General features: G+C 72.1%; 199 protein-coding genes, 1 tRNA gene and 2 pseudogenes (2 of these 202 only partly in view). 110 read left to right on the top strand and 92 right to left on the bottom strand.

Annotation, left to right across the window (positions count from 1 at the left end; all coding sequences use genetic code 11):
• The 3 genes in view from OIE69_RS15320 to OIE69_RS15310 are tightly spaced (at most 46 nt apart) and all read right to left on the bottom strand, a layout consistent with a single transcriptional unit that may run on beyond the window.
• Positions 1-406 carry the 5' portion of an acetyl-CoA C-acetyltransferase gene (locus tag OIE69_RS15320; RefSeq protein ID WP_326572502.1) on the bottom strand. Its footprint begins 752 nt before the window's first position, so the window shows 406 of its 1,158 coding nt (coding positions 1-406); the start codon lies at positions 404-406; its stop codon lies beyond the left edge, outside the window.
• Positions 407-452: 46 nt separating this feature from the next.
• A complete protein-coding gene (locus tag OIE69_RS15315) occupies positions 453-1,136 on the bottom strand; it encodes a TetR/AcrR family transcriptional regulator (RefSeq protein WP_326572501.1) in 684 nt (227 codons plus the stop codon).
• Positions 1,137-1,152: 16 nt separating this feature from the next.
• Positions 1,153-1,938, bottom strand: coding sequence for an SDR family oxidoreductase (locus tag OIE69_RS15310; protein ID WP_326572500.1), 786 nt, complete (start codon positions 1,936-1,938; stop codon positions 1,153-1,155).
• Positions 1,939-1,985: 47 nt separating this feature from the next.
• On the opposite strand from OIE69_RS15310, the gene OIE69_RS15305 reads away from it, so the two are divergent.
• Positions 1,986-3,137, top strand: coding sequence for an acyl-CoA dehydrogenase family protein (locus OIE69_RS15305; RefSeq protein WP_326572499.1), 1,152 nt, complete (start codon positions 1,986-1,988; stop codon positions 3,135-3,137).
• A complete protein-coding gene (locus OIE69_RS15300) occupies positions 3,134-4,114 on the top strand; it encodes an acyl-CoA dehydrogenase family protein (protein WP_326572498.1) in 981 nt (326 codons plus the stop codon). The genes OIE69_RS15305 and OIE69_RS15300 overlap by 4 nt, the downstream gene beginning before the upstream one ends.
• A gap of 19 nt (positions 4,115-4,133) precedes the next feature.
• On the opposite strand, the gene OIE69_RS15295 is transcribed toward OIE69_RS15300, so the two are convergent.
• Positions 4,134-6,851, bottom strand: a complete 2,718-nt coding sequence (locus OIE69_RS15295) for a SpoIIE family protein phosphatase (protein ID WP_326572497.1) — start codon at positions 6,849-6,851, stop codon at positions 4,134-4,136.
• 167 nt (positions 6,852-7,018) lie between these two features.
• Positions 7,019-7,645 carry a histidine phosphatase family protein gene (locus OIE69_RS15290; RefSeq protein ID WP_326572496.1) on the bottom strand — a complete coding sequence of 209 codons (627 nt, stop codon included), beginning with the start codon at positions 7,643-7,645 and terminating at the stop codon, positions 7,019-7,021.
• Between the two features lie 381 nt (positions 7,646-8,026).
• Here OIE69_RS15290 and OIE69_RS15285 point away from each other — a divergent pair, with 381 nt between their 5' ends.
• Complete coding sequence (locus OIE69_RS15285) at positions 8,027-8,305, top strand: hypothetical protein (protein ID WP_326572495.1); 279 nt, start codon at positions 8,027-8,029, stop codon at positions 8,303-8,305.
• On the opposite strand, the gene OIE69_RS15280 is transcribed toward OIE69_RS15285, so the two are convergent.
• The 3 genes from OIE69_RS15280 to OIE69_RS15270 form a co-directional block, all read right to left on the bottom strand.
• Positions 8,302-9,606: an RNA polymerase sigma factor gene (locus OIE69_RS15280; protein WP_392567511.1), complete on the bottom strand. Its 1,305-nt coding sequence runs from the start codon at positions 9,604-9,606 to the stop codon at positions 8,302-8,304. The genes OIE69_RS15285 and OIE69_RS15280 overlap by 4 nt on opposite strands.
• Before the next feature lie 57 nt (positions 9,607-9,663).
• On the bottom strand, positions 9,664-10,029 hold the full coding sequence (locus tag OIE69_RS15275) for a YciI family protein (protein ID WP_326572493.1): 366 nt from the start codon (positions 10,027-10,029) through the stop codon (positions 9,664-9,666).
• 298 nt (positions 10,030-10,327) lie between these two features.
• Entirely contained in the window at positions 10,328-10,804 is a 477-nt protein-coding gene (locus tag OIE69_RS15270) for a hypothetical protein (protein WP_326572492.1), read from the bottom strand.
• Between the two features lie 619 nt (positions 10,805-11,423).
• Here OIE69_RS15270 and OIE69_RS15265 point away from each other — a divergent pair.
• Positions 11,424-11,825, top strand: a complete 402-nt coding sequence (locus OIE69_RS15265) for a helix-turn-helix domain-containing protein (RefSeq protein ID WP_326572491.1) — start codon at positions 11,424-11,426, stop codon at positions 11,823-11,825.
• 284 nt (positions 11,826-12,109) lie between these two features.
• The gene (locus OIE69_RS15260) at positions 12,110-12,370 is read left to right on the top strand and encodes a hypothetical protein (protein WP_089229501.1); all 261 of its coding nucleotides are present in this window, start codon (positions 12,110-12,112) and stop codon (positions 12,368-12,370) included.
• A gap of 87 nt (positions 12,371-12,457) precedes the next feature.
• On the opposite strand, the gene OIE69_RS15255 is transcribed toward OIE69_RS15260, so the two are convergent.
• Positions 12,458-12,793 (bottom strand): hypothetical protein, encoded by a 336-nt coding sequence (locus OIE69_RS15255; protein ID WP_326572490.1) that lies wholly within the window; start codon positions 12,791-12,793, stop codon positions 12,458-12,460.
• 296 nt (positions 12,794-13,089) lie between these two features.
• A complete protein-coding gene (locus OIE69_RS15250) occupies positions 13,090-13,350 on the bottom strand; it encodes a hypothetical protein (RefSeq protein ID WP_089229501.1) in 261 nt (86 codons plus the stop codon).
• A gap of 361 nt (positions 13,351-13,711) precedes the next feature.
• Here OIE69_RS15250 and OIE69_RS15245 point away from each other — a divergent pair, with 361 nt between their 5' ends.
• The 7 genes from OIE69_RS15245 (at position 13,712) to OIE69_RS15215 (ending at position 18,158) form a co-directional block, all read left to right on the top strand.
• On the top strand, positions 13,712-13,927 hold the full coding sequence (locus tag OIE69_RS15245; protein WP_326572489.1) for a hypothetical protein: 216 nt from the start codon (positions 13,712-13,714) through the stop codon (positions 13,925-13,927).
• Between the two features lie 45 nt (positions 13,928-13,972).
• Entirely contained in the window at positions 13,973-14,185 is a 213-nt protein-coding gene (locus OIE69_RS15240) for a hypothetical protein (RefSeq protein WP_018563646.1), read from the top strand.
• Between the two features lie 130 nt (positions 14,186-14,315).
• Complete coding sequence (locus tag OIE69_RS15235; RefSeq protein ID WP_326572488.1) at positions 14,316-16,091, top strand: hypothetical protein; 1,776 nt, start codon at positions 14,316-14,318, stop codon at positions 16,089-16,091.
• Between the two features lie 57 nt (positions 16,092-16,148).
• On the top strand, positions 16,149-16,835 hold the full coding sequence (locus tag OIE69_RS15230; protein WP_326572487.1) for a hypothetical protein: 687 nt from the start codon (positions 16,149-16,151) through the stop codon (positions 16,833-16,835).
• 98 nt (positions 16,836-16,933) lie between these two features.
• A complete protein-coding gene (locus tag OIE69_RS15225) occupies positions 16,934-17,233 on the top strand; it encodes a transposase (protein ID WP_326572486.1) in 300 nt (99 codons plus the stop codon).
• Positions 17,233-17,916: an IS3 family transposase gene (locus tag OIE69_RS15220; RefSeq protein ID WP_326572485.1), complete on the top strand. Its 684-nt coding sequence runs from the start codon at positions 17,233-17,235 to the stop codon at positions 17,914-17,916. Before OIE69_RS15225 ends, OIE69_RS15220 begins: the two co-directional genes overlap by 1 nt.
• Positions 17,913-18,158 (top strand): hypothetical protein, encoded by a 246-nt coding sequence (locus OIE69_RS15215; protein ID WP_326572484.1) that lies wholly within the window; start codon positions 17,913-17,915, stop codon positions 18,156-18,158. Before OIE69_RS15220 ends, OIE69_RS15215 begins: the two co-directional genes overlap by 4 nt.
• Before the next feature lie 346 nt (positions 18,159-18,504).
• Here the strand turns inward: OIE69_RS15215 and OIE69_RS15210 are convergent, their stop codons facing one another.
• Both OIE69_RS15210 and sodN read right to left on the bottom strand, forming a co-directional pair.
• Complete coding sequence (locus OIE69_RS15210) at positions 18,505-18,879, bottom strand: helix-turn-helix domain-containing protein (RefSeq protein ID WP_326572483.1); 375 nt, start codon at positions 18,877-18,879, stop codon at positions 18,505-18,507.
• A 566-nt stretch (positions 18,880-19,445) separates the two neighbouring features.
• Positions 19,446-19,841: a superoxide dismutase, Ni gene (sodN, locus tag OIE69_RS15205; RefSeq protein WP_018563636.1), complete on the bottom strand. Its 396-nt coding sequence runs from the start codon at positions 19,839-19,841 to the stop codon at positions 19,446-19,448.
• 139 nt (positions 19,842-19,980) lie between these two features.
• On the opposite strand from sodN, the gene sodX reads away from it, so the two are divergent.
• Positions 19,981-20,415: a nickel-type superoxide dismutase maturation protease gene (gene sodX, locus OIE69_RS15200; protein WP_326572482.1), complete on the top strand. Its 435-nt coding sequence runs from the start codon at positions 19,981-19,983 to the stop codon at positions 20,413-20,415.
• On the opposite strand, the gene OIE69_RS15195 is transcribed toward sodX, so the two are convergent.
• The gene (locus tag OIE69_RS15195) at positions 20,319-20,948 is read right to left on the bottom strand and encodes a CGNR zinc finger domain-containing protein (RefSeq protein ID WP_319137567.1); all 630 of its coding nucleotides are present in this window, start codon (positions 20,946-20,948) and stop codon (positions 20,319-20,321) included. The genes sodX and OIE69_RS15195 overlap by 97 nt on opposite strands.
• Positions 20,949-21,027: 79 nt before the next feature.
• Here OIE69_RS15195 and OIE69_RS15190 point away from each other — a divergent pair, with 79 nt between their 5' ends.
• A complete protein-coding gene (locus OIE69_RS15190; protein WP_326572481.1) occupies positions 21,028-21,792 on the top strand; it encodes a class I SAM-dependent methyltransferase in 765 nt (254 codons plus the stop codon).
• 69 nt (positions 21,793-21,861) lie between these two features.
• Here the strand turns inward: OIE69_RS15190 and OIE69_RS15185 are convergent, their stop codons facing one another.
• From OIE69_RS15185 to OIE69_RS15175, 3 genes are read right to left on the bottom strand one after another with little or no spacing between them, the layout of a single operon-like run.
• A complete protein-coding gene (locus tag OIE69_RS15185; protein WP_089225212.1) occupies positions 21,862-22,650 on the bottom strand; it encodes an amino acid ABC transporter ATP-binding protein in 789 nt (262 codons plus the stop codon).
• A complete protein-coding gene (locus OIE69_RS15180; protein ID WP_326572480.1) occupies positions 22,647-23,597 on the bottom strand; it encodes an amino acid ABC transporter permease in 951 nt (316 codons plus the stop codon). The genes OIE69_RS15185 and OIE69_RS15180 overlap by 4 nt, the downstream gene beginning before the upstream one ends.
• A gap of 26 nt (positions 23,598-23,623) precedes the next feature.
• Positions 23,624-24,565 carry an ABC transporter substrate-binding protein gene (locus OIE69_RS15175; RefSeq protein ID WP_326572479.1) on the bottom strand — a complete coding sequence of 314 codons (942 nt, stop codon included), beginning with the start codon at positions 24,563-24,565 and terminating at the stop codon, positions 23,624-23,626.
• 496 nt (positions 24,566-25,061) lie between these two features.
• On the opposite strand from OIE69_RS15175, the gene OIE69_RS15170 reads away from it, so the two are divergent.
• Positions 25,062-26,300 carry an NAD(P)-dependent malic enzyme gene (locus OIE69_RS15170; protein ID WP_326572478.1) on the top strand — a complete coding sequence of 413 codons (1,239 nt, stop codon included), beginning with the start codon at positions 25,062-25,064 and terminating at the stop codon, positions 26,298-26,300.
• A 133-nt stretch (positions 26,301-26,433) separates the two neighbouring features.
• On the top strand, positions 26,434-27,396 hold the full coding sequence (locus tag OIE69_RS15165) for a zinc-binding dehydrogenase (RefSeq protein WP_326572477.1): 963 nt from the start codon (positions 26,434-26,436) through the stop codon (positions 27,394-27,396).
• A 106-nt stretch (positions 27,397-27,502) separates the two neighbouring features.
• On the opposite strand, the gene OIE69_RS15160 is transcribed toward OIE69_RS15165, so the two are convergent.
• Positions 27,503-28,405 (bottom strand): PadR family transcriptional regulator, encoded by a 903-nt coding sequence (locus OIE69_RS15160; RefSeq protein ID WP_326572476.1) that lies wholly within the window; start codon positions 28,403-28,405, stop codon positions 27,503-27,505.
• Between the two features lies 1 nt (position 28,406).
• Positions 28,407-29,276 (bottom strand): DUF4097 family beta strand repeat-containing protein, encoded by an 870-nt coding sequence (locus OIE69_RS15155; protein ID WP_326572475.1) that lies wholly within the window; start codon positions 29,274-29,276, stop codon positions 28,407-28,409.
• A gap of 259 nt (positions 29,277-29,535) precedes the next feature.
• On the opposite strand from OIE69_RS15155, the gene OIE69_RS15150 reads away from it, so the two are divergent.
• Positions 29,536-30,108, top strand: coding sequence for a DUF4232 domain-containing protein (locus tag OIE69_RS15150; protein ID WP_326572474.1), 573 nt, complete (start codon positions 29,536-29,538; stop codon positions 30,106-30,108).
• A gap of 39 nt (positions 30,109-30,147) precedes the next feature.
• On the opposite strand, the gene OIE69_RS15145 is transcribed toward OIE69_RS15150, so the two are convergent.
• A complete protein-coding gene (locus tag OIE69_RS15145) occupies positions 30,148-30,333 on the bottom strand; it encodes a DUF6104 family protein (protein WP_326572473.1) in 186 nt (61 codons plus the stop codon).
• A gap of 126 nt (positions 30,334-30,459) precedes the next feature.
• Between OIE69_RS15145 and OIE69_RS15140 the strand changes: the two genes are divergently transcribed.
• The 9 genes from OIE69_RS15140 (at position 30,460) to OIE69_RS15100 (ending at position 43,484) form a co-directional block, all read left to right on the top strand.
• Positions 30,460-30,801, top strand: a complete 342-nt coding sequence (locus tag OIE69_RS15140) for a CU044_2847 family protein (RefSeq protein WP_326572472.1) — start codon at positions 30,460-30,462, stop codon at positions 30,799-30,801.
• A complete protein-coding gene (locus OIE69_RS15135) occupies positions 30,798-32,876 on the top strand; it encodes a VMAP-C domain-containing protein (RefSeq protein WP_326572471.1) in 2,079 nt (692 codons plus the stop codon). The genes OIE69_RS15140 and OIE69_RS15135 overlap by 4 nt, the downstream gene beginning before the upstream one ends.
• Positions 32,877-33,019: 143 nt before the next feature.
• Positions 33,020-34,057 (top strand): AAA family ATPase, encoded by a 1,038-nt coding sequence (locus OIE69_RS15130; RefSeq protein ID WP_326572470.1) that lies wholly within the window; start codon positions 33,020-33,022, stop codon positions 34,055-34,057.
• Between the two features lie 6 nt (positions 34,058-34,063).
• A complete protein-coding gene (locus OIE69_RS15125) occupies positions 34,064-37,303 on the top strand; it encodes an SAV_2336 N-terminal domain-related protein (RefSeq protein WP_326572469.1) in 3,240 nt (1,079 codons plus the stop codon).
• A 71-nt stretch (positions 37,304-37,374) separates the two neighbouring features.
• A complete protein-coding gene (locus OIE69_RS15120; RefSeq protein ID WP_326572468.1) occupies positions 37,375-37,575 on the top strand; it encodes a YxD-tail cyclophane-containing RiPP peptide in 201 nt (66 codons plus the stop codon).
• Positions 37,576-37,823: 248 nt separating this feature from the next.
• Positions 37,824-38,981, top strand: coding sequence for an FxsB family cyclophane-forming radical SAM/SPASM peptide maturase (locus OIE69_RS15115; RefSeq protein ID WP_326572467.1), 1,158 nt, complete (start codon positions 37,824-37,826; stop codon positions 38,979-38,981).
• A gap of 83 nt (positions 38,982-39,064) precedes the next feature.
• A complete protein-coding gene (gene fxsT / locus OIE69_RS15110; RefSeq protein WP_326572466.1) occupies positions 39,065-42,049 on the top strand; it encodes an FxSxx-COOH system tetratricopeptide repeat protein in 2,985 nt (994 codons plus the stop codon).
• 14 nt (positions 42,050-42,063) lie between these two features.
• Entirely contained in the window at positions 42,064-42,252 is a 189-nt protein-coding gene (locus OIE69_RS15105; protein WP_326572465.1) for a hypothetical protein, read from the top strand.
• Positions 42,253-42,278: 26 nt separating this feature from the next.
• A complete protein-coding gene (locus OIE69_RS15100; protein WP_326572464.1) occupies positions 42,279-43,484 on the top strand; it encodes an FxsB family cyclophane-forming radical SAM/SPASM peptide maturase in 1,206 nt (401 codons plus the stop codon).
• 96 nt (positions 43,485-43,580) lie between these two features.
• Here the strand turns inward: OIE69_RS15100 and OIE69_RS15095 are convergent, their stop codons facing one another.
• From OIE69_RS15095 to OIE69_RS15055, 9 genes are all read right to left on the bottom strand, one after another.
• Entirely contained in the window at positions 43,581-47,423 is a 3,843-nt protein-coding gene (locus tag OIE69_RS15095) for a multifunctional oxoglutarate decarboxylase/oxoglutarate dehydrogenase thiamine pyrophosphate-binding subunit/dihydrolipoyllysine-residue succinyltransferase subunit (protein WP_326572463.1), read from the bottom strand.
• A gap of 204 nt (positions 47,424-47,627) precedes the next feature.
• Complete coding sequence (locus OIE69_RS15090; protein ID WP_326572462.1) at positions 47,628-48,725, bottom strand: HAMP domain-containing sensor histidine kinase; 1,098 nt, start codon at positions 48,723-48,725, stop codon at positions 47,628-47,630.
• Positions 48,722-49,468, bottom strand: a complete 747-nt coding sequence (locus OIE69_RS15085) for a response regulator transcription factor (RefSeq protein ID WP_089225195.1) — start codon at positions 49,466-49,468, stop codon at positions 48,722-48,724. Before OIE69_RS15085 ends, OIE69_RS15090 begins: the two co-directional genes overlap by 4 nt.
• 61 nt (positions 49,469-49,529) lie before the next feature.
• Positions 49,530-50,213 (bottom strand): spermidine synthase family protein, encoded by a 684-nt coding sequence (locus tag OIE69_RS15080; protein ID WP_326572461.1) that lies wholly within the window; start codon positions 50,211-50,213, stop codon positions 49,530-49,532.
• 46 nt (positions 50,214-50,259) lie between these two features.
• Positions 50,260-50,877: a hypothetical protein gene (locus tag OIE69_RS15075; RefSeq protein WP_326572460.1), complete on the bottom strand. Its 618-nt coding sequence runs from the start codon at positions 50,875-50,877 to the stop codon at positions 50,260-50,262.
• 52 nt (positions 50,878-50,929) lie between these two features.
• Positions 50,930-52,192, bottom strand: coding sequence for a hypothetical protein (locus tag OIE69_RS15070; protein ID WP_326572459.1), 1,263 nt, complete (start codon positions 52,190-52,192; stop codon positions 50,930-50,932).
• Entirely contained in the window at positions 52,189-52,968 is a 780-nt protein-coding gene (locus OIE69_RS15065; protein WP_392567510.1) for an ABC transporter ATP-binding protein, read from the bottom strand. The genes OIE69_RS15070 and OIE69_RS15065 overlap by 4 nt, the downstream gene beginning before the upstream one ends.
• A complete protein-coding gene (locus tag OIE69_RS15060; protein ID WP_326572458.1) occupies positions 52,965-53,849 on the bottom strand; it encodes a zf-HC2 domain-containing protein in 885 nt (294 codons plus the stop codon). Before OIE69_RS15060 ends, OIE69_RS15065 begins: the two co-directional genes overlap by 4 nt.
• The gene (locus OIE69_RS15055) at positions 53,846-54,409 is read right to left on the bottom strand and encodes an RNA polymerase sigma factor (protein WP_326572457.1); all 564 of its coding nucleotides are present in this window, start codon (positions 54,407-54,409) and stop codon (positions 53,846-53,848) included. The genes OIE69_RS15060 and OIE69_RS15055 overlap by 4 nt, the downstream gene beginning before the upstream one ends.
• Positions 54,410-54,637: 228 nt before the next feature.
• Here OIE69_RS15055 and lon point away from each other — a divergent pair, with 228 nt between their 5' ends.
• The gene (lon, locus tag OIE69_RS15050) at positions 54,638-57,106 is read left to right on the top strand and encodes an endopeptidase La (RefSeq protein ID WP_326572456.1); all 2,469 of its coding nucleotides are present in this window, start codon (positions 54,638-54,640) and stop codon (positions 57,104-57,106) included.
• 247 nt (positions 57,107-57,353) lie between these two features.
• Positions 57,354-57,782, top strand: a complete 429-nt coding sequence (locus OIE69_RS15045) for a MarR family winged helix-turn-helix transcriptional regulator (RefSeq protein WP_326581163.1) — start codon at positions 57,354-57,356, stop codon at positions 57,780-57,782.
• A 39-nt stretch (positions 57,783-57,821) separates the two neighbouring features.
• Here OIE69_RS15045 and OIE69_RS15040 read toward each other — a convergent pair whose 3' ends face one another.
• Positions 57,822-58,667, bottom strand: a complete 846-nt coding sequence (locus OIE69_RS15040) for a hypothetical protein (protein WP_326572455.1) — start codon at positions 58,665-58,667, stop codon at positions 57,822-57,824.
• Between the two features lie 357 nt (positions 58,668-59,024).
• Between OIE69_RS15040 and OIE69_RS15035 the strand changes: the two genes are divergently transcribed.
• The 7 genes and pseudogenes from OIE69_RS15035 (at position 59,025) to OIE69_RS15005 (ending at position 66,316) form a co-directional block, all read left to right on the top strand.
• Positions 59,025-61,637, top strand: coding sequence for a sensor histidine kinase (locus tag OIE69_RS15035; RefSeq protein ID WP_326572454.1), 2,613 nt, complete (start codon positions 59,025-59,027; stop codon positions 61,635-61,637).
• Positions 61,637-62,155 carry a roadblock/LC7 domain-containing protein gene (locus tag OIE69_RS15030; RefSeq protein WP_326572453.1) on the top strand — a complete coding sequence of 173 codons (519 nt, stop codon included), beginning with the start codon at positions 61,637-61,639 and terminating at the stop codon, positions 62,153-62,155. Before OIE69_RS15035 ends, OIE69_RS15030 begins: the two co-directional genes overlap by 1 nt.
• The gene (locus OIE69_RS15025) at positions 62,155-62,580 is read left to right on the top strand and encodes a DUF742 domain-containing protein (RefSeq protein ID WP_326572452.1); all 426 of its coding nucleotides are present in this window, start codon (positions 62,155-62,157) and stop codon (positions 62,578-62,580) included. Before OIE69_RS15030 ends, OIE69_RS15025 begins: the two co-directional genes overlap by 1 nt.
• A gap of 1 nt (position 62,581) precedes the next feature.
• A complete protein-coding gene (locus OIE69_RS15020; protein ID WP_326572451.1) occupies positions 62,582-63,184 on the top strand; it encodes a GTP-binding protein in 603 nt (200 codons plus the stop codon).
• 72 nt (positions 63,185-63,256) lie between these two features.
• Complete coding sequence (locus OIE69_RS15015) at positions 63,257-64,492, top strand: styrene monooxygenase/indole monooxygenase family protein (protein WP_326572450.1); 1,236 nt, start codon at positions 63,257-63,259, stop codon at positions 64,490-64,492.
• 389 nt (positions 64,493-64,881) lie between these two features.
• Positions 64,882-65,136, top strand: a pseudogene (locus OIE69_RS15010) (selenium-binding protein SBP56-related protein); the annotation flags it as partial.
• A gap of 58 nt (positions 65,137-65,194) precedes the next feature.
• Entirely contained in the window at positions 65,195-66,316 is a 1,122-nt protein-coding gene (locus OIE69_RS15005) for a selenium-binding protein SBP56-related protein (protein ID WP_326581162.1), read from the top strand.
• Positions 66,317-66,439: 123 nt separating this feature from the next.
• Here OIE69_RS15005 and OIE69_RS15000 read toward each other — a convergent pair whose 3' ends face one another.
• The 7 genes from OIE69_RS15000 to OIE69_RS14970 all read right to left on the bottom strand — a co-directional run bounded on the left by OIE69_RS15000 (position 66,440) and on the right by OIE69_RS14970 (position 73,263).
• On the bottom strand, positions 66,440-67,459 hold the full coding sequence (locus OIE69_RS15000; protein ID WP_326572449.1) for a zinc-dependent alcohol dehydrogenase family protein: 1,020 nt from the start codon (positions 67,457-67,459) through the stop codon (positions 66,440-66,442).
• Between the two features lie 88 nt (positions 67,460-67,547).
• Positions 67,548-68,132: a TetR/AcrR family transcriptional regulator gene (locus OIE69_RS14995; RefSeq protein ID WP_326572448.1), complete on the bottom strand. Its 585-nt coding sequence runs from the start codon at positions 68,130-68,132 to the stop codon at positions 67,548-67,550.
• A 130-nt stretch (positions 68,133-68,262) separates the two neighbouring features.
• Positions 68,263-69,411: a C40 family peptidase gene (locus tag OIE69_RS14990; protein ID WP_326572447.1), complete on the bottom strand. Its 1,149-nt coding sequence runs from the start codon at positions 69,409-69,411 to the stop codon at positions 68,263-68,265.
• Positions 69,412-69,537: 126 nt separating this feature from the next.
• Positions 69,538-71,124, bottom strand: a complete 1,587-nt coding sequence (locus OIE69_RS14985) for a chitinase (RefSeq protein WP_326572446.1) — start codon at positions 71,122-71,124, stop codon at positions 69,538-69,540.
• Positions 71,125-71,276: 152 nt separating this feature from the next.
• Positions 71,277-71,543 (bottom strand): class III extradiol ring-cleavage dioxygenase family protein, encoded by a 267-nt coding sequence (locus OIE69_RS14980; RefSeq protein WP_018563602.1) that lies wholly within the window; start codon positions 71,541-71,543, stop codon positions 71,277-71,279.
• A gap of 34 nt (positions 71,544-71,577) precedes the next feature.
• Complete coding sequence (locus OIE69_RS14975; protein WP_326572445.1) at positions 71,578-72,330, bottom strand: TetR/AcrR family transcriptional regulator; 753 nt, start codon at positions 72,328-72,330, stop codon at positions 71,578-71,580.
• 30 nt (positions 72,331-72,360) lie between these two features.
• A complete protein-coding gene (locus tag OIE69_RS14970; protein ID WP_326572444.1) occupies positions 72,361-73,263 on the bottom strand; it encodes an AurF N-oxygenase family protein in 903 nt (300 codons plus the stop codon).
• Between the two features lie 52 nt (positions 73,264-73,315).
• Between OIE69_RS14970 and OIE69_RS14965 the strand changes: the two genes are divergently transcribed.
• The gene (locus tag OIE69_RS14965) at positions 73,316-74,398 is read left to right on the top strand and encodes a ferritin-like domain-containing protein (protein ID WP_326572443.1); all 1,083 of its coding nucleotides are present in this window, start codon (positions 73,316-73,318) and stop codon (positions 74,396-74,398) included.
• Positions 74,399-74,416: 18 nt separating this feature from the next.
• Here the strand turns inward: OIE69_RS14965 and OIE69_RS14960 are convergent, their stop codons facing one another.
• Complete coding sequence (locus tag OIE69_RS14960) at positions 74,417-75,880, bottom strand: penicillin-binding transpeptidase domain-containing protein (protein ID WP_326572442.1); 1,464 nt, start codon at positions 75,878-75,880, stop codon at positions 74,417-74,419.
• Complete coding sequence (locus OIE69_RS14955) at positions 75,877-77,274, bottom strand: FtsW/RodA/SpoVE family cell cycle protein (protein ID WP_326572441.1); 1,398 nt, start codon at positions 77,272-77,274, stop codon at positions 75,877-75,879. The genes OIE69_RS14960 and OIE69_RS14955 overlap by 4 nt, the downstream gene beginning before the upstream one ends.
• Before the next feature lie 87 nt (positions 77,275-77,361).
• On the opposite strand from OIE69_RS14955, the gene OIE69_RS14950 reads away from it, so the two are divergent.
• The 3 genes from OIE69_RS14950 to OIE69_RS14940 all read left to right on the top strand — a co-directional run bounded on the left by OIE69_RS14950 (position 77,362) and on the right by OIE69_RS14940 (position 80,072).
• Entirely contained in the window at positions 77,362-78,057 is a 696-nt protein-coding gene (locus OIE69_RS14950; protein ID WP_326572440.1) for a pentapeptide repeat-containing protein, read from the top strand.
• 74 nt (positions 78,058-78,131) lie between these two features.
• Positions 78,132-78,719 carry a pyridoxamine 5'-phosphate oxidase family protein gene (locus OIE69_RS14945; protein ID WP_326572439.1) on the top strand — a complete coding sequence of 196 codons (588 nt, stop codon included), beginning with the start codon at positions 78,132-78,134 and terminating at the stop codon, positions 78,717-78,719.
• Between the two features lie 135 nt (positions 78,720-78,854).
• Complete coding sequence (locus OIE69_RS14940; protein ID WP_326572438.1) at positions 78,855-80,072, top strand: transglycosylase family protein; 1,218 nt, start codon at positions 78,855-78,857, stop codon at positions 80,070-80,072.
• A gap of 72 nt (positions 80,073-80,144) precedes the next feature.
• Here the strand turns inward: OIE69_RS14940 and OIE69_RS14935 are convergent, their stop codons facing one another.
• Together OIE69_RS14935 and OIE69_RS14930 are read right to left on the bottom strand one after the other, a co-directional pair.
• Positions 80,145-80,585, bottom strand: a complete 441-nt coding sequence (locus OIE69_RS14935; RefSeq protein ID WP_326572437.1) for an SRPBCC family protein — start codon at positions 80,583-80,585, stop codon at positions 80,145-80,147.
• A 47-nt stretch (positions 80,586-80,632) separates the two neighbouring features.
• Positions 80,633-81,691, bottom strand: coding sequence for an ATP-grasp domain-containing protein (locus OIE69_RS14930; protein ID WP_326572436.1), 1,059 nt, complete (start codon positions 81,689-81,691; stop codon positions 80,633-80,635).
• 250 nt (positions 81,692-81,941) lie between these two features.
• Between OIE69_RS14930 and OIE69_RS14925 the strand changes: the two genes are divergently transcribed.
• Positions 81,942-82,925 (top strand): alpha/beta fold hydrolase, encoded by a 984-nt coding sequence (locus OIE69_RS14925; RefSeq protein WP_326572435.1) that lies wholly within the window; start codon positions 81,942-81,944, stop codon positions 82,923-82,925.
• Between the two features lie 313 nt (positions 82,926-83,238).
• On the opposite strand, the gene OIE69_RS14920 is transcribed toward OIE69_RS14925, so the two are convergent.
• Entirely contained in the window at positions 83,239-83,943 is a 705-nt protein-coding gene (locus OIE69_RS14920; protein ID WP_326572434.1) for a 4'-phosphopantetheinyl transferase family protein, read from the bottom strand.
• The gene (locus tag OIE69_RS14915; RefSeq protein ID WP_037733209.1) at positions 83,940-84,365 is read right to left on the bottom strand and encodes a RidA family protein; all 426 of its coding nucleotides are present in this window, start codon (positions 84,363-84,365) and stop codon (positions 83,940-83,942) included. Before OIE69_RS14915 ends, OIE69_RS14920 begins: the two co-directional genes overlap by 4 nt.
• A gap of 143 nt (positions 84,366-84,508) precedes the next feature.
• On the opposite strand from OIE69_RS14915, the gene OIE69_RS14910 reads away from it, so the two are divergent.
• Positions 84,509-84,724 (top strand): DUF6296 family protein, encoded by a 216-nt coding sequence (locus tag OIE69_RS14910; RefSeq protein ID WP_018563588.1) that lies wholly within the window; start codon positions 84,509-84,511, stop codon positions 84,722-84,724.
• Positions 84,725-84,944: 220 nt separating this feature from the next.
• A complete protein-coding gene (locus tag OIE69_RS14905) occupies positions 84,945-85,781 on the top strand; it encodes an acyl-CoA thioesterase (protein ID WP_326572433.1) in 837 nt (278 codons plus the stop codon).
• Between the two features lie 108 nt (positions 85,782-85,889).
• Here the strand turns inward: OIE69_RS14905 and OIE69_RS14900 are convergent, their stop codons facing one another.
• The 5 genes from OIE69_RS14900 to OIE69_RS14880 form a co-directional block, all read right to left on the bottom strand.
• A complete protein-coding gene (locus OIE69_RS14900; protein ID WP_326572432.1) occupies positions 85,890-86,978 on the bottom strand; it encodes a S1 family peptidase in 1,089 nt (362 codons plus the stop codon).
• 355 nt (positions 86,979-87,333) lie between these two features.
• Positions 87,334-88,272, bottom strand: a complete 939-nt coding sequence (locus OIE69_RS14895; RefSeq protein ID WP_326572431.1) for a serine hydrolase — start codon at positions 88,270-88,272, stop codon at positions 87,334-87,336.
• A gap of 129 nt (positions 88,273-88,401) precedes the next feature.
• Positions 88,402-89,031, bottom strand: a complete 630-nt coding sequence (locus OIE69_RS14890; protein ID WP_326572430.1) for an alpha-ketoglutarate-dependent dioxygenase AlkB — start codon at positions 89,029-89,031, stop codon at positions 88,402-88,404.
• Between the two features lie 34 nt (positions 89,032-89,065).
• A complete protein-coding gene (locus OIE69_RS14885) occupies positions 89,066-89,956 on the bottom strand; it encodes a sigma-70 family RNA polymerase sigma factor (protein WP_326572429.1) in 891 nt (296 codons plus the stop codon).
• A gap of 122 nt (positions 89,957-90,078) precedes the next feature.
• A complete protein-coding gene (locus OIE69_RS14880; protein ID WP_326572428.1) occupies positions 90,079-90,789 on the bottom strand; it encodes a DUF2470 domain-containing protein in 711 nt (236 codons plus the stop codon).
• A 170-nt stretch (positions 90,790-90,959) separates the two neighbouring features.
• Here OIE69_RS14880 and OIE69_RS14875 point away from each other — a divergent pair, with 170 nt between their 5' ends.
• Positions 90,960-92,900 (top strand): S9 family peptidase, encoded by a 1,941-nt coding sequence (locus OIE69_RS14875; protein WP_326572427.1) that lies wholly within the window; start codon positions 90,960-90,962, stop codon positions 92,898-92,900.
• A gap of 12 nt (positions 92,901-92,912) precedes the next feature.
• Here OIE69_RS14875 and OIE69_RS14870 read toward each other — a convergent pair whose 3' ends face one another.
• Complete coding sequence (locus OIE69_RS14870) at positions 92,913-93,563, bottom strand: isochorismatase family cysteine hydrolase (RefSeq protein WP_326572426.1); 651 nt, start codon at positions 93,561-93,563, stop codon at positions 92,913-92,915.
• Between the two features lie 570 nt (positions 93,564-94,133).
• Between OIE69_RS14870 and OIE69_RS14865 the strand changes: the two genes are divergently transcribed.
• The 5 genes from OIE69_RS14865 (at position 94,134) to OIE69_RS14845 (ending at position 101,281) form a co-directional block, all read left to right on the top strand.
• Complete coding sequence (locus OIE69_RS14865; RefSeq protein WP_326572425.1) at positions 94,134-95,390, top strand: DUF6777 domain-containing protein; 1,257 nt, start codon at positions 94,134-94,136, stop codon at positions 95,388-95,390.
• A 74-nt stretch (positions 95,391-95,464) separates the two neighbouring features.
• Entirely contained in the window at positions 95,465-97,969 is a 2,505-nt protein-coding gene (locus OIE69_RS14860; RefSeq protein WP_326572424.1) for a DUF4132 domain-containing protein, read from the top strand.
• Positions 97,966-98,289, top strand: a complete 324-nt coding sequence (locus OIE69_RS14855) for a hypothetical protein (RefSeq protein ID WP_326572423.1) — start codon at positions 97,966-97,968, stop codon at positions 98,287-98,289. Before OIE69_RS14860 ends, OIE69_RS14855 begins: the two co-directional genes overlap by 4 nt.
• A gap of 131 nt (positions 98,290-98,420) precedes the next feature.
• Complete coding sequence (locus OIE69_RS14850; RefSeq protein ID WP_326572422.1) at positions 98,421-100,529, top strand: TPM domain-containing protein; 2,109 nt, start codon at positions 98,421-98,423, stop codon at positions 100,527-100,529.
• Positions 100,530-100,567: 38 nt separating this feature from the next.
• Positions 100,568-101,281: a PspA/IM30 family protein gene (locus OIE69_RS14845; RefSeq protein ID WP_326572421.1), complete on the top strand. Its 714-nt coding sequence runs from the start codon at positions 100,568-100,570 to the stop codon at positions 101,279-101,281.
• A gap of 394 nt (positions 101,282-101,675) precedes the next feature.
• Here the strand turns inward: OIE69_RS14845 and OIE69_RS14840 are convergent, their stop codons facing one another.
• On the bottom strand, positions 101,676-102,914 hold the full coding sequence (locus tag OIE69_RS14840) for a restriction endonuclease (RefSeq protein ID WP_326572420.1): 1,239 nt from the start codon (positions 102,912-102,914) through the stop codon (positions 101,676-101,678).
• Between the two features lie 218 nt (positions 102,915-103,132).
• Positions 103,133-104,434: a restriction endonuclease gene (locus tag OIE69_RS14835; RefSeq protein WP_326572419.1), complete on the bottom strand. Its 1,302-nt coding sequence runs from the start codon at positions 104,432-104,434 to the stop codon at positions 103,133-103,135.
• A gap of 392 nt (positions 104,435-104,826) precedes the next feature.
• On the opposite strand from OIE69_RS14835, the gene OIE69_RS14830 reads away from it, so the two are divergent.
• A complete protein-coding gene (locus OIE69_RS14830) occupies positions 104,827-105,909 on the top strand; it encodes a DUF262 domain-containing protein (RefSeq protein ID WP_326572418.1) in 1,083 nt (360 codons plus the stop codon).
• A 119-nt stretch (positions 105,910-106,028) separates the two neighbouring features.
• Positions 106,029-106,838: a hypothetical protein gene (locus OIE69_RS14825; RefSeq protein ID WP_392567509.1), complete on the top strand. Its 810-nt coding sequence runs from the start codon at positions 106,029-106,031 to the stop codon at positions 106,836-106,838.
• Between the two features lie 93 nt (positions 106,839-106,931).
• On the opposite strand, the gene OIE69_RS14820 is transcribed toward OIE69_RS14825, so the two are convergent.
• Together OIE69_RS14820 and OIE69_RS14815 are read right to left on the bottom strand one after the other, a co-directional pair.
• The gene (locus tag OIE69_RS14820) at positions 106,932-107,735 is read right to left on the bottom strand and encodes a DUF4231 domain-containing protein (RefSeq protein ID WP_326572416.1); all 804 of its coding nucleotides are present in this window, start codon (positions 107,733-107,735) and stop codon (positions 106,932-106,934) included.
• Positions 107,736-108,314: 579 nt separating this feature from the next.
• Positions 108,315-109,070, bottom strand: a complete 756-nt coding sequence (locus tag OIE69_RS14815; RefSeq protein ID WP_326572415.1) for a hypothetical protein — start codon at positions 109,068-109,070, stop codon at positions 108,315-108,317.
• Positions 109,071-109,304: 234 nt separating this feature from the next.
• Between OIE69_RS14815 and OIE69_RS14810 the strand changes: the two genes are divergently transcribed.
• A complete protein-coding gene (locus OIE69_RS14810) occupies positions 109,305-110,039 on the top strand; it encodes an LPXTG cell wall anchor domain-containing protein (RefSeq protein ID WP_326572414.1) in 735 nt (244 codons plus the stop codon).
• A 370-nt stretch (positions 110,040-110,409) separates the two neighbouring features.
• Here OIE69_RS14810 and OIE69_RS14805 read toward each other — a convergent pair.
• Positions 110,410-110,481, bottom strand: a tRNA-Arg gene (locus OIE69_RS14805).
• 243 nt (positions 110,482-110,724) lie between these two features.
• On the opposite strand from OIE69_RS14805, the gene OIE69_RS14800 reads away from it, so the two are divergent.
• From OIE69_RS14800 to OIE69_RS14680, 25 genes are all read left to right on the top strand, one after another.
• Complete coding sequence (locus OIE69_RS14800) at positions 110,725-111,150, top strand: response regulator (RefSeq protein WP_326572413.1); 426 nt, start codon at positions 110,725-110,727, stop codon at positions 111,148-111,150.
• An 86-nt stretch (positions 111,151-111,236) separates the two neighbouring features.
• Positions 111,237-112,214, top strand: a complete 978-nt coding sequence (nrtL, locus tag OIE69_RS14795; protein WP_326572412.1) for an ArgS-related anticodon-binding protein NrtL — start codon at positions 111,237-111,239, stop codon at positions 112,212-112,214.
• 19 nt (positions 112,215-112,233) lie between these two features.
• Positions 112,234-113,625 (top strand): diaminopimelate decarboxylase, encoded by a 1,392-nt coding sequence (gene lysA / locus OIE69_RS14790; protein WP_326572411.1) that lies wholly within the window; start codon positions 112,234-112,236, stop codon positions 113,623-113,625.
• Between the two features lie 126 nt (positions 113,626-113,751).
• Positions 113,752-115,098, top strand: a complete 1,347-nt coding sequence (locus tag OIE69_RS14785) for a homoserine dehydrogenase (RefSeq protein WP_326572410.1) — start codon at positions 113,752-113,754, stop codon at positions 115,096-115,098.
• Between the two features lie 7 nt (positions 115,099-115,105).
• Positions 115,106-116,194: a threonine synthase gene (gene thrC / locus OIE69_RS14780; protein ID WP_326572409.1), complete on the top strand. Its 1,089-nt coding sequence runs from the start codon at positions 115,106-115,108 to the stop codon at positions 116,192-116,194.
• A gap of 261 nt (positions 116,195-116,455) precedes the next feature.
• Positions 116,456-117,379 carry a homoserine kinase gene (gene thrB / locus OIE69_RS14775; RefSeq protein WP_089225128.1) on the top strand — a complete coding sequence of 308 codons (924 nt, stop codon included), beginning with the start codon at positions 116,456-116,458 and terminating at the stop codon, positions 117,377-117,379.
• 398 nt (positions 117,380-117,777) lie between these two features.
• Positions 117,778-119,724, top strand: a complete 1,947-nt coding sequence (gene rho / locus OIE69_RS14770) for a transcription termination factor Rho (RefSeq protein ID WP_326572408.1) — start codon at positions 117,778-117,780, stop codon at positions 119,722-119,724.
• Between the two features lie 265 nt (positions 119,725-119,989).
• Positions 119,990-121,114 carry an LCP family protein gene (locus OIE69_RS14765; RefSeq protein WP_326572407.1) on the top strand — a complete coding sequence of 375 codons (1,125 nt, stop codon included), beginning with the start codon at positions 119,990-119,992 and terminating at the stop codon, positions 121,112-121,114.
• A gap of 123 nt (positions 121,115-121,237) precedes the next feature.
• The gene (rpmE, locus tag OIE69_RS14760) at positions 121,238-121,462 is read left to right on the top strand and encodes a 50S ribosomal protein L31 (protein WP_018563536.1); all 225 of its coding nucleotides are present in this window, start codon (positions 121,238-121,240) and stop codon (positions 121,460-121,462) included.
• 114 nt (positions 121,463-121,576) lie between these two features.
• Positions 121,577-122,665, top strand: a complete 1,089-nt coding sequence (prfA, locus tag OIE69_RS14755) for a peptide chain release factor 1 (protein WP_326572406.1) — start codon at positions 121,577-121,579, stop codon at positions 122,663-122,665.
• Positions 122,666-122,681: 16 nt separating this feature from the next.
• Positions 122,682-123,527 (top strand): peptide chain release factor N(5)-glutamine methyltransferase, encoded by an 846-nt coding sequence (gene prmC, locus OIE69_RS14750; protein WP_089225124.1) that lies wholly within the window; start codon positions 122,682-122,684, stop codon positions 123,525-123,527.
• Positions 123,528-123,558: 31 nt separating this feature from the next.
• Positions 123,559-124,206, top strand: a complete 648-nt coding sequence (locus OIE69_RS14745; protein WP_089225123.1) for an L-threonylcarbamoyladenylate synthase — start codon at positions 123,559-123,561, stop codon at positions 124,204-124,206.
• Positions 124,203-124,835, top strand: a complete 633-nt coding sequence (locus OIE69_RS14740; protein ID WP_326572405.1) for an arsenate reductase/protein-tyrosine-phosphatase family protein — start codon at positions 124,203-124,205, stop codon at positions 124,833-124,835. Before OIE69_RS14745 ends, OIE69_RS14740 begins: the two co-directional genes overlap by 4 nt.
• 180 nt (positions 124,836-125,015) lie before the next feature.
• Positions 125,016-126,317 carry a serine hydroxymethyltransferase gene (locus tag OIE69_RS14735; RefSeq protein ID WP_326572404.1) on the top strand — a complete coding sequence of 434 codons (1,302 nt, stop codon included), beginning with the start codon at positions 125,016-125,018 and terminating at the stop codon, positions 126,315-126,317.
• Between the two features lie 118 nt (positions 126,318-126,435).
• Positions 126,436-127,743, top strand: coding sequence for an MraY family glycosyltransferase (locus tag OIE69_RS14730; RefSeq protein WP_326572403.1), 1,308 nt, complete (start codon positions 126,436-126,438; stop codon positions 127,741-127,743).
• A gap of 255 nt (positions 127,744-127,998) precedes the next feature.
• Complete coding sequence (locus tag OIE69_RS14725; RefSeq protein WP_326572402.1) at positions 127,999-128,412, top strand: hypothetical protein; 414 nt, start codon at positions 127,999-128,001, stop codon at positions 128,410-128,412.
• Positions 128,413-128,622: 210 nt separating this feature from the next.
• Entirely contained in the window at positions 128,623-129,453 is an 831-nt protein-coding gene (atpB, locus tag OIE69_RS14720) for a F0F1 ATP synthase subunit A (RefSeq protein WP_026251816.1), read from the top strand.
• Positions 129,454-129,531: 78 nt separating this feature from the next.
• Positions 129,532-129,774 carry an ATP synthase F0 subunit C gene (gene atpE, locus OIE69_RS14715; protein WP_018563527.1) on the top strand — a complete coding sequence of 81 codons (243 nt, stop codon included), beginning with the start codon at positions 129,532-129,534 and terminating at the stop codon, positions 129,772-129,774.
• Between the two features lie 44 nt (positions 129,775-129,818).
• Positions 129,819-130,364 carry a F0F1 ATP synthase subunit B gene (locus OIE69_RS14710; RefSeq protein ID WP_326572401.1) on the top strand — a complete coding sequence of 182 codons (546 nt, stop codon included), beginning with the start codon at positions 129,819-129,821 and terminating at the stop codon, positions 130,362-130,364.
• Positions 130,361-131,176, top strand: a complete 816-nt coding sequence (locus OIE69_RS14705) for a F0F1 ATP synthase subunit delta (RefSeq protein WP_326572400.1) — start codon at positions 130,361-130,363, stop codon at positions 131,174-131,176. Before OIE69_RS14710 ends, OIE69_RS14705 begins: the two co-directional genes overlap by 4 nt.
• Before the next feature lie 89 nt (positions 131,177-131,265).
• Complete coding sequence (atpA, locus tag OIE69_RS14700) at positions 131,266-132,837, top strand: F0F1 ATP synthase subunit alpha (RefSeq protein ID WP_326572399.1); 1,572 nt, start codon at positions 131,266-131,268, stop codon at positions 132,835-132,837.
• 2 nt (positions 132,838-132,839) lie between these two features.
• A complete protein-coding gene (locus tag OIE69_RS14695; protein WP_326572398.1) occupies positions 132,840-133,757 on the top strand; it encodes a F0F1 ATP synthase subunit gamma in 918 nt (305 codons plus the stop codon).
• Between the two features lie 2 nt (positions 133,758-133,759).
• Positions 133,760-135,202: a F0F1 ATP synthase subunit beta gene (atpD, locus tag OIE69_RS14690; RefSeq protein WP_326572397.1), complete on the top strand. Its 1,443-nt coding sequence runs from the start codon at positions 133,760-133,762 to the stop codon at positions 135,200-135,202.
• Positions 135,203-135,325: 123 nt separating this feature from the next.
• A complete protein-coding gene (locus OIE69_RS14685) occupies positions 135,326-135,706 on the top strand; it encodes a F0F1 ATP synthase subunit epsilon (protein WP_326581160.1) in 381 nt (126 codons plus the stop codon).
• A 99-nt stretch (positions 135,707-135,805) separates the two neighbouring features.
• Positions 135,806-136,252 (top strand): DUF2550 domain-containing protein, encoded by a 447-nt coding sequence (locus OIE69_RS14680; RefSeq protein WP_326572396.1) that lies wholly within the window; start codon positions 135,806-135,808, stop codon positions 136,250-136,252.
• A gap of 86 nt (positions 136,253-136,338) precedes the next feature.
• On the opposite strand, the gene OIE69_RS14675 is transcribed toward OIE69_RS14680, so the two are convergent.
• On the bottom strand, positions 136,339-136,989 hold the full coding sequence (locus OIE69_RS14675) for a response regulator transcription factor (protein ID WP_326572395.1): 651 nt from the start codon (positions 136,987-136,989) through the stop codon (positions 136,339-136,341).
• Complete coding sequence (locus tag OIE69_RS14670; RefSeq protein ID WP_326572394.1) at positions 136,986-138,188, bottom strand: sensor histidine kinase; 1,203 nt, start codon at positions 138,186-138,188, stop codon at positions 136,986-136,988. The genes OIE69_RS14675 and OIE69_RS14670 overlap by 4 nt, the downstream gene beginning before the upstream one ends.
• Positions 138,189-138,323: 135 nt before the next feature.
• On the opposite strand from OIE69_RS14670, the gene OIE69_RS14665 reads away from it, so the two are divergent.
• Positions 138,324-138,875, top strand: coding sequence for a hypothetical protein (locus tag OIE69_RS14665; RefSeq protein ID WP_326572392.1), 552 nt, complete (start codon positions 138,324-138,326; stop codon positions 138,873-138,875).
• A gap of 10 nt (positions 138,876-138,885) precedes the next feature.
• Here OIE69_RS14665 and OIE69_RS14660 read toward each other — a convergent pair whose 3' ends face one another.
• Positions 138,886-139,458, bottom strand: a complete 573-nt coding sequence (locus OIE69_RS14660) for a cob(I)yrinic acid a,c-diamide adenosyltransferase (RefSeq protein WP_326572391.1) — start codon at positions 139,456-139,458, stop codon at positions 138,886-138,888.
• Between the two features lie 241 nt (positions 139,459-139,699).
• On the opposite strand from OIE69_RS14660, the gene OIE69_RS14655 reads away from it, so the two are divergent.
• The 3 genes from OIE69_RS14655 (at position 139,700) to OIE69_RS14645 (ending at position 143,888) form a co-directional block, all read left to right on the top strand.
• Entirely contained in the window at positions 139,700-140,548 is an 849-nt protein-coding gene (locus OIE69_RS14655) for a 3-hydroxyacyl-CoA dehydrogenase family protein (protein WP_326572390.1), read from the top strand.
• Positions 140,549-140,738: 190 nt separating this feature from the next.
• Positions 140,739-141,062 carry an STAS domain-containing protein gene (locus OIE69_RS14650; RefSeq protein WP_018563514.1) on the top strand — a complete coding sequence of 108 codons (324 nt, stop codon included), beginning with the start codon at positions 140,739-140,741 and terminating at the stop codon, positions 141,060-141,062.
• Between the two features lie 243 nt (positions 141,063-141,305).
• Positions 141,306-143,888 (top strand): ATP-binding protein, encoded by a 2,583-nt coding sequence (locus OIE69_RS14645; protein WP_326572389.1) that lies wholly within the window; start codon positions 141,306-141,308, stop codon positions 143,886-143,888.
• A 94-nt stretch (positions 143,889-143,982) separates the two neighbouring features.
• On the opposite strand, the gene nucS is transcribed toward OIE69_RS14645, so the two are convergent.
• Positions 143,983-144,645, bottom strand: a complete 663-nt coding sequence (gene nucS, locus OIE69_RS14640) for an endonuclease NucS (RefSeq protein ID WP_326572388.1) — start codon at positions 144,643-144,645, stop codon at positions 143,983-143,985.
• A 186-nt stretch (positions 144,646-144,831) separates the two neighbouring features.
• Between nucS and OIE69_RS14635 the strand changes: the two genes are divergently transcribed.
• Positions 144,832-145,224 (top strand): SCO5389 family protein, encoded by a 393-nt coding sequence (locus OIE69_RS14635; RefSeq protein ID WP_326572387.1) that lies wholly within the window; start codon positions 144,832-144,834, stop codon positions 145,222-145,224.
• A 53-nt stretch (positions 145,225-145,277) separates the two neighbouring features.
• Here OIE69_RS14635 and OIE69_RS14630 read toward each other — a convergent pair whose 3' ends face one another.
• The gene (locus OIE69_RS14630) at positions 145,278-146,303 is read right to left on the bottom strand and encodes an LLM class flavin-dependent oxidoreductase (RefSeq protein WP_326572386.1); all 1,026 of its coding nucleotides are present in this window, start codon (positions 146,301-146,303) and stop codon (positions 145,278-145,280) included.
• Positions 146,304-146,516: 213 nt separating this feature from the next.
• Here OIE69_RS14630 and OIE69_RS14625 point away from each other — a divergent pair, with 213 nt between their 5' ends.
• On the top strand, positions 146,517-146,840 hold the full coding sequence (locus OIE69_RS14625; RefSeq protein WP_026251812.1) for a hypothetical protein: 324 nt from the start codon (positions 146,517-146,519) through the stop codon (positions 146,838-146,840).
• Between the two features lie 27 nt (positions 146,841-146,867).
• Here the strand turns inward: OIE69_RS14625 and OIE69_RS14620 are convergent, their stop codons facing one another.
• From OIE69_RS14620 to mce, 7 genes are all read right to left on the bottom strand, one after another.
• On the bottom strand, positions 146,868-147,737 hold the full coding sequence (locus OIE69_RS14620) for an ABC transporter permease subunit (RefSeq protein WP_326572385.1): 870 nt from the start codon (positions 147,735-147,737) through the stop codon (positions 146,868-146,870).
• Positions 147,734-148,939 carry an ABC transporter ATP-binding protein gene (locus OIE69_RS14615; RefSeq protein ID WP_326572384.1) on the bottom strand — a complete coding sequence of 402 codons (1,206 nt, stop codon included), beginning with the start codon at positions 148,937-148,939 and terminating at the stop codon, positions 147,734-147,736. The genes OIE69_RS14620 and OIE69_RS14615 overlap by 4 nt, the downstream gene beginning before the upstream one ends.
• A 113-nt stretch (positions 148,940-149,052) precedes the next feature.
• A complete protein-coding gene (locus OIE69_RS14610) occupies positions 149,053-149,829 on the bottom strand; it encodes an ABC transporter permease subunit (RefSeq protein ID WP_326572383.1) in 777 nt (258 codons plus the stop codon).
• Position 149,830: 1 nt separating this feature from the next.
• Positions 149,831-150,817, bottom strand: coding sequence for an ABC transporter ATP-binding protein (locus OIE69_RS14605; RefSeq protein WP_326572382.1), 987 nt, complete (start codon positions 150,815-150,817; stop codon positions 149,831-149,833).
• A gap of 132 nt (positions 150,818-150,949) precedes the next feature.
• Positions 150,950-151,882: a coiled-coil domain-containing protein gene (locus OIE69_RS14600; RefSeq protein WP_089225107.1), complete on the bottom strand. Its 933-nt coding sequence runs from the start codon at positions 151,880-151,882 to the stop codon at positions 150,950-150,952.
• 103 nt (positions 151,883-151,985) lie between these two features.
• A complete protein-coding gene (gene scy / locus OIE69_RS14595) occupies positions 151,986-155,882 on the bottom strand; it encodes a polarized growth protein Scy (protein WP_326581158.1) in 3,897 nt (1,298 codons plus the stop codon).
• A gap of 178 nt (positions 155,883-156,060) precedes the next feature.
• The gene (mce, locus tag OIE69_RS14590) at positions 156,061-156,489 is read right to left on the bottom strand and encodes a methylmalonyl-CoA epimerase (protein ID WP_326572381.1); all 429 of its coding nucleotides are present in this window, start codon (positions 156,487-156,489) and stop codon (positions 156,061-156,063) included.
• Between the two features lie 172 nt (positions 156,490-156,661).
• Here mce and OIE69_RS14585 point away from each other — a divergent pair, with 172 nt between their 5' ends.
• Positions 156,662-157,837, top strand: coding sequence for an acetyl-CoA C-acetyltransferase (locus OIE69_RS14585; RefSeq protein WP_326581156.1), 1,176 nt, complete (start codon positions 156,662-156,664; stop codon positions 157,835-157,837).
• Positions 157,838-158,040: 203 nt separating this feature from the next.
• Positions 158,041-158,997: a methylmalonyl Co-A mutase-associated GTPase MeaB gene (gene meaB / locus OIE69_RS14580; protein WP_326572380.1), complete on the top strand. Its 957-nt coding sequence runs from the start codon at positions 158,041-158,043 to the stop codon at positions 158,995-158,997.
• Positions 158,998-159,036: 39 nt separating this feature from the next.
• Here meaB and OIE69_RS14575 read toward each other — a convergent pair whose 3' ends face one another.
• The 4 genes from OIE69_RS14575 to OIE69_RS14560 all read right to left on the bottom strand — a co-directional run bounded on the left by OIE69_RS14575 (position 159,037) and on the right by OIE69_RS14560 (position 161,639).
• Positions 159,037-159,513, bottom strand: coding sequence for a MarR family winged helix-turn-helix transcriptional regulator (locus tag OIE69_RS14575; protein WP_018563499.1), 477 nt, complete (start codon positions 159,511-159,513; stop codon positions 159,037-159,039).
• Between the two features lie 64 nt (positions 159,514-159,577).
• The gene (locus tag OIE69_RS14570) at positions 159,578-160,354 is read right to left on the bottom strand and encodes an AIM24 family protein (protein ID WP_326572379.1); all 777 of its coding nucleotides are present in this window, start codon (positions 160,352-160,354) and stop codon (positions 159,578-159,580) included.
• On the bottom strand, positions 160,351-161,001 hold the full coding sequence (locus OIE69_RS14565) for an AIM24 family protein (protein ID WP_089225102.1): 651 nt from the start codon (positions 160,999-161,001) through the stop codon (positions 160,351-160,353). Before OIE69_RS14565 ends, OIE69_RS14570 begins: the two co-directional genes overlap by 4 nt.
• On the bottom strand, positions 161,001-161,639 hold the full coding sequence (locus OIE69_RS14560; protein WP_326572378.1) for an AIM24 family protein: 639 nt from the start codon (positions 161,637-161,639) through the stop codon (positions 161,001-161,003). Before OIE69_RS14560 ends, OIE69_RS14565 begins: the two co-directional genes overlap by 1 nt.
• 318 nt (positions 161,640-161,957) lie before the next feature.
• On the opposite strand from OIE69_RS14560, the gene OIE69_RS14555 reads away from it, so the two are divergent.
• Complete coding sequence (locus tag OIE69_RS14555; RefSeq protein WP_326572377.1) at positions 161,958-162,311, top strand: DUF3817 domain-containing protein; 354 nt, start codon at positions 161,958-161,960, stop codon at positions 162,309-162,311.
• A complete protein-coding gene (locus OIE69_RS14550) occupies positions 162,308-162,601 on the top strand; it encodes an MTH1187 family thiamine-binding protein (protein WP_326572376.1) in 294 nt (97 codons plus the stop codon). The genes OIE69_RS14555 and OIE69_RS14550 overlap by 4 nt, the downstream gene beginning before the upstream one ends.
• A gap of 36 nt (positions 162,602-162,637) precedes the next feature.
• On the opposite strand, the gene OIE69_RS14545 is transcribed toward OIE69_RS14550, so the two are convergent.
• Positions 162,638-163,612 (bottom strand): ArsR/SmtB family transcription factor, encoded by a 975-nt coding sequence (locus OIE69_RS14545; protein ID WP_326572375.1) that lies wholly within the window; start codon positions 163,610-163,612, stop codon positions 162,638-162,640.
• A gap of 91 nt (positions 163,613-163,703) precedes the next feature.
• Between OIE69_RS14545 and OIE69_RS14540 the strand changes: the two genes are divergently transcribed.
• The gene (locus tag OIE69_RS14540) at positions 163,704-164,930 is read left to right on the top strand and encodes an MFS transporter (RefSeq protein ID WP_326572374.1); all 1,227 of its coding nucleotides are present in this window, start codon (positions 163,704-163,706) and stop codon (positions 164,928-164,930) included.
• A 71-nt stretch (positions 164,931-165,001) separates the two neighbouring features.
• Positions 165,002-165,241, top strand: a pseudogene (locus OIE69_RS14535) (MFS transporter); the annotation flags it as partial.
• A 103-nt stretch (positions 165,242-165,344) separates the two neighbouring features.
• On the opposite strand, the gene OIE69_RS14530 reads toward OIE69_RS14535, so the two are convergent.
• Positions 165,345-166,970, bottom strand: coding sequence for a M4 family metallopeptidase (locus tag OIE69_RS14530; RefSeq protein WP_326572372.1), 1,626 nt, complete (start codon positions 166,968-166,970; stop codon positions 165,345-165,347).
• A 417-nt stretch (positions 166,971-167,387) separates the two neighbouring features.
• On the opposite strand from OIE69_RS14530, the gene OIE69_RS14525 reads away from it, so the two are divergent.
• From OIE69_RS14525 to OIE69_RS14515, 3 genes are all read left to right on the top strand, one after another.
• Entirely contained in the window at positions 167,388-167,894 is a 507-nt protein-coding gene (locus OIE69_RS14525) for a MarR family winged helix-turn-helix transcriptional regulator (protein WP_326572371.1), read from the top strand.
• A gap of 59 nt (positions 167,895-167,953) precedes the next feature.
• Entirely contained in the window at positions 167,954-168,289 is a 336-nt protein-coding gene (locus tag OIE69_RS14520; RefSeq protein WP_326572370.1) for a DUF3817 domain-containing protein, read from the top strand.
• A 152-nt stretch (positions 168,290-168,441) separates the two neighbouring features.
• Positions 168,442-170,142, top strand: a complete 1,701-nt coding sequence (locus OIE69_RS14515; RefSeq protein ID WP_326572369.1) for an acyl-CoA mutase large subunit family protein — start codon at positions 168,442-168,444, stop codon at positions 170,140-170,142.
• A 100-nt stretch (positions 170,143-170,242) separates the two neighbouring features.
• Here OIE69_RS14515 and OIE69_RS14510 read toward each other — a convergent pair whose 3' ends face one another.
• Both OIE69_RS14510 and OIE69_RS14505 read right to left on the bottom strand, forming a co-directional pair.
• Positions 170,243-171,388: a DUF3103 family protein gene (locus tag OIE69_RS14510; RefSeq protein ID WP_326572368.1), complete on the bottom strand. Its 1,146-nt coding sequence runs from the start codon at positions 171,386-171,388 to the stop codon at positions 170,243-170,245.
• A gap of 202 nt (positions 171,389-171,590) precedes the next feature.
• A complete protein-coding gene (locus OIE69_RS14505; RefSeq protein WP_326572367.1) occupies positions 171,591-172,208 on the bottom strand; it encodes a TetR/AcrR family transcriptional regulator in 618 nt (205 codons plus the stop codon).
• A gap of 192 nt (positions 172,209-172,400) precedes the next feature.
• Between OIE69_RS14505 and OIE69_RS14500 the strand changes: the two genes are divergently transcribed.
• From OIE69_RS14500 to OIE69_RS14485, 4 genes are all read left to right on the top strand, one after another.
• Positions 172,401-173,360, top strand: a complete 960-nt coding sequence (locus tag OIE69_RS14500; protein ID WP_326572366.1) for a tetratricopeptide repeat protein — start codon at positions 172,401-172,403, stop codon at positions 173,358-173,360.
• A gap of 619 nt (positions 173,361-173,979) precedes the next feature.
• Positions 173,980-174,603 (top strand): DUF6230 family protein, encoded by a 624-nt coding sequence (locus OIE69_RS14495; protein ID WP_326572365.1) that lies wholly within the window; start codon positions 173,980-173,982, stop codon positions 174,601-174,603.
• 91 nt (positions 174,604-174,694) lie between these two features.
• Positions 174,695-175,306 carry a DUF6114 domain-containing protein gene (locus OIE69_RS14490; protein ID WP_326572364.1) on the top strand — a complete coding sequence of 204 codons (612 nt, stop codon included), beginning with the start codon at positions 174,695-174,697 and terminating at the stop codon, positions 175,304-175,306.
• On the top strand, positions 175,296-176,576 hold the full coding sequence (locus OIE69_RS14485) for a hydrogenase expression protein HypF (RefSeq protein WP_326572363.1): 1,281 nt from the start codon (positions 175,296-175,298) through the stop codon (positions 176,574-176,576). The genes OIE69_RS14490 and OIE69_RS14485 overlap by 11 nt, the downstream gene beginning before the upstream one ends.
• Positions 176,577-176,701: 125 nt before the next feature.
• On the opposite strand, the gene pyk is transcribed toward OIE69_RS14485, so the two are convergent.
• The 3 genes from pyk to pta all read right to left on the bottom strand — a co-directional run bounded on the left by pyk (position 176,702) and on the right by pta (position 181,488).
• Positions 176,702-178,126, bottom strand: a complete 1,425-nt coding sequence (pyk, locus tag OIE69_RS14480) for a pyruvate kinase (protein WP_089225087.1) — start codon at positions 178,124-178,126, stop codon at positions 176,702-176,704.
• A gap of 108 nt (positions 178,127-178,234) precedes the next feature.
• Entirely contained in the window at positions 178,235-179,386 is a 1,152-nt protein-coding gene (locus OIE69_RS14475) for an acetate kinase (protein WP_326572362.1), read from the bottom strand.
• A gap of 23 nt (positions 179,387-179,409) precedes the next feature.
• A complete protein-coding gene (gene pta / locus OIE69_RS14470) occupies positions 179,410-181,488 on the bottom strand; it encodes a phosphate acetyltransferase (protein WP_326572361.1) in 2,079 nt (692 codons plus the stop codon).
• A 159-nt stretch (positions 181,489-181,647) separates the two neighbouring features.
• Between pta and OIE69_RS14465 the strand changes: the two genes are divergently transcribed.
• Positions 181,648-182,673 carry an ATP-dependent 6-phosphofructokinase gene (locus OIE69_RS14465; protein ID WP_089225084.1) on the top strand — a complete coding sequence of 342 codons (1,026 nt, stop codon included), beginning with the start codon at positions 181,648-181,650 and terminating at the stop codon, positions 182,671-182,673.
• A 30-nt stretch (positions 182,674-182,703) separates the two neighbouring features.
• Here the strand turns inward: OIE69_RS14465 and OIE69_RS14460 are convergent, their stop codons facing one another.
• Together OIE69_RS14460 and OIE69_RS14455 are read right to left on the bottom strand one after the other, a co-directional pair.
• Complete coding sequence (locus OIE69_RS14460) at positions 182,704-183,387, bottom strand: response regulator (protein ID WP_326572360.1); 684 nt, start codon at positions 183,385-183,387, stop codon at positions 182,704-182,706.
• A complete protein-coding gene (locus tag OIE69_RS14455) occupies positions 183,384-185,018 on the bottom strand; it encodes a sensor histidine kinase (protein WP_326572359.1) in 1,635 nt (544 codons plus the stop codon). Before OIE69_RS14455 ends, OIE69_RS14460 begins: the two co-directional genes overlap by 4 nt.
• Positions 185,019-185,161: 143 nt before the next feature.
• Between OIE69_RS14455 and OIE69_RS14450 the strand changes: the two genes are divergently transcribed.
• The 6 genes from OIE69_RS14450 (at position 185,162) to fxsT (OIE69_RS14425) (ending at position 195,768) form a co-directional block, all read left to right on the top strand.
• Positions 185,162-186,535 (top strand): cation:dicarboxylate symporter family transporter, encoded by a 1,374-nt coding sequence (locus tag OIE69_RS14450; protein ID WP_326581155.1) that lies wholly within the window; start codon positions 185,162-185,164, stop codon positions 186,533-186,535.
• Positions 186,536-187,027: 492 nt separating this feature from the next.
• On the top strand, positions 187,028-187,225 hold the full coding sequence (locus OIE69_RS14445; RefSeq protein ID WP_089225081.1) for a hypothetical protein: 198 nt from the start codon (positions 187,028-187,030) through the stop codon (positions 187,223-187,225).
• Positions 187,226-187,257: 32 nt separating this feature from the next.
• Complete coding sequence (locus OIE69_RS14440; RefSeq protein WP_326572358.1) at positions 187,258-189,615, top strand: FxsB family cyclophane-forming radical SAM/SPASM peptide maturase; 2,358 nt, start codon at positions 187,258-187,260, stop codon at positions 189,613-189,615.
• Between the two features lies 1 nt (position 189,616).
• Positions 189,617-190,402 (top strand): aminoglycoside N(3)-acetyltransferase, encoded by a 786-nt coding sequence (locus OIE69_RS14435; protein WP_326572357.1) that lies wholly within the window; start codon positions 189,617-189,619, stop codon positions 190,400-190,402.
• Between the two features lie 121 nt (positions 190,403-190,523).
• On the top strand, positions 190,524-191,867 hold the full coding sequence (locus OIE69_RS14430) for a TIR-like protein FxsC (protein ID WP_326572356.1): 1,344 nt from the start codon (positions 190,524-190,526) through the stop codon (positions 191,865-191,867).
• A complete protein-coding gene (gene fxsT / locus OIE69_RS14425; protein ID WP_326572355.1) occupies positions 191,851-195,768 on the top strand; it encodes an FxSxx-COOH system tetratricopeptide repeat protein in 3,918 nt (1,305 codons plus the stop codon). Before OIE69_RS14430 ends, fxsT (OIE69_RS14425) begins: the two co-directional genes overlap by 17 nt.
• A gap of 7 nt (positions 195,769-195,775) precedes the next feature.
• Here the strand turns inward: fxsT (OIE69_RS14425) and OIE69_RS14420 are convergent, their stop codons facing one another.
• Positions 195,776-196,657, bottom strand: coding sequence for an alpha/beta fold hydrolase (locus tag OIE69_RS14420; RefSeq protein ID WP_326581153.1), 882 nt, complete (start codon positions 196,655-196,657; stop codon positions 195,776-195,778).
• Positions 196,658-196,705: 48 nt separating this feature from the next.
• Positions 196,706-197,602: a DUF4231 domain-containing protein gene (locus tag OIE69_RS14415; protein WP_326572354.1), complete on the bottom strand. Its 897-nt coding sequence runs from the start codon at positions 197,600-197,602 to the stop codon at positions 196,706-196,708.
• A gap of 201 nt (positions 197,603-197,803) precedes the next feature.
• On the opposite strand from OIE69_RS14415, the gene OIE69_RS14410 reads away from it, so the two are divergent.
• Positions 197,804-198,583: a metallophosphoesterase family protein gene (locus tag OIE69_RS14410; protein ID WP_326572353.1), complete on the top strand. Its 780-nt coding sequence runs from the start codon at positions 197,804-197,806 to the stop codon at positions 198,581-198,583.
• A gap of 34 nt (positions 198,584-198,617) precedes the next feature.
• Here the strand turns inward: OIE69_RS14410 and OIE69_RS14405 are convergent, their stop codons facing one another.
• Both OIE69_RS14405 and OIE69_RS14400 read right to left on the bottom strand, forming a co-directional pair.
• Positions 198,618-198,953: a hypothetical protein gene (locus OIE69_RS14405; protein WP_326572352.1), complete on the bottom strand. Its 336-nt coding sequence runs from the start codon at positions 198,951-198,953 to the stop codon at positions 198,618-198,620.
• A gap of 3 nt (positions 198,954-198,956) precedes the next feature.
• Positions 198,957-199,106 carry a hypothetical protein gene (locus tag OIE69_RS14400; RefSeq protein ID WP_326572351.1) on the bottom strand — a complete coding sequence of 50 codons (150 nt, stop codon included), beginning with the start codon at positions 199,104-199,106 and terminating at the stop codon, positions 198,957-198,959.
• 45 nt (positions 199,107-199,151) lie between these two features.
• Between OIE69_RS14400 and OIE69_RS14395 the strand changes: the two genes are divergently transcribed.
• Complete coding sequence (locus OIE69_RS14395) at positions 199,152-200,348, top strand: hypothetical protein (RefSeq protein ID WP_326572350.1); 1,197 nt, start codon at positions 199,152-199,154, stop codon at positions 200,346-200,348.
• Between the two features lie 9 nt (positions 200,349-200,357).
• Here OIE69_RS14395 and glgB read toward each other — a convergent pair whose 3' ends face one another.
• From glgB to OIE69_RS14375, 4 genes are all read right to left on the bottom strand, one after another.
• Entirely contained in the window at positions 200,358-202,988 is a 2,631-nt protein-coding gene (gene glgB, locus OIE69_RS14390) for a 1,4-alpha-glucan branching enzyme (protein WP_326572349.1), read from the bottom strand.
• Positions 202,989-203,025: 37 nt separating this feature from the next.
• A complete protein-coding gene (locus tag OIE69_RS14385; RefSeq protein ID WP_326572348.1) occupies positions 203,026-204,483 on the bottom strand; it encodes a maltokinase N-terminal cap-like domain-containing protein in 1,458 nt (485 codons plus the stop codon).
• A gap of 262 nt (positions 204,484-204,745) precedes the next feature.
• Entirely contained in the window at positions 204,746-206,446 is a 1,701-nt protein-coding gene (treS, locus tag OIE69_RS14380) for a maltose alpha-D-glucosyltransferase (RefSeq protein WP_326572347.1), read from the bottom strand.
• Positions 206,443-208,440, bottom strand: coding sequence for an alpha-1,4-glucan--maltose-1-phosphate maltosyltransferase (locus OIE69_RS14375; protein ID WP_326572346.1), 1,998 nt, complete (start codon positions 208,438-208,440; stop codon positions 206,443-206,445). Before OIE69_RS14375 ends, treS begins: the two co-directional genes overlap by 4 nt.
• Positions 208,441-209,008: 568 nt before the next feature.
• Here OIE69_RS14375 and glgP point away from each other — a divergent pair.
• Positions 209,009-211,645, top strand: coding sequence for an alpha-glucan family phosphorylase (glgP, locus tag OIE69_RS14370; protein ID WP_326572345.1), 2,637 nt, complete (start codon positions 209,009-209,011; stop codon positions 211,643-211,645).
• An 85-nt stretch (positions 211,646-211,730) separates the two neighbouring features.
• On the opposite strand, the gene OIE69_RS14365 is transcribed toward glgP, so the two are convergent.
• From OIE69_RS14365 to glgX, 5 genes are all read right to left on the bottom strand, one after another.
• A complete protein-coding gene (locus OIE69_RS14365; RefSeq protein ID WP_326572344.1) occupies positions 211,731-214,106 on the bottom strand; it encodes a M4 family metallopeptidase in 2,376 nt (791 codons plus the stop codon).
• 574 nt (positions 214,107-214,680) lie between these two features.
• The gene (locus OIE69_RS14360; protein ID WP_326572343.1) at positions 214,681-216,567 is read right to left on the bottom strand and encodes an ABC transporter ATP-binding protein; all 1,887 of its coding nucleotides are present in this window, start codon (positions 216,565-216,567) and stop codon (positions 214,681-214,683) included.
• Positions 216,564-218,408, bottom strand: coding sequence for an ABC transporter ATP-binding protein (locus tag OIE69_RS14355; protein ID WP_326572342.1), 1,845 nt, complete (start codon positions 218,406-218,408; stop codon positions 216,564-216,566). The genes OIE69_RS14360 and OIE69_RS14355 overlap by 4 nt, the downstream gene beginning before the upstream one ends.
• Positions 218,409-218,442: 34 nt before the next feature.
• Positions 218,443-219,714: an MFS transporter gene (locus tag OIE69_RS14350; RefSeq protein WP_392567508.1), complete on the bottom strand. Its 1,272-nt coding sequence runs from the start codon at positions 219,712-219,714 to the stop codon at positions 218,443-218,445.
• A 63-nt stretch (positions 219,715-219,777) separates the two neighbouring features.
• Positions 219,778-222,060, bottom strand: a complete 2,283-nt coding sequence (gene glgX, locus OIE69_RS14345) for a glycogen debranching protein GlgX (protein ID WP_392567507.1) — start codon at positions 222,058-222,060, stop codon at positions 219,778-219,780.
• A 262-nt stretch (positions 222,061-222,322) separates the two neighbouring features.
• On the opposite strand from glgX, the gene OIE69_RS14340 reads away from it, so the two are divergent.
• From OIE69_RS14340 to OIE69_RS14320, 5 genes are all read left to right on the top strand, one after another.
• The gene (locus OIE69_RS14340) at positions 222,323-223,459 is read left to right on the top strand and encodes a L,D-transpeptidase (protein WP_326581147.1); all 1,137 of its coding nucleotides are present in this window, start codon (positions 222,323-222,325) and stop codon (positions 223,457-223,459) included.
• A 202-nt stretch (positions 223,460-223,661) separates the two neighbouring features.
• Positions 223,662-224,840 (top strand): L,D-transpeptidase, encoded by a 1,179-nt coding sequence (locus OIE69_RS14335; protein WP_326581145.1) that lies wholly within the window; start codon positions 223,662-223,664, stop codon positions 224,838-224,840.
• 58 nt (positions 224,841-224,898) lie between these two features.
• Positions 224,899-225,666, top strand: coding sequence for an enoyl-CoA hydratase/isomerase family protein (locus OIE69_RS14330; RefSeq protein ID WP_326572341.1), 768 nt, complete (start codon positions 224,899-224,901; stop codon positions 225,664-225,666).
• A 149-nt stretch (positions 225,667-225,815) separates the two neighbouring features.
• Positions 225,816-226,418, top strand: coding sequence for an ATP-binding protein (locus OIE69_RS14325; protein WP_392567506.1), 603 nt, complete (start codon positions 225,816-225,818; stop codon positions 226,416-226,418).
• A gap of 289 nt (positions 226,419-226,707) precedes the next feature.
• Complete coding sequence (locus tag OIE69_RS14320) at positions 226,708-227,571, top strand: scabin-related ADP-ribosyltransferase (protein ID WP_326572339.1); 864 nt, start codon at positions 226,708-226,710, stop codon at positions 227,569-227,571.
• A gap of 180 nt (positions 227,572-227,751) precedes the next feature.
• On the opposite strand, the gene OIE69_RS14315 is transcribed toward OIE69_RS14320, so the two are convergent.
• Positions 227,752-228,189, bottom strand: partial view of an FAD-dependent oxidoreductase gene (locus OIE69_RS14315; RefSeq protein WP_326572338.1) — the 3' portion only. Its footprint extends 1,200 nt past the window's final position; 438 of the gene's 1,638 nt are visible here — the last part of the coding sequence; the start codon falls outside the window, past its right edge — the gene reads right to left on this strand; its stop codon occupies positions 227,752-227,754.

The following is a 228,189-nucleotide window of genomic DNA, read 5'->3' as shown; positions in this document are numbered from 1 at the left end:
CGAGCGGTTCGACGGCACGGTGGTTGGCGTAGCCGATGGGGATGGCCGACATGTTCTGCACGCCGCCCGCCACGACGAGGTCCTGGGTGCCGGACAGCACGCCCTGGGCGGCGAAGTGGACGGCCTGCTGGGAGGAGCCGCACTGGCGGTCGACGGTGACCCCGGGGACCTCCTCGGGCAGCCCGGCCGCCAGCCAGCTGGTGCGGGCGATGTCGCCCGCCTGCGGGCCGACCTGGTCGAGGCAGCCGAAGACGACGTCCTCGACCGCGGCCGGGTCGACCCCGCAGCGTTCCACCAGCGCCCTCAGCACATGGGCGCCGAGGTCGGCGGGGTGGACCGCGGACAGCCCGCCGCCGCGCCGGCCGACCGGGGTGCGGACCGCTTCGACGATGTAGGCCTCGGCCATGACTGCTCCTCTGTGGGGACCGGGTGGTGGACCGGGGGCGGCTCCGTCACTCCCGTACGGTGACGCCGTCCAGCACCATGGACAGGTACTGCCGGGCGATCTCCTCGGGGCTGTGCTGCCCGCCCGGCCGGTACCAGGACGCCGCGACCCAGACGGTGTCGCGGATGAAGCGGTACGCGAGCCTCAGGTCGAGGTCGGTGCGGAACACCCCGGCGGCGGCGCCGCGTTCCAGTGTCCCGAGCCAGAGCCGCTCGAACCTGCGCTGCGAGTCGGCGAGATAGCCGAAGCGCGGCTGCGAGGACGCCAGCTGCCGGGCCTCCCGCTGGTAGATGGCGACGGCGTCCAGGTGCCGGTCGATCTCCCGGAAGGACGCGGTGACCAGGGCCTCGACGGTCTCCCGCGGGCCGAGGCCGGCCGTCAGGACGCCCTCGTACCCGGCCCACAGCTCGTCCAGGAAGGCCGAGAGGATCTCGTCCAGCATCGACTCCTTGGAGTCGAAGTGGTAGTAGAGGCTGCCCGCGAGCATCCCCGCCTCGTCCGCGATCCGCCGCACAGTGGTGGCGTCGTAGCCCTGCGCGGCGAACACCCCGGCGGCGATGGCGAGGAGTTCCGCCCGGCGCCCGTCGGAGGCGGCTCCGCCGCCCGCGGGGCTCCTGGCGGTCCTCGGCGTGTTCTTCGGCGCGTTCTTGGGCGCTTTCCCGGGCGTGGTCTTCGGCGTGGTCTTCGGCACGGGGATCATTCTCGCTTCATGCGTGCTGGCTGCTCACCGGGACGACCTCCCCGGTCATGTACGAGGAGTAGCCGGAGGCGAGGAAGACGATCACATTGGCGACCTCCCAGGGTTCCGCGGGGCGGCCGAAGGCCTCGCGCGCGGTCAGTTCCCGCAGCACGCCGGGCGTGGTCACCTTCACCAGGTGCGGGTGCATCGCGAGGCTGGGGGAGACGGCGTTGACCCGCACTCCGTACGCCGCGGCCTCCACCGCCGCGCAGCGGGTGAGCGCCATGACGCCGGCCTTGGCCGCGGCGTAGTGCGCCTGCCCGGCCTGGGCGCGCCAGCCGACGACGGATGCGTTGTTGACGATGACGCCGCCGGTGCCGGAGGCCTTCATCCGGCGCAGCGCGGCGCGGGTGCAGCGGAAGGTGCCGTTCAAGGTGACGTCCAGGACCTTCCCCCACTGGGCGTCGGTCATCTCGGTCAGTTCGGCGGTGCCGCCGAGGCCGGCGTTGTTGACCACGACGTCCAGCCGTCCGTGCCGTCGTTCCGCGAGGTCGAGCAGCTCCGCGACCTGGGCCTCGTCCGTGACGTCGCAGGGGAGTCCGGCGACCCGGTCCGGCCCGAACTCGTCCGCCAGGGCCGCCGTGCACTCCTCCAGCCGCCGCGCGTGGGCGTCGCCGACCACCACCCGGGCGCCCTCCTCCAGGAGGCGCCGGGCCGTCGCGCCGCCGATGCCGGCGCCCGCCGCGGCGGTGACGACCGCGGTGCGGTCCGCCAGCAGTGCGTGGCCCGGCTGGTACGGGGGTGGTGGAGTCACGCCACCGACGTTAATCTACCAAACACTTGTTAGGGAAGGGGGAGCGGGTGGATCTCGACTTCACCCCGGAGGAACGGTCCTTCCGGCGCCAGGCCCGGGAGTGGCTCGCCGCGCACGTACCCGCCGTCCCGCTGCCCTCGCTGGAGACGGCCGAGGGCTTCGCCGCCCACCGCGCCTGGGAGCGCCGGCTGGCCGCGGACCGCTGGTCGGTCGTCTCCTGGCCCGCCGCCTACGGGGGACGCGACGCGACGCTGGTGCAGTGGCTGGTTTTCGAGGAGGAGTACCACGCCGCCGGGGCGCCGGGCCGGGCCGGCCAGAACGGCGTCAGCCTGCTCGGCCCCACCCTCCTGGAACACGGCACCAAGGAGCAGCGCGACCGCGTCCTGCCGCCCATGGCGAGCGGCGAGGTGATCTGGGCGCAGGCCTGGTCCGAGCCGGAGGCGGGCTCCGACCTGGCGTCGCTGCGCTCGACCGCCACCCGCACCGACGGCGGCTGGCTGCTGTGCGGCCAGAAGACCTGGTCCTCCCGCGCCGCCTTCGCCGACCGCGCGTTCGGGCTGTTCCGCAGCCATCCCGACGCGCCGCGGCCGCACCAGGGACTGACCTACCTGATGTTCGGGCTCGACGCCCCCGGTGTGACCGTGCGGCCGATCGCCCGCCTCGACGGGAAGCCTGCCTTCGCCGAACTCTTCCTGGACGACGTCTTCGTGCCCGACGCCGATGTCATCGGCGCCCCCGGCGACGGCTGGCGGGTCGCCATGAGCACGGCGGCCGACGAACGCGGCCTCACCCTGCGCAGCCCCGGCCGCTTCACGGCGTCCGCACGCCGCCTGGCGGCCCTGTGGCACGCCCGCGGCGAGGACGCGGACCCGGCCGCCGCCGACCGCGTCGCGAACGCGCTGATCGGCGCCCGCGCGTACCAGTTGGCCGCCTACGCGGGGGCCGCCCGGGCCGCCGAGGGCGGTGCACCGGAGGCCGGGGCGTCCAGCCTCACCAAGGTGTTCTGGTCCGAGCTGGACATCGCCCTCCACGAGACCGCACTGGACCTGCTCGGTCCTGCCGGGGAGGCCGCCGGCGGCCCCTGGGCGGAGGGCTGGGTGTTCGCCCTCGCCGGGCCGGTGTACGCGGGTACGAACGAGATCCAGCGCGACATCGTCGCCGAGCGCCTGCTCGGGCTGCCGAAGGGACGCCGCCGATGAGGTTCCTGCCGACCGCCGAGCAGGCGGACTTCGTCCGCACACTGGACCGCATGCTCGCGGCCTCCGGGACGCCGGAGACGGCCCGCGCCTGGGCGGCGGGGGAGCACGGCCGGGGGCGTCGGCTGTGGACGCGGCTGGCCGGTGCCGGGCTGTTCGCGCTGGCCGTGCCGGAGGCGTACGACGGCTACGGCCCGCGTCCCGTCGAGCTCGCCCTCGCCTTCGTCGAGCTGGGGCGGCACGCCGTGCCCGGGCCGGTCGCGGAGACGGTGGCCGCCGCCGCGCTCCTGGACGCGCTGCCCGATCCGGGGCCGGCCAAGGAATGGCTGCCCCGCGTCGCCGCGGGGCGGGCCCTGCTCGGTCTGGCCGCTCCGGAGGGCGGCCGGGCCCTCGACGCCGACGCCGCCGACGGCGTCCTGCTCGTGAGCGGCGACCGGCTGCTGCTGGCCCGCGAACACGGTCCGGTCCTGGCCTCCCTCGACCCGGTACGGCGCCTGGCCCTGCCGCGGGAGGACACCGCCGCGGTGCTCGCCACCGGGCCCGCCGTCGCGGCCGCCGCCGCCCGCGCCGCCGACCGGGCCACCCTCGTCACGGCGGCACAGGCGCTCGGCGTCGGGCTCGCGCTGCTGGCCCGTACGGTCGAGCACGTGCGGCGGCGCCACCAGTTCGGCGTCCCGGTCGGCTCCTTCCAGGCCGTCAAGCACCGGCTGGCCGACACCCTGATCGCCCTGGAGTTCGCCCGGCCCCTGCTGCACGGCGCCGCCGTGACCGGCACCGGCGCCGACATCTCCGCCGCGAAGGCGGCGTGCGGCGAGGCGGCGTACCGGGCCGCGCGCACCGCGCTGCAACTGCACGGCGCCCTCGGCTACACCGCCGAGTACGACCTGTCCCTGTGGCTGACCAAGGCCCGGGCGCTGCGCTCCGCCTGGGGCACGCCGGCCCGGTGCCGGGCCCGTGTGCTGGCGGAGACGCCCGTCTGAGCCCCCGGGCCGGGAGGTCTCACCGCGCCGAGGCGTCGACCGCGCCCGTCAGACGCGCGCCCGCGGCCGGGGCGCGGTCCGCCCAGGCGGGCAGCGGCTGCTCCGCCCAGATCACCTTGCCCTCGGGGGTGTAACGGGTGCCCCAGCGCTCGGCGACCTGCGCGACGAGGAACAGCCCGCGGCCGCCCTCGTCGGTGGTGGCGGCGTGGCGCAGGTGCGGCGAGGTGCTGCTGCCGTCGGACACCTCGCAGGTCAGGGTGCGGTCCAGCAGCAGCCGCACCCCGATGGGCGCGGAGCCGTAGCGGATCGCGTTGGTGATCAGTTCGCTGAGCACCAGCTCCATGCCGAACGCCAGCTCGGACAGGCCCCACTCGTCCAGCTTCGCCGCGACGGCCGCCCGCATCCCCGACACCGCCGCGGGATCCACGGGTACGTCCCATTCGGCGACGTGGTCGGCGGGGGTGGCGCGGGTCCGGGCGATGAGCAGCGCCACGTCGTCCTTGGGGCGGCCCGGCAGCAGCGCCTCCAGCACGGCCTGGCAGCTCTCCTCGGGCGGCCGGTCCGGGTGGGCGGCCAGGGCCTGCTTCAGCATCTCCATGCCGACGTCGAGGTCCCGCGTGCGGTCCTCGATCAGGCCGTCGGTGTACAGGACGAGATGGGTGCCCTCCGCCAGCTCCAGTTCCGCCGTCTGGAACGGCATGCCGCCGAGGCCCAGCGGCGGTCCTGCGGGCAGGTCGGGGAACTCCACGCCGCCGTCGGGGCGGACCAGGGCGGGCGGATGGTGCCCGGCCCGCGCCATCGCGCAGCGCCGCGAGACGGGGTCGTAGATCGCGTACAGGCAGGTGGCGCCCATGACGCCGGCCCCGACGCCGGTGCCGGACTCGTCCTGGTCGATGCGGCCGACCAGGTCGTCGAGGTGGCCGAGGAGTTCGTCGGGCGGCAGGTCGAGGGTGGAGAAGTTGTGCACCGCGGTACGCAGCCGCCCCATCGTGGCGGCGGCGTGCAGCCCGTGGCCCACGACGTCGCCGACCACCAGAGCCACCCGGTTGCCGGGGAGCGGGATCACGTCGAACCAGTCGCCGCTGACGCCGGACTGCGCGGGCAGGTAGCGGTGGGCCACGTCCAGGGCGCTCTGCTCGGGCAGCGCCCGGGGCAGCAGGCTGCGCTGCAGGGTGACGGCGAGGGCGTGCTCGCGGGTGTAGCGGCGCGCGTTGTCGATGTTGACCGCGGCCCGGGCCACCAGCTCCTCGGCGAGCGAGAGGTCGTCCTCGTCGAACGGCTCCGGCTTCTCCGAGCGCCAGAAGTTGGCGATGCCCAGCACCACCCCGCGGGCCTTGAGCGGGGCCGCGATCAGGGAGTGGATGCCGTACCCGACGACCCGGTCGGTGCGCTCGGGGTCCTGGGCGAGCCAGCCGGGGTCGGCGGAGAGGTCGGCGACGATCTCCGAACGGCCGCTGCCGAAGCCCCGTGCCTGCGGGGTGGAGGGCAGGAAGTCGATCAGCTTGCCGAGCGGGTAGAGCGGGGCGTCGGAGCGGATGCCGTTGACGGCAGTACGGCGCATGTCGGAGCCGGCGATCCCGCTCGGCTCCTCCCCGCGCAGCACCGGGTCGGCCAGGTCGACGGTGACGAAGTCGGCGAAGCGCGGCACGGTGACCTGCGCCAGTTCCTCGGCGGTGCGCACCACGTCGAGGGTCGTGCCGACGCCCAGGCCGGCGTCGTAGAGCAGCTTGAGGCGTTCCCTGGCGTCCTCTGCGCGGCCGGACAGAGCCCGCAGCTCGGTGGAGTCGCGCAGGGTCGCGATCGAGCCCTTGGGGCCGCCGCGGCCGTCGGTGGGGCGCTGGTTCACCGCCAGCAGGCGGTCGCCGGCCGGAAGCACCTCGTCGGTGGCCACCCGCCGGGAGGTCAGCAGCTCCACGGTGCCGGGGTCGAGCCCCGGCAGGTCGGTGATCCGCCGGCCCTCGGCGTCGGGGGCGAGGTCGAGCAGACGTTTGGCCTCGTCGTTGGCGAGCAGCAGCCGCCCGTCGTCGTCGACGATGAGCACGCCCTCCCGCACGGCGTGCAGCACCGTGTCGTGGTGCTCGTACATGCGGGCCATCTCGGCCGGGTCCAGGCGGTGGGTCTGCCGGCGCAGCCGCCTGGCGATCAGGGCCGTCCCGCCCATGGCCAGGGCGAGCGCCGCCGCGCCGGCGCCGAGGATGATCGGCAGCTGCCTGGCGACCACACCGGTCACGTTCTCGACCTTCATGCCGGCCGACACCAGCGCCACGACCCGCCCGTCCGGGTCGTCGACGGGGTCGAAGACGGGCACCACCGCCTGGACCTCGTGGCCGAGGGGGCCGTGCACGCTCTCCGTGTACACCTTGCCCTGAAGCGACGGCTCGATGGTGCCGACGAACCGTTCGCCGATCCGGCCGGGGATCGGGTGCGTGTAGCGGATCCCGTCGGTGTCCATCACCACGATGAAGTCGACCCCGGCCTCCTTGCGGGCCAGTTCGGTGATCGGCTGGAGGGTCTTGGAGGGGTCCGGTTCCTTCAGCACGTCGACCAGGCCGGGGGAGCGCGCGAAGGTGCTCGCCGCCGCTGTGGAACGGGTGACGGCCTCGCGCTCGCTGTCGTGCCGGGACTGCAGGACGAGCGCGAACACGCCGCAGGCGACGAGCAGCACGACAACCGCCACCTGCAGGATGAAAACCTGTCCGGCGACGCTCCGCGGGCCCTTCTCGGTCAGTGACCGCATTGACACGCCCCGAATCGGTCGAAAACGTCGACCATGTCGACATTTCTAACACTGCCCGGGTTGCCGCTGCCATAGGCCACAAGGTCCCCGAACGGATGCCGGGCCCGTGCGCCGGCGTTCGCCGCGGGGCCGGGCCCGTTGACCTGCAGGGGATCGGGGCGAGCCCCTCAGAAGTGCAGCTCGGCCGGGAAACCGGTCCAGCGCAGCTCCTCCGGAAGGTGCCGCATGTCGTTGAGGAGCAGCACCGAGTTCGGGCGCCCGGGCGTGTAGCGGATCACCGTGAGGGCGGCGTGGGCGTGGTTGAGGCTGAGCCAGCGCCAGCGGGGTGCGTCCAGGGCCGCCGACACCAGCCAGCCGATCAGGAAGTTGTGCGTCACGAGCAGCTCGTGTGCCGCCTTGCCCGCAGCCATCGGCCCGGCGAACCGGGTCAGCGCCTCGGCGGCCAGCTGCGGCCCCCAGGCGCGCTCCTCGGGGGAGAAGTGGTCGAGGAAGCGGGAGAGGAAGTACGCGCTGTCCGGCGGCAGCTCGGACTCCGCGGGGAAGTGCGGCGGGTAGTCCCCCGCGAGGTCGTCGGCCGTCACGGGCACCCCGCTTCCCAGCCGCTCGCCGATCAGCGCCGCGGACCGGGCGGCCCCGGGCAGCGGACCGTGGTGGACGGAGGAGATCGGGGAGCCGCGCAGCCGCTCGCCGAGGAGTCGGGCCTGCCGGAAGCCGTTCTCCGTGAGGCCGCTCTCGTCCGGCAGCGCCTCGGCGTGCCGGGTGAGGTAGAGGTAGCGGCTCGCCGTTCCGGTCATGCCCTGCCCCTCTCGGGTGTCGACGACGGTGGGTGTCCTGCGCGCGGTCGTACGCGTGGGGCGGGGACCGTGCAGAGGGACGCTCCGGACTCCGGTGACGCGGCGGCCGCATGTGGCGACGCCCCGCGGCGCGGCGGTCCCCGCCGCGCCGCGGGCGGCACACCGCAGGATGATCCCATGAGCGGGATGTATGTCCACCCGCCCGACGGCCCTCGGTGAGGGCGCGCGGTGGTCCGCGCGTGACTTCGGGGGGCGCGCGCCGTCCCTCCGGGCCCGTCCGTCACCCGGGCCGCGGGCAGGGGCCGTTGGTGTGCGGATGCGGCGTGCGCCTGCCGCCGTACGATGAGAAGCGGGCCGTCGGCGAGACCGCGGGAGGCCGCGATGGACAGGATGAAGGCGACCGGCCGTCACTACGGGCTCATCGGGCTCGTCGCGGCGGCGGCGGTGGTGGTCGCGGTGGGGCTGGGCGTGCCGATGGGCGCGATCTTCATCCTCGCCGTGGCCCTGATCTGCCCGCTGATGATGTTGGTCATGCTGCACGCCCTGCGTGGGCCCGAGGCCCACCGCCACCCCGTTGTCCACCCCGTCGTCGAGGCCATCGACAGTACCGGGGGCCGTGGCCGCCGCCCCTCGTCCGGAGCCCGGCCGCCCACCCCCTAGCGGCCTCCGGCCGCCAGGCTCGCCCGGGCGGCGCGCTCGACCAGCAGGGCCCGCTCGCGCTCGTTGCGGGTCAGGGAGGCGGCGCGCAGGAACTCCTCGCGGGCCTCGGCGTGCCGGCCGAGCCGCTCCAGCAGATCACCGCGGACGCTCGGCAGCAGGTGGTAGCCGCGCAGCGCCGGCTCGTCGGTGAGCCGGTCCACGAGCGCGAGCCCTTCCCGCGGCCCGTACGCCATGGTGACCGCGACCGCCCGGTTGAGTTCCACCACCGGGGTCGGCGTGCGCCGCGCCAGGGCCGCGTACAGCTCCGCGATCCGCCGCCAGTCCGTGTCCCGCGGGTGCAGGGCGTGGGCGTGGCAGGCGGCGATGGCGGCCTGCAGCGTGTACGGGCCCGGCGGACCACCCGCCGCCTCGGCGCGGGCGAGAGCGGCGAAACCGCGCCGGATCAGCAGCTGGTCCCAGCGCCGCCGGTCCTGGTCGGCCAGCAGGACGGGCTGCCCGTCCGGGCCGGTACGGGCCGCGGAACGCGAGGCCTGGATCTCCAGCAGCGCGGCCAGGCCGTGCACCTCGGGCTCCTTGGGCATCAGCCCCGCCAGCACCCTGGCCAGGCGCAGCGCGTCCTCGCACAGTGCCGGGCGCATCCAGTCGTCGCCCGCGGTCGCCGAGTAGCCCTCGTTGAAGACCAGGTAGATGACCTCCAGGACGGAGGACAGCCGCTCGACCCGCTCGGGCCCGTGCGGCTGCTCGAAGGGCACGTCCGCCTTCGCCAGCGTCCGCTTCGCCCGCACGATGCGCTGGGCGACGGTCGCCTCCGGGACCAGGAAGGCGCGCGCGATCTCGGCGGTCGTCAGACCGCCCAGCAGCCGCAGCGTGAGCGCCACACGGGCCTCGGTGGACAGCACCGGGTGGCAGGCGGTGAAGACCAGCCGCAGCAGGTCGTCCTCGATGTCGCCGTCGGCGGCGGCCTCCGCCGCCGCGAAGTCCGGCTCGTACGCCCCGCCGTCCTCCAGGGTGTGGCCCAGTTCCCGGAGCTTGCGCGCGAAGACCTCCCTGCGGCGGACGAGGTCGATCGCGCGGTGCTTCGCCGTGGCCGTCAGCCAGGCGCCGGGGTTGTCCGGGACGCCGGCCCCCGGCCACTGCTCCAGCGCGGCGACCAGGGCGTCCTGGGCGAGTTCCTCGGCGACGCCGATGTCGCGCACGATCCGCGCGACACCGGCGATCACCCGGGCCGACTCGATCCGCCACACCGCTTCGATCGCGCGGCGGGCGTCATCGGTGTCTGAAGCGGGAGCCGAAGCCGTCACAGCCACCCATCAGAGCAGCCGCTCCCGGCGAGGGCAACCGGCGGCCGGCCGCGGCGCTCAGGAGAGCTCCGGGGCCTCCTCGACCTGCCGCAGCTCGCAGGTGATCTCCCAGGCGTCGCCGTGGATCTGCAGGAAGCGCTTGGTCCACTCCACGGCCTCCTCCTTCGACTTCGCCTGGACGATCGCGTAGCCGCCGATGAACTCCTTGGACTCGGTGAAGGGCCCGTCGACGACGGAGAGCTTCCCGTGGTCCCAGTGCAGCCGCGTCCCCTCGGATGTGGGCCGCAGACCGGCCGTGTCCAGCAGCACCCCGGCCTTGGACATCTCCTCGATGAGCCTGCCCATCTCCTCCATCAGCCGTTCGTCCGGACCGCCCTCGGGAACGTTGTCCTCGTTGATCCGGATCAGGGACATGAAACGCATCGCGTTCTCCTTCTTCGTGTACCGGCGGGGATCCTCCCCGCTCCTGCCTACGCGTCGAACGGGCGGCGCGCGGATCGACACGTCGGCGGAAGTTTTTCCGACGCGCGCTTCCGGGTCGTTCCGGGCCCCGCTCACTACTCGGACCGGTGACATCCCGCGCCGTGGCTTGGACCGGCGGGAACCGGTCCGTGATGCCGATGCCCGAGCGGCAGCGCCGCGCCCCTCGGACCGGGCGCCGCGCGAGGAGGACCTCACGTCGTGGGAGTGGGCGCTGCGGGCGCGAACGGCGGCGGCCGGGTCACAGGGGCGCGGACACCCGCGGCAGGGGGCGGGCGCCGGCGGTCAGCACCTCCAGGCAGGCGAGGTAGAGATATGCCGGGCCGGTGAGTTCGGCGTCGCCCCCGGAGCAGAGCCACAGGGCAGGGTGCCGGGCGGGCTGCCGCGGGTCGGCGGCGGCGAGCCATCCGCCCCGGGTCAGGAAGCGCAGCCCGAGCGGGGACCAGACGTCCCCGGCACGGGGCGGCACCAGGAAGTACAGGAAGCCGCAGCGCCGGTCCCACATGGCGGGCCCGACGGGCGCGGCGCTGTCCCGCAGCCGTGCGAGGACCTGATGGCCGGCCCGTTCGGGGATCCTGACGGCGTCCCACCGGTGGCCGGCCGGCAGCAGCGCCACCCCGTTCCTGGCGCGCGCCCACTCGTCGAGGCGGCGCCGTGTCCCGTCGGCTCCTCGGGCGAGCCACGCCGCGAGGGCCGGCCCGCAGAATTCGTCGCACATACCACTCCCGGGTTCTGCTGCAAGTGATCAGCGTGCGGACGGCGGTCCGGCCGGGGGAGCCGACGCAGCATGCATATATCTGCTGTCGGCATGTGCTGAGAGCAATGCCCATGACGTTGAATCACTTGATCGGATGGGGCAAAAGCGGCCAGTTTTGGGCAACCGGGTTTCGGGGGCGTTGATCACCTCTAGATTCCGTCCGACGTGACCGGCGCCGGGCGTGACGCGCCGCGTCCCGGAGCGTTGAAGATACGGGTTTCGGAGAAGGGAGGGCAGTTTTGGCGACGCCGGGTAAAACCGCCCGGGGGAGCGCGGAAGCGCTGTCGGGATTCCGGGATGCGGACCGCCTTCGCGGGGGAGCCCGGTGGGGCGGGTGGGCGGAAGCCGGTCCGCGCCGCGTCGTCCATGGCCATCGGACGAGTTGTCTGATGACATTGGACGCTAGCTCCTGGCCCGCCCCTCGGCAAGCATTTCGCGGCAGTTCGCTCCGTACGGCATGGCACACCGGGGTGAAGGTGCAGGTGAGGGGGTGTGGGTCCGGGGCGGGCGGGTGGGCCCGCTGTAGACTCGATCTCACTCGGACGGGTCAACCGACGTGCTAGCAGGAAGAATCCATCCCGTGGTGAACGCACTGCAGGAACTGATCAAGCGCCGGCTGGAGCAGCGGGGCTGGTCGTACGGTGAGGTGGCGCGGCGCGGTGGTGTCCCGCGGTCGACGGTGCATCACCTGGCGACGACCGCGCGGGTGGCCCGGATGCCGCAGCAGTCCACACTGGAGGGCCTGTCACGGGGCCTGGAACTGCCGTTGGAGACCGTACGCCGGGCCGCGGCCGAGGCCTGCGGGATCCACCTGTACGTCGAGGACGGCACCGGCACCACCCCCGACCCCGAGGTCGCCACCCTCATCGCCAGCGTCCAGCAGCTCTCCGAAGCCGACCGACGACACGTCACCGCCCTCGTCGAATCCCTCCTCCGCAGCTCCACGGAGCCCCGGTCGCAGGCCGGTCCGGAGTCCGGCTGACCCTCCGGGGCGCACGCGGGCGCAGGGAACATCGCAACGCCAATCGCCGCCCGGCGTCTACTGCGGCTGGCCCGGTCCGTCTGGTGCAGCAGTGTGCTGATTTGGCCGTTGCCGCTGTCCGCTGACCGGTACCGCACGTTCGATTGACCATGCCCATGCCGTACCTGACGGGGCGTGTGGTGGTGAAGTAACCCAGAACGGACAAAGAGCGGGGAGCGCGGGGATACTCTCTCCAGTCTCGGGACGAGTTCGCGGACCCGAGGCCTCCGGTGAGAGGGGTGCACGTGCTTGTCGTTCAAGGGGCGACCGCCACCGCCGTCGTCCGCCACCGGACCGGAGAGCCGGTGGTCCTGCTTTCCGGCGAACTCCCCGCGGTCCTCACGACGGCCGCCCTGAACGAACTGCTGAATCTGGCGGCGGCCGTCCTCACGGCCGAGGAGATGGCCCTCTTCCGCAGTTGCCTGACCGCACTGCGTTGCGGGGAGAAACTCCAGGAACGCCGTATCGAGGTCAGCGGCGCCGTACTCACCGTCTACAGCAGTTGAGCGGCGGGGCGGGCGGAACGGAATGCGCGCAGGGGTGGGCCCCCGGGAAAGTCCCCTTCCCGGGGGCCCACGTCACGGGTGGCCGGTTCAGTAGCGGTAGCGGCAGTCGCAGTCGCGGTCCAGCCAGGAGCGGCCGAACCCGAAGCGGTCGTACCGCTGGTGGGTGAAGCCGTAGCCGCGGCCGTGGCCCCGGCCGCGGTCCCGGCGATCGTCCCACCTGCCGTACCCCCACAGGCGTGGCCCGCAGCGACCGCGGTCGCCGCCCCAGCGGCCGTGGTCCCCGCCCCATTGGCCGTGGCCGGCGCTCCGGTAGTTGCCGGACGCGGAGTGGGACGGGGCGGCCGATGCCGTCGCCGTCATGGGGACCGCCATGGCGACCGTGGCCAGTGCTGCCGTTGCGGCAGCGCGAACGAATTTTCTCACCGCATTTCTCCTCAAACTCGGTGAATTGCCGGATGGCCCGCCAGACGTTACTCGGGACTTGTGTCGCATTCAGCCCGCAGATCGGGGGCGAGCGGCCGAACGGGCGACGGTCCGTCATGTTCCCGATGTACCGGGAAAACCGCCTCTGAGCTTTGGCGGCGGATATTCGATGAGCCCTCCGGACAGGCCGCGGAAACACTCTCCAGGGTGATCCGCATTCGGCATGTCGCCCGCGTCCGGGCATTTTTTTAAATGCCCCGGGAAATGCAATCCAAAAAATCGGAATGCGGGTCGGATCAACTGCTGTAGACGGTGAGTACGGCGCCGCTGACCTCGATACGGCGTTCCTGGAGTTTCTCCCCGCAACGCAGTGCGGTCAGGCAACTGCGGAAGAGGGCCATCTCCTCGGCCGTGAGGACGGCCGCCGCCAGATTCAGCAGTTCGTTCAGGGCGGCCGTCGTGAGGACCGCGGGGAGTTCGCCGGAAAGCAGGACCACCGGCTCTCCGGTCCGGTGGCGGACGACGGCGGTGGCGGTCGCCCCTTGAACGACAAGCACGTGCACCCCTCTCACCGGAGGCCTGGTGGGCCCAAGCGCCTCGGGGGTCGAGAGGATAGCCACCGGTTCGTCGTGCTTCGCCCCGTCTGCCGGGACTTCCCCACATCGGGCAGGGGGCGGATTGACCCGTTCGAGTGATATCCGGAGAGCGGGGCCGACCGCCCGGGATGCGTCCGCCGGCGCCCCGACCTGTCGTTTCCCTTGCACCGCCGTCCTGTTGACGGACAGTCATGAGCCCGAGTCGCTTGCCGGGGCCGGGGTGCCCGGCTACTGTCCAACGCCGTCAGACAGATCGTCCGGTGTGGATGGACGGGTTCTGGGACCCGGTCCCTGTCCGCACCCTCGTCCGAAGGATCCCCGAATGCTCGACATGCGTGAGCTGGACACCGAGTCCGCGGAGCTGCTGCCCGGCCGTGAGGCCCTGGGCAAGCTCAAGTTCAGCTTCGTCAAGACCACGCACGTGACCAAGCACGTGGCCCACGTCGACGCCCACAACGAGTCGCTCGCGGCCAACGAGTGGTCGCCGTACGCGGTCGCCCAGTCGCAGGCCACCCAGGTCATCAACATCCGCCAGTAGTCCGCGACCCACCTCCTTCCGCATACCGAGAAAGGTATCCCTTCCATGAACATGGACCAGCTCGACGCCGAGTCCGCGGAGCTGCTGCCCGGCCGTGAGGCCCTGGGCAAGCTCAAGTTCAGCTTCGTCAAGACCACGCACGTGACCAAGAACATCGCGCACGTCGACGCCCACAACGAGTCGCTCGCGGCGAACCAGTTCTCCCCGTTCGCGGTCGCCCAGTCCGAGGCCACCCAGGCCATCAACATCCGCCAGTAACAACACCCGTACGTGTGCGGACCGCGCCCGTCGTGGCGCGGTCCGTCTCGGGAGGAAGAGCAGGACGGTGACGGAAAGTCACATTGCTCAGGGCCCCGGTCCCACGGGGACGGCGGTGTACGGCGCGGACGTGATCGAACCCGCCCCCTTCGACACGGGCTTCCCCGTCCCGCGGCTGGGCGCGGGCCTGCAACTCCTCGGCGAGTACAAGGGATCGGGGACCACGGAACCCCGGTACATCGTCCGCCGGGGGGACGGGCAGGTCGTTCAGCTGAGCCGGCTGCTGTACCTGGTCGCCCGCGCCATCGACGGGCGGCGCGACACGGAGGCCATCTCCCACCGGGTGAGCGGGCGCTTCGGCCGTGAGGTCAGCGCCGAGAACGTGCACTATTTGATCGAGAACAAGCTCCAGCCGCTGGGTGTCACCGTCCCCTTCGGGCAGGAGGACGACGAGGTCACCGGGCCCACCGCGGACCTCCTGCTCGTCCTGAAGGGCCACCGCGTCATCTTCCGCGAGCGGCAGGTCGCCCGGATCGCCCGCTCCCTGGCCTGGCTGCACCGTCCCCTGGTGGTGGCCCTGGTGCTCGCGACGGCGGTCGCCATGGAGATCTGGCTGTTCGCCCTGCACGGGGCGATGACCCCGGTGCTCCAGGTGCTGGAGCAGCCGGTGCTCATGCTGGTGGTGTTCGCGCTGACCGTGGCCTCGCTCGTCTTCCACGAGTTCGGGCACGCCTCCGCCTGCCGCTACGGCGGGGCCCGCCCCGGGGCCATCGGCTGCGGCATCTTCCTGATCTGGCCGTCGATGTACACCGACGTCACCGACGTCTACCGGATCGGCCGGGGCGGGCGCATGCGCACCGACCTGGGCGGCGTCTACTTCAACGTCGTCTTCATACTGGCCCTGGCCGGCGGCTACTTCGTCACCGGACAGTCCTTTTTTCTCGCCGCCATCTACCTGGCCCACTTCGAGATCATCGAGCAGCTGATGCCGGCCGTCCGCCTTGACGGCTACTACATCCTCGGTGACCTCGCCGGCGTCCCGGACCTCTTCGGCAAGATCAAGCCGATCCTGCGCAGCATGCTGCCGGGCCGTCCGGTGCCGCCCGAGGTCTCCGACCTCAAGCGCTCCGCCCGGATCATCGTCACCGTCTGGGTGCTGACGATGGTGCCCCTGCTTCTGGCCGAGCTCGGCTACGTGCTGTGGAACCTGCCGCGCCTGCTCGAGACGAGCCTGCGGTCCCTGGTGGAGCAGCTGACCGGGACCGGCTCCGCCTTCGCCGACGGCCAGTTCGCCGCCGGGACGGTCGGGGTCATCGGCAGCCTCATGCTGGTCTTCCCGCTGGCCGGCGCGGCGTACCTGTCGGTGCGCCTCGGGGGCCGGCTCGTCCGTCACGTCGTCCGCGCCACGGAGGGGAATCTCCGGCTGAGGCTCCTCATCGGCGGAGCCACACTGGCCGGAGCTGCGGCGCTGTGCGCCGCGTGGGTGGGCGGGGTGACCCCCAAGCCGCTGCCGCCGCAGCCGCCGATCGCCCCCATCCTGCAGCCTGGGGTGCCCGAGATCCGGCCCCTGCGCCCCGTCGCCCCCGCACCGCTGCCGAGCGTCACCACACCCCCGGTGACCGTGGCCGTGGGCGAGCCGTCGGCGACCGGGCTCTCGGCCTCACCCTCGGAGTCCGGCTCGGCCGGCGCCTCCGCGTCGGCGAGCGGCAGCCCCTCCCCGGCCAGGTCGCCGAGCCCTCGGCCCTCGCGCAGCGAACCGGAGCCGAGCAGCACCCGAACCACGGCCACGGCGGGGCCGAGCCCGTCCGCGAGCTCTCCGACCGCCTCGCCGTCGGACTCCGCGACGCCCTCGGAGCCCCCCATCCCGAGCTTCACCGTGTCCTTCCCCGCGCCGCTGCCGACCTGACGCGGGCCCGCGCACTCCCTCCCACCGATATTCCTTCCATCCGTACAGGAGAAGTCCGTGACGCACCGAAAGCCCCGCACCAGCACGGTGGGCCGCCAGGCCGTCCGGCTGGGCATGCTGACCACCGCCGGCCTCGTCGCCCTCGCCACCGCGGCCCCGGCCGGCGCGGCACCGGGGTCGCGCATCCCCCGCAGCGTGGGCGCCGTCGTCGACGAGGCGCACACCCTCGCCAACCGGGCGCACCCGGTCCAGTACGACGAGGAGTTCTCGATCCACCAGTTCGGGCCGCTCGTCGTCGCCGCCGCGCACAACCGGGCGGTCGCCGCCTCCGTCGGCTGCTCGCTCTCCCGGCCGTGCCGTTCGATCGCCCTCTCCTTCCAGATCGTCACCACCTCCGGTGTCGACCTCCGGCGGATCAACGCCACGAACATCAGCCGGGCCGTCAACCAGCACTGCACCGGATGCCAGACCTTCGCGGGCGCCTACCAGTTCATCGTGGCGACCCCGCGGCCGCTCACCCTGAGCGCCCGCGACCGGAACCGGCTCGCCGACATCCGGCGCAGGGTGGCCGAGCTGAGGCGGTGCGGCGACCCGGTCCCGGAGATCGAGCGGCGTGCGGACGCGCTCGCCGCCGAGGTCAGGGCCGTCCTCGACCGGGCCGCGGCGGCGGTGCCGGCCGGAGCCGGCGCCAGCCCGCTGCGGGAGTTCCGGCCCACCGTGACCATGCACCGCCACGTCAGCTGACACCCCCAGGCTTCCGGGCCGGGGGCGCGTCCCTCACCTCCCCAAACCCCCAGACGGGTCCCCGGCCCGGGACCACGACCGGCCTTCGGAGGCATGAAGTGCCCAGACGATATCCGCCCGAGCTGCGCCGCCAGGCCCTCGACCTGCTGGTCTCCGGCGAGCCCGTGAAGAAGGTCGCCCTGGACCTCGGCCTCGGGGACCAGACGATCTACCAGTGGCGGCGCACGCACCTGCCGCACCTGGGCAGGCCGCGGCGCTCACCGGTGGGCGCCGCCGAGCTGAACGCGGCGCGCAGGCGCATCACCGAACTGGAGACCGAACTCGCCGTGCACCGACGGGTGACCGAACTGCTGCGCGATGTGGTGTCCCCAAAAGGCGATTCGAGGCCGTCCAGGTGATGGCCGGTGAGGGTCTCCCGATCCGGACCGCGACGCGCGTCCTCGGCATCTCCGAATCGGGGTACTTCACCTGGCGCGGCCGGCCCCCCTCGGCCCGCTCCGCCCGGCACCTGTGGCTGACGGACCTCATCGCCTCCATCCACTCCGCCTCGCGCGGCACCTTCGGGTACCGGCGCATCCACGAGGAGCTCACCCTCCGGCACGGCATCACCATCAGCCACGGCACCGTGGAGCTGCTCATGCGGCGCGCCGGGCTGCAGGGCCGCCCCGGCGTGCCCGACCGGCTCTGGGTGACCGACGCCGTCGAACTCGTCACCGGCCAGGGCCAACTGCTCTGCGTGATCGTGCTCGACGCCCACGCCCGCCGGCTGATGGGCTGGAGCACCGGCTCCGCACCGGCCGCCGCCGTGGCGGCGGACGCGCTGAGCAGGGCGGTGCTGCGGCACTCCGTCCACCCCGGGCCCCGGCCCGAGGGGCGCTTCACCACGCTCGTCTTCACCGAACGCGCCCACACCCGGGGGCTGGCACCCCCCACCGGTCTGGTCGCCGACCGGAACGACCACGCCGTGATCGGAGCCTTCTGGGCCCGGGCACGGACCGAACTCCTGGACCACCGCGAATGGCACAGCCGGCTCGACCTCACCACAGCCCTGTCCGACTACTTCGAGGGAATCCGAGCATGACCGTGGACCGACCGACGCCCCCGCTGCCGATCTCCTACCTGCTGCGCTCCCAGATCCGTTCGGGCCAGACCCTGCCGCCCACCCAGGCGCACCAGGTGATGCTGCACTGCGCCCTCGACGCCGCCGGCGTCCCGGTCCGCCGCGACGACGCGGACGCCGTCGCCAGGATCGCCGAACTCGACTACGCCACCGTCAACGCGGTCATCGCGTGGTTGCGCGTGGTCAGACCGGCGGCGTGCTGAATGTCCGGGACCACCCCTGCGGGGCGCCTGCTGCCGCGCCTTGCGTACGGTCGCGCACTGCTCGGAGCGCTGACGGCGCACCGCCTCGACCGGCCGCCGGCCGAGCCGATGACGTCGCTGTGCGGCCTCGACCGGAGCGGCTTCCTGCACCTCTGCCGCTCCGCGGGCGGGCTAGGCCGTGTCGTCAAATGCCCGCCTGCCCAGCGGCGCCTGGCACGGCACCTCGCTGCGTTGTCGAATCGTCCGAGTAGCCCACTACGAGGACGACTCTCCGCCTTGCGATGCACCGCACCAGACGCCGCTGGGCCCGCCCTCCGGGCGGCCGACGTTCATTTGACGACACGACCTAGGACGGGGTGGAGCTGCGGAGGAGGGATTCGACGAGGGCGGTGACGTGTCGTCGGTCGGCTTCGGAGAGCTGCTGGACGCTGGCGATGAGGGTGGCGACCTCGGGGTCGGGGGTGGTGCCGGTGCCGTCCTCGACGTACAGGTGGATCCCGCAGGCCTCGGCCGCGGCCCGGCGTACGGTCTCCAACGGCAGTTCCAGGCCCCGTGACAGGCCCTCCAGTGTGGACTGCTGCGGCATCCGGGCCACCCGCGCGGTCGTCGCCAGGTGATGCACCGTCGACCGCGGGACACCACCGCGCCGCGCCACCTCACCGTACGACCAGCCCCGCTGCTCCAGCCGGCGCTTGATCAGTTCCTGCAGTGCGTTCACCACGGGATGGATTCTTCCTGCTAGCACGTCGGTTGACCCGTCCGAGTGAGATCGAGTCTACAGCGGGCCCACCCACCCGCCCCGGACCCACACCCCCTCACCTGCACCTTCACCCCCGGTCCCGGGAGCGGTTCCGCCACGGGGGCGAGTCCATCAAAAGCGGGTCGCCCCGCACACGGACTTCCGCGGTTTTGCCCCCGCCCTTCCGGAGCGCGTGCATCCGCGCGCGCGGGAGCGCGGGTGACGGCTCTGGACGGCGCGCCGGTGCCCCGCGGAAGCGCCCCCCGGGCCGTCACTTGCCTCCGGCCCGGGGGGTCCGCCCGAGCCGCAATCCGGGGTCGTGCTCCCGCACCCGGTCGTCCCGGCCGACGGTGCCGTCGCCGACCGCGCCGGGGAGCGCACCCGCGCCACCCGAGGGGGAGGGGGCCGGCCCGTCGCGGAGGGCGTCGGGGCGACGGCGCCCACGAGCCCGCCCGCGGGCGGGCCGATCGGGGGGCCCAACGACCGCGCCCGGTCCGGGAGGGCCCTCGTGGGGCCGCCCGGACCGGGCGCGGATCGCCGACGGCAGGTCAGGCCTTCTTCGTCTCCTGGAAGATGGCGTCGATCTGGTCGATCAGGTCGAGCAGCTTCTGACCGGTCGCCGGGTCGGTCGAGGCCTTGGCGGCGCTGCCCGCCTTCAGCGCGTCGTTGAAGAGCTGGTGCAGCTGCGGGTACTTCTCGAAGTGCGGGGCCTTGAAGTAGTCGCTCCACAGCACCGACAGGTGGTGCTTGACGAGCTCCGCGCGCTGCTCCTTGATGACGATGGCGCGGGCCCGGAAGTGCGGGTCCTCGTTGGCCTGGTACTTCTCCTGGACCGCCTTGACGGACTGCGCCTCGATGCGGGCCTGGGCCGGGTCGTAGACACCGCAGGGCAGGTCGCAGTGAGCGCTGACCTTGACCTTGGGCGCGAACAGGCGAGCGAGCATGACTGTCCTTCCTCGTGATCGTCTTTCCACCAGGGAGATTACTCCCCTGTCGAGTGGTTTTCTCGGGCGCCCCTTGGTGCTTAGGACAAAAGTCTGGTGTCACCCTGGGGCTGATGGAGGATGGAGAAGGAGGCCGAGCATGCGCGAGGCTTGGGCCGGGCAGAGGAGGAGCGTGCCGTACCAGCTGGTCGAGGTGACAGGGCCGTCGATGGTGCCGACGCTGCAGAACGGCGACTGGCTGCTGGTGCAGCACGTCAGGAGCGCCGCGGACGTCCGCGAGGGTGACGTGGTGGTGCTGCGCCATCCGCTCCAGCAGGACCTGCTGATCGTCAAACGCGCCGTGGAGCGGCGCGAGGGCGGCTGGTGGGTGCTGGGCGACAACACCTTCGTGGAGAACGACAGCAGAGAGTTCGGCACCGTCCCGGACGAGCTGGTGCTCGCCCGGGGGCGGGGGCGCTTCCGGCCGCCGCGCGAGGTTCAGCGCTCGGTGGCGGGTGTGGCGGGCTGGCTGGCGTCCTGCGTCAGGCCGCTCAGGGCCGACCGCTCGTTCTCCAGGCGCTTGCGGGCGCGGTAGGCCGCGACGTTGGCGCGGGTCGCGCAGCGGTCCGAGCAGTAACGGCGGGACCGGTTGGTCGAGGTGTCGATGTAGGCGTTGCGGCACGTGGCGGCCTGGCAGATGCCGAGCCGGTCCACGCCGAGGTCGGTGAGCTGGAAAGCCAGGCCCATGCAGGCGGTCGCGGCGTACGAGGCGGTCGCCGTGGCCGCGTGCTCCGCGAGGTGCATGTGCCAGTCGGGCCGGCCGCTCTCGTCGAGGTACTCGTGGCCGGAGACCTGGGGGCTGACCGGGAACTCCAGCAGCAGCGCGTTCAGCAGGTCGACGGCACGCACCTCGTCGCCTTCGGAGGCGGCCTCGAAGACGCCGCGCAGCCGGGTGCGGACGGTGCGCAGCCGCTGTACGTCGGCGTCGCCCGCGCGGCCCGCGGCCAGGCTGGACGGACCGAACAGCTCGCGCACGGCGTCGACCGAGGTCAGATTGTCGATGCCGCGTTCGGGCTCCTCGCTGTTCACCAGGCGCACGGCGTAGTCGGAGTAATAGGCGAGTTCCACTTGTAGTCCTTACGCGTGCGCTCTAAGGTCGGTAATGACTGCTCTTGCTCTAAGGGTATTACGACTGGAGGGGAACCGTATGTCCGACACCACCGCGGCGGCGACCGACTGGCAGGCCTGGCAGGACAGCTGGGACCGGCAGCAGGAGTGGTACCTGCCGGACCGCGAGGAACGGTTCCGGGTCATGCTCGACATGGTGGAGGCGCTGGCCGGCCCCGAGCCCCGCGTGCTGGACCTGGCCTGCGGCACCGGCAGCATCTCCGACCGGCTGCTGCGGCGCTTCCCGGGCGCCCGCTCGACCGGTGTCGACCTCGACCCGGCACTGCTGACGATCGCCCGCGGCCACTTCGCCGGCGAGCGCAGGATCGAGTTCGTCACCGCCGACCTGCGCGACCCGCACTGGTCGCGCGCCCTGCCGCACGACTCGTACGACGCCGTGCTCACCGCGACCGCCCTGCACTGGCTGAAGCCCGGGCCGCTGAAGGCCCTGTACGGGACGCTGGCCGGCCTCCTGCGCGACGGCGGGGTCTTCCTCAACGCCGACCACATGCCCGACGCCTCGACGCCCCGGCTCAACGCGGCCGTGCGCGAGCTGGACCGGGCCCGCCGCGAGCGGCAGCGGGCGGCGGGCGTGCCGGACTGGGAGCAGTGGTGGGCCACCGCCAAGGCCGACCCGGTGCTGGCCGGTCCCACCGAGGAACGGTTCGTGATCTACGGCTCCCACGCCGACGGCGACGAGCTGCCCCCCGCCTGGCACGCCGCGGCCCTGCGGGAGGCAGGCTTCGGGGAGGCGCGGGAGGTCTGGCGTTCGGTGTCGGATGCGATCGTCCTCGGGCTGAAGTGATCCGTACCCCGCTGCGGGGGAACGCGTGAGGGGCGGCGCCGTCCGGCGCCGCCCCTCACGCACGCGCGTTCAGAGGACCTTGGAGAGGAAGGCCTTGGTGCGGTCGTGCTGCGGGTCGGTGAGCACGTCGCGCGGGTGGCCGGTCTCGACGACGACGCCGTCGTCCATGAAGACCAGGGCGTCGCCGACCTCGCGGGCGAAGCCCATCTCGTGGGTGACCACGATCATCGTCATGCCGTCCTCGGCGAGGCCCCGCATGACGTCCAGGACGTCGCCCACCAGCTCGGGGTCGAGCGCGGAGGTGGGCTCGTCGAAGAGCATCAGCTTGGGCTCCATCGCCAGCGCGCGGGCGATGGCCACCCGCTGCTGCTGGCCGCCGGAGAGCTGGGCGGGGTAGTGCCCGGCCTTGTCGCGCAGGCCGACCCGGTCCAGCAGGGCCAGCGCCCGCTCGCGGGCCACGGCCTTGGCCTCCTTCTTCACCCGCACCGGGGCCTCGATCACGTTCTCGATCGCGGTCATGTGCGGGAAGAGGTTGAAGCGCTGGAAGACCATGCCGATGTCGCGGCGCTTGGCGGCGACCTCGCGGTCCTTGAGCTCGTAGAGCTTGTCGCCCTTCTGCCGGTAGCCGACCAGCTCGCCGTCGACCGAGAGCCGGCCGCCGCTGATCTTCTCCAGGTGGTTGATGCACCGCAGGAAGGTGGACTTGCCCGAGCCCGAGGGGCCGATCAGGCAGAACACCTCACGCGGGGCGACCTCCAGGTCGATGCCCTTGAGGATGTGGGCCAGCCCGAAGTGCTTGTGCACCGCCTCGGCCTTGACCATCGGGTGGGCGCCGGTGCCCTTGCTGAAGTCGGTCATCGTGCCACCTCCGGGCGGCGGAAGGTGCCCAGGTTCTGCTTGATCCGCTGCCACGGGGTGGGCGGCAGGTTGCGGGTCGTCCCACGGGCGTAGCGGCGCTCCAGGTAGTACTGGCCGACCGAGAACACCGAGGTCAGGACCAGGTACCAGACCGCGGCGAGGAAGAGCATCTCCACGGTGGCACCTGTGGTGTTGCCGATGTCCGTGGTGGAGCGCAGCAGTTCGGCGTACTGGGCGGCCTGCGCGGCCAGCGACGAGGTCTTCAGCATGTTGATGAACTCGTTGCCGGTCGGCGGGACGATCACCCGCATCGCCTGCGGCAGCACCACCCGGCGCAGGTTCTGGCCCTGGGTCATGCCCAGCGCGTGCGACGCCTCGGTCTGGCCCTCGTCGACGGACTGGATGCCCGCGCGCACGATCTCGGACATGTAGGCGGCCTCGTTCAGACCCAGGCCGAGCAGCGCGGCCATGAAGGGGGTCATGAACTGGTTCATCTCGTCCTTGTAGAAGCCGAGATTGATGACCGGGAAGATCAGCGCCAGGTTGAACCAGATCAGCAGCTGGACGTAGACCGGGGTGCCGCGGAAGAACCAGATGTAGCCCCAGGCCACCGAGGAGGTCACGGGGTTCTTGGACAGCCGCATCACGGCGAGGACGATGCCCAGGCCCAGGCCCAGCGCCATCGACACCACGGTGATGATGATCGTGTTCCGCAGGCCCTTGAGGACCGCGGAGTCGAACAGGAAGTCCGGGATCGCCCCGTAGTTCACGTTCGCGTTGGCGAACGCGTTGACCAGCAGGCCGAGCACGGCGAGCACCAGGATCGCCGAGATCCAGCGACCGTAGTGCCGGACGGGGATCGCCTTGATGGCCTCCGGACGGGAGGCGGCGGCGGGCGGGGTCCCGGCCGGGGTGCCGGCCGGGACCTTGTCATTCGCTTCGGACATGGAGGGAAGCCTCTTGCTGTCGTGACTCAGGAGCCGCCGTTGATCTTGGCCTCGGTGACGGCGCCGTCGGTGACGCCCCACTTCTCCAGGACCTTGGTGTAGGAGCCGTCCTTGATGACGGCGGTCAGCGCGGCCTGCAGCGCGTCGCGCAGCTCGGTGTTGTCCTTGGCGACCGCGATGCCGTACGGGCCGGCCTCGACCTGCTCGCCGGTGAGCTCGAAGTCGTTGCCGCCGCCGGAGGTCTTCACCGCGTACGCGGCGACCGGGAAGTCGGAGACGTCGGCGACGACGCCGCCGGCCTTCAGGCGGGTCTGAGCCTCGGTGTCGGTGTCGAAGGCCTGGATCGACATCGGCTTGTCGCACTTCTGGGCCTTGAGCAGGTCCTGCGAGGTGGTGCCGCGCTGCACGGCGACCTTCTTGCCGCACAGGTCCGCGAGGGACTTGACGCCCTCCGGGTTGCCCTTCTTCACGATGATCGAGGAGCCCGCGGTGAAGTAGTCCACGAAGTCGACGCCCTCGCCGACCTTCTTGCCGGTGGAGGAGTCGACGCCCTCCTGGCGGTCCTTGGTGTCGCTCATCGCGGACATCACCATGTCGTAGCGCTTGGCGCGCAGACCGGTCAGCAGGGTGTCGAAGGTGCCGTTGTTGAACTCGACCTTCACACCGAGCTGCTTGGCCATGGCGTCGGCCAGGTCGGGGTCGATGCCGACGTTCTTGCCGTCCTTGACGAACTCCACCGGCGGGTACGCGATGTCCGAGCCGACCTTGAGCACGCCCGCCGACTGCACCGACTTCGGAAGCTTGGCGAAGAGGGGCGCCTTGGACGCGTCGCTCGAAGCGGACGGGGAGCCGCCCTTCTCCGTCTGGTCGCCGCAGCCGGTGAGGGCGAGGGCACCGGCGACCGCGATCGCTGCGACCGCGGCGAAGCGGCTCGTCACGGTCGAGCGACGGGTGGTACGTGCGGTCATGCTGGTTCCTCCTGCGGGAGTCCTGGGAGCAGGCGATTTTCCGGGCACACGCGTTCGGGTGTCGCGTACGCGTGTGATCTCCGCATCTTGCCATCCGGACACGTCCTCATGGGGGTCCGGATGTGTCAAAATCGCATAACGGGCGATCCCCTGGCTCCCACCAGGCCGGTACACCAAGGCCGGATCGTGGTGGGGCCGTGCTGCGAAGTTGCGTGCATCACTTTCCTTGTCCCGCTATTCGGACGACTTGTTGCGTTGTGCGCAGAAGGTCCCGATGTGCGAAGCCATGGTGCGGCGAACAGACTCGTCAGCGGAAACCGTCTTCCGGTACAACGGATCCTCACCCCTCACCGGGGGCCCCTCGGCGTGCGTGCGGCGCGCCTGGCCTCCGTTGCGCCCGGGACCACTCGAGTCCGGGTGTGCGGAAGCCGAGCCCACCTACCCCCTGTTGTAGGGGGTAGTACCCTCATAGACAATTCGGACAAAGGGGTCAACAGTGGCAGCGGAGATTGTCAATCCTCGCACCGACAGCACGGAACGCACCGAACGCGCGGAGAGCACCGACGGCGACGGCCCGGATAGCCCCGTGGACCCGGTGTTCGCCCTCCACCGCGACGGCAAGATGGAGGTGACCGCCACCGTCCCGGTCCGGAACGCCGACGATCTGTCGCTCGCCTACACGCCGGGTGTCGCTCGGGTGTGCACCGCCATCGCCGAGCAGCCCGAGCTGGTCCACGACTACACGTGGAAGTCCCAGGTCGTGGCGGTGGTCACGGACGGCACGGCGGTGCTGGGCCTCGGTGACATCGGCCCGGAGGCGTCGCTGCCGGTGATGGAGGGCAAGGCGATCCTCTTCAAGCAGTTCGGCGGTGTGGACGCGGTCCCGATCGCGCTCGCCACCACCGACGTGGACGAGATCGTCGACACGGTCGTGCGCCTCGCCCCGTCCTTCGGCGGGGTGAACCTCGAGGACATCTCCGCCCCCCGCTGCTTCGAGATCGAGCGCAAGCTGCAGGAGCGCCTGGACATCCCGGTCTTCCACGACGACCAGCACGGCACGGCCGTCGTCACGCTCGCCGCGCTGCGCAACGCCACCCGGCTGACCGGCCGCGCGCTGGGCGAGCTGCGCGCGGTGATCTCCGGGGCCGGCGCCGCCGGCGTCGCCATCGCCAAGATCCTCGTCGAGGCCGGCATCGGGGACGTCGCCGTCACCGACCGCAAGGGCGTGGTGCACGCGGGCCGCGAGGACCTGAACGCCGCCAAGCGCGAGCTCGCCACGTACACCAACCGGGCCGGGCTCACCGGCACCCTGGAGGAGGCGCTCGCGGGCGCGGACGTCTTCATCGGGGTCTCCGGCGGCACGGTGCCGGAGGAGGCCGTCGCCACCATGGCCAAGGGCTGCTTCATCTTCGCGATGGCCAACCCCACCCCGGAGATCCACCCCGAGGTGGCGCACCGGTACGCGGCCGTCGTCGCCACCGGGCGCAGCGACTTCCCGAACCAGATCAACAACGTGCTCGCCTTCCCCGGGATCTTCTCGGGGGCGCTGCAGGTGCGGGCCTCCCGCATCACCGAGGGCATGAAGATCGCCGCCGCCGAGGCGCTGGCCGCGGTCGTGGACGGCGAGCTGTCCGCCGACTGCGTGATCCCCTCGCCGTTCGACGAGCGCGTGGCCCCCGCCGTCTCCGCCGCCGTGGCCGCGGCCGCCCGCGCCGAGGGCGTCGCGCGCCGCTGAGCGCCGCCGTACGCCCGCAGACCACGCCGTCGCGCGGCGCGGTGCCCGCCGGTCGGGGGCACCGCGCCGCGCGGCGCGTGTCACATCCCCGCGCGGTTACGCCGGGGCGCCGTGCGGCGCTAGCGTCAAGGTCATGTTCGCTGCCTACGCCGCCCGAATCGACCGCGACCAGCCGCTGAACGGCCTCGAACTCGGGGAGCGCCCCGAGCCGGAGGCACGGCCCGGCTGGAGCACCGTCACCGTCAAGGCCGCCTCCCTGAACCACCACGACCTGTGGTCGCTGCGGGGGGTGGGGCTCGGCGAGGAGAGCCTGCCGATGATCCTCGGCTGCGACGCCGCCGGGATCGACGAGCACGGCAACGAGGTCGTCGTCTTTCCCGTCGTCGGCCTGAGCGGGCACGGGGTCGGGCCCGACGAGCCGCGCAGCATCCTCACCGAGAAGTACCAGGGCACCTTCGCCGAGAAGGTCTCCGTGCCCACCTGGAACCTGCTGCCGAAGCCGAAGGAGCTGTCCTTCGAGGAGGCCGCCTGCCTGCCCACCGCCTGGCTGACCGCCTACCGGATGCTCTTCACCAACGCGGGTGTGCGCCCCGGCGACTCCGTTCTCGTCCAGGGCGCGGGCGGCGGCGTCGCCACCGCCGCCATCGTGCTGGCCAAGGCCGCGGGCCTGCGGGTCTTCGCCACCAGCCGCGACGCGGCCAAGCGCAAGCGCGCCGAGGACCTCGGCGCCGACGCCGCCTTCGAGCCGGGCGCCCGGCTGCCGCAGCGCGTGGACGCGGTCATCGAGACCGTCGGCGCCGCGACGTGGTCCCACTCGGTCAAGTCGCTGCGCCCCGGCGGCACGCTGGTGATCTCCGGCGCCACCTCCGGGCCCAACCCGAAGGCCGCCGAGCTGAACCGGATCTTCTTCCTGGAGCTCAAGGTCGTCGGTTCGACCATGGGTACCAAGGACGAGCTGGCCGACCTGCTGAGCTTCTGCGCGCTCACCGGGGTGCGGCCCGTCGTCGACACCGTGCTGCCGCTGGACCGCGCCCGCGAGGGCTTCGCCAAGATGGCGGACGGCGACCTGTTCGGGAAGGTCGTCCTGACCGTCTGAGGCCCGCACCACGGTCGTTCTGCGGCGGCAGGGACCGCCGCCGGTACGAGCCCACCCGCCCGCGCCCGGCGCGGGCGGGACGGGGCCCTTGCGTCCGGGGCGGGGCCTAGTTCCGGTCCTTGCGCCCGCCGCGCAGCACGACGCCGATGTGGGCCGCCGCCGTGGACAGATGGCGGCGCACCTCGCGCAGCTGCTCGGCGTCCACGCCGTTGTCGCGGGCGGCGTCGCGCACGTCGTCGCGGAAGCGGTCCAGCAGGCGCTCCAGGTCGCGGGCCGGGTCCTCGGTCACGGCGGCGTCCTCCGCGCCCCACTCGGGCGTCTCTGCGGGTTCCGGCTTCACATACGGCGGCCAGGTGGACGTACGGCCGAACTGGCCCAGCTCCCGGGTGAGTTCCGCCAGCCCCTCGCGGACGCCGGTCTGCCAGTCGCCGCGCCGGACGTGGTCCTGGACCTCCTCGTGGACACGGCGCGCGATGCGCTGCACCTCGTCCCGGGCGGCGTCCTGGGCCTCCCGCGCGGCACGCTTGGCGGTGCGGGCCTCCTCGCGGGCCTGCCGGATCTCCTCCTTCGAGCGGCGCATCTGCTCCTTCCAGTCCGCCGGGGAGGACTTGGGCTGGGTGCGCGAGGCCTGCTGCGCGGCCGCCCGGATCTCGCGCCGCAGGTCGCCCGCGGCGCCGCGCACGTCCTCGCGGATCTCGGCGGCGAGCGTGGAGACGGAGTCGCGGATCTCGTTCTCCAGGTCGACGATCTCGTCGCTGCGGGAGGCGAGTTCGGCGCGGCCCGCGTCGGTGATCGAGTACACCTTGCGGCCGCCCTCGGTGGAGTGGGTGACCAGGCCCTCCTTCTCCAGCTTGGCCAGCCGCGGGTAGACGGTGCCGGCGGAGGGGGCGTAGAGGCCGTGGAAGCGCTCCTCCAGCAGCCGGATCACCTCGTAGCCGTGGCGGGGGGCCTCGTCCAGCAGCTTGAGCAGGTAGAGGCGGAGCCGGCCGTGGGCGAAGACGGGGGCCATCTCAGACGTCCTTCCGGAACGGGTCCGTGTCCGCGGGTCCGTGGTCCTGCCGCGGCGGGCGGCGCAGCAGCGCGATCGCGCCCGACACCGTGGTGGCCTTCAGCCGGGAGCCGCCGGACCCCATCCGGCCGGAGATCCGCTTGGCCCCCCACTGCCCGCTGACCCGCAGCTCGTCGAAGGCGCAGGAGACGTCACCGCTGGTGGTGTTGGCGTCCACCTCGGCGTCCCCGGGGTCGGGGATGCGGATCGCGATCTCCCCGGAGACGGAGGTCAGCCGGACGTCGGCCCCGCTGCGCGGGTCCAGGTCGAGCACCATGTTGCCGCTGACGGAGTCGGCCTTGACGGTGGCGCCGCTGCCCTCGACCACGGTCAGGTCGCCGGAGACGGTGTTGACCCGAAGATCGCCGGAGACCGCCTGGGCCTCCACGTTCCCCGCCACCGTCTCGGCGGTCACCGGGCCGGCCTGGCCGACCAGCGTGATGTCGCCGTTGACGCCCCGCACGGCGGTGCGGTCGGAGATCCCGGAGACCACGGCACTGGCCCCGACCACGCCGACCGACACGTTGGTGCGCTGCGGGACCGCGAGCGAGACGACGGCGTGCCGCCGCCAGCCCTTGCGGTCGAGCCACTTGAGCAGGCCCTTCCACGGCAGGTCCTCGTAGGTGACGGTGAGCGTGCCGCCCTCGTGCGACACGATCAGCGGCGGGCCGTCGAGCTCGCTCACCTCCAGCCGGGCCGGGCCCTCGTCGACCCCGACCACGTTGACGGCGCCGTTGACGACGCGGACGTGCAGCGTGTCGACGCTCCCGTCGAAGACCATCTTGTGCGGCTCGGTGACCGTCCACTCCCGTGAGCCGGGTGTTCCGCTCATTTCGCCCCTCCTTGGGGTCACCCGGGCGCACCGGGACAACGACGGCAACGCAACATATCGCGTCTCTCCGAGAGACACGATATATCGCGTGGATCGGAAGTCAAGGGAGCGCCGTGCGCGCCGCGGTGGCGGTTCGCGGCGGAACGCGGACTCGGTACGGACGGTTGTGCGGCGTACGGGTGAGGTCCTTCACGCGGGACGTGACGTCGTGCGCGCCGTGACCGGCCGTACGGGGCGCCGGATGATGTGCTCGACCCCCATGCGCCCCCGCACCGCTCCGATCGCCACCGTCCTGCTCCTCTCGGGCCTCGTCCTCGCCGCCTGCGGCACCCGTGCCGAGACCGGTGCGCCCGCCGCCGAGGTGAGCCCCGCGCCCGCCCGGGTGAGTGCCTGCACGGCCGGCACGACCGCCGTGCGCTTCCTGGCCGCCGCCGTCCACGCGACCGCGCGGCGGCCCGCGGTCGCGAAGGTGGAGGTCACCAACACCTCGGGCGCCCCCTGCGCACTGGCCGGCGCCACGCGCCTCACCGCGAGGGACGACCAGGGCAAGGCCGCCCCCGTCGAGACCGACAACTCCGCCGCCGACACCCGGGCCGTCGACCTCCGCCCCCGCGCCACGGCCGTCGCCGACGTCGGGTACACCGACCTCAACTTCGAGGGCACCGCCTCGGCGCGCGAGGTCTGCCCCGTCCAGGCCTCGCGGGTGGAGATCGCGCTCCCCGGCGACGTGGCCCGGACCGTCGAGGTCACCGGGGCCGACGGCGCCCCGGCCGTCTTCAGCGTCTGCGGGGGGCGGGTGAGCTTCGGCGCCTTCGGCGCATCCCGCGCCTGAGGCGGGCGGCCCGGTGGCGGAGGGCGCCGGGGAGTGCGGTCACTCGTCCTCGTCCTCGTCGTCGTCCAGCCGGGCCAGCCAGGTCGCCAGCCGCTCCACGGGGATCTCGAACTCCGGGTTGAGGTCGACGAACTCCCGCAGCCGCTCGGCGAGCCACTCGAAGGTGACCTCCTCCTCGCCGCGCCGGTTCGCCAGTTCCTCGATGCCGCGGTCGGTGAAGTACAAGGGGTGCTCCGGAACACTCGGTCGGACGTTTCGCCCGGTCAGGATAGGCGGAATCGGGATTCTCCCGTGCAATGGCCCGTGCGGCGATAGCCTGATCATTCGACATCTCTTGGGGCGGAGGGTTCGATGGGGGAGCGAGCACGGCCGATCCGGCTGCCGGACGGCACGGAGATATGGGCCCGGGTGTCGAGACTGGACGACGAGGGCGACGGCGCGTACGAGGACGAGTGGGAGGACGTCGGCCTCTGGGACGCCGTGACCACCCGGGTCGAGGGGCTGCGGGAAATGGTCGGCGGGGTCGCGGCCTCCGTGCGGGAGGCGGCCGCCGCGGCGAAGCCGCAGGAGTGGAGCGTCACCTTCGGGGTGGAGGTGGCCGCCAAGCCGGGCAAGGCCGTCGCGCTCCTCGCCGACGGTGAGGCCAAGGCGAATCTGTCGATCACGCTCACCTGGCGGGACGCGGGGCAGTGACGCGGCTGCGGGACTCCCGTGAGCGTTCCGACCAGGACCGCCTCGACGAACTGCGACGCCTGGTCGAGGACGCCACCGTCGGCATCCGCGCCCTGCCGGGCCCGAACGGCGCCGGGCGCGCCAAAGGCTGGGGGAGCGGCTTCCTGGTCGCCCCCGGCTGGGTGCTCACCTGCGCACACGTCCTGGCGCACTCCGACGGCCGGCGCCGCGGGACGGGCCGGGACGAGGAGATCGGCGTCGTGGTCGACGGCGGCAGGGTCGTCCGCGGCCGGCTCGCCTACCACCTGGCCGGGGAGTCCGCGGCCGTGCCGGCCCGCTGGGACGGCGGCACGGACACCGAGCCCTACGCGCCCTCGGCGATGAACATCCATCCCGACCTCGCGCTGATCCGCCTGCTGGAGGAGGTGCCGGACCACTCGTGCGTCTGGCTCACCGACCGGACCGGGGTGCCGATCGGCGAGGCGCACATCTTCGGGCGCCAGGACGACGACGACCCCGCGGCCGGACCCTGGGAGGTCAGCTGCCGCCTCGTCGGGCAGGAACGCGGGCAGTTGCTGCTCGACGCCCGGGCCCGGCCGCGCCCGGGCGTCTCCGGCGGCCCGCTGGTCGACATGGAGCGCGGCGAGGTGGCCGGGGTGGTCAAGGCCCGCAGCCGCGAGGGCTCGTCCACGGTGCTCGCCGTCCCGCTCTCCGCGCTGCGGGCGCTCACCGCGGACCACCACGTGCCGGGCGCACCGGACCTCGGCCCGGAGCCGTACGACGCGCTGATGCGGCTGCACGACCGGTGGCACGCCGCCCGGCAGAAGCCCGGCGGCGGAGCGGTCCGCACCTGGGCGGACGTCCAGCGGCACCTGCCGGCCGCCGCCCGGGGCCGGCGCGTACTGGACCGGGTGCGCGTGCTCGACCTGCTGGCGGACCTCCCCGCCCCGCGTCACCCGGCCCTGGTGGAACGGATCGCCGCCAAGGCGCAGCGGTCGCCCGGCAAGGCCTGGACCCCGCGGCTGTCGACCTGGCGCGACGGTCAGGGCGTCCTCTACGACCTCGACCCCGCGCGTGAACTGCGGATGTTCCTGCGCTACCTCCTGCTGGCCGCCGCGGAGTCCGAGCGCGCCGCCCGCGACAACGGCGACGCGGCGGCACTGCGCCAGGCCGAGCGGCTGCGGGAATGGGCGGAGGGGCGCGCCGGGGACATGGACGTCGAGGAACGCGAGGACCTGGGGAAGGCCTGGCAGCGCCTGCCGTCCTCGGTACTCGTCGAGTTCGAGCCCCGGCCGTACGACGACGGGTCCCCGGTGTTCGACTGGACGATCCGCCTGGGCTACGGCGGGGGCGTCTGGGCGTCCGAGGTCGTCGGCGAGGATCCCCGGGGGTTCCCCTTCGACCACGCCGTCTGGCACGTGGAACGCCGGCTGCACGAGGTGCTGGACGGCGCCGACGGTCCCGGCGGCACCCCGGCGAGGCTGGAGGTCGCCCTGCCCGAGGAGCACTTCGGCACCGCGGCCCACCACTGGCTCGCCGCCCAGAGCCGCGCGGTCGGCCTCGGCCGGGCCGTGGTCGTCCGCGACGTGGGGCGCCGCGGCGCCCCCGACCCCCGCTGGGAGGCGCGCTGGCAGCGGCTCACCGGCGCGGACCGGCTGCAGCCGCTGCGCATGGCGCACGCGGGGAGCGTGCTCGCCCGGCGCGAGATCGACGCGGGGGACGACGGGGCGGTGCCGGTGCTCTGTTTCTCCGTCGGCGACGGCCTCGGCTGCGTCGCCGCCGGGGTCGCCCTGGACAGCGGCTACGCGGTGGCGGTGTGGCGCTCCGACGGCCATCCGCCGGAGCGGTGCGCCGAGGACTGCGACGTCTTCCACGCCCGCATCACCGCACTCCTCGCCCCGTCCGAGACCGCGGCCGGCGGTGTTTCGGTACGTGAACTCCCGGAAAAGCTCCGTGAGTTGAGGAACGCCGCAGTGGAGAAGGAAGCCGGTTCCGAATGGGTCGCGGGCGTGGTCCTGCTGTACGACGATCCGGGCGATCCGCTGCCCCAACTCTCCGCCCCGCTCGTACACTTCCCCTCTTCGCGAGGCCGGTGACCCGACCGGAATCCGTCGTGACCTTCCGTATGCGTGGGTAGTGTCATAGCGTCCCTGTCGAGAGCGTGGACGCCGTCCGACCGACCCCACCGCCCGACCCTCTGACGTCTACCGGCTGGATCGCCAGCGATGAGGAGTACGACGTGAGCGAGTGGCTGATCTATCGTGGCGCGGGCGCTCCGCACGACGGGATCACCGAGCTGCCGCCGCCCCCGCCCTGGCGGGATTTCGACGGCGCGCCCCTCGTGCCGGACCCCGCCCCGCTGGACCCCGCCTCCGAGCGCAGGCTCGGCGTGCAGCGCCGCCAGGCCGCCTTCCACCGGCCCGGCAGCCAGGAGCGCGAGCTGGTGAACGCCGCGCTCTACCTGCGCCGCCCGCTGCTGGTGACCGGCGAGCCGGGCAGCGGCAAGAGCACGCTCGCGCACTCCGTGGCCTACGAACTGGGCCTCGGCCGGGTGCTCAACTGGCCCATCGTCAGCCGCAGCACCCTGCGCGACGGCCTCTACCAGTACGACGCGATCGGGCGCCTGCAGGACCTTCAGATCGAACGCGGCTCCGGCGGCTCGGCCTTCGCGGAGGGCGGCCGCGGTGACGAACCGGGCGGCGGCATCGGCCGCTACATCCGGCTCGGCCCCCTCGGCACCGCCCTGCTGCCCTCGAAGCGGCCCCGGGTGCTGCTCATCGACGAGCTCGACAAGAGCGACATCGACCTGCCCAACGACCTCCTCAACGTGCTGGAGGAAGGCGAGTACACCATCCCCGAGCTGGAGCGCATCACCGACCGCGCGCGCGAGGTGCCGGTGCGCTGCGACGACGGCACGGTGGTGACGGTCCGCGACGGCAAGGTGCGCTGCAACGCGTTCCCCTTCATCGTCCTGACCAGCAACGGCGAACGGGACTTCCCCGCCCCGCTGCTGCGCCGCTGCATCCACCTCCAACTCGCCACCCCCGACAAGGACCGTCTGGCGGGCATGGTGCGCGCGCACTTCGGTGAGGCCGCGGCCGAACGCTACGACTCGGTCATCGAGAGCTTCCTCGCCCGCTCCCCGGGCGACGTGCGCGCCGTCGACCAGTTGCTCAACGCCATCCATCTCATCCAGCAGGCCGGCTGGACCGACGAGGAGGAGACCCGGCAGCGGCTCACCGCGGAGCTCCTGCGCCCGCTCGACCGGACGAGGTGACCGGCTGTGCCCACCGGCACCGGCGAGGCCGGCCGCCGGCCCCTCACGGACCTCGTCGGGCGGTTACGGGCGTCGGGGGTCGACCTCGACGCCGAGGGGATCGCCGACGCCCTGTGGCTCGCGCAGTGGGTCGACCCGGGCGACGGCGCCACCGGCGCGGGGGTCACGGCGACCGCCGGAGGGCTTCCCGAGGCGTCAGATCAAGCCAATCTGCGGCCGCCGCGCTCCGGCACCACCGCGACGGTGCCGGAAGCCGGCACGGGCCGCACCCCGCCCGTGGACCGGAAGGGGGCGCAGCCGCCCCGCCGCACCGTCGATCTGCTGCCGGTGCGTACCGGCAGCCCCGCGGACGGTCGCGGCCCGCTCAGCGAGATCGCCGTGCCCACCGCGTCCGCCTTCCCCGCGCTGCTGCCGCTCCAGCGGGCGCTGCGCCCCATGCAGCAGTACCGGCCGCCGGTCGCGCCCGCGCGCAGCGAACTCGACGAGGACGCCACCGCGGAACGGACCGCCGGCTCCGGCCTGGTCTGGCCCGTCCTGCGGGGCGTCCGGCGCCACGAGGCGGACCTCCAGCTGCTCATGGACGGCTCGGCCTCGATGGCCGTGTGGGAGCAGATGCTGCAGGAACTGCGCGAGGTGGGTGAACGCGTCGGCGCCTTCCGCACGGTGACGGTGCGCTACCTGCGCCCGCACGGCGGCGGCGTCGGCGCGGCCGCCGGGCCCGGCCCCGACGAACCCCTCAGTCCCGCCGAGCAGCTGTACGACCCCACGGGCCGCCGGCTGAGCCTGGTCGTGAGCGACTGCGCGGGCCCGCTGTGGCAGGACGGCCACATGCACCGGCTGCTGTGGCGCTGGGCGGAGCACGTGCCCGTCGCCGTGCTGCAGCCGCTGCCGCAGCGCTTGTGGTCCCGCACGTTCCTGCCCGCCGCGACGGGCGTCCTCCGGCGCAGGCCGGGTACCTATCGCGCGCTGGAGTTCCATCCGCAGCGCCGCGGGCGGGCCACGCCCGCGCTGCCCGGCGCGCTGCCCGTACCGGTGCTGTCGGCGGTCCCGGCCGCGCTGGGCGCATGGGCCCGGCTGGTGTCGGGCGCCGCCGGGGTCTCGCTGCGCGGCGCCGCCGCATGGGTGGCCGCCGACACCGGGCCGGAGCTGCCCGTCGTGCCCGACGTGCGCGACCGGGACCCCGGGGAACTGCTGCACGCCTTCGACACCTCCGCCTCGCCGCTGGCCCGTCAGCTGGCCGTGCACCTGTCGGCGGCGCCGCTGGCACTGCCCGTCATGCAGCTCGTGCAGCGCGCCATGCTCCCCCAGACCGGCCCCACCGAGCTCGCCGAGGTGCTGCTCAGCGGCCTGGTCGTGTCGGCCGGTCCGACGGCGGGGACGGGCGTGGGCGGGGGCGAGGCGGCGGACAGCCCGTGGTACGACTTCGTCCCCGGCGTGCGCGACCTGTTGCTGCGACGGCTGAGCGCGGGCGAGGCGGCACTCGTCCTCAAGCACTGCTCCCTGTACATCGAGAAGGCCTTCGGCCGCAGCGCCCGCAACTTCCCCGCGGTGGCCGTGGCCTACCTCTCCGGGGCGGGCCGCGAACCCGAGACCGGGCCCGACGCCGTGCCGGAGCCCTTCGCGCGGGTCTCCGAGCGGGTCCTGCGCCGCTTCGAGCCCTCCCTCGACCTCGCCGGCGCGGCCTCCTGGCCGGACCCGGCACCCATCGGCTCCGCCGGTCCGGCAGCCCTCGGGATCGACCGGCTCGAACGGTACGAACGGGCGGGCTCCGTCCGCGACCTGCTGGAGGCGGTACGCCTGCTGCGTGCCGCGGCCGGCCCGCCGGCGACCGATCCCCCCGTCCCCGGCACCGTCGGCAGCAGGTTCGCCGACGCGCTCCGCCATGCCTGGCGGGAGTGGGGCGACTCCGGGGTCCTCGACGAGGCCGAGCGGGCCGCCAGGGCCGGGCTCGCGGCCGACGCCGGACCGTACGCCCGCCTCGCCCTGGCCCGCGTGCTCGCCGAACGCGCCGACGCGGGCATCGCCGCCGGACGCCCCGACACGGCCCTGCCCGGCCTGCGCGAGGCCGCCGACCACTGCCGGGCCGCCCTGGACCGCGAGGCCGACGCCGGTCCCCCGCTGCTGCTGTCCTGCGCCCTGCAACTCGCGGAGCTCCTGCGCACGTGGCAGGCCCTCGAGCCGTCCGGCCCGGCCCGCCACGCACTGCTCCAGGAGGCCGAGGAGGCCTGCAACGCCCAGCTGAGCCGCTGGCGCCCCGCGGAGCTCCCCAGTGCGCTGCTGCTCGGCCGCGGACGGGTGCTGCTCGACCGCGCCCGCGGCACCGGTGAGGCGTCGTTCGCGGTGCGGGCCGTGTCCGACCTGCGCGCGGCCGTCGGCCTGATGCGCGCCGACCAGGTGCCGGCGGGGGAGCTGCGCCGCCCGCTGCTCGACCTCGCCGAGGCGCTGACCCTCGAGCCGGGCCATCGAGGCGTCGACGAGGCGTACGACCTGCTCACCGAAGCCGCCGCCATCGCCCGCGAACTCGGCGACGGCCCCGCCGAGGCGGAGTGCCTGCGCCGCGTCGCCGAGACCGGCCGGGCCCGCTGGGAGCACACCGGTGACACCGCTCACCTGGTGGCCGCGGACACCACCCTGACCAGGGCCCAGCGCCTCGTCCCGCACGACGCGCCGGTCCACGTCGAACTGCTCGTGACCCGCGGCGAAGTCGCCCTGCAACGGGCCGAACTGGACCCGCAGGACATCCGCGTGGTGACCGAGGCCGTCCACGTCCTGCGCGAGGCCGTCGCCGAGACCGCGCCCCACGCCCCGCGCGCCGCCGCGCGCCGACTGCTCTTCGGGCACGCCCTGCGGCTGCGGCACGAACGCCAGGGCGGTCTCGCCGACCTCCACGAGGCCGCCTGGATACTCGAACTCGCCACCCGCGCGGCGGACGACGAGACCGCGGCCCGCGCCTGGCTCGAACTCGGCGACGTCCAGGTCCTGCTGGCGGGCCGCACCGGCGCCGTCGCCTCCCTCACGCGTGCCGCCGAGGCGTACGCGGGGGCCGTCCGGCGCACGCCCGGTCCGCTCCTCGAGGCCCGCGCACACCACCGCCGCGCAACGGTCCTGGAACGCACAGCGGGCGCTGCCGTGGCCATCCCGATCTACCTCAGGTCCGCTGATGCGTGGAGAGCCGCAGGTGCCGCCGACAGCGACGAGGCCCAACTGACCGACGACCGGATCAGGTCCCTGCGCCCACGGCATTGATGCCACATGCGTTTCCCGGAACCTCAGTTCGGGCATCCCCGTCCAGCAGGCCACCCCCAGAGGAGAACAGAGTGCACAGTCCTCCGACGAGCGGACCGCCGGAGGAGCGGCAGGAGTGCACGGAGCCGCTCCCGGACTTCTCCGGAGTCGATGTCCCGTCGCTGCGGGATACCCCCGGGCATCCGGTGCTTTCCGTGATCGTGGCCGATCTGCTGGGCCACTGGCCGGCGGAGGGGGAGGCGGTGGCGTACTACGACGACAGTCCGCCGTAGACGGGCGGTGGCGTGCGGCATCGTTTTCGAGACCGATTCGGTGGCGGCGGCGTGCCGCGCGCCGACCGGTCGTCCGAGCCGTTGGCCCATGCATGGAATGCAGCCCGGCCGGGTATGGTCCGGCCACCCGGAGACCGTCAGGGGGCGTCGTGGTCGGTGGGGCCGGTTCCTCTGCCGCAGGCGACGGTGCCGAACTGGCACCGTGGCCACTGCAGTTGCTGGATGTTCCCGGGTTACGGCAGGCCGGCGTGGCCCGCGTCCCGTTCCGGCAGTTCGTTCTCAAGATCCACAGCCGCTGCAACCTGGCCTGCGAATACTGCTACATATACGAGGGCGCGGATACGAGCTGGCGCCGGCGACCCGTCCGGATGGCGCCCGACATCCTGCGCCGGACTGTGCGGCGGATCTCCGAACACGCGGCGACGCACGGGCTTGCCGGAATCCGAGTCGACCTGCACGGCGGTGAACCGCTCCTGGCCGGTCCCGGGCCGCTGGTGAGTGCCGCGGCGCAATTGCGTGCCGCGCTGCCCCCGTCGTGCGTCCTGGACATCACCGTTCAGACGAACGGGACGCTCCTCACCGAAGCCGTGCTGGACCGGCTCTCCGCTGCCGGCATCCGGGTGGGGATCAGTCTGGACGGTGGCACCGCGGTACTGAACGCGCGCCGTGTCGACCACGGCGGGCGGCCGTCCTGGCCGGCTGTCTCCCGGGCGGCGCGACTGCTGAGCACACGCCCGGGTACGTACTCGGGCGTTCTTGCCACGATCGACGTCGACGCGGACCCCGCCGAGGTCTACTCGTCCTTGGTGTCGCTGCGGCCGCCCTCGATGGACCTGCTGCTGCCGCACGCCAACTGGACGACCCGCCCGGCGGTGGGCGACGGCGAACCCGCCCCACACGGGCGGTGGCTGCGTACCGCCTTCGACCTGTGGTGGGACGCCGTTCCGGCGGCTCCCCCGGTCCGGCTCTTCCGCGAGATCATCGGACTGCTCCTGGGCCGGCCCGGCACCAGCGAAGCTGTGGGGCTGTCACCGATGGCGGCGCTCGTGGTGGACACCGATGGGTCGATCGAACAGGTGGACTCCCTGAAATCGGCATATGAGGGCGCCACCGTCACGGGATTCCATGTGGCGACCGAGGCCTTGGACGACGTCCTCGACCACCCGGGAGTCGTCGCCCGTCAGCTGGGGTCGGCCGGCCTCGCCCCCCAATGCGGGCGCTGTTCGCTGGCCGGGGTGTGTGGCGGTGGAAACTACGCGCATAGATACCGGGAGGGTTCCGGCTACCTTCACCCGTCTGTGTACTGCGCGGACCTCGAAACGCTCATCAGGCATGTCGCTCTCCGCCTCCAAGCGGCGCTGCCCTATACCCCCGACCGCGTGGCCGATCTCCCCACCACGCCCTAGGCTGGTTATTTCTGATGGTGCGCCATGTTCTAATGGGCGCCTTGTCACCCGCCCCGCTGTGCCCTCACTAGGGAGACGTTCGCATGGCAGAGCAAGCCCGGACCGTAATCCCTGGCGAGCACTTCACCATCAGTTACGCGGGCTTCAACCGTCCATGGGCCGCCTGGATCTCGCATCAGCTGGAGCAGTTGGGGCACGGCACCACGCTACTGCGCTGGGACCCCGGTGCCGAGGGGAGCCTGATCGACGCCCTCTCGGACTTATTGCAGGCCCCCGGGCGGATCCTGCTTCTTCTCGACAACTGGTACTTCCGGCTGGGCCCGCGCACGCGTGACGAGTGGGTGACGGCACTGCGCGAGGTCGTCCCGCCGAACGCGGAGCGGTTCGCCGCGGTGAGCGTCGCGACCGAATCGCTGCCGTCCACCGTTGCCGCCTTGCGGCCGGTCGATCTGCGCGAGTTGGCGGCGGCCGAGGCCCGTCGCCGCATTCTTCGCCGGCTTGACATCGACCCGGCGGCGACGATCCCGGTCAACGGCACGGAGAAGGCGCCGCGCTTTCCCCTCGACCCACCCGAGATCCGCAAGACCCCCCGCCGCAACGACCGCTTCACCGGGCGGGATCCCGTGCTGGAGAAACTCCACGACCTGCTGACGGCCGGCGGGGACGAGGGCGCCCGGTGTTCTCTCTACGGCATCTCGGGCGTGGGCAAGAGCCAGATCGCGCAGGAGTACGCCCACCGCTTCGGCAACGCCTACGACGTCGTCTACTGGGTCAGTGCCAGCTACCGGGGTACCGCGCGTGAGCAGCTCGCGCAGCTGGCCGATCGCCTGGGCCTCCCCGTCGGGCAGGAGATCGGCGACCGAATCCGTGCCGTCCACGAGGCTCTGCGCATCGGCCGGCCCTACGGCCGCTGGCTGCTGGTCTTCGACGGCGCCGACTACATGGACCAGGTCGAGGACCTGATCCCCGAGGGCCGCGGCCACGTGCTGCTGACCACCCTCACCCGCGACTGGTCCGCCACCGGGCGCACCCAGGAGATCGAGGTACTGCCCTTCCTGCGCGAGGAGAGCGTCGCCTACGCCCTGCGCAGGGCGCCGCGCCTGACGTCGGGCGAAGCCAACGACCTCGCCGACGCCGTCGAGGACCTGCCTCTGCTGCTGGCCCAGACCGCCGCCTGGCTGGACACCAACCCGATGCCCGCCCGGGAGTACGTGGCCCTCATCCGGCGGGGCGAACCGAGCCAGGTGGGGATCGGCATCGGCGAGAACTACCCGATGAGCTTCCAGACCAGTTGGTCGATAACGCTGAACACCCTCCGCGACCGCACGCCGGAGGCCGCCGAGCTGCTCAAGGTACTGGCCTTCTTCTCCCCGGACGCCATTCCCGTCCGGCTGATCCAGTCCGCCCGCGCTCGCGACCTGCCCGAGCACCTTGCGACCCTTGCCGCGGACCCGATCGGCTGGCACACCGCGTTGCGCCGCCTGTCGGAGGCCACCGCGGTCCGGCTGGACTACGAGACGACCTCCGGCCAGGAGACCGTGGTGGACACGGTGCAGATGCACAAGCTCTACCACGGCTTTCTTCGCAACGACCTGAGCGAGGACGAGCGCGACAAGCTGTCCGTGACCACGTGCCGCATCCTGGTCCGCGCGGACCCCCGTCGGCCTACGGAGCCGGGTGAGTGGCACCGCTACGCGGAGCTCTTCCCGCACCTCAAGCACTCGGGTGCGCTGGAGAGCACGGACGAGGATGTGCAGGACCTCGTTCTCAACTGCATCAACTACCTGCGCACGCGGGGCGAGTACCGCACCGGCCTCGCCCTGTGCGAGCAGGCCCTGGCGCGGTGGCGCGGCCGCATCCCGCCGACTCGCCGGATCATGCTGATCGCGACACTCCAGCACACCAACCTCCTGCGCAGGTCGGGTCGTTACCGTGAGGCCGAGGCCGTGGGCCGGTCGGTCGTCCACGCCTTCTCGGACCGGGCGCCCGACGATCCGGACCTGCTCACCGCCCGCAACGCCCTCGGCGGCGCCCTCCTGGCGCTCGCCCGTTTCCGCGAGGCCCGCGAGCTCTACGACGACATGCACCGGCAGTACCAGCGGACCGTCGGCGCCGAGAGCCCGCGCACCCTCCAGGCGCGGGAGAACCTGGGCCTCGCGCTCGGCCTGCTCGGGCGGTACGAGGACGCGTTGGAGGCGCATGACGAGAACGTGGTCGTGCGCACCCGGCTGTACCGGGCCGACAACCCCGACACGCTGCGTTCCGGACTGTCGTCCGCGTGGATGCTTCGCCTCCTGGGCCGATATGCGGAGGCCATGTCAAAGCAGGAGCTCAACCTGCGCCTGCATCGCCAGCGTCTCGGGGCGAACAACCCCGAGACGTTGCGGGCCGAGCACAACCTCGCCCTGTGCATGCGCCGTCAGGGAGAACTGTCCGGAGCCGAGCAGTTGATGAGCAGCGTCGTGGCACGCTGCGCGCAGGTGCAGGGTCCGCGCCACCCGGAGACGCTGATGATGCAGGCGGACTTCGCCACGTTCACCCGGGAGCACGGCAACCTCGACCAGAGCCGCGAGCTGTCCGGGACGGTCGCCGAGCGCTACCGCGACCTGGTGGGCGAGGACCATCCGTACGCCATCGGCACCCGCGGCAACACGGGTCTGGTGCTGTGGGAGTACGGAGAGCGGGAGGCCGCGCTGGACATCGCCGAACGCGCGCTCGTCGGCATGCGCAGGGCCGTCGGCGAGGACCACCCCTGGGCCCTCGGCTGCGCCCTCAACGCCTCCGGCGCGCGGCATCTGGCGGGCAACGAGGAGGACGCCCTGGAGCTGAGCCGCCACAATCTCCGGCAGGCCGTGCGCATCATGGGCGACACCCACCCCCTGACCCTGTCCAGCAAGGCGGCGCTCGCCGACGACCTGCGGTCGCTGAGGCGCGCCGAGGAGGCCGGCAAGCTGGAGCGCGAGGCGCTGCAGCAGCTGACGGACACCCTGGGTGCCCAGCACCCGCACACGATGTCGGTGCGCCGCCGTGAGCGGCCGTACTGGGACTTCGAACCCCAACCCATCTGAAAGGCGCGAAGACGATGCACGACACCCATGAGCCGGCCCCCTCGGGCGAAGCGCTGCCGGACCTGTCGGGTCTGGACGTGAGTTCGCTGGCCGGCCATGCAGGGCGCCCGGCGCTCACCTCGCTGGCGCCGGTGCTGCAGGCCAGGAACGAGGCGGGCGGCACCATGGTGGCCTTCTACGAGGACGGCATCTTCATCGCCTGATCCGGCCGTTCACACGCACATTCCTCATGTGGCCCTTGCAGAGCCTCGATGTCGCCGGGGTGCGCCGTGCGGGAATCGCTCCCGTGCCGTTCCGGCAGTTCGTGCTGAAGGTGCACAGCCGGTGCAATCTGGCGTGCACGTATTGCTATGTCTACCGGGGGGCGGACGAGAGCTGGCGGGACCGTCCGGCCCGGGTGCCGGAGGCGGTGGTGGCCCGGGCGGCGGAGCGGATCGCGGAGCACGTGGAGGTGCACGCGCTGTCGGCGGTGCACGTCAACCTGCACGGCGGTGAGCCGCTGCTCGCGGGGCCCGCCCCGCTGGTGGGGTACGTCGGGACGGTGCGGCGGGCGGTGGCGGAGCGGGTGCCGGGGTGCGCGGTCCACGCCTCGGTGCAGACGAACGGCACGCTGCTCACGGAGGCCGGGGTCGCGGCGCTGGCGGATGCCGGCATCCGGATCGGGGTGAGCCTGGACGGGGGTACGGCGGCGCTGAACCACCGCCGTGTGGGCCACAACGGGCGCCCGTCCTGGCCCGCGGCGACGCGCGGACTGCGGCACCTGGCCCGCCGCCCGGAGGCCTATGCGGGGGTGCTGTGCACCATCGACCTGGCATCCGACCCCGTCGAGGTGTACGAGTCGCTGGCGGCCCTGGAGCCGCCCTCGATGGACCTGCTCCTGCCCCACGCCAACTGGTCCTCGCCGCCCCCCGGCAAGCCCGCGGGCCGCGAGCCCGGCCGCGGCGGTCCGGCCCCCTACGCCGACTGGTTGATCCGGGCCTTCGACCGCTGGTTCGAGGCGACGGCCGGCGCTCCGCCCGTACGGCTCTTCGCCGAGATCATCGGCCTGCTGCTGGGGCTGCCGAGCGGCGCGGAGGCCGTCGGCACCTCACCCGTCGCGGCGGTCGTCATCGAGACCGACGGTGCGATCGAGCAGGTCGACTCGCTCAAGACCGCCTACGAGGGCGCACCCGCCACCGGTTTCGACGTCTTCCGCAACTCCTTCGACGAGGCCCTCGACCACCCCGGGGTGGTCGCCCGCCAGCTCGGCACGGACGCCCTGTCCGCCACCTGCCGCAGCTGTCCCGTCGTCGCCGTGTGCGGGGGCGGCAACTACGCCCACCGCTACCTGGCCGGGAAGGGCTTCCGCAACCCCTCCGTCCACTGCCCCGACCTGGAGAAGCTCATCCGGCACGTCGCGTCCCGGTTGCGGGCCGTCGCGGACACGCGTTCCTGATCCCCGCCACCCGGCACCCGGTCGCCCCGCGCACGCGGAGGGGCCCCGCACTCGGTGAGTGCGGGGCCCCTCCGCGCGCTGTCGCTCAGCGGTGCCTCAGAGGTCGAAGACCTCGTGCACCAGCTGCTCCTGCTCCTGCTGGTGCCGCTTGGCGGAACCGACCGCCGGCGACGAGGAGGACGGACGCGAGACACGACGCAGCCGGTCGGCGTTGTCGGGCGCGGCGCCGAGCACCAGGTCGAGGTGGTCGATCAGGTTGAGGGCGATGAACGGCCAGGCACCCTGGTTGGCCGGCTCGTCCTGGGCCCAGACGTACTTCTGGGCCTTGGTGAACGGGGCCAGGGCGGCCTGGATCTCCAGACCCGGCAGCGGGTAGAGACGCTCGATGCGGATGATGGCGGTGTCGAAGGCACCGCGCTTCTCGCGCTCGGCGACGAGGTCGTAGTAGACCTTGCCGGAGCAGAAGACGACCTTGCGGACGTCCTCGGGCCTGCCCGCCCCGGAGGCGAAGTGCGGGTCGTCGATGACCGGCTGGAACTGGCCGGAGGTGAACTCCTCCGTCCGCGAGGTCGCCGCCTTCAGGCGCAGCATCGACTTCGGGGTGAAGACGATGAGCGGCTTGTGGTGCGGGTTGTGGACCTGCCACCGCAGGAGGTGGAAGTAGTTCGCCGGGGTGGTCGGGACCGCGACCGTCATGTTGTTCTGCGCGCACAGCTGCAGGAAGCGCTCGATGCGGGCGGAGGAGTGGTCCGGGCCCTGGCCCTCGTAGCCGTGCGGCAGCAGCAGGGTGACGCCGGAGGTCTGGCCCCACTTCTGCTCGGCCGAGCTGATGAACTCGTCGACGACGGTCTGGGCGCCGTTGACGAAGTCGCCGAACTGGGCCTCCCAGGCCACCAGCGCGTCCGGGCGGGCCAGCGAGTAGCCGTACTCGAAGCCCATCGCCGCGTACTCGCTGAGCAGCGAGTCGTAGATGTTGTAGCGCGCCTGGTCCTCGGACAGGTACAGCAGCGGGGTGTAGTCCTCGCCGGTCTCCCGGTCGACCAGGACGGCGTGCCGCTGGCCGAAGGTGCCGCGGCGGGAGTCCTGGCCGGCGAGGCGGACCGGGGTGCCCTCCATCAGCAGGGAGCCGATGGCGAGGGTCTCGCCCATGGCCCAGTCGATGGTGTCGTCCTCGACCATGGCCGCGCGGCGCTGCAGCTGCGGCATCAGACGCGGGTGGACGGTGATCCGCTCCGGGATGTTGACCTGCGAGGCGGCGATCCGCTTCACGGTCTCCTGGCTGATCGCGGTGCCCACCGGGACGGGGAACTCGGGACCCGCGGCCTGGGTCTCCTCCTGCTGCGCGGTGGCCGGCGCGGTCGCCTCGCGGACCTCGGTGAAGACCTTCTCCAGCTGGCCCTGGTAGTCCTGCAGGACCTGCTCGGCCTCTTCCAGGGTGATGTCGCCGCGACCGATGAGGGACTCGGTGTAGAGCTTGCGCACCGAGCGCTTCTTGTCGATCAGGTCGTACATCAGCGGCTGGGTGAAGGACGGGTTGTCGGCCTCGTTGTGACCGCGGCGGCGGTAGCAGATGAGGTCGATGACGACGTCCTTGTTGAACGCCTGGCGGAACTCGAAGGCGAGCCGCGCGACGCGGACCACGGCCTCCGGGTCGTCGCCGTTCACGTGGAAGATCGGCGCCTCGATCATGCGCGCGACGTCGGTGCTGTACATCGACGAGCGCGAGGACTCCGGGGCGGCGGTGAAGCCGACCTGGTTGTTGATCACCACGTGCACGGTGCCGCCGGTGCGGTAGCCGCGCAGCTGCGACATGTTCAGGGTCTCCGCCACGACGCCCTGGCCGGCGAAGGCCGCGTCGCCGTGGAGCACGACCGGCATGACGGTGAAGTCCGTGCCGCCCTTGCCGATGACGTCCTGCTTGGCGCGGGCGATGCCCTCGACGATCGGGTCGACCGCCTCCAGGTGCGAGGGGTTGGCGGCCAGTGAGACGGTGATCTGCTCGCCGTCCAGACCGGTGAAGGTGCCCTGGGCGCCCAGGTGGTACTTCACGTCGCCGGAGCCGTGCATCGACTTCGGGTCGAGGTTGCCCTCGAACTCGCGGAAGATCTGCGCGTACGACTTGCCGACGATGTTGGCGAGCACGTTGAGGCGGCCGCGGTGGGCCATGCCGATGACGACCTCGTCCAGACGCGACTCGGCGGCGGCGTCGATGACGGCGTCGAGCAGCGGGATGACGGACTCGCCGCCCTCCAGCGAGAAGCGCTTCTGACCGACGTACTTGGTCTGCAGGAAGGTCTCGAAGGCCTCGGCGGCGTTCAGCCGGCGCAGGATGCGCAGCTGCTCGTCGCGCTCGGGCTTGGTGTGCGAGCGCTCGACGCGGTCCTGGATCCACTTGCGCTGCAGCGGGTCCTGGATGTGCATGAACTCGATGCCGACGGTGCGGCAGTAGGAGTCGCGCAGCACGCCGAGGATGTCGCGCAGCTTCATCATCGACTTGGCGGCGAAGCCGCCGACGGCGAACTCGCGCTCCAGGTCCCACAGGGTGAGCCCGTGCTCGGTGATGTCCAGGTCGGGGTGCTTGCGCTGCTTGTACTCCAGCGGGTCGGTGTCGGCCATGACGTGGCCGCGGACCCGGTAGGAGTGGATCAGCTCGAAGACGCGGGCGGCCTTGGTGACGTCGTCGTCGTGGCTGGCGTCGATGTCCTTGAGCCAGCGGACCGGCTCGTAGGGGATGCGCAGCGCCTTGAAGATGTCGTCGAAGAAGTTGTTCTCGCCCAGCAGGAGCTGGTTCATGATGCGCAGGAACTCGCCGGACGCGGCACCCTGGATGACCCGGTGGTCGTAGGTGCTGGTCAGCGTCATGACCTTGGAGATGCCCAGCTTGTTCAGGGTGTCCTGGGAGGTGCCCTGGAACTCGGCGGGGTAGTCCATGGAGCCGACGCCGAGGATCACCGACTGGCCGGGCATCAGGCGCGGCACCGAGTGGACGGTGCCGATGCCGCCGGGGTTGGTCAGCGAGACGGTCACACCGGAGAAGTCGTCCATCGTCAGCTTGCCGACGCGGGCGCGGCGGACGATGTCCTCGTAGGCCTGCCAGAACTCGAAGAAGTTGAGGGTCTCGGCCTTCTTGATGGCCGCGACGACCAGCTGGCGGTCGCCGTTGGGCTTGACCAGGTCGATGGCGAGGCCGAGGTTGACGTGGTCGGGCTTGACCAGCGTCGGCTTGCCGTCCTTCTCCGCGAACGACCAGTTCATCGCCGGCATGATCTTCAGCGCCTGCACCATGGCGTAGCCGATGATGTGGGTGAAGGAGACCTTGCCGCCGCGGGCGCGCTTGAGGTGGTTGTTGATGACGATGCGGTTGTCGAACAGCAGCTTCACCGGGATGGCGCGCACGGACGTGGCCGTGGGCAGCTCCAGCGAGGCGTTCATGTTCTTCGCCACGGCCGCGGACGGGCCGCGCAGCGTCACGTACTCCGGGCCCTTGGGCGCCTCGGTCGCCGGGGCGGCCTTCGCGGTCGGCTGCGGCTGCGCCGGAGTGGGCTTCTCGGCGACGGGCTTCGCCGGAGCCGGAGCCGGAGCCGGCGCGGCGGGCGCGACCGGCGCGGGGGCCGGGGCCTGGGCGGCCGGGGCCGGCGCGGCGGCGGGCGTCACGGGCGGTGCGACCGGTGCTGCGGCAGCGGGTGCGGCCGGAGCGGCCGGCGGCGCTGCGGGGGCCGGCTGAGGCTGGCCCGAGGCGACTGCGGAACCCGTATCCGCCCCCGGCTTGTAATCGGCGAAGAAGTCCCACCAGGCTCGGTCGACCGAGTTCGGGTCCTGGAGGTACTGCTGGTAGATCTCATCGACAAGCCACTCGTTAGGCCCGAATCCCGCGGCAGGGCCCTGGCCCTGCCCATCGGTTTCGGTCGGGACGCTCGAGCTACTGGGGTGTGGCGACACGGCGGCAACCGCCCTCTTCCGCTTCACAAGGTGATGGACAGCGGAAATAAAGGCTACGCCTACCTGAGCGTTTCCTGCAGGCGGGGAGCCCAGTCGTCGCCTAAGTCACATCGGAAAGGCGGTTTCGGGGCGGAGTTTGGCGGGAATGGGGTGCTGAATCGACTGGTCCGGTTGCCTCCGGCAACGTCTGCCCAGGCCGGAGCGTCAAGCCGGCGCCGCGGTGGACCCCGGGAGGGTGACGCGGATCCGGCAGCCGCGGGGGGACTCGGCCACCGCGATGCGTCCGCCGTGGAGGTCCACCGCCCAGCGCGCGATCGCCAGTCCCAGCCCCGTCCCGCCGTCGCCCGGTCCCGCGGTGCCACGGTTGAACCGCTCGAAGACGCGGGTGCGCTCGGACTCCGGTATGCCCGGGCCCTCGTCGAGCACCTCCAGGTCGAGACTGCCGGGGCCGGTGCCGCGGCGCGCGCGGACGGTGACCCGGCCGCTGGGCGGGCTGTGCTTGACGGCGTTGTCGATCAGGTTGGCGACCACCTGGTGCAGCCGCTCGGCGTCCGCGTACGCGGTCAGCTCCGGCGGTGAGACGTCCAGGTGGAGGTGGACGTCCTTGCGCGCCCGCCGGCCCGGGGCCTGGCCGTCCTGCAGTCCGAGGCCGGCCGTCTTGATCACGGCCGAGAGATAGGGCCAGACCTCGAAGCGCTTGGCGTCCAGCGGCACGATGCCGTTGTCCAGGCGGGAGAGGTCCAGCAGGTGGGCGACGAGCAGGCTCAGCCGCTCCGCCTGCTGCAGCGCGGTGCGCATGGTCTCCGTGTCGGCCTCGGAGACCCCGTCGACCACGTTCTCCAGGACCGCGCGCAGTGCCGCGATCGGGGTGCGCAGCTCGTGTGAGACGTTCGCCACCAGCTCCTTGCGGTGCCGGTCGACGGCCTCCAGGTCGGCGGCCATCCGGTTGAAGGTCTCGGCCAGTTCGCCGACCTCGTCGCGGCGCACCGCGGTGACCCGCCGGCTGTAGTCGCCGCGCACCATGGCGCCGGCGGCCGAGGTCATCTCGCGCAGGGGCGCGGTCAGTCCATGCGCCACCAGTTGCGAGATCAGCAGCGAGGCGATGATCGAGAAGATGGTGATGATCCGGATCTCGGTCGCGGAGTGCATCGCCACGAAGACCAGGCCGGTGGTGATCAGCACCGAGGCGAGCACCAGGTACTGCAGTGCCGCCTTGATCGACCGGAAGGGGTCGTACGGCCTCAGCGCGGCCCACACGCGTTCCCGCAGCTTCGGCGGGCGCGGCGCGCTGTAGGGGCTCACGGCGTGGGCGTCTCGAGCGCGTAGCCGACGCCGTGCACGGTACGGATGCGCTCCGCGCCGATCTTCCGCCGCAACGCCTTGACGTGGCTGTCGACGGTGCGGGTGCCGGAGGCGTCCGCCCAGTCCCACACCTCGGCGAGCAGCTGCTCCCGGGAGAGCACCGCGCGCGGCTGCTGGGCCAGGCAGACCAGCAGGTCGAACTCGGTCGGGGTGAGGTGCACGTCGGCGCCCCGGACCCGGACCCGGCGCTGGGCGTTGTCGATCTCCAGGTCGCCGAGCTGCATGTTGGCGCCGCGCGGGTCGCGGGCGGCGATCGTGGCGCGCTCCACGCGACGCAGCAGCACGTGCACCCGGGCGACCAGCTCGCGCAGCGAGAAGGGCTTGGTCATGTAGTCGTCGGCGCCCACGCCGAGCCCGACGAGCATGTCGGTCTCGTCGTCGCGGGCGGTCAGCATCAGCACCGGGACGGGGCGCGAGGCCTGCACACGACGGCAGACCTCCAGGCCGTCGTACCCGGGGAGCATGACGTCGAGGACGAGGAGGTCGGGCTGCCAGGAGGCGGCGGTCTCCACGGCGGCGGGGCCGTCGCCCGCGGTGCGGACCTGGAAGCCCTCGGCCCGCAGGCGTACCGCGATGGCGTCGGCGATCGTCGCGTCGTCCTCCACCACGAGCACGCGGCGCTGCGCACCGGGGGTGGCCGCCACCGCTGCGGCGTCGAGCGTCGTCGGCTGTGTGCTGTCCATGTGGGGTCCCCCATGGTCGTTTGCGTTGCGCTGCAGCGTACGGGGCGGGACGACGCCGCGGCTATGCGGGTTTGGTTGCCAGGTGCACGACATCCGGAACGCCCCGATTCACCGGGATCTCGATGGTCCGGACCTGCGTGAACCGCGCCGACCTCAGTGCGTCGTCGAACGCGGCGGACGGCTGCGCCGACCATACCGCCAGTACGCCACCGGGTTCGAGCCGCTCCCCGCAGGCCGCGAGGCCCGCCGGACCGTACAGACACCCGTTGCCCTCGGTGACCGTCCAGTCCGGGCCGTTGTCGATGTCCAGGCAAAGTGCGTCGTACGTCACGTCCGCGTTCCGGACGTAGGCCACCAGATCACCCTCGACCACGCTGACCCGCGGATCCTCCAGCGCCCCTTCGGAGAAGGCCCCCAGCGGGCCCGCGCGGTGCCAGTCGACCACCGCCCGCTCCCGCTCGGCCACCGCGATCCGCGCCCAGCGCGGCTCGCCCGCCGCCCGCGCCAGGGAGAAGCCCACCCCGAGCCCGCCGATCAGCACCGACAGGCCGGTCCGGTCCGCCGGAAGCGCGGCCAGGGCCGCGTCGACCAGCAGGCGCTCGGAGCGGCCGTCGGAGGTGTCCATCAGGAAGGTGCCGTTGGCGATGATCTCGTAGCGTCCGCCGGTGCGCCGCAGAACCACCTCGCCGAACGGCCCGTCACGCCGGTCGAGCGTGACGGGCCGTTCCTCGTCGTTCGTGTACATGGACCCAGCGTAGTGAGGTGGTTGTGCGGGAAGGCCGGGCCGGGTGTCAGCGGCCGCGGGTGCGCGCCGGGCCCCGGACCGTCACCAGGACGACCCCGCCCGCGAAGAGGACGGCGGCGGTCGCCCAGGCCGCGGGCTGCGCGCCGGGCTGCATCGACCACGCCCACACCGCGGCCGCCCCGCCCGGCGTGCGGGGGGCGGCGAGAAGGACACCCAATCCGTAGACCATCGGGGGCGCCCAGCTCAGGCGGGCACCGAGCAGGACGGCTCCGGCGCAGGCCAGGCCGGTGAAGCCCAGGACTCCCCGGATCGCCGTCTGCGCGCCGAATCCGTGTGCCGCGTTCGGCGCCGCCAGGCCGAGAGAGCAGGCCGACACGATGGTGGCGGTCAGGATGTGTGTCGCGCGCCAGCGCCACCAGGGCAGCGGCGCGCAGTGGTCCAGCTCGGCGGAGGGGCTGTGCAGGCTGCTCACGGTGATCGCCGCGGTCAGGATCGGTAGCAGTACGAACAAGGGGACGCCGCTGGTGCGCTCGAACAGCGGGCGGTGGATCACCCAGCCCGCGATCCAGGTGTTCGCGGTGAGCAGCACGGCCAGGGCGGTCGCGGCTCCCGGCAGACCGCGTGAGCGGGCATAGAGGTAGAAAAGGGACGGCCTGGGGTTCACGGTTCCTCGATCGGTACGGGCGAGTGGGGCGAGGCTGCGGTCGGGTCCGCGCTCAGGGCGCCTTGACCGTGCCGGTGTCGCAGGAGAGGACGGCGCGCAGATAGCGTCCGAGCCAGGCCCGGCGCTGTTCGGCGGGCAGGGCGCGCAGGCGTTCGGCCGCCTGAGTCTCCGCCTCTGCGGCTATGGGGCGCTCCACACCCAGCCAGCTCAGTGCCGCATTTTCGGCTGCGGGGTTGCCCGGGCGGTCGGTGTACCGGTACGGGCAGCCCCGGGAGGCCACGAAGTACGCGAGGTCGCGGTGGAGCATCTCGCCGTCGCCGAGGCGGCTCCGGAAGAGCCCTCCGTAGAGCTCGAACCTGACTTCCCGCGGCGGTGCGGTCTCCGGGGAACCGCCTTCGCGGTAGCGGACGGGCGCGCCGGGCACGCCGTCGAGCCTGGCGTCGATCCGGGCCACCACGGCCTGTACGGCGGGCAGGGCCGAGGCGTGTTCGGCCCGGACGCACACCACCGGTGTGCCCGAGCCGCAGACCTGGGCGGAGGCGGCCGGCACGTGCCGCCACAGGTCGTCACCGCCCCGGCACAGGAGCGACGCGGCAACGACGGCCGCCAGCAGGGGCACGAGGGCGACCGCCCGCCGCCGTGCGTGACCGGCCAGCATCGCGCAGACGGCGAGACCGGCCATCCACACCGCGCAGAGCAGCCCGAACGCCCACACGGGGCGCTCTTCGAAGCCGTAGGCCGCCGGAGTGAGCCATTTGACCGATCCATCGGCGGTCCGGGTGAAGCCCAGCGCCACAAAGCCGACCAGGCCCAGTAGCGGCGCGGCCATCCGCCACCGCAGCGCCCCGCCGACCGCGAAGCCCAGCGCCCCCAGGGCGCCGAACGTCACGACGTCCTGGAACACCATGCTCCAGGAGGGCTGCCCGAAACCGGCGTACGGCCAGATCGCCCCCAGGGTCACCACCGCCGGCAGCAGGTAACCGCAGACCGGCCACAGCACGGCGGGCAGGCACGCCGCCAGGGCCCGCGCGAGCGGCGTCCGGGCCGCCGACGCGAAAAGCTCGCCCGCCCCGCAGCGGTGCTCACGCCCGCCCTGCCAGCACCCCGAAGCCAGCGCCATCGGACCGCCGATCAGCACACCGAAGTGCCGGAGCATCTGCTGTGCGTCGGTCCAGTTGTCCCCCAGCCGGTACCGCTGGACGAACAGGTTGGACGCCACCACGGCCGCGATGACGGCGGCCGCCCACGGTCCCGTACCGTGCCGCAGTTCGGTTCGGGCAAGGGATACCGGCGGGCGCAGAGCGAGGACGGTCATGCCGTGACCCCCCGGTCCGTCCGGAGGCGGTGCCCTCTCAGCACCGCGCTGTAGCCGCGCTCGATCGGGCTGTCCCCGGCAGCGTCACCGTCCCACGCCGCCGCCAGTTCCTGCGGCGTGCCGCGGAAGACTCCCCGTCCGCCGAACAGCAGCGTCACCTCCGTGCAAGCGGCGGCCACGTCCTCCACGAGGTGGGTCGAGACCAGCACGGTCGCGTGCGCGCCCAGCTCCCGCAGCAGGGCGCGGAAGTCGACCCTCTGCTCGGGGTCGAGACCGGCCGTGGGCTCGTCGAGCAGCAGCACGTCCGGGTCGTTGACGATGGCCTGGGCGATGCCCACTCGGCGCACCATGCCGCCGGACAGGGTCTTGATCCGCCGGTCGATCCGGTCCTCGAGACCGACCCGTGCCACCGCCCGCTCGACGGCGTCGGGCACCTCGGCGGCCGGCATCTCCTTCAGCCAGGCCACATAGGCGACGAACTCGCGCACGGTGAACCCCGGGTAGTGGCCGAACTCCTGCGGCAGGTAGCCCAGCCGCCGCCGGATGGCCGTCCGCCCCTGATGCGTCGTCGGGTCGTGGCCGAGCAGCTCTAGCCGCCCGCCCTGGTACGGCGCCACGGTGGCCAGCACGCGTATGAGGGAGGTCTTCCCGGCCCCGTTGGGGCCGAGCAGGCCGTGGACGCCGCGGCCGAGTCGCAGGTCCAATGTGTTCAGAGCGGCGGTGCGGCGGTGCTTGACCGTCAGCTCGCTGACGCTGACGGGATACGCGATGGTCACAGGCGCTCCATGTGGTCGAAGGCGGTACGGCGCAGGGCGAGCAGGAGGACGCAGGAGGCGCCCGCCGCCGCCCACGCCTGCTGTGCGGCACCGGAGAGCAGCAGGTCCCTGGCGGTGGCCGGCGGCCCGCACAGGACCACCGCCGTCACCCACCCGGTCGCCACGATCGCGGCGGCCCGGTGACAGCCGGTCCAACTGCCGAGGACGAGGGTGGCCGCGGTGAGTGTCAGCCCCGGCAGCAGCCAGGCGACGGCGGCGCCCGCCCCCGCCAGCAGCCCTCCGGCGGCTGTGAGCAGCGGCACGCAGGCGGCCAGCACGACACCGGTGCGCACCAGCAGCAGACGCAGCCCCCCGGATGGTGTCGAGGCGGCCAGCTCGTACACCGGGTCGGCGTGCCTTCCGTACGCGAACGCCACCCCGGTCGGCGGCACCAGCGGTGCGAGTAGCAGCAGCCACGGACTGGCGCCCGGGACGGCGACGAAACGCGTCAGCGCCACGGCCGCCGCCACCGCCAGCAGCACCGACGCCAGCCAGGGCGCGCGCGGCGCGTACGCGGACCGCAGGGCGGTCAGCCAAGGGCGCGACCGTACGACGGGCGGGGTCGCGGCGCCCCGGACAGGGGTGCGCGCCACCTGGGCCAGCACCTCCTGCCGCACCTTCGCCAGCGTCGCTGCGCGGGTGCCCGCACGGGCCCACGCGGACACGCGGGCGGCGCAGGCCGCGCACTGCTCCAGATGCTTGTCCACGGACCAGGCGGTGGTCTCCCGCACCGTGCCGTCCGCGTAGGCGGCGGCCACCGCGTCCGGCACGTGCCAGGCGGCCGGGTCGGGGCGACGGATCAGCGGGAGGCGCCGGAGGCGTCCCCGCGCGGAACTGGTCATGCGGTGCCTCCCGCGGGATCAAGGGCGGCCAGCATCGAACGCAGCTCGCGCCGCGCCCGCTGGGCCCGGGTCTTGACGGTGCCCTCGGGGATGCCGAGCAGGCGCGCGGTCTCACGGGTGGTGAGGCCGTCGATCACGGTGGCCCGCAGCACGGCCCGCAGCTCCGGGGAGATCTGGTCGAGCGCGGCGCCCACGTCGCCGTACTCCAGCCCGGCCAGGACGTGCTCCTCGGCGGAGGGGGCGGTGCCGGGTTCCTCGGCGGCCAGCAGGTCGCGGGTGCCGGCCCGCGCCGCGGCGCGGCGGGCGTCCGCCAATCGCCGGGCGGCGATCACCCACAACCAGCCGCCCACGGCTCCGCCGCGGTGGCCCCGCGCCGAGCGCCAGGCCGTGACGAAGGTGTCCTGCAGCACCTCACGGACGGTCTCGGGGTCGGAGCAGCGCCGCGTGAGCCGGGCGTGCAGCCATCCGGAATGGCGGTCGTACAGATCCGCGAGGGCCTGGGCGTCGCCCCGGGCGATCGCGCGCAGGAGCGCGTCGTCCCCGGGGGGCTCGTGGCTCATGGGCCGGAAGAGTCTCACACCCCTCTATCGCCGCCGCTGCCGCCGGCGGTTCTCGCAGGAGCGAGACAGGGGCGCTTGCCGAGCCCCTGCCGGGGTTCGGGGCCGGCCCCGGGCCCCGGACACGGTGCGCCGCGGCCGATCGCTCAGAGCGAACACGGCCTGGGGAACACCAGGGGCATCAGATGCATTGAGTCTGCATAGCTCAACTTGATTGCTTAGGGAGAGATAATGGCTCAGTCGTCTTCGTCGGCGTTCGCGCCGCTCACCCTGCCCGTGCTGCCCCTCGACGACGAGGTGGTCCTGCCCGGCATGGTCGTGCCGGTGGACCTGACCGACGCCGAGGCGCGCGCCGCGGTCGAGGCGGCGCAGGCCGCCCAGCGGTCCGGACAGCCCGGACTCGGCAACAAGCCGCGGGTGCTGCTCGTTCCCCGGGTGGACGGGGACTACGCGGGCGTGGGCACGCTGGGCACCGTCGAGCAGGTGGGACGTCTGTCGGACGGCGATCCCGGTGCCGTCATCCGCGGTGTGAGCCGCGTGCGCATCGGCGCCGGCACGACCGGTCCCGGCCGTGCCCTGTGGGTGGAGGGCACCGAGCTCTCCGAGCCCGCGCCCGCGGAGGCTCCCGGCACCGTCGCGGAGCTCATGAAGGAGTACAAGGCCCTGGCCACCAGCTGGCTGCGCAAGCGCGGCGCCTGGCAGGTCGTGGACCGCGTCCAGCAGATCGAGGAGGTCTCGCAGCTGGCGGACAACGCGGGCTACTCCGGCTTCCTCAGCACCAGCCAGCGCATCGAGCTGCTGGAGACCGTCGACCCGGTCGCACGGCTGCGGCTGGCCACGCAGTGGCTGCGTGACCACCTGGCCGAGCAGGACGTCGCGGAGACCATCCGCAAGGACGTCCAGGAGGGCATGGAGAAGCAGCAGCGCGAGTTCCTGCTCCGGCAGCAGCTGCAGGCCGTCCGCAAGGAGCTGGCCGAGCTGAACGGCGACCCGGAGGACGAGGCGGACGACTACCGTTCCCGCGTCGAGGCCGCCGACCTCCCTTCGAGCGTGCGTGAGGCCGCCCTGAAGGAGGTCGAGAAGCTGGAGCGGTCCAGCGACGCGTCCCCCGAGGGCAGCTGGATCCGTACCTGGCTGGACACCGTCCTGGAGCTGCCGTGGAACACCACGACCCAGGACGCCTACGACATCCCCGGCGCGCGGGCGGTGCTGGACGCCGACCACGCGGGCCTGGAGGACGTGAAGGAACGCATCACCGAGTACCTGGCCGTGCGCAAGCGCCGCACCGACCGCGGTCTGGGCGTCGTCGGCGGTCGCCGCGGCGGTGCGGTGCTGGCCCTGGTCGGCCCGCCCGGCGTGGGCAAGACCTCGCTCGGGGAGTCCGTGGCCCGCGCGATGGGGCGGAAGTTCGTGCGCGTCGCGCTCGGCGGCGTCCGCGACGAGGCGGAGATCCGCGGCCACCGGCGCACCTACGTCGGCGCGCTGCCCGGCCGGCTGGTGCGCGCCATCAAGGAGGCCGGGTCCATGAACCCGGTGGTCCTGCTGGACGAGATCGACAAGGTGGGCTCCGACTACCGCGGCGACCCGGCCGCGGCCCTGCTGGAGGTCCTGGACCCGGCCCAGAACCACACCTTCCGGGACCACTACCTGGAGGTCGAACTGGACCTGAGCGACGTGGTGTTCCTCGCCACCGCCAACGTCCTGGAGGCCATCCCCGAGCCGCTGCTGGACCGTATGGAGCTGGTGCGGCTGGACGGCTACACCGAGGACGAGAAGGTCGTCATCGCCCGCGACCACCTGCTGCCGCGCCAGCGCGAGCTGGCCGGGCTCGGCGAGGACGAGGTCACCGTCGACGACGCGGCCCTGCGCAAGCTGGCCGGGGAGTACACCCGCGAGGCGGGCGTGCGCACCCTGGAGCGGTCGATCGCCCGCATCCTGCGGAAGGTCGCGGCCAGGCACGAGCTCGGCGAGCGCGAGCTGCCGTTCACGGTGACCCCGGAGGACCTGCGGGAGCTCATCGGGCGGCCGCACCACGTGCCGGAGTCGGCGCAGGACCCGCAGGAGCGGCGCACGGCGGTGCCGGGCGTGTCCACGGGCCTGGCGGTGACCGGCGCGGGCGGCGACGTCCTCTACATCGAGGCGTCGCTGGCCGACCCGGAGACCGGCGGCAGCGGGCTGCAGCTCACCGGGCAGCTGGGCGACGTGATGAAGGAGTCCGCGCAGATCGCGCTCTCCTTCCTGCGCTCGCACGGCGCCGAACTGGAGCTGCCGGTCGGCGATCTGAAGGAGCGCGGCGTCCACATCCACGTCCCCGCGGGCGCGGTCCCCAAGGACGGCCCGAGCGCGGGCGTCACCATGACCACCGCGCTGGCCTCGCTCCTGTCGGGGCGCCGGGTCCGCACCGACGTGGCGATGACCGGGGAGGTGTCGCTGACCGGGCGGGTGCTGCCGATCGGCGGCGTCAAGCAGAAGCTGCTGGCGGCACACCGCGCCGGGATCACCACCGTGGTGATCCCCAAGCGGAACGAGGCGGACCTGGACGACGTCCCCGCCGAGGTCCTGGAGAAGCTGGAGGTCCACGCGGTCTCGGACGTCCGGCACGTGCTGAAGCTCGCCCTGGAGCCCGCCGTCACCGGCGCGGACTCCGGCCTGGAGGACGGCCCCGCGCCGTCGGCGGCGGAGCCCTCGGTCGCGGCCTGAGCAAGGCCCTGACCGGGTGAACGGAGAGCGGCCCCTCCCACGGCCTGAGGAGGGGCCGCTCTCCGTGCGTGCGGCCGGCGGCGGGACACCAGGTGTGGGAAGTGCCCCTGGTCACGCCGTTGGTCCGCGCCTGCGAAATACTGGGGGCGCTGCGCACACGGCGGCCGGAGACGAGACGTTTTCACGACGGAAGGCGGGTGACCAGGTGGCCGGAACCGCCGGCTCCCCCAGGGAGGCGGATCCCGTGATGGAGGCGCTCGAACGCGAGCTCACCGTCCTGTTGCGGCGTGCCCGCGCCTCCTCCGGAGAGATGGCCCGCGAGGTCCATCCCGACCTGGAACCCGCCGCGTACGGGATCCTCGCCCGGCTCGCCGAGACCGGTCCCGAGCGGGCCACCGTGCTCGCCGGCTACTTCGGCGTCGGCAAGGCCACGATGAGCCGTCAACTGCGCGCCCTGGAGGACCTCGGGCTCCTCCGGCGCGAACCGGACCCCGCCGACGGACGGGCCTTCCTGGTGCAGCTGACCACGGAGGGCGCCGAGCGCTTCTCGCGCGTCCGGCAGGCGCGCCGGGCCCGCTACGTCAACCGGCTCAGCGGCTGGGACCGCGACGAACTGCGCGAACTGGCCCGGCTGCTGGGCCAGTTGAACTCCTCGCAGGAGCAGGAGGGCGCGTAACCCGCGCGGCCCTCCGCCCGGCGTGCGGCCCCACCGCCGTCACCACTGCGCCAGCACCGCGGTCGCGTCGTCGCGCACCTTGCCGCGCGGGAAGCGGGCGCCGTCCGGGTCCGTGGCCTCCGCCGCGCGCACGCGCCGCAGGAGTTCCTCGGGGCCGGCCTTGCGCAGCAGGGCGAACGCGCCCTGCCAGTCCTGCTCGTGGAAGACCTCGACCAGACGGGCGGCGCCGTCCGTCAGGGCCGCGACCGCGCGGACCCGCGAGCGCGGGCGGGTACCCGTGACGGCGCGGTCCGCGACCGCGGGGTCGGCCGCCGCGGTGAAGAAGCCGCCCTCGGCGTTGCGCAGGGCCTCCACCGCCCGTCCGTACTCCGCGGCGGCCTCGGCGCGGGCGGCGGTGCCGCGCGGCAGGGCCCGTACGGCGGCGCGCATCGCGGTCACCGGACCGGGCAGCCGGTCCAGCCGGTCGTCGCGCACGGCACCGACCTGACCTGCGGTGTCCTCGATGAGCAACACCGAGTCGGATAGCACCAGATGCTCCACGGTGTCCGCATTCCACCGGACCGCCACCACGGTCGCCTGCGGGGTGCGGCGGTGATAAAGGTCACAGGTGTCGCGGTGCGCGTCGGCGGTGCGCAGGACGGCTTCCGCGAGACACTGCGCCAGGCTCGGAGCCGCGGGCGAAACGGACAGTTCGATCATGGATCCGCCCAGGTGGGCGACGTACCAGGGGACGTCGTGACGGCAGCCCGTGGGGCCGTCGGGAGGGGTCACGCCGTCCAGCAGGACCAGTGAACCGCCGCCGCCTGACGCGGGCATGGCCACCGCCACGAAGTCCTCGTTGGGGCGTCCGGGGTTGCCGGGCTCGGTCGCCGTCTCGATGCGCATGCGGCCAGTCTGCAGCAGCCGCCCGGGGGAGCTGTTCGAACCCCGGGGGCGCCCGCCGGGGGTTACCGGTGAGTGAAGGTGCGCATCCTGCCAGGGCGGCGGCCGCGATGCCAGTTCCCGGGCCGGTCGGCCGGAACGCGCGCGCGTAACGATCCCGCCGGGGAGTTGAACGTCAACTTGTCGGTGCGATTCACTCGTTCGGGTGTCGAGGCGGGGGACGCACATCTGCATTCCGGGTCGGCCTGAGAAGGTCGGCACGATGCCGGGATGAGGCCAGACGTTGCCGTGCTCGGTGCCCGGCCGATGTGTCGTCATCTCGGGACCAGTGGATCAGGCGAGACGGGATAGCGAGCACCGGTGCGAACACGACGTAACCCGCGGACCAAGCGCGTACGGCAGAGACTGCTGGGCGCCCTGCTGATCTGCGCCGTCACGGTCCTGGCCGCCTCCGCTCCTGGCGTTGCCACGGGCGTGCGCGATCTGGCCGAGGCGCAACGACTGGTCGGCATGGCGCGACTCGGGGCCCAGGCGGTCTCGCTGTCCCACGCCCTGGCCGACGAACGCGACGGCATGGCCGTCTTCGTGGCCGGTGGCCGCTCCACCGAGGGCGGCAACGGCGTCTCCGAGACCCAGCGGGTGCGGGTCGACCGCCAGGCCGAGGAGGTGCTGGCGGCGGCGGCCGACGCCGACACCGACGACGCCCCCGCCTTCGCCGACGCGACCGCCGAAGTCGTCCGGCAGCTCGGGGAACTCGCCGCCGCCCGGCAGAAGGTGCTCTCCGGCCCCGGCTCCGCCGAGGCCGCCGTGGCGGCCTACGACCCGGCGATCCGGGCGCTGCGCGGGATCGGCTCCGCCGTCGCCCGCTCGCTGCCCGCCCGCGGCGCCTCCGCCGACACCACCGCGCTGCCCGAACTCGCCCGCGCCGTCGACCAGGCCTCCGTCCAGCGCGGCCTGCTGGTGGGCGCGCTCACCGCGGGCGGCGGGCAGTCCGGCCTGGTCGGCGCCGCGCAGACCGCCGCGGTCAGCGAGCGGTCCGCACTCGCCGACTTCCGCGGCGGGGCCTCGCAGGCCGCGGTCGAGCAGTACGACCAGACGGTCACCGGCTCCGACGTCAACAAGGCCGACAAGCGGCTCGAGCAGTTGCTGAACGGCTCCTCGCTGTCCGCCGCCGACCGCGCGCTCAAGCCGGGAGCGGTCCAGGCGGCGCTCTCCGCCCGGGTCGACATGATGCGCGGTGTCGAGTCCTCGCTCGCGGCAGCCGCCGCCGACCGGCTCGCCGCGTTGCGCGACGACGACGTGACGGCCCTCGAACTCCAGGTCGCCCTCGCCTCGGTGTGCTTCCTGCTCGTCCTCGGCGTCGGCGTCTCCACGGCCCGTTCCATCACCCGGCCGGCCGCCGCCCTGAACCGCTTCGCCCGCGGGGACGTCCCCACCGACGAGCAGGTCAGGATCGTCGGCTCCGACGAGTTCGCGGCGACCGCCCGGGCGGTCAACGCGCTCCGCGCCGAGGTGAACGGGCTGCGCGGGCGCGTCGCCGCGCAGGACGCCGAGCACACCAAGCTCCAGGGCGTACGGGACGCCCTCGCCGCGGAACGCGATCTGCTGCACGGCCGGCAGGACGCGCTCACCACGCGTCTGGGCTCCCTGCAGGACAACGTCCACGGCACCTACGTCAACCTCACGCTGCGCACCCTCGGTCTGGTCGAGCGCCAGCTCACGCTGATCGAGCGGCTGGAGGAACTGGTCCACGACCCGGACGAGCTCTCCCAGCTGTTCAAGCTGGACCACCTGGCCACCCGCATGCGCCGCAACAGCGAGAACCTGCTGCTGCTCGCCGGCACCGAGCACGGCCACGCGCACCCCAAGCCCGTCCCGCTGGTCGACGTGGCGCGCGCCGCGGTCTCCGAGATCGACAAGTACGAGCGGGTCCGCATCCACCAACTGCCCGCGGGACGCATCGCCGGGTTCGCCACCGACGACCTCAGCCACCTGATCGCCGAGCTCCTGGAGAACGCGGCCGCCTTCTCCCCGCCGGAGACCGAGGTGCAGCTCTCCGGCTGGATGCTGGAGAGCGGCGAGCTGATGCTGTCCGTCGAGGACCAGGGCATCGGCATCCCCACGGCCCGGCTGGACGAGCTCAACGCGCTGCTGGCGCAGGCCGATCCCGCGGAGCACCCCTCCGTCGCCGAGGCCACCGGCATCGGCGTGTACGTCGTCGCCCGGCTCGCCGCCCGGCACGGCATCCGCGTGCAGCTCCGCGACGCCAAGGGCGGCGGCACCACCGCCGTGGTGGTCGTCCCCACGGCGCTCACCGCGCCCGCGGAGGACCCGGACGGCCCGCAGACCCCCGTGGAGGCGGCCGTCGCGGGAGAGCCGTGGCAGCCGCGCAAGGCGCTGCGGCGGGCCCGCGAGGAGCGGGCCGGGGAGCCGGAGCGCACGGCACCGGCGGCCGTGGAGCCGGTGACGGAACCGGCCGGCACCGCGCCCGGTGAGGCGCCAGGCGAGGCGTCCGAGCCCGGGGGCGACGCCATCGAGCACGCCCGCGCCGACCAGCCCGCTTCTGCCGTGACCCCGGCTCCCGAGCCCGCGCCCGCACCGGTCGCTGCGCCCGAGGCACCGGCTGGGGCCCAGGTGCCGGCTCCGGCCGCCGAGGAGATGCCGGACGGCGCGGGACTCACCGCCAAGGGGCTTCCGCAGCGGGTGCCGCGGTCCACGGGGCTGTCGGGCGAACCGCAGGTCCGGGGGAGGGCCCGCCAGGGGGGCGGGGTGGACCCGGAGGAGCTGCGGCGCAAGCTCGGCGGCTTCGCCCAGGGCCTGCGCGAGGGCCGGGCGGAGGCCCAGGCCGAGACGCAGGAGATCCGGCGCGGCCTGCCCGCGCCGAGGAAGGCCGCGGACGCGGCCGCAGCAGAAGGCAGTTCGGGGGGACACCAACAAGTCGAAGCCGAAGGCGTCGAGGAGGCACGCGGTTGATGTCGGCCGGTACGGACACCCAGAGTGAACGGGGCCTGAGCCACGAGGCACGTAACCTCCAGTGGCTGCTGAGCAATTTCGTGGAGGACGTGCCCGGGGTCCGCTCCGTGGCCGTCGTGTCCTCGGACGGACTGCTGCTGCTGACCTCGGAGCCCGAGGACGAGGCCGAAACGGCGGACGAGGGCGCGGCGGGCGGTGCGGCCGGACGGCCGCCCCGGGGCCCGGCGGGCACCTCCGCCGACCTCGCCACGGTGGTCTCCGGCATCGCCTCGCTGACCGAAGGCGCCGCGCGCCTGATGGACGGCGGCGGCGTGCGCCAGACGGGCGTGTCGATGGAGAACGGCAGCGTGTTCGTCATGACGGTCGGGGACGGTTCGCTGCTCGGTGTCCACGCGGACGCCGAGTGCGACATGAGCGTGGTGGCCTATCACATGGCCCTGTTCGTGGGCCGGGCCGGCCATGTGCTCACCCCCGCGCTCCGCACGGAGCTGCGCCAGGCGATCGAGGAGGGCCGCTGATGCGCCGTCCGGTGATCCCCGCGGCCCAGGCGGCGGCCGCCCTCCCGGTACGGGGTGCCGGGCGCAGGGCCGCCCGCGTGCGGCCGTACGCGCTGACCGGCGGCCGTACGTCCTTCGGCCACGTGCTGCTGGTGGAGACCTTCGTCGCGACGATCGACGGCTCCGCCCAGCGCCGTGAGCTGACCTCGGGCGGCTGGGCCGAGCGCGTCATGCCGGAGATGCGGGCCATCGTGGAACTGTGCCGCCGGATGCGCTCGGTGGCGGAGATCTCCGCGCTGCTGCGCATGCCGCTCGGCGTGGTCCGGGTGCTGCTCAGCGACCTGGCCGATCAGGGAAGGATCCGCGTGTACGGGACCGGGCACGGGCCCGGCGCCCCGGATCGCGCGCTGCTGGAGAGGGTGCTCGGTGGACTTCGCAGGCTCTGACATGTCGTCCCTCGCGGAAGAGGACGGCCTGCAGGAGTGGCAACTGGACGTGAGCCACGCCCCCACCTCGACCAAGATCGTGGTCGCGGGCGGATTCGGCGTGGGCAAGACCACTTTCGTCGGCGCGGTCTCGGAGATCACACCGCTCACCACCGAGGCGGTGATGACCCGGGCCAGCGAGGACATCGACGATCTCGGTTCCACCCCGGACAAGACCACCACCACGGTGGCGATGGACTTCGGCCGCATCACGCTCGACCGGGAACTGGTGCTCTACCTGTTCGGCACCCCCGGCCAGCAGCGCTTCTGGTTCATGTGGGACGACCTGGTGCGCGGCGCGATCGGCGCGGTCGTCCTCGCCGACACCCGCCGGCTGGCCGACGCCTTCCCGGCGCTGGACTACTTCGAGAGCAGCGGCCTGCCCTACGCCGTGGCGGTCAACCACTTCGAGGGCACCACCGCCTACGAGGAGATCGACGTCCGCGAGGCGCTCGCCGTGCCGGACGAGGTACCGGTGGCGATATGCGACGCCCGTGACCGCCAGTCGGTGATCCAGGTGCTGCTGGCGCTGGTCAAGCAGGCACTCGTCGCCCAGCCGGAGTAGCAGTCTCCCGGCGGAGTCGTGGGGACGCCCGCCGGACGCACCCAAGCCGACCGCACGAGAGAGCATGCCGCCTTGCGCAAGATACTGATCGTGGGAGCCGGCCAGTCCGGTCTCCAACTGGCCCTGGGCCTGCAGTCCCGGGGATACGAGGTCACCGTCATGTCCAACCGCACGGCGGACGAGATACGCCAGGGGCGTGTCATGTCCACCCAGTGCATGTTCGGCACGGCGCTGGCGCACGAGCGCGACCTCGGCGTCAACTTCTGGGAGGACCAGAGCCCCCGGATCGAGGGTCTGGGCGTCTCCGTCGCCGCCCCCGACGGATCGAGGCCCATCGACTGGGTGGGACGGCTCGACGCGTACGCGCAGTCCGTCGACCAGCGGGTGAAGATGGCCGGCTGGCTGGAGACCTTCGTCGAGCGCGGCGGCAAGCTGGTCGTCCACGGCGTGACCGTCGGGGACCTGGACTACTTCGCCCGCGCCTACGACCTGGTGATGGTCGCGGCGGGCAAGGGCGAACTGGTCTCCCTGTTCGGCCGGAGCGCCGAGCGTTCCCCGTACGGCAGCCCGCAGCGTTCGCTGGCCGTCGCCTATGTGCACGGCCTCGCCCCGCGTCCGGAGCACCCCGACTTCCACGCGGTGCGGCTCAACATGGTTCCCGGCGCCGGCGAGCTGATCGTGATTCCGGCGTACACCACCTCGGGCCCCTGCGACATCCTCTTCTGGGAGGGGCTGCCGGGCGGTCCGCTCGACGTCTTCAACGGCGTGAAGGACCCGCAGGAACACCTGCGCATCACCCTGGAGCTGATGGAACGCCATCTTCCCTGGGAGTACGACCGCGCCCGCGGGGTCGAGCTGACGGACGCCGGCGGCACCCTGTCCGGGCGGTTCGCCCCGGTCGTCCGGCACCCCGTCGCGGAACTGCCGTCCGGCGGGCTGGTGCTGGGCGTCGCCGACGTCGTCGTGGCCAACGACCCGATCACCGGTCAGGGCTCCAACAGCGCCTCCAAGTGCGCGGCCGCCTATCTCGACGCCATCGTCGAGCAGGGCGACAAGCCCTTCGACCGGGACTGGATGGAGTCCGCCTTCGCCCGCTTCTGGGCCACCGCCGAGCCGGTGACCAAGTGGACCAACGCCCTGCTCGGCCCGCCGCCGGAGCACGTCCTGGGCCTGATCGGCGCCGCCGGGCAGCTGCCGGCCGTGGCGAACCGCTTCGCCAACGGCTTCGACGACCCGTCGGACTACGAGTCGTACTTCTACGACCCGGAGGCGGCGGGCGCCTACCTGGCCTCGGTTGCCGGGGCCTGAAGCCTCCGCGGCGCCGGCGGTGCACACCGCCGGCGCCGCAACGCCGGACGGCCCGCCGGTCTCAGCCCCGCAGGCGCGTCCGCAGCACCACGGCGATGCACAGCGCCCCTGCCGGAACGTAGAGCGCGGCGCCCGCCGTCTCCCTCGGCGCCGGGTCCGCGGTGGCGCTCTCCGGTCCACCGTCGCCCGCGTGCCGCCGCCGCGTCCCGCCGCCGGGGCGCGCGCCCCCGGTGTTCGCGGTTCCGCCCTGGCAGGGTCCGCGGGGCTGTGAAACGCTCGTCGTACGGGACATCTGTCCGGCTTCCGCACATGGATCCCGTACGGGTGGGTCCGGCCGTTCGCCGCACAAGGCCCCTGGCCCGGGCTCCCGTACGGGAGAGGGAACGGCCATGACGACGACGGAGCACGACCGCGACGGCCACCTGGACCCCACCCTGTACCGCACCCCGGCGGACGCGGTCGCCGCGCCACCGGAGCGGCTCGCCTACGTCGCCGGGTTCGACCCGGCGGGCGAGCGCCCGGACGCGCTGTTCACCGTCGTCACCGACCCGGGGTCCCCGGCCTACGGCCAGGTGGCCGCCCAGGTCGAGCTGCCCGACCGGGGCAACGAACTGCACCACTTCGGCTGGAACGCCTGCTCGAGCGCGCTGGCCCACCCCGGCCACCACCACGCCGCGCGGCGCTACCTCATCGTCCCCGGGACTGCGTTCCTCCCGGCTGCACGTCCTCGACACCGGTCCCGATCCGGCCCGCCCGCGCCTGGTCAAGGTGGTCGAGGCCGGGGAACTGGCCGCCAGGGCCGGGTACTCGCGGCCGCACACCCTCCACTGCGGCCCCGACGGGGTCTTCCTGTCCTGCCTGGGCGGCGCCGACGGGGCGGACGGCGAGGACGGGCCCGGCGGTGTCGCGCTGCTGGACCACGAGACCTTCGACGTGCTGCGCGCCTGGGAGACCGAGCGCGGACCGCAGCGGCTCGCCTACGACGTCTGGTGGCACCTGCGGCAGAACATCGCCGTGACCAGCGAGTGGGGCAGCCCCTCGATGATCGAGGACGGACTCGTCCCCGAACTGCTGCTGGACCGCCGCTACGGGCACGCGGTGCACTTCTGGGATCTTGAGACCGGCCGGCACCTGCAGCGCGTCGACCTGGGGGACGAGAACCAGATGGTGCTTGAGCTGCGTCCCTCCCACGACCCCGAGGCGACCTGGGGGTTCGTGAACACCGTCGTCGACGTCGAGGACCTGTCGGCCTCGGTGTGGCTGTGGACCCGGGAGGGCGCGGAGTTCACGGTCCGCAAGGTGATCACCCTGCCCGCCGAGCCCGCCCGGGCGGAGGACCTGCCCCCGGCGCTGCGGCCGTTCGGCGCCGTACCCCCGCTGATCACCGACATCGACCTGTCGGTGGACGACCGGTGGCTGTACGTGTCCGCGTGGGGGACGGGCGACCTCCTCCAGTACGACGTGCGCGACCCCCTCCGGCCGAGCCTCACCGCGTCCGTGCGGCTGGGCGGCATCGCCGGCCGGGGGACCCATCCCGCGGAGCCGGACGTCCCGCTGAGCGGCGGATCGCAGATGGTCGAGCTCAGCCGCGACGGACGGCGCGTGTACGTGACGAACTCCCTGTACGCAGCCTGGGACGAGCAGTTCTACCCGGAGGGCATCGACCCGTGGATGGTGAAGCTCGACGCCGACACCTCGGGCGGCGGGCTCGGCGTCGACGGCGGCTTCTTCCCGCACGGCGCCGACTTCGGGGGACTGCGGGTGCACCAGACCCGCCTGGAGGGCGGCGACGCCTCCTCGGACTCGTACTGCTACCGCCGCTGACGGGGCGGCCGGCTGGGCGGTGCCGCCGGTGGGTTCGTGCGGGTCAGTCTCGCGCCCTCCGCAGCCCGCAGCTTTGCACCCCAAGGGCGCGAGACGGCCGAACCACCCACCCGCCGGGCGCCCTCACCCGGCGACGTCGACGACGACCTTGCCCCGGCCCTCGCCGCGCTCGACCACGCCGTGCGCCTCGGCGGCCGTGGCCAGGGTGAAGCGGCGCGGGTCGACCAGCGGCCGCAGGGCCCCCGCCTCCGCGAGGGCGGCCGCCTCGCGCAGGATCTCGCCGTGGTGCTCGCGCCCGCGGCCGGTGAGCATCGGCAGCAGCGTGAAGACCCCGGAGTAGCCGGCCCCGCGGAAGGACAGCGGTGCGAGGCTGTGGGTGCCCCAGCCGAGGGCGCTCACCACGTGCCCGGTGTAGGTGCGCACCGCGGTGAAGGAGGCGTCGAGCGTCTCCCCGCCGACGGTGTCGAAGACGACGTCGAAGCCCTCGCCGCCGGTGTGCTCGGCGACGTAGGCGTCGACCGGGGTGGTGGTGCGGTCGATGGGGGTCGCCCCGAGACCGGCGATGGTCTCCAGGCTCCGCGGCGAGCCGGTGGCGAAGACCTCCGCGCCCCGGGCCCGGGCAAGCTGGACGGCCACGTGCCCGATGCCGCCTGCGCCGCCGTGGACGAGCACCTTCTGCCCCTCGTGCACGCCCGCCCGGTCCACCAGGCCCTCCCAGGCGGTGATGAAGACCAGCGGGAGCGCGGCTGCCTGACGCATCGTCAGCGCGCCGGGTTTGCGGGCCAGCAGCCGGGCGTCCACGGCCGCGTACTCGGCCAGCGACCCCTGCAGGTCGCCGACCCCGCCGGTCAGGCCGAAGACCTCGTCCCCGGGCGCGAAGCCCGTGACGTCCGCCCCGGTCTCCTCGACCACCCCGGCCAGGTCCAGGCCGAGCACGGCGGGCGGCCGGGTCCGGGCATGGGCCGCCTTCCCCGCGCTGATCTTGGTGTCCAGGGGGTTCACCCCGGAGGCCGCGATCCGGACCAGCACCTGGCCGGGGCCGGGCACTGGGGTGCGGATCGCGCCGAGGACGAGGGGGCTGCCGAACTCTTCCAGCAGGACCGCGCGCATCGTGGGGTCCACCGGGGGGCGGGAGGAGGTCATGGGATGTCCTCTCGAACAGACAGGTCTGTTTGATTCGGGTCGAAGGAACGCCCTCGTCGCCGTGGTGCGGACAAGGGCGGGGCCGGGATCAGGCGGTGGGCGGGCAGGCCCGCTCGACCACGGCGCGTGCCGCGGCCCTGGCGGCGGCCGGCATCGCCGGATCCTGTTCGAGCTTGCCCGCGGCCAGCGTGCCGTCCACGAGCAGGGTCAGTTGCAGCGCGAGCCCGTCGGGGTCCGCGGCGCCGGCCGCCTCGGCCAGTCCGCGCACCCACGCCCGTACGGTCCGCTTGTGCGCCACGGTCACCTCGTGCGGCAGGCTGCCCGGCTCGCTCTCCGCGGCGGCGTTGATGAAGGGGCAGCCGTGGAAGCCGTGGCGCTCGTACGAGGCCGAGACCGCGTCGAACAGGCCGACCAGCTGCTCGCGGGGATCGTCCCCCGCCGCCAGCGCGGCGGCCCGCAGCCTGCCCCGCCAGGAGTCGTCGACCCTGCGCAGGTACGCGGCGGCCAGCTCGTCCTTGGAGGGGAAGTGCACGTACAGGGTGGACTTGGCCACGCCCGACTCGGCGATGATCCGGTCGACGCCCACACCGCGCAGGCCGTGGGCGGCGAACAGCGCCTCGGCCGTGGTCAGTATGCGCTCGCGCGCCGGGGGACGCTTCGCCGTCGTGGGCATGGTGCTCACCGTGATCCTCGCCGGGGCCCGGCGGGCCCCTCGCCGCAAAACTAACAGACAGGTCTGTCCGATGGGGGCGAGACCCCGGTCACACCGGGGCGGGCGCCGGCCCGTGCGGGGCGCCGCGGCTTCAGGAGCGCGAGGCGGTGCCGAGCGGGGTCGGGTCGTGGGCCGACTTGGGGGCGACCGGGGAGACGTAGTGCTTCATCGACGGGTCGTCGGAGTCCGGCCGGACGGCTCCCAGGACCGGGTTGGCCGCGATCGGGGAGATCTTGACGACGCCGCCCGGGCGCGGGGCCTGGATGACCATGCCGTTGCCGATGTACATCGCCACGTGGGTCGCGCCGGGGAAGTAGACCACAAGGTCACCGGGGCGCAGCAGGTTCAGCGGGACGTGCGGCAGCTGCTTCCACTGCTCCTGGCTGGTACGCGGGATGGTGGTGCCCGCGTGCTCCCAGGCCCGCGAGGTCAGGCCCGAGCAGTCGTACGCCTTCGGGCCCTCGGCGCCCCACACGTAGGGCTTGCCGAGCTGGGCGTAGGCGAAGCTCAGTGCCCTGTTGCCGGCCTTCGACGGCGTGAGCGCCACGCTGCCGAGCCTGCCCGAGCGCAGGAAGGCCGCCTGCGCCTGGTCGATGCCCTGCTGTTCCAGCTTCTGGAGGTCCTCGATCTGGGTGCCGGTCAGGCCGGCGAGGATCCGCTCGACGTCGGCGAGCTGCCGCTCGACCTCCTCCTTGGCCTTGTGCTGCTGCTCCTCCAGCTGCTCCGAGCCGTCCAGCGCGTGCTGCTGGGCCCGGTTGAGCGCGGCGATCCGCTTCTCGCCGTTCTCCAGCTGGGCGACGAGCTCGGCCTGGCTGCCCGCGGCGCGGTCGAGCATGTGCCCCTGGGTGAAGGCGTCCTGCGGGTTGTTGCTGAGCAGCAGGTTGAGGTACGGGGAGACGCCGCCGGACTTGTACTGCTCCCGGGCCAGCTGCCCGGCCAGGGCGCGGGCGTCGCTGAGCGCGGTGCGCTCCTCGGCGAGCTGGTGGTCGAGGCGGTCGGCCTTGCTCTGGTTCTCCTCGAGTTCGGCCTTGGCCTGGTCGTAGGTCTCGGTGGCCTGTTCGGCCTTGAGGTAGAGGTCCTGCAGCTGCTCCAGCAGCACGACGAGCGTCCGGTTGTCCGGCACCGGGTCGTCGGGGGCGGCATGGGCCTGGGCGGGAATCCCCAGGGCCGCGGCGGCCAGCAGCGCCCCGCAGACGAGTGCCCTGCGCACCCACTCCTTGGGTCGGTATGCTGCTGACATCCCGTCACCTCCGCCTGTCCGGCCTATACCTGCGGGTAGATCCTTACATGATCGGGTCGGCTGCGACAGAGGGACGGGCCGGAACAAGGGGCTCCACCGGACGTGGAGCCACCCGTTCGTCCGGCGTCAGCCGAAATAGCCGTCGAAGTTCCGCTGGAATTCCCAGTTGCCGAACTTGTCCCAGTTCACCGACCAGGCCATCAGGCCGCGCAGCGCGGGCCAGGTGCCGTGGGTGGCGTAGCCGCCGCAGTTGACCTTCCTGGTGAGGCAGTCCAGCGCCTTGTTCACCTCGGCCGGGGTGGTCCAGCCGTTGCCGGCGTTGCTGCCGGCGGGCAGGCCGATGGCGACCTGCGAGGGGGAGAGCGGCGGGAACACCCGGGAGGTGTTGCCCGCGACCGGGAAGCCGGTCAGCAGCATGTCGGTCATGGCGACGTGGAAGTCGGCGCCGCCCATCTGGTGGTACTGGTTGTCCAGTCCCATGATCGGCCCGGAGTTGTAGTCCTGGACGTGGAGGAGCGTCAGGTCCGCGCGCAGGGCGTGGATCACCGGGAGGTACGCGCCGGCCCGCGGGTCCTGGGCGCCGTTCGGGCCCGGGCCGTAGAACTGGTACCCGAGCTGGACGAAGAAGGTCTCGGGGGCCATGGTCAGCACGAAGCCGCCGCCGTACTTGGCCTTGAGGGTCCTCAGCGCGGAGATCAGGTTGACCACGACCGGGGTGGTCGGGTTCCGGAAGTCGGTGTCACCGGCGTTGAGTGAGAGCGAGTGGCCCTCGAAGTCGATGTCCAGGCCGTCCAGTCCCCAGGTGTCGATGATCCTGCTGACGGAACCGACGAAGGCGTCACGGGCGGCGGCGGTGGTCAGCTGGACCTGGCCGTTCTGGCCGCCGATGGAGATCAGTACCTTCTTGCCCTGCGCCTGCTTGGCCCTGATCGCGGCCCTGAAGTCCGCGTCGGACTCGACGTCGGGGCACTCGGCGACCGGGCAGCGGTCGAAGCGGATGTCACCGGAGGTGGTGGAGGTCGGTTCGCCGAAGGCGAGGTCGATGTAGTCCCAGCTCGCCGGGACGTCGGCCATGCGGACGTAGCCGGAGCCGTTGGCGAAGCTGGAGTGCAGGTAGCCGACCAGGGCGTGGGAGGACGGCGCCGGATCGGTCGGGGTGGGGGTCGGCGTCGGGTCGGTCGGCGTCGGCGTCGGTGTCGGATCGGTTGGGGTCGGGCTGGGCATGGGGCCGCCGGGGCCGGTCAGCGACAGGTCGTCGGCGTAGTACGTGGGCTGCGCGTACCAGCCGTGGACGTAGACCGTCGCGCTGGTCTGGTTCGGGCCGGTCGTGAAGCTCACGTTGAGCTGCTGGTAGGCGCCGCCGGTGCCCGGTGTCCAGGTGCCGGCGCCGCCGTCCACGCCGATGTAGACGTAACTCCCCTTGACCTGCGCCGAGAAGGTGTACGCCGTGTTGGGGGCGACGCCGACGGTCTGCTTGCACTGCGCGGTCCCGGTGCCGCCCGGGCTGCCGGCGAGGGCGTGACTGCCGCTCTTCGCCTGTCCGGTGACCACCTGGGTGGTGCCCGAATCGCAGCTCCAGCCGGACAGGTTGCCCGACTCGAAGCCTCCGTTGGCCAGGAACTCACCGGCGTGCGCCGTGGGGGCGAGGGCGACCAGCCCGCCGAGGACGGCGGTGCAGGCGAGGGTCGCCGTCGCGGCGACGAGGTGTCTCATGGAAGCCGCTCCTTCGGGGACGGGAAGAAGTGTGCATGACAAGTCGCAGCAAACAGGTCTGGACCAATTCTGTCAATGGTCCGGACCATTCCCGTGGCCGGTCACCCGGATCACCCCTCGGGGGCGGCCGCCCGGGCGACCGCCCCGGCGGCTCAGGCCCGCGGCTTCGACCAGGGCCAGCGCGGCTTCTCCGGCCGGTTCCCCTCCGGGTCGTAGACGAAGACCCAGCGCGTGCGGCGCTGCGCACGCGCGCCGGGACTGGGCTCGCGATGATAGACGTGCACGACGGGGGGTGCGCCGTCCTCCTGCGGCACCGGTACCTCGTACACCTTCGGGGGCTGCCCGGTGATGCCGGTCAGCACCCCCAGCACGCGGCCGTCCAGCGGCCCTCCGACGAATTCCGTGTCCTCATGCCTCACGGGCTCAGGGTAGGCCCAACGGAGGGGGCCACGTTCAGGAAACGGCAGGTGGGAGCAGATGTGCGACTGCCTGGGCCAGCGGGGTCACCCGGCGGGCCAGGTCCCCGGCGGGGCTGCCGGCGCTCTCCCGCTCCAGTGCGGCCAGCGCGACCTCGGCGGTCTGCTGGTCGGTGGTGGAGCTGACCAGCAGCAGCGCGATGAAGTGGTCCACAAGCCACCTCCGCAGCTCCTGGGCGGGTGGCCGCTTGCCCTCGTCCAGCCAGGTCAGCGAGACGGCCTCGACGCTGGCGATCCAGGAGCGGACCATCATCGCCAGCCGCGGCCCGGGGCGCGGGGCCCCCAGGTGCATCAGGATCTGCTCGGCCGCGCTGCGCCGGACGCCGTCCACGATGGCGTCGGTCCGGCTGGTCTCGGCCACGCTGCCGCCGCGCAGCAGCGCGGAGTACGCCGCGTCGTGCTCGTCCACGTAGGCGAGGTAGCGGTCCAGCGCGTTGGACAGGCGCTGGGTCATCTCGCCCTCCGCGGGCTCGACGAAGCAGGCCCGCAGCTCCTCGGCGGCGTTGCGCATGGCGGCCTCGTACAGCTGCTGCTTCCCGCCGGGGAAGTAGCGGTAGACCAGGGGGCGGGAGACCCCGGCGGCCGCGGCCACGTCGTCGACCGAGACGTCCTCGGGCCTGCGGTGCCCGAAGAGGTCCACCGCGGCGGCGAGCAGCTGGGTACGGCGCTGCTCGACGCTCAGCCGGCGGTAGGCGGGAGCGGCGGGCGCCGGCGTCGAACGGCCGTTCATGGACGCCAGCGTATCCGCCCGCGCGACGGGCTACCCGAGAAGCCCCGAGGTGCGCCACATGCGCCGTACGCCCGGGCCCTCGAACATGCCGATCTCGTCCAGGAAGTCCATCAGCTTCCGCGCGGCCTGCCGCATCACGTCCCGGCGGTGCGGGCTGGTGCGGGCCAGCTCGGCGGCGTACCGGGGGTCCAGTCCCACCGAGGCGTAGACCCGCGGGCTGATCAGCGACCGGGCGATCACCCGGGCGGCCTCGGCGGAGGAGACCCGGGTGAAGGCGATCTCCCAGCGCGGCGCCGAACTCATCTGGCGGCGCAGTTCCTCACGGGCGTAGCGGATGTGCCGGGCCTCCTCGACCACGTGGATGCGCGTGACGCCGCGGGTCAGCGGCTGCACGCGCTCGTCCGGGAAGGTCAGCCGCTGCATCCAGTCGAGGATCTCCTCGGCGAGCAGGGTGCCGGTGAAGGAGCCGGGTGTGGTGGAGACCGTCTTCAGCACCCGGCCGAGGTTGTGGTCCAGCCGCGACGGCCTGTACACGGGCGTGCCGAGCCGGGTCACCAGCCGCGCGAACATCTTCGAGTGGCGGCACTCGTCGGCGATCTCGGTCAGCGCGTAGCGGACGTGTCCGCTGGTGGGGTCCAGGTCGTAGGAGTGCCGCAGCAGCAGCTGCATGAGGATGATCTCGAACCAGATGCCGATCGAGGCGAGCGACGCCGACTCGTGCCGGCTCAGTTCGATCCGCTGCTCCTCGGACATGTGCTTCCACAGCGGGGTGTCGTACAGGGAGCACAACTCGGGCGGCCAGAACCACTTGCCGTCCTCGAACGGGGCTTTCCAGTCCAGCTCGGTGTCGGGGTCGAAGGAGTGTTTCGCGGAGGCGTCGAGCAGCCGCTCCGCCACTTTCTCACGCGTTGCAAGAGGGGTGCCAGCGGTCATGCTCTTATGAGACTGTGTGTCAGCAAGCCCGTCAAGAGTGGAGGAGACGCCAATGCCGTCGCAGGACAACCTGTGGGAGATCCCGGCCTCCGGAGCCGCCCGCTTCTCCTGGGAGTACGACGACGGGCGCGACCGGCTGCTCGCCCTCTACCAGAAGGGCAAGGACAAGCAGTGGGACGCGGTCACCCGTATCGACTGGGACATCGAGGTCGACCCGTACGACCCGCTCGGCGTGCCGGACCAGAACATGACCGTCTACGGCACGCACTACTGGGACAAGATGTCCGAGCGGAACAAGCGCGACATGCGCCGCGCCTACGCCTCGTGGCAGTTCAGCCAGTTCCTCCACGGGGAGCAGGGCGCCATGGTCTGCGCCGCCCGGATCGTGGAGTCGGCGCCCGACCTCGACGCCAAGTTCTACTCCGCGACCCAGACGATGGACGAGGCCCGACACGCCGAGATCTACTCCCGCTTCCTGCGCGAGAAGGTCGGCATGACCTACCCGATCAACGACTCGCTGCAGGCACTGCTCGGCGACACCCTGCGCGACTCCCGCTGGGACATGCCCTACCTGGGCATGCAGGTGCTCATCGAGGGGCTGGCGCTGGCCGCCTTCGGCATGCTCCGCGACACCACCGACAAGCCGCTGCCCAAGCAGATCCTCGCCTACGTCATGCAGGACGAGGCCCGGCACGTCGCCTTCGGGCGGATGGCGCTGCGCGACCACTACAAGCAGCTGTCCGACGCCGAACTGCGCGAGCGCGAGGAGTTCGTCATCGAGGGCTGCTACCTCATGCGCGACCGGCTGCGCGGCGCCGAGGTGCTGGAGGACTTCGGCATCCCGCGGCAGGAGGCCGAGGAGCTGAGCGAGCGCTCGGAGTACCTGCAGCTCTTCCGCAAGCTCCTGTTCAGCCGCATCGTGCCGTGCGTGAAGGACATCGGGCTGTGGGGCGAGCGGCTGCAGCGCGCCTACGTCGACATGGGCGTCCTGGAGATGGGCGACTCCGACCTGGACCTGCTGATGGCCCAGGACGAGGAGATCGCCGAGAAGCTCGACGCCGAGCGCTTCGCCGAGGAGGAGACCGCGCGGGCCGCCGAGGTCGAGGAGGCCATCGCGCTGGGCGCCCAGGACTGACCGGGGCCGGGCACCGGGTCAGTGCCCCAGCACCGCGCGCATCACGGCGCGGGCGACCGGCGCCGCCTTGCCGCCGCCGCTGATGTCGGCGCGGTCCGCGGCGGCGTCCTCCACGACGACGGCGACGGCGACCTCCGCCGGGGCCCCGCGGCTCGGCTTCGCCCAGGAGATGAACCAGGCGAACGGGTTCCCGCGGTTGTCCTCGCCGTGCTGCGCCGTGCCCGTCTTGCCGCCCACCAGCGCGCCGGGGAGCGCGGCGTTGCGGCCCGTGCCGTGCCGCACCACGGCGACCATCATGTCCTGCATCGCGAACGCCACGGCCGCGTCCATGACCTGCCGGTAGGCCCGGTGCCCGGTGATCTCCAGCGGAAGCCCGGCGCCGTCGGTGGTCCGGTCCACCAGGTGCGGGTACATCAGCGTGCCGTCGTTGGCCACGGCCGCGGCGACCATCGCCATCTGCAGCGGGGTGGCCCGGGTGTCGTACTGGCCGATGGACGACAGCGCCAGCTGCGCCCGGTCCATGCGGCGGTCGAAGACGCTCACCGCGGGGTGCGAGGGCACCCCGATGGAGGGGTCGTTGAAGCCGAAGGCTTCGGCCGTCTCGCGCATCGCCTGCAGGCCCACGTCGTCGCCGAGCTTGCCGAAGACGGTGTTGCAGGAGACGACGTACGCGTACCTCAGCGGCGCGTCCTCGCATCCCGCGGACGCCGACTCGTTGCCCAGCGTCGTCGTGGAACCCGGCAGGGGGTAGGGGTCCGGGGAGTCGGTGGGCCTGTCGACGTCGGTGACCACCCCGGAGACCAGCGCCGCGACCGCGGTCACCGTCTTGAAGGTCGAACCCGGCGGATACGTCTGGCGCAGCGCCCGGTTGAGCATCGGCTGGTCCTCGGCCGTGACGAGCCTGCGCCATGCGCCGAGCGCCTCCGGGCCGGTGCCGGCGATCGTCCCCGGGTCGTAGGAGGGCGTGCTGACCAGCGCCAGGATCCGGCCGGTCGCCGGGTCGAGGGCGGCGACCGCGCCCTTCTTGCCGCCCAGCGCCTTGTACGCGGCCTTCTGCACGGCCGGGTCGATGGTGGTGCGGACGTGGCCGGGGTGCTGCGGCTGCCGGCTGATCGCGTTCCACAGCGGGAGCGCGGACAGGCCGGGGGAGGAGCCGGAGAGGATGTCGTCCTCGGCGGCCTCCAGCAGGGCCGTGCCGTACGTCTGGGAGGAGAAGCCGGTCACCGGGGCGTAGAGCGGGCCGTCGGCGTAGGTGCGGACCCAGTCCAGCTGGGCGCCGGTGGACCGGGAACCGGTCACGGGCCGGCTGCCGACCAGGATGTCGCCGCGGGGCTGCCCGTAACGCTCGATCGGCACCCGCCGGTTGGCGGGATCGGCGTCGTACGCGGGGGCCCGCACGACCTGGATCCGGAGGGCGTTCACCAGCAGGGCGACCAGAAGCAGCAGGCACAGCGCCGCGGCCCGGCGGGCGTACGGGATCACCCGGCGTCCGTCCCGCCGGTGGCGGTCCGGCCGGTGTCCGGACCGGGCAGCGGACGGCGAGCGGTGTCGCTGAGCAGGATCAGCAGGGCGACGATCACCCAGTTGGTGACGACCGACGAGCCGCCCTGCGCCAGGAACGGCATCGCCAGCCCGGTCAGCGGGATCAGGTCCGTCACCCCGCCGGCGATCACGAAGACCTGCAGCGCGACGATCGAGGCCAGCCCCACGGCCAGCAGCCTGCCGAACGGCTCGCGGATCGCCAGCCCCGCCCGGTAGCCCCGGGCCACCAGCAGCCCGTACAGCAGGAACAGCGCGGTCAGCCCCGTCAGGCCCAGCTCCTCGCCCGCCGTGGCCAGGATGAAGTCGGACTTGGCCGCGAAGCCGATCAGGATCGAGTGCCCCTCGCCCAGGCCGGTGCCCAGCAGCCCCCCGGCGGAGAACGCGAACAGCGACTGCGCCAGCTGGCCCGGCCCCTGGCCCGCCTCGATGCTGGCGAAGGGGTGCAGCCAGTCCGCCACCCGGGAGTGCACGTGCGGTTCGAGGGTGCCGACGAGGAAGGCGCCGGCCGCCGACAGCACCAGCCCGATCGCGATCCAGCCGGTGCGGCCGGAGGCGACGTAGAGCAGGATCACGAAGAGGCCGAAGAACAGCAGCGAGGTCCCCAGGTCGCGTTCGACGACCAGCACGCCGAGGCTGATCGTCCAGACGGCCAGCACCGGGCCGAGCACCCGGCCGGTCGGCAGCTGCAGCCGGCGGAACCGCCAGACCCGCCGCCCGGCGTACGCGAGCGCGGCGCGGTTGTCCGCGAGGTACGCCGCGAAGAACACCGCCAGCAGCACCTTCGCGAACTCGCCGGGCTGGAGGGACAGGCCCGCGACCCGGATCCAGATCCGCGCGCCGTTCACGGCGGGGAAGCAGCTCGGCGCGATCATCAGCACCAGGGCCGCCACGACACCGAGGTACGCGTACCGGGCCAGGGTGCGGTAGTCGCGCAGCAGCAGGACGACCGCGGTGAACAGGGCGACGCCCAGCCCCGACCAGATCAGCTGCGCCGGGGCGGCGGCGTCGGGGGTCTCCAGGTCGAGGCGGTAGATCAGGACCAGGCCGAGGCCGTTGAGCAGCACCCCGATCGGCAGCAGCAGCGGGTCGGCGTACGGGGCGCGCAGGCGCACCGCGAGATGGGCCACCAGCGCCAGGCCGCCGAGCGCCGCGCCGTAGCCGGCCGCGCCCCGCGGCACGGCGTCGTCGTGCGCGAGGCCCACGGCGCAGTAGCCGTAGACCGGGATCAGCACCGCGCCGACCAGCAGTGCCAGCTCGACGCCCCGGCGCCGGGGCAGCGGGACGGCGGGCACGGCCAGGGCCGGCGGCGAGGTCCCGGGGGCGGGGGCGGTCATGGGACGCAACGTAGCAAGACATTCAGGACAAATCGCTCATATTCATCAAGGAGGGCGCTGTCACAGGGGGCCACTAGCGTGGCCGTCATGACCTTCAAGGCACCGCAGTCCCTGTCCGAGCTGCCGTACGCGCAGGCGCTGGAGCCCTTCGGCGGGTCCGGGCTCGGCGTCGAGGAGCGCTACGACACCGTCCACTTCGACGGCCTCACCCTCGGCGAACAGGACGCCGGCGGTGCCGTCTTCCTCGAGTGCGCGATCACCGACACCGTCCTGGAGGGCGGCAGCCTGCGCCGGGCGCGCTTCAACGAGGTCTGGCTGCAGGGCGACCGCTTCGTCGGCGCCTCGGCCGCCGAGACGAACTGGATGGACGTCACCGCCGACTCCTGCGTGCTCGCCGGGGTCGAGGCCTTCGGCGCGATGCTGCGGCGGGTGGTCTTCCGGCGCTGCAAGTTCGACTCCGTCAACCTGCGCGCCGCCCGGCTCCACGAGGTCGTCTTCGAGGACTGCGTGCTGCGCGACGTCGACCTCGGCGGCGCCCGTCTGCGGGACGTCTCCTTCCCCGGCACCGCCCTGGAGCGCCTGCGCCTCGGCCGTGCCGAGCTCGACGCCACCGATCTGCGCGGCGCCACCCGTCTCGACCTCGCCGACGGCCACGACTCGCTGCGCGGCGCCGTCATCGGCAGCGCCCAGCTGCTCGACCTGGCCCCGGCGCTCGCCGCCGCGCTGGGCATCGTCGTCCGGGACGGCGAGGACGAGCGCCCGCGCCGTCCCCGGCGGCGCTGACCCGCCCGCCCGCCGGCCGGGCCGCGGCCGAAAAGGTGCGGCGCGGGCCCGGCCGGCGCCGCAGAATCACAGGCATGGGAAAGACGTACGAACGCATCGACGGGCGCCTGCGCGCCTTCATCGAAGAGCAGAAGGTCTTCTTCACCGCCACCGCGCCCCTGTCCGGCGACGGGCACGTCAACGTGTCGCCCAAGGGCCTCGACGGTTCCTTCGCCCTCCTCGACGACCACACCTTCGCCTACGCCGACCTCGGGGGCAGCGGCGCCGAGACCATCGCCCACCTGCGGGAGAACGGCCGCATCACCCTGATGTGGTGCGCCTTCACCGGGCCGCCCACCGTCGTGCGGGTGCACGGGCGCGGCGAGCCCGTCTTCCGCGACGACCCGCGCTGGGACGAGCTCCTCCCGCACTTCTCCGACGACATCCGCAAGCGGACCGACCTGCGCGCCGTCATCGTCGTCACCGCCGAACGCATCAGCGACAGCTGCGGATTCGCCGTCCCCGCCATGGACTTCCGGGAGGAACGGCCGCTGCACACCCAGCGCTTCGCCCGGGAGACCGAAGAGTCCTTCAGCGACTACTGCGCGGGCAAGCCGTACGTCGCGACCAGCCTCGACGGGCTGCCGGGGCTGCCGCTCCCGCTGCCGCCCCGCACCTCCTGAGGGGCGCGCCCGCACCAACCCGGTTCCAGGGCACGCGATTTGGGACGACAGAGTCTCAAAAGCACCCTTGCGGCGACAAGATCCCTCTGTCGTACTTGTACGGCCGTGTGTCCGGAACCGAGAGGTGGTCCCCCCATGCCCGTACGGTCCGCGCGCGGTCGCCACCGCAGACCCCAGCCACCGAGCCGGCTCTCACCGGTGTCCGTCGCCGTCACCGCCGCCTCCGGCGCGGGGCTCGCCCTGCCCTTCATCGCCGCCTCGGGCGCGGGCGCGGCCACGGCCGACACCTGGGACAAGGTCGCCGCGTGCGAGAGCAGCGGCAAGTGGCACATCAACACCGGCAACGGCTACTACGGCGGGCTGCAGTTCGCCCAGTCGACGTGGAAGGCGTACGGCGGCACGAAGTTCGCCGCCCGGGCCGACCTGGCGACGAGGTCCGAGCAGATAGCGACAGCCGAACGGGTGCTGGACGGGCAGGGCCCCGGGGCATGGCCCGTGTGCTCGCAGCGCGCCGGGCTCACCCGAAGCGGGCAGGGGGCGCAGGACCAGCCGCGGCGCGAAGCGGGCACCCCTGCGAAGAAGACCGGGAAGGACGCCGGACAGAAAGCCGGGCAGAGCACGGAACGGAAGCAGAAGCCGGAGACGGACCGCCGGCCCGCGGCGCGGGGCGGGTCCTACACGGTCGTCAGCGGGGACACCCTCTCCGGGATCGCCGACGAGCAGGACGTCCGCGGCGGCTGGCAGCGGCTCTACGCCGTGAACCGCCCGGTCGTCGGAGCCGACCCCGACCTCATCCTCCCCGGGCAGGAACTGTCCGTGCCCGGCGCGAAGCCCGTGCAGGACGCCAGGTCCTCCAAGCCGTCCAAGACCTCCAAGCCGTCCAAGACCTCGAAGCCCTCCAAGAGCCCGAAGTCCGCGGAGCGGCGCGCCGCACCCGTCTCCGCCACGCAGGCGTTCGTGGCGCCGGTCAGCGGAGGGCTCGGCACCCCGTACCACCGCAGCGGATCCCACTGGGCCAGCGGCTACCACACCGGCCAGGACTTCACCGTGGCCACCGGCACCTCCGTCAAGGCGGTCGCCGAGGGCACCGTCGTCGAGGCCGGCTGGGGCGGCGCCTACGGCTACCAGGTGGTGATCCGGCACCACGACGGCATGTACACCCAGTACGGCCACCTGTCCTCGCTGACCGTGCGCGCCGGCCAGTCCGTGACCGCGGGCCGCCAGATCGGCCGCTCGGGTTCCACCGGCAACACCACCGGCCCGCACCTGCACTTCGAGGTGCGCACCGGCGAGGGGTACGGCTCCGACGTCGATCCGGTCGCCTACCTGCGGCGGCACGGGGTGCGGTTCTAGCCGGCGGCGGGATCCGGCCGTCGCGGTCCGCGCGGCCCCGGGGGACCGCAGCACGGGCCGCAGGGAGTCCGGCTAGTGCTCGCGCTCGACGAGGTCCTTGAAGCGTTCGAGGTCGTCGCGGACCGTGCGCTCGATCGCGCTGACCTGGGCGAAGCCTTTGGGGCCGCCGAAGGCGTCACGGATCTCCGCGGGGTCGTACTCCATGCGCACCTGGACGCGGCTGTGCTGCTCGTCGATCGGGAGGACCGAGCACGTCCCGGTGATCTCGGCACCGCCGCTGGTGCGCCAGGTCATCTCCCGGGTGTCGCTCCGGGCCTTGGTGCGGTCGGAGAACTCCGCGTCGAGCGAGTCGCTGCCGGTCCCCGACACGCCGAGCCGGGCCCTGCCGTCCCCCGCGGCGCTCGCCTCCCGGACACCCCCGACGAACTGCGGGTAGTCCTCCAGGCGGTGCAAGTGCTGCCACGCCACCTCGGTCGGAACGTTCAGGTCGATCTGCTCTTCGAGTCTGCTCATGAGCTGCCACCTGCCTTCCTCCCTCCAGCGTGCCTCCTGCCCCCGGCTCACGCCACGCTGACCTCCGGGACGTCAGGGACCTCCGGGACCTCGGTGACCGCTTCCGTCACGGCGACGCGGCCGCCGAGGCGGGGGGCGGTGCGCAGGCCGGCGTCGCCCTGGGTGAGGAGGCGGACGGCGGCCCAGGGGAGGTTCACGCCGGTGAAGGCGGTCTGGAAGATCCCCGCGGAGGGGCGCGGGTTCGCCTCCAGGAGGACGGGCTCGCCGTTGCGGTGGCGCAGCTGCACATTGGAGAGGTAGGCGAGGCTGAAGTGCCCCACGAGGCGACGTGCGATCTCCGTGATCCCGGGGTCGTCCAGGAGCAGCCGGTAGCGGCCCTCCTTGGCCCGGGGGATCGCGGCGAGGAGCCGCCCGCCCGGCGCGGACAGGCAGTCGACGCTGATCTCGGGACCCTCCAGATAGGGCATGACGATCATGTGGGGAACGTGCTCGCCCTCGTCCGCGGCCCGCTTCATCGCCTGGGCGACCGCGTCGACCGAGGCCATGGGCTTGGCGGGGGCGAGCAGGTCGCGGATGCCCATCGGCCGGTCCTCCAGGATGCGGAAGCCGAAGGCCGAGTACTCGCCGGCGGGCTTGATGCACAGGGTCTCGCCGGTCGCCGCGAGCTCGTCCACCGCGACCCGCAGGCCGTCGGCGTCCCGCACCACCCGCCACGGCGGCACCGGGATGCCGGCGGCGAGCGCCTCCTCGTACGTACGGCTCTTGCTGGTCAGCACCTCGACCGAGGCGAGCGGCGAGCACATCAGCCGGGTGCCCTCGGCGGCGAACGCGTCGGCCCGTCCGGCCAGCGCGGTCAGCCGGCGCGGCGGCACGAGGACGTCGATCCCGTGCCTGCGGCAGAAGTCGAGGGCGAATTCGGCGTAGGCGTCGTCGCCGACGTGACGGGGCTCCACCTCGGCCACGTCGCACGCGGCCAGGGCGGGTGCCGAGGGGTCGACGTTGGTCCCGTGGATTCGGACGTCCACGGAGTCGGGATTGGCGCGCAGCATCCGCATCACCTGGGTGGTGGCCACCCCCGCGCTGCTGAGCCATATTCGGAGGGCCAACGGACGCTCCCCTCATGCATGGGGCGCGGCAGGAAGGCATGCGGAAGCGCACGTTTTCCGGCCGTCCGGGATCTTGTGTGAGGCGGATCATATCCGTGTTCGATGACGCCGGTGTTTCACGTCCGCGGAGCGCAGGGGAAGAGCGCACGACCCGCCGTCACTCGTCCGTCCCCCGGGAGCGGGCGCGACGGACGCGGCGGGCCAAGGCTGGGAGGCGACAGCAGTCCCTCCGGCCGGAAGAGAGAGCAGCATGGCTGGGCCTTCCTCCCCCGCACCGCTGAACCGACGTCACATAGCGCGCGCGGGCGCGATCGTCGCGGCGCTCGCCTCGACGGCGCTCGCCGCCGCTCCCGCCCTCGCGGCCTCGGTCGCCGACGGCGCCGCCGGCGGGGCCCGGCCGACCGTCGTGCTGGTGCACGGCGCCTTCGCCGACGCGTCGAGCTGGAACCCGGTCGTCGAGCGCCTGGAGAACGCCGGCTACAAGGTCGTCGCCCCCGCCAACCCGCTGCGCGGGCTGGTCGGCGACTCCACCTACACGGCCAGTGTGCTGAAGAGCATCGACGGCCCGATCGTGCTCGCGGGCCACTCCTACGGCGGCGCGGTGATCAGCGGTGCCGCTGCGGGTAATCCGAACGTCAGGGCGCTGGTCTACGTCTCGGCGTTCATGCCGGACGCGGGGGAGAGCCTGGGCGGGCTCGCGTCCCGGTTCGCGCCGAGCGACCTCGACTCGGCCCAGCGTCCTGTGCCGTACCGGGACGGGACGGGCAGCGGCACCGACATCTACATCCGCGACTCCGTCTTCCGCAAGGTCTTCGCCGCGGACCTGCCCGCGGCGGCGACCCGGCTGATGGCCGCCGAGCAACGGCCGATCGCGCTGCGGGCGTTCACCGACAAGGCACCCGGCGCGGCCTGGCGGACCATCCCCTCGTGGGCGCTGGTCGCCACCCGCGACCACGCCATCAACCCGGCTCTCGAACGCTTCGGGGCCGAGCGGGCGGGCGCGCACACCGTCGAGATCGACTCCTCGCACGTCGCGATGCTCTCCCACCCCGACGCCGTCGTCCGGATGATCCGCGAGGCCGCCGACAGCACGGCGTCCGGTTCGGCGGAGCGCCCCGCTCTCGCCGACACCGGCCCCCGGGAGCGGGTCCTCACCAGCGTGGGCGGCGTCGCGAGCGTCGCCCTCGTGGCCGGCGCGGTCCTCGTCGCGGCCGTGCGCCGCTACCGCCGCTGAGCGCCGGCGCGGTGGGGGTTCGAGCCCCCACCCCGCGCCGCCACCGCGCCGCGCCTCGAAGGACTCGACTCGCCGGCGCCGGCTCACGGACCGGTGGGGATGCCGACCGAAGGCGAGCGCCGACGGCCTCCGTCACCGCGGTCGCCGAGCGGCCCGCGTCGCTTCCGCCGTCGCGTGCCACCTCCGGTCGCCGGCGCCGGACCGGTCCGCCGGAAGGCGGCGACGGCGCTCGGCCACGCGCCTCGTCGCGGAAGGGAGCACGCGCCCCGGCGCCGGCTGCCGGAACGGCGGCGCGAACGGGGCCGGGGGGGCCTCAGCCCAGCCGAACGGCGACGGCCGCGCGGTGGCCGTCCCCGACGGCGACATCCGAGAGCGACCAGCCCTCGGGGCCCGCGGCGGGGGCGGGGCCGGAGCCGACGTAGTCCTCGGACGGGTCCCTGGACAGGCCTGTTCCCAGGCCTTTCAGGTACGCCTCCTTGCGCGCCCACGCCCGCGCGAAGGCCTCACGGCGCTCCACCGGCGGCAGCACCCCGAGCTCGTCCACCTCCGCCGGGTGCAGCGAACGCCACACTCCGTCCACGGCCTCCTGGCCGGGCAGCGCCTCCACGTCCACCCCCACCGGGCTCGCGGCGAAGGCCAGCAGCGTCAGCTCCCGGGAGTGCGAGAGCGAGAAGTGCGGGCTGCCGCCCTCCACCGCGGGGCGGCCGTGCGGGCCGCCGCAGGACGGGCAGGTCTCCCGGGTCAGCGGCACCGCGCCGGGCCGGGTCCCCAGATAGGCCGCCAGCAGCAGGCGCAGCGCCACGTGCGCGGTGACGTAGCTGGTGCGGTCCCGGTCGAAGTGGAAGGCGGAGGCCCGCTCGCGCTCCTCCCGGTCCAGCAGTCCGGGGGCCAGGTGGACGGCGGCGGCCGCGTTCGCCGCCGTGTCCACCAGGCACAGCCGCGGCGGATCGCCGGGCCCCGGCGGGGTGAGCCGCCGGGCCGCCGCTGCCACGGTGAACCGCTCCGGGACCAGCGTCACGGCCGGGCCGCCGGGCCCGTGGACGCGGCCGGGACGATCGCGAACGCCTCGACCTCCAGCAGCAGTTCGGGCCGGAAGAGCGCCGCCACCTGCACCGCAGAACTGGCCGGGGGCCGCTCGGTGTCGACATACGCGTCGCGCGCCTCGCGGACCGCGGGCAGGAAGGCGACGTCGGTGACGAAGAAGGTCAGTTTGACCACGTCGCCCCAGCCCGCCCCGGCGGCCGCCAGGCAGCGGTCGAGGTTGGCGAAGACCTGGCGCGCCTGCGCCGCCGGGTCGCCCGCTCCGACGAGCTCACCCCGCTCGTCCACCGCGATCTGGCCCGACACGGCGACGAACCGGCCCTCGCCCCACACGACGTGGCTGTAGCCGGTGCCCGGGAGGACTCCCTCCGGGGCGGCGACGTGGGTGAGGTGCGTCATGCGTTCCCCCTTGATGATCGACACCGCTCCATGCTCTCCCACGGGGTCGATCCGGCGCCACAGCGGACGTCATGACCGGTGTCATTGGCCGGTGATTCTCTGGGCATAAATCGTCATATGGGCGGAGACAGGAGGTTCCCCTCATGAGTCATGCCGAAACCTACGATCTGACCTTCCCCGTCTCCGGCGACACCGTGGTCGTCAAGCGCACCGAGCGCAAGGGTGCCGGGGGACACCCGGTGTACAGCGACGACACGGGCATCGTCCAGGCCGAGATCAGCGACCGGGGCGAAGTCCGCATGCTCGCGACGGGCGGGCACCAGCGCCACGACGTCCCCTCGCGGGCGACGCCGCACTGAGCCTCCTGCCGCCCCCGGCGTCCCGGACCGGCCGTGCCCCGGTGCCGGGCGCCCGCGCGGCCCACCCGCCCCCGGTCGCCGTACGTGACCGCGCGGACCGGCGCCGTCGCCGGCGCCCGGCCCGACGTCGCCACCCGGGTTCCCACCGAGTCAATTTGAATATCCAACCCACTGGGCTACCGTGGGTCGGGACACCGAACCCGCATCCCCAGGGGGCGTCATGCCCGGATCGATCACGGACACGGAAACCGCGGACGCCACCGGCACCCCGAGACCCGCGGACGACGGCACCATCCGCATCGACCGCTCCTGGTGGTCCTGGAACGGGGCGCAGGGCGGTCATGTCGCCGCCCTCGCGCTGACCGCCATGCGCGACGACCTGGCCGCGCGGACGGGGGAGCGCCTCCCGGTCCGCACCCTCGGCGCGCACTTCCTGGCCCCCGTCGACGAGCGCCCGCTCCGCCTCGCGGCGACCACCCTGCGCGAGGGCCGCCGTTCGTCGGTGTCCTCGGTCACCGCGCTGCAGGACGACTCCGCGGTGCTCACCGGCGCCGCCGTGTTCGGGCGGAGCGAACCCGGCCCCGTCCAGGCGGGCACGCCCGCGCCCGTCGTCCCCGGTCCCGACGCCTGTCCGCCGCTCACCCTGCCGCGCTCGCTGGCGGCGTTCGCGGCCCACCTGGAGATCCGCCCGGCCGACGACGCACGCCCCCTGGCCGGCGGTGCGCGGGCCGAACTCACCGCCTGGATGCGCTTCGCCGACGGGCGGCCGTTGGACCCGCGGGCGCTGGTCGTCCTCGCCGACGCCCTGCCACCCGCGCTGTTCGCCGTGTGGACCGAGCCCCGCCCGGTACCGACGGCCGAACTGACCGTGCACTTCACCGACGTCCTGGACACCGCGCCCGCCGAGGGCTGGGCCCTCGTCCGCAGCCGCACCGAGCACGCGGGCGGCGGCTGGGCCGTCGAGGACAGCGCCCTGTGGACCGAGGACGGACGGCTGCTCGCCCTCGCCCGGCAGGCGCGCGCCGTACGCGACTTCCGCCCCGGCCACCAGGGCTGACCGGCCAGTCCGTGCCCGTCCCCCCACGGACGGCGGCGGCGCCGGACCCCCTCCCGGTCCCGGGGAGGGGCGTCCGGCGCCGCCGGCCGGCCGTGGCGCCGCGAGGGGTCAGCCGATCTCGGCCCCGTACACCTCGAGCGCGTCCGTCACGGGCTGGAAGAACGTCTCCCCGCCGTTGGTGCACTCGCCGCTGCCGCCCGAGGTCAGGCCGAGGGCGGTGCTCCCGGAGAAGAGGGCGCCGCCGCTGTCGCCGGGTTCGGCGCAGACGTCGGTCTGGATCAGTCCGGAGACCGAGCCCTCCTGGTAGTTGACGGTCGCGTCGAGCCCGGTGACCGTGCCGTCGTGCACCTGGGTGGTGCTGCCGCTGCGCTGCACGGCCTGGCCGACGGTCGGGGTGGCCGCCGACGTGATCTCCTGCGTCGAGCCGTTGTACAGGTCGACCGCGCTCGGGTGGTCGACACCGCTGCCGGTGTACTTGACCAGCGCGTAGTCGTGCCCGGGGAACGTCGCGGCCTCGACCGAGCCGATCTCCCCGCCGCCGGAGCTGTCCGACCAGCTCTTGATGTCCACGCCGCAGTGACCGGCGGTGAGGAAGTACGGCTGCCCGTCCTTGACGACGTTGAAGCCGAGCGAACAGCGGGCGCCGGAGCCGAAGATGGCGTCACCGCCGGCGATGAAGGGCTTGAACGCGCCGTTCGACCTCTGAATCCGGGCCGTACCGGCGCCGAGGCCGTCCACCGCCTCGTCCAGCCGGTCCATCCCGGCGGCCGACACCGTCCGGTCGGCCGTCACGACCACCTGGTTGGTCCGCGGGTCGACGGACCAGGCGGTGCCGGGAATGCGGGCCTGAAGGCCCAGGGTGCGTGTGGCGCTGCGCAGTTCGGCCATGGTGTTGGCGACCGTCCTCGGCACGGCGCCCGCCGCGCGGACGGTGTCGGCGGCCTCGGCGCCGAGCACGTTGACGACGAGCCGGTCGCTCCCGGCGTCGTAGTACGACCCCGCGGTGTCCTCGGCGCCCAGCTCCGAGGTGAGGTGCGCGGCCAGGGTCACCGCGGCGGAGGGCGTGAGGCTCCGGGGGGCGGGTGCCGGGCCCGGCGCGGCGTTGGCGTGCGGCAGCACGATCAGTGCCGCCAGTGCGGCCGTCGCGCCGCCGCCCGCGAGCACGGCCTTCCGCCCGGATATTCGACGATGCTTCAAGTCCTGTACCTCCGTGTGGGGGGATGGGTCGACTCAACTGCCGCCAACCCGGAGGAATTTGCGGTCCCAGGCGGCACATCCCGAAAAGAATGCGTGTCCACGCCAAGCAACGCCGTCGAGTATTCCGAGGCCGTTCCGACACCGGCAAGGCGGCATTCCGGTCTCCACAGCCGTCTCACAAGACATCCCGATTCCTCGGATGGAACCTTTCATTCCGCTCCACGGAAGGGCTCCCGGCGCGCTGCGCGACGGGCCGGGCACATCCGGTGAGGACTACACCTGTCCGGTAACCGCCCCCCGGAACGCCGGCCGGCGCCCCCGCGGGTGCGTCTGCCGGATCGCCGGAACAGGGCCGCTACGTGCCCGGCGGTACGGCGGGGATCGCCTCCTGCGGCGTACGCGTCGTCGACTGCGTCCCGGCGGCGGTCGCGGCCGGGTCGAGGTCCCTGTGGACCACGCGGGCGACCGCCTCGATCGTGGCGACCCCGGCGTTCATGGTCCGGTTGTCGTGGGTCAGCACCGTGAGGGAGTAGTCGTGCCCCGAGCCGGTGAACGCGCCGAGGCTGTGCACCCGCCAGCCGTGGGTGGCGCGCGGCAGCCAGCCGTTCTTCACGTGGACCGTCACGCCCCGCGGGGCGCCCGCGGGCGTGCCCCAGCGCTGCGCGGTGACCACCTTGTTCATCAACTTCAGGATGTACGCCCGGGAGTTGTCGCTCAGCACCGAGTTCTTCGCCGTCACCAGGTCGAGCAGCCGCTGCTCGTCCCCGGCCGTGATCTGTGTGAGCCCCCAGTAGCCGTTGCTCCCCGGCACGGTGCGGGTCATCCCCGCGGCCTTCAGGAAGCCCTTGACCTTGGCCACTCCCAGCTGCCGCCACAGCTGCGTGGTCGCGGCGTTGTCCGATTTGGTGATCATCGCCGTGGCCAGTTCGACCTCACGCGAGGTCAGGTAGCGGTTGTGCTTCTTGTTGTCCCACAGCAGGGTGGCCAGCACCGTCACCTTCACGGTGCTCGCCGAGTCGAACCGCTGGTCCGCGCGGAGCGTGCACACCGTCTTCGTTCTGCGGTCCCGCAGCGACAGGGCCACCGTCGCCGTCCTCCCGCGCAGCGCGCCGGCGATGTCCGCGCTCAGCTTCGCCGCCAGCCCCGCCTTGCCCGAGGTGCACACCACCGCCGGTGCCGCCGCGGCCGCGCTGCCCGCGCCCGTCCCCGCGACGGCGGTCGGCACGACCGTGCCCACCACGACCGCGGCCGCCACCGCTCTCCCGGCGCGCCGCGCCGTCCGTCCCCGTTCCATGGCCCCTCCCCGTTCTCCCCGTCGGCCCGTCGCCGGGCCCTCGAGGACGTTGACTCGCGGTCGCGGGGGAATGGTTGTACGGGGACGGGGCCGTTCCCCAGATGGGGCGGAGGGGGAGCGGAGGAGGGTTCAGCGGACGCCGCGCGTGCGGAACTGGATGCTGATCCGCGGCCCCACGGCACGGGTGCTCTTGGGAATCGCGTGCTCCCACGTCCGCTGGCAGGAGCCGCCCATCACCACGAGGTCGCCGTGTCCCAGCGGCAGCCGCATCGAGGCCGCGCCCCCGCCGCGGGGCCGCAGCGCCAGGTCGCGCGGGTCGCCGACGGACAGGATCGCCACCATGGTGTCCTGGGTCGCCGACCGCCCCGTCCGGTCACCGTGCCAGGCGACGCTGTCCCGGCCGTCGCGGTAGAAGCAGAGCCCCGCCGTGACGAAGGGCTCGCCGAGCTCGTCGGCGTAGTGGGCGTCGAGGGCGGCGCGGGCCTCGTCGAGGACGGGGTGCGGCAGCGGATCGCCCTCCCCGTAGAAGGCCAGCAGCCGGGGCACGTCGACCTCCCGCTCGTACATCTGGCGGCGTTCGGCCCGCCACGGCACCGCGCCGGCCAGCTCCCCGAACAGGGCGTCGGCCCCCTGCAGCCACCCGGGCAGCAGGTCGAGCCACGCCCCGCTGCCCAGCCCGGTCCGCCGGAGGCCGTCCAGCGGACCGAGCAGCAGCTCGTCGGTCTGGTCGAAGAGCGATCCCTGGAGCGGTGCGGTCATGGCTCCAGGGTAACCCTTCAATCGAACATGTGAGCTATTCTCCGAACGCGGCCGGGTCGAGCCCGGCCAGCCGCTCGGGATCGGCCAGGATGTCCAGCTCGACGACGAGGCCGTCCACGATCGTGAAGCCCAGGACCGACACCACCCGCCCCTCCGCCACGGCGACCACTCCCGGTGCCCCGTTGACCAGCGCCGGCCGCGCGTGCAGGGCCGCGTGCCGGAAGGTGAGCGCCTGGTTCGCGACCGTCCGTGCGCCGCGCACCTCCCGGGCCGCCCCCGGGAAGGCGGCGCCGGTGTCCGCGCGCAGTACGACGTCCGGGTGCAGTACGGCCACCAGGGCCTCGAAGTCACCCGCGTGCGAGGCCGCCAGGAACGCCCTGACGACCTGCCGCTGGCGGCCCAGGTCGGCGTCCGGCACCGGGGCCGCCCCCTGCACCCGGCGCCGCGCCCGGCTGGCCAGCTGCCGCGTCGCCGTCGGCGTGCGCCCCACCATCGGGGCGATGTCCTCGAAGGGCACCGCGAACATGTCGTGCAGCACGAAGGCGAGCCGCTCGGCGGGTGACAGCGTCTCCAGTACGACCAGCAGCGCCAGCCCCACCGAGTCCGCCAGCAGTGCCGCCTGCTCCGGGTCGCCGGCCGCGTCCGGCGGGCTCACCACCGGGTCGGGCACCCGTACGTCGTCCAGCGGCGACTCGCCCCGGGAGGTCCGCGAGCGCAGCATGTCCAGGCACACCCGGCCCACCACGGTCGTCAGCCAGCCGCCCAGGTTCTCGATCCCGTCCGCCCCGGCCCGGTTCAGCCGCAGCCACGCCTCCTGCACGGCGTCGTCCGCCTCGGTCAGCGACCCGAGCATGCGGTACGCCACCGCCCGCAGGTGCGCGCGGTTGTCCTCGAACCGCTCCGCCAGGAACTCCTCGTCGTCCATCGGTCCCATTCCCTCGTCGCGTTCCCTCGGCGCACTGACGAACCGGACGCGTCCAATGTGACAGAGGGGTCCGACAGGGCGGGGCGCCGCGACGAAGGGGCGGGGCTGCGTCGGCCGCCGGATCACCAGCCGGCGAACAGCCGCCCGCGGTGCGAGGCGCGCCGCGCGCTGTTGAGCAGCGCCTGGATCTGGCTCCCCGCCTGGTCCGCGGCCTCCAGCCGGGACGGGAAGGGCAGCCGGGCGTCGGTGTGGCCGTTTCCGTACTCCACGCGCAGCGTGATCCCGTAACGGTCGACCGCCACGGGCAGGACCCTCCGAGCGCCGGCGACGGGGGCCGGCCGCACCAGCCGCAGGAGCAGCGGCACCAGCTCCGCGTGGTCGTCCACCAGGTGCGTCAGCATCCCCGCCTCGGTCGTCGCCAGCGGGTCGGCCTCCGCCGTCGTCAGTTCCGCCAGGCCCACGGAGGCGGTGCCCTCCGCCGTCTCCAGCGTCGCGTGCGCGAACTGCACGCACTGGCTGTCCGGGGCGTCCGCCCGGTACGGCGCGGCCGTCCGGCCCGTGACCGTCACGCGGGCCCGCACCCGGTTCCGTACCGGGGTGGGGGCGACGTCGGTGAACTCCAGCGAGATCGGCGTGCCCTCGGGGTCGAAGGCCGTCTCCAGGGGGTGCAGGTGGACGTGGCCGGCGAGTGCCCGCGCGGTCAGCCGGGTCACCTCCGTGCGTTCGCGGTCGGTGACCACGGTCATGGAGTGGGCCGAGGCGAGGACGGACCGGATGCGTTCGGCGTGCGTCGGCCGGGCGGGAGCGAGGGGGGCGGTGGTCTTGCTGCGCATCCGGATCTCCGCGGTGGTTAGGTTAGGTTTGCCTAACCTAACCATATGTGCCCGGGTGTCGCCATCCCCGAGGTACGCGCCCTGGCCGCGGCGCGGACCGCGGGCTGCGGCAGGATGTGCGCCGGTCCCCGGAGAGGACGGGGGCCCAAATGGACGCTGTGGAGGGCGCATTGACGGCACAGAGCGAAACCCTGGCACGGACGGTCGTGGACAGCGTCATACCGATGTTCCCGGCGGTGTCCCCGGACGGCCGCACGGTCGTCCACACGGCCCGGCCCCTTGCCAGGGCGGACCGTCCGGCCAGCACCCTGTGGGCGGCACCCGCCGACGGCGGCGCCCCGGCACGGCAGCTGACCGACGGCACGACCTGGATCGGCGCCCCGCGCTGGACCCCGGACTCGGCGGCCGTCCTGTTCACCACCGCCGGGCAACTGCACCGCGTACGCCTCGCCGAGGACGGCGGACCGGACGGCCCCGCCGAGGCGCTCACCGCCTGGCCCGGCGGCATCGCGGACCACCTGCCGCTCGCCGACGGCCGCACCGTCGCCCTGATCGCCGCCGACGAACCCGACGGGGCCGAGGACGACGACGTGATGGTGTGGACCGAGCGGACGGGCCCCGAGCCCTCCGCCCGCCTGCGCCTGCTCGACCTCGACAGCGGCGCCGTCCGCACCGTCGGCGCCCTCGGCGACCGGCACGTCGTCGAGGTGGCCGAGCGTCCGGACGGCGGCATGCTGGCCGTCCTCACCTGGGACTGCGCGGAGGAGGACCCCGGCGCACTGACCGCACGGCTCCATCTCGTCGACACCGCCGCCGGCGCCGTCCACGACCTCGGCCCCGCCGGGCACGCGGCACGCTCCCCGGTCTGGTGGCGTGCCGAGGACGGCTGGCACCTCGCCCACCTGGCCACCACCCCGCCCGGGCTGGTCGGCTCCCCGGCCGTCCTGGACCGCGCGGTCCCCGACGACCCGGGGCACCAGGCACCGCCCGAGGCACGCGACCTGACCGCCGGCATGACCGTCTGCCCCAGAGAACTCCTCCAGGTCGAAGCCGGCCCGCCCCTGGCCGTCTTCGCCGACGGCCTGGACACCGCGCTGTTCCGGCTGGACCCCGGCGACCGGCGCTTCCGCCGCCTGCACTCCCGCCCGGGCATCGTCCACGCGCTCACCGCGAGCCGCACGGGCGGGACGTTCGCCGTGCTCGCGGGCACCGCGTACGAGCCCAAGGACGTCCACGCCGGACCGCCCGACGGCCCGCTCACCCGGATCAGCGACACCCGCCCCGAGCTCCGCGACATCCCCTGGGGCAGCCAAGAACGCCTCTCCTACAAGGCCTCCGACGGGCTCGCCCTCGACGGCCTGCTCCTCCTGCCGCCCGGCCGCACCCGCGCGGACGGCCCCTTCCCGATGATCACCATCGCGCACGGCGGCCCGTACGGGCGCTACACCGACGAATGGCAGTTCCACATCGACCTGCCCCCCGGCCAGCTCTTCGCCACCGCCGGTTACGCCGTCTTCCTCCCCAACCCCCGCGGCGGGGAGGGCCACGGCCACGCCTTCGCGGCCACCGCGGTGGACGGAGCCGTCGGCGGCGCCGAATGGACCGACATCACCGAGGGCATCGACCTCCTCGTCGCCCAGGGCGTCGCCGACCCCGACCGCCTCGGCATCGGCGGCTGGAGCCACGGCGGCTACCTGGCCGCCTGGGCCGTCACGCAGACCGACCGCTTCACGGCCGCGATCGTCGGCGCCGGCATCAGCGACTGGGGGATGCTGGGCGCGACCGGCGAGCAGGGACCCGTCCTCGAGTCGGCGGGCAGCGGCAGCATCGGCTGGGAGGGCCCCGGGCCCCACGTCCACGACCGGGTCAGCCCGATCTCGTACGTCTCCCGCATCCGTACCCCGGTCCTGATCCTCCACGGCGAGGACGACACCAATGTGCCCGTCTCCCAGGGCGCCTTCCTCCACCGCGCCCTGCGCCACCACGGGGTTCCGCACGAGTTCGTCGTCTACCCCGGCGAGGGCCACATGATCGGCGGACGCGGCCACCTGCTGGACCTGCTGCGCCGCACCCTGGCCTGGTACGACCGCTGGCTCACCCCGCGGCCCTGACCTGTGCCGTCGCTACCGCCCCGCCCCGTACTCCTCGGGGCAGGGCGGGAGCACGTCGAGGAACTCCTCCGTGGTGAGGATGGCGTGGGCGTAGACCGGCGCGTTCACCTCGAAGGTCGCCTCCATCTCCGCCGGGCTGAAGGCGGCGATCGCGTCCCGCACCAGGGTCACGTGGTAGCCGAGCTCCTGGCCGAAGCGCGCCGTGGTGTCGATGCAGGTGTTGGCCCGCATGCCGATCAGCACGATGCGCGACACCCGGTGCTGCTTCAGCTGGAAGTCCAGGTCCGTGTTGGCGAAGCCGCTCGACGACCAGTGCTCGTGCACCCGGATCTCGCCGTCGACCGGCTCGAAGTCGGGATGGAACTCACCGCCCCAGGAGTCCCGCGCGAAGATCTGGCCCTTGACGCTCGCCTCCTGCGCGGGGGAGAGGTGCTCCCAGTCCTGGTAGTCCCCGGGGGCCGTGCGGCGGTGCGCGACGAAGAACGTCCGGATACCGCGGGCCCGGGTGGCCGCGAGCACCTGCCGCATGTGGTCGAGCAGCCCCACCTGCTCGGCCACCGTTTTCGCGCGTGGCCACAGCTTTCCGCCGTCCGACAGGAAGTCGTTGTACGGGTCGATCAGCAAGAGTCCGGTGTTCGCGCTGGAGTATCCCACTGCTTCCATGTACCGATTCTCGTCCGGGACCCGAAGGCTCACCTGCGCAGCAGGTCAGAGCCGGTGCGGGCGGTCAAGCCACGAAAGGACGGGACATGACCCGCGGCGTGCTCCGGTGTTCCCTGGCGGAGAGAGTTTTGCGAATGCCCCACTGCCGAAACGCCCGTGAAACATCGAGCCGTTCCGGAATCCCGGCGCCGGTTCACCCCTCCCGGCAAGGGCGCACATAATGGGATGGGAGGGCGCACGGGAATCCACCTCAATTCCCGATGCCCTACGTCTGGGGAGAGTGCCGTGAGTTCCATACCTCCTCCGCCCGATCGCCCCGCCGGCCCTCCGTCCGGACCGCTGTCCGGCCGGCCGTCGGGAGAGCACCCGCCGGTGACACCGGGCCCCCCGCCCCCACCGGCGGCGCCACCTCCCGGCCCACCCCCACCGCCCGGACCACCGGGTCCCCCGGGCCCGCCGAGCGGCACGGGGCGCGGCGGCGAGCCAGGAGAGCCCGGCCGCCACCGCGGACCCCCCGCCCCGTGGTGGCGGGCCCGCCGCACCCTCGTCACCGCGGGCACCGCGATGGTCGTGGCGGTCGCGGTGATCTTCGCCTTCTCGTTCCTCGGCGGCACCAAGGGCGGCGGCGAGATCTTCCTCCAGAACGCCTCAGCGGCGGGCCCCGACCCCTTCACCCCCTCCACGGCGGGCGAGTCGGGAACCGCGGTCACCCCGACCATCACCCCCAACGAGTCCTCGGCCCCCGGCGGCACCCTCAAGGTCAGCGGCGCCCACCCGGGGCTCTACAGCGGCAAGCAGAACAAGGCCGCGTGCGACGTCGAGAAGCAGATCACGTACCTCACCGGCGCCCCGGCCCGCGGCAAGGCCTTCGCCGAGACCCTCAAGGTCGGGCAGCAGGACCTCCCCGCGCGTCTGCGCGCGCTGACGCCCGTTCAGCTGAACTGGGACACCCGTGTCACCAGCCACGGCTTCAAGGACGGCAAGGTCACCGACTACCAGGCGATCCTCCAGGCCGGCACCCCCGTCATGGTCGACGACCGTGGCGTGCCGGTCGTCCGCTGCACCTGCGGCAACCCGCTGAGCGCACCCGACGCCGTGGGCGGCACGCCGACGTACAGCGGCCGGCAGTGGGAGACCTTCCGTGCGGCGGGCCTGGTGGCGGTCGTCCCGTCCGACAAGCCGATGAAGACGCTGACGCTCTACGACCAGGACAGCAAGCGCTGGTTCGAGCGCCCCAGCGGCAAGGTCGAGGGCAAGCGCGACCACAAGGTCGAACCCCCCGAGGGCCGGCCGTCCGACTCCTCGGTGCCGGTCCTGCCGTCGCCCTCCACGGGCTCGCAGCTGGAACCGCCGGGGACGACGATGCCGCCGCCGGGCGAGGAGAAGAAGCAGGAGGAGCAGCCGAAGGAGGAGCCCAAGTCGCCCGGAACGCAGGAGCAGTCGCCGGAGAAGGGCAAGGAGGAGTCCCCGAGGAGCGAGGAGCCGAAGAAGGAGGATTCGCCGAAGGGCGAGGAGCCGGAGAAGGAGGAATCGCCGAAGCAGGAGGAGCCGAAGTCCCCGGGCACGCAGGAGGAGTCCCCGAAGCAGGAGCAGCCGAAGTCCCCGGAGCAGCCGGAACAGCCGGAGCAGCCGAAGACGCCCGAGCAGCCGAAGCCCCCGGAGCAGCCCGAGAAGCCACCCTCCGAGCCCCCGCAGCAGGAGCCCGTACAGCCCGAACAGCCGCCGGCCCAGCCCAAGTCCTCCGGCGGCGACACCGGCGACCAGCCCCGGCAGCAGCCTCCCGCCCAGCCCAAGTCCCCCGTCGAACCGGACCCCATGTCCCCTTGACGCCCCGCCACCGACCGGCCCCGCCCCCACCCGGGGACGGGGCCGCTGTCGGACCCGCCTGCCACCATCGCCGCATGCTGTACGACACCGTGCCGGCCGAGGCCCGCAGGAACGACGCGCTCGACGACGTACGATCCGAAGCCCTCGTCCGCGCCCGCTGGCTCCTCGACCTCCTCGACCGCGGCCGCGCGGAGTTCCGGCTCGCCTTCGGTCCCCACAGGGGGGAGTACCGGCGGCTGGAGGAGCTGCACGCGGGGGTCCGGGCCGAGATCGACCAGGGCCTCGCGACCCGGGCCGGCGACGACCTGCGCGCCGCCGCCCTGTCCCTTCTGCTGGTGGCCCACCCCGACGGCTCCGGCGTGTGGCACTACCGCGACCGGGTCGCGTCCCTCATATCCCGCCAGCGCGGATGGACGTCCGACGAGGTCGCGGTCATGCTGCTGCGCGTCGGCGAGTACCGCACAGGCCACTGGCTCACGGAAGCCTTGAGCGCGGTGCTCGACGCCGTCGACCGGCTCGACACCGACGGCCGCCGCGCGGTCACCCCCCACCTCCGCCAGGCGTACCGAAGGCTCATGGCCGCAGAAGTCGGCGCGGACGTGCGCGGACGGCTCGGCCGGCGCCTGCGCGCACTGCTGCCGGACGACGCCGCCGCCGGCATGCCGGACGAGCTGATCCCCGGGGACGCCCTGTGGGCCACCGCGCTGCGTGAGCACGCCGACACCGCCCCCACGCCCGAACTGGCCGACCTCGTCCGGCACCTGGCGAGCCTGTCGGGGCCGCGCCCGTCGCAGCGCTGGCGACGGACCTGCCTGGCCTTGAGCGACGCGGCATCGGCGCGCGGCACGACGGCGGAGATGCTGCGGGCACTCGCCGAGGACGCCCCGCTGTGCAGCAGGACGGACGGGGCGCCCACCCCCTGGCACGGGGACGGCTTCCACCTCCACTACGTCGTCGGGCAGAACGACGGCGACCTCGCGCGCGGCGTCGTCTGGGCCGCCTCGCTCACCGCCGGCCCGGCCACGGCCGGCCACCTCACCGCACTCGCCCTGCGCACCGGCGGACCTGGATCCGACGTGATCGAGGACCTCAAGCTCGCGGGAGCGGCGATCAACGCGCTCGCCGGGATCGACGACCCCGCCGCGCTGGAAGCCCTGTGGCGGCTGAAGACGAAGCTCAAGCACCGGGCGCTCCTCAAGCAGCTCGCCACCGCCCTGGCGACGGCCGCCGAACGGCAGGGCATCACTCCGGGACAGCTGATCGAGCGCAGCGTGCCCGGGCACGGCCTGGCCCCGGACGGCACCCTCGTCCGCGAACTGGCCGGCCACCGCGCCCGGGTGGCGATCGAGGACGCCGTCACCGTACGGCTCACCTTCACCGGCCCGGACGGACGGACGTCCCGTACGGCCCCCGCCGCGGTCAGGGCCCGGTGCGCGGACGAACTCGACGAGCTCAAGCTCCTGGCCAGGCAGGTGCGGGCCACGCTGTCGGGGGAGCGGGCCCGCCTCGAAGCGCTGATGTCGGCCGGGCGCACCTGGCCGTACGAGGAATGGCGCCGCCACTACCGCGACCACCCCGTGACCGGCGTCCTCACCCGGGGCCTGATCTGGGAGGCACGGGACACCGAGGGCGACTGGCACGCCGTGGCACCCATGAGCGAGCCACCGGGCGAGCCCTCGGACATCCGGCTGTGGCACCCGATCCACGCCGCGCCCGACGCCATCGGGACCTGGCGCGCCCATGTGGTCGCCGCCGGGCTGCGGCAGCCGTTCAAGCAGGCGTTCCGGGAGATCTACCTGCCGACCCCGGCGGAGGAGGAGAGCGGCGTCTACTCCAACCGCTTCGCCGCGCACATCGTGGACTACCCCCGGCTGTACGCCCTGTTCAAGGAACGCGGCTGGCAGGCCGACTTCCTCGGGAACCACTACGGCGGCCACGACGGCCTGGCCCGCGGCGAGTTCGGCGACGGCGGGTGGCGCGCGTGCCTCCACCACGAGCCGGCCGGCTTCGACGCCGGCGATGCCCCGGACCACGCCGCGACCGACCAGGTCAGGTTCGAGCGCCGCGACGGCCGGCGCTGGCGCGAGGTCCCGCTGGCCGAAGTGCCGCCCCTGGTCTTCAGCGAGGCGATGCGCGACGTGGACCTCTTCGTGGGCGTCACCTCGATCGCGGCCGACCCGACGTGGACCGACCGGGGGGAGGACCGGTACGACGCGTACTGGCGGTCCGCGTCCTTCGGGGAGCTGACGGCGAACGCGGAGATCCGCCGCGAGGCCCTGCACCGCATCGTGCCGCGTCTGAGGATCGCGGACCGCTGCACTTTGGAGGGCCGCTACCTGACGGTCCGCGGGGACCTCACGACGTACCGGATCCACCTGGGCTCCGCGAACGTGCTGATGGCACCCGACGACGCGTACCTCTGCATCGTCCCCGCCCGTCGCAAGGCCGACCGAGGGGTCTTCCTCCCCTTCGAGGACGACCGGCTGGCGCTGATCCTGTCCAAGGCGGCGCTGCTCGCGGCGGATTCCCGGATCACCGACCCGGCGATCCGCCGCCAGATCGAGAGAGCCGCCCGATGACCACGGTGACGTTCCAGGACGAGACGGCCGGGGGCGAGCCCCGCACGGCACTGGAGGTCGGCGGCCTCCCGGACCGCATGACCGCCCGCGACCTCCTCCACCTCCGCGTCCGCGAAGAGGTGACGCGCCACAACGCGGACCCCACCGCCACCCCCCTCGACCGGCCCACGGAAGCCGCCCGTGCGGAACACGCCTTCCTGTCGAACGCCTTCTTCATCCTGACCCCCACCCACCAGGTCACCGAGCTGGACGAAGTCATCGACCTCACGACAACCCCGACCCTGACCTTCCTCCGCCTCGTCCCGCTGGCCGGGGGCTGACCCGGCCGCCGGAGGGAGCTCGCGTCCAGCGCCCGCAAGCGGCCGTCCAAGCCCCGGAGCGGCCCCGGTCGCGGTGGGTCAGAAGGGGTAATACGCTCACAAAGGTGAGGCCGCACCGGAGCCGAGAACCGATGCACACAGGCGTTCGCACCTCGCACACCCTGCGTCTCGCGTACGCCCTCATCAGCGCACTGACGACGCTGTGCTGGCTGGTTCTGCCCGCCGCAGACGCCCGGGCCGACGACCCGATCGTGCTGTCGCGGACCGGCCAGATCACCGACAAGGTGGACGCGCTCGGCGACCGCGAGGGCGCCGTCTCGACGACCCTGAAAGATCTCGACAACGCGCACCGCGTCCAGCTCTACGTCGCCTACGTACGCGACTTCTCCGGCCGATCCGCCCAGAACTGGGCCGACGCGACCGCCGAGCGCAACGGCCTCGGACTGGACGACGTACTGCTGGCCGTCGCCACCCACGACCGGCAGTACGCGTACTCCGTGGACCAGGACTCGCGGCTGACCGACGCCCAACTGCGAGACGTCGCGCAGACCGCGGTCGAACCGGCGCTGCGGCAGAACGACTGGGCGGGGGCGGCCATCGGCGCGGCGGACGGCATCGGCGCGGTCCTCGCGGGCAGTCCCGTGCCCACGCCGGCGATCACCCCGGGCGCGGCCGACCCGGGTGGGGCCGGCGGCTTCAGGGTCACGGGTGGTGAACTCGTCCTGCCCGTCGTGGTGCTCGGAGCCCTGCTCGCCTTCGCCTGGTACGCGTACGCGCGGCGCAGGCAGCGCCCTGAAACCCGTACCACCCGGGGCGGGGGAGGCTGGGGCGGGCGGGCGGAGCAGGCCGTGCCCCTGCCCGAACTCGACCGCCGGGCCCGGGAACTGCTCGTCCAGACGGACGACGCGGTGCGCACCAGCAGCGAAGAACTCGGTTTCGCCACGGCCCAGTTCGGCGAGGAGGCGGCCGCGCCCTTCGAGGAGGCGCTCGGGTACGCGGAGTCGGAACTCACGGCGGCCTTCCGGCTTCGCCAGCAGCTCGACGACGCGATTCCGGAGGACGACGCGGCCAAGCGCCGCATGCTGGACGAGATCATCGCGCGCTGTACCGAGGCCGATCGCCGGCTCGACGCGGAGGCCGAGGGCTTCGACCGGCTGCGCGCGCTGGAGCAGAACGCGCCCCAGGCGCTGGAGCACGCCGAGGCGAAGCTGCGGGACGTCACCGGCCGCACCGACACCGCGCAGGCCACGCTCACCGCGCTCGGCACGCGGTACGCGCCCACCGCGGTCCAGCCCGTCACCGGCCATGTCGAGCAGGCCAGGGACCGGCTCGTGTTCGCCGCGACCCACCTCGGCCAGGCTCGCGAGGCCGTCGGGGCGGGCGCGGGCGGCACGGCCGCGGTGCATCTGCGGGCCGCCGAGGGCGCCATCGACCAGGCGGGCACATTCGTGGACGCCGTCGGCCGGCTGGCGAAGGAGCTCGCGGAGGCGGCGGGCAAGCTGCCCGGCGCGCTGACGGAGACCGAGACCGACCTCGCGGAGGCGCGGGGCATGCTCGCGGGCACCCCCGAGGGCATCTCCACAGCCGACCTGCACGGCCGCATCGCCCGCGCCGAATCGGTCGTCGGCGAGGTGCGGACGCGGATCGCCACGGGATCGTACGACCCGATCGAGGTGCTGCGCCGCGTGGAGGAGGCCGACGCGAGCCTGGAGGACGCCCTCGCAGGAGCGCGCGCGCACGAGGTGAGCAACCAGAAGGCCCGGGCCCTGCTCGACCAGGCCCTGCTCACCGCGCGCAGCGCGGTGAGCGCGGCGTCGGACTTCGTCACGACCCACCGGGCGGCGGTGGGCAGCGAGGCCAGGACGCGTCTGGCCGAGGCACAGCGCCACCTCGAACTGGCGCAGGGCTCCGCGGATCCCGCCGCGGCGCTCACGGAAGCGCAGCGGGCGGACGCACTGGCCAGGGCGGCGCAGCAGCTGGCCGAGGGGGATGTGGGCAGGTACGGCAGTCCGTACGGCGATGCCATGGGCGGCCGCCGCGGGGGCGGCGGCATGGGCGGTGCGGTACTCGGCGGCATCCTGCTCGGGGAGATCTTCGGCGGTATGGGCCGCGGGGCCGGCGGGGGCATGTTCGGCGGCGGACGCAGCGGTGGCTTCGGCGGCGGGTTCGGCGGGGGCGGCCCCGGCAGCTTCGGCGGTGGGGGGACGCGCGGGCGGAGGGGTGGTGGCGGCAGGTTCTGAGCGGCAACTCGGGGAAGCGAGAGCGAGAGGTTGGCCCCATGACCAAGCAGACGATCCTCGGCCGCGTCGCGCAGCTGGCGAAGGCGAACATCAACGCCCTGCTGGACCAGGCGGAAGACCCGCAGAAGATGCTCGACCAGCTGATCCGCGACTACGGCAACAACATCAGCGAGGCCGAGCAGGCGGTCGCCACCACCATTGGCAATCTGCGCCTCTTGGAGCAGGACCATCGGGAGGACGTGGAGGCGGCCGGCGAGTGGGGCATCAAGGCGCTGGCCGCCAGCAGGAAGGCCGACGAGCTGCGGGCCGCCGGTTCCGGGGCCGAGGCGGACGCGTTCGACCGCCTCGCCAAGGTGGCGCTGCAGCGGCAGCTCCAGGCCGGGCGCGAGGCGAAGGACGCCGAGCCGACGATCGCGACGCAGGGGGAGGTCGTCGACAAACTGAAGACCGGCCTCGACCAGATGAAGGTCAAGCTGACGGAACTCCACTCGAGGCGCGACCAGTTGGTGGCCCGCGCCAAGACGGCCCAGGCGCAGAGCCAGATGCTGGACGCGGCGGAGAACATCAATGTGCTCGACCCGACCACGGAGTTGAGCCGCTTCGAGGAGATAGTGCGCCGCGAGGAGGCGAGGGCACTGGGCAAGCAGGAGCTTGCCGACTCGTCACTGGAGGCACAGTTCGAGCGACTCGACAGCATGGGCGACGCGGCGGAGATCGAGGCCAGGTTGGCCGCACTGAAGGCCCACGCCTGACCAGCACCCCCGCCGCGGGCACCCGCGGGTGGGCGGCAGCCGTCGCCCTGGGGCTGCCGCGGGGCCCATGATGCAGGTCGGGTGGTCGCCGGCCGCCGCACGCGACGCGAGCCGGCGGTTGCCGGCTGCTCTGAACACGAGGCCCGCCGGGCATGCGGGCTCCCGCGCAGCTCCGGCAGGATTCGAACCCGCGCACACGGCTCCGGAGGCCTCGTGCATTGCCCAGTTCTCCGCAGTTCAGCGTGTCCTACAGCCTCTGTCGCGAGATGCCTGTCCACAAATTGGCCATGAGCTGAGGAGTCAGTCACTCAGGCTGGATCTCTTCTGGCGCCTGTTGGTTTCCCGTGCGTTCAGTGCGTGCTCGATGCAGGCGGTCAGCATGTACGAGGTCGCTTCAAACTCCCAGGCGAAAATCCTCGATCTTCTGACGGATCACCTCGCTCGGATCGTTTCCGAAAGACTTAACGGCTAGCATCTGGACGACGTCGGCATCAGTAAGAGTCACGATCATCTTGTCATGTTGCATCCATTGACTCTTAATGGCGTGGACTGCTGACTCTTGTGGATCCACACGCGTCACGATTAGGGCAAATAGCCCGGTTCCATGTTTGGAGAGATAGTTCGCAACTTGAAGCACCTCTCGCTTTTCGATCCCGTGAGTGAAATTCTTGGCGTCTGTCACTACGTAGTCTGCGAAGTACTTGTCTCTGATGAATTTCCAGAACCCAGTCTCGGCGTAATTGGGAAGAATGAAGTCTCGCCGGTTCATCTCGGCGTCGTCCAAGCTCTCCCATGCTGGCGACTCCAAAGGAGGACAGAAGAGATATTCTGCAATGTCTCGACAAAGTCGCTGATAGGCCGACCAGGAACCCCGACCGGCTGGCATATTTGTGAGTTTGGCAGTCAATTCGAGGGCCTCACTCTCCGGAGCGGCATCGAAGTATTCTGGGTCTAGGAATTTGGATGCCTCGTCTCGCAGGCCCGCGGCTACCGACCTCTGAGCGAGCCATTTTCCGTCCCATATTTCGACCCCACTTTTCGTGAATAGCTCCGCGCTCGTGGTCGCCAAGATTCCAGGCGCTGCCACAGCGAGCCGCTGCGTGCGATCTCGATACTCCGCCATTGTCCGGGTAAGTTCGCCGTAATGCTGTAGCTGGTTTACTGCGTCTTCAATGCGGAGGTTCGTCTGCGGTGAAACGCGTTTTGCTTCAACGACGATCACAGAGTCCTGTGACTCTGCGATGATGTCCGCACGGGCACCCGGGCCCAGTAGAACATCCTGTGACACGTTCCAGTATCCCGACTTATTGAGGAGTCGCACAAGAAAACTGGTGAATTCAAGTTCGCTGAAATCATCGACTCCACCTGCAACTCGGAATTCAAGTCGCTCCAGCCAGGTCACCGCATGCGCCTTCCCGCCGCTGAACTCGGATGACCTGAGGGCACGTCCCTGATCCCACCTGTGGGCCGCACCTGCGATTGCCTTGGCGTCGTACTCCCTGCCCTCGTACTCGAGAACGTAAGTACGTGCCTTGCCGAAGCCGTACTTTGACAGGAAGGCTTCGCGCCCCAACTTGTCATATTCTGCGATGGCCTTCAGTACCGACTGCCGTGTGATCGCTCCTTTGCGCATGGCTGCAGAGTACGGCTGGGGACTGACAGAGGGTGGGCGGTTCAATCGCTCACCCAGGGCTGGGATACCCAAGCAGGCTCCGCTCGGTCGGCCTGACCCTCAGCCACCATCGTGGCACGCGGGACCCGTCCGCAGGCGGTCGCTTCTCTAGCCTTGTCGTAGCTGCCAGAGCAGTGCTGTCCGCGGTGCCACGATCCTTGGGCCGTGGCGCGCAGGAGCTACTCGAGCAGGATTTCTTCCGGGCGTCGGTTCGTGACCGAAGTCTCCCGTTGGGTCAGTATGTGCTCGATACAGGCTATGAGGTCTCCGCCGTGGTCATCGCGGGCCATGCTTCTGAGCTCCCGAGCCAGGTTCAACCCGTTGATCAAGACTATCGGGTACTGGTCTTCGACCATTTCTGTCTGTGCAGGCACGGAGTACGCCCCGGTTGTGACGTACACACCGATCCAGCCGCGGCGTAGCCGGGCCACGACGCGAGCGATCTGCTCGGCAGTGACCAGGTTGTCGAGTTTGACGCACTTGGCCTGCCCGAGGACGACGAGACTTGTGCCGGCAAGTCCGCTGCCGATGTCTAGGCGGCCTACGAAGTCGGCCCCTCCATCGCCGGATCGACGGGTCAGCCATCCCTCGACGTAGCTGCTCCCGGCTCCACGCAGCACACGCGCTGCGACCGCGGAGGCGACCGCCTCGAAGTCGTGCTTACGTCCGTCGAAGTGCTTGTAGATCTGCTCCAGGTCCTTGGCCTCGACGGTTCCCGGCGTGGGTCGCTGATCGGGCACCTTGGTCACCTTGGCCCGGGCGACCCGCCGGCGGAGCCTGGGTAAAGCTGAGTTACCGTGGTTGACCCACTCTCGCCAAGCCTGCGGGGCGAGTTCGAGTGATTGCGCGTCGGCCACGGTCTGGTCCCTGCGGGAGTCGATCCATGCCCAGGCGACTTTGTCGTCCTCGGCGGTGAGATCGATGAGGGCGATGTCGTAGACGTAGTTCGTGAACGTGGTGTGATCGCTGCCGCCCCACTGCACCAGACGCTCGGCCCGCTCGATCACGCCCAGTCCGCAGAACTCGACGTGGCCCTTGACCTTTCCGCTGCGCGAGACTGCGCGGAACAACAACAGCGGGACGGCAGTTGCCCGCTCCTCCGGTGTATGCCCCTGGTGTCTGGTGAACGCATCGAGCAGGGCCGCATTGCCGATGGTCTTGCCAGGCGCGACGGTGGTGCTGGCCTTGTGGTCACCGAAGTAGCGGACGTGCCCGTTGTCCATGTCGAAGACGTCGTGCCAAGGCGTCTGCTCGCTGCCAGCCTTCCAGGGACTCGATCGAACGAGAATCACCGGCCGGCGCTCACCGTCGGGATTTAGCACCTTCGCCATGCCGTTGATCCCGGCCTCCAGCAAGGCTCGGGCGCGCTCAGGCGAGTGAGTCACGTGGTGGAAGTTGGGGTACCCCTCGAGCATCGCTGGCTTCGGGTCCTTGCCGGTCGCGTAGCGATAGACCTGGCCAACACGCAACTGACCACCCATGTGCACCCCAAAGCAGAACTGGCCTGACGATCTCCATGACAGTAGTAGCCAGCACAGACAGGCGCCTAGGGCTTCATGAGAGACCTCAACCGCATCCCCTTACGTCAGGCCAGGCGCAGGGAACCGTCGTTCTTGCGTACTGCCGGCCAACTCAGCCGGAGACGTTCACGCCGTCCGCGACATGCCCTCGAGAGGTCGCGCACCTTCGGTGTCCGATGGGAACGATGCCCGTCCTGCAGTGCCGTGCGGGGCGGATCGCCTGGCCGTGTCATGACCTAGCTGCTGGTTTGTGTAGCAGGCTTACCCCGAGCTGGACTTGATCCTATAGTTAGCCGAGCAGGTCATCCCGGTTTGCCACATCCGTGTGAATATCGACCCTCTGAAAGGTCAAAATGCAGGGCGACGATAAGGTTTTGGATAGGTTCAAGCGTGCGCAAGAGAGTCTCGTGCTTCAGTCATCCGATCTTCCCTTGCAGACTATCTCTGCGATGGTTCTGGCCGAAGCAATCGACATCAAGCCTGCATATCAGCGGAGGGAGCGCTGGAGCGTCGAGAAGCAGTCGGCATTGATTGAGTCTTTCCTTCTCAACATCCCGATCCCGCCGGTGTATCTGTCCGAGGAAGACTACGGCCGGTACAGCGTAATCGACGGAAAGCAAAGAATTACGGCTATTCATAAATTTCTAACCGGAAAGCTTAGCCTTAAGGGCGTCGTGGAGTTGCCAGAACTGAATGGACGCACGTTCGACCAGATTCCGGCGGCGCTTAAGCAGACACTCACGGTTAGGCCGTACCTTCGTGTTGTTACGCTATTGAAGCAGAGTGATCCGGAGCTTAAGTATGAAGTCTTCACTCGGCTGAATTCTGGGGGAGAGCGGCTTGAGGCTCAAGAAGTGCGTAACGTGGCCTTCCGGGGGCCCCTCAATGATCTGATCTACGAGCTGGCTGACATGCCTTTCCTTCGGCAACAACTGAAGATCACTTCACAGAAGTCGGCTGCATATGCAGACATGACCGATGCGGAGTATGTCCTGCGCTTCTTTGCGCTGGCTAATGGTTGGCGTGACTTTTCTGGAAGTCTCTCCCGTTCCATGGATGAGTTTATGATTCGGAATATGAACAACGGGGAAGATTTTCGGGAGCACTTGCGAGACCGCTTCGTGGAGGCTCTCGACACGTGTCGGAGAATCTGGGGGAAGAACGCCTACCGTCGTCCTACGGGGCCCGACGTTTGGCGTGATCAAACCCTCGCAGGTATGTACGACGCTCAGATGGTCGCTGTCTCCATGCTCGACGACGGGGAGCGAATGCACGCCATTAGGAACGCGGCAGCAATTGCTGAGCGGACCCAACGTGAATTCTTGGCCGATGCCCAGTTTGAAAAATCTGTGCGGGTTGCCACGAATACGCCCAGTAGTGTTATTTACCGAATTCAGAAGGTGCACGGCATCCTCCTTGGCGGCGGCGAAGTATGACTATCTCGAGAGCGCGTGAGCGCTTCGTCGATCGGATGCATGCCCTAATTGCTGCGTCGCAAGAGAGCGCCTTGGTTCCGAAGGGTCCGATTTCTGGAGATCGTGATCCGTCAAGGCTCATGCGAAATGGTCTCGCTGTCGTCGCCTATTCCTCATTTGAGGACTTCTTTGCAACGCGCACGGGGGAAGTGTTGGGCTCTTTTGACGCCACTCGAGTGGCGTTCGATCAACTGCCTGAAAAGCTTAAAGAGGCTGCGACTATCGGGGCGGTACGCGCTCTCGGGTTTCGAATGAATTTTGAGACTGATGCGGCCACAAAGAGAGCCTACGTCCAGAGTAATGCTTCTGTCATTTCGACTACGGGGACGTCTGGTTACCAGTTCTCTCCGCTTTCCTTCATGCCATCTTCTTCGAACCTGAGTGATGAAGACATCGAGAAATGTTTGAAGGCTCTGCTCGTCGAAGGCCCTTGGATGGAGCTAGAGAAGATAACTTCAAGGATTGGTTATGGAATTGTCGGGTTGAGGCAGAGGCTGAAGCAGCTCGCGTCCCAACGTCACGAAGCAGCCCATGCGGCACATGCCGATATCAGTGTGGCAGACTTGAGGCAGTTCCCCCATGACCTGCTCGCCATATCTGCGGCGTTTGATGCTGCATTTTCTCGGGCGGTTGACGTTATTTTGCGTCGAGGTCACTCTTCAAACACGCAAACTAAGATCCCAGCTATTGCCGATAGTGTTGAGCTCCGATTCATCGACTACGACGGCAAGGTATATAGCGAGAAGCCGGCGGGCGGGGGCCGTGCGCGCAAACGATACGGAACAGCAGAGGAGGCTTGGAGAGGGGCCGTATCAAGGTCAATTCCCGGAAAGTCTCTCTTGGTTCTCCGGGATGAGCAGCAACGGCCTTTGGACTGGAGAATGGGATAGGAAGGGCAGGTGGTGGATTGACACACGATGCCTCTCGCTCAGGGCAAAACGCGATTATGCAAGGCTCGGGGCCTGGCGTGATGCAGCTCTAGGTCACACGCTTTCGCGAGTATCCCGGCCATCATGTGGCTGGTCCAGTTGCTGTTGCCGCTTGCGTTGTTCCACGCGAAGGGCTTCGATTTCCTTAGTGAGTCGCAGAAGATTTGCCTCCTCTGCAGCGCCATCGTATGGGGAGACGCCGAGTTCAAACGCGGTTATGTGTTGTTCAATAGAGTCTGCGGTTTGCTGTAGATAAAAGCCCCGCTCCTTGTACTTGAAATATCCGGTGAATCCCGCCGAGATGCCTACGGAAAAACTGAGTCCTACGGTGATCCACTTGAGAGTGGATGGAGTCTCCGCGACGCTGGCAGCTGTAGTGGTTCCCAGGGAGCCCATGATGATCACCGTCTGAAATCCGTTGTGAATTCTTCGATAGTGACGGCTCTCGCTACGAAGGTTATCCAGTTCGCGGGGGATATCTTCCTTGTAGCTGTATTGACGTTGACGGACAGGGAGAGCTAGTTCGGAGGCGTTCAAGCGCCGCGCTTCGAGTGCTAGCTCTAGGTCTAGCTGGAGTCGGCGGATAGACTTTTCGTACCTCTTCATCCCCCGAATCCCGGTCCGCGGGTTCACGGAAGACGCCAGCGACGCAAAACCAATCGCGCTCGCCACGGCGAATGGGATTGCAATCTGGTTGTAAGGGCGCATGTCGAAGTGGCGCCATGTAATAACAGTCAGCGTGAAAGATGAAATAACGCCGAAAATTACGGCGGATCCAAGGGTGGTGAGCATTCTTCGTGAGATTTTCCTGGCGCGTATTTCTTCCTCAAGGGAGAGAATGCGCTCATTGTGTTCCATGAGGAGTTCACGTGGCCCGCGCCCAACTCGCTGAGACAAGAGTCCCCCTGTATCCAGATCAGTCGTAGCCTGGCACTGTACAGAACCAACTTGTTCTGGGGGTAAGCATTGGGCGCGGTAGGGCGCAGACTGGCGCAGCATGCATCGTGACCTGCTGCAGTCACGACGCCGGCGTGGAGAGGCTTTGGGCTGGAGCTGCCATGGGGCGAGAGATCGGGGCCCTTACGCTGGCCGCGAATCGGGCTGGCTCCATGCCTGCCCGCAATAGCCCGATGTGGGCCCCGATCTTCGAGGCTCGCCCCATGGTGGCTGCCTAAAGCCTCGGAGCGCCAGCCGCCCCAGCCACCGTAGTTCTGACTCCATGCCCTCGGCCTACCTATACGGGCGCGCGGCGGTGGACGGCGCGCCGAGCGGGACGAAGGCAGGAGCGTGGGCGCGGCCCGACGTCGGCCGCGCGCCCGGCGGAGCGTGAGCGACGCCGGGTGCCTTGATGAAGTAGAGAAAGTCTTACCGCGCAGCATCGCTTCATGATCGTCTAGGGCAGTTGTCGAGCCGGTGGCCTAAAGGGGCAGGTCGTCGCTACAAGCCGGGCTGTTGGTCATCGATGGAGATCGCTTCATCCCACGGCGATCCATCTTGTTCCGTCGGCCGGGGCGGAAGTACGTCTGTGGGCCGCATGAGATCTTCGTAGGGCTCGCCCCAAGCCCTGAGAGCACTGATGGCGCTGAGTCGGTAGTACCGGGGGTGTTCGCAGGTCGCCAGCAGATCACGGGCGCGGATGGCCAGGGCGGGGCGGTGACCTGTCAGATCGGAGTGTTCGGAGAGGAAGATGGCCGTCATGAGGGCCGCGTGGCGCACGGCCGGCGTGGCGTCGTCCAGGAAGGGGGCGACTGCTTGGAAGAAGAGCGGTCGCAAAGTCCGTACCGCCTCGATCTCCGGTGAGACCTCGCCCCGCTTCAGTAGCTTGGCGTGCAACTCGTCGTCGGTGTCGTAGACCAGTGACGCCAGCCATTCGAGCAGTTCCACGCGGAGCAGGCTGCGCCGTTCCCCTCCGACTGGGTCGTCCCAGGAGTAGTAGGTGCCTTCGACCTCGGTGCTTGGGTCGGGAAGGATCGCGGCGATGAACAACGCCGCGGGCACCGTGGCCGGGGAGACGCCGTTTGAATGGCGCAGGCAATCGAAGTCCTTGTCCATGACGCGCGCGTGGACAACGGGATCGGTACCGCGCAGGGCCGCCAGCGAAGCGGGTACGTCGCCTGCGGGACCCCACAGGTGCTCCAGACTGGCCCAGTCGGTGTCGCGGAGGATCGATTCCGGCTTGGGCAGAGACCGCATCACCGCACTCCTGCCGTACCCGGGTGCGCATCGATCGCGTACCGCCCGCCCTGCTGCCAGGCCTGGCTTCTTCAAACTGCGAACTGTGTGGCGTGATTGTTATGTCGGACCTATGGGTCAGTTGTGACGTAGTGTGACTAATGAGGTCAACCGCTCCTTGACGGGCTGGTCGGCGAGGTGGAACCTGGCCGCCTCCCCCCACATTCCGTTTCACACCCCACAGGTGGTACGCCCATGCGCGCCCTTTCCACGGTAGGCGCGGCGACGGCGGCCCTGGCAGCATCCCTGCTGTTTGCGCCCGCCGCCCTCGCCCACAACGCCCCCGGCGACAACGGCAATGTGAAGATCCACGACGCGAAGACCGGCGAGGAGCTGCACAACAACGAGCCGCACGTCTGCACCTTCTACCTCGACGGCTTCCAGTTCGACGGTGCCCAGAAGGCCGACTGGTCCATCGAGCGGTGGTCGCCGACCGACGGCCAGAAGGGCGAGACGGTGAAGTCCGGCTCGCTCACCCTCGACGGCTCCGGCCACGAGCGCACCGAAAACCTCGCGCTCGCGGACGGCCACTACAAGCTCTTCTGGAACTTCAACGGAGAGCACGGCCGCGCCAAGCACAAGGTCTTCTGGGTCGACTGCAAGGACGAGGACAACGGGAGTGGCACCGGGCCGGGGCCCTCCGGCTCCGCGTCGCCGTCCGCCTCTGCCTCGGAAGGCGGTGAGCAGCCGAACGGCTCGCCCTCCGGCTCCGCGTCGCCGTCCGCCTCCGCTCCGGAAGGCGGTGAGCAGCCGAACGGCTCGCCCTCCGCGACCGTCGCCCCGTCCGCCTCCGACTCCTCCGGCACGGAGAGCGGCGGGCTTGCCGAGACCGGCGCCCAGGTCGGTGGCATCGCCTTCGCCGCGCTGCTGCTGCTGGGCGTGGGTGCCGCGCTCGTGCTGCGCCGCCGCAAGGGCGCCGCGCAGCACTGATCGACCGCGCATCGTCGTCACGCGGCGCCGGCCCCCGATCGGGTCCGGCGCCGCCGACGTCTGAGGCCGCCTCGGGGTCAGGGAACTCGAGGCGGGTGCCGCAGGGGTCCTCAGCGTAGAAGCGGCGATGGCTTGAGGGGCCCCGCTCCCAAACGATCTCGGTGCCGCGGGACTTCGGGGAGCGTCATCAGCGGTCGAGGGCTCGTCCATTCTGCGGACTGACATGGGCCGATGTCCCAAGATCCTGTCCACGTACTGTCCACAGACCTTGTCCTAGACCCGCTTTCGGCGGCGCACGGCTGCGCATACGCGAAGACCCCGCATCCAGCGTTCTGGCTGGTGGCGGGGTCTTTTGGCACCTCGTGCGAGGTGCCCCCGGCAGGATTCGAACCTGCGCACACGGCTCCGGAGGCCGTTGCTCTATCCCCTGAGCTACGGGGGCGTGTCGTCCACCGTGGCGGCGACGGGTGAAACCTTACCAGCCTGGAAGGGGTGTCCGTGTACAGGGTTTCCGGGGAGGTGGGTTGCGGGAGGGGGCGGGGCGAAGGGCGTGCCCCGAGCCGTGTGCCTGTGGCATAGCCCATGGCGGCGGGGCGTGTCCGGCACACCGCTGTGGCGTCCCCCGGTCGGGGAAGGAATGGGGAAAACGCGGACGCATCCGATCCGGCGCGCCTAGGCTCTGAATGTGCCGGGCGTGTCCGGCCGGGTGCTTGTCGTCGACGACAACAAGGTCATCCGGCAGCTGATCAGGGTCAACCTCGAGCTGGAGGGCTTCGAGGTCGTGACCGCGGCCGATGGTGCCGAGTGCCTGGACGTGGTGCAGCAGGTGCGCCCGGATGTGGTGACCCTCGACGTCGTCATGCCGCGCCTCGACGGGATATGGACGGCGGCCCGCCTCCGCTCCGACCCCCGCACCCGTGACGTGCGGATCGTCGTGGTCAGCGCCTGCACCCAGGCCGAGGTGGAGAGCGCCGTCGCCGCCGGGGTCGACGCCTTCCTCAGCAAGCCCTTCGAGCCCGTCGACCTGATCCGTGTCGTACGGCGGCTCGTCGGCGTCGACGCCGACACTCCACAAGAAGGCGCCTCGGCAGGCACCCCGGGCACCGCCTGACCGCGGGTGACCAGCGGTGAGCGGCGATGACCAAAGGGTGAAACCCGTTCGCGTCCGCACCCCCCTCCTCGCCTACGCTTGCGCTTGTGACCCCCGCTGAGCTCTCCCGCACCGTGCTCGCCACGGTCCGTCGTGCCGTCGAGGCCGACGAGCTCAGCCTCACGGGCCCGGTGCCCGAGCGGGTCGTCGTGCGCAGGCCGCCGCGCCCCGGGTGCGGGGACTACGCCACCAACGTGGCCCTGCAACTCGCCCCCCTGACCGGCGCCGCGCCGCTCGCCGTCGCCGACGTCATCGGCCGCCGGCTCGCCGCCGCCCCCGGCATCGCCCGGGTGGACGTCGCCGCACCCGGCTTCCTCAACATCACCCTCCAGGGGGAGTCCCACGAGGCCCTCGTCGACCTCGTGCGCGAGCAGGGCCACCGCTACGGCGTCGGGGAGCACCAGGTCGGCGACCTTCCCGCACCCACCGGCGAACCCCGCGCCGACGCCTACGCCGCCGCCCTCCACCGGCTCCACGCGGCCACCGGCATCGAGCCGCCCGCGCCACGCCCGCACCCCGTACGCCAGACCCCGGACGAGCTGCTCCGCACCCTCGGCGCCGACGCCACCGCCTGGGCCCTGCTGCGCCCGCCCGCCGAGGACGCCCCCCGCACCGGCCCCGCGGAGCACCTGGCGCAGCGCGAGGGCAACCCCCTGTTCCTGGTCCGGTACGCTCACGCCCGCAGCCGGGCCCTGCTGCGCAATGCCCACGACCTGGGCCTGGAGCCCGGCGCCGCATCCGGCCACCGGGACCCCGCGGAGACCGAACTGCTCGGCCTGATCGCCGACTTCCCCCGCACCGTGGAGGCCGCGGCCCGGCACGGCGCGCCCGACCGGGTGGCGCGGTTGCTGGAGCGCACCGCCGACGCCCTCCTCCGCTTCCACGACGCGTGCCCGGCCCTGCCGAAGGGCGAGGAGAAACCCTCGGCCGTTCACGGGGCCCGTCTGGCGCTCGCCGACGCCGCCGGGACCGTGCTCGCCAACGGCCTGACCCTGCTCGGCATCAGCGCCCCCCGACACCTGTGAGAGCAGAGAGCACGAGACGATGAGCCGTTCCGCACACCCCGCCGGGCCCCGTTACGCCGACGTCCTCCCCGAGGGCCACTACGCGGCGCCGCCCGCCGACCTGAACACCCTGGACCCCCGGGTCTGGGCCCGCACCGTCACCCGGGACGCCGAGGGCGTCGCCACCGTGGGCGGTCTAAACGTCCGAGGCCTCGCGGAGGAGTTCGGCACCCCCGCCTACATCCTGGACGAGGCCGACTTCCGGGCCCGCTGCCGTGCCTGGCGCGAGGCCTTCGGCGCGGACGCCGACCTCTTCTACGCGGGCAAGGCGTTCCTGTCCCGCGCGGTGGTGCGCTGGCTGCACGAGGAGGGCCTCAACCTCGACGTGTGCTCCGGCGGCGAGCTCGCCGTGGCGCTGTCCGGGGGGATGCCGGCCGACCGGATCGCGCTGCACGGCAACAACAAGACCGCCGAGGAGATCCGTCAGGCCGTCGAGGCCGGGGTGGGGCGGATCGTGGTGGACTCGTTCCAGGAGATCGTCCGGGTGGCGGACGCCGCGCAGAAGGCCGGCAGGCGGCAGCGGGTGCAGGTCCGTGTCACCGTCGGCGTCGAGGCGCACACCCACGAGTTCATCGCCACCGCGCACGAGGACCAGAAGTTCGGTTTCTCGCTGGGCGGCGGGGACGCGGCCGAGGCGGTGCGCCGGGTGCTGCGCCTGGACTCGCTCGAACTGGTCGGCATCCACTCGCACATCGGCTCGCAGATCTTCGACACCTCCGGTTTCGAGGTGGCGGCGCACCGGGTGATCGGCCTGCTGCGGCAGATCCGCGACGAGCACGGGGTGGAGCTGCCCGAGATCGACCTCGGCGGCGGCCTCGGCATCGCGTACACCCCGGACGACGACCCGCGCGAGCCGCAGGAGATCGCCAAGTCGCTGGGGGAGATCGTCTCCCGCGAGTGCCGGGGGGCGGAGCTCGCCGTCCCGCGGCTGTCGGTCGAGCCGGGCCGGGCGATCGTGGGCCCGACGGCGTTCACCCTCTACGAGGTGGGCACGATCAAGCCGCTGGAGGGCCTGCGCACGTACGTGAGCGTGGACGGCGGGATGTCGGACAACATCCGCACCGCGCTGTACGACGCCGAGTACAGCGTGGCGCTGGTGTCCCGGTCGAGCGACGCCGAGCCGATGCTGAGCAGGGTCGTCGGCAAGCACTGCGAGTCGGGCGACATCGTGGTGCGCGACGCCTTCCTCCCCGCCGACCTGGCGCCCGGCGATCTGCTGGCCGTGCCGGCGACGGGCGCGTACTGCCGCTCGATGGCCAGCAACTACAACCACGCCCTGCGCCCCCCGGTGGTCGCCGTCAGGGACGGCGCGGCCCGGGTGATCGTCCGGCGCGAGACGGAGGAAGATCTCCTGCGTCTCGATGTCGGCTGACGTGAAATCTCACATAGAAGAAGACCGGTCTCGCGATCCGGACAGCACGTGGAAACTTCCGTCCGGTGCGTGAGACTGGGACCGTCCAAGAGGCTTGCAAGAGCTGAAACCGCGAAGCGAGGTCGGATGATGCGTACGCGTCCGCTGAAGGTGGCGCTGCTGGGCTGTGGTGTGGTCGGCTCAGAGGTGGCGCGCATCATGACGACGCACGCGGACGACCTCGCCGCGCGGATCGGCGCCCCGGTGGAGCTCGCCGGGATCGCCGTACGGCGGCCCAACCGGGTGCGCGCGGGCGTGCCCGCGGAACTGCTCACCACGGACGCGACCGCCCTGGTCAAACGCGGGGACATCGACGTGGTCGTCGAGGTGATCGGCGGCATCGAGCCCGCCCGCTCGCTGATCACCACCTCCTTCGAACACGGCGCGAGCGTGGTGTCCGCCAACAAGGCGCTGCTGGCCGCGGACGGTGCCGCGCTGCACGCCGCGGCCGTCGAGCACGGGGTGGACCTCTACTACGAGGCCGCGGTCGCCGGCGCCATCCCGCTGATCCGACCGCTGCGCGAGTCGCTGGCCGGCGACAAGGTCAACCGGGTGCTGGGGATCGTCAACGGCACGACCAACTTCATCCTCGACAAGATGGACACCACCGGCGCCGGCTACTCCGAGGCCCTGGACGAGGCCACCGCCCTGGGCTACGCCGAGGCCGACCCGACCGCCGACGTCGAGGGCTTCGACGCCGCCGCCAAGGCCGCGATCCTGGCCGGTATCGCCTTCCACACCCGGGTGACCATCGACGACGTGCACCGCGAGGGGATCACCGAGGTCACCGCGGCCGACATCGCCTCGGCCCAGCGGATGGGCTGCACGGTGAAGCTGCTCGCGATCTGCGAGCGCAGCGCCGACGGGCGCTCGGTCACCGCCCGCGTCCACCCGGCGATGATCCCGCTGACCCACCCGCTGGCCAGCGTGCGCGAGGCGTACAACGCGGTCTTCGTGGAGGCCGCGGCGGCCGGCCAGCTGATGTTCTACGGCCCCGGGGCGGGCGGGTCGCCGACGGCCTCGGCGGTGCTGGGCGATCTGGTGGCGACCTGCCGCAACAAGCTGGCGAGCACCACCGGGCCGGGGGAGTCCGCGTACGCGCAGCTCACCGTGAGCCCGATGGGCGACGTGGTGACGCGCTACCACATCAGCCTGGACGTGGCGGACAAACCGGGTGTCCTGGCCCAGGTGGCCACGGTCTTCGCGGAGCATCACGTGTCGATCGACACGGTGCGGCAGCAGGGCAGGAATCCAGGCGGCGACGGAGTCGCCGTCGAACAGGGTGGCGGCGGGCGACGGGAGGGCGGGGAGGCGTCGCTCGTCGTCGTCACCCACCGGGCGCCGGACGCGGCGCTCGGGGCGACCGTCGAGGCACTGCGCAAGCTCGACACCGTCCGGGGCGTCGCCAGCATCATGCGTGTGGAAGGGGAGTAACCCAGCGATGAACGCAGTCTCCGCCGGCCGCGTGCCGGCCACCCATCAGTGGCGCGGCCTCATCGAGGAGTACCGGGACCGGCTCCCGGTCGGTGCGGCGACCCCCGTGGTCACGCTGCTCGAAGGCGGCACCCCGCTCGTCCCCGCCCAGGTGCTGTCCGAGCGCACGGGCTGCGACGTCTTCCTGAAGGTGGAGGGCGCCAACCCCACGGGTTCCTTCAAGGACCGCGGCATGACGATGGCGATCTCCAAGGCCAAGGAGGAGGGCGCGCAGGCGGTCATCTGCGCCTCCACCGGCAACACCTCCGCCTCGGCCGCCGCCTATGCGGTGCGGGCCGGGATGGTCTGCGCCGTCCTGGTGCCGCAGGGCAAGATCGCGCTGGGCAAGATGGGCCAGGCGCTGGTGCACGGGGCGCGCATCCTGCAGGTGGACGGCAACTTCGACGACTGCCTGGACCTCGCCCGCGGCCTGTCCGACAAGTACCCGGTGGCGCTGGTCAATTCGGTGAACCCGGTGCGCATCGAGGGGCAGAAGACCGCCGCCTTCGAGATCGTGGACGCGCTCGGCGACGCGCCGGACGTCCATGTGTTGCCGGTCGGCAACGCCGGGAACATCACCGCGTACTGGAAGGGCTACCGCGAATACTCCGCGGACGGCGTGTCGACGCGCAATCCGCGGATGTGGGGCTTCCAGGCTTCCGGCGCCGCGCCGATCGTGCTGGGCCACCCGGTGCGGCAGCCGCAGACGATCGCCACCGCGATCCGCATCGGCAACCCGGCATCCTGGCAGTTCGCCGAGGAGGCGCGGGACGAATCCGGCGGCCTGATCGACTCGGTGACCGACCGTCAGATCCTCGCGGCGTACCGGTTGCTCGCCGCCCAGGAGGGTGTCTTCGTCGAGCCGGCCTCGGCCGCGAGTGTCGCCGGGCTGCTGCAGGCCGCCGAGCAGGGCAAGGTCGACCCGGGCCAGCGGATCGTCTGCACGGTCACCGGCAACGGTCTGAAGGACCCCGACTGGGCGGTGGCCGGCGCGCCGCAGCCCGTCACCGTTCCGGTGGACGCCGACGCGGCCGCGGAGCGGCTCGGGCTGCTCTGACCCCCGAGGGACAACAGGGGCGCACGGATTCGCACGCGACACGCATCACGCGCTGTCCGTGCGCCCTATGTCGCAGGAGAACCTTCCTTCGATAGGCTGACCTCACACCGGCGCCGCCGCACGCCGTTCTGGCTCATGCCATTGGCATCCTCCTCGCGGGATCCCCTTGGTACGGTCCCCCAAGTCCTCGCCGCCGTACGGCAACGATGCCGCGGCATCGCGAGGCAGAACCGCCCGTGAAACAAGGAGAGTCATCGAACGATGGCCGGACCAGCCTTCCGCGCCGCCGCCGTCCGAGTGCGCGTCCCCGCGACCAGCGCCAATCTCGGACCGGGCTTCGACGCCTTCGGCCTGGCGCTCGGACTCTACGACGACGTCGTGGTCCGGGTGGCCGACTCCGGTCTGCACGTCGACATCGCCGGCGAAGGCGCCGACTCGCTCTCCCGCGACGAGAACCACCTGGTCGTACGCTCCCTGCGGACCGCCTTCGACCTGCTCGGCGGACAGCCGCGCGGCCTTGAGGTGGTGTGCGCCAACCGCATCCCGCACGGCCGCGGCCTGGGCTCCTCCTCCGCCGCCATCTGCGCCGGCATCATGGCCGCCCGCGCGGTGACGATAGGCGGGCAGGACAAGCTCGACGACGCCGCGCTGCTGGAGCTGGCCAACGAGATCGAGGGCCACCCGGACAACGTCGCCGCCTGTCTGCTCGGCGGCTTCACGCTGGCCTGGACCGAGGGCGGCGCCGCCCACGCGGTCCGGATGGACCCCGCCGAGTCGGTCGTTCCGGTGGTCTTCGTGCCGGGCAGGCCGCTGCTGACCGAGACCGCCCGGGGGTTGCTGCCGCGCACCGTCCCGCACGTGGACGCCGCGGTCAACGCGGGACGCGCCGCGCTCCTCGTCGAGGCCCTCACCCGGCGGCCCGACCTGCTGCTGCCCGCCACCGAGGACCGGTTGCACCAGGAGTACCGGGCGCCCGCGATGCCGGAGAGCACGGCACTGGTGAACCGACTGCGCGCCGAAGGCGTCCCCGCTGTCATCTCGGGTGCGGGACCCACGGTGCTCGCGCTGGCGGACGAGGAAACCGCCGACAAGGTCTCCCGGCTGGCGGGTGAGGGGTGGGCGGCGAACCGTCTGGCCCTCGACGCGGCGGGGGCGAGTGTGCTGCCGCTCGCTGTGGGGCAGTGACACGATTGCCGGTCATGGAGAGGGGGAATGTTTGTTGGATCCGGTAGTGTTAATCTCATTGCTGCACCCGTGGACTCAGGAACCCGTTTGTTGTACCTGTTGTCCCGGTGCCTCGTGTCCCGCATCGGGACCGCCCATTCTTCCGGGAGCCTCCCACACCGCATAGGCAGCCTGCCTGGGCAGTGCCGAGCACGCTCCGGAGACGGCGCGGGTGACATTTCACCCGAGAGTGAACTCTCACCTCGCCGGTAACTGTGTTTTTTTGTTCCACATCATTTCCTCCGCCATCAGGCGGACCACCGCCCCGGGTCCGGCGCAAGTGATAAGGACCGGATCCGGACAGCACGACCGGTCGCCGAGCCAGACAGGCCGACGTCCGCTCCAGGGAAGGACCCTTCGTGAGCGACACCACCGATCTGATGGGCGTACGCGCAGACAGCCCTGTCGCCGCGTCCGATGCTGCCGCGCCTGCCACCGGTGCTGCCACTGCCCCCGCCGCGCGGCGCCGCCGCGCGGGTACCGGTCTTGAGGGCATGGTCCTGGCCGAGCTGCAGCAGCTCGCCTCCGGTCTCGGCATCAAGGGCACCGCGCGGATGCGCAAGAGCCAGCTCATCGAGACCATCAAGGCCGCGCAGTCCGGCGGCGGCGCCAAGGCCTCCGCCGCCGAGGGCGCGCCCGCCGCCGAGAAGCCGAAGCGCCGGGCCACCTCGCGTACCCGTACGGGTGAATCCGCCGAGGCCGGCAACCAGGGCGCCGAGCAGCAGCCGAAGCAGATCGAGATCCCCGGCCAGCCGGCCGGCGAGAAGGCCGCACCCGCGGCCAAGGGCAAGGCGGAGTCCGCCAAGTCCGAGCAGTCCGCCGAGGGCCGTGCGGAGAGCCGTGCCGAGGCCGCCGTGGACAGCGCCGAGGGCAAGTCCGGTGACGGCAAGGGCGGCGACGACCGCCGCGAGAGCCGCCGTGACCGTCAGCGGGACCGGCAGCGCGACCGCCGCAAGGGCGGCGAGGACGGCGGCCAGCAGCGTCAGCAGCAGGACGGCGGCCAGCAGCGTCAGCAGCAGGGCGGCGGCCCCCAGGGCGGCCAGGGTGGCCAGGACGACTACGACGACGAGAGCGGCGGCCGCCGCCGCAGGGGCCGGTACCGCGACCGCCGCGGCCGGGGCGGCAACCGCCGCGACGACTTCGCGGGCGAGCCGCAGGTCGCCGACGACGACGTCCTGATCCCGGTCGCCGGCATCCTGGACATCCTCGACAACTACGCGTTCATCCGGACCTCCGGCTACCTGCCCGGCCCGAACGACGTGTACGTCTCGCTCGCCCAGGTCCGCAAGAACGGCCTGCGCAAGGGCGACCACGTCACGGGTGCCGTCCGCCAGCCGAAGGACGGCGAGCGCCGCGAGAAGTTCAACGCGCTGGTGCGCCTGGACTCCGTCAACGGCATGGCGCCGGAGAGCGGCCGCGGCCGCCCCGAGTTCAACAAGCTCACCCCGCTGTACCCGCAGGAGCGGCTGCGGCTGGAGAACGAGCCCGGCCAGCTGATCACCCGGATCATCGACCTGGTCGCCCCGATCGGAAAGGGCCAGCGCGGCCTGATCGTGGCTCCGCCGAAGACCGGTAAGACGATCATCATGCAGGCCATCGCCAACGCGATCACCCGCAACAACCCCGAGTGCCACCTGATGGTCGTCCTCGTCGACGAGCGTCCGGAAGAGGTCACCGACATGCAGCGGTCGGTGAAGGGCGAGGTCATCTCCTCGACCTTCGACCGTCCCGCCGAGGACCACACCACCGTCGCCGAGCTCGCCATCGAGCGCGCCAAGCGGCTGGTGGAGCTGGGCCACGACGTCGTCGTCCTGCTGGACTCCATCACCCGTCTGGGCCGCGCGTACAACCTCGCGGCGCCCGCCTCCGGCCGCATCCTGTCCGGTGGTGTCGACTCGACCGCGCTGTACCCGCCGAAGCGCTTCTTTGGTGCCGCGCGCAACATCGAGGACGGCGGCTCGCTGACCATCCTGGCCACCGCGCTGGTCGAGACCGGCTCGCGCATGGACGAGGTGATCTTCGAGGAGTTCAAGGGTACCGGCAACATGGAGCTCAAGCTCGACCGGAAGCTCGCGGACAAGCGGATCTTCCCGGCGGTGGACGTCGACCCGTCCGGTACCCGCAAGGAGGAGATCCTGCTGGCTCCGGACGAGCTGAACATCACCTGGAAGCTGCGCCGGGTGCTGCACGCGCTCGACTCGCAGCAGGCGATCGAGCTGCTGCTGGACAAGATGAAGCAGACCAAGTCCAACGCCGAGTTCCTGATGCAGATCGCCAAGACCACCCCGGGTGGCAACAACGACTGACGCCCCGGCGTCGGCACGGCTCAGGAGGCCGGTCCGGTCACTTCGGTGACGGGACCGGCCTTCCGTCGTATGCGGCCGCCGGCGCCCGTCTAGGCCCGCCGCGGCACCGACCGGATGGCTCTCACCTGCGGCGGTGTCCGGCGCGTCCCGCGGCGGGGCGGCCCCGGACCCGCTGTCATTGCCCTGCGGGCACCCCCTCGCGTGGCTGATCGGGCACGGGAGCGGGTACCCCAACCATGGGGAGTCGATCAGGACAGAGGAGCCGATGCCCGAGCACGCGGACGAGGGACGAGCCGCCCGGCGGCGCCTGCGCGGCCCCCGCCGGCGGGCCCTGCGGATCACCGCCTGGGTCGTGGCGACGTTCCTGCTGCTGACCACCACCGCCGTGGGATGCCTCTACCTCAAGCTCAACGGCAACATCAGGGGCATCGACATCAACGCCCTCCTCGGGCGCGACCGGCCGGCCGACGTCGACAACGGCTCGATGGACATCCTCGTCCTCGGTTCCGACTCCCGTTCGGGCAGCAACCAGAAGGCCGGCGGCGGCACGGACGACGGCACCGCCCGCTCCGACACCGCGATGATCGTCCACGTCTACCAGGGGCACGACCGGGCGAGCGTGGTCAGCATCCCCCGCGACACCCTCGTCGACCGGCCCGCCTGCGCCGAGCCGGGCGGCGGCACCGCCCCGCCCCGCAGTGGCGAGATGTTCAACGAGGCGTACGCGATCGGCGGCCCGGCCTGCGCGGTCAAGACGGCCGAGACGATGACCGGCATCCGCATGGACCACTACATCGAGGTCGACTTCTCCGGCTTCCAGCACCTGATCGACGCCCTCGGCGGGGTCACCGTCACCACCAGCCAGGCCATCAGCGACGACCGCAGCCACCTGCACCTGCCCGCCGGCACGCACCACCTCGACGGCAAGCAGGCCCTCGGCCTTGTGCGCACCCGGCACGGGGTGGGGGACGGCAGCGACCTGGGCCGGATAAGGCTGCAGCAGGCCTTCCTGAAGGCCCTGGTGGACCGGGTGAACGGCATCGGGCTGCTGAGCTCGCCGACCCGGCTCTACGAGATCGCCGACACCGCCACCGGCGCCATCACCACCGACTCGGAGCTGGCGTCGGTCAAGAAGCTGGTCGGCCTCGGGGAGAGCCTGAAGGGGCTGGGGTCCGAGGACATCGGCATGGTCACCATGCCGGTGCGCTACGACCCTGCCGACCCCAACCGCGTCCTGCCGATCACCGACCAGGCGGAGCAGGTCTGGGCGGCGCTGCGGGCCGACAAACCGATCCCCAGGTCCGCCACCAAGGGTTCGGCAGGTGACGACGTCGACACGAACGGTGTGGTCAGGAGTTCCTCGCAGCCGTCCGCCGGCGGACCGGAATAGATCACCGCGGCCCCCGGTTTGGGGAGATGCGGTCAGTGCTGGCAGACTGGTACGTCGGCCCCGGTTCACGTGACGCAAGCCCGCGGCACGACCCGGGACCCTCCCGAACACTAGGAGAACCCCTTGAAGCGCGACATCCACCCGGAGTACGTGGAGACCCAGGTCAGCTGCACCTGCGGCGCCTCGTTCACCACCCGCAGCACCGTGAAGGACGGCGTCATCCGTGCCGACGTCTGCTCCGCGTGCCACCCGTTCTACACGGGCAAGCAGAAGATCCTCGACACCGGTGGCCGTGTGGCCCGCTTCGAGGCCCGCTTCGGCAAGGCGGCCGGGTCCGCCAAGAAGTAGCGACCCGAAAGCGCCGGTCCACGGCTGCCCGGATATCCTCCGGCGGCCGGACCGGCGCTTTGTCGTCCCAGGCTGGTTCACCGGCGTTCACCCCTTCCAGAAGCAGGGATCCTGATGTTCGAGGCGGTCGAGGAACTGATCGGCGAGTACGCCGACCTCGAGAAGAAGCTTGCCGACCCGGCGGTCTTCGCCGACCAGGCCAACGCGCGCAAGCTCAACAAGCGCTACGCGGAGCTGACCCCCATCATCGGCACCTACCGCGGCTGGAAGCAGACCGGTGACGACATCGGCACCGCGCGCGAACTGGCCGCGGACGACCCCGATTTCGCCGCCGAGGTGAAGGAGCTGGAGAAGCAGCGCGAGGAGCTCACCGAGCGCCTGCGGCTGCTGCTCGTCCCGCGCGACCCCAGCGACGACAAGGACGTGATCCTGGAGGTCAAGGCGGGCGAGGGCGGCGAGGAGTCCGCGCTGTTCGCCGGCGACCTCCTGCGCATGTACCTGCGCTACGCCGAGCACCAGGGCTGGAAGACCGAGATCATCGACGCCAACGCCTCCGACCTCGGCGGCTACAAGGACGTCCAGGTCGCGGTGAAGACCAAGGGCGGCAACGGTGCCACCGAGCCCGGTCAGGGCGTCTGGGCCCGGCTGAAGTACGAGGGGGGCGTGCACCGCGTCCAGCGGGTGCCGGCCACCGAGTCGCAGGGCCGTATCCACACCTCCGCCGCCGGTGTGCTGGTGACCCCCGAGGCCGACGAGGTCGAGGTCGAGATCGGCCCCAACGACCTGCGGATCGACGTCTACCGCTCCTCGGGCCCCGGCGGCCAGTCGGTCAACACCACCGACTCCGCGGTGCGCATCACCCACCTGCCCTCCGGGCTGGTCGTCTCCTGCCAGAACGAGAAGAGCCAGCTGCAGAACAAGGAGTCGGCGATGCGCATCCTGCGCTCCCGGCTGCTGGCCGCCGCGCAGGAGGAGGCCGAGCGCGAGGCGTCCGACGCCCGCCGCAGCCAGGTGCGGACGGTGGACCGCAGCGAGCGCATCCGCACCTACAACTTCCCGGAGAACCGCATCTCGGACCACCGCGTCGGCTTCAAGGCGTACAACTTGGACCAGGTCCTCGACGGCGAACTGGACGCGGTGATCCAGGCGTGTGTCGACGCCGACTCGGCGGCCAAGCTGGCCGCCGCGGGCGACGGAAGCTGAACCGGAGGCGGAGAACGTGAACCTGCTGCTCGCCGAGGTCGCCCAGGCGACCCAGCGGCTGGCCGACGCCGGCGTTCCCTCGCCGCGGTTCGACGCCGAGGAGCTCGCGGCGTATGTGCACGGGGTGAAGCGCGGCGCGCTGCACACCGTCGCCGACGCCGACTTCGACGCGCGCTACTGGGAGGCCGTGGCCCGCCGCGAGGCCCGCGAGCCGCTGCAGCACATCACCGGCCGGGCTTTCTTCCGTTATCTGGAGCTCCAGGTCGGCCCCGGGGTCTTCGTGCCCCGCCCGGAGACCGAGTCGGTCGTCGGGTGGGCCATAGACGCGGTGCGCGCCATGGACGTCGCCGAGCCGCTCATCGTCGACCTGTGCACCGGTTCGGGCGCCATCGCGCTCGCCCTGGCGCAGGAGGTGCCGCGCAGCCGGGTGCACGCGGTGGAGCTGTCCGACGAGGCGTTGGTGTGGGCCCGCAAGAACGTCGAGGGCAGCAAGGTCGACCTGCGGCAGGGCGACGCCCTGGAGGCCTTCCAGGACCTCAACGGCCAGGTGGACCTGGTGATCTCCAACCCGCCCTACATCCCGCTCACCGAATGGGAGTACGTGGCGCCGGAGGCCCGCGACCACGACCCCGGGATGGCGTTGTTCTCCGGTGAGGACGGCCTCGACACCATCCGCGGCATCGAGCGCACCGCGCACCGGCTGCTGCGGCCTGGCGGGGTCGTCGTGATCGAGCATGCCGACACCCAGGGCGGCCAGGTGCCCTGGATCTTCACCGAGGAGGCCGGCTGGGCGGACGCCGCCGACCACCCCGACCTCAACAACCGACCCCGGTTCACCACTGCCCGCAAGGCGACGCCGTGACCACGGCGCCGCACGTCATGGAGGTCTGCTGATGGCACGGCGTTACGACTGCTCGGACGCGACGGACCGGGTTGCCGGACTGCGCGAGGCCGCGTCCGCCGTACGCCGCGGCGAGCTCGTGGTGCTGCCCACCGACACCGTCTACGGGATCGGCGCGGACGCGTTCAACACCGAGGCCGTCGGCGACCTGCTGGAGGCCAAGGGCCGGGGCCGCAACATGCCCTCGCCCGTCCTGGTCGGCTCCCCGAACACCCTGCACGGCCTGGTCACCGACTTCAGCGAGCAGGCCTGGGAGCTGGTCGACGCCTTCTGGCCGGGCGCACTCACCCTCGTCGCCCGTCACCAGCCGTCGCTCCAGTGGGACCTGGGGGACACCCGCGGCACCGTCGCCGTCCGCATGCCCCTGCACCCGGTCGCCATCGAGCTGCTGACCGAGACCGGCCCCATGGCCGTCTCCAGCGCCAACCTGACCGGTCACCCCTCGCCGCAGGACTGCGACGCGGCGCAGGAGATGCTCGGCGACTCCGTCGCGATCTACCTCGACGGCGGCCAGACGCCCGCGGCCGTGCCGTCCTCCATCGTGGACGTCACCGGCAAGGTGCCCGTCCTGCTGCGGGCGGGCGCGATCAGCGCGGAGCAGCTCCGTGAGGTCGTACCCGACCTGGAGGTCGGCAATTGACACCGCCCATACCCGGGCAGTGGGATCACGGCGAGCGCCCGTTCCGCATCCTCCACGTCTGCACCGGCAACGTCTGCCGCTCGCCGATGGCCGAGCGGCTGACCCGGCACGAGCTGACGCTGCGGCTCGGTGACAGTGCCGCGGGGATCATCGTGGAGAGCGCCGGCACCTGGGGACACGAGGGCGCGCCGATGGAGGCGCACGCGGCGACGGTGCTCGCCGAGTACTCCGCCGACCCGGTGGGCTTCCTCGGGCGCGAGCTCCTCGACGACCACGTGATCGACGCCGACCTCGTGCTGACCGCGACCCGCGACCACCGCGCCCAGGTGATCTCCATGGGGCACGCGGCGGGGCTGCGCACCTTCACGCTCAAGGAGTTCACCCGGCTGGTGAAGGCGATAGACCCGGCGACGCTGCCGGAGGGCAGCGTGACCGAGCGCGCGCGGTCCCTGGTGCGCGCCGCCGCGGCCCTGCGCGGGTGGCTGCTGGCGCCCACCGCCGACGCGGACGAGGTGTACGACCCGTACGGCGCCCCGCTGACGTTCTTCCGCAGTATCGGCGAGGAGATCCACGACGCGCTGGACCCGGTCCTGACCGCGCTGACCGGGGTTCCGGCGCCCACCGCCTGACCGCGGGGGCGGAAGGTTTCCCCGGGTCGCGGGCGGCCCTCGGGGCGGGCGCCCGGGGCGCGGTGGCGCGGCCCGCGGCGAGCGCCCGGCCCCCGGTGGAGCACAACGCGGCGCGAAATGTCCGGAAGGGTGCAACAGTGGCAGGTGAGAACCTTCCCAGCCGCCCCCGGGAGCGCCGCCATGCCCACCGCGGAAGCGTCTTCACCCCACATAGTCACCCCCACGCTCCCGGCCGGGGGCGCCGGCCTCGACGAGCTGCGCGCCCATGACCCGGAGCTGGCCGACATCCTCCTCGGGGAGGCCCAGCGGCAGGCCTCGTGCCTGCAGTTGATCGCGGGCGAGAACTTCACCTCCCCGGCCGTCCTGACGGCGCTCGGCTCACCGCTGGCCAACAAGTACGCCGAGGGCTACCCCGGTCACCGCCACCACGCCGGGTGCGAGCTGGTGGACCTGGCCGAGCGGCTGGCCGTGGAAAGGGCCACACGGCTGTTCGGAGCCGCGCACGCGAACGTGCAGCCCTACTCCGGCTCCTCGGCCGTGCTGGCGGCCTACGCGGCCCTCCTGGTCCCCGGGGACACCGTCCTGGCGATGTCGCTGGCCCACGGCGGCCACCTCACCCACGGGTCCGAGTCGAACTTCTCCGGCCGCTGGTTCCGCATCGCCGGGTACGGGGTGACACGGGGCGAGACCTTCGAGGAGGGCGGCCTGATCGACTACGACCAATTGCGGGACCTGGCGCACCGGCACCGCCCGAAGGCGATCGTCTGCGGTGGCATCGCGTACCCCCGGCACATCGACTACGCGGCCTTCCGGGAGATCGCCGACGACGTCGGCGCGTACCTGATCGTGGACGCCGCGCACACCCTCGGCCTGGTCGCCGGCGGCGCCGCGCCCAACCCGGTGTCGTACGCGGACGTGGTGTGCGCCACCACGCACAAGACGCTGCGCGGACCGCGCGGCGGGCTGGTCCTGTGCGGCGCGGACCTGGCCCAGCGCATCGACCGGGCGGTCTTCCCCTTCTCGCAGGGCGGCCCGCACATGCACGCCGTCGCGGCGAAAGCGGTGGCGTTCGGGGAGGCCGCGCGTCCGGAGTTCGCGCTCTACGCGCACCAGGTCGTCGCCAACGCCCGCACGCTCGCCGGCGCGCTCGCCGCGCAGGGCGTGCGCATCGCCACCGGCGGCACGGACACCCATCTGATCGCCGCCGACGTGTCGGCCCTGGGCGTCACCGGGATGCGCGCCCGCGGACTGTGCGCGGCCGCCGGGATCGTGCTGGACAAGTACACGCTGCCGTACGACACGGAGCCCTGCACGGCCGGTTCCGGAATCCGCCTGGGCACCGCGTCGGTGACCACCCAGGGGATGCGCGAGGAGCAGATGCCGCAGGTCGCGGAGCTGATCGTGCGTGCGCTGCGGGAGGAGCGCGGCCTGGCCGGCGAGGTCGCGGAACTGGTGGAGGCGTTCCCCCCGTACCCCGGCTGAGACGCGCTTCACAGGGGGGCCGGGCCACCCCCGTGAGTGGCATGTGCAACCCTGGGTACCCGCTGTGAGTCTTCGTCTGTGTTTACAGTCGCCACCCGGACGCGAATAGGGTGTGCCCGTGCGCGAGTACCTCTTGACCCTGTGCGTGGCAGCTGCCGTGACCTACCTCCTCACGGGGCCGGTGCGGAAGTTCGCCATCGCGGCAGGGGCCATGCCCGAGATCCGCGATCGTGACGTCCATCGAGAACCCACGCCGCGCCTCGGCGGCATCGCCATGTTCGGCGGCCTGTGCGCGGGTCTGCTGGTGGCGGCCCACCTGACCAATCTCAAGAGCGTCTTCGAGCTCTCCAACGAGCCGCGGGCACTGCTCTCCGGCGCCGGACTCATCTGGCTGCTGGGCGTGCTGGACGACAAGTGGGGCGTGGACGCGCTGATCAAGCTGGGCGCGCAGATGATCGCGGCCGGCGTGATGGTGCTGCAGGGCCTCACCGTGCTGTGGCTGCCGATCCCGGGCAAGGGCATCGTCGCGCTCACGCCGGTGCAGTCGACCCTGCTGACCGTGGCCCTGGTCGTGATCACGATCAACGCGGTCAACTTCGTCGACGGACTCGACGGACTCGCGTCCGGAATGGTGTGCATCGCCGCGATCGCGTTCTTCATGTACGCGTACCGCATCTGGTACGGCTACGGCATCGAGGCGGCCGCCCCGGCGACGCTGTTCAGCGCCATCCTCATCGGGATGTGCCTGGGTTTCCTGCCGCACAACCTGCATCCCGCGCGGATCTTCATGGGCGACTCGGGCTCGATGCTGATCGGCCTGGTGCTGGCCTCCGGCGCCATCTCGATCACCGGCCAGACCGACCCCGACGCCATCACCAACCTGACCGGTTCGACCCGGGACACCACGCACTTCATGGTGCCGTTCTACCTCCCCCTGCTGCTGCCGCTGACGCTCATCGCGATCCCGGCGGCCGACCTGGTGCTGGCCATCGTGCGCCGCACCTGGAACGGGCAGTCGCCGTTCGCCGCCGACCGCGGCCACCTCCACCACCGGCTGCTGGACATCGGCCACTCGCACAGCCGGGCCGTGTGGATCATGTACTTCTGGTCCGCGCTGATCTCCTTCGGCGCGGTCGCGTTCTCGGTCAACTCCTCCAGCCTGCTGATCGTCCTGAGCATCGTCGTACTGAGCGCCATGGGGCTGCTCGCGCTGCTCATGCCGCGTTTCCGCCCCCGGGCCCCGCGCTGGGCCGAGGCGTTCGTCCCGCCGCGGTACCGCCGTACCCGGGCGGAGGCCGCGCAGGAGGCCCACGACGCCGCCGCGGCCACCATCGCCGCGGGGGAGGCCCCTGGCGTCAACGGGGCGACCGCGCTCAGCGCGCGGTCCCTGGTGGACGCCGGCCGCGGCTCGGGCAGCCGTCCGTAGGCCGAACGCTCTCTAGCACACCCGTTGCGAAGCGTCGGGCAGACTCCGCGAGAGGTACTTCTTCCGTGTGACAGGTCACACACGAACCGGGTAAAGACCTCATCAAATAGTTTGTGATACCGTTCACGAGAACCCGGAATCAAGCCGAAAGACCCTAGTGCGATGGTCTTCCGGCGTGAGGCATGTCCTCGCCGCCGGGCTACCCTCGTCCTCGACGACCCCTGTACTCCCAACCTCGCCGGAGGAGCTGCCGCCATGCAGTCCAACGACGTCCGAACGCTTCTGAACTGCGCCGTACCCGCCGTTGCCGCGGGGGTGATCGCGGTCGCTGTCTCCAGCGTGCTCGCGGGCGGCAAGGGCGCGATCGGCGCGGGCTTCGGCGCGGTGGTGGTGATCGCGTTCATGGGAATCGGTCTGACGGTGCTTCAGCGCACCGCCCGTTCCTATCCCACGCTGTTCCAGGCGATGGGCCTGATGCTCTACACCGTGCAGCTGCTGCTGCTCGCCATCGTGCTGGCCGTGTTCAAGAACACGACGCTCTTCGACACCCAGGTGTTCGCCTTCACCCTGCTCGGCACGACCCTGGTGTGGATCGCCGCCCAGGCCCGTGCTCATATGAAGACCAAGATGCTGTACGTGGAGCCCGGCTCCGCCGGAACTTCACCGTGAAAAGCAGGGCCGGTGCAGGCGGACTTCCGCTCGTTTGCTATCGTCCGGTCTCAACTGCGGCAGAGCTGGCGCGGGTGGCAGTCATGCCTTCGCAACAGCCCTTCGGCTCAGCGCCCACCCGCCGCCCCCACATCCGTCAGACCAGTCCAGTGCCGTTCCGTGGCCGTGTGCCGCGCCGACACGTAGAGGTTGCCGTACCTATGCGCCACGCTGAAGGAGCTCTCGGTGAGTGATGTAACGACGCTCGCCTTCGAGACGAACTGCCACATCTTCGACGGGTGCGGCTTCCCGGCCCCCGGCCTGCACTCCTTCCTCTTCAAGCCGCTGATCGGCGACGGGGACAGCAGCGTCTACTTCAACAAGACGATGCTGCTGGCGCTGCTCGGCAGCATCGTGATCGTCGGCTTCTTCTGGGCTGCGTTCGCCAAGCCGAAGATCGTCCCGGGCAAGCTGCAGATGGTCGCCGAGGCCGGCTACGACTTCGTCCGCCGCGGCATCGTCTACGAGACGATCGGCAAGCGGGACGGCGAGAAGTACGTGCCGTTCATGGTGGCGTTGTTCTTCTTCGTCTGGATCATGAACCTGTGGTCGATCGTACCGATCGCCCAGTTCCCCGTGACGGCGATCATCAGCTACCCGGCCGCGCTCGCCGCGATCGTGTACATCACCTGGATGTCGCTGACCTTCAAGAAGCACGGCTTCGTCGGCGGCTGGAAGAACATCACCGGCTACGACAAGAACCTCGGCGCGGTGCTGCCGATGGTCGTCGGCCTGGAGTTCCTCTCCAACGTCATCGTGCGGCCGTTCACGCACGCCGTGCGACTCTTCGCGAACATGTTCGCCGGGCACGTCCTGCTGCTGCTGTTCACCATCGCCAGCTGGTACCTGCTCAACGGGATCGGCATCGCCTACGCCAGCGTCTCGTTCGTGATGGTCATCGTCATGACCGCCTTCGAGCTCTTCATCCAGGCCGTCCAGGCGTACGTCTTCGTGCTGCTGGCCTGCTCCTACGTGCAGGGCGCGCTCGCCGAGCACCACTGAGCAGCCGCACGACGCACAGCCCCCCGATTGTCCGGTGGCCAACCCCCACCGGTCCGTGAAAGAGAAGGAAGAAACAGCATGTCCGCTGTGAACCTCGCCGCCACCCAGATCCTCGGCAACCTGGGCTCCATCGGCTACGGCCTCGCGGCCATCGGCCCCGGCGTCGGCATCGGCATCATCTTCGGCAACGGTACGCAGGCGCTCGCCCGCCAGCCCGAGGCCGCCGGCCTGATCCGCGCCAACCAGATCCTCGGCTTCGCCTTCTGTGAGGCGCTCGCGCTGATCGGTCTGGTCATGCCGTTCGTCTACCCGACTTCCTGACTCCGGGCTGACGAGACCAACCCCTTTCGACGGAAGGCACTGATGTGAACGCCCTGGCACAGCTGGCGGCCGAGGAGGCGGAGAACCCCCTCATCCCGCCGATCCCAGAGCTCGTCATCGGTCTCATCGCCTTCGCCATCGTCTTCTTCTTCCTCGCAAAGAAGCTCCTCCCGAACATCAACAAGGTTCTGGACGAGCGCCGCGAGGCCATCGAGGGCGGCATGGAGAAGGCCGAGGCCGCACAGGCCGAGGCTCAGCGGACCCTCGAGGAGTACAAGCAGTCGCTCGCCGAGGCCCGCCACGAGGCCGCGCGTCTGCGCCAGGAGGCGCAGGAGCAGGGCGCCGCGCTCATCGCCGAGATGCGTGCGGAAGGCCAGCGGCAGCGCGAGGAGATCGTCGCCGCCGGTCACGCCCAGATCGAGGCCGACCGCCGGTCCGCCGCGCACGCGCTGCGCCAGGACGTCGGCAAGCTCGCCACCGATCTGGCCGGCAAGATCGTCGGTGAGTCCCTCGAGGACACCGCCCGCCAGAGCCGCGTGATCGACCGCTTCCTCGACGAGCTCGAGGAGAAGGCCGAGGCCGCGCGATGAACGGAGCGAGCCGCGAGGCACTGGCCGCCGCGCGCGAGCGCCTCGACGCGGTGACGGACAGCACGTCCGTCGACGCGGCGAAGCTCGCCGAGGAGCTGGCCGCCGTCACGGGGCTGCTCGACCGCGAGGGTTCGCTGCGCCGCGCCTTGACCGACCCGGCCCAGCCGGGTGAGGCCAAGGCGGGCCTGGCGCAGGCGGTCCTCGGCGGACAGATCGGCGGTGAGACCTCCGACCTGGTCTCGGGCATGGTCCGCAGCCGCTGGTCGCAGTCGCGTGACCTGGTCGACGCGCTGGAGGAGCTGTCCTACGGCGCCGACCTGATCGACGCGGAGCGGGCGGGCCACCTCGACGACGTCGAGGACGAGCTGTTCCGCTTCGGCCGCATCGTCTCCGGCAGCAGCGAGCTGCGGGCGGCGCTGACCGACCGCGCCGCGGGCGGCCGGGCGAAGGCGGCCCTGCTGCACTCGCTGCTGGACGGCCGCGCCAACGCGGTCACCGAGCGGATCGTGGTCCGTCTCGTGACCCACCCGCGAGGCCGTAGCCTGGAGGCAGGGATCGACGCCCTGTCCAAGCTGGCGGCGACGCGCCGTAACCGCACGGTTGCGGTCGTGGTGTCGGCGGTACCGCTGAACGACCGGCAGAAGCAGCGTCTCGGCGCCGCGCTGGCCACGATCTACGGCCGGCAGGTGCACCTGAACCTCGACGTGGACCCCGCGGTCCGCGGCGGCATCTCGGTTCGGGTCGGCGACGAGGTCATCGACGGGACCATCGCGGACCGCCTCGAAGAGGCGAGCCGTCGGATGGCCGGCTGAACCAGCCACCAACTCAAAGAGCAGTACCAGCGGCCCGAGTTGGGCCGTAGCGAATACTTCGGGCCCAACAAGGAGAGCAGGGAACCCAGATGGCGGAGCTCACGATCCGGCCGGAGGAGATCCGGGACGCGCTGGAGAACTTCGTCCAGTCGTACCAGCCGGACGCGGCCTCGCGCGAGGAGGTCGGAACGGTCAGCCTGGCCGGCGACGGTATCGCCAAGATCGAGGGTCTGCCCTCGGCGATGGCGAACGAACTGCTGAAGTTCGAGGACGGCACCCTCGGTCTCGCCCTCAACCTCGAGGAGCGCGAGATCGGCGCGATCGTCCTCGGCGAGTTCAGCGGCATCGAGGAGGGCCAGCCGGTGCAGCGCACCGGTGAGGTGCTCTCGGTCGCCGTCGGCGAGGGATACCTGGGTCGCGTCGTCGACCCGCTCGGCAACCCGATCGACGGCCTCGGCGAGATCGAGACCGAAGGCCGCCGCGCCCTGGAGCTGCAGGCTCCCGGCGTCATGGCCCGTAAGTCCGTCCACGAGCCGATGCAGACCGGCCTCAAGGCGGTCGACGCGATGACCCCGATCGGCCGCGGCCAGCGCCAGCTGATCATCGGCGACCGTCAGACCGGCAAGACGGCCCTGGCGATCGACACGATCATCAACCAGCGTGACAACTGGCGTTCCGGCGACCCGAAGAAGCAGGTCCGCTGCATCTACGTCGCCATCGGTCAGAAGGGCTCCACCATCGCGGGCGTGCGCGCCTCGCTGGAGGAGGCCGGCGCCCTGGAGTACACCACGATCGTGGCGGCCCCGGCGTCCGACCCGGCCGGCTTCAAGTACCTGGCCCCGTACACCGGTTCGGCCATCGGCCAGCACTGGATGTACCAGGGCAAGCACGTCCTGATCGTCTTCGACGACCTGTCCAAGCAGGCCGACGCCTACCGTGCCGTCTCCCTCCTGCTGCGCCGCCCGCCGGGCCGTGAGGCCTACCCGGGTGACGTCTTCTACCTGCACTCCCGTCTGCTGGAGCGCTGTGCCAAGCTCTCCGACGAGCTGGGTGCCGGCTCGATGACCGGTCTGCCGGTCGTCGAGACCAAGGCCAACGACGTGTCGGCGTTCATCCCGACCAACGTCATCTCCATCACCGACGGCCAGTGCTTCCTGGAGTCCGACCTGTTCAACGCGGGCCAGCGCCCGGCGCTGAACGTCGGTATCTCGGTCTCCCGAGTCGGTGGCTCGGCGCAGATCAAGGCCATGAAGTCGGTCGCCGGCCGCCTGCGCGTGGACCTCGCCCAGTACCGCGAGCTGGAGGCGTTCGCCGCCTTCGGTTCCGACCTGGACGCGGCCTCCAAGGCGCAGCTGGAGCGCGGCAAGCGCATGGTCGAGCTGCTCAAGCAGGGTCAGTACGCACCGTTCCCGATCGAGGACCAGGTCGTCTCCATCTGGGCCGGCACCACCGGCAAGCTGGACGATGTCCCGGTCGAGGACATCCGCCGCTTCGAGCGCGAGCTGCTGGACTACCTCCGCCGTGAGAAGAAGGACCTGCTGCTGGGCATCGCCGAGACCGGCAAGCTCGGCGACGACACCGTCGAGGCCCTGACCGACGCGGTCGCGGAGTTCAAGAAGCAGTTCGAGACCTCGGACGGCAAGCTGCTGGGTGAGGGCTGAGCATGGGCGCCCAGCTTCGGGTATACAAGCGCCGCATCAAGACAGTCACCGCGACCAAGAAGATCACGAAGGCGATGGAGATGATCTCCGCGTCCCGGATCGTCAAGGCCCAGCGCCAGGTCGCGGCATCGTCCCCGTACGCCGATGAGCTCACCCGCGCGGTGGCGGCGGTCGCGACCGGTTCCAACACGAACCACCCGCTGACCACCGAGGCCGAGAACCCGACCCGCGCCGCGGTGCTGCTCGTCACGAGCGACCGCGGTCTGGCCGGCGGCTACTCGTCCAACGCGATCAAGGCTGCCGACCGGCTCACCGAGCGGCTGCGCGCGGAGGGCAAGGAGGTCGTGCACTACATCATCGGCCGCAAGGGCGTGGCGTACTACGGCTTCCGTGAGCGCCCGATCGCCGGATCGTGGACCGGGTTCACCGACAAGCCGATGTACGCGGACGCCAAGTCGGTGGCCGACCCGCTGATCGACCAGGTCCTCAAGGACACGGCCGAGGGCGGCGTCGACGAACTGCACATCGTCTTCACGGAGTTCGTGTCGATGCTGACGCAGGCGCCGGTGGAGAGGCGGCTGCTGCCGCTGTCCCTGGACGAGGCCACCGGTGGCGAGGCCCGCAAGGAGGGGGAGATCCTCCCCCTGTACGACTTCGAGCCGTCGGCGGAGGGCGTCCTGGACGCGCTGCTGCCGCGGTACGTCGAGAGCCGGATCTTCAACGCGCTGCTGCAGGGTGCCGCTTCCGAGCACGCTGCCCGCCGCCGGGCGATGAAGTCGGCCACCGACAACGCCGAGGAGCTCATCAAGACGCTCACGCGGCTTGCCAACCAGGCCCGCCAGGCCGAAATCACCCAGGAAATCAGCGAGATCGTCGGTGGCTCCAGCGCCCTGGCCGACGCGTCTGCGGGGAGTGACTAAACATGACCACCACTGTTGAGACGGCCGCTGCCACGGGCCGCGTCGCCCGGGTCATCGGCCCGGTCGTCGACGTGGAGTTCCCCGTCGACGCCATGCCGGAGATCTACAACGCCCTCACCGTCGAGGTCGCCGACCCGGCCGAGGACGGCAAGAAGAAGACGCTGACCCTCGAGGTCGCCCAGCACCTGGGTGACGGCGTGGTCCGCGCCATCTCCATGCAGCCCACCGACGGTCTGGTCCGCCAGGCCGTGGTGACCGACACGGGCACGGGCATCACCGTCCCGGTCGGCGACTTCACCAAGGGCAAGGTGTTCAACACCCTCGGTGAGGTGCTGAACGTCCCCGAGGAGAACGCCAACGTCGGCGAGCGCTGGACGATCCACCGCAGGGCGCCGAAGTTCGAGGACCTCGAGTCCAAGACCGAGATGTTCGAGACCGGCCTGAAGGTCGTCGACCTGCTGACCCCGTACGTCAAGGGCGGCAAGATCGGTCTGTTCGGTGGCGCCGGTGTCGGCAAGACCGTCCTCATCCAGGAAATGATCATGCGTGTGGCGAAGCTGCACGAGGGCGTTTCCGTGTTCGCCGGCGTCGGCGAGCGCACCCGTGAGGGCAACGACCTGATCCAGGAGATGGAGGAGTCCGGCGTCCTCGACAAGACGGCGCTGGTCTTCGGCCAGATGGACGAGCCCCCGGGCACCCGTCTGCGCGTGGCCCTGGCCGGTCTGACCATGGCGGAGTACTTCCGCGATGTGCAGAAGCAGGACGTGCTGTTCTTCATCGACAACATCTTCCGCTTCACGCAGGCCGGCTCCGAGGTCTCCACGCTGCTCGGCCGCATGCCCTCCGCGGTGGGTTACCAGCCGAACCTCGCGGACGAGATGGGCCTCCTCCAGGAGCGCATCACCTCGACCCGTGGTCACTCGATCACCTCGATGCAGGCGATCTACGTCCCCGCGGACGACCTGACCGACCCGGCGCCGGCGACCACCTTCGCCCACCTGGACGCGACGACCGTTCTGTCCCGTCCGATCTCGGAGAAGGGCATCTACCCGGCGGTCGACCCGCTGGACTCGACGTCCCGCATCCTGGACCCCCGCTACATCGCGGCGGACCACTACGAGTGCGCCATGCGCGTCAAGGGGATCCTGCAGAAGTACAAGGACCTCCAGGACATCATCGCGATCCTCGGTATCGACGAGCTGGGCGAGGAGGACAAGCTCACCGTCCACCGCGCCCGCCGGATCGAGCGCTTCCTGTCGCAGAACACCCACGCGGCGAAGCAGTTCACCGGCATCGACGGCTCCGACGTTCCGCTGGAGGAGTCGATCTCCGCGTTCAACGCCATCGCCGACGGCAAGTACGACCACTTCCCCGAGCAGGCGTTCTTCATGTGCGGCGGCATCGAGGACCTCGAGCGCAACGCCCGCGAGCTCGGCGTCAGCTGACGCCCGTCGCCTGACGGCTCACCGTGGCAGGGGGCGGACCCTGTGTCCGCCCCCTTGCCGCACCCCCGTTATCCTTTGTTTTATGCACCCGCCGGACGGCGGTGGGTGCCGACCCGAGGAGCCATCTTGGCTGAGCTGCACGTCGAGCTGGTCGCAGCGGACCGCCGTGTCTGGTCCGGCGAGGCCACACTTGTCGTCGCACGCACCGAGTCCGGCGACATCGGCGTCATGCCGAACCACGAGCCGCTGCTGGGCGTGCTCCAGTCCGGTCCGGTGACGATCCGCACCAGCGAGGGCGGCACCGTCGTCGTGGCGGTGCACGGAGGCTTCATCTCCTTCGCGGACAACAAGCTCTCGGTGCTGGCGGAGATCGCCGAGCTCGCCGAGGAGATCGACGTCCAGCGTGCGGAGCGGGCTCTGGAGCGCGCGAAGGCCGACGCCGACGCCGCCGGTGAGCGCCGGGCCGAGGTCCGGCTGATCGCCGCGACCAGCGGGTCGCGCTGAGCACCCGGCCCACCGGGCCATGAGCCGCGGGAGGCCCGTGAGGGTGTCCCGCGGCTGCAGTATCCCTATTCGTGACATGGAGCGAGGAGGTCGGTGGGCGTGATCCTCGCTTTTCAGGTGTGCGGGGCCCTGGTGGCGCTGGCGCTGCTGGGGCTGTTCGTCTTCGGGCTGCGGCGCCGGCTGATCCAGCGGCCCGGCGGCACGTTCGACTGCAGCCTGCGGATGCCGCCCACCGGCGCCGACGAACCCTCCGGCAAGGGCTGGGCGTACGGCGTGGCCCGCTACAGCGGTGACCGGATCGAGTGGTTCCGGGTCTTCTCCTACGCGCCCCGGCCGCGCCGGGTGCTGGAGCGCTCCGCCATCGAGGTGCTGCACCGCCGCGCCCCCGAGGGCCAGGAGGAGCTGGCGCTCCTGTCCGACGCCGTCATCCTGGTGTGCGAGCACCGCGGCACCCGCCTGGAACTCGCCATGAGCGACGACGCCCTCACCGGCTTCCTCGCCTGGCTCGAGGCCGCCCCTCCGGGCCAGCGGGTGAACGTGGCCTAGCCAGAGCTACAGCCTTTCTCTCTCCCGCTGGCTGGGGGTCCCCCCGGACGAAGTCTGGGGGAGGGCCGCATCCGGTCCGGTCGGTCCTACGGCCGCTCCGGCAGCCCCAATTCCTGCGCGAGCACCGCCGCCTGCACCCGGCTGCGCAGCCCCAGCTTGGCCAGCATGCGGCTGACGTGCGTCTTCGCCGTGGCCTCCGCCATCTCCAGCCGTGCCGCGATCTCCGCGTTGGACAGGCCCTCGCCCACGCAGACCAGCACCTCCCGCTCGCGCGGCGTCAGCGAGCCGAGGACGGCACGGTCGGCGGCCGGACGCGGCCGCGGGCGGGCGAACTCGCCGATCAGCCGGCGGGTCACCGCGGGCGCGATCATTCCCTCGCCGCGCGCCACCAGCCGTACGCCCTCGATCAGCAGATCCGCCTCGGTGTCCTTCAGCAGGAATCCGGCGGCCCCGGCGCGCAGCGCCCCGAAGACGTGGTCGTCCAGGTCGAACGTGGTGAGGACGAGCACGTCGGCCAGCCCTTCCGCGACGATCTCACGGGTCGCGGAGACCCCGTCCAGCCGGGGCATCTGGAGGTCCATGAGGATCACGTCCGGGCGCAGCTCGCGGGCGACACGGACCGCCGCCTCCCCGTCGGCCGCCTCGCCGACCACCTCGATGTCGGGCACCGAGCGCAGGATGAGCACCAGACCCGCCCGTACCGCGGACTGGTCCTCGGCGACGACCACCCGGATCATGCGTTCCCCTCCATGGGCAGTACCGCCCGTACTCGCCACGTCGTGCCCTCGCTGCCCGCCTCGAAGGTGCCGCCCAGCAGCTCGGTGCGCTCCCGCATCCCGATCAGGCCGCTGCCCGAGCCCGGGGCCCGGGGACCGGACCGGTGCGCCACGCCGCCGTCCCGGCAGGGGCTCGCCACGGTCACCGTCAGCGCCCCGCCGTCCTGTTCCAGCATGACGGGCACCTCGCCCGGCGACGCGTGCTTCAGGACGTTGGTCAAGGACTCCTGCACGATCCGGTACGCCGCCAGTTCCACCGGCGCGGGCAGCGGGCCGGCACCCTCGGGGCGTTCGTCGCGCAGCACGAAGACCGAGTGCGGGGCCGCCGCGCGCATCTGCCCCAGGAGCGCGTCCAGACCGGCCAGCCGCGGGACGGGGGCCGGCTCCCCGTCCTCGCCCGCCGAGTCGCGCAGCAGCCCGATCAGCCGGCGCATCTCGGACAGGCCCGCGACGCTGTTCTCGCGGATCACCGCCAGCGCCTCGCGGGCCGGGCCCTCGTGGCGGTCCAGGGACAGCGCTGCGGTGGAGTGGACGGCGATCGCGGAGAGATGGCCCGCCACCATGTCGTGCAGTTCGCGGGCCATCCGGGCCCGCTCGCGGCCCACCGCCTCCCGGCGGTCCAGCTCGGCGAGGAGCGCGGTCTGCTCCGCGCGGAGCCGCTCGTGGGCGGCCTCGTCGCGGTGCCGCCGTACGATCACGCCCGTCGAGGCGGGGGCCACCGAGACCAGGGCGCCGACCACGCCGATCAGCAGGGACTCGGCGACCGGGTGCACCGCCACCGCGGTGGCCGTGAGGGCGGCCGTGCCGAGCACGCTGCCGACCGGGACGACCCGGGTCAGCCGCTTGGGTCCGTACAGGACGGCGGCGTACACGAGGTCGGTGAACATCAGCACGGTCACCAGCAGCGAACCGATCACGAAGTCCGCGCAGAGGGCGAGCACGCCGACGACGATCGCCATGCGGGGCGCGGTCCGCCGCAGCAGTTCGCAACCGGCCATGATCACCAGCGGGAGCAGCGGCAGCCAGGCGCGGTCGCCCGCCGGATGGTTCCCGGAGTACGTGTACAGCCCGAACGCCCACATCGTGAGGCCCCCCGCGAGCCCGGCGACGGCGATCAGCACGTCGTCGCGGTGCGGACGCCGGGCGGCGGTGGTCGTCATGGGCCCATCCCAGCACGCGGCGCGGACGGTGCGCGTCCGCCGGGGGTCGGAGCCGGCAGGTACACCGAAGGATGCAGCCGGGTCTCGTCAGCGCCGACGACGCGCCCCGCGACTCCGGCGGGGGAGCCTTGCGGCATGTTGGTGACGCTGATCATCGGGTGCGAGATCGCCTTCTGGGTGCTGCTCGGCGCCGGGCTCGCCGTGCGCTATCTGCTGCGCCGGCCCCGGGCGGGGGCGGTCCTGCTGGTGTGCGTGCCCCTGGTGGACCTGGTGCTGCTGGCCGCCGCCGTGGCCGACCTGCGCGACGGTGGCACGGCCGCCGCGCGGCACGGTCTGGCCGCCGCCTACGTGGGCTTCTCGGCCGGCTACGGCCACTCCGTCGTCCGCTGGGCCGACGCCCGCTTCGCGCACCGCTTCGCGGGCCGCCCGAAGCCCCCTCCGGCGCCGAGGTACGGCAGGGCCCGGGCCGTGCACGAGTGGCGGCTGTTCGGCCGTACCGCGGTCTCCACGGCCGTCGCCGCCGCCCTGCTGCAACTGGCCGTCCGGCTCGTCGCGGACGCCGGGCGCACGGAGGCCCTGGGGGAGTGGCAGGTGCGGATGGGGGCGACGGCCGCGATCCACGCCGTCGTCGCGGCGAGCTACACGCTGTGGCCCAAGCGGGAGCCGGCCGCCTCGCCGCGCGTCTGAGCGGGCGGGGTCAGCGGTTCTCGCCGGGCACCCACAGCACGTCGCCGACCTCCTTGTTGGCCGTGCGGGCCAGGATGAACAGCAGGTCGGACAGCCGGTTGAGGTAGGTGGCGGTGAGCGGGTTCATCGTCTCGCCGTGCTCCTCCAGCGCGGCCCACGTGGAGCGCTCGGCGCGGCGGACGACCGTGCACGCCTGGTGGAGCAGCGCGGCGCCCGGGGTGCCGCCCGGGAGGATGAAGCTGCGCAGCTTCTCCAGTTCCTCCAGGAAGCGGTCGCAGTCCGCCTCCAGCCGGTCCACGTAGGACTGCTCGACGCGCAGCGGCGGGTACTTGGGGTCCGGGACGACGGGCGTCGCGAGGTCGGCGCCGACGTCGAAGAGGTCGTTCTGGACCCGTACGAGGACGGTCGCGACCTCCTGCGGGAGCGCGCCGAGCGCGAGCGCCACACCGATCACGGCGTTCGCCTCGTTGGCGTCCGCGTAGGCCGAGATGCGGCTGTCGGTCTTGGCCGTGCGGCTCATGTCGCCGAGGGCGGTGGTGCCGTCGTCCCCGGTCCGCGTGTAGATGCGCGTCAGATTGACCATGTGTCGAGCGTAGTCAGGCCGCGCCCCGGGCGCGCTCCGTGGCGGGAGCGCGGCGGGGGAGGCGGATGCGGACTCCGGGGGCGGTCCCGGTCAAACTGGACGCGGTGCAGCAGCAACTGGGCGCCGGGGCTCTCAACTGTGCGACGAAGGACACAGGGTGACCCGCCTCTCTTCCTGCTGCGCTCCTCCGCGGAGCGACGTTAAGGTCCCGGCAACAGCATCGAGAAGATAGGTGTGTGCCGTGGCGAAGAAGCTCGCCGTCATCGGAGCCGGCCTGATGGGCTCCGGTATCGCGCAGGTGTCCGCACAGGCGGGTTACGAGGTCGTCCTGCGTGACATCACGGACGAGGCGCTGGCCCGGGGCAAGGGCGGGATCGAGGCGTCCTACGAGAAGTTCGTCGCCAAGGGCAAGCTCGCCGCCGAGGACGCGGCCGCCGCGCTCGCGCGCATCACCACCACCACCGACCTGGACGCGGCCGCCGGCGCCGACATCGTCGTCGAGGCCGTCTTCGAGAAGATCGAGGTCAAGCAGGAGATCTTCCGCGCCCTCGACAAGATCGCCAAGGCGGACGCGGTGCTGGCCTCCAACACCTCCGCCATCCCGATCACCAAGATCGCCGCGGTGACGGAGCGCCCCGAGAGCGTGGTCGGCACCCACTTCTTCTCGCCGGTGCCGCTCATGCAGCTGTGCGAGCTGGTGCGCGGTTACAAGACCAGCGACGAGACCCTGGCGCGCGCCAAGGCCTTCGCCGAGGAGGTCGGCAAGACGACCATCGTCGTCAACCGGGACGTGGCCGGCTTCGTCACCACCCGGCTGATCGCGGCGCTGGTCGTCGAGGCCACCAAGCTCTACGAGTCGGGCGTCGCCACGGCCGAGGACATCGACGTCGCCTGCAAGCTCGGTTTCGGCCACGCGATGGGCCCGCTGGCGACCGCCGACCTCACCGGCGTCGACATCCTGCTGCACGCCGCCGACAACATCTACACCGAGTCCCAGGACGAGAAGTTCGCCCCGCCGGAGCTCATGCGGCGCATGGTGGACGCGGGCGCGCTCGGCCGCAAGAGCGGCGAGGGCTTCTACCGGTACTGACGGAGTGTCGACCCGGAGGGCCCGGTCCGGTGCGGATGCACGGCGGGCTGGGCCCCTCGGACCTCTCCTGTCACTCGCAAGGGTGAATTCGGTATCGGTTCGCTCACAGACGGCAACCTCTTCGTACGACGGACCGTCAGTTACGTAGAACCACGGCAGTTTCCACCCATTCACTCCACGGGGAGGCGTAATGCACATCAGGGGCGATCACGCCGAGCTGGTCGTCGGGGGCCGCCTCGACGTCCGCACCGCGGCGGACGCCCGCAAGGTCCTGCACAGCGCGGTGGACGGGGGTCACGGCGACCTCGTGCTCGACCTGACCGAACTCGACTCGTGGGACGCGACGGGCCTGGGGGTCATCATGGGGGCGCACCGCCGCTGCGGCCGGGCCGACCGTCGTCTCGTCCTGAGGGGCGTACCCGCGCAGATGCAGCGGCTGCTGGTCGCCACGAGGCTGCACCGCATCCTGGTCATCGAGGGGGGAATCGCGGCAGAAGCACTGCCGCGGACCTAGGGCACCCACCGGGCGTGCCGCCACGGAAGCGGCAACCCCGGACAGATTCGGACGCAACGGCGGCATGGCCGCCCTGGGCTTCGCACATACTGTGGGAAGGTTTAAGGTTCGGTTCCGGCGTGCCTCAACCCCGTACGCCGAGGAGGGCAGCCGAACCGGTCCAACGGCGGAACCGCGGGCCCGGTGGGGCCCCGCTGCGACGCACATGGGGGGCGGAGACTAATGGACCCACACGGACCCGACATGACCGGTGACGAGTACGGCGCACAACAGGACTCCACGAGCTTTGCCGACGCGACGCCCGCCGTGGGCGCGGAGGACGGCACCGCGCCGGCCCCGCGCGTCGGCCGGCCGCCGCGCGACCCGCTCGCCCTCGAACTCGGGGCGGGCACGGCGGACGGCGAGGCGCCACGCGTCGTCGAACTCGTCGTGGGTGACTACAGGCTGACCCTCAACCCCGTCGACGGCAGCGAGGTCAGCTCCCTCGCCCCCGGCGGCCTGCCCGCGCCCGTACGGCGCGCGGCGGAGGAGCGCGCCGCGCTCACCGCGACCGCCCGGCCGACGGTGCCGCCGGGGCCCCGCGCCCCCGAGCTCCCGCTGCTGGAGCGCGGGGAGGAGCGCGAGCGCCTCGTGCGGCTGCTCTCCCGCGGCCGTTCGGTGCGCGTGACCGGGCCCTCCGGCGCCGGCCGCAGCGTGCTGCTCGACGCGGTCGCCGAGGCCTGCGCGGACCTCGCCCCCGACGGCGTGATCCGGCTCTCCGGCTACCGTCGGACCCCCAGCGACCTGCTGCAGGAGCTCTTCGGCACCGTCTACGACGCCGAGGACCACCGCCCCGACCGCGGCCGACTGCTGGAACTGCTGCGCGAGGTCGGCGCGGTCGTCGTCCTGGACGACCTGGAGTTCGGCGGCGCCTCCCTGGAGGAACTGCTCGCGGCGGCGCCCGAGTGCGCCTTCGTGATGTCCGCCACCCCCGACGTGCCGGCCCCCTCCACCGACTCCCTGGTCGAGGAGGTCTTCCTCCCCGGACTGACCCGGGTCGCCTGCCTGGAGCTGCTGGAGTTCTCCGCGGGCCGCTCCCTGGAGGAGGAGGAGACCGCCTGGGCGGCCGACCTGTGGTTCGAGTCGGAGGGCCTGCCGCTGCGCTTCGTCCAGGCCGGTGCGCTGCTGCGGCAGCGCGACGCCCTCGGGGCGGAGATCCTCGCGGCCGACGAGTCGGTGTGGGGCGACGTGGAGGCCGTCGACGGGTTCCCCGTCGACGCGCCCTTCGACGCCCGGCCGGGCGCGTCGGCCTCGCACGTGCCGTTGCCCTCGCTCGCCGAGAGCGCCGCCCCCGCCGTCCTGCTCGCCTCGCGTCTCGGCGCCTCTGCGCAGGAGGCGCTGCGCTTCGCCGTGGCCCTGGGCGGCGAGTGCCCGCACCCGTCGCACCTGCCGGCGCTCATCGGCGACACCCATGGCGACGCCGCGCTCGGCGAGATCGCGGCCGTCGGGCTGGCCGTTCCCGTCGCCGCGCACCACCGCCTCGCGGCGGGCGTGAGCCGGCAACTGGCCCTCGTGGACGGACTGGCGGCCGAGGCCGCCGCCGAGGGCTCCCCGCAGGCACTGGCCGCCGCCCAGCACTACGCCTGGTGGGCCGGGCACCCCTCGGTCACCCCTCGGCGCGTCGCCGCCGAGGCGGAGGCCATCCTGGCCGCCCTGGGCGCCGCCCGCGACGGCGGGCACACGAGCGCCGCCGTGCTCCTGGCCCGTACGGTGGCGCCCGTCCTCGCCGCGGCCATGTACTGGAGCGCGTGGGAGCGCGCGCTGCGCGTCGGCCAGGAGGCCGCCCGGCTGGCCGGGGAGGTGGCCGAGGAGGCGTACTTCCTCCACGAACTCGGCGTCCTGGCGCTGTGCCTGGGCAACCTGGACCGGGCCCGCAGCGAACTGGAGGCCTCGATAGCCCTGCGCGGCGCTCTCGCGGACCGCCAGGGGACCACGGTGGGGCGCCGTACCCTCGCGCTCGTCGCGGACCGCGAGGGCGGTTCTGTGCCCGGCACGGGCCTCGCGGGCGTCGAGACCCCGGCGACCGGCACCGACATGTCCGAGGCGCCCACGACGATCATCGGCAGGCGCCTGGCCGCGGCGGCCGCCGCCCCGCGCCGGATCGCCCTCACCGGTTCCCGCCGCAACCTCGTCGCCGTCGGCGCGGGCGCGCTGCTGGCGGCCGTGCTCGGCACCGTCGTCACCCTCGGTACGACGGCCTCCGGCGGCGACCAGAACACCCCCATGAACGTGAAGCCGGTCGAATCCGCCCAGGAGGACGGCGCGGACGACGGCCTCCCGGCCGAGGACCTCCCGACCCCCGGCTCCACCCAGCGGCCCAGACCCACCGCGAGCGGCACCGGCACCGCGACGACGCCGGGCGCTCCGGCCGGCGGCACCACGGGCGCCGGCGGTACCGGGTCCGTGTCCGGTGGTGGCTCCGGCGGCACCGACGGCGGGGCCGGTGGGGCCGACGGCGGCTCCTCGACGGGCGGTGGCTCGCACGGCGGCGGCTCGGGCGGTGGTTCGCACGGCGGCGGCTCGGGGGGCAACCCGAGCGGGGGAGGGGACACCGGCGGCGACGCCGGCGGTACGGGCGACCCGACCGACGGCGGCCAGTCCGGCTCCCCGTCGACTTCGCCGACCGACCCGGGCACCGGCTCGCCCAGCCCGAGCGGCTCCGACGGCGGCACCGGCGACGGCGGCACAGGCGACGGCGGCACCTCCGCCAGCGCGAGCGCTCCCGAGAGTTCCGCCACCGTCTCCGGTCTGCCCGGCGCTCCCGACACCTCCGGCACGATCGCCTGACCTGCGCCCGTCACGGCTCGGCCCGGTGGTCTGCCGACCGCCGGGCCGCGCCGTACCGCTCACCGCCGTCGGGCGGGGGAGCGGGCGGTGTCCGTCAGAAGAGGCGGAGCTTGTCGTCCTCGATGCCGCGCAGCGCGTCGTAGTCCAGGACGACGCAGTCGATGCCGCGGTCCGTGGCGAGGACCCGCGCCTGCGGCTTGATCTCCTGCGCCGCGAAGATGCCCTTGACGGGCGCCAGCAGGGGGTCCCGGTTGAGGAGTTCGAGGTAGCGGGTGAGCTGCTCGACGCCGTCGATCTCGCCGCGGCGCTTGATCTCGACCGCGACGGTCGTGCCGGACGCGTCCCGGCCCAGGATGTCCACCGGGCCGATGGCGGTCGGGTACTCGCGGCGGACGAGGCTCCAGCCTTCGCCGAGCACCTCCATGCGGTCGGCCAGCAGCTCCTGGAGGTGGGCCTCGACGCCGTCCTTGATCAGGCCGGGGTCGACGCCGAGTTCGTGCGTGGAGTCGTGCAGCACGTCCTCGATGGTGATGATGAGCTGCTCGCCGGCCTTGTTGGTGACCGTCCAGACCCCGTCCTCGCCCTCCTTGAGCGTGCAGGGCGGCGACATCCAGTTCAGCGGCTTGTAGGCACGGTCGTCGGCGTGGACGGAGACACTGCCGTCGGCCTTGACCAGGAGCAGCCTGGTCGCCGACGGCAGATGGGCGGAGAGCCGGCCCGCGTAGTCCACGGAGCAACGGGCGATGACGAGACGCATGGTCGGCAACGTTACTCGCTACCGGGCGCGGTCGGAAAATGGCCTGTTGTGAACGCTCCCGCCTAGTGTCATGGGACCTCTCCGCCTACGGTTGTGAGTGGAGGCCGTCGTGCGGGAGAACTCTGGGCGGCTTCTCTCCGTAGTCCGTCTGACTCCTCGGACAGGGGGGTCACGAGAGGAGTACTCATGTCGCTCGACGTCTCACCGGCCCTCCTCGAACAGGCCGAGCGAGGCGAGGTCGACGAACGGGAATTCGTCGACTGCGTCCGGACTTCCCTGCCTTACGCATGGGACATGATCAGCTCTCTGGCGGCACAACTCAAGGTGGACGGCGGCGAGTTCGCCGACAACCAGGTACCCCCGCCGGACGAGCACGCACGCGGGCAGCTGCTCCGCGCCCTGGCGAGTGACGCGATACGGGGGGCCCTGCAGCGGCACTTCGGGGTCCGGCTGGCGTTCCAGAACTGCCACCGGGTCGCGGTGTTCCCGCTGGACCCGGCGGTCGACGGGCGTTACGCCCTCTTCACCTCCGTACGCGCACAGCTGCTGAACCAGTCCCCGGAACTGCGGGACTGCTGAACCGGGCAGGGTGCTCCCGCCATTGGTCGCACCACTGCTCTTCCAGGTTTCAATCAGGCCAATTGCGGGAGCACTTCGCTGCCGAGCCGTGCCACGTTCTCCTCGGTGGCCGCGAGATCGCCCGAGCCCTCGACGAGCAGGGCGAAGCGGCGGATGCCGGTCCGCTCGGCGGTGGCGGCCAGCCGGTCGGCGCACAGCGCCGGAGGGCCCACGGGGTGGAGGTCGCAGAGGAGTTCGGTGTAGGCGAGCGGATCGCGCATCGTCCGGGGCCGGCCGTCGACGGTGCGGTGCGCGGCGAGGCCCCGCTGGAGCCAGCCGGGCATCGCCTTGGTCAGCGACTCCACGGCGTCGGCGCGGCGGTCCGCGATCTGCACGACGCCCGCGGAGACGTGTTCCGCCGTGGCCACCAATTCGGGTGAAAGCCCCGCATCGCGCGCCTCCGCCTGCCACATTGCGACCATGGCAGCTTTGTCCTCGTCGCCGCAGTGCATGCCGAGCAGCATGGGCAGACCCCTGCGCGCCGCGAGCCGGACGCTGCCCGGCGAGGTGCAGGCGACGACGACCGGCGGCCCGCCCGGCGCCTGGAACTCGTCCGCCCGCGGTACGACGTCGACCTCGCGGAAGGCGAATCGTTCACCCGAGGCCCCCACGCGGGGCTCGCGCAGCCAGCGCAGCAGCAGGTCCAGCGACTCGGGGAAACCGCTCTCGAAGGCGGCGAGTCCGGCGCCGAAGACCTCCAGGTCCACCCACGGGCCGCCGCGGCCCACGCCCAGCGTGAAGCGGCCGCCCGAGGTGATGTGCAGCAGCGCCGCCTGCTCGCCGAGCGCGACGGGATGCGCGGTCGGCAGTACGCTCACGGCCGTCCCGATCCCGATCCGGCGCGTTCTGCCCAGCAGCAGCGCGGCGAGCGTCACGGCCGACGGGCACACGCCGTACGGCACGAAGTGGTGCTCCGCCAGCCATACGGAGTCCAGCCCGGCCTTCTCCGCCGCCTCTGCGGACCGCACCGCGCGGTGCAGCGCCTCCCCCGGTCCCTGCCCCGGGAACTGGGCGGCGAGGACGAAAGTACCGACACGCATCGTGCTTCACACCTTCCTCGGTGGCCGACACGGCTCCCCTACTCGGCACTAACGCCTGACACGTGCCAAAGGCACGGTCGGGCCACCGCGATTTCATGATTTTCTAGGTGATGGCCGGAATGGGGGATACCCGGACGGGTACCCGGCGCGGTGCGCGCTACGCGTACGCTGGAAGCGGTCCCGAGTCCCCCGAACCGCATGAGGTGTGTGCCCGTGTCCCCGCGCCGAAACCGCCCGCGAGGCGCCGCCGGCAGAGCCGAGGAGCGTCCCGAGGCCGGACCGGCCCGAGGTCCGGAGCGTGTGGAGAGCTGGCGGGGCGAGCAGTGGACCGTCCGCCAGTTGGCCGGGAGTACGGGCGGCAAGCACTACCGCTGCCCCGGCTGCGACCAGGAGATCCCGCCGGGGGTGGGCCACTTGGTGGCCTGGCCGGAGCACGGCGGCGTGGAGGACCGGCGCCACTGGCACACCGCCTGCTGGAACGCGAGAGACCGCCGGGGCGCACGGCTCCAGCGGTCGCGCAACGCCCCCCGGTACTGACGGGGGACGGAAGCCCGGTGCCCCGGGTCAGACGTCGCGCTTGGAGAGCGTCGCGCAGGCCGCGCCCAGGGCGACGGCCGTGATGATCGCGAGCACGACCAACTGGCGCACCCCGTCGGCGTCGCCGTTCTCCAGCATCGGCATCTGGTAGAGCGACGCGATGGCGTTGGGGGAGGAGTACTCGACCAGCTTCTCCTGCACCTTGCGGAGGCTCTCCGACTGCATGAAGATCGCGATGATCAGCGGGAGCAGGACCACGCCCATCATCGTGGTGATCGCGCCCGCGGAGTGCCGCAGCAGCGCGCCCACGGCCAGGGAGAGCAGTCCGAGCAGGGCCACGTACAGGCCGACGCCGACGGTGGCGCCCAGCCACTGGGTGCCGCTTGCGGTGGTGAGGCCGTCCTCGACGACGAGCCGCGCGCCCACAAAGGTGTCGTCGCCTACCGGCCTGCCGCCGAAGGTGGCGTAGTTCATCAGCGCGGCGAGCGCGCAGGCCACGGTGGTGACGGTGAAGGTCAGCGCGAAGAAGACGATCGCCTTCGCGACGAGCACCCGGCCGCGCTGCGGGCACGCGGTGAGGGTCGTGCGGATCATGCCGGTGCCGTACTCGGAGCTGATCACCAGCACCCCGAGGGTCATCACGCAGAGCTGGCCGAGGAGCACCCCGAACAGGCCGAAGCCCAGCACCGGGTCGGAGACGCTCTCGGTCGAGGCCAGGCCGACGACGAGCAGGTTGATGCCGAGGATCAGCACCAGCATGACGCCGAGCGTCCACATCGTGGAGCGCACCGTACGGATCTTGGTCCACTCGGACATCAGCGCGTGGCCGAGGTGGGTCCTCTGAACCGGGAAGGCGGAGGAGAACTGCGGGGCCGGGCTGTGGACGGGGGCGGTCATCGGGCGTCCTCGACGGGCTGGGTCGGCTGCGGGGCGGCGGGCACGGCCGGAGCGGCCGGCACGGCCGGCTGCGCGTACGGGTTCAGGGGCGCGGTCGGTGCCGCGCCGGGGCCCGGCTGCACCGGCGGGGCGTACGGCTGCACCGGAGGCTGCGGCTGCGGGTGTCCGTAGCCGTACCCGTACGGCGGCTGCTGCGGGACGGGCTGCGGCCACGGTGCCTGCGGCGGCATGCCCCAGCCACCGGGCGCGGGCGCGCCGGAGGGCTGCTGCAGACCCTGACGCGGGTCGGCCGTGGAGCGGTAGTCGACGGCGCCGTTGGTGAGGCGCATGTAGGCCTCCTCCAGCGAGGCCTGGTGCGGCGAGAGTTCCCACAGCCGCACCGTGGCCTCGTGTGCGAGGTCGCTGATCCGCGGCAGCTCCAGACCGGTCACGCGCAGCGCGCCGTCCTGCTCCTGCTGCACCTGCGCGCCCGCGTCGGTCAGCGTCTTCGTCAGCTTCTCGCGGTCCGCGGCCACGTCCGGGGTGCGGACCACCGCGAAGCCGGTGGAGTTGCCGGCGATGAAGTCCTTGACGCTCATGTCGGCGAGCAACTGGCCGCGGCCGATCACGATCAGGTGGTCCGCGGTCAGCGCCATCTCGCTCATCAGGTGCGAGGAGACGAAGACGGTACGGCCCTCCGAGGCGAGCTTGCGCATCAGATGGCGCACCCAGTGGATGCCCTCCGGGTCCAGGCCGTTGACCGGTTCGTCGAAGAGCAGCACCTCGGGGTCGCCCAGCAGCGCCGCCGCGATGCCAAGGCGCTGCCCCATGCCGAGCGAGAAGCCCTTGGAGCGCCTGCCCGCGACCTCCTGCAGGCCGACGACGCCCAGCACCTCGTCCACCCGGCGGGCGGGGATCCCGGACAACTGCGCCAGGCACAGCAGGTGGTGGCGCGCGCTGCGCCCGCCGTGCACGGCCTTGGCGTCCAGCAGCGCGCCCACCCGGCGCGGGGCGTTGGGCAGCTGCCGGAACGGCTGTCCGCCGACGGTCACCCGTCCCGCGGTGGGGGTGTCCAGGCCCAGGATCATCCGCATCGTGGTCGACTTCCCGGAGCCGTTGGGCCCCAGGAAGCCGGTCACCATGCCGGGCCGTACCTGGAACGACAGGTTGTGGACGGCCGTCTTGCTGCCGTAGGTCTTGGTGAGGCCGACTGCCTCGATCATGCTCCGCCCCTCGACGAACAGTCCGCGGGGCGGTGCTCGCCCCCGTGAGGATTAGGAGGCTAGCGGGGCGGGATCGGTTCCCGCCCCGTGAGGCCCGAATTCCGGGGGAGAGGTCAGGCGTCCCGCTTCTTCAGCAGCACGTAGCCGCCGATCAGCGCGACGATCACCCACAGCGCCATGATGCCGAGTCCGCCCCACGCGCTGTAGGGGGCGGGGTCGTCCGGGGCGATCGTGGCCCGCATGATCTTGCTGCCTGCCTGGTCCGGGAAGTACCGGGCCACGTCCTTGGCGCCCGGTACGGCCGAGAGGATCCCGGAGATCAGGAAGAAGAAGGGGATGAGGATCCCCAGTGAGACCATCGGGCTGCGCAGCATCGTCGCGACGCCGACCGCGAAGAGCACCATCAGCGTCATGTAGAGGCCGGCTCCGAAGACCGCGCGCAGTACCCCCGGATCGCTGATCGAGGTGTCGAGGTCACCGCCGAGGACGGCCTGGCCGATGAAGAAGGAGATGAAGCTGACGATCACCCCGAGGACGAAGGTGATGCCGGCGGCGACGGCGACCTTGGAGAGGTAGAAGGTCGCGCGCTGCGGCACCGCCGAGAGCGAGGCCCGGATCATGCCCGTGCTGTACTCGCTGGAGATGATCAGCACGCCGAAGGTGATCAGCGCGAGCTGACCGAGGAAGAGACCGGACAGGCTTTGGCTGGTGGCGTCGAACTGGGCGCGGGCGCCCTCTTCGATGGTGTCCCACTGGGTACGGAACAGCAGGCAGAACAGACCACTGATGACGATGGTCAGGACGGCGGCCGACGCCAGCGTCCACACGGTCGACCGGACGGTCCTGACCTTGGTCCACTCCGACTGCAGAACAGCGGTGGTCGCTGCCATGTCAGGCTTCCTTTCCGGTCTGCGTGTTCCAGGCGGCGCCCCACGTGGGCGCGGGCGCGGCGGCCTCGCCGGCCTCCGCCGCGGGCCCACCGGCGTGGTACTCCACCGACTCGGCGGTGAGTTGCATGAACGCCTGCTCCAGGGAGGCCTGCTGAGGGCTGAGCTCGTGCAGCACCAGCTGGTTCCGGGCGGCGAGCTCACCGATCTTGGCGGATTCCGCGCCCTCGATCTCGAAGGCGCCCTCGTCGCCGATCACCGCGACGATCGACGCGGCCGCCAGCGCGTCCTTGAACTTCTCCGGCTCCGGGGTGCGGACGCGCACATAGGAGCGGGAGTTCTCGGCGATGAAGTCCGCCATCGTCGTGTCCGCCATCAGCTTTCCGCGACCGATCACGATCAGGTGCTCGGCGGTCAGCGCCATCTCGCTCATGAGATGGCTGGAGACGAAGATCGTGCGGCCCTGGGCGGCCAGCCCCTTCATCAGATTGCGGATCCAGTGGATGCCCTCCGGATCCAGTCCGTTGACCGGTTCGTCGAACATCAGGATCTCGGGGTCGCCGAGCAGCGCCGCGGCGATGCCGAGACGCTGTCCCATGCCGAGGGAGAACCCCTTGGATCGCTTCTTGGCGACGGGCGCCAGACCGACGATCTCCAGCACCTCGTCGACCCGGCGGGCCGGGATACGGTTGGACTGGGCCAGGCACAGCAGGTGGTTGTACGCCGTGCGGCCACCGTGGATGGCCTTGGCCTCGAGCAACGCACCGATGTGCTTCAGCGGTTCGTGCAGCTCGCGATAGTGCTTGCCGTCGATGCGGATGCTGCCGCTGGTCGGATTGTCCAGGTCCAGCATCATGCGCATCGTCGTCGACTTGCCCGCCCCGTTCGGGCCGAGGAAGCCGGTGACCACCCCCGGACGCACCGTGAAGGTGAGGTCATCCACGGCGGTCTTGTCCCCGTACCGCTTGGTCAGCCCCTGCAGCTCGATCATGCCGCATACACTATTTGGCCGCGGCGCGCGATGCACGCGGAATTCCCGCCCCCGTTTGCGCTGCCCGGACACGATCGAGCCCCCTGCCGAGGAGGCGGGGGGCTCGATGCGCGCCAGGGGCTCCGCGGAGCGTCAGCGCTGGGCCGGGACGCCGCGCGAGACGGGCTCGTCGTCGGCGGGGGCGCCGGCCGCGGCGACCGCCGCACCGGTCAGCGTGGCCAGCATCTCGCGGACGTTGGTCAGCTGGGCGTTGATGCTGTCGCGGCGGTTGGTGAGCGCCGCCAGCTCGCGCTCGGATTCGCTGCGGATCCGGTCGGCCTTGGCGTTCGCGTCGGCCACGATGTCCTCGGCCTGGCGCTGAGCGGTCTCCACCGTCTGGCGGGCGCGGCGCTCGGCGTCGGTGCGCAGCTTCTCGGCCTCCAGGCGGAGCTGCTCGGCGCGGTGCTCGATCTCGGCGAGGCGCTTCTCGGCCTTGGCCTGACGGGACGCCAGGTCGCGCTCGGACTGCTCGCGGCGCTTGGCCAGGTTGGTCTCGAAGTCGGCCGCGGCCTGGGCCGCCTTGGCGCGGGTCTCCTCGAAGAGGGCGTCCGCCTCCTCGCGCTTGGCCTGCGCGTCCTTCTGCGCGTCGGCGCGCAGCTGGCCGGCCTCACCCTTGGCCTTCTCGACGATGCGCTCGCCCTCGTCCTCGGCCTTCGACTTGCGCTCGGCGGCGTAGGACTCGGCGTCGTTGCGCACCTGCGTGGCGGCGGACTCGGCCAGCTCGCGGTGCTGCTCGGCGGCGCGGCGGGCCTCCTCGCGCAGGTCCTTCGCCTCCTCCTCGGCGAGGCGGAGGATCTTCTCGACGCGCGCGCCGAGACCGGCGTAGGACGGTTCGGCGTCGTTGACCTGGGCCTGCGCGTTCTGGGTCTCGAGGTGGAGTTCCTCGATGCGCTTCTCCAGCGCGTTGATCCGGGCCAGCGCGCTGTCACGGTCGGCGACGAGTTTGGTGATGCGGTCGTCCACCTGACCGCGGTCGTATCCACGCCGCACGAGCTCGAAGCCGAAGGGGGAGGAAGTGTCGCTCATGGGGTTCCTGTCAATTCAGACCGGGTGGGGTGATAGGGGGAATCCTAGGGGCCGAAGCGGCGTGTCTTACAGTCACTGTCCAGTAACTGTGCACAATGTCCGCTCAATCGAGTGGCGCATCGTCGGACCGCTTGCTCCCTGTCCGGGGCGTACCGGCCGTTGCACCAGCGGTGACCGCGTTCTTACCGTTCTGTGCGGCGTTCTGACTGTTGCCCTTTCCCCCCTCGGCCGGCTGCTGGAATGACTCCAGTGCCTCGAGGACATCCTGCACGCGGGTGATCTCCGCGTTGATGTCCTGACGGCGCCGGCTGAGCACCTCGAGCTCCTTCTTGCCCTCGGTCACGATGCGCTCGGCCTCGACGCGGGCCTCGCTGCGCACCCGCTCCGCGTCGCGCTCCGTGTCGTTCTTCTTCTGCTCGGCCCCCTTGAGCAGCTCCTCCGCCTTCTTCACCGCGGCGATGCGGACCTTGCTCGCCTCCGCGCTCGCGTTGGACCGCGTCTCCTCGGCCCTGGCCTCGGCGTCCGTGACCAGCTCGCGGGCCTTGGCCTCGGCCTTCTCCAACTGCTCCGTGGCGGCCGCGACGAGCTTGTCGACCCGCTCGCCCGCCGACTTCATGGTGGCGGCCGACTCCGAGCGGGCCCGCTCGTGCAGCTCCTCGACCTCGGCCTCGACGCGCTGCCGCAGCTCCGTCGCGCGCTCGCGGATGGCGGTGGCGTCCCTGCGGGCCTCTTCGAGCAGCGTGTCGGCGTCCGTACGGGCCCGTTCCACCATGCCGTTGCTCTCCGAGGTGGCCCCGGCGACGATCCGGTCGGCCTCCTTGCGGGCGGCGCCGACCATCGTGTCGGCCTGCTCCTCCGCGGTGGTGCCGATCTTGAGAGCCTCGCCCTGCGCCTGCGAGATGAGCTCGTCCGCCTGCCCCGCGGCCTCGGCGCGGCGCTTGTTGGCGTCCTCGCGGGCCTCGTCCCGGATCCGGTCGGACTCCGCGCGGGCGGCCTCGGCGTCGCGCTCGGCGGACTCCAGCGCGTCCTTGGCCAGGATGCCCAGCCGCTCCGCCTCCGCACGGGCCTTGGTGATCAGCTGGTCCGCCTGCTGGGCCGCGTCCGTGCGGCGCTTGTTGGCCTCGTCGCGCGCCTCGTCCATGATGCGGCGGGCCTCCGCCTCGGCGCTGCCCAGCGACTCCTCGGCCGCGCGGCGGCGCTCCTCGGCGTCCCGCTCGGCGGAGTCGAGGGCGTCCTTGGCGAGGATGCCCAGCCGCTCGGCGTCGCGCTGCGCCTTGCCCACGGTCTCCTCGGCCCGGGCGGCGGCGTCGGCGCGGAGCCGGTCGGCCTCCTCGATGGCCTCGGTGAGCAGCCGGTCGGCCTGCTCGGCGGCCTCCACCCGCTGCCGGTTGGCCTCGTCGCGGGTCTCCGTCCGCAGCCGGTCGGCCTCCTCGATCGCCTCGCCGACCGTGCGGTCGGCCAGCTGCCGGGCCTCCTCGGCCTCCTCCTGCGCCTCGCGGCGCATCCGCTGGGCGTCCTCGGTGGCGCGCTCGCGCTCGGCGTTGGCGTCCGCGTGCAGCCGGTCCGCGGCCTCCTGGGCCTCGGACCGCAGGCGCTCCGCGGCGTGCTCGGCCGCCGAGCGCAGCCCGGTGATCTCCTCCTCGGCCTGCTCGTGCATGCCGTTGACCGAGTCCCGCACCTGCTGGGCGGTCTGCTCGGCCGCGCCGACCAGCTCGGCCGCGTGCCGCTCGGCCTCGGCGACCAGCCGCTCCGCCTCGGCGCCGGCCTCCTCCACACGCTTGCGGGCGGCGGCCAGCAACTCCTCGCCCTCGCGGCCGGCCTGCGCGCGCTCCTGCTCCGCCTCGCCGCGGGCCGCGCCCAGCAGCTCCTCGGCCTCCCGGCGGCGGCGCACGGCCTCCTCCTGGGCGGCGGACAGCGCCTCGGCGGCCTCGGCCCGCAGCCGTCCGGCGGTCTCCTGCGCCTCGGCCCGGACCCGGTCGGCGGTCTCCTGGGCCTCGGTGCGCAGCGTCTCGGCCTCGGCGGCGGCGTCGCCCCGCAGGCGTACGGCCAGCTGCTCGGCCTCGGCCCGGGTCTGCGAGGCGTCGGCGGCGGCCTCGTCGCGCAGCCGTACCGTCTCCTGCTCGGCCTGCTCCTGCAGCCCGCGGACCCGCTCGGCGACCTCCGTGCGCAGCGTGGCCGCCTCCTCGGCGGTCTCGCGGCGCAGCCGCTCCGCCTCGGTGCGGGCCTCGCGCAGCGCCTCCTCGGCCGCGGCGATGCGGTGCTCGGCCTCCTCGCGCAGCCGGACCAGATCGGCCTCGGCCTCGTCGCGCAGCCGCTGGGCGGCCCGCTCGGCCTCCTCGCGCAGCAGCAGGCCGGCGCCCTCGGCGTCCTCCTTGACCTGCTCCGCCTGCTGCTCGGCCTCGGCGCGGACCTGCTCGGCCTCGCCCCGGGCGCGCTCCAGCAGCTCGTCGGCCTGCCGGCGCAGGCCCCCGGCCCGCTCGATCGCCTCGGTGCGGACCTTCTCGGAGTCGGCGGTCGCCTTCTGCCGGTGTTCCGCGGCATCGGCCTTCGCCTTGGTCAGCAGCTCCTCGGCGGACCGGGCCGCCTCCTCGATCTGCTGCACCGCCTCGCGCCGCGCCTCGCCGCGGATGCGCTCGCCCTCGGCGACCGCCTCGGCGCGCAGCTGCTCGGCCTCGCCGCGCAGCCTGCGGGCCTCCTCCTGCAGCTCGACCGTCTTTGCGCGGTACTCCTTGGTGTCGTCCTTGGCGGTGCCGAGCAGCTCCTCGGCCGACTCCTCGGCCTGGCCGCGGAGCCGGTCCGCCTCCGCCTCCGCCTCGCGGCGGATGCGCTCGGCCTCCTCGCTCGCCGCGCCGGTGGTGGCACGGGCGTCCTCGGTGGCCTTGTTGAGGACCTCCTCGGCGGTGCGGGCCGCCTTGGCCAGCGCCGCCGCGGCGTCCTCCGCCGCCTCGGACTTGGCGGTCTCCTGGGCCTGGCTGCGCAGCCGCTCGGCCTCGTTGTTGGCGTCGGCGAGGATCTGCTCGGCCTCGGCCTTGGCGGCCTCCGCCTCCTTGGTCGCCTCGGCGACCAGCCGGGCCACCTCGGCCCTGGCCGTACGGGTGCGCTGCTCGTTGTCGGCGTCGACGGTGGCCAGCCGCTTGGCGGCGTTGGCCGAGGCCTCCTCGCGGAGCCGGTCGGCCTCGCTCTGCGCCTCGCGCAGCTTCTCCTGTGCCTCGCGCAGCTTCTCCTCGGCGGAGCGGGAGAGTTCGCCGGCCTGGGTGCGGGCGTTGTCGGTGTCGCTCTGGGTGGAGGCACGCAGCTGCTCGGCCTGCGTGGTGGCCTCCTGGGCCTGGCTGGCCGCGGCGTTCAGCAGCCGCTCGGCGTCCGCGCGGGCCCGGCGCAGCAGTTGCTCGGCCTCGGCGCGCGCGGTCGAGGACTCCGACTCCAGCCGGTCGCGGGCGCCCTCGGCGATCCGCTGCGCCTCGGCGCGTGCGGCGGCCAGCGCGGCCTCCGACTCGGCGCGGGTCTCCTCCATGAGCCGGCGGGCCTGCGACTCGGCGCGGGCCCGCAACTGCTCGGCCCAGGCCACGTTCTCGTTGACGTGGCTCTCGACGTTGGTGCGGCGCTCGGCCAGCTCCTCGTCCAGCCGGCGGCGCCGGCCGACGGCCTCGGCGTGCCACTCGGCCTCCACGCGGGCCTGGTGCTCGGCCTGCTCCTGCAGGAGGCGCTGGGTGGCCGCCCGGGCCTCGCGCAGCTCCCGCTCGGCGTCGGCGCGCAGTTGGTCGGCCTGGATCTGGGCATTGCGCAGCAACTGGTCGGCCTGGTGGCCGAGGTTGTCGTAGGCAGGGCGGCTCGCGAGGTTGCGGCGCGCCTCGTGCAGCTTGGCGCGCAGCACCTCGACCTGGTAGCCGAGGTCGTCGGCATGCTGGACGACCTTGTCCCGCTCCTTACGAAGCCGCTCCATCTCGGCCTCGAACTGCGAGAGGTGGTCGTCCTCAACCTCGTAGCGGTCGTAGCCCCGCACTCCGCGGTCCCATCCGTCTCCTGGTGTACCCACCCGCCAACCGAGTGAGATTCCCCGGGGCCCCGTTTACCGCGGAGCCTTGCGGAGAATTGTGTCCGATCCCACGCCGAGGCGCGGGCAGGTACCCCAGCCCACCCCGGGGTCGCCAGGCCACTCTACCGGGGCGAGTCGTCTCCGGTCAGTGGTCCTTGGCCGAGGTGACGAGCTCGGTGAGCACTCCGTGGCAGTCCTTGGGGTGCAGGAAGGTGATCCGCGACCCCATGGAACCCTTGCGCGGGCTGTCGTAGAGCACCCGCACGCCCTTGTCGCGGACGGAAGCCGCGTCCGCGTCGACGTCCTCGGTGCCGAAGGCGATGTGGTGCACCCCCTCCCCGTTCTTGGCCAGCCACTTGGCGACGGTGGAGTCCTCGCGGGTGGGCTCCAGCAGCTGCAGGTAGGAGGCCCCGCCGTCGGGGGTCTCGTTGATCTTGAGCATGGCCTCGCGCACACCCTGCTCCTCGTTGACCTCGGTGTGGAACACCTCGAAGCCATAGGTGGCACGGTAGAACTCGACGGTCTTGTCGAGGTCGAAGCAGGCGATGCCGATGTGGTCGATTCGCGTCAGCATGACTCCAGTGGACCGCCGGTCCGCATGGTCACGCAACGTGCGCGCGATCACACCGTCTGCCGGGTGACCGCCGGCTCCACCTCTCAGTACATTGACAGCACCCTCGAAAACCATCGTTAACATTCCCTCCGTGCAAAGGGGCCGCGTCATGACCAGCCAGGCACGAACCTCCGTGATCGTCGCGGGTGCGCGCACCCCCATGGGCCGGCTCCTCGGCTCGCTGCGCACCTTCTCCGGGGCCGAACTCGGCGCCGTCGCCATCAAGGCCGCGCTGGACCGGGCGGGCATCGGCGGTGACCAGGTGCAGTACGTGATCATGGGCCAGGTGCTCCAGGCGGGTGCCGGGCAGATCCCTGCCCGCCAGGCAGCGGTCAAGGCCGGCATTCCGATGAACGTGCCGGCGCTGACGATCAACAAGGTCTGCCTGTCCGGTCTGGACGCCATCGCCCTCGCCGACCAGTTGATCCGGGCGGGTGAGTTCGACGTCGTCGTGGCCGGCGGCCAGGAGTCGATGACCAACGCCCCGCACCTGCTGCCGAAGTCCCGCGAGGGCTTCAAGTACGGCGCCGTCCAGATGCTGGACGCCATGGCGTACGACGGTCTCACCGACGCCTTCGAGAACATCGCCATGGGCGAGTCGACCGAGAAGCACAACACCCGCCTGGGCATCGGCCGTGCCGAACAGGACGAGATCGCCGCGCTGTCCCACCAGCGGGCGGCGGCCGCGCAGAAGAACGGCCTGTTCGAGGCCGAGATCACCCCGGTGGAGATCCCGCAGCGCAAGGGCGAGCCGGTGGTCTTCGCCAAGGACGAGGGCATCCGCGCGGAGACCACGGCCGAGTCGCTGGCCAAGCTGCGCCCCGCCTTCAGCAAGGAGGGCACGATCACCGCGGGCACCTCCTCGCAGATCTCCGACGGCGCCGCCGCGGTGGTCGTGATGAGCAAGGCCAGGGCCGAGGAACTGGGCCTGGAGTGGATCGCCGAGATCGGCGCCCACGGCAACGTGGCCGGCCCGGACAACTCGCTGCAGTCGCAGCCGTCCAACGCCATCGCGCACGCCCTGAAGAAGGACGGCCTGTCGGTCGGCGACCTGGACCTGATCGAGATCAACGAGGCGTTCGCCGCGGTGTCGGTGCAGTCCATGAAGGACCTGGGCGTGACACCTGAAAAGGTGAACGTCAACGGCGGTGCCATCGCCCTCGGTCACCCGATCGGCATGTCCGGCGCCCGTATCGTCCTGCACCTGGCCCTGGAGCTCAAGCGCCGCGGCGGCGGTGTGGGCGCGGCGGCCCTGTGCGGCGGCGGCGGCCAGGGCGACGCCCTGATCATCCGCGTGCCGGGCAAGTAGCGGAGTACCGGCAAGCAACGGCACCAACGGCGAGTGAGCCGAAGGGGAGCGGCCGTTGCCGACAAGATGGGGGCCCCTCCCAGCGGGAGCTGGGGGAGCGCGGAGCCCGCGAGGAACGAGCGGGCGAGCACGGTCGACCGTCGGCGACGGCTGAGCGCACCGGAGGCGAACCGAGCCCTTGAAAGGCAACGAGGAGCGTAGCGATGGACGTCCCCACCCTGGTGGAGCAGGCGCGGCAGGGCCGCCCGAGGGCGGTTGCCCGGCTGATCTCGCTGGTGGAGGGGGCGTCCCCGCAGTTGCGTGAGGTGATGGCCGCGCTCGCGCCGCTGACCGGCGGCGCGTACGTGGTCGGGCTGACCGGCTCGCCGGGCGTCGGCAAGTCCACGTCGACGTCGGCGCTCGTCTCGGCGTACCGGCGGGCCGGCAAGCGGGTCGGGGTGCTGGCCGTGGACCCCTCCTCGCCGTTCAGCGGGGGCGCCCTGCTCGGCGACCGGGTCCGGATGAGCGACCACGCGTCCGACCCCGGCGTCTACATCCGCTCCATGGCCACCCGCGGCCACCTGGGCGGTCTGGCGTGGGCCGCGCCGCAGGCGATCCGCGTGCTCGACGCGGCCGGCTGCGAGGTGGTCCTGGTGGAGACCGTCGGCGTCGGCCAGTCCGAGGTGGAGATCGCCGCCCAGGCCGACACCTCCGTGGTGCTGCTCGCGCCGGGCATGGGCGACGGCATCCAGGCGGCGAAGGCGGGCATTCTCGAGATCGGCGACGTGTACGTCGTCAACAAGGCCGACCGGGACGGCGCCGACGCGACCGCCCGCGAGCTCAACCACATGCTGGGCCTCGGCGAGACCCGCCGGCCGGGCGACTGGCGCCCCCCGATCGTCAAGACGGTCGCCGCCCGCGGCGAGGGCATCGACGAGGTGGTCGAGGCCCTGGAGAAGCACCGCGCGTGGATGGAGGAGCACGGGGTGCTCGCGGAGCGCCGGCTGCGCCGCGCGGCCCTGGAGGTCGAGCACATCGCCGTCACCACGCTGCGCGAGCGCATCGGCGACCTCCACGGCGACCGCCGTCTCGGCGCGCTCGCCGAACGGATCGTCGCCGGCGCCCTGGACCCGTACGCCGCCGCCGACGAGCTCGTCGCGGGCCTCACCGAGCAGGCCTGAGGCCCGCGCCCCCCGGGCGCGGGCCCTCGCAGCGGCGGGTCAGGCCTTGCCGCGCACCGCGCGCAGGTGGTCCGCGACCGGGTTGAGGGCCCTGCGCAGGGCCGCCAGGTCCTCGGCGGGGAGCAGGTCGATGAAGTGCTCCCGTACGGCGGCGACGTGGTGCGGGGCGACCTTGCGCATGGTCTCCCAGCCGTCCTCGGTCAGGACGGCGAACAGCCCGCGCCGGTCGGACTCGCAGTTCTCGCGGCGGACCAGGCCCGCGGTCTCCATACGGCTGATCTGGTGCGACAGCCGGCTCTTGGACTGCAGGGTGGCGCGGGCCAGGTCACTCATCCGCATGCGGTGCTCGCTCGACTCCGAGAGGTTCACCAGGATCTCGTAGTCGTTGTAGGTCAGACCGAACGGCTGCAGATCCCGTTCGAGCTGGTGCGTCAGCAGCTTGCTGACCTCCAGGTGGATGCGCCAGGTGCGCTGCTCGTCGGCGGTCAGCCAAAGGGTGCCGGTCTCTGTCTCCATGATGGAATTATACCCAGAAAGTTGAAATCCGGATTATTCGGGGTCCCGGTACGTGTCGGTAGGTTCACAGACCGAAGCGGCGCTGCAGGTCCCCGAGCTGTCCGGGGAGCCTCGGCACGCCCTGCTGCGCGCCCGGGACGCCCGCCCCGCCGCCCGGGACACCGGCCTCGTGCGGGACCGCGCCCGTTGCCTGCTCGGGCATGAGCACCTCGCTCGACTGGAGCAGCACCTGCCCCGCGCCGACGAACTCGAACTGGTGCTCCTCGCCCGAGGTGCCGCCGACGCCGGTCAGCGCCCGCAGCCCGCCCAGGACGCCGCGCATGTACCCGTGGTCGTAATGGTGGCAGGGGGACGGGCAGTCCGCCCATCCCACCAGGGCCTGCGGGTCGACGCGGACCGGCGGCTCGACGAAGTGCACTGCGCCGTTGGAGGCCGCCACGAACTTCCCCGTACCGATCAGGGTGAGGAAACCGGGGATGATCGACTGCTTGAGCGACAGGCCCGGCTGGAACGCCAGCAGGTTGCCCGACCGGATGGTCAGGTTGCCGTCCTCCAGGTCGAAGGAGTTCACGTCGAACGCCCGGTCGGCGAGGATCATCTTGCCCTGGCCCTCGGCGACCACCCAGTCCGCGGCGTGCAGCGGGGAGTGGAAGTTGCTGCGGATCAGCCCGTCGAGGGCGCCGTGGCCGATGCCGTGGAAGCTGATCTGCCCGTAGTAGGCGATCATCTTCCCCTTCTGCAGGAACCACTGGCCCTTCAGGTCGACGCTGAAGGCGTACGGGTTGACGTTGTCGTCGACCGGCAGGGTGTACGGGTCGTGGACGACCGGTCCGGTGCTCACAGCTTCTCCTCACTCGCCTGGACGTAGACCGTGCCCTGACCCGACAGCTCCAGCTGGAACGCCTCGCCGGAGCCGCGGCCCACCATGTCGCGCCAGCCGAGCGCGGTGGACAGCTTGTTGCGCACGTCGCCGCGGTGGGCGACGTACGCCTGGGGGTCGACGTGCACCGGGCGCTGCGGGGTGATCGGCAGCTCGATGACGCCGCCGTGCGCCATCACCGCGACCGCGCCGTGCCCCTGCAGGGTCGTGGTGAACAGCCCCTGGCCGGTGACCTGGCCGCGGATGACGCCCATGACGCCGCCCTGGGAGCCCATGAACATCGTGCCCTGCCGCAGCGAGCCGTCGAAGGCCAGCAGCCGGTCCGCCTCGACGTAGAGGGTGTCGCCGCCCAGGTCCACGCAGTGCACGTGGTGGCCGCCGTGGCCGAACATCACCGAGCCGTGGCCCTCGACGGTCATCAGCGGGGTCGCCTCGTTGGCGAGCCGGCGGCCGATCATGGAGCCGATGCCGCCCTGGCCGCCCTGCATGTTCGGGGTGAAGCTCACGTTCCCCCGGTAGGCCAGCATCGCGCCGCGCTGGCTGAACAGCCGCTGCCCCGGCAGCACCTGGGCCTCGACCATCTTGGAGTTGATGCGGGTGAACGGCATCAGACCTGCCCCCCGACGGTGTTGCGCTCGCTCGGCTGCACGTACACCAGGCCGTCGCCCTCGAAGCGGATCTGGAAGGACTCGCCGCCCGACTCGCCGATCACCGTCCGCCAGCCGATGCCGGTCTGGAAGTGCTGCTGGAGGTTGCCGGTGTGCGCCACGTACGCGCCCGGGTCCACCTGCAGCGGCATCCCGGGGGTGACGCGGAGGACCACCGCCGGGCCGTCGGAGGTGATCGCCGCCTGGCCGGCGCCCTCCACCGTGGTGGTGAACAGGCCGTTGCCCTGCGAGGCGCCGCGCAGCCCGGTGAAGGTGGTTCCGGTACGCAGCGTCGCCTCGGTGGCGAGCAGATTGCTCGCCTCGACGTAGAGCTTCTCGCCGTTCAGCCGCACGAGGTTGATCTCGCTCGCGCGGTCGGCGAAGTAGCAGGTGCCCTGCCCTCGTACCTCCATGACCTCCATGGACTCGCCGGTCAGCCGTCGGGTCACCATGCCGCGCAGACCCTCGCCGCCCCCGGACATCTTCTTGAAGCTCATCTGGCCGTCGTACGCGACCATCGAGCCGTTCTTCGCCTTCACGGCGTCGCCGGCCATGTCCACGGCGAGCACCTTGCTGCCCTGCAATCGAAACTGAGCCACGGGTCAGACCGTATCCGTCCGGGAGGAACCCGTCACCAGGGTCCTCGTCACACGATGTGCACCGGTTCCGTGCGGCGCTCCCGCCGCCCCGGGTGGAATGTTCATCCCGCTTCCTCCTTCTTCACGAGCCGGGTCGTCGCGTGTCGTGAAGGGGGACGCCGTCCGCGCGCCGGCGGTTCACCGGCGACCCACGACCCCGGGGGAGGGGCGGCCCGGGCGCCGGGTCATAATGGGCGGAGCGTTTGTGATCGCATTCACAAACAATCCGATCGTCAGCCCCGGCGCCCGCCGCAGTCCCTGTCCCGATAGTGAGGTCCCGTGGACACCAAGACCGCCTCCGCCCTGAACCGGCTCCGCCTGGTATCCGCCCCGGAAGGGGTCTCCTTCCTGCTCCTGCTGATCTGCTCGGTGCTCAAGCGCACCACGGAATTCAACGCGGTTCCGGTGATGGGGATGATCCACGGCATCCTCTTCATCCTCTACGTCGTGTTCTGGCTGGACGCCTGGAACCGCGCCAAGTGGCCGCTCGGCCGCGCCGCGCTCTACTTCGTGTTCTCCGTCCTCCCCACCGGCGGCTTCTTCGCCGAGCGCAGGCTTCGCCGCGAGGCCGAGGACAGCGTCATCGCCGCCCGCGCGCGCAAGGAGCTCAAGGAAGGCGTGGTCGAGGCATGATCGTCGCCTTCTCCGTCACCCCGCTCGGCGTCGGCGAGGAGGTCGGCGCGTACGTGGCCGACGCGGTCCGCGTGGTCCGCGAGTCGGGCCTGCCCCACCGCACCGACGCGATGTTCACCTCCGTCGAAGGTGAGTGGGACGAGGTCATGGACGTCGTCAAGCGCGCCGTGGCCGCCGTCGAGGCCCGGGCGCCGCGCGTCTCGGTGGTCCTCAAGGCCGACATCCGGCCCGGCGTCACCGACGGGCTCACCTCCAAGGTGGAGACCGTCGAGCGGTACCTCGCGCAGTAGCCGCACCGCACCCCGCGGGGTGGCGCGCACCGGCGGTCAGTCGCCGGCCAGCGCGCCGCCCAGCGGGGTGCGTTCGTACAGCACCTGGTGGCCGTAGCGGCGCGAGGTGAGCAGGCCCGCGTCCCGCAGGACCGCCAGGTGCGCCGACACCGACGACAGGGCGAGGCCGTGCCGGTGGGCGAGCGCGGTCGTGGTCGCGGGCTCGCCCAGCCCGCCGAGGATGGCGGCGCGGTTGGCGCCGAGCAGCCGCACCAGGGCTTCGGAGGCTGCCTGCGGCGCCTGCCACAGCCCGCCGATGCCGCGGGCCGGATAGACCACGGTGCCCTGCCACGGCGGGTCGAAGCCCGCCGCGAGGTCCGGCCACACGAAGACGCTGGGCGCCAGGACCAGGCCGTCGCCGCCCAGGTCCCGGTCGTGCTCCGTCGGCTTGTGCAGCGTGAGGGTGTCGTCGGCCCAGCTCAGCGACGGGTGGAGGTCGGCGAAGAGCCCGGTCAGCCCGCCGTCCGCGAGCCGGCGCGCGCGGAAGGCGATGTCCGCCTCCAGCACGGCACGCAGCCGGGGCCAGTAAGGGGCGACCAGTGCCTGCCAGGCCCGCTCGTACAGGTCCGCCAGTTCCCGTACCGCGCGCGCCGGGTCGGCCAGCATCGCCCGGCCCTGCGGGGTGGCGGCGGCGCCCGGGGTGTCCGCCAGCGAACGGGCCAGGTCCTGCCGGGCGGCCTCCGGGTCGGTGGCCCGCACCCGGGCGAGTTCGTCCTCGATGGCCGCCGACGGGCCCTGCGGTGGCGGGCAGAGGAAGTCCGGACTGTGACCGGGGCGCGGCATCAGCAGCCACAGCGGCGTCAGGTCCAGCGCCCGGGCCGCCTCACGGGTCTGCCGCAGCCAGGGCATGTGGTAGGCCTGCAGCCCGGGCTCCTTCAGCGTGCGGACCGCGCCCTCGGTCTCCCACAGAGGGGAGACCGCGAACCGGCAGCGCAGCAGGTCGTCCGGTCCGAAACGCATGCGGAACGGCACGGCACCCCCCGCTCCCACGGTTGTGACCCGATACTTTCGGCTGGAGCCGAAACACTACGCCGTGCCCCCACCGGGCCGCCAGGCTGCGCCCATGACGCTGAACACCGACACCGCCGCGGCCGGCCCGGCCGCCGGGCGCGGCTACCGCGCGGTCTTCGCCGTACGCGAGTTCCGGGCCGTCTTCGCGGCGCACGTGCTGTCGCTGCAGGGCACCGTGGTCGCCGAGATCGCCCTGTCCGTGCTGGTGTTCCGGCTCACCGGGTCGCCGCTGCTGACCGCGCTCACCTTCGCGCTCGGCTTCGTGCCGTACGCGCTGAGCGGCACCCTGCTCGCCGGGATCGCCGACCGCTTCCCGCCGCGCCGGGTGCTCGTCGTCTGCGACCTGCTGTGCGCCCTGTGCGCGGCCGGGATGGTGCTGCCCGGGACGCCGATCGCGGTCCTGCTGGGCCTGCGCTGTGTGATGGCGATGATCGCGCCGGTGTTCACCGGCACCCGGGCCGCGAGCCTGGCCGACATCCTGCCGGGCGACACCTTTGTGCTGGGCCGCTCCCTGATCCGCATGGTCGCGCAGGGCGCGCAGATCGTGGGCTTCGGCGTCGGCGGGTTCCTGCTGGTCGTCCTCCCGCCGCGGGCCGCGCTGGCGATCACTGTGGCGGCCTTCCTGGGTTCCGCGCTGCTGCTGCGCCTCGGCACCGCACGGCGCCCGGCGCGCGGCGGCGGCGCGGCACGCTCCGCCGGTGGCACCGGCCGCCTGGTGCGGGACCCCCGGGTGCGGGCCCTGCTGCTGCTCTGCTGGATCCAGCCGTTCTTCGTGGTGTTCCCCGAGGCGCTCGCGGCCCCGTACACCGACTCCATCGGCGCCGGCACCCCGGGCCTCGGCCTCTTCATGGCCGCGATGCCCGTCGGCACCGTCCTCGGCGAACTCCTCGCGGGCGCCTTCCTGCCCCCGGCCGCCCGCGCCCGTCTGACCGTTCCGCTCGTCGCGTGCTCGCTCCTGCCGTACGCCCTCTTCGCCCTGCGCCCCTCACTGCCGCTGGCCGTCGCCGCGATGTTCACCACGGGCCTGACGGCCGCGTACACCCTCGGGCTCGACCAGTGGTTCGTGGCGGCGGTGCCGGAGGCGTTGCGGGGGCGGGCGATGACGTTGCAGTCGGCGGGGCTGATGACGATCCAGGGGCTGGGGATGGCGGTGGCGGGGGCGGCGGCGGAGTTCGTCGCGCCGCACGTGGTGGCGGCGGGTGCGGCCGGTGCGGGGACGGTGTGCGTCCTGGTGGTGCTGGGGCGGGTGCGGGGGAGTGCGGGCGGCGGCGGGAAGTGAGAGGGCCGGGCGGAGCGCGGCGCAGGCGGCCGAAGCCCGTGAGGCCCCCAGGGCCGAGCGGTGCGAGGGCGGCCGGGGGAGGTTCAGCCCAGTGGTTCGTGGCGGCGGTGCCGGAGGCGTTGCGGGGGCGGGCGATGACGTTGCAGTCGGCGGGGCTGATGACGATCCAGGGGCTGGGGATGGCGGTGGCGGGGGCGGCGGCGGAGTTCGTCGCGCCGCACGTGGTGGCGGCGGGTGCGGCCGGTGCGGGGACGGTGTGCGTCCTGGTGGTGCTGGGGCGGGTGCGCAGGACCGCCGCCGGCGGCGCCTGAGCGGGCCGGGCGGAGACGTGCTCGTGGTGCCGCGGACCGTATGGGGCGGTCCGCGGCACCACGAGTGATGGGGTGCCGGTCGGGTCAACCGGTCCGTCCTGGGTCAGCTGACGTTGACCCCGGTCCATGCGGCGGCGACCGCGTTGTACTCGGCGGAGCCGGTTCCGTACAGGTCCTTGGCCGCGCTCAGGGTCGCGGTGCGGGCCTTGGCGTAGTTGGTGGACGAGGTGAAGTACACCGTCAGCGCGCGGTACCAGACGGCGGCGGCCTTGGCGCGGCCGATGCCGGTGACGGTGGAGCCGTTCTTCGTCGGGCTGTTGTAGCTCACGCCGTTGACGGTCTTGGCGCCGCTGCCCTCGGAGAGCAGGTAGAAGAAGTGGTTGGCCACGCCCGACGAGTAGTGGACGTCGAGGTTCTTCACCGAGGACGACCAGTAGTCGGCGGAGGCGCCGTCCTTGGACGGCTTGTCCATGTACCGCAGCGGGCTGCCGTCACCGTTGATGTCGATCTTCTCGCCGATGAGGTAGTCGGGCGTGTCCGAGGGCAGGTTCTCGTAGAACTCCACCATGGTGCCGAAGATGTCGGAGGTGGCCTCGTTGAGGCCGCCGGACTCCCCGGAGTAGGTCAGGCCGGCCGTGGCGCTGGTGACGCCGTGGGATATCTCGTGGCCCGCGACGTCGAGGGCGGTCAGCGGGTGGGTGTTGCCCGAGCCGTCGCCGTAGGTCATGCAGAAGCAGCTGTCGTCCCAGAAGGCGTTGACGTAGTTGCTGCCGTAGTGGGCGCGCGACAGGGAGCCCTTGCCGTCGTTGCGGATGCCGGAGCGGGCGAAGGTGTTCCTGTAGAAGTCCCACGTCGCCGCCGCGCCGAACTGCGCGTCCACGGCGGCCGACTGGCGGTTGGAGGCGGAGCCGTTGCCCCAGACGTCGTCGGTGTCGGAGAAGGTGGTCCCGGTCCCGCTGGTGCGGTTGTTCAGGTCCGTGGTGTAGATGCCGCCGCGGCTCGCGTCCTTGAGCGTGAAGGTGCTGCCGGACTTCGTGGTGGTCAGCTGGACCGAGCCCACGTGGACGCCGGTCCCGCTGCCGGTCCGGATGCCCTCGTAAGCCTGGATCACGGCGCCGGTGGCGGCGTCGGTGACGACGTTGAGCGCGCTGGGGGTGCCGTCGGCCTGGGTGCCGTGGACCACGGTCCGGTACGCCAGGCGGGGCGTGCCGCTGACGGCCCAGACGACCTTCTCGGGGGCCGCGGCCGAACCGACCGCCTTCAGCGGCTCCTCGCCCTTGACGAGCGGGGTCTTCAGCAGGCCCTTGACCGTCGCCGCGGCCTTCTCCCGGGCGGCGGCGGCCGTGACGGAGGGCGTGAGCGTGGCGGGCGCGATTCTCGCGGTGACCGCGCGCGAGACGGACCGGGTGGCGCCGTTCTTGCCCTGGTGCACCACCAGGTCGCCGCCGAGCACCTCCAGGCCGGCGTAGGTGCGGTCGTAGCGCAGGTGACGGGTGCCGTCGGGGTCGACGACGGCGTCCTTGACGGTCAGTTGCTCGCGGTCGCCCAGGCCGAGGCTCCCGGCGAGGCCGGCGGCCTCGCCGCGGGCGTCGGACAGGGCCTGCGCGTGGGAGGCGGCGATGCCCTGGGCGGTGGGCGCGCTCTGGGCGTTCGCGGCGAGGGACTGGAGACCGCCGGCCAGGAGCGCCGAGGCGGCGGCGAGCGTGCCGAATGCCAGCTTCTTGCGCAATGTGACTCCTTGGCTCCCGTCGCGTGGGGGCGACGGGCGAGGACCCCGGGCATGTGGGTGACCGGGGCTGTGTGGGGGGTGCGCGGTGTTCCGCGCGGCAAGGAGCCTCGCACCGAACGACGGGTTAATGACAGGTGCATTTCATCCTTTGGCCGGTTCGTGCGACGGCGACCCGGGCCCATGCGGCCATCTCCCGGCCCAAAGGGTGACAACTCCGTCCCATGCGTAGGGGAAACCCTCCCCGGGGAGGGCGGCTTTCCGGTCACGATCCGCGTCCTGGATGGCTGAAACATCGCGGTAATACGTGTGACGGGGACGCGGCGTACGATCACGCGCACCATGGCGCCGGCGGACGACGCCGTCCCGGCACGCGAGACGCGGCTGCCCAGCATGTGACCGACGGGTAGGCTCGGGCCTGTGCCCAAGCCGCTGAGCCTGCCCTTCGACCCCATCGCCCGTGCCGACGAGATCTGGACCCGGCGCTGGGGACGCGTCCCCTCGATGGTCGCGATCACGTCGATCATGCGCGCCCAGCAGATCCTGCTCTCCCAGGTCGACTCCGCCGTCAAGCCGTACGGACTGACCTTCGCCCGCTACGAGGCCCTGGTGCTGCTGGCCTTCAGCAAGGAGGGCGAGCTGCCGATGTCCAAGATCGGCGAACGCCTCATGGTGCACCCCACCTCGGTCACCAACACGGTCGACCGCCTGGTCGCCGCCGGCTTCGTCGCGAAGCGGCCGAACCCGAACGACGGCCGCGGCACGCTCGCCTCCATCACCGCCAAGGGCCGGGAGGTGTGCGAAGCCGCCACCGAGGACCTCATGGGGATGAAGTTCGGGCTCGGCGCGTACGACGACGAGGAGTGCGCGGAGATCTTCGACCTGCTGCGACCGCTGCGCATAGCCGCAGGGGACTTCGAGGAGTGAGGCGCACCACGGCCGGGGCCGTGGCGGGCGCCGGAATCGCAGCGGTTACGCTCGTCGGCATGAAGCAGAGTGTTCTGACCCGGTACCGCACGCTCGCCTACGTGACGGGCGTGCTGCTGGTGCTGCTGACCATCGGCGTGATCGCCAAGTACGTGCTGGAGATCGACGGCGCCGGGGGCTTCACCAAGGTCGTCAGCATCGCCCACGGCTGGCTGTACGTCCTCTACCTGGTCTTCGCCTTCGACCTGGGCTCCAAGGCGAAGTGGCCGCTCGGCAAGCTGGCCTGGGTGCTGCTGGCCGGCACGATCCCCACCGCCGCGTTCTTCGTCGAGCGCAAGGTGAGCCGCGAGGTCACCCCGCTGGTGGTCCCCGCGGGTGAACCCGTCAAGGTCTGACACCCGCCTGACCTGCGGTTTCCTCCCCTCCCTCAGTGAGTGGGAGGATTCGCCGTCGACAAATACTAGGACGTCCTAGTATTTTCGCCTTGTAGGGGTCATCCTCGTGCTACGGGGATGTGCCCGGTAGGCGAGAGAGGCGGAGACACGGCATGGACGCTGCAGCCATCGAGGAGGGGCGCAGCCGCTGGCAGGCGCGCTACGACGCCGCGCGCAAGCGCGAGGCCGACTTCAGCACGCTCTCCGGCGATCCGGTCGAGCCCGTGTACGGCCCTCCCGCCGGCGAAGGCGTACCCGGCTTCGAGCGGATCGGCTGGCCCGGCGAGTACCCCTTCACGCGTGGACTGCACCCGACCGGTTACCGGGGCCGTACGTGGACGATCCGCCAGTTCGCGGGCTTCGGCAACGCCGAGCAGACCAACGAGCGCTACAAGATGATCCTCGAGGCGGGCGGCGGCGGCCTGTCCGTCGCCTTCGACATGCCCACCCTCATGGGCCGCGACTCCGACGACCCCCGCTCGCTGGGTGAGGTCGGCCACTGCGGTGTCGCCATCGACTCCGCCGCCGACATGGAGGTCCTGTTCAAGGACATCCCGCTCGGCGACGTCACGACCTCCATGACGATCTCCGGCCCCGCGGTGCCGGTCTTCTGCATGTACCTGGTGGCCGCCGAGCGCCAGGGCGTCGACCCCGGTGTGCTCAACGGCACCCTGCAGACCGACATCTTCAAGGAGTACATCGCGCAGAAGGAGTGGCTGTTCGCCCCCGAGCCGCACCTGCGCCTGATCGGCGACCTGATGGAGCACTGCGCGGCGGGCATCCCCGCGTACAAGCCGCTGTCGGTCTCCGGGTACCACATCCGCGAGGCCGGTTCCACGGCCGCGCAGGAGCTCGCCTACACCCTCGCCGACGGCTTCGGCTACGTGGAGCTGGGCCTGTCCCGCGGGCTGGACGTCGACACCTTCGCGCCGGGCCTGTCCTTCTTCTTCGACGCGCACCTGGACTTCTTCGAGGAGATCGCCAAGTTCCGCGCCGCGCGCCGGATCTGGGCCCGCTGGATGCGCGACGTGTACGGCGCGCAGACCGACAAGGCGCAGTGGCTGCGCTTCCACACCCAGACCGCGGGCGTCTCGCTGACCGCCCAGCAGCCGTACAACAACGTCGTCCGCACCGCCGTGGAGGCCCTGGCCGCGGTCCTCGGCGGCACCAACTCGCTGCACACCAACGCCCTGGACGAGACGCTGGCGCTGCCCAGCGCCCAGGCGGCGGAGATCGCGCTGCGGACGCAGCAGGTACTGATGGAGGAGACCGGCGTCGCCAACGTGGCCGACCCGCTGGGCGGCTCCTGGTACGTCGAGGCGCTGACCGACCGCATCGAGGCGGACGCGGAGAAGATCTTCGACAAGATCAGGGAGCTCGGCGCCCGCGCGGTGCCGGACGGCAGGCACCCGGTCGGCCCGATCACCTCCGGCATCCTGCGCGGCATCGAGGACGGCTACTTCACCGGCCGGATCGCCGAGGCCGCCTTCGAGTACCAGCGCGCCCTGGAGAAGGGCGACAAGAGGGTCGTCGGCGTCAACTGCCACACCGGCTCCGTGACAGGCGACCTGGAGATCCTGCGGGTCAGCCACGAGGTCGAGCGCGAGCAGGTCCGCGTACTGGCCGACCGCAAGGGCGAGCGCGACGACGCGGCCGTCCGCAAGGCGCTGGACGCGATGCTGACCGCCGCCCGGGACGGCAGCAACATGATCGGGCCCATGCTCGACGCGGTGCGCGCCGAGGCCACGCTCGGCGAGATCTGCGGCGCCCTGCGCGACGAGTGGGGCAGCTACACCGAGCCCGCCCGCTTCTGACGGACGACGCGGGGCCCGTCGGGACAGCGCGTGTTCCCGACGGGCCCCGCCCGCCGTCGTGCCCGCCGCCCCCGTAGTCCGAGGGCGGCGGGCACACGGCTCAGAACTGCTCGACGAAGTACGGCTGCAGGGTCATCCAGCCGTTGCCGCGGGCGCCGTTGCGGGTGCCGTTGTCGCTCCGGGCCAGCGTGTACCAGGAGTCGACGTAGTCCGGGTCGTCGGTCCACCAGTCGTCCGGGATGGCGTCCATGACCGCGTTCACCAGCGGGATGTAGGCGCCCTGGTCGGCGATGGTCAGCAGGACGCCCGCGATGGCCTTGGCCAGGTCGCGGTAGTTGGTGCTGCCGTCGTCCTCCATCATCACGGCGTCGGCGAGGTTGTACTTGTACAGCGACCAGTTGACCAGGATCTGGTTGGGGCTGTACGTCGTCCCGTCGTTGTCCAGGTACGGCATGTCGACGGGGTCGACCCGCACGACTCCGTCCTGGCCGAAGCCCGTGACGAGGGTGTAGATCTCGGCGTCGCCCTTGACCCACGGCTCCTCGTCGTCGGAGAGCCGGACCTGGGTGATGCGCGTGGTCCAGAAGCCGGCCGCGGCCGTCGAGGCCGACGAGGCCGACGAGGACGGCGCCGCGGAGCGCCGCTCGGAGGACGTCAGGCCCTGGCGGTCCAGCTCGCCCCGGAGGACGTCCAGGCCCGCGGCCAGCGCCTTGGAGCCGTCGATGTCGACGACGTACACCGGGTGGGTGGGGGCGGTACGGGCGTCGAGGCGGTGGGCCCGGCCCCGGCTGTCGTAGGCGGTGACGGTACGGACGTCCTCGTCGGAACTGGCCGCGGCCACCCAGGGGGTGACACCGGAGGCCAGCGCCCCGCGCATCGAGTCGTCCCCGAGCCGCAGCCGCAGCAGGGAGCCGACGTCCGCGCCGAGGCCCTTGGCGGCGGCGATCCGCCGGTCGGCGTCGGCGAGCGCGGGCCGCAACTGCGGGCCGGCGAGTTCGGTGACGGCCACCTCGTCCGAGGACAGTGCCGCGTGGCGGACGCGGGCGCGCCACGAGGCGTCGGAGAGGGAACCGGCGATGGCGCGCGCCGCCTGGTCCTCCGCCACGGTGACGGCGGACGACGGGGCGTGGGCACGCGGGGCGGCGGTCGCGGGGAGCGCGGTGGCGCTCTGTGCGGCCGTCAGGGCGATCAGCGAGGCGGCGACGGTGGCGACGACGCCGCGCCGACCGGGGTGAGGGTGTCTCACGTGGATCGATCCTCCTGGGGGCGAGCGATCAATGGGCGCGCTGACAGGGTGGAACGAGGGAACGCCGAGCAACGGCCATGCCTGGCCGCCGGGTTGTCTATGCGAGTAGATGACCCGCCGGTAAGCATGACGATGACATGCCATACCGGCAAGGGGTGTTGAGGTTTCCTCGAAGGAAGACCGGCCGAACTCCCGGCGACGGCTAGATCGCCGAGGCCGCCGCGAGGCCGCCCAGCAGGACGGTGGTGAAGCGGGCCGCCCAGTCGGCGTCCACCGGTTCGCAGCTGACGAGCGCCCGGTGCACCACGGCCCCCGCGATGACGTCGAAGATGAGGTCGACCTGCGCTGTGGGGTCGCCGTCGTCCGGCGGGATCTCCCCGCGTTCCTGGGCCCGCCGGCGGCCCTCGACGACCAGGCGCTTCTGCCGGTCGACGATCGCCGCGCGGATCCGCCGCCGCAGCGCGTCGTCGTGGGTGGCCTCGGCGACCACCGCCATGAGCGCGGTCCTGGTGGCGGGCTGCTCCAGCAGGGCCGCGAACTGCAGGACCACGCCCTCCACGTCGGCCCGCAGGCTGCCGCGGTCGGGCAGTTCGAGCTCGTCGAAGAGCGCGGCGACCGCGTCGACGACGAGTTCGTTCTTGTTCGCCCAGCGCCGGTAGAGGGTGGTCTTGGCGACCCCGGCGCGGGCCGCGACGTCGCCCATGGTGAGCCTGCCCCAGCCGAGCTCGACCAGGGCCTGCCGCGCGGCGTCCAGAATCGCCCGGTCGACCTCCGCACTGCGGGGACGGCCGGTCCTTCTGCCTGTTTCACGCGCGCACATGGCTGGGAACCCTATCCCCGTTGCGCGTCGCGCGACCCTGCAGTTACGCTACGGGTCGTATCGAAAGAGTGGTGGCCGTCGCACGTGAGTCGGGGACTTCGCGTCGGGCGGCGCGTCATCGCCGCGTGCCGCAGGTGGCGCTTTCGGGGGGCGATTCCCCGGTAACCGCGACGAGGGGGGAGGATTGGTCTCATGCAGCCACGGAACATGTCCATGAGCGGCGTGGTCGACCTCGCCGCGGTGAAGGCGGCCGGAGAGGCCAAGGCGAAGGCCGAACAGGCCCGCGCGGAAGCCGCCCGCAACGGGGGAGCGCCCGCCGCCCCCGCCCTGGTGACCGAGGTCACCGAGGCCACCTTCGAGAGCGATGTCCTGCAGCGCTCCACCGAGGTCCCGGTCGTCGTCCACTTCTGGACCGACCGCGCGGACGCGAGTGTGCAGTTGCAGGAGACGCTGGAGCGGCTCGCCGCCACCTACGCGGGCCGGATCGTCGTCGCCAGGATCGACGTCTACGCCAACCAGCTGCTGGTGCAGCAGTTCGGCGTGCAGGGCATTCCCGCGGTGTTCGCGGTGCTGGCCGGCCAGGCCATGCCGCTCTTCCAGGGCGCCGCTCCCGAGGACCAGATCCGCGAGGTGCTGGACCAGCTGGTCGCCGTGGCCGAGCAGCGGTTCGGGATCACGGGGGTGCCGGCCGAGGAGGGTGCCGAGGTGCCGGTCGCCGAGGAGCGGCCGCCTACCGCGCAGGAGATCGCGCTGTCGGCGGCGCACGACGCGCTGGACCAGGGCGACCTCGGTGGCGCGATCCAGGCGTACCGCAACGTGCTCTCGGACGACCCGGCCAACGCCGAGGCGAAGCTGGGGCTGGCGCAGGCCGAGTTGCTGCAGCGGGTGGAGGGCGCCGACGTGCAGGCCGCCCGCAAGGCCGCGGCCGACGCGCCGGCGGACGTCGCGGCGCAGATCGTCGTGGCCGATCTGGACCTGGTCGGCGGCCATGTCGAGGACGCCTTCGGCCGGCTGGTGGACACCGTGCGGCGCACCGTGGGCGAGGACCGCGACACCGTGCGGCTGCGGCTGCTGGAGCTGTTCGAGGTGATCGGTTCCGACGATCCCCGGGTGACGGCCGCGCGCGCGGCCCTCGCACGAGTGCTGTTCTGACCTGATCACGTAAGGTGGCCGTGCCTCGAAAGCCATTTCGAGCCCGGCGCAGGACCGGCCGCGCTTTACCAAATCTTGATGAAGCGCGGCCGCTGTTACTTCCGGTAAGAGAGTGACGGGACTCTGTCCGCATCCATCACCCGATGGGCGATTTTCACACCCTCATCGCAACTACGCAGGGTGACGGTTGTGGTCTAGACCATATCTTCTGGGTTATCGCACCGTTACCCGCTAGTAACGACGCCCCTTGTGCAGCGGCGCCGAATGGACCACGATCGGCCAAGCCCGGTCCGTCGCCGAGAAGTCGGCATCCAGCCGTCCGATTCGCGCGCGGGTCCCCACCGGGCCGGGACGCCGAAGCTGTGCCAGCAGCGGACGCGGACCGCGGACAGGGGGGTCTCTGCCGTCCGGCGGGGCCTGTCCAGCAGGTTGCGCGAGAGCGTGGCCGTGTGGTTGTCGCTCGGGGGTGATCGCCGATTTTCGGACAGTGTCGTCCGCTCTTACCCGCGTGACGGCCGTCGATACGGCGCTCTCCTTCCCGAGGACGTAGCACTTCTCCCATCCCGCCGCAATCCCCACGATTCCGGCCGGAGATGTACGTCCGAGAAGGAGGAAAGTCATGGAGTCGCTCATCCGCGGCGGTACCAGATGGAAGCGGTTCGCCGTTGTCATGGTCCCGAGTGTCGCCGCCACCGCGGCGATAGGCGTGGCCCTGGGGCAGGGCGCGCTCGCCGCTTCGTTCAGCGTGTCGGGCCAGCAGTTCAAGGTCGCCGCCCAGGACCTGCAGGGTGAGGGCTTCGTCCAGTACGGAGCCCTCGACATCCAGCACGGCGGCAAGCCGGTCCCGGTCGCGGTGTCCGCGTTCGACTCGGCCACGATCACCGGACTGTGCCAGTCCGTGGTCGTGCCGACGCCGATCGGCGACGTCACGCTGAAGCTCGGTGCCGGCAACAACGGCAAGAAGGTCGAGGCGAAGAACCTCTACATCGACCTCGACCAGCTCGACGCCGATGCGGAGTTCACCGACATCAACATCGGTGTCGCCGCCGGTGACACCCAGCAGGGCCCCGGCATCAAGGCCGGTGACAAGACCGACCCCGGTTCCTTCGCCCAGGAGGCCCGGAAGGCCCACCTCACCGGTGTGCAGCAGACCGCGTGGGCGACCAGCGCGGGCACCTTCAAGCTCAGCGGGCTGAGCATGTCGGTGAAGATGGGTTCCGGCCAGAAGCTCGAGTGCTTCTAGCCTGACCAGAGGGGGTGGGGGGCACGGGATGCCCCTCACCTTCCTCACCCCCGACTCTTTCCAGAAAGCCAGTCCCAGGGAGCTGTTTTCCATGAGCGCCGAGACACACGGACTGAGGGGCCGGTTCGGCTATTGGCGGTTCCGCTTCCGCGTATGGCGCGGGCAGCGGCCGTTCTGGGCGGGCCTGCTGACGCTGCTGGCCGGTCTGCCCATCGCGTACTTCCCGTACGCCCATCTCTCACTCGGCGCGCTGAGCCTGACCATGGCCACCACGGCCGGGTCCGGTTCGCTGATCATCGGCGTGCTGCTGGTCGTACTCGGCCTCACCATGTGGTTCCAGTCAGCGGTACGGGTCTTCTCGGGCGTCGCCTCGATCCTGCTGGCGCTGGTGTCGCTGGTGGTCTCCAACTTCGGCGGCTTCGTGGTGGGCTTCCTGCTGGGCCTGATCGGCGGCGCCCTCGCCGTCTCCTGGGCCCCGGGCGCACCGCCCGCCGACGGCGGCGCGGACCCGGCGGAACTGCCCGGCAGCGGCACGGGTGACGACGGTGACGCCGGCTATGTGCCGCCGCCCGGTTCGCCCTACGCGGCGGCCTACGGCGAGTACCCCGCCGACCCGGCCGCCGACCAGGCGGCGACCGCCCCGCAGCGCCCGGTGGACGGCGCCGAGACCGTAGACGCGAACGGGAGGCACAGTGCGGGGTGATGAGGTTCAGCCCGCTTCCGGGGTCGCCGCCGGCAGCGGCACCCGTGAGAGAACGGGGCCGCGGCACGCGGCACCGAGGAAGTCGCTGCTGACCAAGCTGCAGATGCCCGCGGGCAAGGCGATAGCCCTGGCCGCGATGCCGACGGCGGTCCTGATGGGCATGGGACTGACCCCGAGGCTGGCCTCCGCCGACGAACTGCCGAAGAACCCGTTCTCGGGCACGAAGTGCGTCGAGCAGCCCGACGAACCGTCGGAGTCCGCGACGCCGAGCGTCACCCCTTCGAGCGGGGCCACCACGTCCCCGACCGCGACCCCGACCCCGACTCCGTCCGGAAGCTCCTCGTCGGACGACTCCTCCTCCGGTGACGGGGGCGGCAAGGACGACGAGAGCGGCGGCGGTTCGTCCGGTTCCTCCGGTGGCGCGGGGACCACGGCGCCCGACCCGTCCGTCTCTCCGTCGGCGACCAGGCAGAGCGACCCGCTGGACCCGCTGGGCGTCGGCGACGCCCTGGGCGACCTGCTGGGCCTCGACAAGAAGAGCGAGGAGTCCGCGACGGCGAACCCCTCGCCGAGTACGACGCCCGCCCCGGGCGCGACGTCGGCCGCTCCCCGGCCGAGCGCCTCCACGGGCACGGTGGAGAAGAAGACCGAGGACACCACCGCGGCGCTGAAGAAGTCGGTGTCGGAGGCGGTCGAGAAGCTCTCGGAGACGACGGGGAAGGCCACGCAGACCCCGAGCCCCTCGCAGAGCTCACCGGCCGTGTCGGCGGACGGCAAGACCCCGTTCCCGTGCCCGACCCATGACGCGCAGGCCCTGGCGGACGCCGCCTACCAGGAGACGCAGTCGCTGCTGCCGGACGACCCGTGGATCCTGCGCAGCAGTCTGCTGACCCTGACCGGGCTCGACTACAAGGGCATCGTCGAGGTCAAGACCTGGAGCGGAAAGGTCAAGAAGGTCCTGAAGTTCACCGCCACCGGCGTGGACATCAAGGACCTGCGGCAGGAGGTCGTGGGGCCGAACGGCACCGTCGGGCACGTGGACGCCCGCAAGGGCAGCACGTCGACGATCCGCAACGGCACGGTGACGATGTACACCGAGTCGCTGAAGGGCAACCTCTTCGGGCTCATCCCGATCGAGTTCACCCCGGACACCCCGCCTCCGATCAACGTGCCGGCCGCCTTCTTCACCAACGTGACGGTCCAGCAGGCCGGTCAGTTCGGCGGCACGCTGAAGGTCCCCGGCATGCACGTGTACAACACCGCGGACTGAGCGGAACCGGCCCGCCCACGCAGGACCCCTCCGGGAGCCGCGCACGAGGAAACGGCGGAGGGCGCCGTCCCCGCAAGGGGAGGTGCCCTCCGCCGTTCCCGTGTTCCGGGCGGCCCGGCGGCCGGTCAGACCGCGCGGTGGCCGAGGTGGTGGACCCGCACCAGGTTGGTGGTGCCGGGGACACCGGGCGGGGAACCGGCCGTGATGATCACGGCGTCGCCCTCGGTGTAGTCGCTGAGCTTCAGCATCTCCTGGTTGACGATCTCCACCATCTCGTCGGTGGTGTTCACGTGCGGGACGACGGTGGTCTGCACGCCCCAGGTGAGTGCCAGCATGTTGCGGGTCGACTCGTCGGTCGTGTACGCCACCACGGACTGCGGCACGCGGTAGCGGGCCAGCCGGCGGGCGGTGTCGCCGGACTTGGTGAAGGCGACCAGGGTCTTGGCGTCCAGGTAGTCCGCGAGTTCGGCGGCGGCGCGGGCGACGGCGCCGCCCTGGGTGCGCGGCTTGCGGCCCTTGAGCGGCCACAGGCCCTGCTTGAGCAGTTCGACCTCGGCCGCCTCGATGATCCGCGACATCGTCTTCACGGTCTCGATCGGGTACTTGCCGACGCTGGACTCGGCGGACAGCATGACCGCGTCCGTGCCGTCCAGGATCGCGTTGGCGACGTCGGAGGCCTCGGCGCGGGTCGGACGGGAGTTGGTGATCATCGACTCCATCATCTGGGTCGCGACGATCACCGGCTTGGCGTTGCGGCGGCAGAGCTCGATCAGCCGCTTCTGCACCATCGGGACCTTCTCCAGCGGGTACTCCACCGCCAGGTCGCCGCGGGCCACCATGACGCCGTCGAAGGCCGCGACGACGTCCTCCATGTTGTCGACCGCCTGCGGCTTCTCGACCTTGGCGATGACCGGCACGCGGCGGCCGACCTCGTCCATGACGCGGTGGACGTCACGGACGTCCTTCGCGTCGCGCACGAAGGACAGCGCCACCATGTCGACGCCCATGCGCAGCGCGAAGCGCAGGTCCTCGATGTCCTTCTCGGACAGGGCGGGGACGTTGACCGCGGCGCCGGGCAGGTTGATGCCCTTGTGGTCGGAGATGACACCGCCCTCGACGACCAGGCAGCGGACCCGCTGGCCCTCGACCTCGATCACGCGCAGCGCGACGTTGCCGTCGTTGATCAGGACGGGGTCGCCGGCGCGGACGTCGGCGGGCAGGCCCTTGTAGGTGGTGCCGCAGATGGTCTTGTCACCGGGGACGTCCTCGGTGGTGATGACGAACTCGTCACCGGCGACCAGCTCCACGGGACCGTCCGCGAAGGTCTCCAGGCGGATCTTGGGCCCCTGGAGGTCGGCCAGCACGCCGATGGCACGTCCGGTCTCGACGGAGACCTTGCGCACCCGCTGGTAGCGCTCCTCGTGCTCGGCGTGGCTGCCGTGGCTGAAGTTGAAGCGGGCCACGTTCATTCCGGCCTCGGCCAGCGTCTTCAGCTGGTCGTAGGAGTCGACGGCGGGACCCAGGGTGCAGACGATTTTCGCTCGGCGCATGACGACGATCCTATCGGGTTTGTTCCGCTCCGGAATTTTCCCGTGCGGGGGAGGCATGGACGGTGCGGACGGCGGCCATAGAGTAGAGCCTGCGGTGGCCTCGACGAGTCACCGGCCGGTCACCAGCGAGTACGTCTGCTGTGCGATCTCCAGCTCCTCGTCGGTGGGGACGACCGCGACCACCACCCGGCTGCTCCCGGCCGACACCACACGGGCGGCGCTGCCGCGCACCGCGTTGCGCACCGGGTCCAGTTCGACGCCCAGAGCCTCCAGGCCGCCCATGGCCGCGGCCCGGACCGCCGCGGAGTTCTCGCCGACGCCCGCCGTGAAGGCGATCGCGTCGACCCGTCCCAGCACGGCGGTGTAGGCGCCGACGTACTTGCGCAGCCGGTGGACGTAGACGTCGAAGGCGAGCTGCGCGGCCGCGTCGCCCTCGGCCATCCGGCGGGCGATCTCCCGCATGTCGTTGTCGCCGCACAGGCCGAGCAGGCCGGAGCGCTTGTTGAGCAGGGTGTCGATCTCCGACACCTGCATTCCGCCGACGCGGGCCAGGTGGAAGACCACGGCCGGGTCCAGGTCCCCCGAACGGGTGCCCATCACCAGGCCCTCCAGGGGGGTGAGCCCCATCGAGGTCTCCACGCACTCCCCACCGCGCACGGCGGAGGCGGAGGCGCCGTTGCCCAGGTGCAGGACGATGACGTTGACCTCGGCCGGGTCCCTGCCGAGCAGCCGCGCGGTGGCGCGGGAGACGTACGCGTGCGAGGTCCCGTGGAAGCCGTAGCGGCGCACCTGGTGGGCGTCGGCGGTCTCCCGGTCGATCGCGTAGCGGTAGGCGTGCTCGGGGACGGTGGAGTGGAAGGCGGTGTCGAAGACGGCGACCTGCGGCAGGTCCGGGCGCAGGTCGCGGGCGACCCGGATGCCGGTGACGTTCGCCGGGTTGTGGAGCGGCGCCAGCGGCGCGAGTTCCTCGACGGCGGCGAGCACGTCGTCGTCGATCAGCGTCGGCGCGGTGAAGCGCGTGCCGCCGTGCACGACCCGGTGGCCCACCGCGGCCAGTTCGGGGGAGTCCAGGCCGAGGCCGCGGGCGGCGAGCTCGTCCGCGACGGTCTTCAGCGCCTCGGCGTGGTCCGCGGCCCCGCCCGGTTCGCCGATCCGCTCGACGATCCCGGCCGCCGGCCGGCTGCCGTCGGCCATGTCCAGCAGCTGGTACTTCACCGACGAGGAGCCGGAGTTGAGCACGAGTACGCGGGTGGCGGTCACGGTGCCTTCCCTGTTGTGGCCGGTCACCGGTCGCCCTGGGCCTGGATGGCCGTGATGGCGACGGTGTTGACGATGTCCTGGACGAGCGCGCCGCGCGACAGGTCGTTGACGGGCTTGCGCAGGCCCTGCAGCACCGGGCCGACCGCCACCGCGCCCGCCGAACGCTGCACCGCCTTGTAGGTGTTGTTGCCCGTGTTGAGGTCCGGGAAGATCAGCACGGTGGCGTTCCCGGCCACCTTCGAGTCCGGCAGCTTGGTGGCCGCGACCTTCGCGTCGACCGCCGCGTCGTACTGGATCGGGCCCTCCACCAGCAGCTCCGGGCGCCGCTGCCGGACCAGTTCGGTGGCCCGGCGCACCTTGTCCACGTCGGCGCCCGAGCCGGAGGTGCCGGTGGAGTACGACAGCATCGCCACCCGCGGCTCGACCCCGAACTGGGCGGCGGTCTCGGCGGACTGGATCGCGATGTCGGCCAGCTGCTCGGCGTCCGGGTCCGGATTGACGGCGCAGTCGCCGTACACCAGCACCCGGTCGGCCAGGCACATGAAGAAGACGGAGCTGACGATGGACGCGCCCGGGGCGGTCTTGATGATCTCGAAGGCCGGGCGGATCGTCGCCGCCGTGGAGTGGACGGCGCCGGAGACCATGCCGTCGGCGAGGCCCTGCTCCACCATGAGCGTCCCGAAGTAGGAGACATCGGCGACGACGTCGTACGCCAGCTCGTAGCTGACGCCCCGGTGGGCGCGGAGCCTGGCGTAGAGCTCGGCGAAGTTCTCGCGCAGCGGCGAGGTCTGGGGGTCGGTCAAGGTGCAGCCGGGCACGTCGACGTTGACGCCGAGCTCGCCGGCCCGCTTGCGGATCGCGTCCTCGTCGCCGAGCAGGACGATGTCGCACACGTCCCGGCGCAGCAGGACCTCGGCCGCGTGCAGGATGCGCTCCTCGGTCCCCTCGGGGAGGACCACCCGGCGGCGGCCGGAACGGGCCCGCTCGATCAGCTCGTGCTCGAACATCATCGGGGTGACGCGCTCGCCGCGGACCACCGACAGCCGCTCGGTCAGCTCGGGACCGTCCACGTGCTTCTCGAAGAGCCCCAGCGCCGTCTCCGCCTTGCGCGGGGTGGCCGCGCCCAGGCGCGCCTCCAGGGCGAAGAGCTCGGCGGCGGTCGGGAAGCTGCCGGAGGGCACCGACATCACCGGGGTGCCGGGGGCCAGCCGGGCCGCCAGGGCCATGATCTCCGGGCCGGGCACCTCGTCCAGGGTGAGCAGGATGCCGGCGATGGGCGGGGAGCCGGCGGAGTGCGCGGCCAGCGAGCCGATGATCAGGTCCGCCCGGTCGCCCGGGGTGATCACCATGCAGCCGGGGGTCAGCGCGCGGATGAACCTCGGCAGCATCGCGCCGCCGAAGACGAAGCCCATCACGTCCCGGGACAGTCCGCCGTGGTCCCCGAGGAGCACCTCGGCGTGGAGCGTCTCGACGACCTGGGCGACCGTGGGGGCCGACAGTGCGGGCTCGTCGGGCAGCACGTACGAGGGCACCGGGAGCCGGCGGCGCAGCCGCGTCGCGGTCTCCTCCAGCACCTGCGGGGGCACCCGGTTGGCGATCATGGCGATGATGTCGCAGCCCAGCCCGCTGTACGCCTGGTGCGCATTGCGGACCTCGTCGACCACCGAGTCGGCGGTCTGGTCGCGGCCGCCGACCACCGGGATCACCGAGGCGCCGAACTCGTTCGCCAGCCGTGCGTTGACGCCCAGCTCGCCGGGGAGGTTGGTCTCGTGGAAGTCCGAGCCGAGGACGAGCACGGTGGGGAACTCCGCGGCCACCAGGTGGTAGCGGTCCACGAGGCGGGCGATGAGCGCGTCCCGGCCCTGCTCGGCCTGGAGCGCGGCGGCCTCCTCGTAGCTCAGGCCGTAGGCGGTCGCCGGGTCCTGGGTGAGCCGGTAGCGGCTGCGCAGCAGCTCGAACATCCGGTCGGGCGTGTCGTGGACGAGCGGCCGGAACACCCCGACGCGGTCTACCTGCCGGGTCAGCAGCTCCATCACGCCCAGCTCGACGACCTGGCGGCCGTCCCCCCTGCCGATACCGGTTACGTACACGCTGCGCGTCACGCGCTCTCTCCGTTCCTGCCCGGGCGTGATCCACCCAGTCGGGTGGCGGATATCTGTTGACATTACCGTTCGGTGTGCGTATGACGCGCGGCGGGTGCGGTGCGGACCTACGATGCGAAAAGGCGACCGTACACGCGACCGGAGGGAGCGTGGAGCGCCATGCGCATCGGAGTCCTCACCGCCGGCGGCGACTGCCCCGGGCTCAACGCCGTCATCCGCTCGGTGACCCACCGCGCGCTGACCTACCACGGCGACGAGGTCATCGGCTTCGAGGACGGCTTCAAGGGCCTGCTGGAGGGCCGCTACCGTCCGCTCGACCTCAATTCCGTCAGCGGCATCCTCGCCCGGGGCGGCACCATCCTGGGCTCCTCCCGGCTGGAACGCGCGCGCCTCCACGAAGCCGCCGACAACTGGCGCACCATCTGCTCCGGCTACGGCCTGGACGTCCTCATCCCCATCGGCGGCGAGGGTACGCTCACCGCGGCCCGGCTGCTCGCCGAGGCCGGCATGCCGGTGGTCGGCGTCCCCAAGACCATCGACAACGACATCTCCGCCACCGACCGCACCTTCGGCTTCGACACCGCCGTCACCGTCGCCACCGAGGCCATCGACCGCCTCAAGACCACCGCCGAGTCCCACCAGCGCGTCATGGTCGTCGAGGTCATGGGCCGGCACGCCGGATGGATCGCCCTGGAGTCCGGCATGGCCGGCGGCGCCCACGGCATCTGCCTGCCGGAACGGCCCTTCGACCCCGCCGACCTCGTCGCGATGGTCGAGGAGCGCTTCGCCCGCGGCAAGAAGTTCGCCGTCATCTGCGTCGCCGAGGGCGCCCACCCCGCCGAGGGCACCATGCCGTACGCCCACGGCGAGATCGACGCCTACGGCCACGAGCGCTTCGCCGGCATCGGCGCCCGGCTCGCCGCGGAACTCGAGCAGCGCATGGGCAAGGAGGCGCGCCCCGTCATCCTCGGCCACGTCCAGCGCGGCGGCGTCCCCACCGCGTACGACCGGGTGCTGGCCACCCGCTTCGGCTGGCACGCCGTGGAGGCCGCGCACAAGGGAGCCTTCGGCTGCATGACGGCGCTGCGCGGCACCGCGGTGGACCTGGTGCCGCTCGCCGACGCGGTGATGGTGCTCAAGCGGGTGCCCGAGGACCGCATGCAGGAGGCGGAGTCGGTCTTCTGACGGCTGGTCATCCGTGTCCGGCGCGGCGGCTCACGGACGGCGCTGCGGGGCCCAGCGGTAGGTGAGTTCGGGCCTGCCGACCTGGCCGTACTGCGGGGCGCGGGCCGCGCGGCCGGTCTCCACCAGGTGCTCCAGGTAGCGGCGGGCGGTGATCCGGGAGACGCCGACGGCCTGGGCCGCCGCGTTCGCCGACAGGCCCTCCGCCGCCTCCCGCAGCGCCGTGGTCACCGCCTCCAGGGTGGGGCCGCTGAGGCCCTTGGGGAGTACGGAGCCCTCCGGGCTGCGCAGCGCCGCCAGCGCGCGGTCCACCTCGTCCTGCCCCGAGGCCTCGCCGCCGGCGAGCTCGTCGCGGTAGCGCGCCCAGCGCTCCAGCCGGTCGCGCAGGGTGGGGAAGGTGAAGGGCTTCAGCAGGTACTGCACCACCCCGACCGAGACGGCCTGCCGCACCACGCCGAGATCGCGGGCCGAGGTCACCGCCACCACGTCGGCGGTGTGCCCGGCCGCCCGCAGTGTGCGCACCACCTGCAGCCCGTGACCGTCGGGCAGGTTGAGGTCGAGCAGGATCAGGTCCACCTGGTGGCGTTCGAGGGCGCGCAGCGCCGCGCCACCGGAGTGGGCCACCGCGGCCACCGTGAACCCCGGCAGCCGGTCCACGTACAGCCGGTGGGCGTCCGCCGCCACCGGGTCGTCCTCGACGACCAGCACCTTGATCATGTCCGCACCTCCCCGCGCAGCGGCAACCGTACGGTGAAGGATGCGCCGCCGCCCACCGCCCGGTCCAGGTCCACGGTGCCGCCCGCGCGACGGGCGGTCTGCTCGACGAGCGCGAGCCCGAGGCCGTGCCCGTGGCTCTTGGTCGTCCAGCCGCGCAGGAAGACCTCGCGCACCACCGCCGGGTCCACCCCGCGCCCGCTGTCGGTGACCCGCAGCAGCAACTCGCCGTCGTCGGTGCGGGCGGTGACCTCGACGTGCGGGCGCGCCGTCGTCTGCGCGGCGCCCTCGATGGCGGCGTCCAGGGCGTTGTCGACCAGGTTGCCCAGGAGGGTGACGAGGTCCCGGGAGGTGAGCGAGGCGGGCAGCACCCCGTCGTCGATGCGGCTGTCCTCGGTGACCGTCAGCTCCACGCCGCGCTCGTTCGCCTCGGCCGCCTTGCCCAGCAGCAGCGCGGCCAGTACCGGCTCCGCCACCGCCGCCACCACGCGGTCGGTCAGCGCCTGGGCCAGCTGCAGTTCGGCGGTGGCGAACTCCACCGCTTCCTGGGTACGGCCCAGTTCGACGAGCGAGACGACCGCGTGCAGCCGGTTGGAGGCCTCGTGCGCCTGCGAACGCAGCGCCTCGGCGAACCCGCGCACGGAGTCCAGTTCGCCGGTGAGGGACTGCAGGTCGGTGTGGTCGCGCAGGGTCACCACCGTGCCGCGGCGCTCCCCGCCGCGCACCGGCGAGGTGTTGACCACCACCACCCGCTCCGCGGTCAGGTGCACCTCGTCCACCCGCGGCTCGGCCGCCAGCAGCGCGCCGGTCAGCGAGGCGGGCAGCCCGAGGTCGGCGACGTACGAGCCCACCACGTCCCCGGGCAGGCCCAGCAGTTCGCGGGCGGCGTCGTTGCACAGCGCGACCCTGCGGTCGGCGTCCAGCAGGATCAGGCCCTCGCGCACCGCGTGCAGGGTCGCCTGGTGGTAGTCGTACATGCGGCTCAGCTCGTCCGCGGCCATGCCGTGTGTGTGGCGGCGCAGCCGGGCGTTGGCGAGGTAGGTGCCCAGGCCCCCGACCGCCAGGGCCGCCGCGGCGATGCCGATGAGCGCCGCCAGTTGGTCCCGCACCTGGTCGGTGATGGCCTCGAGCGTGATGCCGACGCTGACCAGGCCGACGATCCGGCCGTCGTCGCGGACGGGGGTGACCACGCGCACGGACGCGCCCAGCGTGCCGGTGTACGTCTCAGTGAAGGTGCCGCCGCGCTGGGCGCCCTCTATGTGCCCGAGGAAGGGGAGGCCTATCTGCCGGGTGTCGGGGTGCGTCCAGCGGATGCCGTCCGGGCTCATGATCGTTATGAAGGAGACGCCGGTGTCCCGCCGGACCTGCTCCGCGTACGGCTGGAGCGCGGCGGTGGGGTCCTCGCCGCGGATCGCCGCCGCGACCGAGGGGGCGTCGGCCACCGCCCGCGCGGCGGCCGTGACCCGGTCCTCCGCGGCGTCCTCCGCGCGCTCGGCGGCGTTGACGTAGACGAGCACCGCGATGCCCGCGACCACCATGGCCACGATGACCACCTGCATCGCGAACAACTGGCCCGCCAGGCTGCGCGCACGGCGGCGCGGCCGGGGGCGGCGGGAGCGGGTCGGGAGCGGCATGCCCACCAGTGTGCACAGGTCCCGCGAACACAATGAACGCAAACGTGACCTGGCTCACTGCACGGGCGCATAGTCACCGGGACCTATCCAATCGCGGGCGTCCCGGGACGGCGTCCGGGTGGACCGAGGAGACGAAGGTGTCAGTGCCGGTACAGAGCCGTACCCAAGGTCGCAGGGACCGCACCCATTTCCTGTACATCGCGGTGCTCGTCGCCGCGGTCGCCGGCGCCGTGCTCGGCATGGTCGCGCCCGACGCGGCCGTCGAGCTGAAACCCATAGGCACCGGGTTCGTGAACCTGATCAAGATGATGATCTCGCCGATCATCTTCTGCACGATCGTGCTCGGCGTGGGCTCGGTCCGCCAGGCCGCCAAGGTCGGCCGGGTCGGCGGCCTCGCCCTCGGCTACTTCGTGGTGATGTCGTTCGTCGCCCTCGCCATCGGCCTGGTGGTCGGCAACATCCTCCAGCCCGGCGAGGGGCTGCAGCTGACCGACGCGCTCAAGGACGTGGGCCAGGCGCAGGCCAAGGACGCACCGGCCGAGACCCTGCCGGACTTCCTGCTGGGCATCATCCCGGTCACTCTGGTCTCCGCCTTCACCGAGGGCCAGGTGCTGCAGACCCTCCTGGTCGCGCTGCTGGTCGGTTTCGGCCTGCAGGCCATGGGGTCGGCGGGCGAGCCGATCCTGCGCGGTGTCGGCCACATCCAGAAGCTGGTCTTCCGCGTGCTGTCGATGATCATGTGGGCGGCCCCGATCGGTGCCTTCGGCGCGATCGCGGCGGTCGTCGGCTCGGCGGGCGTGGACGCCCTCAAGGCGCTCGCCACGATCATGTTCGGCTTCTACGTCACGTGCCTGATCTTCGTCGTGGTCGTGCTCGGCCTGATGCTCCGCTTCTTCGCCGGGGTCAACCTCTTCCAGCTGCTGAAGTACCTGGGCCGGGAGTTCCTGCTGATCGTCTCCACCTCCTCCTCGGAGTCGGCGCTGCCCCGCCTCATCGCCAAGATGGAGCACCTGGGCGTCAGCCGTCCGGTCGTCGGCATCACCGTGCCGACCGGCTACTCCTTCAACCTCGACGGCACCATGATCTACCTGACCATGGCCTCGCTGTTCATCGCCGACTCGATGGGCCAGCCGCTCTCCCTCGGCCAGCAGATCACCCTGCTGCTGTTCATGATGGTCGCCTCCAAGGGCGCCGCCGGCGTCACCGGCGCGGGTCTGGCGACCCTCGCCGGAGCGCTCCAGTCGCACAAGCCGGCCCTGGTCGACGGCGTCGGCCTGATCGTCGGCATCGACCGCTTCATGAGCGAGGCGCGCGCCGTCACCAACTTCGCGGGCAACGCGGTCGCCACGGTGTTGATCGGCACGTGGACCAAGGAGTTCGACCGTGAGCAGGCCCGGCGGGTGTTCGCCGGCGAGCTGCCCTTCGACGAGACCACGCTCGTCGACGACGGCCACGGCACGGCCCCCGAGCCGGCTGCCGAGGCGGGCACCGGCAAGGAGCCGGTGAAGACGGCCTGAGCGGCCGCCACCCCCAGAGCGGTCCCGCCGGGCGGATCCCCCCTCCGCCCGGCGGGACCCGTCTTTGTGCGGCGTTCACCCGGTCGGCCCATGGTGCGGCGCGAATTTCCGCCAGGGCGGGCCCGGCGCGTGGGAGCCCGGCAATGAGCGGGCGCGTAGGGCTCGTGCGCTGGGCGTGCGGCCGGCTCCACGACACGCCGGACGGCGTGACGAGGGGGTCGGTACCTCGGGGCGCTCGTTCCGCTCCAGAAACTTGGTCTCGAATCGGGAAAGTTCTCAACTCCCGTCCTGCATAAGGGAGATAATCACACGGCCCGGCCATGGGGGGTGGGGAGTACGCGTGCCTGCTGGACTTGACGAAAACGTGCACTTGTCACGGCTCGCTCGTTATGCGTGTGCGTCGCCTTTCTGTGTCCGGGATGAGATATTTGCCGCATTCCGGACAGCTGGTGTGCGCGCGCCAACGCACCCTGAGTGAACGAGGTCCCCGCTATGACTGCCACCCCCACCGTGATGGCCGAAAACGACGTCCTGGCCGGGCGCTCGCAGACGCGGCGGAGGATCCCGCTGGCGGAGCTCGCCTCCCGCGGCAGCTCACTCGCCTCGCCGACCCTCAGCCGCGTGATGCCCGCCGCAGCCTCCGCCGGGAACGTCCCGGTCGCGGCCTTCCAGTCGTTCAGCAGCAAGTAGGCCCGACCGACTCGGGGGTCCGGGCCGCAGCCATGGAGACACCGGCGCCGAACAGGGCGCTGTCGCAGTTCGTACTGAAGTTGCACAGCCGGTGCGATCTGGCGTGCGATCACTGCTACGTGTACGAGCACGCCGACACCAGCTGGAGGGCGCGGGTCCGCGCCACGCCGGACGAGGTGGTCGAACGGGTGGCGGCACGGATCGCCGAGCACGCCGCGGCGCACCGGCTCCCGGCCGTCCAGGTGGTGTTCCACGGGGGAGAACCCCTGCTGGCGGGCCCGGCGCGCATGCGCCGGGCCGCCGCCGCGTTACGCGGGGCGCTCGACGGCGTGTGCGCCCTCGAGCTCGGCATCCAGACCAACGCCGTGCTCCTGGACGAGCGGTTCTGCGACGTCTTCGACGAGTTCGGCATCTCGGTCGGCGTCTCTCTCGACGGCGGCCGGGCCGAGAACGACCGCCACCGGCGGTTCGCCGACGGGCGCGGCAGCCACGACCGCGTGGTGGCGTCGATCGGGCTGCTCCGCGAGCCGCGCTACCGCCATCTCTTCGGCGGGCTGCTCTGCACGATCGACGTCCAGAACGACCCGCTGGCGGTGTACGAGGCCCTGACGGCGCTCGAACCGCCCCGCATCGACTTCCTGCTGCCCCACGCCACCCACGACGTCCCGCCCGCGCGTCCCGGCGGCGCCCGGGCGCCCTACGCGCAGTGGCTGCTGGCAATCCACGGCCGGTGGACGGCCGAAGGACGCCCGGTGCCCGTGCGGGTCTTCGACTCCGTGCGCCGGATGCTGCGCGGCGGTAGCAGCCTCGTCGAGTCGATCGGCACCGATCCGGTCGACCTCGTCGTCATCGAGACCGACGGCAGTTTCGAGCAGGCCGACTCGCTCAAGACCGCCTACGACGGCGCGCCGGCCACCGGGATGGACGTGTTCGCCCACTCCCTGGACGAGGTCGCCGCCCACCCCGGCATCGCGGCACGGCGGCAGGGCAAGGCGGGGCTGTGCGACGAGTGCCGCCGCTGCCCGGTCGTCGACGTCTGCGGCGGGGGACTGTACGCGCACCGCTTCCGCACCGGGACCGGATTCGCGAATCCGTCCGCGTACTGCGGTGACCTGATGGAGTTGATCCTCGGCATCCGCGAGGCCGAGGAGACGGAACGGGAGAACCCGGTGAGCACCGCGTCGGGGCAGCAGCCCCAGTCCCCCCTGACGGAGGACCAGATCGACCAGCTGGCCGCCGGCTACGGCGGCGCCGCGACCGTCGCCGCGCTCGCCGCCGAGCAGTTGGAGATCACCCGCGGCCTGCTCACGGCCGTCTGGGAGCGCGCTCCCCGCGACGGCAGGACCGCCGCGGTCTGGCGGGTGCTCGCCGAGGTCGACGAGGCCGCGCCGGAAGCCCTGGACGAGGTGCTCGCCCACCCCTACGTACGGACGTGGGCCCGGCACTGCCTGGAGACCGGCGGCGACGGCGGGGCGGACGTGGCGGGGCTCGCCGAGTTCGCGGCCGCCGCCGTGGTGCGGGCCGAGGGCCGGTACGGGGCGACCGTAAGGGTGCCCGTGCACGACGGCGCGGTCCGGCTGCCGGGGCTCGGCCGCGTCCTGGTCGGCGCCCCCGACGGCGAGGACGCCGACGTCACCGCCGCCGCCGGCGGTTTCTCGGTGAGCGCCGCGGGCGGCACCGTGCGGATCGACGTGCACGACCCGGGGGACGCGCGGTGGCACCCCGTACGGCGGGTCGGCCCGGCCGGCTGGAGCGTGGCGCTGGAGGACACCGACCGCTACCGCGACGCCCACCAGTGGCCCCCGGTGCCCCGGCAGGACGAGTCCGAGGTGAAGGCCTGGCACGAGGACCTGGTCGCCGCCTGGGACTTCCTCGGCCGTGAACTGCCCCGCTACGCACCGGGCCTGGCAGCCGGGCTCGGTACCGTCACCCCGCTGGTCCCGCCGGGCGACGGCAGCGACGTCAGCGGGGCCGCCCGGCAGGCGTTCGGCGCCGTCGGCATCGCGCGGCCCGCCTCGCCGGAGACCCTGGCCCTGCTGGTCGCCCACGAGTTCCAGCACGTGAAGCTCGGTGCCGTACTGGATTTGATGGACCTGTACGACCCGGAGGACACCCGCCTCTTCCACGCCCCGTGGCGCCCCGATCCGCGTCCGCTGGAAGGGCTGCTGCAGGGGACGTACGCCCATGTCGCCGTCGCCGAGTACTGGCGCGCGCTGGCCCGCCGGGACGTCCCGGGGGCGGCGGCGCCGTTCGCCCGCTGGACCCGTGAGACGGCGGAGGCGGTAGACCGGCTGGCCGGCAGCGGATCGCTCACCCCGCTCGGCAAGCGGTTCGCGGACGGGATGGCCCGCACGGTCGCCCCCTGGCTCTCCGAACTGAACGGGGTCTGAGGTGCACACGCTGGAAAGCCTGACCCGGGACCTGCGCGCGCTGGGCGTCGAGCCGGGGGAGGTGCTGCTCGTCCAGGGCTCACTGAAGGCGCTCGGCCCGGTCGAGGGCGGCGGGCGCACAGTGGTCGCGGCCCTGCGGGCGGCGCTGGGCGACCACGGCACCCTGGTCGCGTACGCGGCGACCCCGGAGAACTCGGTCACCTCCCGCGCGGACCGGCAGCGCACGGAGGGCATGGACGAGGCGGAACTGGCCGCGTACCGCGCGGCGATGCCCGGCTTCGACCCGCTGACCACCCCCGTCTCGCCCAGCGTGGGGCGGCTCGCCGAGGAGGTACGGCTGCTCCCGGGCGCCCTGCGCAGTGCGCACCCGCACACCTCCTTCACCGCCTTCGGCCCGGCCGCGAGCTTCGTCACCGAGGCCCACGCGCTGGAGAGCCACCTGGGCGAGGACTCGCCCACCGCCCGGCTCTACGACCTGCGGGCCCGCGCCCTGCTGATCGGCGTGGACCTGTGGGTCTGCACCGCCTACCACCTGGCCGACTACCGGGCCGTCCCGCCGCCGGACCGCCCGTACCAGGCCGTGGTGCGCACGGAGGACGGCGGCAGGGAGTGGGTGCACTTCGAGGCGCCGGACATCGACGACCTTCACTTCCCGGGGCTGGTCCCGGTGGTGGCGAACGAGTGCGCGGTGCTGGACGGCCCGGTCGGCGACGCGTCCTGCCATCTGGTGCCGATCGCCGACGCCGTGGATGTCATCGCCAAGTGGCTGGTGAACAACGGCCGTTGACCCGATCCGCGCAAAAATGATGGTCATGCGCTATTCCGCCGGAGAATCGGCGGTTCCTACACTGAGATTCCCTCGCGAGGGGTGGAGCGGGGTCGTGTAGGTCGGGCGGGGGAGATGGCGCATGGCATTACCCGTGGGGCAGGGAGACGCCTCGGACAAGCCCTATTTCTTCCTCAGTTATGCGCACACCCCCAGGAACGACCCCTCGGACCCCGACCCCGACCTGTGGGTCGCCAAGCTCTACAACGACCTGTGCGCGCACATCCTGCAGATGACGACGCTGCCCGCCGGAGTGAGGGCGGGCTTCATGGACCGGGGGATGAACGTCGGCGAGGGCTGGCCCGAATCGCTCGCGGAGGCGCTCGCGCACTGCCGGGTGTTCGTCCCGCTCTATTCGCCCCGCTACTTCCGCAGCCAGCAGTGCGGCAAGGAGTGGTACGCCTTCTCGCAGCGCGCCGTCTACCACCGGTCCCTGCACGACCGCCAGATATCCGGCATCGTGCCCGCGCTGTGGGTGCCGGTCGCGGCGAACGACATGCCGGGCCCGGCCGAGGGGCTGCAGTTCAACCACGCGGACTTCGGGGAGGACTACGCCGCCGAGGGCTTCTACGGGCTGATCAAGCTCAGCTACCTCAAGCACGAGTACGAGCGGGCCGTCTACCGCCTCGCCCAGCGCATCGTGCAGGTCGTCGAGGACACCAAGATCGCCAAAGGGCGCCACCTCGACTACCACCACGTCCCCAGCGCCTTCGGGCCCCCCGGCGCCAGCCGGCCGCTGCGCGTGACGGTGCTCGCCTGCTGCGACACCGAGGAACTGCCCGCGGGCCGCAGCCCCAGCTGTTACGGGCCCTCGCCGCGCGACTGGAACCCGTACCGCCCGCAGAGCAGCCGGCCGCTGGCCGACCACGCCGCCGACCTGGCGCGCAACCTCGACTACCGGGTCAGCGTGGGGGTGTTCGAGGAGGAACTGGACCGCCTGCTGGACCCCACCCCCACCGCCCCCGGGCTGTTGCTGCTCGACCGCTGGGCCCTGGCATCGGCCGAACGGCGGGAGATGCTCAGCCGCTTCGGCAGCGAGCACCGGCCCTGGGTCAGCGTCCTGGTGCCGTGGAACCGTGCCGACCCGGAGTCAGGCGGCCACGAGGAGAACCTGCGCCGCCTCGCCGACGACGCCCTCGACCCCAGCCGCGCGGACGGCACGGGCGGGCGCTTCGTCCGCAACAACATCCCGAGCCTCGAGGTCTTCAGCGACGACGTGCCCAGGGCCGTGGGACGCGCGGCCAAGCACTACGCCGCCCACGCCCCGGCCTTCCCGCCCCGGGGCCCGCACAGCTCGCGCCCCAGGCTCCGGGGTCCGTCCGCCGGGGCGTACGGATCCGACCGCTCCTCCCCGCACGGCCTGCACGACGACCGCGGCACCACTGAACCCGACAAGCCGGAGGGCCAGGATGACCGAGAGCCGTAACGGACGTGTGATCACGTTCTACTCGTACAAGGGCGGCACCGGACGGACCATGGCCCTGGCGAACACCGCCTGGATCCTCGCCGCGAACGGCCACCGGGTGCTGACGGTGGACTGGGACCTCGAGGCCCCGGGCCTCTTCCGCTTCTTCCACCCCTTCCTCGACTCCTCCGCGCTCGCGGCCACCACCGGCATGATCGACCTGATCACCGAGTACCGGGAGGAGGCGCTGCGCGACGTGCCGCGGCCGCCCGACTGGCACCGCCAGTTCGCCCGGGTCCGCCCGCACGCCATATCCCTCAACTGGGCGTTCCCCGACGGCGGCAGCCTGGACTACCTGTCCGCCGGCCGGCAGGACCGCAACTACTCCACCGCGCTCACCGGCATCGACTGGGACGTCTTCTACGACCGCTTCGGCGGCGGCCAGTTCCTGGACGCCATGCGCGCGGACATGCGGCGCCACTACGACTACGTCCTCATCGACAGCCGCACCGGCCTCAGCGACATCGCCGACATCTGCACCGTCCACATGCCCGACGAGCTGGTGGTCTGCTTCACCCTCAGCGACCAGAGCATCTACGGCGCCTCCGCCGTCGCCCGCGACATCGAGGAGCGCTACAACGGCCGCGGCATCCGCATCTTCCCCGTGCCGATGCGCATCGACGACGGCGAGAAGGAGAAGGCGGACGCCGGACGGGCCCTGGCCCGCGCCCGGTTCGAGGGCCTGCCGGCCGGGATGGACGACGACGAACTCGTCTCCTACTGGGGGTCGGTGGAGATCCCGTACCGCCCCTTCTACGCCTACGAGGAGATCCTGGCGACCTTCGGGGACGCCCCGGGCCTGTCCAGTTCGATGCTGTCGGCCTGCGAACGCCTCACCTCCGTGGTCTCCGGCGGCTCGGTGACCTCGCTGCCCCCGATCGCGGAGTCCGAACGGCTGCGCTGGGCGGCGGAGTTCACCCGGCGCAGGCCCGTCCCGCCGTCGGGGCTGGTGCTGGCGTACGTGCCCGAGGACCGCATGTGGGCGGACTGGATCGAGTGGATCCTGACCCGGGCCGGGTTCCGGGTCGTCCCCTGGGACGTGGAGACCCACACCGCCCCCGCGGAACAGCCCGCCGTGGCCGGGGCCTCCTCCCGGACCCTCGTCGTGCTGTCCGCCGCCTACCTGCGGTCCCGGCGGGCCATGCGGGTGTGGGAGTCGAGCTCGGGCACCGACCCCGCGGGCCCGCAGCACCAGCTGATGCCGATCCGGGTCGGCGACGTACGCCCCGGCCCGCCGCTGGCACAGCGCAGCCCGGTCAGCCTGGTGCGGCTCGACCACTCGGCGGCCGCCACCACCCTGCTGCGCGCCCTCGGCCGGGACGAAGCGGACCTCAACCCGACGGCCATGGCGGGCGGCCCCCGCTACCCCGTCGGCGACCCCAAGGTGTCCAACCTGCGGCCCCGCAACACCTTCTTCACCGGCCGCTCCACTGTCCTGGACCGGCTGCGCGACCGCCTGGGCGGCGGCAACCCCTCCGTCCAGCCCTTCCCGCAGACCCTCCACGGCCTCGGCGGCGTCGGCAAGACGCAGGTGGCGCTGGAGTACGCGCACCGCTTCAAGGCCGACTACGACCTGGTGTGGTGGATCGAGGCGGAGCAGGAGGACCGGATCGCGCCCTCCCTCGCCGAGCTCGCCCGCCGCCTGGAGCTGCGCGTCGGCGACAGCGTGTCCGAGGCCGCCGAGGCGGCCCGGGAGGAACTGGCCGCCGGTACCCGCTTCGCGCGCTGGCTGCTGGTCTTCGACAACGTCGAGGACCCCGAGCGGGTACGCCGCTTCTTCCCCGGTGGGCGCGGCCACATCGTGGTCACCGCCCGCAACAAGCCGCCGACGGGACCGACCGAGCCGCTGGAGATCGAGGTCTTCAACCGCTCGGAGAGCGTGGAGCACCTGCGCCGCCGGGTCGGCGGCATGACCCGGGAGGACGCCGGGCAGGTGGCCGAGGCGGTCGGTGACCTGCCGCTGGCCGTCGAGGTGGCCGCCGCGTGGCTCGCCGAGACCGCCACCCCCGTCGACGTCTATGTGCACCAGCTCAAGGAGCAGACGACCAAGGCCCTGTCGGTCACCACCGCCGCCGGCTATCCGCGGGAGGTCGGCGCGACCTGGAGCATCTCGATCAGCCGGCTGCGCAACCAGTCCAAGGCCGCCGTCCGGCTGCTGGAGCTGTGCGCGTTCTTCGCGGCCGAGCCGATCTCGATGACCCTGATCGAGAGCGACTCCATGATCCAGGCGCTGCTGCCCCACGACCCCCAGCTGCGCGACCGCTACATGCTCGGCAAGGTCATCCAGGCGCTGAACCGCTTCGCCCTGGCCAAGGTCGACCCGGCCGACAGCAGCATCCAGGTGCACCGGCTGGTGCAGGCCGCCGTGCGCGCCGAGATGACGGAGGACGACCGGCAGGAGACGATGCACGAGGTGCACCGCATCCTCGCCGAGGCCCGGCCGCCGGAGGACGCCATCAACGACCCGGCGAACTGGCCCGGGTTCGAGCTGATCTGGCCGCACCTCGCCCCGTCGCAGGCCGAGGAGTGCCGGGAGGAGAAGCCGCGCCAGCTGCTGGTCAACCGCGTCCGCTACCTGTGGAAGAGCGGCGAGCTGGAGCAGGCCCGGCTGCTGGCCGAGCAGCTGCTGGGCGTGTGGAAGCAGTCCCTCGGAGAGGACGACCTGCAGACCCTCAACCTGCAGTTCGAGCTCGCCAACGTGCTCCGGTCGCAGGGCAAGTACCCGGAGGCCCGGCAGTACGACGAGGACACCCTGGCCCGGCAGACCTCCCTGCTGCCCCCCGGCCACCCGCACACGCTGATCACCGGCGGCAGCCTCGCCGCGGACCTGCGGGCGCTCGGCCTCTTCCAGGAGGCCAGGGAACGCGACGAGGAGATCTACGCCGGATTCAAGGACATCTTCGGCGAGCAGCACCCCCGCTCGCTCGTCGCGGCAAACAACCTCGCCATCGACTACCGGCTCACCGGGGACTCCGAACTCGCCCGCCGCCTGGACCAGGAGACCGTGGACCGGCGTACCCCGATGCTCGGCGACCGCCACCCGTACACCCTGTCCACCAAGGCCAATCTCGCCCGCGACCTGCGGGAGGTCGGCGACTACACCGGATCCGTCGCGATGCTCGAAGAGGTGATGGACGTCTTCCAGGACGTCCTCAACCCCGACGTGCCCGAGACGCTCCGCAACGCCAAGAGTCTCGCGGTCTCGCTGCGCAAGGCGGGTCGCGCCGCCGAGGCGATGCGGCTCACCCAGGTGACCTACGACCGCTACCTGGAGCGGTACGGACCCGACGTGCCCGACACGCTTGCCTGCGCGCTCAACCTCGCTGCCGACTACTCGGCGGCCGGCGACAAGGAGAAGGCCCGCGACCTGGCCGCCGACGCCCTCGCCTCCTACCGCCGGATGCTCGGCGACGACCACCCGTTCACCCTGGCCTGCCGCAACAACCTCGCCATCTACCTGCGCGGCAGCGGCAACGCCGAGGAGGCCGTGGCGGTCGGCAACGACACCCTGGCCCGGCTGGAGCGGGCCGTCGGACCCCGCCATCCGTACACCCTCAACTGCACGATCAACCTGGCCAACGCCACGGGCGAACTCGGCGACAACGACCGGGCCGTGACCCTCCTGGAGACCGCCCTGCGCGGCCTCACCGAGCGCTACGGACCCGAGCACCCGGACGCCCTGGCCTGCGAGATCAACCTGGCCTACGCCCTGCGGCAGTCCGGTCGGCACGCACGGGCGCAGGCGATCCGCGGCAAGGTGCTCCCGGAGTGCGTACGGCTGCTCGGCGAGGAGCACCCCCTCAGCCGGGCCGCCCGCGAGTGGTACCGGGTCAACCGGGACCTGGAGCCGCAGCCGGTGTGAGCGGCGGTCAGGCGGGCACGGACCGTTCCCGGCCGTCCCCGGCGGCCGCCCAGGCCAGCACCCGGGGCAGCACCGACAGGGCCGCGAAGTGCGCGGCCCCCGGCTGCACCACCATGGTCGCGCCGGGGATGTGCTCGGCAAGCCAGCGGGAGTGCGCCACCGGCGAGAACACGTCGTCCTCGCCGTGCCACAGCAGCACCGGCACCGCGATCCGGTCCAGGCCGAACCCCCAGCTCCGGTTGAACGCCATCGTGTCGTCGATCCAGCCGTCGGCCGAGGTGCGCAGCGCCTCCGCGTAGGTGCGCAGCAGCATCGTGCGCAGGCCCGCGTCCGCGATCACCAGCTGGTCCGGCAGCGGCATCTCCTCGCGGAGCAGGGCGAGCAGGCTGGCCGGATCGTCGCGGATGGTGCGGGAGCGCAGTTCCAGCCGGGTGGCGAGCCGCCGGTGCGCCGCGTCGGCGGTGGTGTGGTCACGGACGTTGGACCGGGTCATCCCGGCGTGCCAGGCGAGCCCCCGCGCGTCCCGCGGCGCGAGCCCCACCAGCACCGCCACGCGCCTCACCCGGTCCGGCAGCAGCGCGGCGCACGCCAGCGTGTGCGGCCCGCCGCCCGAGCGGCCGACGACCGCGAACGCGTCCAGGCCCATGGCGTCCGCGATCGCCGCGACGTCGGCGGCGGCGTCCGCGACCCGCCGGCCGGGCAGCCGCTCGGAACCGCCGTAGCCGGGCCGGTCGAAGGAGATCAGCCGCACACCCAGCCGGTACAGCACCGCACTGCGCGGCACCGGGCCGAGCCGGCTGCCGGGTGTGCCGTGCAGCAGGAACACGGGTCTGCCCCGCGGATCGCCCCGGGTCTCCACCGCCAGTTCCCGCCCGTCCCTCGCCCGCACCACACGCACTCCGAGCGGCCCCCTCTCGTGTGTCCTCCGGCCCGTCCCTCACACCCGCATCTCGCGCCTCGCCTGCCAGGTGGTGTGTTCCCGGGACACCGCGTCCTCGGCGTCGCGGGTCAGCTGGGACCACAGGTGCTCGGCATGCGGGTCGTCCAGGTCCAGCGACGCCAGCTGCACCCGGATCAGCTCCAGTTCGTCCGCGGCCACCCGGTACGCCGCGGCCAGCGGGCTGTACTGGCGCAGTTGCGCCCAGGCGGCGACCGAGGCCGTGATGGCCGACACGAAGCCCAGGGTGTCGAAGGGGGACCAGCCGCCCGCCCGCAGGATCAGGAACAGGATGCCGAGCAGCGGGAACGTCATCGCCAGGCGTCCCGCCCGGCGCCCGTTCACCTCGCAGCGGGCCGCCTTGACCCTGTACCACTCGTGCTGCACCCGGATGCGCTCGCGCAGGTACACGTCGTGCCGCACGCGCAGCGGCGCGTCCCGCAGCCGCCGCATCGCCGGGGTGATGCCCGAGTCGACGTGCGGGGGCAGCGCCCTGCTGCGGCGGAAGGTGTGCAGGACGTCGCCGAGCTGCAGCCGGTACAGGGCGTCCGGGTCGCGCTCGTCTCCGGGTGGCGTGAAGGGGTCGGCCCGCACCGAGTACTTCCAGGCGAGCGTCTTCATGGACTCGGCCAGCGCCCGGCCCTCGTACCAGAGAGCCTGCGGGTTGTGGCGGTGGATCACCCAGGTCGTCCACGCGGCGAACGCGAACAGGGCGGCCGCGAGCCACGAGGCCCAGTGCAGGCGGCCCGCGGTCGCGTCGAACGAGCTGAAGACGGAGGCCACCGTGAGCAGGCCGAGCTGCCGGCGCGACAGCCGTACGGTCTGCAACTGGCCCCGCAGCGACGCCCGGTCGGCGCCCCAGAACAGGTCCGGCAGCAACTCCCGTTCGCTCACCATCGGCAGCGGCCCCCCGGTACTCGCCGAATCCCGCAGTCGCCTCAGTATGGGCGCGCAGGGGGGTGGCCGCCCAGTAGGCGTCCGGCCGAACTCCCGCTCCCCGCACGCGCTGTGGCCGCGCGCGGCGCCGCGGCGGCAGGTCCGTCACGCCCTCGGCGAACGCGCGCCGCACAGGCCGCAGCGGCGGGCAGGCTGACGGGTGTGCTGAGACGAGTCGCGGTCCTGTCCGACGTCCACGGCAACCTGCCGGCCCTGCAGGCCGTACTGGCCGAGCCCGACGTCCGCGCCGCCGAGCGGGTGGTCCTCACCGGGGACCACGCGGCGGGCCCGATGCCGGTGCCCACCCTCGACGCGCTGAGCGACCTCGGCGGGCGCGCCCTGTGGATCCGCGGCAACGCGGACCGCGAACTGGTCGGGCACCGCCGTACGGGCAGGACCACCGGGTACCCGGAGTCGGACTGGGCCGCGCGGCGGCTCCGCGAGGACCAGGTGACCTTGCTGGCCGGCCTCCCGGACACCGTGGAGCTGGAGGTCGACGGCCCGGGCCGGACGCTGTTCTGCCACGCCACCCCGCGCGACGACGAGGAGATCGTGCTCGTCGACTCCCGCGCCGAGCGCTGGGCCGAGGTGATGTCCGGCGTCGCCCCCGAGGTGGAGACCGTCGTCTGCGGGCACACGCACATGCCGTACGCCCGGGTCGTCCACGGCCGGCTGGTCGTCAACCCCGGGAGCGTCGGCATGCCGTACGGCCGCGGCGGCGCCCACTGGGCGCTCCTGGGCGCGGGCGGCGTCCAGCTGCGTCGCACCGTCTACGACCGCGAGACGGCGGCCGCGCGGATCGTCGCGGAGTCCGGCTTCGACGGCGCGGCGCGGTGGGCGCGGGAGTACGTCCTCGGCTGCCATCCGGCCGAGGCCGTGATCGACGCGTGGGGCCCGCGCGACGGGCGGCCCGCGCCGCAGCGCCCGCGCGACGGCGGCTGACTCCGCGGTGCACCCGACGCGCTGTGAGGACGGCTCAGTCCCACCACCCGACGACGTACAGCCCCCGCCGCGAGGCCTGCTCGTAGAAGGCGCGCAGCGCGGTGAAGTGCCCCGTCAGGTATCCCCAGGGATCACGGACGCCCGGCAGCCCGTGGTCCGCCCCGTGCGCCCTCACCGCGTCCCAGTCGATCGCCGCCAGACCCTCCGCGACCAGGGTCACGCCCGCCGGGGCGACCGCGCCGGGAGGCGGCCCGAACACGCCGACCGCCTCAGGGTGGTCGAGGAAGGCGACCGTGACCTCCGGGTCGCCGTCCAGCGCGCGCTCCGGCGCGGCCAGGGCCGGTGCCGCCGCGCCCGCGGCCCGGCACACCCTCTACAGCGATGCCGGTGCCCAGTCGAGGTCGAGCACGTCCTCGCGCGGCGGGTCCCATCCCGGGTCGCCGTCCGGGCTCTCCCGGGCCGCCGTACGGCATCGGGCCAGGAACTCCTCCGTCACCCGTGCGAGTTGCTGTGTCACCGCCATGGGAACAGTGTTGTCCGGCCCCGGCGCCACTGGTAGGAACGCCGCATGGATGTGGGGACGCTCACCGCGGTGGCCGGCCTGCCGCTGGCGGCCGTGGCGGCGTATCTGGCGTGGGAGCCGCAGCGCACCGTGCGCCGGCAGCGGGCGGTCGACCGCTTCATCGAGGTGCGCCGGCACCTCAAGGAGCACCGCGCGGAGCTGGCGGAGGCGGGACTGGCCGCGCATCCCGCGCGGGACGGGGAGCTGGCGCTGCTCACGGCGCCGGGGTGGATCCCCGAGGAGCCGCTGCCCGCCGCGCGGGTGCGGCTGAGCCTGCGGCCCGAACCGGAGCCGGGGAAGGGGGAGTTCGAGGCGGCGAAGCGCAGGCTGCGGGGCTACTGGCCGCGCCGGGACGGCTTCGCCTCGGCCGTGGGGGAGTACGACCGGCCCGCGATGTGGTTCAACGGGCCCGGCTACCGGCTGACCGCGGTGACGCCCGGGGAGGGGGCACCGGCCCTGGAGTTCGCACTGGCGGGCTACTTCGATTCGTACGACACCGCCGAGCCGCTCGCCTACGAGGCCGCCCTGCGCCACCGTGACGGCGACGCCCCGATGGCCGGCCGCTACCGCCGCTGGCTGGGGGACCCCTTCGACCTGGGCCGCCGCTGCGCCCAGTCCGGCGTCAGCACCCTCACCGTCAGGGTCGACGGCGACCGGGCGTACTTCTTCCTCCACCGGCGCGACGCCCAGGGCGTGGCCACCGCCATGAACACCACCCACGTCGTCCCCGCCGGGGAGTTCCAGCCGCACGCCGACGTGCTGCCGGTCTGGCACTCCGACCTGGACCTGTGGCACAACACGATGCGCGAGTACGCGGAGGAGTTCCTCGGTGCGCCGGACGCCGGGGGCGTCGGCGGGGCGACCCTCGACTACGACACCGACGAGCCGTACGCGAGCATGAACCGCGCCGCCCGCGAGGGCCGGGCCCGCTTCAGCTTTCTGGGGCTCGGGCTCGACCCGCTGAACTGGAAGCCGGAGCTGCTCACCGTCTGCGTGTGGGAGGCCGCGACCTTCGACACCGTCTTCGGCGGCATGACCGAGCGCAACGAGGAGGGCGTGATCGTGGTCGGCCACGGCCAGCGGGGGCTGCCCTTCACCGAGGAGAACGTCCTCGGCTACGCCCGGCACCCCCGCACCCACTCCGCGGGGCGGGCCTGCCTGCACCTGGCGTGGCGCAGGCGGGCCGCACTCGGCATCCCGTGACGTGTACGGTCAGGCCGGCCGCAGCCAGACCGTGGCCAGCGGGGGCAGCGTGAACTGCACGCTCTGGCGCCGGCCGTTCCAGGCGACCGGCTCGGACTTCAGCGGCTCGGCGTTGGTGACGTCGCTCCCGCCGTACGCGGCGGCGTCGGTGTTGAGCACCTCCCGCAGCGCCTCCACCCCGTCCGGCACGCCGATCCGGTAGCCGTGCCGGACGACCGGCGAGAAGTTGCTGACCGCGACCAGCGGATTCCCCCCGGCGTCCAGGCGCACGAAGGAGAAGACGTTGTCCTCGGCGGCGCCGCCGTCCAGCCAGGCGAAGCCGTCCGGGGTGGTGTCGCGCTGCCACAGCGGCGGCGTGGCCCGGTACAGGGTGTTGAGGTCCCGGACGAGGTCCCGTACGCCGCGGTGGTCACCCGCCGCGGAGTAGGTCTCGTCGAGCAGCCACCAGTCCGGCCCGTGGTCGTGGGACCACTCGGCACCCTGGGCGAACTCCTGGCCCATGAAGAGCAGCTGTTTGCCCGGATGGGCCCACATGAAGCCGAGGTAGGCGCGGTGGGTGGCGCGCTGCTGCCACCAGTCGCCGGGCATCTTGGCCACCAGCGCGCCCTTGCCGTGGACGACCTCGTCGTGCGAGATCGGCAGGACGTAGTTCTCGCTGTAGGCGTACACCATCGAGAAGGTCATCTCGTTGTGGTGGTACCTGCGGTGCACCGGCTCGTGCTGGACGTACTCCAGCGAGTCGTGCATCCAGCCCATGTTCCACTTCAGGCCGAAGCCGAGCCCGCCGAAGCCGGCCGGGCCGACGTGGTGGGTGGGGCGCGTGACGCCGTCCCAGGCGGTGGACTCCTCCGCGATGGTGACGACACCGGGGCAGCGCCGGTAGACGGTCGCGTTCATCTCCTGCAGGAAGGCGACGGCGTCCAGGTCCTCGCGGCCGCCGTACGCGTTCGGCGCCCATTGGCCGTCCTCGCGCGAGTAGTCGAGGTAGAGCATCGAGGCGACCGCGTCCACCCGCAGCCCGTCGATGTGGAACTCCTCGCACCAGTAGACCGCGTTGGCCACCAGGAAGTTGCGGACCTCGGTGCGGCCGAAGTCGAACTCCAGCGTCCCCCAGTCGGGATGCTCCCCGCGCCAGGGGTGCTCGTAGAGGTTGGTGCCGTCGAAGTCCGCCAGCGCCCAGTCGTCCTTGGGGAAGTGGGCCGGCACCCAGTCCATGATGACGCCGATGCCCGCCCGGTGCAGCGCGTCGACCAGGTACCTGAAGTCGTCCGGGGTGCCCATCCGGGCCGTCGGGGCGTAGTACGAGGTGACCTGGTAGCCCCACGACCCGCCGAACGGGTGTTCGGCGACCGGCATCAGCTCCACGTGCGTGAAGCCCAGATCGCGTACATAGGCCGGGAGTTGCTCGGCCAGTTCGCGGTAGGACAGCCCCGGCCGCCAGGAGGCGAGGTGCACCTCGTACACCGAGAAGGGCGCCTCGTGCACCGGCAGGCCGCCGCGCGAGGCCATCCAGTCGGCGTCCTGCCACTCGTGGTGGGACGCGGTGACGACGGAGGCGGTCGCCGGCGGCTCCTCGGTGCGGCGGGCCATCGGGTCGGCCTTGAGCCGCCGTCCGCCGTCCGCGCCGCAGACCTCGAACTTGTAGCGCTGCCCCTCGCCGACCTCGGGCAGGAACAGTTCCCACACGCCGGAGGAGCCCAGCGAGCGCATCGGGAAGGCGGTGCCGTCCCAGTAGGTGAAGTCACCGACCACCCGCACCCCGCGGGCGTTGGGCGCCCACACGGTGAACCGGGTGCCGGTGACGCCCTCGTGGGTCATCGGCTCGGCGCCCAGCGCCTGCCACAGCTGCTCGTGCCGCCCCTCGTGGATGAGGTGCAGGTCGAACTCGCCGAGCGCGGGCAGGAAGCGGTACGGGTCGTGGACCTCGCGCTCGTCGCCGTCGTAGGCGACGGCCAGCCGGTACTCGGGGACCTCCGTCAGCGGGAGCACCCCGCTGAACAGCCCGTCGCCCTCGTGGTTCAGCACCGTCCGCGTCCCGTCGCCGGTGACGACGGCCACGCTGCGCGCGTACGGCCGCAGGGTCCGGAAGGCCAGGCCGTCCGCCACGCGGCGGACGCCGAGCAGCCCGTGCGGGTCGTGGTGGGCGCCGTCCAGCAGCCGCCGGCGCTCGCCCGGGTCGAGTTCCGGGGCCGGCGGAACGTCGCCGGTCACGGGGCCCGCGGCCGGCGCGACCTCGGGCGCGGGCGGCGGCGCCTGGTGGCCGACGCCCGCGGGGGGCGCGGTGCGCGGGGCGGTGCCCGAGGCGGGCGGGCGTTCGGACCCGGCGGGGTCGTAGCCGCGCGCGACGGCCTCGGAGGAGCCGGACGCGTCCGGTCGCGGGCGGCCCGCGGCGGCCGGGCCGGCGCCCTCGGCCGCGGATTGCGCACCGGAGGCCTTCCCACCGCGGGCGGGTTTCGCACCGGCCGCCTTCTGCGGCCGGGTGGCCGAGGCCGGCGGGTTCGGCGGGGCTGCGGGGGGCGGCGGGGGAGCCGAGCCCTCGGATCCGGTGCCGCGTGCGGGACGTGCGGCGCGGGCCCTCCCGTTCCCGCCCGGGCCGGGAGTGCCGGGGGTGGCGTCGGGCAACGGCTGGCGATCGGTCACGATCAGGTCCTCCTCGGATGGGCGTGGGGGTGCCCGGTCAGGGGGTGCGGCCGTGCGGCGGCTGCGCGAGACGGCGCACCGCGGCCATGGGGATGGGGAGCCAGGCGGGCCGGTGCCTGGCCTCGTAGAGCACTTCGTAGACGGCCTTGTCGGTCTCGAAGGCTCGTATGGCGACGGGCTCGTCCCTCGGATCGGTACCGGCGGCCTCCGCGTAGCCCGCGCAGAAGGCGGCGCGCTGCGTCTCCGCCCACTCGGGCGCCCCGGGGGCGGACGGGTCGTGGTGCCGGGCGGCGTAGTCGAAGGAGCGCAGCATTCCGGCCACGTCCTGCACCGGGGGTGCGGGACGGCGGCGTTCGGGCAGCGGCCGGGCCGGCTCGCCTTCGAAGTCGATGAGCACCCAGCCCCCGGGCCCCGTGCGCAGGGCCTGGCCGAGGTGGAGGTCGCCGTGGATGCGCTGCGCGGCCAGCGTCGTGCCGCGGGTGCCGAGCGCCGCGAGGTCGTCGAAGGCGGTCCTCAGCGCGGCGCGGTACGGCCGCAGGGCGGGCACCGCCGCCGCGGCGGCGTCCAGCCGCCCGGCCATCGCGGCGGCGAGCAGTTCGATCTGCGGACGGCGCAGGGTGCTCGTCGGCAGGGCGCGCGACAGCGCCAGATGGACCTCCGCGGTGGCGCGCCCCAGCGCGCGCGCCTCGCCGGAGAAGTCCGTGCCGTCCTCCACCGCCTGCAGGGCGAGTTCCCACGCCCCGGCGGAACCGGGCAGGAAACGCTGCAGCACGCCGAGCGTGGCGGGTTCCCCGTAGATGCCGAGCGCCTCGAACCAGGCGGCGGGCGCCGGGACCCGCCGCGAGCCCGCCCGCGCCAGGGCGAGCGAGAGCTCCAGGTCGGGGTTGGGGCCCGGGGCGATCCGCCGGAACAGCTTGAGGATGAAGGTGTCGCCGTAGATGACCGAGCTGTTGGACTGCTCGGCGGTGGACAGCCGAGGCGCCAGCCCCGCAGGGATCGCCGCGCCCGGCTCGGAACCGAAGCGCAGGTGCCCGGTGCGGCCGGGGGCGCGCAGCCGCTCCAGCAGCAGGGACGTCAGACGCGGGTCGTGCAGCGCCTCGTAGATGGTCAGGCCGTCCAGGGGTCCGCCGACGGCGTGCCCGACGAGGGCGGGCGCGAGCGCGGGCGGCAGCAGTGCCCGGGTGCCGAGCAGCAACTGGTAGGTGTCGGCCGGCTGCCCGCGTCCGGTTCCGGGCATCCGCTCCTGCACGTCCTGGTGGACGTCGAGCAGCAGATGGAGCAGCCCCGGGGTGCCCAGCCGCCCGTCGGCGGGCAGCAGCTCGGTGGCCGAGACCAGTCCGAGGCCGCTGATCGGCCGTCCCTTCCCGGCGAACCACCGCTGCCGGGGCAGCCACTCCCGCAACATCGGGACGAGCGCGGGGAGCAGCCCCGGCGCCGGGGGCACGGTGGTCCCCGACCGGACTGCGGAGGTGCGAAGCCACGAGGTGTCCGACATGACGTCCTTTCCTCGGGTGCCGGGCCTGCTGGTTCCCTAAGTGAAGGGGCGCGCTGCGGCGATGGTCCGACGAGTGGGACGTGTCGGACGAATATCATCCGAGCCGGTGGATCAATTGGCGTACTTGGCGTACTTGACGTACGAGGGACAAGGGCCCGTACAGCATCCGATATGACGCTGGATCCGGCAGGGGGAGCCTGCCCCGGCGGCCCGGCACGAAACCGTGCCGGGCCGCCGGGTCGCCGTCACCCGGCGGGCCCGCCTACACCGCGTCGCGGCGCAGCCGGAACCAGTAGAAGCCGTGACCGGCGAGGGTGAGCAGATAAGGCCATTCGCCGATGGCCGGGAAGCGCACCCCGCCGATCAACTCGACGGGATGCCGGCCGGTGAAGGACCGCAGGTCGAGCTCGGTGGGCTGGGCGAAGCGCGAGAAGTTGTTGACGCACAGGACGAGGTCGTCCTTGTACTCGCGCAGGAAGGCCAGGACGGCCGGGTTGGTGGAGGGGAGTTCGGTGTACGAGCCCAGACCGAAGGCCGGGTTCTGCTTGCGGATCTCGACCATCCGGCGGGTCCAGTGCAGCAGCGAGCTCGGGGAGCTCATCTGCGCCTCGACGTTGGTGACTTGGTAGCCGTAGACCGGGTCCATGATGGTCGGCAGGTAGAGCCGGCCCGGATCGCAGGAGGAGAAGCCCGCGTTGCGGTCCGGGGTCCACTGCATGGGGGTGCGCACCGCGTCGCGGTCACCGAGCCAGATGTTGTCGCCCATGCCGATCTCGTCGCCGTAGTAGAGGATCGGCGAGCCCGGCAGGGAGAGCAGCAGTGCGGTGAAGAGCTCGATCTGGTTGCGGTCGTTGTCCAGCAGCGGGGAGAGCCGGCGCCGGATGCCGATGTTGGCCCGCATGCGCGGGTCCTTGGCGTACTCCGCGTACATGTAGTCGCGCTCTTCGTCCGTCACCATCTCGAGCGTCAGCTCGTCGTGGTTGCGCAGGAAGATGCCCCACTGGCAGTTGCTGGGGATGGCCGGGGTCTTGGCCAGGATCTCCGACACCGGGTAGCGCGACTCCCGGCGTACCGCCATGAAGATGCGCGGCATCACCGGGAAGTGGAAGGCCATGTGGCACTCGTCGCCACCCTTGGTGTAGTCGCCGAAGTAGTCGACCACGTCCTCGGGCCACTGGTTGGCCTCGGCGAGCAGCACCGTGTCGGGGTAGTGGGCGTCGATCTCCTCGCGGACCATCTTCAGGAAGTCATGGGTGCGCGGCAGGTTCTCGCAGTTGGTGCCTTCCTCCTGGTACAGGTACGGCACCGCGTCCAGCCGGAAGCCGTCGATGCCGAGGTCCAGCCAGAACCGCAGGGCGGCCAGGATCTCCTCCTGGACCTTGGGGTTCTCGTAGTTGAGGTCCGGCTGGTGCGAGAAGAAGCGGTGCCAGTAGTACTGCTTGCGCACCGGATCGAAGGTCCAGTTGGAGCTCTCGGTGTCGACGAAGATGATGCGGGCGTCCTGGTACTGCTTGTCGTCGTCCGCCCAGACGTAGTAGTCGCCGTAGGGGCCGTCCGGGTCCGTGCGGGACTGCTGGAACCACTCGTGCTGGTCGCTGGTGTGGTTGACGACGAAGTCGATGATCACCCGCATCCCGCGTTGGTGGGAGGCGTCCACGAATTCCACGAAGTCGGCCAGGTCGCCGAACTCCGGTAGTACGGCCGTGTAGTCGGCGACGTCGTAGCCCCCGTCCCGCAGCGGCGAGGCGAAGAACGGCGGCAGCCACAGGCAGTCGACGCCCAGCCACTGCAGATAGTCCAGTTTGGCGGTGAGCCCTTTGAGGTCGCCGATGCCGTCGCCGTTGCTGTCCTGGAAGGACCGTACGAGCACTTCGTAGAAGACGGCCCGCTTGAACCAGTCGGGGTCCCGGTCTTTGGCCGGGGTGTCTTCGAACGTGTCAGGTACGGGTTCGTTGACGATCAAGTGGGTGACCCTCCTGTCGATGGAGTAGGTCGCAGGGTGAGGATGTGCGCGGGCGTACGGCCCGGCTCGAGGCGCACATAGTTGTCCCTGCCCCAGTGGTAGGTCTCGCCGGTGAGCTCGTCGCGCACCGGGGTGGACTCGTGCCACGCGAGGCCGAGTTCCGGCATGTTCAACGAGACGGTCGCCTCCTGGGTGTGGTGCGGGTCCAGGTTGACGACCACCAGTACGACATCGCTGCCGTCGCCCGAGCGCTTGGAGTACGCCAGCACCGCGTCGTTGTTCACGGGGTGGAAGCGCAGGTCGCGTAGCTGCTGGAGCGCGGGGTGGCGGCGTCGCAGCCGGTTCAGCGTGGTGAGCAGCGGAGCCAGCGAACGGCCGTCGGCCTCGGCTGCCGCCCAGTCGCGGGGCTTGAGCTCGTACTTCTCCGAGTGTAGGTACTCTTCGCTTCCCTCGCGCACCGGCGCGTTCTCACAGAGCTCATATCCGGCGTACACCCCCCATGTGGGGGAAAGGGTCGCCGCCAGGACCGCACGCGCCTCGAACGCCGGGCGGCCGCCCTGCTGCAGATAGGCGTGGAGGATGTCCGGGGTGTTGACGAAGAAGTTGGGCCGCATGTAGCTCGCGGCCTCGCCGGACAGCTCCGTCAGGTACTCCGTCAGTTCCTGCTTGCCGTTGCGCCAGGTGAAGTAGGTGTACGACTGCTGGAAGCCGATCTGGGCCAGGGTGTGCATCATGGCCGGACGGGTGAAGGCCTCCGCCAGGAAGATGACGTCGGGGTCGGTGCGGTTGATGTCGGCGATGACCTTCTCCCAGAAGACCACCGGCTTGGTGTGCGGGTTGTCGACGCGGAAGATCCGCACCCCGTGGTCCATCCAGTGCCGCAGCACCCGCTCGGTCTCCTGCACGATGCCGCTGAAGTCGGCGTCGAAGGCGATCGGGTAGATGTCCTGGTACTTCTTCGGCGGGTTCTCGGCGTACGCGATCGAGCCGTCCGCCCGGGTGGTGAACCATTCGGGGTGCTTGCCGACCCACGGGTGGTCGGGGGAGCACTGCAGCGCGAAGTCCAGGGCGATCTCCAGCCGCAGCTCGCGCGCCCGCTCCACGAAGAAGTCGAAGTCCTCGATCGTTCCGAGGTCCGGGTGGACGGCGTCGTGGCCGCCCTCCGCGGAGCCGATCGCCCAGGGCGAGCCCACGTCGTGCGGGCCGGGGTCCAGCGTGTTGCCCGGCCCCTTGCGGAACGCTGCGCCGATCGGGTGCACGGGTGGCAGGTAGACCACGTCGAAGCCCATCGCGGCGACCGCCGGCAACCGCTCGGCCGCCGTGCGGAAGGTGCCGGACCTCGGTGGTCGCCGACCCGTGGGGTCCACCACGGCACCTTCGGACCGGGGGAACATCTCGTACCAGGACCCGAACAGCGCGCGCTGCCGCTCCACCTGGAGGGCCGCCGGACGGGAGGCGCTGACCAGGTCGCGCAGCGGGTGCCGGCCGAGCACCTCCACCACGTCGGCCGCGAGGGCGGCGGCGTGCCGCTCGGCGGGTGTGCGGGAGGTGTCGCGCAGCGAGTCGGCCGCGGCCAGCACCACGGCCCGGCCGTCCTTCTTGGGCACCCCGGCCGCCGCGCGCTCGTGCAGTTCGGCCCCCTCGGCGAGGACCAGTTCGGTGTCGATGCCCGCGGGGACCTTGATGCCCGCGTGGTGCCGCCAGGTGGCCACCGGATCGCTCCAGGCCTCCACCGCGTACGTCCAGCGGCCCTCCGCGGTCGGGGTCACCTCGGCGCCCCACCGGTCGGTGCCGGGGGCGAGTTCGCGCATGGGGATCCGTGGCCCGGAACGTCCCGCGGGGCTGCGCAGGACCACGTCGGCCGCCACCGCGTCATGTCCCTCGCGGAACACCGTGGCGGTGACCTGGAAGGTCTCGCCGACCACGGCCTTGGCGGGGCGGCGGCCGCAGTCGACCAGCGGGCGGACGTCCAGGACGGGGATACGACCGATCATTGCGCCTCACCAGTCTGTGCGGGTGGCCGGACGGGTACCTTCCGCTCTTTTTATCTGCTCCTTCGGATGCCTGCCTGTGGGCATGACCGCTCCTGTCCGCGTTCACTCGGGTGGGCGGATACGAGTTGTGGTGTGGGAGGGTGCGGCGCCGCGTCGCGCAAGGGTGAGCCTGCCCATTGGATGACGGTCGAATACTCCCCGGGAAGGGGTACTGGCGCGTAAGTTGCGCTCCCGGCGGGCCCGGCGGCGCCCGGACGAAGACAACCGGCCACCGTCCCGCGGCCCGGCGCGCACGGCCGCCGGGGGCGCCGGGCCGACGCCCGTGACCCCGTCCCGGCCGTACGTCGTAGCCCCCGCGGTGCGCCGCGGCCGACGGCCGTGCTGCGGTGGTCGTAGCCGCCGCCCGACACGCTGACGAGGCGTCCGTGGGCCCGCGGGCGGGGGGCCCGGGACGCCCGTGACGTCCCCGTACGCCAGGGCACGGGTGCCGCACCACAGCGCCCGGGTTCGGGATGTTGGGTACCCGGTTGTCACCACCGCACCGAAAGATGCCGCTACCGTCGGAGATGTGAAGGCTATTCGTCGATTCACCGTGCGAACCGTCCTGCCCGAACCACTACGTCCCCTGGGGGAGCTCGCGCAGAATCTGCGCTGGTCCTGGCACAACGAGACCCGTGAGCTGTTCCAGTCCGTCGACCCCGAGGGCTGGAGAGCCGCGGCCGGCGACCCGGTGCGGCTGCTCGGCGCCGTCTCGAAGGACCGGCTGAACGCCCTCGCCAAGGACCGCAGGTTCCTCCGCCGGCTCGGCACCGCCGTCGAGGACCTCCACGACTACCTCGGCAATCCGCGCTGGTACCAGGGCGCCGCCGAGGCCGGGGAACTCCCTGCCGCCATCGCCTACTTCTCACCCGAGTTCGGGATCACCGCCGCGCTGCCCCAGTACTCCGGCGGCCTTGGCATCCTGGCCGGCGACCACCTCAAGGCCGCCAGCGACCTGGGCGTGCCGCTGATCGGGGTCGGCCTGCTCTACCGGCACGGCTACTTCCGCCAGTCGCTGTCCCGGGACGGCTGGCAGCAGGAGCACTACCCGGTGCTCGACCCGAACGAGCTGCCGCTGTCGCTGCTGCGGGACGAGGACGGCGGCCCCGTGCTGATCGTCCTGGACCTGCCCGGCGGGCGCAGTCTGCGCGCCCACGTCTGGCTGGCCCGGGTCGGCCGGGTCCCGCTGCTGCTGCTCGACTCCGACGTCGAGGAGAACCACCCCAACGAACGCGACGTCACCGACCGGCTCTACGGCGGCGGCAGCGAGCACCGGCTGCTCCAGGAGATGCTGCTCGGCATCGGCGGCGTCCGTGCCGTGCGCACCTACTGCGCGCTGACCGGGCATCCGGAGCCCGAGGTCTTCCACACCAACGAGGGCCATGCCGGGTTCCTCGGCCTGGAGCGCATCCGCGAGCTGGCGGCCGACGGAGAAGGGCTGGATTTCGACTCCGCCGTGGAGGCCGTGCGGGCCGGCACGGTCTTCACCACCCACACCCCCGTGCCCGCCGGCATCGACCGCTTCGATCGCGAGCTGGTCGCCCGGCACCTCGGCGACGAGGGCGAGCTGCACGGCGTCGACGTCCAGCGGGTGCTGGAGCTGGGGATGGAGACCTACTCCGGAGGCGACCCCAACGTCTTCAACATGGCCGTGATGGGGCTGCGGCTCGCGCAGCGCGCCAACGGCGTGTCCACCCTCCACGGCAGCGTCAGCCGGGAGATGTTCGCCGGGCTGTGGCCGGGCTTCGACCCGGAGGAGGTGCCGATCACCTCCATCACCAACGGTGTGCACGCCCCCACCTGGGTGGCGCCCGAGGTGTTCCGGCTCGGCGCCCGGCAGGCCGGCGCCCAGAACGCCGAGGACGCGATGACCACCGGGCTCGCCGACACATGGGAGAGCGTCTTCCGCATCCCCGACGCCGCGATCTGGGAGCTCCGCCGGGAGCTGCGCGAACAGCTGGTGCGGGAGGTGCGCCGCAGGGTGCGGGCCTCATGGCGGCAGCGCGGCGCCGGCTCGGCCGAGCTGGGCTGGGTGGACGACGTCCTCGACCCGGACGTGCTCACCATCGGCTTCGCGCGCCGGGTCCCCTCGTACAAGCGGCTCACCCTGATGCTGCGCGACCAGGACCGGCTGATGGAGCTGCTGCTGCACCCGGCCCGGCCGATCCAGATCGTCGTCGCGGGCAAGGCGCACCCGGCCGACGACAGCGGCAAGCGGCTGGTCCAGGAGCTCGTGCGCTTCGCCGACGACCCCCGGGTGCGGCACCGCATCGTCTTCCTGCCGGACTACGACATGGCCATGGCCCAGCACCTCTATCCCGGGTGCGACGTCTGGCTGAACAACCCGCTGCGCCCGCTGGAGGCGTGCGGCACCTCCGGCATGAAGGCCGCGCTCAACGGCTGCCTCAACCTGTCCGTCCTGGACGGCTGGTGGGAGGAGTGGTTCGACGGCAACAACGGGTGGGCGATCCCCACCGCCGACGGCTTCGGCGCGGCCGGCGACCCCGACCGCCGCGACGACATCGAGGCGGCGGCCCTCTACGACCTGATCGAGAACCAGGTCGCGCCCCGGTTCTACGACCGCGGCGCGCCGGGTCTGCCGGTCCGCTGGATCGAGATGGTGCGGCACACCCTGAGCACCCTGGGGCCGAAGGTCCTCGCCGGGCGCATGGTCCGCGAGTACGTGACCCGGCTGTACGCGCCCGCCGCGCGCGCCCACCGCCTCGCGGGCGGCGGGGAGTCCGTCGAACTCGCCGCGTGGAAACGGCGGGTGCGCGAGCAGTGGCCCATGGTCGCCGTCGACCACGTGGAGACCGGTGCCTCGGTCGGCGGCTCACCGGAGCTCGGGACCACGCTCACCCTGCGGGTACAGGTGGCCCTCGGCGGTCTGGAGCCCGGGGACGTGGACGTCCAGGTGGTGTCCGGGCGCGTCGACGACTCCGACCGGATCGCCGACCCGGCGGTGGTCTCCCTCAAGCCGGGCGGACGGCCGGACCTGGAGGGCCGCTGGCTCTACGAGGGCCCGCTCGCCCTCGACCGCACCGGGCCCTTCGGCTACACCGTTCGCGTACTGCCGATGCACCGGCTGCTCGCCTCGGTCGCCGAGCTCGGGCTGATCGCCGTGCCGCCCGAGGCGACGGGGATGACGGCCGGCGTGCTGCGCTGAGCCGGACGCCCCGCGGGAACGGGACCGGGCCCCGGCCGTCGTTGACGACGGCCGGGGCCCGGCGTGTGCGGTCAGCCGACGGGGGTCAGCTGCTGGTGTTCACCGCGGTGTCGTCGACCACGAAGCTCGTCTGCAGCGAGGAGTCCTCGGTGCCGGTGAACTTCAGGGTCACGGTGGAGCCGGCGAAGGCGTTCAGGCTGAAGGACTTCTGGGTGTAGCCCGAGGCCTTGTTGAGGTTGGAGTAGGTGGCCAGGGTGGTCGACCCGGCGGTGACCGTCAGCTTGTCGTACTGGGTGCTGGTGGTCGTCTCGGCGGAGTCGATGTGCAGCCAGAAGGTGAAGGTCGCCTTGCAGCCCGCCGGGATGGTCACCGACTGGGAGAGCGTGTCGGTGTGGGTCGAGCCGTAGCCGTCCAGCCACGCCTTGTACGAACCGCCGTGGGCGGCCTGGCTGCTGGAGTTGGTGATCACGCCGCTGGAGGCCGTCCAGGAGGCGCTGCCGGACTCGAAGCCGGGGTTGCCGAGCAGCTGGGCCGAGGCGCAGCTGCCCGGGGTGGTGACGGTCCAGGTGAAGGAGGCGGTGCCGGTCTTCGCCGCGGAGTCGGTGACCGTGACCGTCGTGTTGTACGTGCCCGCGGTGCTCGGGGTGCCGGAGACCAGGCCCGTGGAGGCGTTGATCGACAGGCCGGAGGGCAGGCCGCTCGCCGCGTAGCTCAGCGCGCCGCTGTTGGTGCTGCCGGCCTGGATCTGCAGGCTGACCGCGGTGCCCACGGTGCTGCTCTGGTTCCCCGGGTTGGTGACCGTGACGCCCGACACGGGCGCATGGCTGCCGACGCCGATGCCCGCGAAGGCGTTCTGCACGCCCGCGTACTGGGCGGAGCCGGCGCCGTAGAGCGCCTGGGCGGCGTTCAGGGCGGCGGTGCGGGCGCCCGCGTAGTTGGTGCTGCTCGTCATGTACGAGGTCAGGGCCTTGTACCAGATCTGCAGCGCGGCGGCGCGGCCGATGCCGGCGACGGCGATGCCGTCGGCGGTCGGGCTGTTGTAGCTCACCCCGTTGATGACCTTGGCGCCGCTGCCCTCGGAGAGCAGGTAGAACATGTGGTTCGCCGGGCCCGAGGAGTAGTGGACGTCCAGGTTGCCGATGCCGGAGTACCAGTTGTCCGGCGAGGTGCCGTCGCGGGACGGCTTGTCCTGGTAGCGCAGCGGGGTGCCGTTGCCGTTGATGTTGATCTCTTCACCGATGAGGTAGTCACCGATGTCGTTGCTGTTGTTCGCGTAGAACTCGACGCCCGTGCCGAAGATGTCGGAGGTCGCCTCGTTCAGGCCGCCGGACTCCCCGGAGTAGTTGAGGTTCGCCGTGGCCGAGGTGACGCCGTGGCTCATCTCGTGGCCCGCGACGTCCAGCGAGGTCAGCGCGTGGGTGTTGCCCGAGCCGTCGCCGTAGGTCATGCAGAAGCAGCTGTCGTCCCAGAAGGCGTTGACGTAGCCGCTGCTGTAGTGGACCCGCGAGTACGCGGCGACACCGTCGTTGCGGATGCCGCTGCGGCCGAAGGTGCTCTTGTAGAAGTCCCAGGTCGTCTGCGCGCCGTAGGCGGCGTCGGCGCCCGCGGTCTGGGTGTTGGAGCCGGTGCCGTCGCCCCAGATGTCGTCCGCGTCGGTGAACAGCGTCCCGGTGCCGGAGGTGCCGCGGTTGAGGTTGTACGTCTTGTGGCCGCCGCGGGTCGCGTCGTTCAGCTGGTACGTCGAGCCGGACAGCGTGGTGGTCAGCGACACCTGGCCGCTGTACTGGGTGTTGCCGGTACCGGTCTTCACGTCCTGGTACCGGTGGAGCTCCTTGCCGGTCACGGCGTCGGTGACGACGTGCAGCCGGCTCGGCGTGCCGTCGTCCTGCAGACCGCTCACCACGGTCTCCCAGGCGAGCTTCGGGGTGCCCTGGCCGGCCCAGATCACCTTGCGGGCGTCGTCGGCGACGGGCGCCTCGGCGTCCAGGGACTTGGCGGTCTTCAGCGCGGCGGTGGTCGCGGCGGACTCGACGACCTTCGGCGTCGTCGAGGCGACCGTGATCCTCTGGCTGGTGTTGAACGTCGTGCCGACCGTGCCGGCGCCCTTGGCGGGCGTGTGCACCACGAGGTCGCCGCCGAGCACCGGGAGCCCGGCGTAGGTGCGCTCGTAACGGGTGTGCAGCGTGCCGTCGGCGTCCTTGACGACGTCCCGGACGACCAGCTTCTCCTTGCTGCCCAGACCCAGCGACCGGGCCGTGACCGCGGTGCGGTCGCCGGCGCTCTTGATCAGCGCGGTGCGCTGGGCGGGGGTGAGCTTCGCCTCGAGGGCTCCGGTGCGGAGCTGGCTCGTGTGGGGGGCGGCGTTCGCCGTCGCGGACGTGGCCGGTATGCCGACGGCGATGAATGCGGCGGTGGCGACCACACTGGCGGCCGCGACTGCCTTGCGGGGGGATCGTCTCACTCGGACTCCTACTGCGTCGGCCGCGGTTGGCGGCCGGGGACAGCCGGGCAGACGGGGTGTGCTGCCCGGGCGGAACTAGCCGTGCGGGTGGGACGTGCGGAGTTCGGACGGTGCGTCAGCACGAAGCGGTGCGGTGTGTGGGCGTACTGACGGCCGACGGGGGGAAGAGTGCCACTGTTCATGGCTTGGTGTCATGTACGTGACGAGAAGTTGGCCGAATTCGTCCTTTGAGGGGGACGTCGGGTTCGCATTCCGGACAGGGCGGGGCGAAGCGCTCCGGTACGGGGCCGGGGGGGGGGGGGCCGGCCGGCCCCACCCGCCCCGGAGGCAGGTCCTAGGCCGTGTCGTCGAACGCCCTCCCCCAGCCTTCGGCCGGGGGTGCCCCCACTCCGCGACGCTCCCCCAGCTTCGCTGGGAGGTGCCCCCAGGTACGGCACTCCCCCCAGCCTTCGGCCGGGGGGAGTTGCCGAATCGTCCGAGTAGCCCACTACGAGGACGACTCTCCGCCTTGCGATGCACCGCACCTGGGGGCACCTCCCAGCGTCAGCTGGGGGAGCTCGTGTGACGACACGGCCTAGACGAGGCTGTCGCGCCAGGCCTGGTGCAGATCGGCGAAGCGCCCCGCGCCGGAGACGAGTTCGGCCGGGGTGCCGTCCTCCAAGATGCGGCCCTGGTCCATCACCAGCACCCGGTCCGCGATCTCCACCGTCGACAGCCGGTGCGCGATGATCACGGCCGTGCGGCCGCGCAGCACCTCGCGCATCGCCTGTTGCACCGCGCGCTCGCCCGGTACGTCCAGCGACGAGGTCGCCTCGTCCAGGATGAGCACCGCCGGGTCGGCGAGCAGGGCGCGGGCGAAGGCCACCAACTGGCGCTGGCCCGCCGAGATGCGGCCGCCGCGCTTGCGTACGTCGGTGTCGTAGCCCTCGGGCAGCGCCGCGATGAAGTCGTGGGCGCCGATCGCCCTCGCGGCGGCCTCGATCTCCTCGCGGGTGGCCTCCGGGCGGCCGATGGAGATGTTCTCGGCGACGGTGCCCGAGAAGAGGAACGCCTCCTGGGTCACCATGACGACCCCGCGACGCAGTTCGGGCAGGGCCAGGTCGCGCAGGTCCACCCCGTCCAGGGTGACCCGCCCGTCGGTCGGGTCGTAGAACCGGGCCAGCAGCTTGGCCAGCGTCGACTTGCCCGCGCCGGTGGCGCCGACCACCGCGACCGTCTGCCCGGCGGGCAGCCGCAGGTCGAAGCGGGGCAGCACCTCGCCGCCCGTGCGGTAGGCGAAGCGGACCTGATCGAAGACGACCTCGCGGCCGGGTGTGTCCGCCTCCGTGGCCGGCAGCGTCCGCGGCGTCTGCGGCTCGGGAACCGAGGGCCGCTGGGCCAGCAGCCCGGCGATCTTCTCCAGCGAGGCGGCCGCCGACTGGTAGGAGTTGAGGAACATGCCGAGCGGGTCGATCGGCGCGTACAGCCGCCGCAGGTAGAGCACGAAGGCGGCGAGCACGCCCAGCGCGAGCGAGCCGGAGGCCACGCGGTACGCGCCCCACACCACCACCAGCGCCACCGAGGTGTTGGCGATCAGCCAGGAACCGACGGTGAAGCGGCCCATCTCCAGGATCGCGTCACCGTTGGCCTTCCGGTGGGTGGCGTTGAGCTCGTCGAACGCCTCGTCGTTCGCCTTCTCGCGGCGGAAGGCCTGCACGGGCCGGATGCCGTTCATCGTCTCGGTGAAGCGCACGATGACGGCGGCGATCGCCGCGGAGCGGAGCGTGTAGACCTTGGCCGACCGGCGCCGGAAGATCCGCACGGTCACCACCAGCGGCACCGCGGTGGCGAGCGCGAACAGTCCGAGCTCCCAGTCCAGCCACAGCAGGACCGCCGAGATGTAGAGCACCGACAGCCCGACGTTCAGCAGCTCCTGCAGGCCCTCGGTCAGCAGCTCCCGGATCGACTCCACGTCGGAGGTGGCGCGGGCGATGATCCGGCCCGAGGTGTACCGCTCGTGGAAGTCCAGGCCGAGCGCCTGGGCGTGGCGGAAGATCCGGCTGCGCAGCTCGACCAGGACGTCCTGGCAGATCCGGCCGGCCTGCCGGATGAACGAACGCTGCAGCAGGCCGCCCACGACGGCGCAGCCGATGTAGCCGACCGCCACCGCGATCAGCGGGCCGTGGTCGTCGCGGCGCAGCGCCGGGATGGCCCGGTCGATCGCCACCGCCACGATCAGCGGGCCCGCCTGCACGGCCGCCTGCTGCAGCAGCAGGAGCACGGCCGCCAGCCACACGCGCCGCCGGTGCGGCCCGACCAGCTCGCGCAGCAGCGCGCGTGACGCCCCCTCGGGCGCCGGGAGCCGGTCCTGGTCGAAGGCGTCGTCCTTCCGGTCCTCCCGTGTCTCCCCGGAGTCCCGGTGCCCCGCCGGTTCCTCGTCGGCCGACTTCTCGGCGGGCTGCGACTGGGCGACGGAGGTCATCGGGTGCTGCTCCCTTCGAATTGCGGGCGGTCCGGCGCGGCGGGCGTGCTCCCGTCCTGGCCGGACATCAGGCGGCGGTAGGCCGCGGAGGAGGTCAGCAGCTCCTGGTGGGTGCCGACCGCGGTGACCCGGCCCTCGGACAGCAGCGCCACCCGGTCGGCGAGCATCACCGTGGAGGGGCGGTGGGCGACCACGAGTGCCGTCGTGGTGGACAGCACCTGGCGCAGGGCCGCCTCGACGAGGGCCTCGGTGTGCACGTCGAGAGCGGACAGGGGGTCGTCCAGCACCAGGAAGCGGGGGCGGCCGACGACCGCGCGGGCCAGCGCGAGCCGCTGCCGCTGCCCGCCGGACAGGCTCAGGCCCTGCTCTCCGACCTGGGTGTCCACACCCTGCGGGAGCTTGTGGACGAAGTCGCACTGCGCGATCCCCAGCGCCCTCAACAGGTCCGCCTCGTCGGCGTCGGGCGCGCCCATCAGCACGTTCTCCCGCACGCTGGCGGAGAACAGGGTGGGCTCCTCGAAGGCCGTCGCGACCAGGGAGCGCAGCGTGGAGCGGCTGAGCAGCGCGGCGTCGGTGCCGTCCAGCGTGATGCGGCCGCCGGTTGCTTCGTACAACCGCGGGATGAGCGAGGTCAGGCTCGTCTTGCCGCTGCCCGTCGCGCCGACCAGCGCCACGGTCTCGCCGCTGCGGATGTGCAGGTCGATCCCGGTGAGCAGGTCGGGGGTGCCCTCGGGGGCGTCGGGGTAGCGGAAGCGCACGGCGCTGAAGCGGATGCCGTCGGCGGGCCGCTCCTCCTCGGCGGTGCCCGTGCCGGTGCCTGTTCCCGTGCCGGTCTCCGGCGGGACCTCGGTGTCCAGGACCTCGAAGACGCGGTCGGCGGCGGTGGCCGCCTCGTTGCTGAAGGACAGCAGCCAGCCCAGCGACTCCACCGGCCAGCGCAGTGCGAGCGCCGTGGAGAGGAAGGCGACCAGGGTGCCCGCCGACAGGTCGCCGTCGGCGACCTGCACCACGCCCAGGACCAGCGCCGCGCCGAGCGCGACGTCCGGCAGGCCGACGATGACCATCCACAGGTCGGCCAGCAGCCGGGCCTTGCGCAGCTCGGTGCCGCGCAGTTCGCGCGACTGCCGGTGGAAGGCCTCGGCCTGGCTGCGGTGCCGGCCGAAGGCCTTGATGATGCGGATGCCGAGCACCGACTCCTCGACCAGCGTGGTCAGGTCGCCGACCTGGTCCTGCGCGGTACGGGACGCGACCTGGTACCGCGCCTCGAAGTACGAGCAGAGGATCACCAGCGGCACGACCGGCACCAGCAGGATCAGCCCCAGCGACCACTGCTGCACGAACAGGATGCCGAAGCCCGCGACGATCGTGGCGGTGTTGACCGCGAGGAAGACCATCGGGAAGGTCAGGAACATCCGCAGGATCTGCAGGTCGTTCGTCGCCCTGGAGAGCAGCTGCCCCGAGCCCCAGCGGTCGTGGAAGGACACCGGCAGGCGCTGCAGCCGGTGGTACAGGTCGGCCCGCATCGTGGCCTCGAATCCGGCCATGGGACGCGCCACCAGCCAGCGCCGAACGCCGAAGAGCCCGGCCTCCAGGAGACCGAGCAGCAGCACCAGCCCACCGCCGAGCCACACCCCGGACGGGTCGCGGTGGGCGACCGGACCGTCCACGATCCACTTCAGGACCAGCGGGATCAGCAGCGCCAGGCAGGACGCGACCACGGCCACACCCGCGGAACCGAACAGCCGGCGGCTGACCGGCTTCGCGTACGGCCACAGGCGCAGCAGTGAGCGCACCGCGGATCGGGGACGTTCGGGCTCGGGTTGGTTGGTCGACTCAGGCATCGTTTCAGAGGGTACGTGTGACCGCCGACAACGCTCATCCGGATTTTCGGCCGAGGTCGCGTACGGCGGGCACCGCCAGCAGCGCCACGCACACCAGCAGGGTCACCGCACCCCCGGCGAGCAGCACCGGGCGCGCGCCGAGGACACCCGCCGCCGGCCCCGCCAGGGCCTGGCCGACGGGCAGCATGGCGACCGAGCCGGCGACCTCGTACGCGTGGATCCGGTTGAGGATCTCGCCGGGCACCTGGGTCTGGACGCTGGTGGCCCACATCACACTCCAGAACGCCCAGGCCGTCCCGGCGACCAGCACCGCCGCCGCGACCGCCGGCACCGGCAGCCCGGCGCCGACCGCCGCCGGGTAGAGCGCGAACCCGAACAGCGCCACGGCCCCGCCCCGCAGCGGCCGGGCCGGCCGCACCCGTATCGCCAGCAGCCCGCCGAGCGCGGTGCCGGCGCCGAGCGCGGAGGAGACCAGGCCGTACGCCTTCGGGCCGTGCTCGGGCAGGATCTCCCCGGCCGCCAGCGGGGTCACCGGGCCCATGACGAGGATCATGAAGCCCATCCAGATGACGATCACCGACCACATCCAGGTGCGGGCCCGGAACTCCCGCCACCCCTCCACCAGGTCGGCCCGGAAGCTGCTGCGCGCGGCGGCGTCCCGCGCCTCGCGGGCGGTGCGCCCCGGCAGCCGGAGCAGCAGCAGGCAGACGGCGCTCACCGCGTAGGTGCCGGCGTGCACGGCGAACACCCCGCCTGCGGAGGTGAAGGCCACCAGCACTCCGGCGAGCGCCGGTCCGGCCAGCGCCATCAGCGACTCGGCGGTGCGCACCACGCCGTTCGCCTCCTGGACGTCCCGGGCCACCTGGGGCACCGTGCTGGCCACCCCCGGCTGGAACATGGCGCCCGCGACGCCGTTGACCGCGCCGATCACGCAGATCTGCCAGAGCACGACGTGCCCGGAGAAGAAGAGCCAGGCGGCCAGCGACTGCGTGGCGACCCGAGCCAGGTCCGCCCCGATCATCAGGCCGCGGGCGCTGAACCGGTCGGCGAACACCCCGCCGAGGACGACCAGTCCGGCGAAGCAGGCGGTGAAGGAGGCCATGGCGTAGCCGATGTCCCCGGCGCCGTAGCCGTGCTGGAGCAGTCCCGCCGACAGGGCGACGGGCAGCATCGAGTCGCCGAGCATGGCGACGCTGCGGGCGGTGAAGTACAGGCTGAACCCCCGTGACCACAAGCGGTCCCGGGGGGCGGCCGGCGCGTCGAGGGCGGAGGCGCACGGCGGCGAGGGCGGAGGTGCGGAGGTCACGGCCGACCAGTGTGGACTGGACCAATCTGCCGAGTCCACACCTTTGCCGCCGCGTCTCGTCCCTCAGACGGCGCGCAGCAGCAGCACCGTCCTGCCCGGCACGGTCAGCGCCCGCCCCGCGCGGTGCCGGCTGCCCGGCGGTTCCGCCTGGTCCTCGCGCGAGGTGTCGAGCAGCAGCTCGTACTCCCGGGCCCACGGCCCGCCCGGCAGGGTGAAGCGGACGGGCCGGTGGGAGGCGTGGAAGACGGCCAGGAAGCTGTCGTCGGTCACCGGGCGGCCGCGCGAGTCGTGGTGCGGGATGTCGGCGCCCGACAGGTACATCCCGAGCGTGGACGTCGGGCCGTACCAGTCGGCGTCGGTCATCTCCCGGCCCTGCGCGGTGAACCAGGCCAGGTCCCGCAGCCCCCCGGCGGACTGCGGCCGGCCGGAGAAGAAGGCCCGCCGGCGCAGTACGGGGTGCGCCCGGCGCAGCGCGATCAGCCGGGCGGTCAGTTCGCGCAGCGAGGCCCAGGCCGGATCCTCCGGCAGCGACCAGTCCAGCCAGCTGATCTCGTTGTCCTGGCAGTACGCGTTGTTGTTGCCGCCCTGGGTGCGGCCCGTCTCGTCCCCGGCCACCAGCATCGGCACGCCGGTCGACAGCAGCAGCGTCGAGAGCATGTTGCGCAGCTGGCGGCGGCGCAGCTCGCCCACGGCCGGGTCGTCGGTCTCGCCCTCGTGGCCGCAGTTCCAGGCCCGGTTGTCGTTGGTGCCGTCGCGGTTGTCCTCGCCGTTGGCCTCGTTGTGCTTGTGTTCGTACGTCACCAGGTCGCGCAGGGTGAAGCCGTCGTGGGCGGTGATGAAGTTGACCGAGGCGTACGGACGGCGCCCGCCCCACGCGTACAGGTCGCTGGAACCGGACAGCCGGTACCCCAGGTCGCGCACGTCGTGCCGGCTGCCGCGCCAGAAGTCCCGGACGGTGTCGCGGTAGCGGTCGTTCCACTCCGTCCACAGCGGCGGGAAGGCCCCGACCTGGTAGCCGCCGGAGCCGACGTCCCAGGGCTCGGCGATGAGCTTGACCCGGCGCAGCACCGGGTCCTGGGCGATGACGGCGAGGAAGGGGGAGAGCATGTCGACGTCGTGCATCGACCGGGCGAGCGCCGCCGCGAGGTCGAAGCGGAAGCCGTCGACGCCCATCTCGGTCACCCAGTAGCGCAGCGAGTCGGTGATCAGCCGGAGCACCTGGGGCTGGACGACGTGGAGGGTGTTGCCGCAGCCGGTGTAGTCGGCGTAGCGGCGCGCGTCGCCCGCCAGCCGGTAGTAGCCGTGGTTGTCGATCCCGCGCAGGGAGAGGGTCGGGCCGAACTCGCTGCCCTCGGCGGTGTGGTTGTAGACGACGTCGAGGATCACCTCCAGCCCCGCGTCGTGCAGGGCGCGCACCATCCGCTTGAACTCGCCCACCTGCTGTCCGCGGGTGCCGGTGGCGGCGTAGCCGGCGTGCGGGGCGAAGTAGCCGATCGAGTTGTAGCCCCAGTAGTTGCGCAGGCCACGGCGGAGCAGATGGTCCTCGTGGGCGAACTGGTGCACCGGCAGCAGTTCGACGGCCGTCACGCCGAGGCCGGTGAGGTACTCGATCGCCGCCGGGTGGGCCAGCCCGGCGTAGGTGCCGCGCAGTTCGGGCGGGATGCCGGGGTGGCGCATGGTGAAGCCGCGGACGTGCACCTCGTAGATGACGGAGTCGGCCCAGGGCGTCTTGGGCCGGCGGTCGTCCGTCCAGGGGTCGTCGTCGTCCACCACGACGCCCTTGGGCACGTACGGGGCCGAGTCGCGGTTGTCCCTCACAGTGTCGGCGACCGCCTGCTCCGGCCAGTCCCGGACGTGGGCGTACACCTCGGGGGGCAGCGTGAAGTCGCCGTCGACCGCCCGCGCGTACGGGTCCAGCAGCAGCTTGGCCGGGTTCCAGCGGGCACCGGTCCACGGGTCCCAGCGGCCGCCGACCCGGTAGCCGTAGCGGTGGCCGGGCAGCACCCCGGGCACGAAGCCGTGCCAGATCTCATGGGTCAGCTCGGTCAGCGGGACCCGGGTCTCGGTCCCCTCGTCGTCGAACAGGCACAGCTCCACCGACTCGGCGCCGCCCGCCCACAGGGCGAAGTTGGTGCCCGGGCGTCCGTCGGGGCCGGTGTGGAAGCGTGCCCCCAGCGGCTGCGGGCTCCCCGGCCACACCACGGTGTCCCCGGCCCCGGCGGGCCCGGGCACCGCCGGCGCGGTCTCCGGGCGCGGCAGCGGCACGGCCACGGGGGCGGTCCGGTGGCCGTTCGGGCGCAGCTTTCCGGACCGGTCGACCGATTCGTCCTCGCGCGTCTCCGACACGTGCTCGCCTCCTGCGGCTCGGGGGACGCCGGGCCCGGCCGGCGCCGGCCGTGCCCGTGCGCGGCGCGGTGTCCCTCCGCGCGCGCGTCGCGCCCTCCCGCTTTACCTTCCCGTTCACCCCGCGGCGTCACACGCGTGATCGATCGTGGGCATCGCGGACGTTTCCCCGGGGCCGTCCGGTCGTTGACCGAGCGTGACGACTGCGGTGCGGCGCGCTCTGCGCGCGGGGGCGGGGCTTGCCACCGCCATGTGGCTGGCGGGGATGCTGACGGCGTGCGGGCTCGGGTTCGGGCCGGCGGACAGCGGTGCGCCGGCCGACGACACCCCGAAGGTGTCCGAGGCGAGGATCAGGATCACTCCGGTGGACGGTGCGCGTGACGTGGAGGCGGACGACCCCTTCACGGTCGAGGCCGAGGACGGCCGCCTCACCTCCGTGCACGTCGAGGACGGGGACGGCGAGGCGGTCGAGGGCGTGTTCACCGCCGACCGGTCCCGCTGGCACCCCCGGTCGAGGCTGTCGCTCTCGGAGAAGTACACGGTGGACGCCGTCGCCGAGGACATGGGGGGCCGGCGCGCCGCCAAGCACGCGGTGTTCACCACCCTCGTCCCCAAGAACACCCTGATCGGCTACTTCACGCCCGAGGACGGCCAGACCGTCGGCACCGGCATGATCGTCTCCCTGGACTTCAACCGGCCGGTCGCCGACCGCGAGGCCGTCGAGCGTGCCGTCAGCGTCGGCTCCTCGCCCGCGGTGGAGGTCGCCCCGCACTGGTTCGGCGACCGGCGCCTCGACTTCCGTCCCCGCGAGCGCTGGCGTCCCGGCACGAAGGTGACGCTCTCGCTGCGTCTGCGCGACGTCGAGACCGCTCCCGGGGTCTACGGGGTGCAGTCCAAGGACGTCACCTTCGACATCGGCCGGGACCAGACCAGCACCGTGGACGCCGCCGCGCACACCCTGACGGTGCGCCGCGGCGGGCAGGTGACGCGCGTCCTGCCGATCTCGGCGGGCGCCCCGTCCAACCCGACGTACAACGGCTCGATGGTCATCTCCGAGAAGCTCCGGCTGACCCGGATGAACGGGGACACGGTGGGCTTCGGCGGCGAGTACGACATCCCCGACGTCCCGCACGCCATGCGGCTCACCCGCTCCGGCACCTTCGTGCACGGCAGTTACTGGGCGGCACCCGGCACCTTCGGGGCGGCCAACACCAGCCACGGCTGCGTCGGCCTCTTCGACGTGAAGGGCGGCGGCACGGCCACCCCGGCGGGCTGGTTCTTCGCGCACTCGCTCGTCGGCGACCTCGTCACCGTCGTGAACTCCCACGACCGGACCGTCTCTCCGGACAACGGCCTGGGCGGCTGGAACATGGCCTGGGAGCAGTGGGCGGCGGGCGCCTGAGGCCGGGCCCGGCGACTGGGACGGAACGGTGACAATACCGGGATCCCCAACACCGGTTCCGTGTGGTTCTCTAAGCGCAGGGTGAGGGGGACTCACACTTGGGCCACGGGGCCACGGGCCGGTTTTGGGGAGAAGACAGTTGAAGGCGATACAGGGCGCGCCGGGCGCAAGGCGGACCACCTTGGCCCTGGCGGTGGGGGCGATGCTGCTCCTGGTCAGTGCGTGCGGGGGCAGCGCCAGCGGCGACAGCAAGGACGGGGACAAGGCCAAGCCGGGGGCCTCGGCCTCGCAGGGCGGCAAGGGCGACACGACCGAGTCGCAGGCCGTCGTCACCATCGCGCCGGAGGACGGCGCCGACGAGGTGGCCACGACGGGGGACCTCAAGGTCACCGCCGGCAAGGGCAAGCTGACCTCGGTCGTGGTGAAGAGCGGCAAGGGCGACCCGGTCGAGGGCAAGATATCCACCGACGGCACCAGCTGGGAGCCGACCGAGACGCTCGGCACCTCCACCAAGTACTCGGTGGACGCGATAGCCAAGGACGGCGCGGGCCGTGAGTCGGCCAAGCACGCGAGCTTCACCACGGTCACCCCGAAGGACACCTTCATCGGCTTCTTCACCCCCGAGGACGGCCAGACGGTCGGCGTCGGCATGCCGGTCTCGCTCAAGTTCAACCGGGCGATCACCGACAAGAAGGCGGTCCAGGACGCGATCAAGGTGACCGCGAACCCCTCGGTGCCCGTCGTCGGCCACTGGTACGGCGACCAGCGCGTGGACTTCCGTCCCGAGAAGTACTGGGCCAAGGGCACCAAGATCACCCTCTCCCTGCGGCTGAACGGCGTCGAGGCGGCGAAGGGCGTCTACGGGACCCAGTCCAAGGACGTGCACTACACCATCGGCCGCAGCCAGGTGAGCATCGTGGACGCCGCGAAGCACACGATGAAGGTCTACCGCGACGGCAAGTTGGCGAAGACCATACCGATCACCTCGGGTGGGCCCGGCACGACGACCTACAACGGCAAGATGGTCATCACCGAGCGGTACAAGGTGACCCGCATGAACGGCGACACCGTGGGCTTCGGCGGCGAGTACGACATCAAGGACGTGCCGAACGCCCAGCGGCTGACCACCTCGGGCACCTTCATCCACGGCAACTACTGGGCCTCGCCCGGGACGTTCGGCAACTCCAACGTCAGCCACGGCTGCGTGGGCCTGCGGGACGTGCGCGGCGGCAACGGCGACACCCCGTCCTCGTGGTTCTACAACAACTCGATGATCGGCGACGTCGTGGAGGTCAAGAACTCCCACGACAAGACCGTGCAGTGGTGGAACGGGCTCAACGGCTGGAACCTGCCGTGGAGTCAGTGGACCCCGGCCTCCTGACGCGCCCCGTGAGGCACGTCGCAGCGTAAACGGGCGTTCACGGATACCCTCGTCGGCCATGACAGTTAATCTCGAGGTCGACGAGGGTGTCGGCACCATCCGCCTGGACCGCCCCCCGATGAACGCCCTGGACATCGCGACCCAGGACCGGCTCCGCGAGGTCGCGGAGGAGGCGTCCGGGCGCGAGGACGTGAGGGCCGTCGTGATCTGGGGCGGCGAGAAGGTGTTCGCGGCGGGCGCGGACATCAAGGAGATGCAGGTCATGGACTACGAGGCCATGGCCGTGCGAGCCCGCGCACTGCAGGACTCCTTCACGGCGGTCGCCCGGATCCCCAAGCCGGTGGTGGCCGCCGTGACCGGTTACGCCCTCGGTGGCGGCTGTGAACTCGCGCTCTGCGCCGACATCAGGATCGCCGCGGAGGACGCCAGGCTCGGCCAGCCCGAGATCCTGCTCGGCCTCATTCCCGGTGCGGGCGGCACGCAGCGACTGTCGCGCCTGGTGGGCCCCGCCAAGGCGAAGGACCTCATCTTCACCGGCCGCATGGTCAAGGCCGACGAGGCCCTCACCATCGGCCTGGTGGACAAGGTGGTCCCGGCCGGGGAGGTGTACGCGCAGGCCCGCGCCTGGGCCGAGCGGCTGGCCCGCGGGCCGGCGCTGGCGCTGCGCGCGGCCAAGGAGGCGGTGGACGCCGGCCTGGAGACCGATCTGGAGACCGGCCTCACCATCGAACGGAACCTGTTCGCAGGACTGTTCGCCACCGAGGACCGTACGACGGGCATGCGCAGCTTCGTCGAGGACGGTCCGGGCAAGGCGAAGTTCCGCTAGAACCAATCCGGTTGAGTGACAGCCGGCACCCGTCGGGTCGCCTTAAGCCGACCTTAAGAGGACCTTAAGGCGACCTGCGCCGAATTCCCCGTCCGTTCGTCGCGGGCGCCCTCTTCGTGCAGGTGAGGGGGGTCGCATAAGATCCACCATTGCCCTTGACATATGCCAGTACGGCAACTCGGAATGACGTGTTCCGCCCCGTCAATTCCCCCGATCCGCCCCGAACCGCCGTTGCGTACGGCCATCATGAGAGCATGGCGGGGCAGCAGGGAGCATCTGAGCAGCCGCAGCGGGTAACGGTCCCGGCGGCGGGGTGGCCGCCCACGGCGGTCGACGATCTGGCGGCGACGTCCCTCGATCTGTTGGGGAATCCCTCCGTGGACGAGGTGCGGCTCTCCTCGCGCCCGGAGTCCGCGGCCACGGCCCGACGGCTCGCCCGGTCGGTGCTGCGGCTCTGGGGCCTTCCCCAGTTCGACGACGTCGTCGAGTTACTCGTCTCCGAACTCGTGGGCAATGCCGTGCGTCACACGGGGGCCCGTACCTTCGGTCTGCGCATGCTGCGCCGCCGCGGCTGGATCCGGGTGGAGGTGCGCGACCCGTCCCGGGCGCTGCCCTGCCTGATGCCGGTGCGCGAGATGGACGTGAGCGGGCGGGGGCTCTTCCTGATCGACAAGCTCGCCGACCGCTGGGGCGTGGACCTGCTGCCGCGCGGCAAGACCACCTGGTTCGAAATGCGGGTCATGGACCGCTGAACGGCAAATGAACATCTGACCTGCGTTTGCAAGGTCAGTGTCCCACCTCACTCCCACATCGTGAGGTTTCGGCCGCGATGTCTCGTATAGTTGTGGAGCAACGACCCCCATGACCCGGGCTCGGTCGTCCCATGGCGTCGTGGATCACACCCCCTGGCTCCACGGCGAATCGAGAGGCCCCAGCAGCGTCGCACAACGATGCGCAGGGGCCTCTTTCGTCTTCCGGCGGGACACGCCGACAAGGGTGACCATTCCGGCGACCGGGCGATACCGGGGTGATCGTGGGCATATGATCGCACTGCGCACGCTGCGCCGGCTTTGCGCCGCCGCCCTTTCGCTGGGGGTGCTCGCACTCCCCGTCTGCACGGCCGCCGCGGCCGTCGCCCCGGGTCTTCCACGTGACCCGGCCGTCCCCGAATGGTGCCCCGTCGTCCCGGACCGGCTCTACGCCGCCGCGGACACCAACGTCGACCTCGACCGGATCAGGCCCGACGAACCGGCCTGGCGCTCCAACTGCAACGCCCTCTTCCGCGGGGACGAGCGCTCGCCGGAGTCCGTCTTCAAGGACGGACTCCGTCCCGAGAACGTGAGCGACGGCGAGTACGACCTGCAGGCCTACGCCCGGCGGGAGCAGCCCTCGCCGTTCGTGGCCACCACCTACGACCGAGAGTTCCTCAAGCAGCAGACGACCGCCTACCACTACTACATCGACGCCCCCGGGGGCATCGAGCTCGACGAGACCCTCGGCACCCGGGAGCTGCGCTCGGCCCGCACCGGCGTGGTCTTCCCCGGGGGCGTCGCACGGCAGTTCATCGTGAAGGCCTGCCCGGTGGACAAGGCCACCAAGGCCGAGCTCACGGCCCGGTGCGTGCCCAACCCCGCGTACTCGCCGTGGCGCGGCTGGCCCGCCCCCGACTGGACGGGGGTGAAGGAGCCCGCCGCCCCGCCCGCCGCCCAGCCGGAAACACCACCGGCCGGCCGGCCCTCCGCCCCGCCGGCCGTCCAGCAGGGCACACCACCGGCCGCCCGGCCCTCCGCGCCTCCGGCGGCCCCGCCGGGCGCGTCACCGGCCGGCCGTCCGGCCGCCCCGCCCGCCGCCCAGCCGGGCGCGCCCCGGTCCTCGGTGGAGGCCGGGGACGGTCCGGTGGGCTGACGGCGTCCGCGGCGCCCTGCCCGTTACGCGGTGCGGTGACCGGCCCCGGCCGGTCACCGCACCCGGGGCGGGGGCGGGGGCGGGGGCGAACGGGAACGGCGGCCACCAGCGCTCCCGTGAGCGTGGTGGCCGCCGTCAGCCGGTCGACCGTTCCCCCGTGCCGCCTGCGGGGCGCCGCTTTCAGCCCAGTCGCAGCACCGCGGTGAGCACCTCGTCCAGCGTCGCCGCGGGGTCCTCCACGGCGTCACGGCTCCGCCATGCGACGAAACCGTCAGGGCGGACCAGGATCGCGCCGCTCGGCGTCATGCCGTGCACCGCCGTCCAGTCCGTACCGGCCTCGGGCACCAGGTCGGCCTGGGTGGACTCGCCGAGCCGGTACGCCTCCAGCGGCACCCCGAGGCGCTCCGCGACCGTGCGGGCCGCGTCGTGCCAGGCCGTGCCCTTCGGCCCGTCGCCGGTGAGCAGCACCATGGAGCGTTCGTACAGGTCCAGCGTGGAGCGGCGCTCGCCGTCCCGGGTGGTCACCCACACGTGCGGGGAACGGCCGCCGGGTTCGGCGACCGGGCGGAAGTCCTCGGGGACGACCGGGCGCCCCGGGTCCGCGCCGAGGAACGCGCC

It is taken from the genome of Actinacidiphila glaucinigra (assembly GCF_035918135.1).
Taxonomy (GTDB): domain Bacteria; phylum Actinomycetota; class Actinomycetes; order Streptomycetales; family Streptomycetaceae; genus Actinacidiphila; species Actinacidiphila glaucinigra.
The sequence above is the reverse complement of the archived record's forward strand: the minus strand, read 5'-3'. Positions and strand labels throughout refer to the sequence as shown.

Bases quoted from the DNA above. Each gene is read 5' to 3' on its own strand.
- OIE69_RS15300 (WP_326572498.1), top strand. From the start codon at position 3,134: ATGAGGTTCCTGCCGACCGCCGAGCAGGCGGACTTCGTCCGCACACTG.
- OIE69_RS15295 (WP_326572497.1), bottom strand. From the start codon at position 6,851: ATGCGGTCACTGACCGAGAAGGGCCCGCGGAGCGTCGCCGGACAGGTT.
- OIE69_RS15290 (WP_326572496.1), bottom strand. From the start codon at position 7,645: ATGACCGGAACGGCGAGCCGCTACCTCTACCTCACCCGGCACGCCGAG.
- OIE69_RS15285 (WP_326572495.1), top strand. From the start codon at position 8,027: ATGGACAGGATGAAGGCGACCGGCCGTCACTACGGGCTCATCGGGCTC.
- OIE69_RS15275 (WP_326572493.1), bottom strand. From the start codon at position 10,029: ATGCGTTTCATGTCCCTGATCCGGATCAACGAGGACAACGTTCCCGAG.
- OIE69_RS15270 (WP_326572492.1), bottom strand. From the start codon at position 10,804: ATGTGCGACGAATTCTGCGGGCCGGCCCTCGCGGCGTGGCTCGCCCGA.
- OIE69_RS15245 (WP_326572489.1), top strand. From the start codon at position 13,712: ATGCTCGACATGCGTGAGCTGGACACCGAGTCCGCGGAGCTGCTGCCC.
- OIE69_RS15240 (WP_018563646.1), top strand. From the start codon at position 13,973: ATGAACATGGACCAGCTCGACGCCGAGTCCGCGGAGCTGCTGCCCGGC.
- OIE69_RS15220 (WP_326572485.1), top strand. From the start codon at position 17,233: ATGGCCGGTGAGGGTCTCCCGATCCGGACCGCGACGCGCGTCCTCGGC.
- OIE69_RS15215 (WP_326572484.1), top strand. From the start codon at position 17,913: ATGACCGTGGACCGACCGACGCCCCCGCTGCCGATCTCCTACCTGCTG.
- sodN (WP_018563636.1), bottom strand. From the start codon at position 19,841: ATGCTCGCTCGCCTGTTCGCGCCCAAGGTCAAGGTCAGCGCTCACTGC.
- sodX (WP_326572482.1), top strand. From the start codon at position 19,981: ATGCGCGAGGCTTGGGCCGGGCAGAGGAGGAGCGTGCCGTACCAGCTG.
- OIE69_RS15190 (WP_326572481.1), top strand. From the start codon at position 21,028: ATGTCCGACACCACCGCGGCGGCGACCGACTGGCAGGCCTGGCAGGAC.
- OIE69_RS15185 (WP_089225212.1), bottom strand. From the start codon at position 22,650: ATGACCGACTTCAGCAAGGGCACCGGCGCCCACCCGATGGTCAAGGCC.
- OIE69_RS15180 (WP_326572480.1), bottom strand. From the start codon at position 23,597: ATGTCCGAAGCGAATGACAAGGTCCCGGCCGGCACCCCGGCCGGGACC.
- OIE69_RS15175 (WP_326572479.1), bottom strand. From the start codon at position 24,565: ATGACCGCACGTACCACCCGTCGCTCGACCGTGACGAGCCGCTTCGCC.
- OIE69_RS15165 (WP_326572477.1), top strand. From the start codon at position 26,434: ATGTTCGCTGCCTACGCCGCCCGAATCGACCGCGACCAGCCGCTGAAC.
- OIE69_RS15160 (WP_326572476.1), bottom strand. From the start codon at position 28,405: ATGGCCCCCGTCTTCGCCCACGGCCGGCTCCGCCTCTACCTGCTCAAG.
- OIE69_RS15155 (WP_326572475.1), bottom strand. From the start codon at position 29,276: ATGAGCGGAACACCCGGCTCACGGGAGTGGACGGTCACCGAGCCGCAC.
- OIE69_RS15150 (WP_326572474.1), top strand. From the start codon at position 29,536: ATGCGCCCCCGCACCGCTCCGATCGCCACCGTCCTGCTCCTCTCGGGC.
- OIE69_RS15140 (WP_326572472.1), top strand. From the start codon at position 30,460: ATGGGGGAGCGAGCACGGCCGATCCGGCTGCCGGACGGCACGGAGATA.
- fxsT (WP_326572466.1), top strand. From the start codon at position 39,065: ATGGCAGAGCAAGCCCGGACCGTAATCCCTGGCGAGCACTTCACCATC.
- OIE69_RS15105 (WP_326572465.1), top strand. From the start codon at position 42,064: ATGCACGACACCCATGAGCCGGCCCCCTCGGGCGAAGCGCTGCCGGAC.
- OIE69_RS15100 (WP_326572464.1), top strand. From the start codon at position 42,279: ATGTGGCCCTTGCAGAGCCTCGATGTCGCCGGGGTGCGCCGTGCGGGA.
- OIE69_RS15085 (WP_089225195.1), bottom strand. From the start codon at position 49,468: ATGGACAGCACACAGCCGACGACGCTCGACGCCGCAGCGGTGGCGGCC.
- OIE69_RS15080 (WP_326572461.1), bottom strand. From the start codon at position 50,213: ATGTACACGAACGACGAGGAACGGCCCGTCACGCTCGACCGGCGTGAC.
- OIE69_RS15070 (WP_326572459.1), bottom strand. From the start codon at position 52,192: ATGACCGTCCTCGCTCTGCGCCCGCCGGTATCCCTTGCCCGAACCGAA.
- OIE69_RS15060 (WP_326572458.1), bottom strand. From the start codon at position 53,849: ATGACCAGTTCCGCGCGGGGACGCCTCCGGCGCCTCCCGCTGATCCGT.
- OIE69_RS15055 (WP_326572457.1), bottom strand. From the start codon at position 54,409: ATGAGCCACGAGCCCCCCGGGGACGACGCGCTCCTGCGCGCGATCGCC.
- lon (WP_326572456.1), top strand. From the start codon at position 54,638: ATGGCTCAGTCGTCTTCGTCGGCGTTCGCGCCGCTCACCCTGCCCGTG.
- OIE69_RS15045 (WP_326581163.1), top strand. From the start codon at position 57,354: ATGGAGGCGCTCGAACGCGAGCTCACCGTCCTGTTGCGGCGTGCCCGC.
- OIE69_RS15040 (WP_326572455.1), bottom strand. From the start codon at position 58,667: ATGCGCATCGAGACGGCGACCGAGCCCGGCAACCCCGGACGCCCCAAC.
- OIE69_RS15030 (WP_326572453.1), top strand. From the start codon at position 61,637: ATGTCGGCCGGTACGGACACCCAGAGTGAACGGGGCCTGAGCCACGAG.
- OIE69_RS15025 (WP_326572452.1), top strand. From the start codon at position 62,155: ATGCGCCGTCCGGTGATCCCCGCGGCCCAGGCGGCGGCCGCCCTCCCG.
- OIE69_RS15020 (WP_326572451.1), top strand. From the start codon at position 62,582: ATGTCGTCCCTCGCGGAAGAGGACGGCCTGCAGGAGTGGCAACTGGAC.
- OIE69_RS15000 (WP_326572449.1), bottom strand. From the start codon at position 67,459: ATGACCTCCTCCCGCCCCCCGGTGGACCCCACGATGCGCGCGGTCCTG.
- OIE69_RS14995 (WP_326572448.1), bottom strand. From the start codon at position 68,132: ATGCCCACGACGGCGAAGCGTCCCCCGGCGCGCGAGCGCATACTGACC.
- OIE69_RS14990 (WP_326572447.1), bottom strand. From the start codon at position 69,411: ATGTCAGCAGCATACCGACCCAAGGAGTGGGTGCGCAGGGCACTCGTC.
- OIE69_RS14985 (WP_326572446.1), bottom strand. From the start codon at position 71,124: ATGAGACACCTCGTCGCCGCGACGGCGACCCTCGCCTGCACCGCCGTC.
- OIE69_RS14975 (WP_326572445.1), bottom strand. From the start codon at position 72,330: ATGAACGGCCGTTCGACGCCGGCGCCCGCCGCTCCCGCCTACCGCCGG.
- OIE69_RS14970 (WP_326572444.1), bottom strand. From the start codon at position 73,263: ATGACCGCTGGCACCCCTCTTGCAACGCGTGAGAAAGTGGCGGAGCGG.
- OIE69_RS14965 (WP_326572443.1), top strand. From the start codon at position 73,316: ATGCCGTCGCAGGACAACCTGTGGGAGATCCCGGCCTCCGGAGCCGCC.
- OIE69_RS14955 (WP_326572441.1), bottom strand. From the start codon at position 77,274: ATGACCGCCCCCGCCCCCGGGACCTCGCCGCCGGCCCTGGCCGTGCCC.
- OIE69_RS14950 (WP_326572440.1), top strand. From the start codon at position 77,362: ATGACCTTCAAGGCACCGCAGTCCCTGTCCGAGCTGCCGTACGCGCAG.
- OIE69_RS14945 (WP_326572439.1), top strand. From the start codon at position 78,132: ATGGGAAAGACGTACGAACGCATCGACGGGCGCCTGCGCGCCTTCATC.
- OIE69_RS14940 (WP_326572438.1), top strand. From the start codon at position 78,855: ATGCCCGTACGGTCCGCGCGCGGTCGCCACCGCAGACCCCAGCCACCG.
- OIE69_RS14935 (WP_326572437.1), bottom strand. From the start codon at position 80,585: ATGAGCAGACTCGAAGAGCAGATCGACCTGAACGTTCCGACCGAGGTG.
- OIE69_RS14925 (WP_326572435.1), top strand. From the start codon at position 81,942: ATGGCTGGGCCTTCCTCCCCCGCACCGCTGAACCGACGTCACATAGCG.
- OIE69_RS14915 (WP_037733209.1), bottom strand. From the start codon at position 84,365: ATGACGCACCTCACCCACGTCGCCGCCCCGGAGGGAGTCCTCCCGGGC.
- OIE69_RS14910 (WP_018563588.1), top strand. From the start codon at position 84,509: ATGAGTCATGCCGAAACCTACGATCTGACCTTCCCCGTCTCCGGCGAC.
- OIE69_RS14905 (WP_326572433.1), top strand. From the start codon at position 84,945: ATGCCCGGATCGATCACGGACACGGAAACCGCGGACGCCACCGGCACC.
- OIE69_RS14895 (WP_326572431.1), bottom strand. From the start codon at position 88,272: ATGGAACGGGGACGGACGGCGCGGCGCGCCGGGAGAGCGGTGGCGGCC.
- OIE69_RS14890 (WP_326572430.1), bottom strand. From the start codon at position 89,031: ATGACCGCACCGCTCCAGGGATCGCTCTTCGACCAGACCGACGAGCTG.
- OIE69_RS14885 (WP_326572429.1), bottom strand. From the start codon at position 89,956: ATGGACGACGAGGAGTTCCTGGCGGAGCGGTTCGAGGACAACCGCGCG.
- OIE69_RS14880 (WP_326572428.1), bottom strand. From the start codon at position 90,789: ATGCGCAGCAAGACCACCGCCCCCCTCGCTCCCGCCCGGCCGACGCAC.
- OIE69_RS14870 (WP_326572426.1), bottom strand. From the start codon at position 93,563: ATGGAAGCAGTGGGATACTCCAGCGCGAACACCGGACTCTTGCTGATC.
- OIE69_RS14860 (WP_326572424.1), top strand. From the start codon at position 95,465: ATGCTGTACGACACCGTGCCGGCCGAGGCCCGCAGGAACGACGCGCTC.
- OIE69_RS14855 (WP_326572423.1), top strand. From the start codon at position 97,966: ATGACCACGGTGACGTTCCAGGACGAGACGGCCGGGGGCGAGCCCCGC.
- OIE69_RS14850 (WP_326572422.1), top strand. From the start codon at position 98,421: ATGCACACAGGCGTTCGCACCTCGCACACCCTGCGTCTCGCGTACGCC.
- OIE69_RS14845 (WP_326572421.1), top strand. From the start codon at position 100,568: ATGACCAAGCAGACGATCCTCGGCCGCGTCGCGCAGCTGGCGAAGGCG.
- OIE69_RS14840 (WP_326572420.1), bottom strand. From the start codon at position 102,914: ATGCGCAAAGGAGCGATCACACGGCAGTCGGTACTGAAGGCCATCGCA.
- OIE69_RS14835 (WP_326572419.1), bottom strand. From the start codon at position 104,434: ATGGGTGGTCAGTTGCGTGTTGGCCAGGTCTATCGCTACGCGACCGGC.
- OIE69_RS14830 (WP_326572418.1), top strand. From the start codon at position 104,827: ATGCAGGGCGACGATAAGGTTTTGGATAGGTTCAAGCGTGCGCAAGAG.
- OIE69_RS14825 (WP_392567509.1), top strand. From the start codon at position 106,029: ATGCGAAATGGTCTCGCTGTCGTCGCCTATTCCTCATTTGAGGACTTC.
- OIE69_RS14820 (WP_326572416.1), bottom strand. From the start codon at position 107,735: ATGGAACACAATGAGCGCATTCTCTCCCTTGAGGAAGAAATACGCGCC.
- OIE69_RS14815 (WP_326572415.1), bottom strand. From the start codon at position 109,070: ATGCGGTCTCTGCCCAAGCCGGAATCGATCCTCCGCGACACCGACTGG.
- OIE69_RS14810 (WP_326572414.1), top strand. From the start codon at position 109,305: ATGCGCGCCCTTTCCACGGTAGGCGCGGCGACGGCGGCCCTGGCAGCA.
- lysA (WP_326572411.1), top strand. From the start codon at position 112,234: ATGAGCCGTTCCGCACACCCCGCCGGGCCCCGTTACGCCGACGTCCTC.
- OIE69_RS14785 (WP_326572410.1), top strand. From the start codon at position 113,752: ATGATGCGTACGCGTCCGCTGAAGGTGGCGCTGCTGGGCTGTGGTGTG.
- thrC (WP_326572409.1), top strand. From the start codon at position 115,106: ATGAACGCAGTCTCCGCCGGCCGCGTGCCGGCCACCCATCAGTGGCGC.
- thrB (WP_089225128.1), top strand. From the start codon at position 116,456: ATGGCCGGACCAGCCTTCCGCGCCGCCGCCGTCCGAGTGCGCGTCCCC.
- OIE69_RS14765 (WP_326572407.1), top strand. From the start codon at position 119,990: ATGCCCGAGCACGCGGACGAGGGACGAGCCGCCCGGCGGCGCCTGCGC.
- prfA (WP_326572406.1), top strand. From the start codon at position 121,577: ATGTTCGAGGCGGTCGAGGAACTGATCGGCGAGTACGCCGACCTCGAG.
- OIE69_RS14745 (WP_089225123.1), top strand. From the start codon at position 123,559: ATGGCACGGCGTTACGACTGCTCGGACGCGACGGACCGGGTTGCCGGA.
- OIE69_RS14735 (WP_326572404.1), top strand. From the start codon at position 125,016: ATGCCCACCGCGGAAGCGTCTTCACCCCACATAGTCACCCCCACGCTC.
- OIE69_RS14725 (WP_326572402.1), top strand. From the start codon at position 127,999: ATGCAGTCCAACGACGTCCGAACGCTTCTGAACTGCGCCGTACCCGCC.
- atpE (WP_018563527.1), top strand. From the start codon at position 129,532: ATGTCCGCTGTGAACCTCGCCGCCACCCAGATCCTCGGCAACCTGGGC.
- OIE69_RS14705 (WP_326572400.1), top strand. From the start codon at position 130,361: ATGAACGGAGCGAGCCGCGAGGCACTGGCCGCCGCGCGCGAGCGCCTC.
- atpA (WP_326572399.1), top strand. From the start codon at position 131,266: ATGGCGGAGCTCACGATCCGGCCGGAGGAGATCCGGGACGCGCTGGAG.
- OIE69_RS14695 (WP_326572398.1), top strand. From the start codon at position 132,840: ATGGGCGCCCAGCTTCGGGTATACAAGCGCCGCATCAAGACAGTCACC.
- atpD (WP_326572397.1), top strand. From the start codon at position 133,760: ATGACCACCACTGTTGAGACGGCCGCTGCCACGGGCCGCGTCGCCCGG.
- OIE69_RS14675 (WP_326572395.1), bottom strand. From the start codon at position 136,989: ATGATCCGGGTGGTCGTCGCCGAGGACCAGTCCGCGGTACGGGCGGGT.
- OIE69_RS14670 (WP_326572394.1), bottom strand. From the start codon at position 138,188: ATGACGACCACCGCCGCCCGGCGTCCGCACCGCGACGACGTGCTGATC.
- OIE69_RS14665 (WP_326572392.1), top strand. From the start codon at position 138,324: ATGTTGGTGACGCTGATCATCGGGTGCGAGATCGCCTTCTGGGTGCTG.
- OIE69_RS14660 (WP_326572391.1), bottom strand. From the start codon at position 139,458: ATGGTCAATCTGACGCGCATCTACACGCGGACCGGGGACGACGGCACC.
- OIE69_RS14650 (WP_018563514.1), top strand. From the start codon at position 140,739: ATGCACATCAGGGGCGATCACGCCGAGCTGGTCGTCGGGGGCCGCCTC.
- OIE69_RS14645 (WP_326572389.1), top strand. From the start codon at position 141,306: ATGACCGGTGACGAGTACGGCGCACAACAGGACTCCACGAGCTTTGCC.
- nucS (WP_326572388.1), bottom strand. From the start codon at position 144,645: ATGCGTCTCGTCATCGCCCGTTGCTCCGTGGACTACGCGGGCCGGCTC.
- OIE69_RS14635 (WP_326572387.1), top strand. From the start codon at position 144,832: ATGTCGCTCGACGTCTCACCGGCCCTCCTCGAACAGGCCGAGCGAGGC.
- OIE69_RS14630 (WP_326572386.1), bottom strand. From the start codon at position 146,303: ATGCGTGTCGGTACTTTCGTCCTCGCCGCCCAGTTCCCGGGGCAGGGA.
- OIE69_RS14620 (WP_326572385.1), bottom strand. From the start codon at position 147,737: ATGACCGCCCCCGTCCACAGCCCGGCCCCGCAGTTCTCCTCCGCCTTC.
- OIE69_RS14615 (WP_326572384.1), bottom strand. From the start codon at position 148,939: ATGATCGAGGCAGTCGGCCTCACCAAGACCTACGGCAGCAAGACGGCC.
- OIE69_RS14610 (WP_326572383.1), bottom strand. From the start codon at position 149,829: ATGGCAGCGACCACCGCTGTTCTGCAGTCGGAGTGGACCAAGGTCAGG.
- OIE69_RS14605 (WP_326572382.1), bottom strand. From the start codon at position 150,817: ATGATCGAGCTGCAGGGGCTGACCAAGCGGTACGGGGACAAGACCGCC.
- OIE69_RS14600 (WP_089225107.1), bottom strand. From the start codon at position 151,882: ATGAGCGACACTTCCTCCCCCTTCGGCTTCGAGCTCGTGCGGCGTGGA.
- mce (WP_326572381.1), bottom strand. From the start codon at position 156,489: ATGCTGACGCGAATCGACCACATCGGCATCGCCTGCTTCGACCTCGAC.
- meaB (WP_326572380.1), top strand. From the start codon at position 158,041: ATGGACGTCCCCACCCTGGTGGAGCAGGCGCGGCAGGGCCGCCCGAGG.
- OIE69_RS14575 (WP_018563499.1), bottom strand. From the start codon at position 159,513: ATGGAGACAGAGACCGGCACCCTTTGGCTGACCGCCGACGAGCAGCGC.
- OIE69_RS14565 (WP_089225102.1), bottom strand. From the start codon at position 161,001: ATGCCGTTCACCCGCATCAACTCCAAGATGGTCGAGGCCCAGGTGCTG.
- OIE69_RS14550 (WP_326572376.1), top strand. From the start codon at position 162,308: ATGATCGTCGCCTTCTCCGTCACCCCGCTCGGCGTCGGCGAGGAGGTC.
- OIE69_RS14540 (WP_326572374.1), top strand. From the start codon at position 163,704: ATGACGCTGAACACCGACACCGCCGCGGCCGGCCCGGCCGCCGGGCGC.
- OIE69_RS14520 (WP_326572370.1), top strand. From the start codon at position 167,954: ATGAAGCAGAGTGTTCTGACCCGGTACCGCACGCTCGCCTACGTGACG.
- OIE69_RS14515 (WP_326572369.1), top strand. From the start codon at position 168,442: ATGGACGCTGCAGCCATCGAGGAGGGGCGCAGCCGCTGGCAGGCGCGC.
- OIE69_RS14505 (WP_326572367.1), bottom strand. From the start codon at position 172,208: ATGTGCGCGCGTGAAACAGGCAGAAGGACCGGCCGTCCCCGCAGTGCG.
- OIE69_RS14500 (WP_326572366.1), top strand. From the start codon at position 172,401: ATGCAGCCACGGAACATGTCCATGAGCGGCGTGGTCGACCTCGCCGCG.
- OIE69_RS14495 (WP_326572365.1), top strand. From the start codon at position 173,980: ATGGAGTCGCTCATCCGCGGCGGTACCAGATGGAAGCGGTTCGCCGTT.
- OIE69_RS14490 (WP_326572364.1), top strand. From the start codon at position 174,695: ATGAGCGCCGAGACACACGGACTGAGGGGCCGGTTCGGCTATTGGCGG.
- pyk (WP_089225087.1), bottom strand. From the start codon at position 178,126: ATGCGCCGAGCGAAAATCGTCTGCACCCTGGGTCCCGCCGTCGACTCC.
- OIE69_RS14465 (WP_089225084.1), top strand. From the start codon at position 181,648: ATGCGCATCGGAGTCCTCACCGCCGGCGGCGACTGCCCCGGGCTCAAC.
- OIE69_RS14460 (WP_326572360.1), bottom strand. From the start codon at position 183,387: ATGATCAAGGTGCTGGTCGTCGAGGACGACCCGGTGGCGGCGGACGCC.
- OIE69_RS14455 (WP_326572359.1), bottom strand. From the start codon at position 185,018: ATGCCGCTCCCGACCCGCTCCCGCCGCCCCCGGCCGCGCCGCCGTGCG.
- OIE69_RS14445 (WP_089225081.1), top strand. From the start codon at position 187,028: ATGACTGCCACCCCCACCGTGATGGCCGAAAACGACGTCCTGGCCGGG.
- OIE69_RS14440 (WP_326572358.1), top strand. From the start codon at position 187,258: ATGGAGACACCGGCGCCGAACAGGGCGCTGTCGCAGTTCGTACTGAAG.
- OIE69_RS14430 (WP_326572356.1), top strand. From the start codon at position 190,524: ATGGCATTACCCGTGGGGCAGGGAGACGCCTCGGACAAGCCCTATTTC.
- fxsT (WP_326572355.1), top strand. From the start codon at position 191,851: ATGACCGAGAGCCGTAACGGACGTGTGATCACGTTCTACTCGTACAAG.
- OIE69_RS14415 (WP_326572354.1), bottom strand. From the start codon at position 197,602: ATGGTGAGCGAACGGGAGTTGCTGCCGGACCTGTTCTGGGGCGCCGAC.
- OIE69_RS14400 (WP_326572351.1), bottom strand. From the start codon at position 199,106: ATGGCGGTGACACAGCAACTCGCACGGGTGACGGAGGAGTTCCTGGCC.
- OIE69_RS14395 (WP_326572350.1), top strand. From the start codon at position 199,152: ATGGATGTGGGGACGCTCACCGCGGTGGCCGGCCTGCCGCTGGCGGCC.
- OIE69_RS14385 (WP_326572348.1), bottom strand. From the start codon at position 204,483: ATGTCGGACACCTCGTGGCTTCGCACCTCCGCAGTCCGGTCGGGGACC.
- OIE69_RS14375 (WP_326572346.1), bottom strand. From the start codon at position 208,440: ATGATCGGTCGTATCCCCGTCCTGGACGTCCGCCCGCTGGTCGACTGC.
- OIE69_RS14360 (WP_326572343.1), bottom strand. From the start codon at position 216,567: ATGACCTCCGTCGCCCAGTCGCAGCCCGCCGAGAAGTCGGCCGACGAG.
- OIE69_RS14355 (WP_326572342.1), bottom strand. From the start codon at position 218,408: ATGCCTGAGTCGACCAACCAACCCGAGCCCGAACGTCCCCGATCCGCG.
- OIE69_RS14340 (WP_326581147.1), top strand. From the start codon at position 222,323: ATGCTGACGGCGTGCGGGCTCGGGTTCGGGCCGGCGGACAGCGGTGCG.
- OIE69_RS14335 (WP_326581145.1), top strand. From the start codon at position 223,662: ATGCTGCTCCTGGTCAGTGCGTGCGGGGGCAGCGCCAGCGGCGACAGC.
- OIE69_RS14330 (WP_326572341.1), top strand. From the start codon at position 224,899: ATGACAGTTAATCTCGAGGTCGACGAGGGTGTCGGCACCATCCGCCTG.
- OIE69_RS14320 (WP_326572339.1), top strand. From the start codon at position 226,708: ATGATCGCACTGCGCACGCTGCGCCGGCTTTGCGCCGCCGCCCTTTCG.